206 protein-coding genes, 5 tRNA genes, 1 pseudogene and 1 CRISPR repeat array (1 of these 213 running past the window's edge) are annotated in these 227,898 nt (G+C 55.6%); of the genes and pseudogenes, 102 read left to right on the top strand and 110 right to left on the bottom strand.

Features of this window, described 5'->3' with window-relative positions; translation table 11 throughout:
- The 9 genes from ACEPPP_RS05555 to ACEPPP_RS05515 all read left to right on the top strand — a co-directional run.
- Positions 1–280 carry the 3' portion of a hypothetical protein gene (locus tag ACEPPP_RS05555; protein ID WP_374090047.1) on the top strand. It extends 17 nt beyond the left edge of the window, so the window shows 280 of its 297 coding nt (coding positions 18–297); its start codon lies beyond the left edge, outside the window; the stop codon is at positions 278–280.
- Positions 277–1,524, top strand: coding sequence for an ABC transporter permease (locus ACEPPP_RS05550; protein ID WP_374090046.1), 1,248 nt, complete (start codon positions 277–279; stop codon positions 1,522–1,524). Before ACEPPP_RS05555 ends, ACEPPP_RS05550 begins: the two co-directional genes overlap by 4 nt.
- Positions 1,525–1,527: 3 nt before the next feature.
- Positions 1,528–2,208, top strand: a complete 681-nt coding sequence (locus ACEPPP_RS05545) for an ABC transporter ATP-binding protein (protein ID WP_374090045.1) — start codon at positions 1,528–1,530, stop codon at positions 2,206–2,208.
- On the top strand, positions 2,205–3,200 hold the full coding sequence (locus tag ACEPPP_RS05540) for a hypothetical protein (protein ID WP_374090044.1): 996 nt from the start codon (positions 2,205–2,207) through the stop codon (positions 3,198–3,200). Before ACEPPP_RS05545 ends, ACEPPP_RS05540 begins: the two co-directional genes overlap by 4 nt.
- A gap of 8 nt (positions 3,201–3,208) precedes the next feature.
- A complete protein-coding gene (locus ACEPPP_RS05535; RefSeq protein ID WP_374090043.1) occupies positions 3,209–3,703 on the top strand; it encodes a nitrous oxide reductase accessory protein NosL in 495 nt (164 codons plus the stop codon).
- Complete coding sequence (locus tag ACEPPP_RS05530; protein ID WP_374090042.1) at positions 3,700–4,227, top strand: TlpA family protein disulfide reductase; 528 nt, start codon at positions 3,700–3,702, stop codon at positions 4,225–4,227. Before ACEPPP_RS05535 ends, ACEPPP_RS05530 begins: the two co-directional genes overlap by 4 nt.
- Positions 4,211–5,641, top strand: coding sequence for a nitrous oxide reductase accessory protein NosL (locus ACEPPP_RS05525; RefSeq protein ID WP_374090041.1), 1,431 nt, complete (start codon positions 4,211–4,213; stop codon positions 5,639–5,641). The genes ACEPPP_RS05530 and ACEPPP_RS05525 overlap by 17 nt, the downstream gene beginning before the upstream one ends.
- A gap of 61 nt (positions 5,642–5,702) precedes the next feature.
- Positions 5,703–7,466 (top strand): protein-disulfide reductase DsbD, encoded by a 1,764-nt coding sequence (gene dsbD, locus ACEPPP_RS05520; protein ID WP_374090040.1) that lies wholly within the window; start codon positions 5,703–5,705, stop codon positions 7,464–7,466.
- Between the two features lie 158 nt (positions 7,467–7,624).
- Positions 7,625–7,897, top strand: a complete 273-nt coding sequence (locus tag ACEPPP_RS05515) for a hypothetical protein (RefSeq protein WP_374090039.1) — start codon at positions 7,625–7,627, stop codon at positions 7,895–7,897.
- A gap of 40 nt (positions 7,898–7,937) precedes the next feature.
- Here ACEPPP_RS05515 and ACEPPP_RS05510 read toward each other — a convergent pair whose 3' ends face one another.
- The 8 genes from ACEPPP_RS05510 to ACEPPP_RS05475 all read right to left on the bottom strand — a co-directional run bounded on the left by ACEPPP_RS05510 (position 7,938) and on the right by ACEPPP_RS05475 (position 18,229).
- Entirely contained in the window at positions 7,938–8,633 is a 696-nt protein-coding gene (locus ACEPPP_RS05510; protein WP_374090038.1) for a response regulator, read from the bottom strand.
- 26 nt (positions 8,634–8,659) lie between these two features.
- Positions 8,660–11,398 carry a DUF4118 domain-containing protein gene (locus ACEPPP_RS05505; RefSeq protein ID WP_374090037.1) on the bottom strand — a complete coding sequence of 913 codons (2,739 nt, stop codon included), beginning with the start codon at positions 11,396–11,398 and terminating at the stop codon, positions 8,660–8,662.
- A 9-nt stretch (positions 11,399–11,407) separates the two neighbouring features.
- The gene (locus ACEPPP_RS05500) at positions 11,408–12,430 is read right to left on the bottom strand and encodes a magnesium and cobalt transport protein CorA (protein WP_374090036.1); all 1,023 of its coding nucleotides are present in this window, start codon (positions 12,428–12,430) and stop codon (positions 11,408–11,410) included.
- A 112-nt stretch (positions 12,431–12,542) separates the two neighbouring features.
- The gene (locus ACEPPP_RS05495; RefSeq protein ID WP_374090035.1) at positions 12,543–13,475 is read right to left on the bottom strand and encodes a hypothetical protein; all 933 of its coding nucleotides are present in this window, start codon (positions 13,473–13,475) and stop codon (positions 12,543–12,545) included.
- A 140-nt stretch (positions 13,476–13,615) separates the two neighbouring features.
- Positions 13,616–14,191 (bottom strand): potassium-transporting ATPase subunit KdpC, encoded by a 576-nt coding sequence (gene kdpC, locus ACEPPP_RS05490; RefSeq protein ID WP_374090034.1) that lies wholly within the window; start codon positions 14,189–14,191, stop codon positions 13,616–13,618.
- Between the two features lie 59 nt (positions 14,192–14,250).
- A complete protein-coding gene (gene kdpB, locus ACEPPP_RS05485) occupies positions 14,251–16,323 on the bottom strand; it encodes a potassium-transporting ATPase subunit KdpB (RefSeq protein ID WP_374090033.1) in 2,073 nt (690 codons plus the stop codon).
- 14 nt (positions 16,324–16,337) lie between these two features.
- Positions 16,338–18,140: a potassium-transporting ATPase subunit KdpA gene (gene kdpA, locus ACEPPP_RS05480; RefSeq protein ID WP_374090032.1), complete on the bottom strand. Its 1,803-nt coding sequence runs from the start codon at positions 18,138–18,140 to the stop codon at positions 16,338–16,340.
- Positions 18,140–18,229, bottom strand: coding sequence for a potassium-transporting ATPase subunit F (locus ACEPPP_RS05475; protein ID WP_374090031.1), 90 nt, complete (start codon positions 18,227–18,229; stop codon positions 18,140–18,142). The genes kdpA and ACEPPP_RS05475 overlap by 1 nt, the downstream gene beginning before the upstream one ends.
- Before the next feature lie 384 nt (positions 18,230–18,613).
- Between ACEPPP_RS05475 and ACEPPP_RS05470 the strand changes: the two genes are divergently transcribed.
- Positions 18,614–19,654, top strand: coding sequence for a hypothetical protein (locus ACEPPP_RS05470; protein ID WP_374090030.1), 1,041 nt, complete (start codon positions 18,614–18,616; stop codon positions 19,652–19,654).
- Positions 19,655–19,765: 111 nt separating this feature from the next.
- On the opposite strand, the gene ACEPPP_RS05465 is transcribed toward ACEPPP_RS05470, so the two are convergent.
- A complete protein-coding gene (locus ACEPPP_RS05465; RefSeq protein WP_374090029.1) occupies positions 19,766–19,966 on the bottom strand; it encodes a hypothetical protein in 201 nt (66 codons plus the stop codon).
- Positions 19,967–20,017: 51 nt separating this feature from the next.
- Here ACEPPP_RS05465 and ACEPPP_RS05460 point away from each other — a divergent pair, with 51 nt between their 5' ends.
- The 6 genes from ACEPPP_RS05460 to ACEPPP_RS05435 all read left to right on the top strand — a co-directional run bounded on the left by ACEPPP_RS05460 (position 20,018) and on the right by ACEPPP_RS05435 (position 25,266).
- Positions 20,018–20,215: a hypothetical protein gene (locus tag ACEPPP_RS05460; RefSeq protein ID WP_374090028.1), complete on the top strand. Its 198-nt coding sequence runs from the start codon at positions 20,018–20,020 to the stop codon at positions 20,213–20,215.
- Positions 20,216–20,546: 331 nt separating this feature from the next.
- Positions 20,547–20,726, top strand: coding sequence for a heavy metal translocating P-type ATPase metal-binding domain-containing protein (locus ACEPPP_RS05455; RefSeq protein ID WP_374090027.1), 180 nt, complete (start codon positions 20,547–20,549; stop codon positions 20,724–20,726).
- A gap of 145 nt (positions 20,727–20,871) precedes the next feature.
- Complete coding sequence (locus ACEPPP_RS05450; protein WP_374090026.1) at positions 20,872–21,180, top strand: hypothetical protein; 309 nt, start codon at positions 20,872–20,874, stop codon at positions 21,178–21,180.
- A 102-nt stretch (positions 21,181–21,282) separates the two neighbouring features.
- Positions 21,283–21,891 (top strand): hypothetical protein, encoded by a 609-nt coding sequence (locus ACEPPP_RS05445; RefSeq protein WP_374090025.1) that lies wholly within the window; start codon positions 21,283–21,285, stop codon positions 21,889–21,891.
- A 39-nt stretch (positions 21,892–21,930) separates the two neighbouring features.
- On the top strand, positions 21,931–24,384 hold the full coding sequence (locus tag ACEPPP_RS05440; RefSeq protein WP_374090024.1) for a heavy metal translocating P-type ATPase: 2,454 nt from the start codon (positions 21,931–21,933) through the stop codon (positions 24,382–24,384).
- Positions 24,385–24,393: 9 nt separating this feature from the next.
- Positions 24,394–25,266 (top strand): sulfite exporter TauE/SafE family protein, encoded by an 873-nt coding sequence (locus tag ACEPPP_RS05435; protein ID WP_374090023.1) that lies wholly within the window; start codon positions 24,394–24,396, stop codon positions 25,264–25,266.
- 137 nt (positions 25,267–25,403) lie between these two features.
- On the opposite strand, the gene ACEPPP_RS05430 is transcribed toward ACEPPP_RS05435, so the two are convergent.
- From ACEPPP_RS05430 to ACEPPP_RS05400, 7 genes are all read right to left on the bottom strand, one after another.
- Complete coding sequence (locus ACEPPP_RS05430; protein WP_374090022.1) at positions 25,404–26,087, bottom strand: response regulator; 684 nt, start codon at positions 26,085–26,087, stop codon at positions 25,404–25,406.
- Positions 26,084–27,526 carry an ATP-binding protein gene (locus ACEPPP_RS05425; RefSeq protein ID WP_374090021.1) on the bottom strand — a complete coding sequence of 481 codons (1,443 nt, stop codon included), beginning with the start codon at positions 27,524–27,526 and terminating at the stop codon, positions 26,084–26,086. The genes ACEPPP_RS05430 and ACEPPP_RS05425 overlap by 4 nt, the downstream gene beginning before the upstream one ends.
- A gap of 209 nt (positions 27,527–27,735) precedes the next feature.
- A complete protein-coding gene (locus ACEPPP_RS05420; protein ID WP_374090020.1) occupies positions 27,736–28,422 on the bottom strand; it encodes a PepSY-associated TM helix domain-containing protein in 687 nt (228 codons plus the stop codon).
- A gap of 103 nt (positions 28,423–28,525) precedes the next feature.
- A complete protein-coding gene (locus ACEPPP_RS05415) occupies positions 28,526–28,855 on the bottom strand; it encodes a Spy/CpxP family protein refolding chaperone (RefSeq protein WP_374090019.1) in 330 nt (109 codons plus the stop codon).
- A gap of 277 nt (positions 28,856–29,132) precedes the next feature.
- Positions 29,133–31,304 (bottom strand): TonB-dependent receptor, encoded by a 2,172-nt coding sequence (locus tag ACEPPP_RS05410; protein WP_374090018.1) that lies wholly within the window; start codon positions 31,302–31,304, stop codon positions 29,133–29,135.
- A gap of 204 nt (positions 31,305–31,508) precedes the next feature.
- Positions 31,509–32,543 carry a formylglycine-generating enzyme family protein gene (locus tag ACEPPP_RS05405; RefSeq protein WP_374090017.1) on the bottom strand — a complete coding sequence of 345 codons (1,035 nt, stop codon included), beginning with the start codon at positions 32,541–32,543 and terminating at the stop codon, positions 31,509–31,511.
- Between the two features lie 10 nt (positions 32,544–32,553).
- On the bottom strand, positions 32,554–34,476 hold the full coding sequence (locus tag ACEPPP_RS05400; RefSeq protein WP_374090016.1) for an arylsulfatase: 1,923 nt from the start codon (positions 34,474–34,476) through the stop codon (positions 32,554–32,556).
- Between the two features lie 293 nt (positions 34,477–34,769).
- Here ACEPPP_RS05400 and bfr point away from each other — a divergent pair, with 293 nt between their 5' ends.
- On the top strand, positions 34,770–35,237 hold the full coding sequence (gene bfr, locus ACEPPP_RS05395; RefSeq protein WP_374090015.1) for a bacterioferritin: 468 nt from the start codon (positions 34,770–34,772) through the stop codon (positions 35,235–35,237).
- A 186-nt stretch (positions 35,238–35,423) separates the two neighbouring features.
- Entirely contained in the window at positions 35,424–36,536 is a 1,113-nt protein-coding gene (locus tag ACEPPP_RS05390) for an IS5 family transposase (RefSeq protein ID WP_374086814.1), read from the top strand.
- Between the two features lie 10 nt (positions 36,537–36,546).
- On the opposite strand, the gene ACEPPP_RS05385 is transcribed toward ACEPPP_RS05390, so the two are convergent.
- The 8 genes from ACEPPP_RS05385 to ACEPPP_RS05350 form a co-directional block, all read right to left on the bottom strand.
- Positions 36,547–36,966: an ExbD/TolR family protein gene (locus tag ACEPPP_RS05385; protein ID WP_374090014.1), complete on the bottom strand. Its 420-nt coding sequence runs from the start codon at positions 36,964–36,966 to the stop codon at positions 36,547–36,549.
- The gene (locus ACEPPP_RS05380) at positions 36,966–37,667 is read right to left on the bottom strand and encodes a MotA/TolQ/ExbB proton channel family protein (protein ID WP_374090895.1); all 702 of its coding nucleotides are present in this window, start codon (positions 37,665–37,667) and stop codon (positions 36,966–36,968) included. The genes ACEPPP_RS05385 and ACEPPP_RS05380 overlap by 1 nt, the downstream gene beginning before the upstream one ends.
- A 2-nt stretch (positions 37,668–37,669) precedes the next feature.
- A complete protein-coding gene (locus ACEPPP_RS05375) occupies positions 37,670–38,515 on the bottom strand; it encodes an energy transducer TonB (protein ID WP_374090013.1) in 846 nt (281 codons plus the stop codon).
- Positions 38,516–38,593: 78 nt separating this feature from the next.
- Positions 38,594–38,773, bottom strand: coding sequence for a hemin uptake protein HemP (gene hemP, locus ACEPPP_RS05370; RefSeq protein ID WP_374090012.1), 180 nt, complete (start codon positions 38,771–38,773; stop codon positions 38,594–38,596).
- A 427-nt stretch (positions 38,774–39,200) separates the two neighbouring features.
- Entirely contained in the window at positions 39,201–40,571 is a 1,371-nt protein-coding gene (locus tag ACEPPP_RS05365; protein ID WP_374090011.1) for a sigma-54-dependent transcriptional regulator, read from the bottom strand.
- Entirely contained in the window at positions 40,565–42,349 is a 1,785-nt protein-coding gene (locus tag ACEPPP_RS05360) for an ATP-binding protein (RefSeq protein ID WP_374090010.1), read from the bottom strand. The genes ACEPPP_RS05365 and ACEPPP_RS05360 overlap by 7 nt, the downstream gene beginning before the upstream one ends.
- A 74-nt stretch (positions 42,350–42,423) precedes the next feature.
- Positions 42,424–42,864 (bottom strand): hypothetical protein, encoded by a 441-nt coding sequence (locus ACEPPP_RS05355; protein ID WP_374090009.1) that lies wholly within the window; start codon positions 42,862–42,864, stop codon positions 42,424–42,426.
- Positions 42,864–43,868 (bottom strand): hypothetical protein, encoded by a 1,005-nt coding sequence (locus ACEPPP_RS05350; protein ID WP_374090008.1) that lies wholly within the window; start codon positions 43,866–43,868, stop codon positions 42,864–42,866. Before ACEPPP_RS05350 ends, ACEPPP_RS05355 begins: the two co-directional genes overlap by 1 nt.
- A 360-nt stretch (positions 43,869–44,228) precedes the next feature.
- Between ACEPPP_RS05350 and ACEPPP_RS05345 the strand changes: the two genes are divergently transcribed.
- From ACEPPP_RS05345 to ACEPPP_RS05310, 8 genes are all read left to right on the top strand, one after another.
- Complete coding sequence (locus ACEPPP_RS05345) at positions 44,229–45,305, top strand: hypothetical protein (protein WP_374090007.1); 1,077 nt, start codon at positions 44,229–44,231, stop codon at positions 45,303–45,305.
- 79 nt (positions 45,306–45,384) lie between these two features.
- Positions 45,385–45,888 carry a TlpA family protein disulfide reductase gene (locus ACEPPP_RS05340; RefSeq protein ID WP_374090006.1) on the top strand — a complete coding sequence of 168 codons (504 nt, stop codon included), beginning with the start codon at positions 45,385–45,387 and terminating at the stop codon, positions 45,886–45,888.
- A 5-nt stretch (positions 45,889–45,893) separates the two neighbouring features.
- Positions 45,894–46,106 carry a DUF4266 domain-containing protein gene (locus tag ACEPPP_RS05335; protein WP_374090005.1) on the top strand — a complete coding sequence of 71 codons (213 nt, stop codon included), beginning with the start codon at positions 45,894–45,896 and terminating at the stop codon, positions 46,104–46,106.
- 39 nt (positions 46,107–46,145) lie between these two features.
- Complete coding sequence (locus ACEPPP_RS05330; RefSeq protein ID WP_374090004.1) at positions 46,146–47,369, top strand: DUF3570 domain-containing protein; 1,224 nt, start codon at positions 46,146–46,148, stop codon at positions 47,367–47,369.
- A 5-nt stretch (positions 47,370–47,374) separates the two neighbouring features.
- A complete protein-coding gene (locus ACEPPP_RS05325; RefSeq protein ID WP_374090003.1) occupies positions 47,375–48,274 on the top strand; it encodes an FAD:protein FMN transferase in 900 nt (299 codons plus the stop codon).
- A 92-nt stretch (positions 48,275–48,366) separates the two neighbouring features.
- Complete coding sequence (locus ACEPPP_RS05320) at positions 48,367–50,262, top strand: protein-disulfide reductase DsbD family protein (RefSeq protein WP_374090002.1); 1,896 nt, start codon at positions 48,367–48,369, stop codon at positions 50,260–50,262.
- A gap of 47 nt (positions 50,263–50,309) precedes the next feature.
- A complete protein-coding gene (locus tag ACEPPP_RS05315) occupies positions 50,310–51,209 on the top strand; it encodes a hypothetical protein (protein ID WP_374090001.1) in 900 nt (299 codons plus the stop codon).
- Positions 51,210–51,515: 306 nt separating this feature from the next.
- Complete coding sequence (locus tag ACEPPP_RS05310; RefSeq protein ID WP_374090000.1) at positions 51,516–52,226, top strand: DUF5995 family protein; 711 nt, start codon at positions 51,516–51,518, stop codon at positions 52,224–52,226.
- A 51-nt stretch (positions 52,227–52,277) separates the two neighbouring features.
- On the opposite strand, the gene ACEPPP_RS05305 is transcribed toward ACEPPP_RS05310, so the two are convergent.
- Positions 52,278–54,038 (bottom strand): murein L,D-transpeptidase, encoded by a 1,761-nt coding sequence (locus ACEPPP_RS05305; protein ID WP_374089999.1) that lies wholly within the window; start codon positions 54,036–54,038, stop codon positions 52,278–52,280.
- Positions 54,039–54,442: 404 nt separating this feature from the next.
- Between ACEPPP_RS05305 and ACEPPP_RS05300 the strand changes: the two genes are divergently transcribed.
- Entirely contained in the window at positions 54,443–57,850 is a 3,408-nt protein-coding gene (locus tag ACEPPP_RS05300) for a mechanosensitive ion channel domain-containing protein (protein ID WP_374089998.1), read from the top strand.
- Positions 57,851–57,950: 100 nt separating this feature from the next.
- Here the strand turns inward: ACEPPP_RS05300 and ACEPPP_RS05295 are convergent, their stop codons facing one another.
- Positions 57,951–58,436, bottom strand: coding sequence for a flavin reductase family protein (locus ACEPPP_RS05295; RefSeq protein WP_374090893.1), 486 nt, complete (start codon positions 58,434–58,436; stop codon positions 57,951–57,953).
- 379 nt (positions 58,437–58,815) lie between these two features.
- Between ACEPPP_RS05295 and ACEPPP_RS05290 the strand changes: the two genes are divergently transcribed.
- The 11 genes and pseudogenes from ACEPPP_RS05290 to ACEPPP_RS05240 all read left to right on the top strand — a co-directional run.
- Entirely contained in the window at positions 58,816–60,171 is a 1,356-nt protein-coding gene (locus tag ACEPPP_RS05290) for a Na(+)-translocating NADH-quinone reductase subunit A (protein WP_374089997.1), read from the top strand.
- Positions 60,171–61,373, top strand: a complete 1,203-nt coding sequence (locus ACEPPP_RS05285) for an NADH:ubiquinone reductase (Na(+)-transporting) subunit B (protein ID WP_374089996.1) — start codon at positions 60,171–60,173, stop codon at positions 61,371–61,373. Before ACEPPP_RS05290 ends, ACEPPP_RS05285 begins: the two co-directional genes overlap by 1 nt.
- Positions 61,366–62,301, top strand: a complete 936-nt coding sequence (locus ACEPPP_RS05280) for a Na(+)-translocating NADH-quinone reductase subunit C (protein ID WP_374089995.1) — start codon at positions 61,366–61,368, stop codon at positions 62,299–62,301. The genes ACEPPP_RS05285 and ACEPPP_RS05280 overlap by 8 nt, the downstream gene beginning before the upstream one ends.
- Positions 62,298–62,996, top strand: a complete 699-nt coding sequence (locus ACEPPP_RS05275) for an NADH:ubiquinone reductase (Na(+)-transporting) subunit D (protein WP_374089994.1) — start codon at positions 62,298–62,300, stop codon at positions 62,994–62,996. Before ACEPPP_RS05280 ends, ACEPPP_RS05275 begins: the two co-directional genes overlap by 4 nt.
- Positions 62,996–63,604, top strand: a complete 609-nt coding sequence (gene nqrE / locus ACEPPP_RS05270) for an NADH:ubiquinone reductase (Na(+)-transporting) subunit E (RefSeq protein WP_326501144.1) — start codon at positions 62,996–62,998, stop codon at positions 63,602–63,604. Before ACEPPP_RS05275 ends, nqrE begins: the two co-directional genes overlap by 1 nt.
- Positions 63,605–63,614: 10 nt before the next feature.
- Positions 63,615–64,835, top strand: a complete 1,221-nt coding sequence (gene nqrF / locus ACEPPP_RS05265; RefSeq protein WP_374089993.1) for an NADH:ubiquinone reductase (Na(+)-transporting) subunit F — start codon at positions 63,615–63,617, stop codon at positions 64,833–64,835.
- Positions 64,836–64,979: 144 nt separating this feature from the next.
- Entirely contained in the window at positions 64,980–65,375 is a 396-nt protein-coding gene (locus ACEPPP_RS05260) for a DUF2845 domain-containing protein (protein ID WP_374089992.1), read from the top strand.
- A gap of 206 nt (positions 65,376–65,581) precedes the next feature.
- Complete coding sequence (gene nqrM, locus ACEPPP_RS05255; RefSeq protein WP_374089991.1) at positions 65,582–65,767, top strand: (Na+)-NQR maturation NqrM; 186 nt, start codon at positions 65,582–65,584, stop codon at positions 65,765–65,767.
- Between the two features lie 87 nt (positions 65,768–65,854).
- On the top strand, positions 65,855–66,250 hold the full coding sequence (locus ACEPPP_RS05250; RefSeq protein ID WP_374089990.1) for a CBS domain-containing protein: 396 nt from the start codon (positions 65,855–65,857) through the stop codon (positions 66,248–66,250).
- A 13-nt stretch (positions 66,251–66,263) separates the two neighbouring features.
- Positions 66,264–67,733, top strand: a complete 1,470-nt coding sequence (sbcB, locus tag ACEPPP_RS05245) for an exodeoxyribonuclease I (protein ID WP_374089989.1) — start codon at positions 66,264–66,266, stop codon at positions 67,731–67,733.
- 587 nt (positions 67,734–68,320) lie between these two features.
- Positions 68,321–68,698, top strand: a pseudogene (locus ACEPPP_RS05240) (DUF6600 domain-containing protein); the annotation flags it as partial.
- A 767-nt stretch (positions 68,699–69,465) separates the two neighbouring features.
- Here the strand turns inward: ACEPPP_RS05240 and ACEPPP_RS05235 are convergent.
- On the bottom strand, positions 69,466–70,053 hold the full coding sequence (locus ACEPPP_RS05235; RefSeq protein WP_374090963.1) for a hypothetical protein: 588 nt from the start codon (positions 70,051–70,053) through the stop codon (positions 69,466–69,468).
- A gap of 356 nt (positions 70,054–70,409) precedes the next feature.
- On the opposite strand from ACEPPP_RS05235, the gene ACEPPP_RS05230 reads away from it, so the two are divergent.
- The gene (locus ACEPPP_RS05230; RefSeq protein ID WP_374089988.1) at positions 70,410–72,521 is read left to right on the top strand and encodes a DUF6600 domain-containing protein; all 2,112 of its coding nucleotides are present in this window, start codon (positions 70,410–70,412) and stop codon (positions 72,519–72,521) included.
- A gap of 359 nt (positions 72,522–72,880) precedes the next feature.
- Here ACEPPP_RS05230 and ACEPPP_RS05225 read toward each other — a convergent pair whose 3' ends face one another.
- The 5 genes from ACEPPP_RS05225 to ACEPPP_RS05205 form a co-directional block, all read right to left on the bottom strand.
- On the bottom strand, positions 72,881–73,453 hold the full coding sequence (locus ACEPPP_RS05225; protein WP_374089987.1) for a DUF1097 domain-containing protein: 573 nt from the start codon (positions 73,451–73,453) through the stop codon (positions 72,881–72,883).
- Positions 73,454–73,899: 446 nt separating this feature from the next.
- Positions 73,900–74,472 carry a hypothetical protein gene (locus ACEPPP_RS05220; RefSeq protein ID WP_374089986.1) on the bottom strand — a complete coding sequence of 191 codons (573 nt, stop codon included), beginning with the start codon at positions 74,470–74,472 and terminating at the stop codon, positions 73,900–73,902.
- Between the two features lie 50 nt (positions 74,473–74,522).
- Positions 74,523–75,953 (bottom strand): S41 family peptidase, encoded by a 1,431-nt coding sequence (locus ACEPPP_RS05215; RefSeq protein WP_374089985.1) that lies wholly within the window; start codon positions 75,951–75,953, stop codon positions 74,523–74,525.
- A gap of 312 nt (positions 75,954–76,265) precedes the next feature.
- Positions 76,266–77,303, bottom strand: coding sequence for a class II fructose-bisphosphate aldolase (fba, locus tag ACEPPP_RS05210; protein ID WP_374089984.1), 1,038 nt, complete (start codon positions 77,301–77,303; stop codon positions 76,266–76,268).
- 412 nt (positions 77,304–77,715) lie between these two features.
- On the bottom strand, positions 77,716–80,184 hold the full coding sequence (locus tag ACEPPP_RS05205; protein ID WP_374089983.1) for a hypothetical protein: 2,469 nt from the start codon (positions 80,182–80,184) through the stop codon (positions 77,716–77,718).
- A gap of 255 nt (positions 80,185–80,439) precedes the next feature.
- Between ACEPPP_RS05205 and ACEPPP_RS05200 the strand changes: the two genes are divergently transcribed.
- The 11 genes from ACEPPP_RS05200 (at position 80,440) to ACEPPP_RS05150 (ending at position 90,266) form a co-directional block, all read left to right on the top strand.
- Positions 80,440–81,747 (top strand): NAD(P)/FAD-dependent oxidoreductase, encoded by a 1,308-nt coding sequence (locus ACEPPP_RS05200; RefSeq protein ID WP_374089982.1) that lies wholly within the window; start codon positions 80,440–80,442, stop codon positions 81,745–81,747.
- Between the two features lie 29 nt (positions 81,748–81,776).
- A complete protein-coding gene (locus ACEPPP_RS05195) occupies positions 81,777–82,310 on the top strand; it encodes a YcxB family protein (protein WP_374089981.1) in 534 nt (177 codons plus the stop codon).
- A 21-nt stretch (positions 82,311–82,331) separates the two neighbouring features.
- The gene (dnaQ, locus tag ACEPPP_RS05190; protein ID WP_374089980.1) at positions 82,332–83,060 is read left to right on the top strand and encodes a DNA polymerase III subunit epsilon; all 729 of its coding nucleotides are present in this window, start codon (positions 82,332–82,334) and stop codon (positions 83,058–83,060) included.
- 114 nt (positions 83,061–83,174) lie between these two features.
- On the top strand, positions 83,175–84,443 hold the full coding sequence (waaA, locus tag ACEPPP_RS05185; RefSeq protein ID WP_374089979.1) for a lipid IV(A) 3-deoxy-D-manno-octulosonic acid transferase: 1,269 nt from the start codon (positions 83,175–83,177) through the stop codon (positions 84,441–84,443).
- Positions 84,444–84,505: 62 nt separating this feature from the next.
- Positions 84,506–85,741, top strand: coding sequence for an NAD(P)/FAD-dependent oxidoreductase (locus ACEPPP_RS05180; RefSeq protein WP_374089978.1), 1,236 nt, complete (start codon positions 84,506–84,508; stop codon positions 85,739–85,741).
- Positions 85,723–86,322 (top strand): DUF3261 domain-containing protein, encoded by a 600-nt coding sequence (locus tag ACEPPP_RS05175; RefSeq protein ID WP_374089977.1) that lies wholly within the window; start codon positions 85,723–85,725, stop codon positions 86,320–86,322. The genes ACEPPP_RS05180 and ACEPPP_RS05175 overlap by 19 nt, the downstream gene beginning before the upstream one ends.
- Positions 86,303–87,484, top strand: a complete 1,182-nt coding sequence (locus tag ACEPPP_RS05170) for a beta-ketoacyl-[acyl-carrier-protein] synthase family protein (RefSeq protein ID WP_374089976.1) — start codon at positions 86,303–86,305, stop codon at positions 87,482–87,484. The genes ACEPPP_RS05175 and ACEPPP_RS05170 overlap by 20 nt, the downstream gene beginning before the upstream one ends.
- The gene (locus ACEPPP_RS05165) at positions 87,481–87,921 is read left to right on the top strand and encodes a 3-hydroxylacyl-ACP dehydratase (protein WP_374089975.1); all 441 of its coding nucleotides are present in this window, start codon (positions 87,481–87,483) and stop codon (positions 87,919–87,921) included. Before ACEPPP_RS05170 ends, ACEPPP_RS05165 begins: the two co-directional genes overlap by 4 nt.
- A gap of 2 nt (positions 87,922–87,923) precedes the next feature.
- The gene (gene fabG / locus ACEPPP_RS05160; protein ID WP_374090892.1) at positions 87,924–88,649 is read left to right on the top strand and encodes a 3-oxoacyl-ACP reductase FabG; all 726 of its coding nucleotides are present in this window, start codon (positions 87,924–87,926) and stop codon (positions 88,647–88,649) included.
- The gene (locus ACEPPP_RS05155; protein ID WP_374089974.1) at positions 88,649–89,872 is read left to right on the top strand and encodes a beta-ketoacyl-ACP synthase; all 1,224 of its coding nucleotides are present in this window, start codon (positions 88,649–88,651) and stop codon (positions 89,870–89,872) included. The genes fabG (ACEPPP_RS05160) and ACEPPP_RS05155 overlap by 1 nt, the downstream gene beginning before the upstream one ends.
- Positions 89,873–89,903: 31 nt before the next feature.
- Positions 89,904–90,266: a hypothetical protein gene (locus tag ACEPPP_RS05150; protein WP_374089973.1), complete on the top strand. Its 363-nt coding sequence runs from the start codon at positions 89,904–89,906 to the stop codon at positions 90,264–90,266.
- 120 nt (positions 90,267–90,386) lie between these two features.
- Here ACEPPP_RS05150 and ACEPPP_RS05145 read toward each other — a convergent pair whose 3' ends face one another.
- Both ACEPPP_RS05145 and ACEPPP_RS05140 read right to left on the bottom strand, forming a co-directional pair.
- A complete protein-coding gene (locus ACEPPP_RS05145; protein WP_374089972.1) occupies positions 90,387–90,839 on the bottom strand; it encodes a hypothetical protein in 453 nt (150 codons plus the stop codon).
- Positions 90,840–91,083: 244 nt separating this feature from the next.
- Positions 91,084–91,818 (bottom strand): hypothetical protein, encoded by a 735-nt coding sequence (locus ACEPPP_RS05140; RefSeq protein WP_374089971.1) that lies wholly within the window; start codon positions 91,816–91,818, stop codon positions 91,084–91,086.
- 220 nt (positions 91,819–92,038) lie between these two features.
- Here ACEPPP_RS05140 and ACEPPP_RS05135 point away from each other — a divergent pair, with 220 nt between their 5' ends.
- From ACEPPP_RS05135 to ACEPPP_RS05100, 8 genes are all read left to right on the top strand, one after another.
- Positions 92,039–92,995 (top strand): ZIP family metal transporter, encoded by a 957-nt coding sequence (locus tag ACEPPP_RS05135; RefSeq protein ID WP_374089970.1) that lies wholly within the window; start codon positions 92,039–92,041, stop codon positions 92,993–92,995.
- 96 nt (positions 92,996–93,091) lie between these two features.
- Entirely contained in the window at positions 93,092–93,823 is a 732-nt protein-coding gene (locus ACEPPP_RS05130) for a TMEM165/GDT1 family protein (protein WP_374089969.1), read from the top strand.
- 30 nt (positions 93,824–93,853) lie between these two features.
- A complete protein-coding gene (gene soxB, locus ACEPPP_RS05125) occupies positions 93,854–95,509 on the top strand; it encodes a thiosulfohydrolase SoxB (protein WP_374089968.1) in 1,656 nt (551 codons plus the stop codon).
- Positions 95,510–95,597: 88 nt separating this feature from the next.
- Complete coding sequence (locus tag ACEPPP_RS05120) at positions 95,598–96,731, top strand: MlaE family ABC transporter permease (protein ID WP_374089967.1); 1,134 nt, start codon at positions 95,598–95,600, stop codon at positions 96,729–96,731.
- The gene (locus ACEPPP_RS05115) at positions 96,728–97,501 is read left to right on the top strand and encodes an ABC transporter ATP-binding protein (protein ID WP_374089966.1); all 774 of its coding nucleotides are present in this window, start codon (positions 96,728–96,730) and stop codon (positions 97,499–97,501) included. The genes ACEPPP_RS05120 and ACEPPP_RS05115 overlap by 4 nt, the downstream gene beginning before the upstream one ends.
- The gene (locus ACEPPP_RS05110; protein ID WP_374089965.1) at positions 97,488–98,402 is read left to right on the top strand and encodes an MlaD family protein; all 915 of its coding nucleotides are present in this window, start codon (positions 97,488–97,490) and stop codon (positions 98,400–98,402) included. Before ACEPPP_RS05115 ends, ACEPPP_RS05110 begins: the two co-directional genes overlap by 14 nt.
- Positions 98,399–98,953: a hypothetical protein gene (locus ACEPPP_RS05105; protein WP_374089964.1), complete on the top strand. Its 555-nt coding sequence runs from the start codon at positions 98,399–98,401 to the stop codon at positions 98,951–98,953. The genes ACEPPP_RS05110 and ACEPPP_RS05105 overlap by 4 nt, the downstream gene beginning before the upstream one ends.
- Before the next feature lie 364 nt (positions 98,954–99,317).
- Entirely contained in the window at positions 99,318–99,884 is a 567-nt protein-coding gene (locus ACEPPP_RS05100; protein WP_374089963.1) for a YceI family protein, read from the top strand.
- Positions 99,885–99,969: 85 nt separating this feature from the next.
- On the opposite strand, the gene ACEPPP_RS05095 is transcribed toward ACEPPP_RS05100, so the two are convergent.
- The 10 genes from ACEPPP_RS05095 to ACEPPP_RS05050 form a co-directional block, all read right to left on the bottom strand.
- Positions 99,970–100,044: transfer RNA gene (locus ACEPPP_RS05095), tRNA-Gly, on the bottom strand.
- Between the two features lie 101 nt (positions 100,045–100,145).
- A tRNA-Gly gene (locus ACEPPP_RS05090) sits at positions 100,146–100,220 on the bottom strand.
- Between the two features lie 8 nt (positions 100,221–100,228).
- Positions 100,229–100,302: transfer RNA gene (locus ACEPPP_RS05085), tRNA-Cys, on the bottom strand.
- A 51-nt stretch (positions 100,303–100,353) separates the two neighbouring features.
- Positions 100,354–100,428, bottom strand: a tRNA-Gly gene (locus ACEPPP_RS05080).
- Between the two features lie 72 nt (positions 100,429–100,500).
- Entirely contained in the window at positions 100,501–100,983 is a 483-nt protein-coding gene (locus tag ACEPPP_RS05075) for a hypothetical protein (protein ID WP_374089962.1), read from the bottom strand.
- 265 nt (positions 100,984–101,248) lie between these two features.
- Positions 101,249–102,826 carry a hypothetical protein gene (locus ACEPPP_RS05070; RefSeq protein WP_374089961.1) on the bottom strand — a complete coding sequence of 526 codons (1,578 nt, stop codon included), beginning with the start codon at positions 102,824–102,826 and terminating at the stop codon, positions 101,249–101,251.
- Between the two features lie 95 nt (positions 102,827–102,921).
- Complete coding sequence (locus tag ACEPPP_RS05065) at positions 102,922–103,725, bottom strand: ABC transporter permease (protein ID WP_374089960.1); 804 nt, start codon at positions 103,723–103,725, stop codon at positions 102,922–102,924.
- Between the two features lie 6 nt (positions 103,726–103,731).
- Positions 103,732–104,466, bottom strand: a complete 735-nt coding sequence (locus tag ACEPPP_RS05060) for an ABC transporter ATP-binding protein (protein ID WP_374089959.1) — start codon at positions 104,464–104,466, stop codon at positions 103,732–103,734.
- On the bottom strand, positions 104,463–105,431 hold the full coding sequence (locus tag ACEPPP_RS05055) for a PQQ-dependent catabolism-associated beta-propeller protein (protein ID WP_374089958.1): 969 nt from the start codon (positions 105,429–105,431) through the stop codon (positions 104,463–104,465). The genes ACEPPP_RS05060 and ACEPPP_RS05055 overlap by 4 nt, the downstream gene beginning before the upstream one ends.
- The gene (locus tag ACEPPP_RS05050; RefSeq protein WP_374089957.1) at positions 105,428–106,630 is read right to left on the bottom strand and encodes an ABC transporter substrate-binding protein; all 1,203 of its coding nucleotides are present in this window, start codon (positions 106,628–106,630) and stop codon (positions 105,428–105,430) included. The genes ACEPPP_RS05055 and ACEPPP_RS05050 overlap by 4 nt, the downstream gene beginning before the upstream one ends.
- A 347-nt stretch (positions 106,631–106,977) precedes the next feature.
- Here ACEPPP_RS05050 and ACEPPP_RS05045 point away from each other — a divergent pair, with 347 nt between their 5' ends.
- Together ACEPPP_RS05045 and ACEPPP_RS05040 are read left to right on the top strand one after the other, a co-directional pair.
- The gene (locus ACEPPP_RS05045) at positions 106,978–107,385 is read left to right on the top strand and encodes a PilZ domain-containing protein (RefSeq protein WP_374089956.1); all 408 of its coding nucleotides are present in this window, start codon (positions 106,978–106,980) and stop codon (positions 107,383–107,385) included.
- A gap of 22 nt (positions 107,386–107,407) precedes the next feature.
- A complete protein-coding gene (locus ACEPPP_RS05040) occupies positions 107,408–108,232 on the top strand; it encodes an MOSC domain-containing protein (RefSeq protein ID WP_374089955.1) in 825 nt (274 codons plus the stop codon).
- A gap of 42 nt (positions 108,233–108,274) precedes the next feature.
- Here the strand turns inward: ACEPPP_RS05040 and ACEPPP_RS05035 are convergent, their stop codons facing one another.
- From ACEPPP_RS05035 to ACEPPP_RS05010, 6 genes are all read right to left on the bottom strand, one after another.
- Positions 108,275–109,012, bottom strand: coding sequence for an S-methyl-5'-thioinosine phosphorylase (locus tag ACEPPP_RS05035; RefSeq protein WP_374089954.1), 738 nt, complete (start codon positions 109,010–109,012; stop codon positions 108,275–108,277).
- A complete protein-coding gene (locus tag ACEPPP_RS05030) occupies positions 109,009–109,557 on the bottom strand; it encodes a hypoxanthine-guanine phosphoribosyltransferase (protein WP_374089953.1) in 549 nt (182 codons plus the stop codon). The genes ACEPPP_RS05035 and ACEPPP_RS05030 overlap by 4 nt, the downstream gene beginning before the upstream one ends.
- On the bottom strand, positions 109,551–110,567 hold the full coding sequence (gene nagZ, locus ACEPPP_RS05025; RefSeq protein WP_374089952.1) for a beta-N-acetylhexosaminidase: 1,017 nt from the start codon (positions 110,565–110,567) through the stop codon (positions 109,551–109,553). The genes ACEPPP_RS05030 and nagZ overlap by 7 nt, the downstream gene beginning before the upstream one ends.
- 89 nt (positions 110,568–110,656) lie before the next feature.
- The gene (locus tag ACEPPP_RS05020; protein WP_374089951.1) at positions 110,657–111,439 is read right to left on the bottom strand and encodes a TatD family hydrolase; all 783 of its coding nucleotides are present in this window, start codon (positions 111,437–111,439) and stop codon (positions 110,657–110,659) included.
- Between the two features lie 169 nt (positions 111,440–111,608).
- Positions 111,609–111,956, bottom strand: a complete 348-nt coding sequence (locus ACEPPP_RS05015) for a PilZ domain-containing protein (protein WP_374089950.1) — start codon at positions 111,954–111,956, stop codon at positions 111,609–111,611.
- 5 nt (positions 111,957–111,961) lie between these two features.
- On the bottom strand, positions 111,962–112,939 hold the full coding sequence (locus ACEPPP_RS05010; protein WP_374089949.1) for a DNA polymerase III subunit delta': 978 nt from the start codon (positions 112,937–112,939) through the stop codon (positions 111,962–111,964).
- Between the two features lie 134 nt (positions 112,940–113,073).
- Here ACEPPP_RS05010 and ACEPPP_RS05005 point away from each other — a divergent pair, with 134 nt between their 5' ends.
- Positions 113,074–113,895, top strand: coding sequence for a hypothetical protein (locus ACEPPP_RS05005; RefSeq protein WP_374089948.1), 822 nt, complete (start codon positions 113,074–113,076; stop codon positions 113,893–113,895).
- A 130-nt stretch (positions 113,896–114,025) separates the two neighbouring features.
- On the opposite strand, the gene ACEPPP_RS05000 is transcribed toward ACEPPP_RS05005, so the two are convergent.
- Positions 114,026–114,313 carry a hypothetical protein gene (locus ACEPPP_RS05000; protein ID WP_374089947.1) on the bottom strand — a complete coding sequence of 96 codons (288 nt, stop codon included), beginning with the start codon at positions 114,311–114,313 and terminating at the stop codon, positions 114,026–114,028.
- Positions 114,314–114,538: 225 nt separating this feature from the next.
- Here ACEPPP_RS05000 and ACEPPP_RS04995 point away from each other — a divergent pair, with 225 nt between their 5' ends.
- The 4 genes from ACEPPP_RS04995 (at position 114,539) to ACEPPP_RS04980 (ending at position 119,694) form a co-directional block, all read left to right on the top strand.
- Positions 114,539–116,233, top strand: a complete 1,695-nt coding sequence (locus ACEPPP_RS04995; RefSeq protein WP_374089946.1) for an ABC transporter ATP-binding protein/permease — start codon at positions 114,539–114,541, stop codon at positions 116,231–116,233.
- A 220-nt stretch (positions 116,234–116,453) separates the two neighbouring features.
- Positions 116,454–117,395 carry a chromate resistance protein ChrB domain-containing protein gene (locus ACEPPP_RS04990; RefSeq protein ID WP_374089945.1) on the top strand — a complete coding sequence of 314 codons (942 nt, stop codon included), beginning with the start codon at positions 116,454–116,456 and terminating at the stop codon, positions 117,393–117,395.
- Positions 117,392–118,783, top strand: coding sequence for a chromate efflux transporter (chrA, locus tag ACEPPP_RS04985; protein ID WP_374089944.1), 1,392 nt, complete (start codon positions 117,392–117,394; stop codon positions 118,781–118,783). Before ACEPPP_RS04990 ends, chrA begins: the two co-directional genes overlap by 4 nt.
- Entirely contained in the window at positions 118,780–119,694 is a 915-nt protein-coding gene (locus ACEPPP_RS04980) for a DUF1259 domain-containing protein (RefSeq protein WP_374089943.1), read from the top strand. Before chrA ends, ACEPPP_RS04980 begins: the two co-directional genes overlap by 4 nt.
- A gap of 129 nt (positions 119,695–119,823) precedes the next feature.
- On the opposite strand, the gene mltG is transcribed toward ACEPPP_RS04980, so the two are convergent.
- The 10 genes from mltG to ACEPPP_RS04930 all read right to left on the bottom strand — a co-directional run bounded on the left by mltG (position 119,824) and on the right by ACEPPP_RS04930 (position 127,998).
- The gene (mltG, locus tag ACEPPP_RS04975; protein ID WP_374089942.1) at positions 119,824–120,822 is read right to left on the bottom strand and encodes an endolytic transglycosylase MltG; all 999 of its coding nucleotides are present in this window, start codon (positions 120,820–120,822) and stop codon (positions 119,824–119,826) included.
- Positions 120,812–121,648: an aminodeoxychorismate lyase gene (gene pabC, locus ACEPPP_RS04970; protein ID WP_374089941.1), complete on the bottom strand. Its 837-nt coding sequence runs from the start codon at positions 121,646–121,648 to the stop codon at positions 120,812–120,814. Before pabC ends, mltG begins: the two co-directional genes overlap by 11 nt.
- Before the next feature lie 34 nt (positions 121,649–121,682).
- Positions 121,683–122,927 carry a beta-ketoacyl-ACP synthase II gene (fabF, locus tag ACEPPP_RS04965; protein ID WP_374089940.1) on the bottom strand — a complete coding sequence of 415 codons (1,245 nt, stop codon included), beginning with the start codon at positions 122,925–122,927 and terminating at the stop codon, positions 121,683–121,685.
- 99 nt (positions 122,928–123,026) lie between these two features.
- A complete protein-coding gene (acpP, locus tag ACEPPP_RS04960; protein ID WP_374089939.1) occupies positions 123,027–123,257 on the bottom strand; it encodes an acyl carrier protein in 231 nt (76 codons plus the stop codon).
- A 204-nt stretch (positions 123,258–123,461) separates the two neighbouring features.
- Positions 123,462–124,190 (bottom strand): 3-oxoacyl-ACP reductase FabG, encoded by a 729-nt coding sequence (gene fabG / locus ACEPPP_RS04955; protein ID WP_374089938.1) that lies wholly within the window; start codon positions 124,188–124,190, stop codon positions 123,462–123,464.
- On the bottom strand, positions 124,183–125,133 hold the full coding sequence (gene fabD, locus ACEPPP_RS04950; RefSeq protein WP_374089937.1) for an ACP S-malonyltransferase: 951 nt from the start codon (positions 125,131–125,133) through the stop codon (positions 124,183–124,185). The genes fabG (ACEPPP_RS04955) and fabD overlap by 8 nt, the downstream gene beginning before the upstream one ends.
- 82 nt (positions 125,134–125,215) lie before the next feature.
- The gene (locus tag ACEPPP_RS04945; RefSeq protein WP_374089936.1) at positions 125,216–126,184 is read right to left on the bottom strand and encodes a beta-ketoacyl-ACP synthase III; all 969 of its coding nucleotides are present in this window, start codon (positions 126,182–126,184) and stop codon (positions 125,216–125,218) included.
- Positions 126,181–127,182, bottom strand: a complete 1,002-nt coding sequence (plsX, locus tag ACEPPP_RS04940) for a phosphate acyltransferase PlsX (protein ID WP_374090890.1) — start codon at positions 127,180–127,182, stop codon at positions 126,181–126,183. The genes ACEPPP_RS04945 and plsX overlap by 4 nt, the downstream gene beginning before the upstream one ends.
- 107 nt (positions 127,183–127,289) lie before the next feature.
- Positions 127,290–127,472: a 50S ribosomal protein L32 gene (rpmF, locus tag ACEPPP_RS04935; protein ID WP_326499567.1), complete on the bottom strand. Its 183-nt coding sequence runs from the start codon at positions 127,470–127,472 to the stop codon at positions 127,290–127,292.
- On the bottom strand, positions 127,453–127,998 hold the full coding sequence (locus ACEPPP_RS04930) for a DUF177 domain-containing protein (protein WP_374089935.1): 546 nt from the start codon (positions 127,996–127,998) through the stop codon (positions 127,453–127,455). Before ACEPPP_RS04930 ends, rpmF begins: the two co-directional genes overlap by 20 nt.
- A 368-nt stretch (positions 127,999–128,366) precedes the next feature.
- On the opposite strand from ACEPPP_RS04930, the gene ACEPPP_RS04925 reads away from it, so the two are divergent.
- The 3 genes from ACEPPP_RS04925 (at position 128,367) to ACEPPP_RS04915 (ending at position 133,015) form a co-directional block, all read left to right on the top strand.
- Positions 128,367–130,091 carry a SulP family inorganic anion transporter gene (locus tag ACEPPP_RS04925; protein ID WP_374089934.1) on the top strand — a complete coding sequence of 575 codons (1,725 nt, stop codon included), beginning with the start codon at positions 128,367–128,369 and terminating at the stop codon, positions 130,089–130,091.
- Positions 130,092–130,160: 69 nt separating this feature from the next.
- The gene (locus tag ACEPPP_RS04920) at positions 130,161–131,624 is read left to right on the top strand and encodes a sensor histidine kinase (protein WP_374089933.1); all 1,464 of its coding nucleotides are present in this window, start codon (positions 130,161–130,163) and stop codon (positions 131,622–131,624) included.
- Complete coding sequence (locus ACEPPP_RS04915; protein ID WP_374089932.1) at positions 131,624–133,015, top strand: sigma-54-dependent transcriptional regulator; 1,392 nt, start codon at positions 131,624–131,626, stop codon at positions 133,013–133,015. The genes ACEPPP_RS04920 and ACEPPP_RS04915 overlap by 1 nt, the downstream gene beginning before the upstream one ends.
- 112 nt (positions 133,016–133,127) lie before the next feature.
- On the opposite strand, the gene ACEPPP_RS04910 is transcribed toward ACEPPP_RS04915, so the two are convergent.
- Positions 133,128–133,790 carry a hypothetical protein gene (locus ACEPPP_RS04910; RefSeq protein WP_374089931.1) on the bottom strand — a complete coding sequence of 221 codons (663 nt, stop codon included), beginning with the start codon at positions 133,788–133,790 and terminating at the stop codon, positions 133,128–133,130.
- 185 nt (positions 133,791–133,975) lie between these two features.
- Between ACEPPP_RS04910 and ppnN the strand changes: the two genes are divergently transcribed.
- The gene (gene ppnN, locus ACEPPP_RS04905) at positions 133,976–135,349 is read left to right on the top strand and encodes a nucleotide 5'-monophosphate nucleosidase PpnN (RefSeq protein WP_374089930.1); all 1,374 of its coding nucleotides are present in this window, start codon (positions 133,976–133,978) and stop codon (positions 135,347–135,349) included.
- 24 nt (positions 135,350–135,373) lie between these two features.
- Positions 135,374–137,431, top strand: a complete 2,058-nt coding sequence (locus tag ACEPPP_RS04900) for a DNA topoisomerase 3 (protein WP_374089929.1) — start codon at positions 135,374–135,376, stop codon at positions 137,429–137,431.
- 4 nt (positions 137,432–137,435) lie between these two features.
- On the opposite strand, the gene ACEPPP_RS04895 is transcribed toward ACEPPP_RS04900, so the two are convergent.
- Positions 137,436–137,696, bottom strand: coding sequence for a hypothetical protein (locus ACEPPP_RS04895; protein WP_374089928.1), 261 nt, complete (start codon positions 137,694–137,696; stop codon positions 137,436–137,438).
- A gap of 287 nt (positions 137,697–137,983) precedes the next feature.
- On the opposite strand from ACEPPP_RS04895, the gene ACEPPP_RS04890 reads away from it, so the two are divergent.
- Complete coding sequence (locus ACEPPP_RS04890) at positions 137,984–138,475, top strand: macro domain-containing protein (protein ID WP_374089927.1); 492 nt, start codon at positions 137,984–137,986, stop codon at positions 138,473–138,475.
- 33 nt (positions 138,476–138,508) lie between these two features.
- Here ACEPPP_RS04890 and ACEPPP_RS04885 read toward each other — a convergent pair whose 3' ends face one another.
- The 14 genes from ACEPPP_RS04885 to ACEPPP_RS04820 all read right to left on the bottom strand — a co-directional run bounded on the left by ACEPPP_RS04885 (position 138,509) and on the right by ACEPPP_RS04820 (position 152,775).
- Positions 138,509–138,775 carry a hypothetical protein gene (locus tag ACEPPP_RS04885; RefSeq protein WP_374089926.1) on the bottom strand — a complete coding sequence of 89 codons (267 nt, stop codon included), beginning with the start codon at positions 138,773–138,775 and terminating at the stop codon, positions 138,509–138,511.
- Between the two features lie 242 nt (positions 138,776–139,017).
- Positions 139,018–139,581, bottom strand: a complete 564-nt coding sequence (locus ACEPPP_RS04880; protein WP_374089925.1) for a J domain-containing protein — start codon at positions 139,579–139,581, stop codon at positions 139,018–139,020.
- Between the two features lie 400 nt (positions 139,582–139,981).
- Positions 139,982–140,536: a DnaJ domain-containing protein gene (locus ACEPPP_RS04875; RefSeq protein ID WP_374089924.1), complete on the bottom strand. Its 555-nt coding sequence runs from the start codon at positions 140,534–140,536 to the stop codon at positions 139,982–139,984.
- 173 nt (positions 140,537–140,709) lie between these two features.
- A complete protein-coding gene (locus tag ACEPPP_RS04870) occupies positions 140,710–141,270 on the bottom strand; it encodes a DnaJ domain-containing protein (RefSeq protein ID WP_374089923.1) in 561 nt (186 codons plus the stop codon).
- Between the two features lie 94 nt (positions 141,271–141,364).
- Positions 141,365–143,071 carry a SulP family inorganic anion transporter gene (locus ACEPPP_RS04865; protein ID WP_374089922.1) on the bottom strand — a complete coding sequence of 569 codons (1,707 nt, stop codon included), beginning with the start codon at positions 143,069–143,071 and terminating at the stop codon, positions 141,365–141,367.
- Positions 143,072–143,251: 180 nt separating this feature from the next.
- Entirely contained in the window at positions 143,252–144,502 is a 1,251-nt protein-coding gene (locus ACEPPP_RS04860) for an FAD/NAD(P)-binding oxidoreductase (RefSeq protein ID WP_374089921.1), read from the bottom strand.
- Positions 144,503–144,663: 161 nt separating this feature from the next.
- A complete protein-coding gene (locus tag ACEPPP_RS04855; protein WP_374089920.1) occupies positions 144,664–145,755 on the bottom strand; it encodes a rhodanese-like domain-containing protein in 1,092 nt (363 codons plus the stop codon).
- A gap of 406 nt (positions 145,756–146,161) precedes the next feature.
- Positions 146,162–146,425, bottom strand: coding sequence for a hypothetical protein (locus ACEPPP_RS04850; RefSeq protein WP_374089919.1), 264 nt, complete (start codon positions 146,423–146,425; stop codon positions 146,162–146,164).
- A 49-nt stretch (positions 146,426–146,474) separates the two neighbouring features.
- Entirely contained in the window at positions 146,475–147,653 is a 1,179-nt protein-coding gene (locus ACEPPP_RS04845) for an MFS transporter (protein WP_374089918.1), read from the bottom strand.
- A gap of 144 nt (positions 147,654–147,797) precedes the next feature.
- Positions 147,798–148,679 carry a glucose-1-phosphate thymidylyltransferase RfbA gene (gene rfbA / locus ACEPPP_RS04840; RefSeq protein WP_374089917.1) on the bottom strand — a complete coding sequence of 294 codons (882 nt, stop codon included), beginning with the start codon at positions 148,677–148,679 and terminating at the stop codon, positions 147,798–147,800.
- A gap of 57 nt (positions 148,680–148,736) precedes the next feature.
- A complete protein-coding gene (locus tag ACEPPP_RS04835) occupies positions 148,737–149,483 on the bottom strand; it encodes a phytochelatin synthase family protein (protein ID WP_374089916.1) in 747 nt (248 codons plus the stop codon).
- A 192-nt stretch (positions 149,484–149,675) separates the two neighbouring features.
- Complete coding sequence (locus ACEPPP_RS04830) at positions 149,676–150,002, bottom strand: hypothetical protein (protein WP_374089915.1); 327 nt, start codon at positions 150,000–150,002, stop codon at positions 149,676–149,678.
- A gap of 51 nt (positions 150,003–150,053) precedes the next feature.
- Entirely contained in the window at positions 150,054–151,337 is a 1,284-nt protein-coding gene (locus tag ACEPPP_RS04825) for an ammonium transporter (RefSeq protein ID WP_374089914.1), read from the bottom strand.
- Positions 151,338–151,557: 220 nt separating this feature from the next.
- Positions 151,558–152,775: a porin gene (locus tag ACEPPP_RS04820; protein WP_374089913.1), complete on the bottom strand. Its 1,218-nt coding sequence runs from the start codon at positions 152,773–152,775 to the stop codon at positions 151,558–151,560.
- A 358-nt stretch (positions 152,776–153,133) separates the two neighbouring features.
- Between ACEPPP_RS04820 and ACEPPP_RS04815 the strand changes: the two genes are divergently transcribed.
- The gene (locus ACEPPP_RS04815; protein ID WP_374089912.1) at positions 153,134–153,460 is read left to right on the top strand and encodes a hypothetical protein; all 327 of its coding nucleotides are present in this window, start codon (positions 153,134–153,136) and stop codon (positions 153,458–153,460) included.
- 101 nt (positions 153,461–153,561) lie between these two features.
- Here the strand turns inward: ACEPPP_RS04815 and ACEPPP_RS04810 are convergent, their stop codons facing one another.
- The 3 genes from ACEPPP_RS04810 to gcvT form a co-directional block, all read right to left on the bottom strand.
- Positions 153,562–154,368: an SDR family NAD(P)-dependent oxidoreductase gene (locus tag ACEPPP_RS04810; protein ID WP_374089911.1), complete on the bottom strand. Its 807-nt coding sequence runs from the start codon at positions 154,366–154,368 to the stop codon at positions 153,562–153,564.
- Positions 154,369–154,462: 94 nt separating this feature from the next.
- Positions 154,463–157,357 carry an aminomethyl-transferring glycine dehydrogenase gene (gene gcvP / locus ACEPPP_RS04805; RefSeq protein ID WP_374089910.1) on the bottom strand — a complete coding sequence of 965 codons (2,895 nt, stop codon included), beginning with the start codon at positions 157,355–157,357 and terminating at the stop codon, positions 154,463–154,465.
- 3 nt (positions 157,358–157,360) lie between these two features.
- The gene (gcvT, locus tag ACEPPP_RS04800) at positions 157,361–158,437 is read right to left on the bottom strand and encodes a glycine cleavage system aminomethyltransferase GcvT (RefSeq protein WP_374089909.1); all 1,077 of its coding nucleotides are present in this window, start codon (positions 158,435–158,437) and stop codon (positions 157,361–157,363) included.
- 271 nt (positions 158,438–158,708) lie between these two features.
- On the opposite strand from gcvT, the gene ppsA reads away from it, so the two are divergent.
- Together ppsA and ACEPPP_RS04790 are read left to right on the top strand one after the other, a co-directional pair.
- Positions 158,709–161,120, top strand: a complete 2,412-nt coding sequence (gene ppsA / locus ACEPPP_RS04795) for a phosphoenolpyruvate synthase (protein WP_374089908.1) — start codon at positions 158,709–158,711, stop codon at positions 161,118–161,120.
- A gap of 406 nt (positions 161,121–161,526) precedes the next feature.
- Positions 161,527–162,201 (top strand): hypothetical protein, encoded by a 675-nt coding sequence (locus ACEPPP_RS04790; RefSeq protein WP_374089907.1) that lies wholly within the window; start codon positions 161,527–161,529, stop codon positions 162,199–162,201.
- Positions 162,202–162,298: 97 nt separating this feature from the next.
- Here the strand turns inward: ACEPPP_RS04790 and ACEPPP_RS04785 are convergent, their stop codons facing one another.
- Positions 162,299–163,153, bottom strand: a complete 855-nt coding sequence (locus ACEPPP_RS04785) for a WYL domain-containing protein (protein WP_374089906.1) — start codon at positions 163,151–163,153, stop codon at positions 162,299–162,301.
- 106 nt (positions 163,154–163,259) lie between these two features.
- Between ACEPPP_RS04785 and ACEPPP_RS04780 the strand changes: the two genes are divergently transcribed.
- The 11 genes from ACEPPP_RS04780 (at position 163,260) to ACEPPP_RS04730 (ending at position 176,474) form a co-directional block, all read left to right on the top strand.
- Positions 163,260–163,427, top strand: coding sequence for a hypothetical protein (locus tag ACEPPP_RS04780; protein WP_374089905.1), 168 nt, complete (start codon positions 163,260–163,262; stop codon positions 163,425–163,427).
- Between the two features lie 45 nt (positions 163,428–163,472).
- The gene (gene cas5, locus ACEPPP_RS04775) at positions 163,473–164,303 is read left to right on the top strand and encodes a CRISPR-associated protein Cas5 (RefSeq protein ID WP_374089904.1); all 831 of its coding nucleotides are present in this window, start codon (positions 163,473–163,475) and stop codon (positions 164,301–164,303) included.
- Positions 164,293–166,320: a hypothetical protein gene (locus ACEPPP_RS04770; RefSeq protein WP_374089903.1), complete on the top strand. Its 2,028-nt coding sequence runs from the start codon at positions 164,293–164,295 to the stop codon at positions 166,318–166,320. The genes cas5 and ACEPPP_RS04770 overlap by 11 nt, the downstream gene beginning before the upstream one ends.
- A gap of 21 nt (positions 166,321–166,341) precedes the next feature.
- Positions 166,342–167,196 (top strand): type I CRISPR-associated protein Cas7, encoded by an 855-nt coding sequence (locus ACEPPP_RS04765; RefSeq protein WP_374089902.1) that lies wholly within the window; start codon positions 166,342–166,344, stop codon positions 167,194–167,196.
- Between the two features lie 3 nt (positions 167,197–167,199).
- Positions 167,200–169,407 (top strand): CRISPR-associated endonuclease Cas3'', encoded by a 2,208-nt coding sequence (locus ACEPPP_RS04760; protein WP_374089901.1) that lies wholly within the window; start codon positions 167,200–167,202, stop codon positions 169,405–169,407.
- Positions 169,408–169,524: 117 nt separating this feature from the next.
- Positions 169,525–169,740, top strand: a complete 216-nt coding sequence (locus ACEPPP_RS04755) for a hypothetical protein (protein ID WP_374089900.1) — start codon at positions 169,525–169,527, stop codon at positions 169,738–169,740.
- On the top strand, positions 169,724–169,990 hold the full coding sequence (locus tag ACEPPP_RS04750; RefSeq protein ID WP_374089899.1) for a type II toxin-antitoxin system RelE/ParE family toxin: 267 nt from the start codon (positions 169,724–169,726) through the stop codon (positions 169,988–169,990). The genes ACEPPP_RS04755 and ACEPPP_RS04750 overlap by 17 nt, the downstream gene beginning before the upstream one ends.
- A 31-nt stretch (positions 169,991–170,021) precedes the next feature.
- On the top strand, positions 170,022–170,660 hold the full coding sequence (cas4, locus tag ACEPPP_RS04745) for a CRISPR-associated protein Cas4 (RefSeq protein ID WP_374089898.1): 639 nt from the start codon (positions 170,022–170,024) through the stop codon (positions 170,658–170,660).
- Positions 170,657–171,691 (top strand): type I-C CRISPR-associated endonuclease Cas1c, encoded by a 1,035-nt coding sequence (gene cas1c, locus ACEPPP_RS04740; protein ID WP_374089897.1) that lies wholly within the window; start codon positions 170,657–170,659, stop codon positions 171,689–171,691. The genes cas4 and cas1c overlap by 4 nt, the downstream gene beginning before the upstream one ends.
- A gap of 2 nt (positions 171,692–171,693) precedes the next feature.
- Positions 171,694–171,984 carry a CRISPR-associated endonuclease Cas2 gene (gene cas2, locus ACEPPP_RS04735; protein WP_326499423.1) on the top strand — a complete coding sequence of 97 codons (291 nt, stop codon included), beginning with the start codon at positions 171,694–171,696 and terminating at the stop codon, positions 171,982–171,984.
- A 179-nt stretch (positions 171,985–172,163) separates the two neighbouring features.
- Positions 172,164–175,789: direct repeats of the CRISPR family, unit length 37 nt; unit sequence GTATCTCCCGGCCTAACCGCCGGGAGCGGATTGAAAC.
- 46 nt (positions 175,790–175,835) lie between these two features.
- Positions 175,836–176,474, top strand: a complete 639-nt coding sequence (locus ACEPPP_RS04730) for a response regulator (protein ID WP_374089896.1) — start codon at positions 175,836–175,838, stop codon at positions 176,472–176,474.
- Position 176,475: 1 nt separating this feature from the next.
- Here ACEPPP_RS04730 and ACEPPP_RS04725 read toward each other — a convergent pair whose 3' ends face one another.
- From ACEPPP_RS04725 to ACEPPP_RS04715, 3 genes are all read right to left on the bottom strand, one after another.
- On the bottom strand, positions 176,476–178,731 hold the full coding sequence (locus tag ACEPPP_RS04725; protein WP_374089895.1) for a TonB-dependent receptor: 2,256 nt from the start codon (positions 178,729–178,731) through the stop codon (positions 176,476–176,478).
- A 269-nt stretch (positions 178,732–179,000) separates the two neighbouring features.
- Entirely contained in the window at positions 179,001–180,602 is a 1,602-nt protein-coding gene (locus ACEPPP_RS04720; protein ID WP_374089894.1) for a hypothetical protein, read from the bottom strand.
- Positions 180,603–180,648: 46 nt separating this feature from the next.
- Positions 180,649–182,754 (bottom strand): Ig domain-containing protein, encoded by a 2,106-nt coding sequence (locus tag ACEPPP_RS04715; RefSeq protein ID WP_374089893.1) that lies wholly within the window; start codon positions 182,752–182,754, stop codon positions 180,649–180,651.
- 277 nt (positions 182,755–183,031) lie between these two features.
- On the opposite strand from ACEPPP_RS04715, the gene truD reads away from it, so the two are divergent.
- Positions 183,032–184,060, top strand: coding sequence for a tRNA pseudouridine(13) synthase TruD (gene truD, locus ACEPPP_RS04710; protein ID WP_374089892.1), 1,029 nt, complete (start codon positions 183,032–183,034; stop codon positions 184,058–184,060).
- Here truD and ACEPPP_RS04705 read toward each other — a convergent pair.
- Positions 184,054–184,629, bottom strand: coding sequence for a Smr/MutS family protein (locus ACEPPP_RS04705; RefSeq protein WP_374089891.1), 576 nt, complete (start codon positions 184,627–184,629; stop codon positions 184,054–184,056). The genes truD and ACEPPP_RS04705 overlap by 7 nt on opposite strands.
- Positions 184,630–184,705: 76 nt before the next feature.
- Between ACEPPP_RS04705 and surE the strand changes: the two genes are divergently transcribed.
- Positions 184,706–185,464 carry a 5'/3'-nucleotidase SurE gene (gene surE / locus ACEPPP_RS04700; protein ID WP_374089890.1) on the top strand — a complete coding sequence of 253 codons (759 nt, stop codon included), beginning with the start codon at positions 184,706–184,708 and terminating at the stop codon, positions 185,462–185,464.
- Entirely contained in the window at positions 185,461–186,120 is a 660-nt protein-coding gene (locus ACEPPP_RS04695) for a protein-L-isoaspartate(D-aspartate) O-methyltransferase (protein WP_374089889.1), read from the top strand. Before surE ends, ACEPPP_RS04695 begins: the two co-directional genes overlap by 4 nt.
- A gap of 9 nt (positions 186,121–186,129) precedes the next feature.
- Here the strand turns inward: ACEPPP_RS04695 and ACEPPP_RS04690 are convergent, their stop codons facing one another.
- Complete coding sequence (locus ACEPPP_RS04690; RefSeq protein WP_374089888.1) at positions 186,130–187,380, bottom strand: HlyC/CorC family transporter; 1,251 nt, start codon at positions 187,378–187,380, stop codon at positions 186,130–186,132.
- 211 nt (positions 187,381–187,591) lie between these two features.
- Here ACEPPP_RS04690 and adk point away from each other — a divergent pair, with 211 nt between their 5' ends.
- The 5 genes from adk (at position 187,592) to ACEPPP_RS04665 (ending at position 194,241) form a co-directional block, all read left to right on the top strand.
- The gene (adk, locus tag ACEPPP_RS04685; RefSeq protein ID WP_374089887.1) at positions 187,592–188,230 is read left to right on the top strand and encodes an adenylate kinase; all 639 of its coding nucleotides are present in this window, start codon (positions 187,592–187,594) and stop codon (positions 188,228–188,230) included.
- Between the two features lie 48 nt (positions 188,231–188,278).
- Positions 188,279–189,700, top strand: a complete 1,422-nt coding sequence (gene leuC / locus ACEPPP_RS04680; RefSeq protein WP_374089886.1) for a 3-isopropylmalate dehydratase large subunit — start codon at positions 188,279–188,281, stop codon at positions 189,698–189,700.
- Positions 189,697–190,332: a 3-isopropylmalate dehydratase small subunit gene (gene leuD / locus ACEPPP_RS04675; RefSeq protein ID WP_374089885.1), complete on the top strand. Its 636-nt coding sequence runs from the start codon at positions 189,697–189,699 to the stop codon at positions 190,330–190,332. The genes leuC and leuD overlap by 4 nt, the downstream gene beginning before the upstream one ends.
- A gap of 98 nt (positions 190,333–190,430) precedes the next feature.
- Positions 190,431–191,453, top strand: a complete 1,023-nt coding sequence (locus tag ACEPPP_RS04670) for an aspartate-semialdehyde dehydrogenase (protein WP_374089884.1) — start codon at positions 190,431–190,433, stop codon at positions 191,451–191,453.
- Between the two features lie 82 nt (positions 191,454–191,535).
- Complete coding sequence (locus ACEPPP_RS04665; protein WP_374089883.1) at positions 191,536–194,241, top strand: FimV/HubP family polar landmark protein; 2,706 nt, start codon at positions 191,536–191,538, stop codon at positions 194,239–194,241.
- A gap of 138 nt (positions 194,242–194,379) precedes the next feature.
- Here the strand turns inward: ACEPPP_RS04665 and rnd are convergent, their stop codons facing one another.
- From rnd to lptD, 4 genes are all read right to left on the bottom strand, one after another.
- A complete protein-coding gene (gene rnd / locus ACEPPP_RS04660) occupies positions 194,380–195,543 on the bottom strand; it encodes a ribonuclease D (protein WP_374089882.1) in 1,164 nt (387 codons plus the stop codon).
- A 161-nt stretch (positions 195,544–195,704) separates the two neighbouring features.
- On the bottom strand, positions 195,705–196,292 hold the full coding sequence (locus ACEPPP_RS04655; protein WP_374089881.1) for a DbpA RNA binding domain-containing protein: 588 nt from the start codon (positions 196,290–196,292) through the stop codon (positions 195,705–195,707).
- Between the two features lie 77 nt (positions 196,293–196,369).
- On the bottom strand, positions 196,370–197,656 hold the full coding sequence (locus ACEPPP_RS04650; RefSeq protein ID WP_374089880.1) for a peptidylprolyl isomerase: 1,287 nt from the start codon (positions 197,654–197,656) through the stop codon (positions 196,370–196,372).
- Positions 197,656–200,601, bottom strand: a complete 2,946-nt coding sequence (lptD, locus tag ACEPPP_RS04645) for an LPS assembly protein LptD (protein WP_374089879.1) — start codon at positions 200,599–200,601, stop codon at positions 197,656–197,658. Before lptD ends, ACEPPP_RS04650 begins: the two co-directional genes overlap by 1 nt.
- Before the next feature lie 109 nt (positions 200,602–200,710).
- Here lptD and ACEPPP_RS04640 point away from each other — a divergent pair, with 109 nt between their 5' ends.
- The 3 genes from ACEPPP_RS04640 to ACEPPP_RS04630 are packed head-to-tail and all read left to right on the top strand — an operon-like array spanning position 200,711 to position 202,586.
- Positions 200,711–201,703, top strand: coding sequence for an aminoglycoside phosphotransferase family protein (locus ACEPPP_RS04640; protein ID WP_374089878.1), 993 nt, complete (start codon positions 200,711–200,713; stop codon positions 201,701–201,703).
- Positions 201,700–202,380: an N-acetylmuramate alpha-1-phosphate uridylyltransferase MurU gene (gene murU, locus ACEPPP_RS04635; protein WP_374089877.1), complete on the top strand. Its 681-nt coding sequence runs from the start codon at positions 201,700–201,702 to the stop codon at positions 202,378–202,380. Before ACEPPP_RS04640 ends, murU begins: the two co-directional genes overlap by 4 nt.
- Entirely contained in the window at positions 202,377–202,586 is a 210-nt protein-coding gene (locus ACEPPP_RS04630; RefSeq protein WP_326499837.1) for a dodecin, read from the top strand. Before murU ends, ACEPPP_RS04630 begins: the two co-directional genes overlap by 4 nt.
- 407 nt (positions 202,587–202,993) lie before the next feature.
- Here the strand turns inward: ACEPPP_RS04630 and ACEPPP_RS04625 are convergent, their stop codons facing one another.
- The 3 genes from ACEPPP_RS04625 to rimO form a co-directional block, all read right to left on the bottom strand.
- A complete protein-coding gene (locus ACEPPP_RS04625) occupies positions 202,994–203,326 on the bottom strand; it encodes a hypothetical protein (RefSeq protein ID WP_374089876.1) in 333 nt (110 codons plus the stop codon).
- A gap of 52 nt (positions 203,327–203,378) precedes the next feature.
- The gene (locus tag ACEPPP_RS04620) at positions 203,379–204,425 is read right to left on the bottom strand and encodes a hypothetical protein (RefSeq protein WP_374089875.1); all 1,047 of its coding nucleotides are present in this window, start codon (positions 204,423–204,425) and stop codon (positions 203,379–203,381) included.
- A gap of 174 nt (positions 204,426–204,599) precedes the next feature.
- Complete coding sequence (gene rimO / locus ACEPPP_RS04615; RefSeq protein WP_374089874.1) at positions 204,600–205,910, bottom strand: 30S ribosomal protein S12 methylthiotransferase RimO; 1,311 nt, start codon at positions 205,908–205,910, stop codon at positions 204,600–204,602.
- A gap of 156 nt (positions 205,911–206,066) precedes the next feature.
- Here rimO and ACEPPP_RS04610 point away from each other — a divergent pair, with 156 nt between their 5' ends.
- Both ACEPPP_RS04610 and ACEPPP_RS04605 read left to right on the top strand, forming a co-directional pair.
- Positions 206,067–206,531, top strand: coding sequence for an SRPBCC family protein (locus ACEPPP_RS04610; RefSeq protein ID WP_374089873.1), 465 nt, complete (start codon positions 206,067–206,069; stop codon positions 206,529–206,531).
- Positions 206,532–206,647: 116 nt separating this feature from the next.
- Positions 206,648–206,724: transfer RNA gene (locus tag ACEPPP_RS04605), tRNA-Met, on the top strand.
- Positions 206,725–206,883: 159 nt separating this feature from the next.
- Here the strand turns inward: ACEPPP_RS04605 and ACEPPP_RS04600 are convergent.
- From ACEPPP_RS04600 to ACEPPP_RS04575, 6 genes are all read right to left on the bottom strand, one after another.
- Positions 206,884–207,261 carry a nuclear transport factor 2 family protein gene (locus ACEPPP_RS04600; RefSeq protein WP_374090889.1) on the bottom strand — a complete coding sequence of 126 codons (378 nt, stop codon included), beginning with the start codon at positions 207,259–207,261 and terminating at the stop codon, positions 206,884–206,886.
- A gap of 72 nt (positions 207,262–207,333) precedes the next feature.
- Positions 207,334–208,596, bottom strand: a complete 1,263-nt coding sequence (locus ACEPPP_RS04595; protein WP_374089872.1) for a dicarboxylate/amino acid:cation symporter — start codon at positions 208,594–208,596, stop codon at positions 207,334–207,336.
- 326 nt (positions 208,597–208,922) lie between these two features.
- Entirely contained in the window at positions 208,923–209,204 is a 282-nt protein-coding gene (locus ACEPPP_RS04590; RefSeq protein ID WP_374089871.1) for an antibiotic biosynthesis monooxygenase, read from the bottom strand.
- 94 nt (positions 209,205–209,298) lie between these two features.
- A complete protein-coding gene (locus ACEPPP_RS04585; protein WP_374089870.1) occupies positions 209,299–209,769 on the bottom strand; it encodes a cupin domain-containing protein in 471 nt (156 codons plus the stop codon).
- Positions 209,770–209,814: 45 nt separating this feature from the next.
- Positions 209,815–210,171, bottom strand: a complete 357-nt coding sequence (locus ACEPPP_RS04580) for a nuclear transport factor 2 family protein (RefSeq protein ID WP_374089869.1) — start codon at positions 210,169–210,171, stop codon at positions 209,815–209,817.
- Between the two features lie 16 nt (positions 210,172–210,187).
- Positions 210,188–210,988, bottom strand: coding sequence for a family 16 glycosylhydrolase (locus ACEPPP_RS04575; RefSeq protein ID WP_374089868.1), 801 nt, complete (start codon positions 210,986–210,988; stop codon positions 210,188–210,190).
- A 615-nt stretch (positions 210,989–211,603) separates the two neighbouring features.
- Here ACEPPP_RS04575 and ACEPPP_RS04570 point away from each other — a divergent pair.
- The 3 genes from ACEPPP_RS04570 (at position 211,604) to ACEPPP_RS04560 (ending at position 216,402) form a co-directional block, all read left to right on the top strand.
- Positions 211,604–213,217: an alkaline phosphatase gene (locus tag ACEPPP_RS04570; RefSeq protein WP_374089867.1), complete on the top strand. Its 1,614-nt coding sequence runs from the start codon at positions 211,604–211,606 to the stop codon at positions 213,215–213,217.
- Positions 213,218–213,317: 100 nt separating this feature from the next.
- Positions 213,318–214,019, top strand: a complete 702-nt coding sequence (locus tag ACEPPP_RS04565) for a hypothetical protein (RefSeq protein WP_374089866.1) — start codon at positions 213,318–213,320, stop codon at positions 214,017–214,019.
- Between the two features lie 619 nt (positions 214,020–214,638).
- The gene (locus ACEPPP_RS04560) at positions 214,639–216,402 is read left to right on the top strand and encodes a beta-propeller domain-containing protein (protein ID WP_374089865.1); all 1,764 of its coding nucleotides are present in this window, start codon (positions 214,639–214,641) and stop codon (positions 216,400–216,402) included.
- A 117-nt stretch (positions 216,403–216,519) separates the two neighbouring features.
- Here the strand turns inward: ACEPPP_RS04560 and ACEPPP_RS04555 are convergent, their stop codons facing one another.
- The 7 genes from ACEPPP_RS04555 to ACEPPP_RS04525 all read right to left on the bottom strand — a co-directional run bounded on the left by ACEPPP_RS04555 (position 216,520) and on the right by ACEPPP_RS04525 (position 221,944).
- Positions 216,520–216,918: a hypothetical protein gene (locus tag ACEPPP_RS04555; protein ID WP_374089864.1), complete on the bottom strand. Its 399-nt coding sequence runs from the start codon at positions 216,916–216,918 to the stop codon at positions 216,520–216,522.
- A gap of 102 nt (positions 216,919–217,020) precedes the next feature.
- Complete coding sequence (locus tag ACEPPP_RS04550) at positions 217,021–218,475, bottom strand: IS66 family transposase (RefSeq protein WP_374089863.1); 1,455 nt, start codon at positions 218,473–218,475, stop codon at positions 217,021–217,023.
- A 93-nt stretch (positions 218,476–218,568) separates the two neighbouring features.
- Complete coding sequence (locus tag ACEPPP_RS04545) at positions 218,569–219,006, bottom strand: hypothetical protein (RefSeq protein WP_374089862.1); 438 nt, start codon at positions 219,004–219,006, stop codon at positions 218,569–218,571.
- 265 nt (positions 219,007–219,271) lie between these two features.
- Positions 219,272–219,835: a hypothetical protein gene (locus tag ACEPPP_RS04540; RefSeq protein ID WP_374089861.1), complete on the bottom strand. Its 564-nt coding sequence runs from the start codon at positions 219,833–219,835 to the stop codon at positions 219,272–219,274.
- Between the two features lie 285 nt (positions 219,836–220,120).
- Positions 220,121–220,600 carry a hypothetical protein gene (locus ACEPPP_RS04535; protein ID WP_374089860.1) on the bottom strand — a complete coding sequence of 160 codons (480 nt, stop codon included), beginning with the start codon at positions 220,598–220,600 and terminating at the stop codon, positions 220,121–220,123.
- Between the two features lie 628 nt (positions 220,601–221,228).
- On the bottom strand, positions 221,229–221,528 hold the full coding sequence (locus ACEPPP_RS04530) for a type II toxin-antitoxin system RelE/ParE family toxin (RefSeq protein WP_374089859.1): 300 nt from the start codon (positions 221,526–221,528) through the stop codon (positions 221,229–221,231).
- A complete protein-coding gene (locus tag ACEPPP_RS04525; protein WP_374089858.1) occupies positions 221,525–221,944 on the bottom strand; it encodes a hypothetical protein in 420 nt (139 codons plus the stop codon). Before ACEPPP_RS04525 ends, ACEPPP_RS04530 begins: the two co-directional genes overlap by 4 nt.
- 224 nt (positions 221,945–222,168) lie before the next feature.
- Between ACEPPP_RS04525 and ACEPPP_RS04520 the strand changes: the two genes are divergently transcribed.
- Positions 222,169–223,179, top strand: coding sequence for an IS110 family transposase (locus ACEPPP_RS04520; protein ID WP_374089857.1), 1,011 nt, complete (start codon positions 222,169–222,171; stop codon positions 223,177–223,179).
- A 472-nt stretch (positions 223,180–223,651) separates the two neighbouring features.
- Here ACEPPP_RS04520 and rimI read toward each other — a convergent pair whose 3' ends face one another.
- From rimI to pssA, 4 genes are all read right to left on the bottom strand, one after another.
- On the bottom strand, positions 223,652–224,191 hold the full coding sequence (gene rimI, locus ACEPPP_RS04515) for a ribosomal protein S18-alanine N-acetyltransferase (RefSeq protein WP_374089856.1): 540 nt from the start codon (positions 224,189–224,191) through the stop codon (positions 223,652–223,654).
- Positions 224,192–224,193: 2 nt separating this feature from the next.
- Positions 224,194–225,099 (bottom strand): uracil-DNA glycosylase family protein, encoded by a 906-nt coding sequence (locus tag ACEPPP_RS04510; protein ID WP_374089855.1) that lies wholly within the window; start codon positions 225,097–225,099, stop codon positions 224,194–224,196.
- A gap of 75 nt (positions 225,100–225,174) precedes the next feature.
- On the bottom strand, positions 225,175–226,719 hold the full coding sequence (locus tag ACEPPP_RS04505; RefSeq protein ID WP_374089854.1) for a 2-isopropylmalate synthase: 1,545 nt from the start codon (positions 226,717–226,719) through the stop codon (positions 225,175–225,177).
- A 236-nt stretch (positions 226,720–226,955) separates the two neighbouring features.
- Positions 226,956–227,711 (bottom strand): CDP-diacylglycerol--serine O-phosphatidyltransferase, encoded by a 756-nt coding sequence (pssA, locus tag ACEPPP_RS04500; protein ID WP_374089853.1) that lies wholly within the window; start codon positions 227,709–227,711, stop codon positions 226,956–226,958.
- Between the last annotated feature and the right edge of the window lie 187 nt (positions 227,712–227,898).

The following is a 227,898-nucleotide window of genomic DNA, read 5'->3' as shown; positions in this document are numbered from 1 at the left end:
ATTTTTTTACTGTTTGAGCGCCGAGGTTATCGTTCTGAGCCTGCTCCTCGTGCATGCGTCGATTCGCGAAGGCGCCGAGCAAGACAGCCTCGGCGAAAAATCCGCGCTGGTCAAACGGCTGGGACTGACCGACTTGTGCCTGTTTACCGAGGCGCGCTACACGCGGCATCTGTCCCAGGCCGATTTGAACACCCCGTTTCAGGACCATCCGCTGTCCCTCGAACATTTCCCTTCCGGTTCCTTCACCCAGCCGCCGACAGGAGTCACGCTAAGCCGATGAATGCATGGATTGAAAAGCAACGCTACATCATCGATTTCACGATTTCCTCGCTGCTGCGCCGGAAAGTGAAAAACCTCGGCTTGCTGGCCTTGTACACGCTGATCGTGTTCATTCTGGCCTCGACGATGTTCTTTACCTATTCGATCAAGAAGGAAGCCTCGCTGATCCTGAAAGGCTCGCCGGAAATCGTCGTGCAAAAAATCCTCGCCGGCCGGCACGATCTGTTTCCGGTCGGCTATATCGACACGATCAGACAGATTCGCGGCGTCGCCGGGGTCGAAAGCCGTTTGTGGGGTTATTACTACGACAGCCTGGTCGGCGCGAACTACACGCTGTTGACGCCGCCCAAAACGGAAGCGGGAGAGTCCCGCGCGAAAACGGCAACCGTCGAAGGCGAGGCGGGTGATCCGGATGCGGCCGCTGCGACGAAGCCCTTGTTCGAATGGAACGGCGCGAAGCTGGAGCCCGGCACCTTGATCATCGGCAACGGCATCGCGCGCCTGCGCAATATCACCCAGGGCGATTACCTGCCGTTTCGCGCCTTCGACGGCAAGATCATGAACCTCCGCATCGCCGGCACCCTGTCTTCGCGATCCGAACTGGTGTCTTCCGACCTGATGCTGATTACCGAAGACGATTTCCGGAAACTGTTCGGCATCGACAAGCAGCACGTGACCGATGTGATCGTGACGGTCAAAAACCCGAGCGAAGTCGCCACGGTCGCGTCGAAGATCAAGAAGCGCCTGATCGACTCGCGTCCGATCATCCGCGACGAGATTCTGCGCACCTACGATTCGATCTTCAACTGGCGGGGCGGCATGATGATCGTGGTGTTCTCGGCGGCGGTGCTCGCTTTCGTGATCTTTGCCTGGGACAAGGCCTCCGGCCTCAGCGCGGGCGAGCGGCGCGAGATCGGCATCCTGAAGGCGGTCGGCTGGGAAACGTCCGATGTGATTTTGATGAAGTTCTGGGAAGGCGCGATCGTGTCGCTGAGCGCGTTTTTCGGCGGCGTGATCCTCGCCTATGTGCACGTATTTTTCACCGGCTCGCTGGTTTTCGAACCGGCCTTGAAAGGCTGGTCGAGCCTGTATCCGAATTTCGACCTGACGCCGTTCATCAACGCGGAGCAGCTGACCACGCTGTTTTTCCTGACCGTCGTTCCCTACACCGTCGCGACGATCGTGCCGATCTGGCGCGCCGCGACGATCGACCCCGATACCGCGATGCGGCATACCGGAGAATAAGCCATGATCGAACTGGTCAATGTCAAAAAAGTGTTCAACGCCGGCAATCCGAGCGAATTTTCGGCGCTGAACAGCGTGACTCTGAATATTGCGGAGAATCATGTGACCGTGCTGAAGGGGCCGAGCGGCTCCGGCAAGACCACGCTACTCAGCATCGTCGGCTGCATGAGCCGGCCGTCCGCGGGACGGGTCAAATTGAACGGGCGCGAGATCACCAGTCTGCCCGAACGCTTCCTGACCGACATTCGCCGCAAGACCTTCGGCTTCATCTTTCAGCAGCCGAACCTGATCAAGGGCATCTCGGTGCTCGAAAACGTGATGCTGCCGGCCTATCCGCTCGGCGAGAAGCGCGCGCAGCTGCGCGCGAAGGCGCTGCATGGCTTGAACGAACTGAACCTGTCGAGCAAGGCGAACGCGAAGGTCGAATGGCTGTCCGGCGGCGAGGCGCAGCGGGTTTCGATCGTGCGCGCGCTGATCAACGATCCCGGCATCATCATCGCCGACGAGCCGACCGCGCATCTCGACACCAAGCTGTCGTACCGCTTCATGGAAATCATCGAAAAATTCAAGGCGGAAGGCAAGACGGTGATCATCACCAGCCATGACCCGTTGGTCTATGAGGCGGCGATGGTGGACCGCGTCGTCAATCTGCGCGACGGCAGGATCGAGGACATGCCGGCGTGATCCTGCATCCGACCGTGATCGCGAACCTGTTGGCGTCCTACGTCGGCAGTTTCATGGTGGTTTACGCGGCCTACTTTGGCGTGCAGATCATCCGGCATTGGGACATTCAAAGCGGCGATGAATTGCAGCTGACGCTCGAACGCAAGACCTATCTGATTTCGACGCTGTTGGGTTTCGTCTTCGCGCTGCAACTGTTGTCGCTGTTCCTGTTCGTGTTCACGGCCGACACGCTCTGCCCCTTGTTCGTCGGCGCGATGTGCGCGGCCGGCACCTTGAACGTGAATGCGTTCGGCTACCCGGTCCTGGTGTTGAAGATCGTCAACTTCATCCTGGCCGGCCTCTGGTTGGTCTTCAATCATGCCGACAACCAGGGCTACGACTATCCCTTGATCAAAAAGAAATACGGGCTATTGGTGGTCATCGCGCCGATCATCGTGGTCGAGATGCTGGTCGAAAGCGCCTATTTTCTGGACATGAAGGCGGATGTGATCACCTCCTGCTGCGGCAGCCTGTTCAGTTCGGAGAGGGCCGGGGGGCTCGGCTCCGAAATCGCCTCCCTGCCGGCCCGGCCGATGATGTGGGTTTTTTACGGCACGATGCTGTGTACCTTGATCGGCGGTCTCTTTTTCTATCGGCGAGGGAAGGGTGGCTATCTCTATGCCGGGCTAAGTCTGATCGCGTTCATTATTGCGCTGGTTTCGATCGTTTCGTTCATCTCTCTCTACATCTACGAGCTGCCGACCCATCACTGTCCGTTCTGCATCATTATGGAAGACTATCACTACATCGGTTATCTGCTTTACCTGCTGCTGTTCGGCGCGGTCGTCTCGGGTATCGGCGCGGGCGTGCTGACGGCTTTTATCGAGGTCGAGAGCCTGAAGCGCGTGCTCGGCGCTTACATATCCCGGCTGACCTTGGCCTCGGCCCTTTTGTACGCGGCGTTTACCGCCCTGGTCACTTATCGAATCCTTGTTTCCAATCTGTTCATGTAAAGATGTCTATGCGCGCCTTGTTCCAATCCGCCCGTCTCCCGGCCCTGATTTTTCTGCTCTGCTTTGCCGGCGCCAGCCAAGGCGGCGACGGCGAGGTTACGATCAAAAAGACCGACCGCTGCCCGGTCTGCGGCATGTTCGTTTACAAATACCCGAAATGGGTCGCGCGTATCGTGTTCCAAAGCGGCGATGCCTTTTTCTATGACGGCGCCAAGGACATGTTCAAGTATGTTTTCGATATCGCGAAATACACTCCCGGCCAATCGGCGGAAAAAATCCAGAGCATTTTCGTGACCGATTATTACGAGGTCGAGCTGATCGATGCGAAAACCGCGTTTTATGTGATCGGCTCCGACGTGTTGGGGCCGATGGGGCATGAACTCCTGCCGTTCAAGGATCAGGAGGCGGCGCAGGAATTTCTGGAAGACCATAAAGGCAAAACGATCCTGCGCTTTCAGGACGTGACGCCGGCCGTGATCGAATCGCTGGATCGCCGCTCATGAAAGTCAAGCCTTGGCTGTTGTTGGTCTTCGTTGTCGCCGCCTTGCTGTGCGCTTGCAGCAAGAAAACCGGCTTGCAGATCGGCGATACGGTGCCGACAATCACGCTGACCGACTTGCGGGGCGGGCCGTTCACCTTGCCGAGCGATGTGCGCGGCAAAGTCGTGCTGATCCGTTTCTGGGCGATCGATTGCGGCTTTTGCGAGAAGGAAAAATTATTCACGCTCGAAAGGTTCTATCAAAAATACAAAGACCGGAGTTTCCTGCCGGTCGCGGTCAATGTCGGCCCGGTCGAAAAAAACGACGCACGTTTCGAACAATTCAGGCAGCTGACTTATCCCCTGTTGGTCGATCAATACGGCGCGGCGGCCAAACAATTCGGCGTCAAATTCCTGCCGGCCACTCTTGTGATCGACGAGGAAGGCGTATTGCGCGGCAAGATCAGCGGCGAAGCCGAACCGGACGCCTACGAAATGCTTTTTACCACAGTCCTGAACAAGGGAGGCTTTTATGAAAACGGTCACTAAGATTGCGTTCATGCTGGTATTTTTCCAGTTTAACTTAATGCCGGATTTGGTATCAGCCGAGGAGACGAAGAAACGTGAAAGCTGCCGTGTTTGCGGCATGTACATCGACCAGTATCAAAAGAGTGCCGCGGAATTAGCCCTTAAGGACGGCACCATGGAGCATACCTGTGGCGTCGCCTGTATGTTGCGCGAGGTCGAGGACGCCGGGGGCATCTCCGCGTTCAAATCGGTCAATGTGCATGACTGGGTCTCCGGCAAGCTGGTCGACGCGGAAGAGGCGACCTATGTGCTCGGCAGCCAGGTGATCCCTGACATGGTGCCGAACTACATCGCCTTTGCGAGAAGGGACGAAGCCGAGGCTTTCGCGGCCAAGGAAGGCGGCGAAGTGATCGATTTCGCTATCGCTTACCAGGACATCTCGCCGGTCGGCACGACCGCGCCGTTCCGGATCCGTACCGCGGTGACGCCGGGCAAGGGCAACTTCAGCGTCGGCATGGTTTACGGCTATACCGAGAAGGACCGGGTTAAGATCGGCTCAGCCAGCAGCAAGAAGCCGGGGGATTTCATCGGCGCGAACAAGGCGCAACCGCGCGCGCCGAGCAAGCTCGAAGGCCATCAACAGGCGCTGATCATGAACTATTCGCCGACCGATGATCTGGCGCTGTTTCTCAATGTGCCCTGGTTGGAGCGGAGAACCCACACCTTGACGCAAACGACAACGCCGGCCGGTTCGACATTCGGCGAAACGATAGGCAATGAAAACGGCATCGGCGACATCACGCTGGAGGGGCGTTACAACGTCTGGCGCAGCACGCGGTGGGACAAATTTGTCAGCGTGCTGCTCGGCACGACCTTGCCGACCGGCCAGTTCAGCGCAACGCGGGCGCTCGATCCGATTAGTGGAAAACAGCTGGTCACGACCGGCCCCGCCCTGCAACTGGGCAAGGATACCGCGACCTTTACCGGCGGCCTGTTGTACTCGCAGCGCTGGAAAGACTTCTGGTTGCACACGTCCGCGCTCTATACGGCCAACCCCAAAAACGACGATAACTACGCCTTCGGCGATGTGGCTACGGTCGGTTTGGCGTTACACTATACGCCAAACTATGATCTGATGTTCGGCGTGGAAGTGGACGCAAGTTACACCGAGAAAAGCATCGATAATGGGGTCAGGATCGGTAATACCGGCGGCACCTCCACCAATCTGGCGTTTGTCGGCGACTGGCGCTTCCTGAACGCCTTCGGCGGCAATTTCAAATTGCGCGGTTCGGTCGGTTTACCTATCTATGAAGATCTGAATTCGAAGGATGTCGTCAATCCGAGAGGACAACCTTTTCGGCAGGTGCAATTGGGTGACGGCTTCTTCGCGAACCTGGCGGTCCAATGGACTTTCCGTAGCGCGCCGGATTATTGATACTTCCTCAAGCCTCGTTCCCCAGGCAGTAGCGCCGGCGGGACGAAAATGAACCTGAACCATGCGAAAACTGCCGATTTCAATTTTGCTTTTCTGCGTGCTTTTCTGGCCTATAAGCCTGGTTTTCGCGGCCGATGAGGCGGAATTGCTCGATCCCGAGGCGGCTTTTGAATTGACGTATGCGGTCAAAGATTCCGGGACGCTGAGGTTTTCCTGGTCCATTGCCGAGGGCTATTATCTCTATCGGCATAAATTCAAATTTGCCTCGGAAACCCCGGGCATTGAGTCGGGAGCCCCGATTTTACCGAAGGGCGAGGTCAAGCAGGATAAATTTCTCGGCAACGTCGAGATCCTCCGCGGCAACGTGACGGCCGAATTGCCGCTTCGGCGCCTGGACCCCAAGGCCAAACGGGTCGTGATCGATCTGAGCTATCAGGGCTGCGCCGAAAACCGCGTCTGTTATCTGCCGGTTCACAAAACCGTGGCGTTCGATCTGCCGGAGGCCCACGATGCCGCGGCGGGCGGCATCCTGCCGCCTGTTGCCGCGGAGCCGGAGCGGATCGCATCAGTGCTGGCGGGGCATTCGCTCGGCCTGATCCTGCTGAGTTTTCTCGGTTTCGGCCTGCTGCTGGCGTTTACGCCCTGTGTTTTTCCGATGATTCCGATCATCTCCGGCATCGTGATCGGCGACGGCGCAGAACTGACCACGCGACGGGCCTTCGGCCTGTCGCTCAGCTATGTGCTCGCCTCCGCGCTGACCTATACCGTTTTCGGGATTTTGGCCGCGCTGTTCGGACAGAATCTGCAAGCCTTGTTCCAGCAGCCCTGGGTGCTGATCGGCGCGAGCGGACTGTTCGTGCTGTTGGCGCTGTCGATGTTCGGCCTGTTCACGCTACAGATGCCCGCCTTCATCCAGTCCCGGATTTCCTCGATCAGCTCCCGGCAGCGGCGCGGCAACTGGCTGGGAGCTGCGATGATGGGGATGCTGTCGGCGCTGACGATCGGCCCGTGCGTGACCGCGCCGTTGGCCGGCGCGTTGATCTATATCGGCCAGTCTGGCGATGCGCTGCTCGGCGGTCTGGCGCTGTTTGCCTTGGGTTTGGGCATGGGGTTGCCGCTGCTCCTCATCGGTACCTCGGCCGGCCGCTTGATGCCGCGGGCCGGCGCCTGGCTGCATGTCACCAAGACGGTCTTCGGCGTGGGGCTGCTGGCCGTCGCGATCTGGCTGCTGGGGCGCATTTTGCCGCCTTCGGTGATGCTGCTGCTGTGGGGTTTGCTGCTGACCGTGCCGCTCTTGTATCTGGGTTCCCAAAAACTCTGGAAGGTCACCGGGATGATCGTCTTCATCTATGGCCTGTTGCTGCTGATTGGGGTGGCGACCCGTCCGCAGCGCGATTATCTGGAAGTGTTATGCACGGCGGCGGTTGCCTGCCAGGCCGAGCCGCTGGCCTTTCAACACGTCGAGACCGCGGCCGAATTGCAACAAAAGCTGGCCGAGGCAGGGCAGAAAGGCCAATGGCTGATGCTTGATTTCCATGCCGACTGGTGTGTATCCTGTCTCGAGATGCAGAACCTGACCTTTGCCGATCCCAGTGTGCGGACCGCATTGTCGGCATTGGTGCTGGTGCAGGCCGATGTAACGGAGGGCGGGGCTGAAGCGCGGGCGCTGCTCAGGCGCTTTCAGCTGGTCGGGCCGCCCGCCATCCTGTTTTTCGGGCCGGATCAGCGGGAACAAAAATCGTTCCGGATCGTCGGCACTATGGACGGCGAGGCCTTTCTGACGCATATCGAAAGGCTTACCACGACAGAAACATGCTGCCATTAAGTTAAGCCCTTCCTCGTAAAACTTAAGCGTAGGCTGAGCGAAGCCGAAGCCAACAAATCGCTTCGACTTCGCTCAGCGAACGGCTTGACTTAATGGCAAAGACGCATCAGCTTGCAAAAATCTATATTATTTGATACCAGGAAACACACGGAAACTGCATGCAAAACGAGCAAAACCAAACAGAGAGCCTGACTGAAGAAGATTTCGGCACCAAAACCGGCGCCTTGGTCAAACTGGGGCTGATCACGGTCGGCACCCAGATCGCCACGGAGGTGATTCATCGTGTCGCGCGCTATCCGCTGGTAGTATTCGGTCTCGGCGTGGCCGCGGGCGTGTATGCGCACAAGGAGCGCAAGAAGATCATCCGCACGGCCCGGCAGCTACAGCACCAGGGGAAAAACCTGTTGCCTTTCCAATCCGGCGATAAATGAGGCGCGCTTTTTTTCAAAATGCCGAGATAACCGGTTTGTTCTAAACTTTCAGCCAGTAACCCACCCCGGATTCGGTCAATAGATATTTTGGCTGGGCCGGGTCGGCTTCGAGTTTATGCCGGAGCTGGCTCATGTAAATCCGCAGATAATGCGGACTTTCGATACTGTTCGGCCCCCAGACTTCTTTTAAAATCTGCCGATGCGTCAATATCTTGCCGGCATGTTTGACCAGCACCGCCAGCAGCCGGTATTGGATCGGCGTCAGGTGGATTTCCTGGCCGTCGTTGTAAACCCGGCGGTTGATCAAATCGACATGGAGATTGCCGGTCACGAACATTCCAAGTTCGGTTTGTTCGGGAGGGATTGCGGCATGGCGCAGCGCCACGCGGATACGGGCCAAGAGTTCACCGAGACCGAAGGGTTTGGTCAGGTAGTCGTCCGCGCCGGCATCGAGCGCTTCGATCTTGTGCGCTTCGGCACTGCGCGCCGACAGCACGATGATCGGTATTTCGGACCAGGTGCGGACCGCCTTGACAACGTCCACGCCGTTCATGTCCGGCAGCCCCAGATCGAGTATGATCAGATCGGCCTTGCGGATGTTCGTCTCGATCACCCCCTGCTTTCCGGTCGCCGCTTCGAACACTTCAAAACCGTGCGTGTCGAGCGCGGTGCGCAAAAAACGGCGGATCGGCGGGTCGTCCTCGATCACGATGATTTTGGGTTTTAGTGCGGTCATTTTTGATTAAGACTCAGAGCAAACATTCAGTCTTCCTGTGCGACGGCCGGGGGCTGATGTTCGATCGGCAAGTTGAACGAAAAGATGGCGCCGCCGCCGGCACGGTTATGGGCGCGGATCGAGCCGCCATGCACCGCGACGATCGCACGGCAAATCGCAAGGCCTAAACCGACGCCGCTTTGTGCGGTTTCATTACGGATTCGGTAGAATTTTTCGAACAGACGGTTTTCGAGTCCCTCCGGAATCCCCGGTCCGCGGTCGGCGAGCGAAATTTCGACCCCATCGGCGGACATTTCGGCCGCAATTTCCAAAGGGCTGCCGGCTGGCGTATAGCGTAACGCGTTCTCCAAAAGATTCGTCAACACCTGTTCGATCATCACCGCATCGGCATAAATCATCGGAATACCGGGCGGCAAAGTCACCTTGACCTGACGGTCGTTGGTCCGTTTGTCGAAACGGGTCAACACGGTGCCGATAATCTCTTCCAGGGGATACCATTCCTTGTGCAACTGAATCGTGCCGGCATCGAGTCGCGCCATGTCGAGTATATTGCTAACCAGATTCGACATGCGCCTCGCTTCGTCGTAAATCGCGCGGCTCACTTCGATCTTGTCTTCGGCTTTCAAGCTGCCGTCATCTTCCGCGAGAATGCTCGCGGAGCCGACGATCGTGGCCAAGGGCGTGCGGAGGTCATGCGAGATCGAACTGAGCAGCGAGTTGCGGAGGCCTTCCGTTTCGATTTGCAACTGCACGATTTTCGCCTGTTCGGCCAGCCTTAAACGGGTTACCGCCTGCGCGATCAGCCGCAAAAACGTATCGAGCAGTTTTTGCTGCTCGGGCAGAAATACCCGCCGCAGATTGACCGGCTCCAGCGCCAGCACGCCGAGCACTGTGCTGCCGTCATCGATCGGAAAATAGATCGCCTTTGCGCCGGGCAAGGTCGTCGTACCTTGTCCGGCCATTTCGTTATGATCGAAGACCCATTGCGCGACGCTGAGATCGGCGCCCGGGAGCGATTCAGGCATGCTCAGCTCAGTCGGATAGATCATGCGTCCGCTCTCATCCGGAAACAGTATCACGTTTCGGCTGCCGAATTCGGCATGAATGTGACGCACTGCGGTGCGTACGATCTCCGTCTCGCTCTCCGCCGCCGCCAGATCCTTGCTCATTGCATACAGCACCGAAGCCCGCCGCTCACGGTGCGCGGCGACTTTGGCCTGGGAGCGGACATTTGCGGTCAGATTGCTGATCAGCATTGCAACGATCAGCATCGCGCTGAGCGTGACCAGATATTGGGTATCCGAGACCGCAAAGCTGTGAAAAGGGGTCACGAAGAAAAAATCGAACACCAGGACGCCGAGGATCGACGCAAGCACCGACGGCCCTCGGCCGAAGCGCGTTGCGATCAGCGCGACGCCGAGCAGGAAAATCATCGCCAGGTTCGATTGCTCGAAGCGCCCGTGCATCAGCCGGGCGAGCGCCGCACTGATCAAGGTCACGCCGACCGCCCAATAATAGCCGAGATAATAGCCTTTTTTGCGGGATTTCGAACGTTGCAGCAAACCCGGCAACACATCTCTGCGGCGCGCGGCCAGTAGCGGAGCATCTTCTTCCCTTGGTTTTTGCGGGCTGCCGAGCAAATAAATATTGATGTTGTGCGCTTCGCCGATCAAGGTGTCGACGACCGAGCCCAGCACAAAGCGCCGCCAGCCGCGGCGGGACGGTTTGCCCATCATGATCTTGGTCACATTTCTGTCGCTGGAGAATTTGATGATCGCTTCGCTCATGTTCGGCGAACTCAGCGTTGCGGTTTCCGCGCCAAGCTGTTCCGCGGTGCGTAAAACACGCAGCACCGCATCGCGCTTTTCGGCCGGCATGCGCTGCAATTCGGGGGTTTCGACATAAACCACGATCCAGTCGGCGCGCAGGCTGACCGCAAAGCGCTTGCCGGCCCTGACCAGGCGTTCGGCCAGCGCATTCGGACCGATGCAGACCAGAATCCGTTCGCTAACCTGCCAGACCTCGCGAATCGCATTGTCTTCGCGGTAATCGAGCATCTGCGCATCGACCCGGTGCGCGGTCTGCCGAAGCGCCAATTCTCTGAGCGCGATCAGATTGCCTTTGCGGAAAAAGTTTCGGATCGCTTCCTGTGCCTGCTGCGGCAGATAAACCTTGCCCTCCCTGAGCCGCAGCAGCAGTTCGTCGGGCGGCAGATCGACCAGTTCGACCTCGTCCGCCGCCTCGAAGACGGTATCCGGCACCGTTTCCCATATCCTTATGCCGGCAATCTGGCCGACATCGTCGCACAGGCTTTCGAGATGCTGCACGTTCAACGCGGTATAAACGTCGATGCCGGCATCGAGCAATTCCTCGATGTCCTGCCAGCGTTTCGGATGGCGCGAACCGGGGGCATTCGTATGCGCGAGTTCATCGACCAGAATGATCGAAGGCCGCCGCTTCAAGGCCATATCCAGATCGAATTCGCACAGCACGGTGCCGCGGTAATCGATTTGTTTGGCCGGCAAGACTTCCAGGCCTTCCAGCAAGGCCCTGGTTTCCGCGCGGCCGTGGGTTTCGACCAGCCCCACGACCACATCGAGGTTTTCCGCTCGCCTTTCGCGCGCCGCCAGAAGCATCGCATAGGTCTTGCCTACGCCCGCCGCGGCGCCGAAAAAGATTTTCAGCCGCCCGCGCCGGGCTTTCGCCTGTTCCCGCGCGACGCGGGCCAGGAGTTCATCGGGATCGGGGCGTTCGATGCTGGACATCCGTGGACCTCACAGCCAGCCGATGCTTTTGAGGCGGCGATGCAGCCAAATACAGCCGATGATCACGCTAAAGAGCGTTGCCGGGTAGGCATAGCGCCAGTCGAGTTCCGGCATATGCTTGAAATTCATCCCGTATAGGCTGAACACCATCGTCGGGACCGCCAAAATCGCGCCCCAGCCGGCCAGCCGTTTGACGACTTCGTTCTGGCGCACCGTCGCCATCGTCAAATGCACCTGCATCGCATCGTTCAGCATTTCGCGCATGCCGTCGACGGCCTGGTGGATGCGCTGCGCGTGATCGTGCACGTCGCGGAAGTAAAAGCGCGTCTCTTTCGGAATGATGTGCGTATGAAAACGCATCAGTTCGCTGCAGATGTCAAGCCACGGCATCGTCGCACTTTGCAGTAGCAGCAAATCGCGCTTCAGGTCGTAAAGTTGTGCGAACGTTTCGCTGCGGAAATCCTTGTCGAAAATATCCGCTTCGAGTCGTTCGAGCCGCTGCCCCAAGCCCTCGGCAACCGGCAGATAATGATCGACGATGAAGTCCATCAGCACGTACAGCGCAAAACCGGGACCCTTGGCCAACTGCTCCGGCATGTTCTCGCAGCGCTCGCGTACTTTCGTATAACTCAAGGACGATGAATGCCGCACAGAAACCAAAAAACGCGCGCCGACGAAGAAGTGGGTTTCGCCGAATGAAACGCGCTGGTCTTCGGTCAGTTGCGCGGTTTGCAATACCAGGAACAGAGAGTCGCCGTATTCTTCCAGTTTCGGCCGTTGATGCGCCGAACAGGCGTCTTCGATGGCCAGTTCATGCAAACCGAACTCTTGCTGGATTTTTGCCAGCAAGACCTTATCGGCTTCGCGCAGCCCGAGCCAGACGAAGGTTCCCTCTTCGGCCAGCACGTCGCTGATCGCCTCCACCGTGATCGCGCCTATGCGTTTGCCGTGCCTGTAGGCGACACAGTTCATCACCATCGCAGGATCGATGGATTGCTCCGGAAACGCAAAATTCAATTGCGGGTTTTCCATATCTCAGTCTGAAGCCTCATTCATAATTTTTACGACTGATGTATTCACGCCGTGCCCTGAGGAAGGGATTAGGCTACTCTTATTTTGGCCGATTTGAACTGTTGCGCCGTATTTATTCAATCCCCTTTTTTGAACGGGGCAGTGAATAATTACCCTGAGGTTGGACTGTCTCCTTGAAGGCGGCGAGGATCTCCTGGCATTGTGAAGCAATCAACCTTTTTTTTCCCAGGGAGAGTTCCGCCGACTTGATATTCGTATTCAGCCGGGACAGCCTTAAAACCTCCCGGGTTAAATCCATAAATCGACCGTATGCAGCCTCCGCGGCCTTCAGGTCTTGATCATCGCTGAGGCCTTCAATGCCACGAAGAGACCCAAGAGCCTTCCTGGCCGATTCGTCATAAGATTGAATGCGTTGCTCGATTTGATCCATCACGTGATCGTCCGCCTCTTCAATATGCGGCTTGTGAAGAGCGAAGACGTTCAGGCTGGCCGTGAGCGCTTCATATGAGAGCATGATGGCCTCGTTACACTGGCTGCCGCGTGTGTTTCGGTGGATGAGGCGGTTCAAGCTCTCTTCAAAACGCTGCATTTCTTCAGCGCATTGGGTCGCGGAGATCTTCTGGGCCTTGAAATTGGTGTTCTGAGTTGCAAGATCCAGAATCGTTTCGTCTAATTTCTTATATTGCGACCAGCAGGCACTGAACTCATTGATCATCCCTGTCTCGCGCGGAAGTTTCTCTCGATAAATGATGGATTCGATTTCCTTCCGGCTGTTTTCTACGCGGTCGGCAGCCTGGCGAGCTTGGGCGGCGAAGTCTTCCGATGTTTCATCGTTAATGGCCAATACGGCGTTCTTCTCGGCCTCAACGGCTTCGAGAAGATGAATCTTCATCGCCGATAACAAATTAACCTTCATAAACTGCGTCTCGAATGGATTAGCCCCTTCCCGATAAACAGAGACAAAGAGGGTAAATGCCGCCAGGACCGCAAAAGTCAGTATCCAGGGCAAGAAATCATATAATCTTCTTTTGGTCTTTTGTTCCATACTTCAGCCTCCTCTCGCCTTTGTTTAAGTTCGCTCTATCAATCGTTTTTGAAGAGAGCCTTTTGGACGGAATAGCCTTCCACAATAAAATCAGCACTGCCGCCAGCAGAGGCGCAAAATTTCATCACGAAATCTGCTTTCTACTGCATGGCGTCCAATGCCAGATTTAATGCCAGGACGTTAACCCTGGGTTCTCCTAAAAAGCCCCAATGCCTGCCCTCGGTATGCCTCTGCACCATTTCTTGAAGCTTTTGTGGATCGACATGGCGAGCATTGGCGATACGATTGATTTGGAATTCCGCGGCCGCCGGACTGATATGCGGGTCCAATCCGCTGCCGGACGCGGTGACCAGATCGACCGGAACCGGGGTTTTATTCTGAGAATCGCCCGCCTGCAAGGCATCGATCCGGTGTTTAACGGCATCCGCCAGCGCCGGATTCGTCGGGCCTAAATTGGAGCCGCTGGATGCTCCCGCGTTATAGGGGTAGGGTGAAGTGGCCGAAGGCCGGCCCCAAAAGTAGCCCTTGCCGCTGAACGGCTGGCCGATCAACGCCGAGCCCACCGCCTTGTCTTGCTTATCCCGCAGGATGCTGCCGTTGGCCTGGTTGGGGAAAAGCACTTGTGCAAGCCCTGTCACCAGAGCCGGATAAATAACACCGGTCAGCAGGGTCCAGATCAGTAACATCGTAACCGCCGGTTTGATAAGTTTAATCATGTCTAACACCATATTGGAGTGATTAGGACGGATAAGTGGATTGCATCTACCTTTGGCCTTTACACAAGGCCCAGTTCGACCAGAATCAAATCGATCGCCTTGATGCCGATAAACGGCACGATCAGTCCGCCGACGCCATAGATCAGCAAATTGTTTTGCAGCAGCTGTTCCGCACCGACCGGCTTGTAGCGGATACCTTTTAGAGCGAGCGGAATCAGCGCGATGATGATCAACGCATTGAAAATCACCGCCGACAGGATCGCGCTGTCCGGCGTCGCGAGCTGCATCACGTTCAAGACATTCAGCGCCGGATAGGTCGTCGCGAAGGCGGCCGGAATGATCGCGAAATATTTCGCGACGTCGTTCGCAATGCTGAAGGTGGTCAAGGCGCCGCGCGTCATCAACATCTGCTTGCCGGTTTCGACGATCTCGATCAGCTTGGTCGGATTCGAATCCAGATCGACCATGTTGCCGGCTTCCTTGGCGGCTTGGGTGCCGCTGTTCATCGCCACCGCGACGTCGGCCTGGGCCAGCGCCGGCGCGTCGTTGGTGCCGTCGCCGGTCATCGCGACCAGGCGGCCGTCGGCCTGATGCTCGCGGATCAGCTTGAGCTTGGCTTCCGGGGTCGCTTCGGCGAGAAAATCGTCCACGCCCGCCTCGGCGGCGATCGCGGCGGCGGTCAGGCGGTTGTCGCCGGTGATCATGATCGTTTTGATGCCCATCTGGCGCAGTTCCGCGAAGCGCTCCTTGATGCCGCCCTTGACGATGTCTTTCAGTTCGATCACGCCCAGCGCATGCGCGCCTTCCGCGACGACCAGCGGGGTGCTGCCGCGGCGCGCGACATCGTTGACCAGCGTTTGAATCTCCTGCGGAAACTTGCCGCCCTGTTCTTCGACGTAGCCATGGATCGCGTCGGCCGCGCCCTTGCGGATCTGCCTGCCTTCCATGTTGACGCCGCTCATCCGCGTCTGTGCGCTGAAATGTACGAAAGTGGCGCCCAAAGAATGCACGTCGCGCTCGCGCATGCCGAATTTTTGTTTCGCCAGGATCACGATGCTGCGCCCCTCCGGCGTTTCGTCGGCCAATGAGGCCAATTGCGCGGCATCGGCCAGGCTCTTTTCGATGACGCCTTTGACCGGAATGAAGGCCGAAGCCTGGCGATTCCCCAACGTAATCGTGCCGGTCTTGTCGAGCAGCAGCACGTCGACGTCGCCGGCGGCTTCGACGGCCCGGCCGGAAGTTGCGATCACGTTCTTCTGCATCATCCGACCGATTCCGGCGACGCCGATCGCGGACAACAGGCCGCCGATCGTGGTCGGGATCAGGCACACCAGCAGCGCGACCAGCACCGTGATCGAGATCGGCTTGCCGGCGCCGGCGCTTTCGACGCTGTACAGCGAGAACGGCAGCAGGGTGACCGTCGCGAGCAGGAATACCAGCGTCAAGGCGACCAACAGGATCGTCAGGGCGATTTCGTTCGGGGTTTTCTGACGCTTGGCGCTTTCGACCATCGAAATCATCCGGTCCAGGAAGGTTTCGCCCGGATTGACCGTAATGCGGACGACCAGCCAGTCCGACAGCACCCGCGTGCCGCCGGTCACCGAACTGAAGTCGCCGCCGGACTCGCGGATCACCGGCGCGCTTTCGCCGGTGATCGCGCTTTCATCGACCGAGGCGACGCCTTCGATCACCTCGCCGTCGCCCGGAATGAAGTCGCCGGCCTCGACCAGCACGACATCGCCGCGCCGCAAGGTCGAGCCGGCGATCTTGCTGTAGTTCGAACCGTAGCGCGGTTCGTCGAGTTTTTTCGCCGCGATGTCGCGCTTGGCGCTGCGCAGGAACGCCGCCTGGGCCTTGCTGCGGCCTTCCGCGACCGCTTCGGCAAAGTTCGCGAACAGGACCGTGAACCAAAGCCATAACGCGATCGCCAGCGTGAAGCCGGATTCGACTTCGCCTTGCCCTCTGAGTGATTGAATCCATAAAAAAGTCGTCAGCAGACTGCCGATGTAAACGACAAACATCACCGGATTTTTCGCCTGCTGCCTGGGCGATAATTTTCGAAACGCATCGAGCAGCGCTGCCCGTAAAATTTGCCGATCGAATAACGCGGTGGAAACCGATTTTTTACGCATAAAATTCTCCCCGGTCATTTTGTCATTTGCAGATGTTCGACGATCGGCCCCAACGCCAAGGCCGGCACGAAGGTCAGCGCGCCGACCATCAGCACGGTGCCGATCAACAACGCCACGAACAGCGGCGTGTGCGTCGGCAAGGTGCCGGGGCTCACCGGCACGATTTTCTTTGAGGCCAATGAGCCCGCGATCGCCAACACCGGGACGATCAGCCAAAAACGCGCAAACAGCATCGCGAAACCGAGCGTGATGTTATAAAAAGGTGTATTCGCCGACAGTCCGCCGAATGCGCTGCCGTTGTTGTTGCCGGCCGACGAAAACGCATAGAGCGCTTCGCTGAAACCGTGCGCGCCGGGGTTGAATAGCGAACTTTTGCCGGCATCGGTCATTATTGCGGCGGCCGTGCCGCCCAGGACCACCAGCGGCGGAATCAGGATCGCGACGGCGGCCATTTTCATCTCAAAAATCTCTATCTTCTTGCCGAGATACTCCGGGGTGCGGCCGATCATCAACCCGGCCACGAACACCGCCACGATTGCAAACACGATCATCCCGTACAGACCGGAGCCGGTGCCGCCGAAAATCACTTCGCCAAGCTGCATCAGCCACATCGGCATCATGCCGCCAAGCGGCGTAAAGGAATCGTGCATCGCATTGACCGAGCCGTTCGATGCCGCGGTCGTCGCGACCGCCCAAAGCGCCGAATTGACGATGCCGAAACGGGTTTCCTTGCCTTCCATGTTGCCGCCGGCTTGGGCGTTCGACGGGTTTTGATCAGCGCCGAGGGTTGTCAAGATTGGATTGCCGTGCTGTTCGGCGCTGACGGTCACGAAGACCAGCGTAACAAAAACGATCGTCATCGCCGCCAGGATCGCCCAACCTTGTCGGGTGTCGCCGACCATCATGCCGAAGGTGTAGCACAGTGCGGCCGGAATCAGTAGGATCGAAAGCATTTCGAGGAAATTGGACAGGGGGGTCGGATTTTCGAAAGGATGCGCCGAGTTCACGTTGAAAAAGCCGCCGCCGTTGGTACCGAGCTGCTTGATCGCGACTTGCGAAGCCGCGGGCCCCAACGCCAGGGTTTGTTCATGTACGGCGATTTTTTCAAGCACCGGCTTGCCTTCGGCGTCTTTGAGAGGCTGTCCGTCGTCACCGAGCTTGGGCTGTTCGTAGCTGACGGCCTCGGCCAACGTGACGTTTTGATAAGGGCTGAAGGTTTGCACGACGCCTTGCCCGGCCAAAATCGATGCCAAGAGCAGCGACAGCGGTAGCAAGATATAGAGCGTGCCGCGCGTCAGATCGCCCCAGAAATTGCCGATCGTCTCCTGGTTGCGGCGGATGAAACCACGAATCAGCGCGACCAGCACCGCCATGCCGGTTGCCGCCGAGACGAAGTTTTGCACGGACAATCCGAGCATCTGGGTCAGGTAACTCATCGTCGTTTCGCCGCCGTAGCCCTGCCAGTTGGTGTTGGTCGCAAAACTGACCGCCGTGTTGAACGCCGAATCCGGGCCGATGGCCGGTAAATGCTGAGGATTGAACGGCAAATAAGCTTGCAGTCTTTGTAAGGCAAACACGGCCAACAGGCCGAAAAAATTGAATATCAGCAGGGCAGCGGCGTATTCGGTCCAGGACATTTCCTGTTTCGGATTGACGCCGCCGAGTCGGTAGATCATTCGTTCAACCGGGATAAGCCAGCGCATCGGCCTGACCGGCTTGTCCTGATAAATGCGGGCCATGTACCCGCCGAGCGGTTTCGCCAGCGCCAGCAAAGTGGCGAGATAAACCGCGATTTGTAAAAAACCATGGCTCGTCATCAGAATTTCTCCGGAAAAAACAATGCAAAAGCAAGATAAATGAAAATCACCAACGCGATGCCCGCGCTCAGGAGATAAAGCCCGGTCATGACGAACTCCTTAATTTTTCGAAGGCGTAGACCAACGCGCCGGTCAGCAGGAAAAACCCTGCGCAAAGAAAGATAAAAGCGATGTCCATACAAGTCCTCGTAAGATCAGTACGGTTTGCAAAGCTACGGGGCCAGGTGTCCGTAGTTCCTCTTAACCTCCCAGCGCCGGGATGTGCAACAGAAAACACTTATTCCCGGCTCGATCGGTTTGATTACGGAATAGACTACGCATTCAAAAATAAAAAAGATGTAAAATTTTCGGTAGAATGCGCGCCTTTGTTGTTTGTTTAACCATTTCACCATCCTGCCGAGAGGGCAATGAATCCATCATCTCTTCCGATTAGCCCTTATCCCGCCGATTTGCCCCGCCGGGATTTACGGCGCATGATCCGTCTCGTCCGCCTGCTGCACAAGTTGAGCGGCAATACCGCCTACCGGAGCCATCTGGAAAGCCTATTGCCGGCGAGCGCGCGCTTCGATCCCGGTCATCATGCGGTGATGATGGGCTACGATTTTCATTTGACCGAGATCGGGCCGAAGCTGATCGAAGTGAACACCAATGCCGGCGGCATCTGGTATGCGAGCCTGTGCGATGATCCGGAAACGGTCGGATTTCCGGAGCGGCTGGGCTCAAGGCTGCTAAAAACATTCTACGACGACTATGCCCGCTTTCGGAACGCTCCCGAGTCGCGCCCCAAAACCCTGGTAATTTTGGACGAAAATCCGGCAGAGCAGCCGCTTTATGCCGAAATGCAGGTTTTTGCGGCGCTGTTCAAAAAAGCTGGCATCGTGGCGGTGCTCGCAGATCCCTCGGAGATTGCGGCGCAAGAGGACGGGCTTTACCTCAACGGCAAGCCGGTCGAGATGATTTATAACCGGCACTGCGATTTTTATCTGCAAACGCCGGAGTTGGAACATATTCGCGCGGCCTACTTGCAAGGGCAGGTGTGCCTGAGTCCGAATCCCCATGCCTACGGCTTGCTGGCCGACAAGCGGCGGATGATGCTGTGGTGCCGGCCTGCCATCATGCAGGGCTTCGGGCTCTCGGAGGCGGAGGTCTCGCTGCTGGCGGCGACGGTGCCGGAAACCCGGTTGTTGGCAGAGCTGACGACCGAGGAAGCCTGGAGCATACGCAAACAATGGGTATTCAAGCCCGAGACCGGCTATGCGAGCCGGGGCGTCTATGTCGGCGACAAGCTGACCAAACACAAGCTGGCCGAACTCGTACAGGAAGAGACCTTGATCCAGCGGCGGATTCCGCCTTCACTGACGTTCGGCGAGGACGGTCAGGCATTCAAGACCGATTACCGGCTGTTCGTGTACCGCGACCGGATTCTCGGCGTCGCCACGCGGATTTATCAAGGCCAGGTGACCAACCTGCGGACCGAAAACGGCGGCTTTGCGAAGGTGCGGCTGGTCGTCTGAGCCGCAAACCGGGCGCATCGCCAGAGTTTTCAGATATTTTTCGTGCCTTTCGTGGTTTTTGTGGACAATGCGCAACATTAAATCCATTAAGCAGAAAATAATTAAACTATGTTATTTGACGCAGTCCAAATAAGTCAAATCACGCATCTTCATGAAAAAAATAGGGAACTTGCGTGATAGATGGCAGACGGAGATGGGCGATTGTTCGGGATGATGCCAACCAAAGTCAGTCCAAAGCCAGTAAAGCCGGGCATTTGAGCGGGTGAGGGCAAGCGCCTTCAAAATTTTACGACTCTTTTGAAGTTTTGGCATTGAATCTGCTTATTTATTGATAAAGCATTACTCTGTCATGAGGTCATAATAATGAGTCAACAATTAGCACAGTCCAAAGTCACAAAAACTTCCGGCAATAACGGCGCCTTGTTGTTGGGAACCGGTCTCGCGTTGGCGTCGATGATTCTAATTCCTGCCTTGGCGACCCGCATGGGCTTGGGTGCAAGCCTGACCGGCGCGCTCAGAATGGCAGTGATGAAAGCCGGTAATCAGGCGATCAGAAGTTGAGGATTCGCTCTGTTCATGGTTTCCCCTAGGGTTCCCATGCTTGGCGCTCTTCGTTATGCATCGATGTCGTCATACGCGCCGGAGTGACGGATTTGTGTATAACGATGAGCGCTCGGTGTGGGAATCCGCCCCAAGGACATAAGGTGAATCCCCTCGTGCCATAAACTATAGCTTTTTCATGACTCTTCATTGTCATCCTTGCCCGATTCGCCCACTGCAACGGTCGTGTGGATCGGGTTTTTTTGCTTTACGCTAAAATTTTCAGAAAGGCATTGCGTCTGGTCGCCGAGTTTAGTAGCATTTTCCTACCACGTAATAAACTGATGTTGATATGAGCGAAATCGATAAGGCGTGTGATCTTTGCGGATTGCCTGTGTTGACCCCAGGTTTCAAGTTGCGCACGAAGGAGGGTGACAAGGATTTTTGTTGCGAGGGTTGCATGGGCATTTATCAGATGCTGCATGAAGATGAGGTGCTCACACTTGCCGATCAAGCCGATCAAAACGATTGAGTCGCGTTTTTTCCAGCCCCTTCCTTGTCCCCCCCCGTAGAAACAGATTTTTCAGCAAAGCCGATGTTCACGGCAGCGTCCGTATGCCGTGCGGCAGTTGCCGGTCGGCGAAGGTTTTGGATTCAACTACAAGAGGAGTGTCGTGATGGCGCATGTACATGGCAAAGGCGTGATGAAGGAAATGAGTAAAGTCAAGGATTCCATGGGCAAGGAAATTGTGAAAGGCTCGATGGCTTCCGTTACCGTACATACAGGAGCAAAACTGATGAGTAAATTAACGAAATACCCCGTTCTGGTGTTTGGGGCCGGCGTTGTGGCCGGTATCTATGTCTATAAATACCGCAAGCAAATCATCGCGAGCGCCAACAAGGCAATCGATTCCGGCAAGGACTTTGTGTTGCAGCAAAAAGAAAATCTGGAAGACATCGTCGCGGAGACGAAGGAAGAGAGCTGACAAGCCGCAGGGTATTTCCCTTCCCCTATTTTTGCAGAGACGGGTGATTTCTCTTGATGAGGGAATCACCCGTTTTTGTCTATTCCGAGTGTTTTTTGACTTATGGCTATTCAAAAAGAGTTTGTATTACGCTATCGCGGGTCAGAGCACGTTCGTTTTGAAATACCTTCCGCGTTTTGTGACGAGCAGATAGCTGAAGCGTTAACCGGACGGCTGTTGGCTGTGGACGGTGTTTACCGGGTTCAGGTCTATCGAAGCCAGAGAAAATTGGCCATCCGTTATCAGGAAACGGTGCACGATTTCACCGGCTTGTGCAAATTGTTGTTCCAGATCGTCAGCGAGCTGGAGAAAGACGCGCTGGCGGAAACCCGGCCGAAAGCCGTGCAGATCGCCAAACAGCGCCTCAAAAACCGGCTCAAGAATGTCAAGGCCTTCCGCTGGTTCGGCAACAAATACGACGATGCGAAGGAAACCTTGCAGGCCGCTAAGATCGTCGGCAAGGGCCTCACCAAACCGGGTAAATTCTTCAAGGATCCGGAAAAGATGGTGATCGATTTTTTAAATGACATGCTGGTGCTGTTCTTGATCCGGCTGCATTGGGACCACATCACCAAGGAATGGATTCCGCGTCCGTTCAAGTACCGCTACGAATGGATGGCGGTGTTTTATATGATTTATTTGCTGATGCGTTCGCGCCGGCCGAAACCGTAAGCGCCAGAAGATTCAGTAATAAGTAAGTAGGAATTATCGATGAACGATCTTGCAGCGACAGGTTACAGATATTTTCAGGTACGGCATCAGTTGCAACGGCGGATACGGATCGTGGCGCCGATGTTGAAAAAGGACGATGAGCGCTGCTACATCCTCGAAATTCTGCTCAAAAAGCGTGCCGAAATCAAACGGGTGCGTTCGACGCCCGCGCTCGGCACGGTCGTGGTCGAGTTCGATCCGAACCGCCTGCCGAAGGCGAATCTGCTGCTGATGCTGGATGCGGTGCTCGGCAACCTGGCCAGCAAGCCCAGTTCAAGCGGCCAGCGTAAGAAAGCCGATTTCTCGAACGGCGTGCAGGAGGTTGATCTCGCGATCGAGGGCATGACCTGCGCGTCCTGCGCGCTGCTGCTCGAAATGGTGTTCAATCGCGATGCGAAGGTCAAACAGGCCAGCGTCAATTTCGCGACCGAGACCCTGACCGTGGTCGGGCAATTGAACCGGGACGAGGTGTCGGCGAAGATCGCCAGCCTCGGCTACAAGGCCTATGCAATGGATACCTTGTCGCAGCGCAAGAAACTGATCGAAAAGGAACAGTTCCGTATCCGCTCGGCCTGGCGGCGGTTTTTGTGGTCGGCCGTGCTCAGCGCGCCGGTAATCGTGCTCGGCATGGGCATGGCAAAGTCGCGTCCCTTGCACTGGCTGCAATTCGTGCTCGCGACGCCGGTCGTGTTCGGTTCCGGCAAGCCGTTTTTTGACAAGGCGGTGAGGCTAGCCAGGCACAAGGCCGCGAACATGGATACCTTGATCGCGCTCGGCGTCGGCGCCGCTTATGCCTTCAGTCTGTCGTCATTCTTCAGACGGCGCGGCCACATGTATTTCGAAGCCGCCGCCGCGATCATCGTGTTCGTGCTGCTCGGCCGGTATCTCGAAGAAAGGGCCAAGGGCAAGGCCGGCGAAGCGATCCGGCAACTGGTCGACTTGCAGCCGCAGACCGCGACTTTGATCCGGGACGATCGGGAAATAATCGTCGACGTCGAAAGCGTCGAGGTCGGCGACATCCTGCTGGTGCGGCCGGGCGAGAGGATTCCGACCGACGGCGAGGTCGTGCACGGCATTTCGACCGTCGACGAGTCGATGGTGACCGGCGAAAGCATGCCGGTGGTCAAGGACGTCGGCCATCAGGTGATCGGCGGCTGCGTGAACGGCAACGGCGTGCTCCGCATCCGCGCGACCGCAGTCGGCATGGATACGGTGCTGGCCGGCATCGTGCACATGGTCGATCAGGCGCAATCGACCAAACTGCCGATCCAGAAACAGGTCGATCAGATTTCCGCGGTCTTCGTGCCGTCGGTGATGGCGGTGTCCGGGCTGACTTTTGCCGGCTGGATGGCGCTCGGCGCGCCGTTCGGCTTCGCGCTCGGCAATGCGATCACCGTGCTGCTGATCGCCTGTCCCTGCGCGCTGGGCCTTGCGACCCCGGCGTCGATCATGGTCGGCACCGGCCAGGCCGCGAAGAAGGGCATCTATATCCGCAACGGCGAGAGCCTCGAAGTCGCGGCGAAGCTGAACGTGATCGTGTTCGACAAAACCGGCACGATCACCGAAGGCAAGCCGAAGGTCAGCGATCTGTTGAAAGTCTCGCGCCTCGGCGAGGAAAAGCTCGTGATGTTGGCGGCTTCGGCCGAGCGCAACTCCGAGCATTTCCTCGGCAAGGCAATCGTCGACCATGCGCGCGAGCAGGGCATCGAACTCAAGGAATGTTCGCGTTTCTACAGCGAACCGGGACGCGGCATCGAAGCCGACGTGGACGGCAAATCCCTGCTGCTCGGCAATCTGGCCTGGATGCGCCAGCGTGACATCGACGTACAGAATCTGGAAGCCGCGGCCGGCCAATTCGCCGAACAGGGCAAGACGCCGGTGTATATGGCGGTGGGCGGCAAGGAAGCGGCGGTGTTCGGCATCGCCGACCAGCCGCGGCCGCATGCGGCCGCGGCGATCGCGCGTCTGCACCGGCTCGGCGTCGAGACCGTGATGGCGACCGGCGATACCGAAAAGACCGCGCAGTTCATCGCCAGCAAAGTCGGCATCTCCGACATCGCCGCGAATGCGAAGCCGGAAGAGAAACTCGCGATCATTCAGCGCCTGCAAGCGGAAGGCAAAGTCGTCGGCATGATCGGCGACGGCATCAATGACGCGCCGGCCTTGGCCGCCGCGGATGTCGGCTTTGCGGTCGGCAGCGGCACCGATATCGCGATCGAGTCGGCCGACATGACCTTGACGCAGGGCGACATCACCAAGGTGACCGATGCGATCGAGTTGAGCACCGACACGATACGGATCATCAAGCAGAATCTGTTCTGGGCCTTCGGCTACAACACGATCGCGATCCCGGTTGCCGCGGTCGGCAGGCTGAATCCGATGATCGCCTCCGCCGCGATGGCGTTGAGCTCGCTGTCGGTGATTTTGAATTCGTTGCGCCTGAGCAAGAAATAGGATTTTAAGATGGATCATTCAATGATGGAACACGCCGCCATGAACCACGCGGCGATGGATCACGGATCGATGCACGGCATGGCCGAGGTCGCGAATGCGGCCGGCGGCTTCGATTACACGCTGGCCTTCATCGCCGGCTTCCTGGGCAGCGGCCATTGCCTCGGCATGTGCGGCGCGCTGGTGTCCGGCTATTTCATGAATTCGGGCAAACAGCGCTCGTATTGGCCTTATCTGATGTATCAGGTCTCGCGCATCTCAGTCTATACCCTGATCGGCGTCACCGCCGCGCTGCTTGGCGTCGTGCTGGTGTCCGGCGGCCTGTTCGGCAAGATCCAGAGCATCCTGCAGATGATCATTGGCATCGTGGTGATCGGTCTCGCCTTCGGCATCCTGGGCTGGCTGCCCTGGCAGGGTTCGCTGCGCCTGTTGCCGTCGCAATGGCTGCGCAAGGGTTATGCGACCTCCAGGCAGCAAGGCCCGCTCGGCGGCGCGATGCTGGCGGGCCTGTTGAACGGCATGATGCCGTGCCCGTTGACCTTCGCGATGGCGGTCAAGGCGACCACCGCGACGACCGTGCTCGAAGGCGGCTCCCTGATGCTCGCGTTCGGCGCCGGCACCCTGCCGATGATGCTGTTCATCAGCCTCGCCTTCGGCAAGATCAAGGCGAACATTCGCGGCCTGATGTACAAGGCCGCCGCCGCGATCATGGTGTTCATGGGCATCAACACCTTCTACCGCGGCCTCGGTTTTTACCTGGACCAGCATTTCAAGCATCACAATCACTATATGATGATGCAGGAATGGGTGAACGAAATGATCGCTTATCTGAATGAGTTGATCGCTTATTTCGGCGATTTGGTCAACAATATTCAGAACATGTAGATTGCTTGTTTCATCTGAATTGTAATTCAGGTTACGCTTTCGCTGTCGGATTGTAATCCGGCTTTCGCCGGACGGGCCATGCTGCCCCCGTCCGCAGGGTTTCTCGCAAGCTTCAATGTTTATAGCGGTTGCCAGACCTAGCCGGTTGGAGGTTCATAACGATAGCCGGCCCCATAAACCGAATGCACGACTTCCGTTCCGGGCAACAGTTCGGCCAATTTTTTGCGCAGCTTCTTGATATGGCTGTCGATCGTCCGGTCCGAAACGATGCGTTGATCCGGGTAGATCAAATCCATCAGCTGTTGCCTCGACAAAATGCGGCCGGGCTGCCGATACAAAGCCTGCAACAATTCAAATTCGACCACGGTCAATTCGGTTTCCCGGCCGCCGGCCCGCACGCGAAAACAGGAGGGGACGAGAGTCAGCACATGCTCGGCATCGGCGGATGCCGGTGCGGGCGGCTGCTGGCGGCGTAAGACCGCCTTGACGCGCGCGACCACTTCACGCGGACTAAACGGCTTGCAGATATAGTCGTCGGCACCGAGTTCCAGGCCGAGCAGGCGATCGATTTCTTCGATGCGCGCGGTGACCATGATGATCGGCACGGCGCTGAAGGCGCGTATCTCGCGGCACAGTTCCAGGCCGTCCCGCCCGGGCAGCATCAGATCCAGCAACACCAGGTCGGCCCGATGCCGCCCGAGCCAGGGCACGACCTCGATGCCGTCGCCCAGAATCGTGCTGGCAAAGCCCGCCGCATGCAGATAATCGGCTTCCAGCTGCGCAAGCTTGGCCTCGTCTTCGACAATCAGTATCTGTTTCATCCCTTCACCGGAAGTTCGATGCGGACAAGCAGCCCGCCCAAGGGGGAGGCGCTTGCACGGATCGAACCGCGATGCGCCTTGACGATATTGCTGCAAATCGCCAGTCCGAGACCGGCGCCGCCATGATGGCGGCTGCGCGAGCTTTCGACCCGGTAAAAGCGGTCGAACAGGTGCGGGAGCGCCGATTCCGGCACGCCCGGGGCACTGTCGGCAAATTCGATCACCAGATTGCCTTCCTGCCGCGAGACCGTAATGTCCAGTCGGCCGCCTGCGTCGGTATACTTCATGCTGTTGGTCAACAGGTTGCGAAAAAGCTGCGACAAACGGTCCGGGTCGGCATGGAGAGTGAGCGGAGACTCCCGTTGGCAGGTCAATTTGACGGTCATGTGTTTGGCGGCAAATTCGGGGCTTAGGGCGTCCCTGTCCGCCTGCAAAATCGTCAGCGGATCGACCGCGGCTTTGCGATAGCTCAAGGCGCCCTGATCGGAGAGCGATAATTGATACAGGTCGTCGGTCAGACGATTCAGCCGCATCAGATCGGCGTACAATGAATCGACCGCGGCGCGCGTCAGGGGGCGAATGCCGTCCTGCAAGGCTTCGAGTTCGCCGCGCAGTACCGCGATCGGCGTTCTCAGTTCATGCGAAATATCCGCGATCCAGCGCCGCCGCGCCTGTTCGGCCTGGTCCAGGGCGGCCGCCATCTCGTTGAAATCGCGCGCCAACTGCCCCAATTCGTCGGTCGATTCGATCGGCAGACGCATGTCGTAACGGCCCACGGCGAGCGTTTTAACCGCACCGGCGATACGCTTTAACGGGCGGCCGAGCACATAAGCCAATATCAATGCCAGAACCGCCGACAAAAAAACCATCAGCAGCGCGATCCAGACAAAAGACTGGGTTTGCCGTTCGATGAACTGCAGCTCGATCGGCTGATTGGGCGGTTTGCCGGGCAGCACCCCCAGATACCCGACCACCTGCTGTCGATGGCGGATAGGGTGTAAAGTCAATTGCGCCATACCTTCGCGGCGGCCGAAAATGATCGTTTTGTCGGAACGCAATAGCATAAGGCTCAACTCCAGCGGCCGAAAGCGGCGTTCGGCTCTGGGGCTGGGTAGATCGGGCGGCCATACATCGGGCGGATCGTTCAGTGTCTGCTTTAACCACTTTAACGAAAGACGATGCCGGCGCTCATGGCTCTGCGCTAATAATTCCAGCCATTTGTGCTTGTTGCCGGTCAATTGTTTCCAATCGGGATCGGTGGCGTAATAATCGCCGAGGTTTTCGAGCAAGGTGGTCAGATGTTCCTGCTGCCTTTTCTCGACGAACTCGGCAAAGCCCCGGTCGAGCGACCAGCGCATGAAGGCATACATGCCCGCAACTACCAGCAGCGTAGTCAGAAGCAAGGTCAAAAACAGCTTGAAGCGGATCGATTTGGGCATCGGGGGCGTAAAGAAGGGGATAGTTATCCTTTCCTATGGATCGATGATCATCGGATAAGTCATGCGGTGAAGGCAGGGGATTTTACATATCCGCCCATAGGCGCCGCAAATTATGATAACAGGCGCTCAGGTTCACCGCCGGAGAAAATTTGTTCGGCATTGCGCCAGCGCCTCGGAAGATACGACTTCGGGAATTTGAATCAGCACGGCTAACCTCCGAGCGCTTGCCAAGCCAAACCGAACGCCAGTCCCAGCGAACCGAGCCCGACTCCTGCGGCGGCGAGGCGCCCGCCATGCAGGCGCGTCCACAGCAGAATCCCGGTCAGGCTCAACACGATCAGGCCGCCGGCCAGCGTATCGGCGAGCAGCACCCAAGCGACGCCCAGTCCGACGCCTTTGTGCAGGTTGGTCAACAGCGCAAACATATTGCCGGTGCCGCGCTTGACGGTCACGAAACGGTTGCCCGGCCAGTATTCGGCCTGCACCGAGTCGCGCGGCGTGCGCAGCGTGATCTGCCAGCGCGGCGGCTGCTCGACGCTGACGCCGTTCCAGAGCACCGTTCTGGCCGGCTCGCGCAGGATCTTCGCGTGCCCGGCGCCCAGCCGGAATTTTTCCCCAAGCCAGGCCGCGAGCGCTTGCGGGTCGCCGGGGAGCGGCTCCGGCAAGGCCAATTGCGCTTCGGTCTTTTCGACCTTGGCGGCCGGAATTTTCATCACCTCGTGGTGATTCAACAGGATGCCGGAAAAGCCGAACAACAGTCCCAGCGACGCGCCCCACAGACCGATCCAGCCATGGGTGCGGCGCAGCCATTTCAGGAAGCTGCCGCGCGCCCAGTTTTTTGGCAAGAACAGATAGCCGCCGCCGGATTTCCGGCGGGGCTCGATGCTAGGATTCATGGAGAGATGCATGGGGCTCCGTGTCTGGGAATGAAGTGATTCAATTGCGATGCGGGTTAAAACGGCTATCGGACTTTCAGGCGTTGATAGGTGAACATAGAGATTACTCGGGTTTTTCGAGGCCTTTTTGATGCTTCCAGTGTTCCCGGCGCTGCTTTTTGAGGTCTTCCAGCTTGGCCAATTGTTCAGGGCTCAACACCTTCGAGAGTTTGCTGTGAGTTTCTTCGTGCAGCGCCTTGGCTTTATCATGCTGCTCCTTGAAGATCGCCTGTACCTGGCTTTTTTGCTCGTCCGTCAGTTTCAGTTCCTTGGTAAGCCGTTCGATTCTCTGGCCATGGTGTGCATCCGAATCCGGATCGTGGCCGCCGGAAAATGCGGCCGCGGTTAACGGGAAAGTCAAAGCGATTGCGAGTGTCAGTAAAGTTTTGTTCATGGTCTTATTCTCATTCGAATTAATGATGGGGATTCGAACGGCACTTCGCCGTTCTTGATGCTCAGTATAAGTGGGGACCATGCAAACAATTTGCAGCAATTGTGAAAACAATGTGGAAGTTTCAGTTTACCGGGCGTGCGCTGCTAAGCGTGTCGAAACTTCACCCACAGCGACAATTGCCTGACAGCGGCGTTCCCGGCCAAGCCCTGTTTGAAGCCGTCTGTGCACTGTCCGCCGGGCATGTGGCTTCCCGTGTTTGGGATGGGGTATAGGGCGGCTAGAACTTCATGCTGACGACCGCGTTGGCGACGATAGGCGACCCCGGCGTGATATTGTTGTTGCTGTTCGCCGAGGCGTAATATTCCTTGTCGAAGAGATTTTCGACATTAACTTGCACCTGGATATTTTTGTTGACTTTGTAGTAGACGGCCGCATCGAAGCGCAGATAGCCCGGCAGCGTGACTTTGTTGTCGGTGGCCGCAAACATCTTGCTGCGATAGACCGAGCCCAGGCCTATGCCCCAATGCGGGGTAATGTCATAACGGTTCCACAGTGAGAAGGTGTGTTCCGGCACCTGAGCCAGGGTGGCGCCGGCCTGAGCGGTGGCAGATAGGCTTTGGGTGATCTCGCCGTTCTGATAGGCGTAGCCTCCCATGACGCTCCAGGCGTCGGTGATGTTGCCGCTCAACCCCAGTTCTATCCCTCGCGTGCGCTGGCCGTCGACCAGAAACGACAGCGCTGGATTGTTGGGGTCGGTGGCAAGCGCATTGAGGCGGTCCAGCTGATAAAAGGCCAGCGTTGCCGACAGGTCCGGGCGAATATCCCATTTTGCGCCGAGTTCGTAATTCCTGAATTGTTCCGGCTTTAGCGCCTGGTTTGTCAATGACAGCGAAGCCAGTTGTTCGCCCGCTCTCGGTACATAGGCGATGCTGTAATTGGCATACAAGGAGAAGCTGTCGCCAAACGGTTTGAAAACCAGCCCTCCGCGCGGCGACACCAGATTGTCCTGGCTGGCAAAGGTTCGGCCGTTGCGATGATTGCGGAAATCGACTTCGAAACGGTCATAACGCAAACCGAGAATGGCCTGCCAATGCCGGCCCAACTCGATCTGGTCCTGCACGTAACCGGCCGCGATGGTCGCCACGCCGTGATTGTCGGCGTCGGTGGCGCTTTGCCGGAAAGTGACGGGGCCGATGTAGCGCGGATTTGCCAGCGCCACATTGACCGAGGTGGCGTTAGGGCCCACGGCGGTAAAATAGCCGGTATTCCGATAATTATCGGTTTCCTGATGGCCGAACTCGGCGCCGGTCAGGAACTTGTGCTTGAAAGGGCCGGTGTCCACGGCAAACGTCAGATCGGTCTGGTTGAAGAAATTCTCGCGCTGAGTCGCGTTGTTGTAGGCTGAAATGGCGACTTGCGTGCCGGCCGCATTGACCGCTCCCGGGAATATGTTCTGGTAGAACTTGTCGTAGATGGCGTAACGGGTGCGGTTGCGCACCGCGACACCGCCGCCGAAGTCGTGATCCAGCAGGGCATTGAAGGAATCGACCGTGGTCCCGGTCGGACTGCGGTCCGGGTCGCCGAAAAACGTGGAGATGTCGGTCTTGACCGGGCGTCCCTGGTATGAAGAAATCCCGCGATCGGCGACGCGGTCGTCCTCGTAATGCTCATAACCGAGCGTGACTTTGGTCTGGTCGCCGGGTCTCCAGGACACGGTCGGGTTGACGCCCCAGCGCCCGGCATCGAAGCCATCGCGGTAACTGCGGGAGTTCTCCCATAGGCTGGTCAGGCGCACGGCCAGGCTGTCGTTGATGGCCTGGTCGAAGTCGCCTGTCAGTCGCCATTTATCGAAGGAGCCGGCCTGAAAATTCATTTCCCGCGCCGTGTTCCAATCCGCCTGCTTGGTGGCGCGGTTAATCAGGCCGCCCGAGCCGCCGCGGCCGAAAATCATCGCGTTGGGACCTTTGAGGACGTCGACCCGTTCGACGTTATAAAGGTCGCGATAATATTGCACGTCGTCGCGAATGCCGTCCACATACATATCCGATGTCGAACTGTTGCCTCGAAATATCGGCGTATCGCGATTGCCTTCGCCCTGGGCGATGCCGACCCCCGGTGCATAGCGTATCGTATCGGCTATGCTCTGCATGTTTTGATCCTTGATCAATGCCTGGGTGATGACGGTCAGCGACTGCGGCAGGTCGATCAGGGGCGTGTCGGTCTTGACGGCGGTGCTGTTGGTTTTGGCTTGATAGCCGTGGGTCTCGTTGGTTTTTTTATCGCGCTCGGCCTTGACCTCGATACTTTCCAGCATCACCTCGTCATCATGGTTCGCAGGCTCCGCCGCCGGTTCGGCCGCGCACACGGCGCCGTTCAGAACGGCGCTCAGCGGTAACAGCACGCCCATCTGCCATTTGGCGGTGCCGGATTTATTATTGGTTGCGCACATAAGGTCCCCTTATCCGTTTGCATGTTCAGCATTGCTGGCTGCCTGGCGGGGAACGCTGGGTGGCTAAATTGAGGTCGTTGAGCAGGCGATTGCGTAAATGCGGCAAAAAGCGTTACATGACAAGACGCAATCGATAATGATTCTCATTATAATGTATTGATGGGGTCTGTCAAGCGCTCGGCGCTGCAGGCTTGCTGCCTGGGATTATTCCGTCCTCCCAGTAGCGCTCAGGAAACCAGGCAGCCAGCCGTGCTGCCGCGCTTCCCGCGTCACGGTCCGGAAGCCGATGTGTGACATCGGCAGATTCGCCTCATGAGCCTCCCGCGCCGATGGACGGTAACGTACGCAATAATCCTGCGCGCACAGATGCGAACCGCCTTTGATCACCATGCCACGGTTCGGTTTGCCGGCCGTCGCGGCGTCCGCTCCGTCGGCGGCCGTGCCGTGCCTTGGCGTATAAATGTCCCGGGTTTGTTCCCAGACATTGCCGACCATGTCGAACAAGCCAAAACCATTGCCCGGATAGCAGCCCACCGGCGCAATGCCGGCGTGACCGTCTTCCTGATTGTTTTCCAACGGAAAATGGCCCTGCCAAAAATTGGCCCGGGGCTTGCCTCGGTTGTCGCGCGGTTCTTTTTCGATGTCCCGGTCCTGCACCCCGGCTTTGGCCGCGTATTCCCATTCCGCTTCGCTCGGCAGTTCCCGGCCCAGCCAGTGGGCATACGCTTCGGCATCCCTGAGCGTGACCAGGGTTACCGGCTGATTGGCCTGTGCCTCGCTGCCGGGGCCTTGCGGATGACGCCAGCTTGCGCCAGCACGATACTCCCACCAGGGATAGAGCAGGCGCTTCAATTCTTCCGCCCGCGGTATCCGAAACACCCCGCCGCCGCCTTCGTGCTCGGCTTCGGTGACATAGCCCGTGGCCTGAACAAAAACTGCAAACTGCGCCACGGTAACTTCGGTGCGGTCAATCCAGAACGTTTGCACCTGCGTTCGAACTTCCGGACCTTCGTCCGCATAGCCTGCGGTGGTTCCCAACGTGAACTCGCCGTCCTCGATGCGCACCATCCCGGCTTTTGGATCGTCGCCCCAGCCGGCGGGCAGGCCGGAATAGGCTCGGCAGCGTTCGGCCGTGCCCAAAGCCGGCTCCAGAGCATAGCCTGGATGGCTGAGACAGGTCATGACCAGCGTCCAGCCTATCCCCGTCTTACCCGGCCATCGTCGTCCCGGTTCCATCATGCGGCGCGGCTTACCGCGGTGGTGCCGGCAGGCGGCCGGTGTTGCCGGGCTTTTTGGCCAGTACCGCGCCGCTATCGTGCATATAGCTTTGCCATTGCCGGTACAATGTGGCCACTACCTCGGGATGCTGCGCCGCCAGATCCCGGGTTTCGGTGCGATCCTGTTCGATATTGTAGAGTTGCCAGTGGCCGTCGCTGGGTCCCAGGGGCGGTTCGGTCCAGACGATTTTCCACGGGCCGCTGCGCAAATAGGTGCGGCCGTATTGCTCTTCGCCCACCGGTTCCGGATGCAAAGGCGCCGCATGCCGGCCCCGCAATTCGCCGAGGAAGGAATGCCCGGTAATCGGATAGACGTTTCTGTCCTTATACTTGACCAGCGGGATGCCGTTGACGCCGGACACGCCAGCCGGCGCGAGAGGTTGCGCAATGCCGGCCATCTCCAGCAGGGTGGGGGCGGCGTCGCGGACGTGAGCGAATTCGCGCACCGGCGTTTGTGCTGCGGATTGGCCGGGCAGATGCACCACCATCGGCACCGAGGTGCCGCCTTCCGTGGTAAAGCCTTTCACTAGGCGGAACGGCGTGGCGCTGACTTCTGCCCAGCGCCAGCCGTAGCGGATATAGGTTTTTTCAGTGCCGGGCGGATTGAGGGTTTGGTCCCGGCCCAGGCTGGCGATGTTTCTGGCATTGGCGGCTTCCTGCTCGGCGCTGACCCGGCTGCCCTCCGCGCCGTTGTCGGAATGGAACACGATGAAGGTGTTGTCATATTGGCCGATGTCCTTCAGGTGCTGGATCAACAAGCCAATGTTGTAATCCAGATTCGACACCATGCCGGCGTAAATCTCCATATAGCGGGCTTGCAGCTTTTTCTGTGCCGGCGGCAACTGTGCCCAGGTCAGATTGATATTGCCCGGGCCGTAGTCCACATTGTCGGTGTGCTGCCCGGGCACCGTGTCGGCATTGATATAGCGGGCATTGGGCCGGCCGAAGTTGGCGGTGGCCGGCGACGCGCTGGCGGCATTGGGCAACAGTTGTCCGGGCAGCGTGTAATCGGCGGGCACGAAACCCAATTGTTTTTGTTTGTCCAAGCGCCGCTGGCGGATGACCTCGTAGCCGGCATCATAAGCGCCTTTGTACTGGCTAGCCCAGGGTTCCGGCACTTGCAAGGGCCAGTGCGGCGACGTGTAGGTCGCAAAGGCGGCGAAGGGTTTGCCGTCTTTGATGTGCTCGTCGATATTGGCGATCAATTTTTGCGTGTAAACATGGGTGTCGTACCAAGGCCTGCCGGCATTGTCGGTCGCCGGCAGGCTCACAAACCGGCCGTTTTCGGTGTAAGTCTTGTCGCTGGCCCGGTCATGGCCAAAGTGGTTTCCGGTCGCGCCGCCAAGCAGAGTGAACGAATGCTCGAAGCCCCATTGGTCCGGCGTTTTGTCTTCCTTGGCGTTGATTTTCGAACCCAGATGCCACTTGCCGGCGATGTAGGTATGATAACCCGCGTCGCGGAGCAACTCGGCGATGCTGAGTGCCTGATTGTTCAAATAGCCTTCGTAGCCCGGCAAGCCCTTGCGTTCGTCGTTTGGCGGACCCATCGTGCCTTCACCGACCAGATGATGGTCGGTGCCTGAGTACAGCATTGACCGCGTTACTGCGCAGACGGTCGAGGTGTGATAATTCGTCAGTATCCGCCCGGACCTGACCAAGGCATCCAGATTGGGTGTGCTGATTTCGCCGCCGAAAGCGCCGATGTCCGAGTAACCCAGGTCGTCGGCGATGATGTACAAAATATTGGGCTTGCTGCCGGCCAAGGGCGGCTGGGGCGTCACGGCGCAGGCGCTCAGGGCGGCGACGGCGATACCGGCCAGGCCAATTTTTGGCGCGTTAAAGACAGACGGAGACGACAGGGTTTTTGATAAGCAATGGGATGGTGATGCGGTCACGGGCTACTCTACGGGGTGATTGGCAAAATCAGCAAACCCGATGAGTCAAGCAAGTAAGAGACCAATATTTTTATTTTGATAGATCAGAAGCTTATCAACTCGGCGCAGGGCTGGACTGTTGCTTTATCAGCAGGCGATGTTGAAGCGCTGTCCGACGGCGAACAGATTCAGAGGGGTTCAGTGCACGGTTTCGATGCCAAGTGATTGCCCGATGCGTCCGGCCTGCTTATAATCGCAAAGACGCGGGAAACTCGCCGCTATCCGCTTTTTAACGACGGCAAGGAGTATGGCATATGCAAGGCGACAAACAAATTATCGAGCAGTTGAATCAACTATTGGCCGGCGAACTGACCGCCGCGGATCAATATTTCATTCATTCCCGAATGTATCAAAACTGGGGCTTCGACAAACTGTACGAACGGATCGGCCATGAGGTGCAGGACGAGCTGGGTCATGCCGACGCCTTGATCAAGCGCATTCTGTTTTTGGAAGGCATACCCGATTTATCGAAACGCGACCCTTTGCACGTCGGCGGCAGCGTACCGGAGATGCTGAAAAACGATCTGGCATTGGAACTCAGCGTAGTCGCAGCGTTGCGCAAAGTGATTGCGTTTTGTGAACAACGGCAGGACTACCAAACGCGCGAGATTCTGCGGTCGATGCTGGAGGACACCGAGGACGATCACGCGCATTGGCTGGAAAAGCAATTGGGACTGATCGAGCGACTGGGGCTGGAAAACTATTTGCAAGCGCAGCTTTAAGGAAGCGCTCGGAGCGACGCGAACGCCGAGCGCGTTGACAGCGCGGAGAGCAATGGAGAGAGCCGCCATTGCCCCGCGATGAGTTTTTATAAGGCGGATGCATGGCCATTATTGGGATACCTCAGAGGGTGTAGACAAAATAAAGTAAAATAGGAGGCTTCTAGAATTATATCAAAAAGTCGAGTGATGAAGCGTAGCGGCCGACCTGCCAAAATAACCGCTGGGGATTTAGAGATACTCAAGGAACTGACCGCGGAGAAACCAACGGCGACATTGGAAGAACTGGTCAAAGCCTTTCAGGAGCGCACTTCGCGCTGCGTCCACGGCGCCACGTTACGCAAAGCGCTGACGGCCGCGGGCATCCAGCGGATAAAACCGGCAAAGCGTTCGGCGGCGATTGGTAAGACGGCGGATGCTAAGCTCAAACGGTATGGTTATCAGGAACGCCATCGTCAGCCAGTGCAAGACGAACGCTATGCGAGTTCGCTGACGGATGCGGAATGGGCGCTGGTGCAAGACTTGTTCGAGCCTGAAGGCGGACGGGGAGTGCCGGAGAAGGTGTCGCGACGCACCATGGTCGATGCGTGTTGCTATGTCGTCCGCACGGGCTGTGCGTGGCGCTTGTTGCCGAAAGATTTCCCGCATTGGGATAACGTCTACAAAACCTTCCGGCGCTGGAGCGCACAAGGTCGTTTCGAGGCCATGCACGATCGTCTGCGGCAGATGTGGCGTGTGCGCGAAGGGCGGGAAGAGGAGCCCAGCGCCGCGGTTTTGGATGCGCAAAGCACGCGCAGTTCGCCGCAGGGCGGGCCTTCCGGTTACGACGCCGGCAAAAAGGTCAAAGGCCGCAAACGCAATCTTGTGGTCGATACCTTAGGGCTCGTCTTGGCCATCAGCGTATGTGCCGCCAGTCTGCAAGATCGCGATGCCGGCACCGAGGCGATCGCCCGTGCTGCTGCCAAGTACCCGACCGTGCAACGCCTGTTTGTCGATTCGGCTTATGCCGGGCAATGGGCGGCTACGGTCCAGCAACAGCACGGCGTCACGGTGGAAGTCGTTCGCCATCCGGCGAATCGGAATGTAGGACGGTGGGCGCAAGCCGGTCAGCACGATTTGTTCCCTGAAACGTTGACCACCGGCTTCACCGTGTTGCCTAAACGTTGGGTGGTCGAGCGTACCCACGCCTGGAACGAGCGCGCCCGCCGCCTGATCATGCATCACGACCGCCTGACCGATGTCTCTGAAGCCTGGGTTTGGCTCGCCGAAGCGAGAATTCTCGCCAGTCGGCTGACAGGGTAGTTTATTTTGTCTACACCCTCTCAGGCTCCGAAACGAAACCGATCCGGCTGACGCCGGCCTTGGCGGCATCGGCGAGCGCCTCGGCGACCGCGCGGTAAGGCACGTTTTGGTCGGCGCGCACATGCAGTTCGGGCTGCGGCGCCTCCGTGGCGATGCGTTGCAGGTTTTGCCGAAGCTGGTCGCGGCTGACGGCGGCCGCATCCCAAAAGAGTTGGCCGTCCGCATCGATCGCCAAATCGATATGCCGGGTTTCCTGCGTCTGCGCCTCGCTGTCGGCCTTCGGTAGGTCGATCTTGACCGCATGCGTCATCAAGGGCGCGGTGATCATGAAAATGATCAACAGCACCAGCATCACATCGATCAGCGGCACCATGTTGATCTCGGCGACCGGGCGCGCGTTGTGGTTTTGATTGAAGCCGCCGAACGCCATCAGCGTTCTCCCGCGACGACCGGCGCCGAACCGGTGGTCAGCAGCGCGAACAGGTCATGCGCGAACGCATCGAGTTTCGCCAGCACCAGGCGGTTCGAGCGCGCGCAGGCATTGTAGGCGAGCACGGCCGGAATCGCGACCGCCAGCCCCAAACCGGTCATGATCAGCGCCTCGCCGACGGGGCCTGCGATTTGCTCCAAAGTGGCCGCGCCGCCCTGGCCGATGCGGGTCAGCGCGTGAAAAACGCCCCACACGGTGCCGAACAGGCCGACGAACGGCGCGGTGCTCGCGATAGAAGCCAACACCGTCAGTCCCCATTCCAGGCGCGCGGTTTCCTCGTCGATCACCCGGCGCATCGCGCGGGTCAGGAATTCGGATGCGGAACCGGCCGTGTGCAGGCGCTCTTTGCCATGCCGACTGGAGGCGAGCGCGTGCCGGGTCAACAGCGAAAACGGCTCCTTCGGCGTGTCCTGCTGCAACTGTTCGGTGATCTGCTGCAACGAGCCGGCGTCCCAAAAAGTTTGCAGAAAGCGCGCGGAGCGACTTCTTGTCTTGATGCCCTGCCAGGCTTTGATGAAGATCAAATACCAGCTGGCGATCGACATCGCGATCAGGATCGCGAACAGCGCCTGGCCGACGCCGTCGCTTTGCGCGAGAAAATGTTGCAGGGAAGAGGATTCTAGTGGGGGAGTCGCATTCATCATTATCCTTCCAAAGAAAAAGTAATCGGTACCACGACCCAGGCCGACACGGCATCGCCGCCGCGCCGCGCCGGCACGAAGCGCCATTTTTTGACGGTCTCCAGGGCGGATTGGTCGAGACCTGTAAAACCGCTGCTCTTGCGCAGCGCCAGTTCGGCGACCGTGCCGTCGGCATGGATCAGCGCCCGCACCAGGACTTTGCCCTGTTCGCCGCGTTCGCGCGCATCCTCGGGGTAGCGCGGCGCCGGATTGTGCAGATAATCGGCGTTCAGATTCGGCAACATCAGCGGTTGTTGGCTGGTCGTTGCAGGTGCGGCGGCAGTTTGCGCAGCGTTTGCCTGGGGCTTGGCGGCCGGCGCTGCGGCGGCAAGTTTTGGAGTTTTCTCGGCTTTTTCCGCCGGCGCGGCAGTCATCGTCGTTGCCGGCGCGCTCGTCGACAGCACGGCTTTGGGCTGGGTTTTTACGCGCTTGACGGTCTTCGGTTTCGCTTTGGGCTTGACCGTCGGCGGTTGCCGTTTCGGCGGCGCGGCCGGCGTTTGTTCGGCTTTGGGCTGGGGCGCTGAGATCCAGGAGACTTGTATCGGCGCCGGCGGCGTGACAGGTTCTTCTGGCGCGGGGTAGGGCATCAGGACATACCCGGTCACATGCAGGGTCAGCGCCAACAGCACGGCGGCGATCGCTTCATGGTGTTGACAACTCGGCGGAGACGGGATTGGACTTCGCGATGATAGGGGGGCGGTTTCGGGGGCAAAAAAAATCACCTTGCTGCGCGCAAGATGCAGACGGGTTGAGCCGTCCGATCTATCCCGAGATGCGGTAAAATCGATTTGATGAACGCTTGCCGGCATTGCCGTGCCTCCTTTATCGGTATCAAGGTTGGCTGGCTACCCGGTTTGGGATGGCTGGCTATGGATTTGGCGGAAATGTTATTTGGTCAGTATCAGCTTGCCGTTGCTGGTGATGCGCAGACGGTATTCTTCGTCGTTATGCACGATCACTATTTCATTCCGTGTTCCGAAAAGTGCGCCGCTGCTGAGGCTGCGCCTTTCGTTGTGGGTATCCTTGGGCACCGCATCACCGTGCCGGGGGTCTTTAGAGTTTTTCATCGGCTTCAGTTAATGGTAAACGACTGCGGTTTTACCGGCCGACAAGCAGGTTGCCGCATGCAGACGCGCCAACTCACCTTCTTCAGCTGCAGGTTGTGGTTTTAGCATAAGAGTCCTCGCTCTGGTTTATACGATCAAAAAATGTTCAGCGCGCTCTGCCGAGAGGGGGGCGGGCGCGCTAAACGAAAGCAGCGAGAGGTCAAATCACGGCTTCAACCAAATGATAATCATTATCATTTGCGAAATCAAGTTTTTTGCGCAAACGTCAGGGCATCGATTTAGGCCCGGCAGAGGTTAAGGGGCGACTCAAAACTTAACGTGTCGGGCTTCATTGGCGGCTCGTTTCAGCCGACTCCGAATATTTATCAGTGGGCTTCGCGGGCGTATGGGGTGACGCGCAAGATCGATTACAGCGGGGCAGGGTTCGTTAACCGATGCCATATTTTTTCAGCTTGTACCACAAGGTGCGTTCGCTGACTTTCAATAAGCGCGCCGCTTTCGCTTTATTGCCCGCGCTGATCTGTAGCGCTTGCGTCAATAAGCGCGTTTCCAGTTTTGCGACATTGGCATCCAAATCAAAATCCTGATCGGCCGGTGCCGGTGTGTTTCGTGCAGACTGCGCCGGCAAGTCCAGGGTTTCCTGCGGAAAATGTTTTAGATTCAGGCTTTGCCCCTGGCTCAACACCATCGCCCGTTCGATCATGTTTTCCAGTTCGCGCACGTTGCCGGGCCAGGCATAGGCCATCAATGCTTGGCTGATGTCGTCGGGCAACCGCGCCATGCCGGCATAATTTAACGATGAGCGGTATTTTTCGATGAAATGCGCGCAGAGCAACGGAATGTCTTCGTGCCGTTCGCGCAGCGGCGGCAATTTGATCGCCAACACGTTCAGCCGGTAGTAGAGGTCTTCGCGCAGGCAACCTTGTTGGACCGCGGTCAAAGGGTCGCGGTTGGTCGCGGCAACCACCCGAATATCGATTTGGATGCTGCGGTTGCTGCCCAAACGGTCGACTTGGCCTTCCTGCAACACGCGCAGCAGCTTGGCCTGAATATTGGTCGGCATTTCGGTGATTTCATCCAGAAACAAGGTGCCGCCGTCGGCCAACTCGAACTTGCCGACGCGGTCCTTGTGCGCGCCGGTAAACGCGCCGCGCACATAGCCGAACAGTTCGCTTTCCAAGATGTCGGACGGTATCGCCGCGCAATTGATCGGCACGAACAAGCCTTGGCGGCCGGAGTTGGCGTGCGCGGCGCGGGCGACCAATTCCTTCCCGGTGCCGGTTTCACCGTACACGAAGAGGCTGGCTTTGCTCGGCCCGGCTTGGCGAATCAATTCATACACCCGACGCATGGCGGCGCTTTGGCCGATGAAATGGTCCCAGCCTTTGCCGGCTTCATCGCGCAGGAACTGGTTTTCGCGGTGGATGCGGCTGATGTCGAGCGCGCGCCGCACCAGCAATTCGACCTGTTCGACATCGAGCGGGCGGATGATGAAATCGAAGGCGCCTTGCTTCATCGCTTCGACCGCGCTTTCGATCGTGCCGTAAGCGGTGACCACGATGACCGGAAACGCATGGCCCTCAGCGCGCAGCGTGGTCAACAATTCCAGGCCGGACATGCCCGGCATGTTCAGATCGGTGATCAACAGATCGACCGTGTGCTCGCGTAAGATAGCCAACGCCGACGGTGCATCTTCGGCGCAGACGACCGCGCAGCCGAGGTTGCGCAACAACACCTCCAATACGCGGCGGGCATTGGCTTCATCGTCGACGATTAAAACGCGGGATCCGGTTAGCATGTTCGTTCAGTTTGATGTTGGGGTAAAAGCACGATGAAACAGGCACCGCCGAACCGGCTGCTGCCGGTCTCGATCGAGCCGCCGTGCGCGGAAATGATTTGTTGGGTGACGGTCAGGCCGAGCCCGATGCCGGATTCGCGGGTGGTGAAAAACGGATCGAACAAGCGCTGGCAAATGTCTTCGGCGATGCCGGGGCCGCTGTCTTCGATCGTGATGCGTAGCTGACCCGACTCGGCGTCGTCGAGTTGCACGCGGATCTGCCCGCCTTTCGGCAAGATTTGAATCGCATTCAATACCAGGTTCAGGAACACCTGCACCAACATTTCTTCATCGCATTCGATCAGCCCATCGCCGGCAAGGTTGGACCATTCGATCGCGATCGATTTGTTATTGGCCTGTTTGCCGAGTAAATCGAGCGCGCGCTGAATGATCGGCGCTAACGAGTGGGCTCGCATCTGCGGCGGTCTGGGCCGGGCGCAATCCAACAAGGCTGAAATCAGGCGGTTCAGGCGCGCGGTTTCTTCGTTGATGATGCGCACCATGTCGCGTCCGTCCGCGCTGAGCGCATTGTCCAAGCGTAAAATTTGCGCGCTGGTTTGCAGGATGCCGAGTGGGGTTCTGACTTCGTGCGCCATGATCGCGGCCATTTCGCCGACCACCGCCAGTTTGGCGGCGCGGATGACCTGTTGCCGCGAGCGTTCGAGATCTGCGCTGAGCTGCGCGAACGCGTTGCTCAACTCGGCGACCTCGTGTACGCCCGAGGCTGTGGGTTGTATTGCAGTCGGGTGATGTTGAAAGTTTCGCACCCAGCGGGTCAGCACCAAGATCGGATGGCTGATGCGCTTGGCCGTCCACTGCGCCACGACGACCGCGATCAGACTGGTCACTAAAAATAAATCGCCGAACCACAACCATAAAACCCAGATCGAATGAAAAGCCTGCTCGGTCGACTGGATGATCAACAGCGACCAGCCGAGATTGGCATAGCCTTGATAACCTCGCGAACTGGCATGGCCGACCAAGACGCGCGATTGCGTCAACGGTTCGCCGGTGTGGATGAAGGTGCCGTGCGCCTCTGCCGGTTTCCAATCGGCAAACGTGCGCGCCAGTAATAACCCGGCATCGCGGATGCGCGTCGAGCCGGCCAGGGCGCGTCCGTCGGCATCCAACAGCACGATGTAGCGTTTACCCGATTCCGAATTGCTGGCCTGATCGAACAACTGAAAAATCTGCTCCAGGTTGAAAATGCCGTATAGCTGGCCTTGCTCGCCGGCGCCGTAGGTGTCCGGCACCGGGGCCCGAATCAACAGGCTGGGAGCGTCATAAGGCGGGGCAAGTTGCGGGTTTTCCAGTACCAAGTCGCCATAAGGCACGGTGGCTTTGATCCAGTCCGGCTGCGGATTCAACGTATTGCCGATCAACGCCGGGTTGGAAGCCGAGACGATCTTGTTCGCAGCGTTCAAATAAAACAACGCGCGATAGACGTCCGGGTAACTGCTGTCCAATACCGAAAGAAATTGCGCCAATTGTTTGTCGACATCGCCGATGCGGCCTTCCTGAACGATGTCCAAATGGCTCCAGGAGTGAATGTTTTGCAGACGCTCGAACATCAACACGTCGATCTGTTGCATCAACATCACCGCATCGTTTTCAAGGCTGTTGCTGATTTCGCGCTCCAATGTCGTCCGCGAGGCATAAAACGACAGCAACGCGATCGGCGCGCCGCCTAAAAACAACAAGGCTAAAAAGGAAAGCAAAAAGATGCGCTGGATTCTCATCGGGCATTACGCAAAAAAAGTCTGCAATTTTGGTATGACTTCTGAGAATACATGCAATTTTTGTAGGGTTGTTTTTAAGGTTTGGTGGCTGGGGATAGTAAAAGCAAGACTTTTACCCGCGCATCGACAAGCGTTTTTCGGACATAACCGATCGAACTCGGCGTGGAGCTGACAAAGCGTAAGACTGCTTCTTCCGAACTCATCACCGGCGGCGGCGTAATGCCGTGAAAATACTGCGCATTCCAATAATCTTCCTGCTCTTCCGGCAAGATCGAAAACAGCGACAACGAAAAATCGTTTCTGAGCGGGCTGGCCAGCGGCAGGTTGGTGGGAATCCAGCGCTTGCCTTGCTCGTCGAGCTGGATTTTGCGCAGGTAGATCAGTTTCAACGTATCGCGGGACAGGTGTTTGAGCGGGCTGGAGGCCGATGTCACAACCGCAATCTGCTCGGCGTTTGCGCTTCGAAAACTCGCCGCCAGCACAAGACTTAGGATCAGAACCAGATTGCGGTGCATCAGAATAATACCGCAAATGACGCCGTTAGGCCATTTGGCGCTAATGCCTCATTGTTGACGCCCAAGCGGTATTCCAGCTTCCAGACCAGCGGCGGGCTGGGCCGGTAGGCCAAACCGATGACGCCGGCATGCCCGGTTTTATCCTGCAGTTGTTGAAAAGCCTCGTAGCGGCTCACCAAATACCAATGGCTCGGCAAGGGGGTGACGCTTTGCAGAAAGCCTTGCCACATAGACTTTCCGTTTGCCTCGTTACCCTTGCTGCGATAGACGATTTCACTGCTGATTTCGTGTTTTTTAAACTTCCATAACGCATCGAAGCCGACCAGAGATTTTCGTTCGCCTACATGATCTTTCAGTACGAAATTAGCGAAAGAAATCCCAATGTGCAGGTTATCCGTCCACTGGTAACCCACATGGCCGCCGAATGCGTCTTTAAAGGGATTGTCCGATAAATGCGGATCGATAATGTCTGTGACATCGCCGTAGACGGCATAATCCAGCTGCCGGCTATCAACCAACATTGTGCCATGCAGCATTGCCCCGGCGGCATGGGTCGAAAACAGATTTTCGCTGGCGACCGGCCGTTGGCCTGTCCAAACCAAGGGGGCGGCGTGCAATAAATTCCAATGCCCGATCGGAGTCAGAAATTTTCCTAGCCGAATTGTCAGTTTATCGTTGATCAGGCCGTCAAAATAAAACCGCTCGGATTCGAAATGTATATTGCGGGTGCTGAACGACTGATGTTCAGAAGCCGAAAAAGTATCGGCGCTTTCCAATTCGGCAAAAAAACGTATCGGCCCATTATTGTCCCAAGAAATAAAGAGGCTGAGATCGTCTACGGTAAATTCCCAAGGATCAGCGCCGAGCGCATGAATTTTAATATCGGAGTATCCGCCCAAACGCAAACCGCTATTGCCTAACGTGTAGCCATTACCTAAACGATAGCCTTGCCGAGCCGCATCGGCCGCCCAAGCCAAAGATGTCAGACTCCACACCAGCAGCATCCAAACCGCTAGGACAACTTGCGCGGGTCTGGGGTGGCGTCTTTTCCTTATGTGCATGATCCGGGCTTTGGTAGAAATGGGGCGTCATTCTTGAATGTTCGCGCGAATTTTGCAAGAGCGATGACTGATGTGCGGTCAAAATTCGTGTCAATGAAAAGAGTTGGCCTGGTTTTTGCTTTGTCACATTCAAGTCAGGCTATCTCTTGGGTGAAAGGGCAGGTATCCCCCGATGAAGTCTGATGAGCATCCATCTAAACGTAACGGAGAGCACTCATGTCGATTGATTTATTGCGACGAATAAGAAGAAACACGGTAACACCATTATTGAGTTTATTATTGATCGCATTTGCTGCGCTTGCCGTGAATGTTGCTCATGCCACCCCGGACATCATGCAAGCCAACAACGCGCCTGCGTGTTCCTCTTGCCATACCCAAGGCAAGTTTACCAAGGCCGAAGGCCAAGCAGGGCTGGCAGCCTATCTGGCCGCACAAACACCGACTTGCCTGCCGCCGCAAGTGCTGCAAGGCAACGTTTGCGTAACGCCGCCGCCACCGACCTGTATAGCGCCACAAGTCTTGCAAGGCGGTGTCTGCGTCACCCCGCCGCCACCGACCTGTATAGCGCCGCAAGTCTTGCAGGGCGATGTTTGCGTAACCCCGGCACCGACTTCTTGCAGTTATGTCGATGATCTCGATGATGAGCATGGACAGGAACTCGATGATGATCGCGATCATGACGGTAACGATGAGCAAGATGATGATTCAGAGAAAGCCAAAAAGGCAAAAATCATCCCAACCCTCTCTGCACCGGATCATGTTTCCGTGCATGCCGGTGAAACGTTGACCTTGGCGGTTACCGCATTCGATTGCGCAAGCCGTCCTCTGGTCATCATCGCAAAGCATTTGCCCGCTGGCGCAGTGCTTGAAAACACCGTCGATCCGCAACTGCATATGAACAAAGGCGTCATCACCTGGACGCCGGATGCAGGCAGCAGAGCGCAGACCCTCGAAATCGAGCTCAAAGTCGTCGCGGATGACGGCACAGGAAAGCCCGCCGCATCGGATGAGCAGGGCGTCGTGATCAACGTATTGCCGGCAACGCCAGCGCAGCCATTGGCTCAAAATGGTCCGGTGAAAAGCAATACGGTGGTCGGCGCCGGCTATCGGTCAAAATCGCAAAAACTGACGGTTGCCGGGCAATTGCTGTGGAACCGTTCCAGCAACAAAGGCGACCGTTTAGCTTTTATCAAAAACCAAACCGCGGTTATCAGCGATGCGGCTAGCGGCGTGCAATTGGGCACGGCTGCAATAAAACGTAACGGGAAATGGAAAACGGCGATAACGATCGACGCCGACTCGGCACCTTGCTCGGTTGACGTTGCGGTGGGCGGCGTGCGCGCAACCCAGCCTGTTAAAGGCGTGAACTGCCAAAATTGATGTGATCCCAGCATTCCGGCGCTACGGCGCCGGAATGCTTCCAGGATCGTTTTTTATCCTTTCAATCAAGATGATGAATATGCACAAACTCTATCTACTCGTGTTATCTGCGCTGCTGTGGTGTTTGACCGGCGTAATGGCCAATGCGGCGGAAGTCGGGCAAGCGGCGCCGCATTTTGCCTTGCCGGCTTTACAGGGCGATAAAACCCACAACCTGAAAGACTATCAGGGCAAAGTCGTTTACCTGGATTTTTGGGCTTCATGGTGTGCGCCGTGCCGCACCTCGTTTCCGTTGCTGAATGCGCTGTATAAGAAATATAAAGACAAAGGTTTTGCGGTCGTCGCGGTCAATCTCGATGAAGACAAAGCCAAGGCCGAAAAATTTTTACAGGACATTCCGGTCGATTTTACGATTTTGCACGATGACACCGGCAAATTGGCGGACCAATATGTCGTCGAGTCGATGCCGACCTCGTTCATTCTCGATCAAAAAGGCGTGATTCAACAGATTCATCACGGTTTCGTCAGCGACGACATCGACGGCATCGAGAAAAAAGTGACCAGTCTGTTATCGGCGAACTGAAGATCATGAAAACGTCAAGAGCAGCGATCATTTTATTGGCCGTTTTAACGACGGCCTGTGCCGAGGTTTTGCCCAGGCAACGCGGCAATCTGGCGCTGCCGCAGATGGGATTGACCACCGATGGCTTGGAGTTTGAATTACGCCAGCATGCGTTTTTCAGCAAGGAATCGGCCGCGGGCGGTTATGGCGGCGGTGGCGGCGGTTGCGGTTGCAATTGAGACGACGGAATGATTTGGGACGAGGTTGCATTCTAAGCGATGAAAACTAAAAAAAACACAAACGCTGTCAAGCGCTTGCAGTGCGCGGCGCTGCTGCTGCCGGGGTTGTCGCAAACGGCCGTTGCCGGACGCGTCGAAGAAACTTACAACGCCGATTTCCAATACGGCCATTATTCCGAAAGCAATCGGCGCATGGAGGTCGATATCTTTCAAGGCGCGCTGTCGGCGCCGATCGGCAGCGCGATGACCGCTTCGGTGAACCTGGTGCGCGACATGGTGTCCGGGGCCTCGCCCGTCTATAACTTCAAGGATGCGAACGGACAAGTCCGGCAATTCATCAGCGGCGCTTCGCCGACCAGTTCGTGCGGAAAATCGATCTGCGAGCAACGCGATGCGATCAGTTCGGGCCTGACCTATTTTTTCGATGGCGCGTCGGTCAATGCCGGCGGCGGTTTTTCCAGGGAGCATGATTACACCTCGCGTTATTTCAATACCAACTTGAGTTTCGATTTCAATAAAAAATTGACCACCGTCAATTTCGGCGCGTCGGCCGCCTTTGACGAGATTGCGCCTTCGCCGTCGACCTGGAACAGCCGCGATAGCGCTTTCAAGGCACATAAAACCAGCCAACAATATTTGCTGGGCGTGACGCAAATCATCGACAAGGAATCCTTGCTGCAAAGCAATATTTCTTTCGGCTATCACAGCGGCTTTTTATCGGACCCTTACAAATGGGTCGCCTTTTACGACGGCAATGCCTTTTCCGATTTTCAGCAGGACAAACGGCCGCGAGAGCGATTCGAGTGGGCCTGGTTGAACCAGTATGTCCGTCATTTCGGTCAATTCAACGATGCCGCGCTGCATCTCGACTATCGCTTCAGCACCAACGATTGGGGCATCAATGCGCATACCTTTGAAGCCAGCTGGCATCAACCGATCATCGACGATTGGCAGATCATTCCCCGCTTCCGCTATTACTCGCAAGATAAAGCCGACTTTTATCAGACGGTATTCAGCGGGCGATCCGAAAATTATTCGAGTTTTTCCAGCGACTACCGACTGGCCGGCTTCGGGGCGATTTCGGCCGGTGTGAAATTGAGCAAGGAAGTCAAAAGCATCGGCTATGCGGAGTCGCTGAAATTCCAAACCGGCGTCGAATATTATGACCATAGCTCCAATTATCAACTGGGCGGCAACGGCAGCAATAACTTCAGTAACTTCAGTTATTACTTGGTCACTGCCTCGTTCAATTTGAAGTTTTAAGGTCGATGTTGCAGGTCTTCGATTTTCCGTTTCAGGCGATGGGCAGTCCTTGCTCCGTGCAGTTTTACGCCGATTCCGCGGCACGCGCCGAAGACGTTTTCCGCTCGGTGCAAACGCGGATCGAGGCGCTCGAACAGCGCTATTCGCGCTACCGCGACGATAGTCTGCTGACCGAAATCAACCGCCGGGCCGGAACCGGCGTTAAAACCGGCTTGGATGCCGAGACCTTTGCGTTGTTGCACTATGCCGATCGATGCTATCTGGAAAGCCAGCAGTTATTCGACGTGACCTCGGGTGTGTTGCGCCGGTTGTGGGGGCCCCGGCAGACGCAGTTGCCTTCCAAGCAGGATGTCGCCGCGTTATTGTCGTTGATCGGCTGGCAGAAAGTGCAATGGAGCGAAGACGCGATTTATTTGCCGCAGACCGGCATGGAGCTGGATTTCGGCGGCATCGTCAAGGAGTATGCCGCCGACGTTGCGGCCGGGATATGCCGTCAACAAGGGATCAGGCACGGCATCATCGAATTGGGCGGCGACATCAGCGTCATCGGCCCCTTGCCCGATGGGCAAGGCTGGCCGGTGGCGATTCGCGATCCGCGGCAGCCGGACAAAGTCGTTGCCCAATTCAGGCTGGCGGCCGGCGCGGTCGCCAGCAGCGGCGATTACGAGCGGTTTTTACTGATCGATGGCGTGCGTTATAGCCATTTGCTCAATCCGAAGACCGGCTGGCCGGTCGCCGGCTTGCGCGCGGTCAGTATCGTCGCCCAGCATTGCGTGGTCGCGGGCAGCGTTGCCACGATCGCGATGTTGAAAGCGAAGAACGGTTTGACTTGGCTGCATGGCAGCGGTTTGCCGTTTTTATGTTGCCAAAGCCATGGCCGGCTCATCGATCGATTGCAGCATTAGGTTTTTCCGGCTTCCGGAATCCACAACAGGGGAGGCGGAGGCTTTCAAAACGACATTCCCAGGCAGACGCTTGGTCACGAGAGAATAGGGTTATGAAAAAAATTGTTTTTATCACGATGCTTTGGCTGTTGCAGGCAAGCCTTGCCTCAGCCGCCGTTCCGAAAGCCGGGCTGGCGCTGACCGCGCCGAATTCGGCCCAATGGCCGGCCGAATATCGACTGACCTTGACGGTCCCTGAGCACCATCATGCCTATCTCGACGCCGGCGAGGAAAAGGCTTATCTCCCGGTCGCCGTGGATCCGGACGCAAAATTAGCCGCATTGCATCTGGCGATCACGCACATGCAGACTCCCGGCGGCGTTTACGATCCGGCGGTCAAGGCGACCGTGTTGCGTAACCAGGGCGATTTTTTGCTGACCCTGGACCGCCTGAATGGCGAGCCGACGGCTACGCCGCTCGCGCTCGACGTACGCTATCAATTATGCAACGACACCACGCATGTGTGTTACCGCCCGCAAACCGCGCAGGTGAATTTGGCATTGCCGGCTGCCGCGTCCGCGGCAACCGAGACGGCGTCTGAATCGGCGAGCATCAACGATCGCCTGATGGCGCTGTTCAGATCCCATCAGAACAATACTTTTTTGCTGTTGGGGCTGATGTTTCTGGCCGGCATCCTGTCGGTCGCGACGCCTTGCGTTTATCCGATGTTGCCTATCACCTCGATCTTTATCGTCAACCGCGCCAACGGCATCGCCGACAAGGAAAAGCTGCATGCGCTGGCGTATGTCCTGGGCATGATCGGCACCTACGCGGCGTTGGGCCTGATTGCCGGGATGACCGGCGGGGCCTTCAATACCTTTATGCAGTCGGGCTGGGTCAATATCGGCTTTGCGCTGTTTTTCGGATTTTTCGCGATCTCGCTGTTGGGTTATTACGAACTGTCCTTCCTGCAAAACGAGGTCTATTCGCTGGACCAACATTCGGCACAGGTGAAAGGTTTGACCGGCACCTGGTTGATGGGCAGTGTCGCCGGGCTGGTCATATCGCCCTGCGTCGGGCCTATCGTCTTTGCCTTGTTGTTGCAGGTCGCCGATCAAATCGCCGAGAAGGCGAATGCCTTGACCGCGATGGGCCAACGGTTGACGTTTTGGGACAAATTGGGCGTGGCGGCGCAAGGCGGCGTGTTGATGGGCGGCTTCGGTCTTGGCGTCGGTTTGCCGTTTTTCGTCGTCAGTATCGTCAAGTTCGAGAAATTGCCTAAAGCCGGCTATTGGATGAATAAAGTCAAATATGCGTTCGGCTTGATGATTCTGTATTTCGCTTATCTCTACTTTGCCAAAGGCATGGGCGTGTTCGGCGTCGACGCGTCCGTGACACTGTCATTGGCTTTGGGCCTCTTGGCGGTGTGGGTTGCGGTCGTGCATTGCAGCGTCCTGTCTTTATTGCCGCACGATACCGCGCCGAATCAAAAAATGCATCGTTATTGCGGCGTGCTGGCCTTGGTTGGAGGCGTTTGGCTATTAGTGTCGGGCTTGGGGCGCACGCCGATCGTCCCGGCGGTTCAAGCCAATACGCAGCTGGCCGACTGCGCCGTGAACAGCACGCCGGCCATTGAGCAGGAAGCCGGTATTTCCTGGCACAGAAATTTTGCCGCCGCGCAAAAAGTCGCCCGGCAAACCGGCAAACCCATCTTTATCGACTTCTATGCGAGCTGGTGCGCCAACTGTAAAGCCTTCAAGGAAGAGACGGCGAATGACAACCGCTTGAATCAGGCGTTAAGGGAACAAGCGGTCGCGGTCAAATTGGTCGACAAGGAACCCGAGTTTGAAAAATTTCGCGCGCATCCCGAGCATCGCCTGTTAAAAATCGGCCTGCCTTATTTCGCGATTCTATCCCCTGACGGCAAGTTGATCTGGTCCGGCACCGACTATAAAGCGACCGACAAAATGATCAGTGTTCTGACAGGTTCCGGGCATCGGCAAAGTTAAACCCCATCCCTTCTTTCATTTTTACTTTCTTACTCAGGAGTCTATTTGTGAAACACCATCCTATTCTTGCATCAAACATTGTGATCTTGGCCGCTTTGGGCCTGACCGCAAAGGTTTCTGCAAATCCGCAAATCGCCGGGAAATACGGCACAGCGGATTGTACGCTCTGCCACACCAGCATGGATGGCGGCCAGAATAATTTGCGGCCCGGCGTAGAAGCGGCCTATGACAAAGACAAGATAAATCTGACCGCTTTGCGACAATTGCTCGAAGGCGGCTCTCCCACGACCAACACCAAGCCGACGCTCAGTCCGATCGGGGCGGAATGGGATGCCGAGGTCGGCCAAACGCTGACCATCCCGCTGTCAGTCAGCGATAACGAGCAAGACAGTTTTGCAATTGTCGGAAAATACCCGAGCGGCTCGTTTTCTGCCGAATATACGGCGGACAATAGCTTGCCGACGGTCGATTATCAATTTACGCCGAGCGCGGCTCAAGCCAACAAAGTCTTTAAAGTCAAATTCCAAGCCAAGGAAACCGACACCGCGAAAAAGTACGCGTCAAACGCGGTACAAGCCAAAATACGCGTATGGCCGGCGGGCGACAGGGCTCAGGCTTATGTCAGTAAATGGCTGGTTGCGAAAACCAAATGGCAGAACGGCTCGGTGTCCCTGAGCGGTAAGGTGGTGTTGAATAAATTGATGACTGCGGAAGAAAAAAACGCATTTCTGAGCCGCAACGACTGGGTAGCCGACATTAGCCAAGGGACGGACGGCTTAGGCGCCGCTATCGGCGTGGCTCAACCGCTCAGCTTCGATAATAAAGGCAACTGGTCTTTGACCAATTTGCCGTTGGCCGAGCCGTTTGCCTGCTCGCTCACGGTCGAATTCGAGGGCAAGAAAGCCAGCCGCAAGATTGCCGGTGCACCGACAACGTGTTTGAAATAATCCCGTCGGCATAATGCCGGGCAACGCCGCTTTGTGCCGTCGATCGGGGCATAAGGCGGCGTTGCATCCCCAAACAAGAAACGATGTATTTTCCGGCCAAAATAGATTACAGTTAGGGACTCAAAAAAACCGCATCCTGAGGCCTAGGCTGCGATAGCCTTATTCTTAAGCCCTGATTATCGGGGAAGGAAAAAGTAAATGTCCGCTACGAATCTCCATGCCGCCATTGCAACGCCTGCCCAAACCATGAATTACCCTGCCGTCATTGCAACGCCCGCCCAAACGATCGACGATGTCATCGAGCAATTGACCGCGATCGTCGAATGGTCAAAGGAAAACGATTCCCGCATGGGGTATTTCCCCGCGCTGTACCGCAAAGTCACCATTCAGGTCAAAAAAGGCATTGCCGACGGTTTTTTTGATGACGGCCCTCGCCTGGAACGCCTTGATGTCATTTTTGCCAACCGCTATATCCGTGCGTTCCATCAATACCAAACCGGAACAGCGCCGACTCAATCCTGGCAGCGGGCATTTGATGCCAACAAGCGTTGGTGGCCGACCGTCTTACAGCATTTACTCATGGGCATAAACGCCCACATCAACCTCGATCTGGGCATCGCCGCGGCAGAAACGGTGCCGCCCGAGGAATTAGCCGATTTGCGCGGCGATTTCGACAAAATCAATCAAGTGTTGGCCAGCTTGGTCGACGACGTACAGAATGAACTGGCCGCCATATGGCCCCTTTTCGGGTTATTGAATCGCTACCTCGGCAGCGTGGAAGAGTCCATTGCCAACTTCAGCCTGGGAAAAGCACGCAATGCCGCTTGGTCCTTTGCAGAAGCATTATCGACCTTGCCCGCCGGCCAGCGTGAATCCGCCATTGCCGAAAAGGATGCCTTTTTTGCGGCGTTTTCCACTGTGATCCTGCATCCAGGCCTCACCGGTTCGCTCATTTTTAAGATCGTCCGGATGGGCGAGCGGGGCTCGATCCGCCAACGCATCGAGCTATTGAGTTGACGCCTTGAACTCGTCGCCGGATATTTCTGCTTAAGGCGTTTTTGCAAACGCTCAATGAGCCGCTTCGGCGACGGCGTTAGTTTGGGTGATGAACAGCGATTGATCGGACAAGTCCGAAGGGTTTTTCAAGGCTTCGAGCAGCACCGTGTCATGCCCGTAAATGTCGCGGTAAAAGGCGATTTCGCCGTTTTGTTCGGCAAATGCGGTGGTGTAGAAAAACAATACCGGTATCGATTTTTGCAGCATCACGCGCTGCATCTTCGGCGACTGCATCGCGCCTTGAATGGCTTCGGGGGTCCATTCGGGCTGATTTCTTAGCGCAAATTCGGCGAGTTCCTGCGGTTTTTCGACGCGCACGCAGCCGTGGCTGAAATCCCGGGTCGAGCGGCTGAACAGCGATTTCGACGGGGTGTCATGCAGATACACGTCTTCCTTGTTCGGGAACATGAATTTGACTTTGCCGAGCGGGTTTTTCTTACCGGGCAGTTGACGGATCTTCAATAGCCCCTGTTTGAGCTGCAACAACGAATCCATATTCAGCGGCACCGCTTGGGCGTTATCGCTGAACGCGGCGACGATCTCCATGTTTTCGGAACTCAGGTAGCCGGGGTTGGCGAGCAGCTTGGGCACGATCTCGTTCTTGGTGATGCTGTAGGGGACATTCCAATAAGGCGCGAAGTCGATGAAGCGCATTTCGGCCATTAACACCGGCGTCTGCGTTTTCATCGCCTGGCCGACGACGACCCGCATGTTGAGCGCGGCGGGTTCGTCCTTGCTGATGTCCTCATATACCCACAGATGAAACGCCGGGATGTTCACGAGGATGTAGGGGCCGGAGCCGATGTCGGGCAGCCAGCGCAGTCTTTCCAGCGCCAGTTCGATTTGGGTGACGCGCTCGGAGAGCGACGTATTCAGCGCGGCGACGGTGCCTTTGCCGAGCACGCCATCGGCCTCGAGGCCGTGGTGCGCTTGAAAGCGTTTGACTCCTTCGCTCAACTCCTTATCGTAGCGCGGCGTTGTTTTCGAAGCCTTGGCGGGCGTCGCATCTTCCGGCAGTTCGCCGGTTTGAATCAAAAAACGCCGCAGCTCTTCCATCTGCGGATGCGCTTCGCCGATGCGCAGCGATTTGCCGATCTCCAGATTAAGCTGCGCGGTACGGGCGGCCAGGCTGCGGTAATGCGCCAGCGCTTGTTTGAGTTTTCGATATTGACCCAGTTTCGGCTCGGCCGCGGCGGTCAATCGGGCAATCTGTCCTTGATTTCGGCTCGCGAGGATCAGTGTCGGCAAGTCAGTCAGCTTTTTATCGCGCAGCTTCAAATTGAAATTGATGCCGTGCGGATTGACGCGTCCGTAATGCAGGTCATGCAGGTAGCGCAGCAGGGACAGACTGACGGCAGTATCGAACAGCGCCCGTTTTCTGACCGCGACCACAGGCAGTTGCAAGGCGGACGGCAGCATGCCCTTCAGCTTGTCCGCATCGTAATTTCTAGGATTCAGCCCTTCCTCGGCGGCATGGGACAATAGATCGAGCGTTTGCATGAGCAACGGTGCGGAGTCGGCGCGGTTCAGCCACACCAGTTCGTAATTGACCGCTTTATAAAGTTGCGATAAATCCTCGGCGCGGCTGGAGAAATCGGTCTGCGTCAGCTCGGGATGTTGTTTCGACTCGATCAGCGTAAAAATCTCTTTGCCGACGCCGGTTTGGGGGATAATGGCATCTTGCGCGCGCAGCGGCGAGAATTGACAGCCGAGAGACAGGCACAGCAAGAGGCGTGCGAGGCGCAGCCAATGCTGGCGCTGTGCTTGATTCATGAAGGGAGGGGTTTTACGAGCAGGGATAACTTGAATTAATCCCATGTGATCGATCATTTTTGCTACTATAGACGGATTCATATATTTATCGCCTCGGCGATTGTAAAGGCCTTGGCGAGGCTTCTTTCATTTCGTTTCACTCAATCGCGGTTGTCTTAGCCTTTTCCGTACCAATCATTTAGCGTAATTGCCCCCGTTGCCCATCCGTGCGTTGCTTCCCAGCAAATTTCGCCGCGTTTGCGCCATTATAATGGATGGTTGATCTTTTCAGCGCATTTCATAGCGCCTGCATGCCGGGCAGACGATAAATCAAGCGGGTCCGAGGATGGCTAAAATGAAAGGTCAGCCAAGCTGCGCCATCGAATGATTTGTGTTGCAATTTTTGATATTTTTTGCCGAAGTTCATGAAAATTAATGTAGTTCTGACGATTATTCTGCTGTTAAGTTTCGGCGCCGGTCCGCTTTGGGCCGAATCGAAGGCGTCCGCCGTCAAGCCGAAGGAGTTGACCTCCGAGATCGGCAAAAAAGAGATTCAGGAAAAAATTGAAGCAGTCAATAAACGGCAAGGCCTGGAGGATGCGTTAAAGACCAAGGTGCTGGCGATTTATCAGGAGGCCGAAGATAACCTTGACCATAGCGGAAAGTTTGCGGAGCAGGAGGCGGGCTATAAAGCCGCCTTGAAGACCGCGCCGGCGCAGACCCGGAGGCTACAGAAAGAGGTCGAGTCGTATCCGCAAAAGGCCGGCAAACAAAAGAGCGAGGACTGGGACAGCATCCCGACCGAGGAGCTTGAACAAAGGTTGATCATTGAAAAAGGCAAGGCGGCCAATCTGGATGACCAGATCAAGCAGAAAGAAACCGAACTCGTCGAGCAAAACAGCCGGCCGCAATTGATCCGCGAGCAAATTGTTGCGGCGAAACAGGCGATCGAGACCGACCAGAATCAACTGATGGCGCCGACGGCCGGTCTGGCTTCGCCGCTCGAAAGCGAGGCACGGCAGGCCGAGTTGAAAACCGCGATTGAGCGCCGCAACGCCGAGCTGAAAATGCTGGAAGCCGAAGCGCTCAGCAATCCGGCGCGCGCCGACTTGCTGAAAGTCGAGCTGCAATGGCTCGAAATCAAAAGAAACGAGCAGGGCCCTGTCATCGAAACGATTGAGGCGGTGCTGGCGGAACGCCGGCAAAAAGAAGCGCAAGAGATTCAGGCAGCACTGAGCCAGGCCGAAAAGGAGCTTGCCGGCAAGCATCCTCTGATTCAGCAAATCACGCGCGAAAATCTGCAATATACGCGCGATTTGCAGGTTATCAACAGCAAGATTGAACAGTTTGCCGAGCAAAAAAATACCATCGATGCCACGGCGGTTAACATGGGCAATGATTTTAAATCCGCCGAAAAGAAAGTCGGTCTGGCGGAATTGAGCCCGGCGTTGGGCAAGATTTTGCGCGAACAGCGGCGCAATCTGGCCAATCAGGACCGCTATCTTCTGCAATCCGAGAATCTTCAGAATGAAACCGCGATGGCCAGCCTGGAGCAATACAAGATCGATGACCAGTTGCAGCGGCTTGCGAATCTGGATACCGAGCTGAAGGCGCTGATGCGCTCCCAGGTCGATCCTCAATGGCCGCTCGATCAGCGCATGATGATTCAGGCGGAATTGCGGGTTTTGTTGAACAGCAAGAAAGATTTGTTGAACAGGCTGTCGGCCGCCGAGGCGACTTATTTGCGCACATTGGGCGACTTTGACTTTGCGCGTCAGCAACTGGAGGAGCAAATCGTTAAATTTGCGAATTTCCTCGACGAGCGCCTGTTATGGGTGCCCAGTTCCGAACCGGTCAATCTGATTTTTTTCGCGGGGCTGTACGAGTCGGCGCAATGGCTGCTATCGCCGTTGAATTGGCTGGAGGCGGGTGAAGACCTGCTCAAGTCGGCGCAGGAGCGTCCGTTTCTGGCCTTGTTGGCGATCGTGGGGCTGAGTTTTTTGCTGTTGACCAGAAAGTGGGTCAGAAGGCAGTTGGCGGTGGAGCTGGATAAGGCTGAAAAAATTTATACCGATAGCTTCAATAACGGTTTGCACGCCCTGATCTATACGGTCGTGTTGGTCTTGCCGTGGCCGGCGCTGCTTTATCTGCTCGGTTGGTTTTTGAACAGCAGTTGGCCGGCCGCCGATTTCAGCAAGGCGGTGGGTGCTGGGCTGAAGACCGCCGCGGTGCCGCTGTGTATCGTGCAGTTCTTTTACCGTCTGTTCGCGGCGGACGGGATTGCGGTCAAGCATTTCCAGTGGCAAAAAGCCAATGCGCACTTGATGCGCAGGCATTTTGCCTGGATCCGTTTCATTGCGGTGCCCGGCATCTTCTTCATCTATAGCGCCGGCGCGTCGAAAAGTTCGATCTATGGCGATAGCCTCGGGCGTTTGGCGTTGATCGCGGTCATGATCGCGATGACGGTGTTTTTCAGTCGGATTCTGAGTCCGGGCGAAGGGCTGCTGAAAAGCCATATTTTGACTTATCCGAATGGCTGGGTATCGCGCCTGCGTTATCTCTGGTATCCGGCGGTTTCTCTGTCGCCCTTGATCGTGGTCGGTTTTGCGGTGGCGGGCTATTATTTGAGCGCGATCGAATTGCAGCAGAAATTGGTCGTGACGCTGCGGCTCGTTTTTGGCTTGGTCATCGTGCATGAAATGGTGCTGCGCTGGCTGACGCTGGCCAATCGTCAGCTCGCGATCAAGAATGCGCGGCAAAAGCGCAAGGCGGCGCTGCAGAGCGAAAAAGCCGTGGTCGGCGGTGAAGAGCCGATATTGCCGGTCGATGAACAGTTGATCGACATTCCAAAAATCAATGCGCAGACGATCAAATTGATGAGCGTGCTGATCGCATTTGCCGCGCTGACCGGTGCCGGGATCATTTGGCGGAACATTCTGCCGGCGTTTTCTTTCCTGGAGCGGATCGTGTTGTGGCAGCATTTGGGCAAGGTGGACGGGCAGGAGGCCTATCTGCCGGTCACGCTGGCCAACTTGCTGCTGGCCGGCTTGTACGTTTTCATCGCCGTAGTGGCGGTCAGAAACTTTTCCGGCGTGATGGAGCTCTTGGTGTTCCGGCGCTTGTCGGTCGAGGCGGGCGTGCGTTATGCGGTCAATCAGCTCGCGAGCTATGCGCTGATCGCGGCCGGTTTTGCGGTCGTGGCCAACGAACTGGGCGGCAGTTGGTCGCAGGTGCAGTGGCTGGTCGCGGCGCTCAGCGTCGGTTTGGGTTTCGGCTTGCAGGAGATTTTCGCGAACCTGGTGTCGGGCATCATCTTGCTGTTCGAGCGGCCGGTGCGGGTCGGCGATACGGTCACGATCGGCGATGTGACTGGCAAGGTCAGTCGTATTCAGATGCGCGCGACCACGCTGATCGACTGGGACCAAAAAGAATTGATCGTGCCGAACAAGACCTTTATCACCAACCAGTTGATCAACTGGTCGTTGACCGATGCGATCACCCGGATCGTGATTCCGGTCGGCATCGCTTACGGCTCGAATGTCGAGGAAGTGCACCAGCTGATGCTCGACACGGTCAAGTCAACGCCGCTGGTGCTGGCCGAGCCGGAGCCGAGCGTGTTGTTTGTCGGTTTTGGCGAGAGTTCGCTTAATTTTTCGATACGGATCTTTGTCAGCGAGTTGTCGCATCGCACGCAGGCGACGCACAATATCCATCTCCGGCTCGAAAAACTGTTTCGCGAACATAATATCCATATCCCGTCTCCGCAGCGGGAGATTCATATCAGTACGGTGAACGGGGAATTAGGCGGCTTGATACAGAAAAAGCCGGCTTAGGATGGGAGGCCTGCCAGGGTTTTAAAACCTGGCAGGTCCTGAGCGACTTTAGGGATGTTATGTCGGCCTAATCCTTAAGGCCGTGGCGAGGCGAGGTGTCTTATGGCGCAGACAGCGCCCGATATTGGCTGCGGAAGTACAGTAGCGGTTCGCCGCTGCGGCAGACCGCGTCTTCGATTTCGCCGATGATGATCCAGTGCGTGCCCGCACGCACTTTTTCGACGACCCGGCAATCGAGCGACATGAGGCAGCCGTTCAGCAGCGGTACGCCTGCAATGCCGGGCGTCCAATCCGTGTTTTCGAAGCGTTGCTCTTGGCTCAGGCCGCCGGCAAAGTGATTCGAAACCTCCTGCTGCCGATCGCTCAGCACATTCACCGAAAACCGCCCGCTTTCCTTGATGCCTTCGCCGGTGTCGGCGGCTTCGTTGACGCACACCAAAATCTGCGGCGGCGTCATCGAGACGCTCGCAAAAGCGGTCACGGTCATGCCTTGAATACCGAGTTTTTCGGAGTGGGTCGCGACCACGGCGACGCCGCTCGCCCACTGTTGCATCGCTTGTTTGAATTCATCGCCGGTGACAGCCATCTGTTTCTCCATGTTGATTTGATAAGGCGCTGCCTCTTCCTGCCGCTGAAGAAACAACATCGAATTGGCCGTATATGGTACAACAGCGGGGCAGGCTTGTTAACTGGATACGTTTCGGGCGCTACCTTGAGGCAGGCGATTCACTTGCCGCCGCAGGCTGGGTGTTTTAAAACTCCAGTCTTTACGAATCAATGCGTTAACCGGATTTTTGGCAAATAAACCCACGAAATCAAGGATTTCTTGCCGTTTTTGCGGGTTGAGAAAGGCGCGGTTTTATGATGTAATAGAGTGATTTTTACTAAAGTGTCTCTTGTATTTGATTGAGGTCGGAATGAGGGGACGATTTCGCCGCTGCTTGCTTGGAGAGTAGGTTTCAACTATGCAATTTACAATAAAGAAAGGTTTGGATCTGCCGATTACCGGTGGCCCCAAACAGGTGATTGAGAAGGGCAACGAGGTCAAAAGCGTTGCGATTCTGGGAACGGATTATGTCGGCATGAAGCCGACCATGCTGGTCAGCGAAGGGGATTCCGTCAAACTGGGCCAAATCCTCTTCAGCGACAAGAAAAATCCGGGCGTCAACTTTACCGCGCCGGGCGCGGGCAAGATCAAGGCGATCAACCGCGGCGCGAAGCGCGCGTTGCAGTCTGTCGTGATCGAGCTGGCCGGCGACGACCAAGTCGCATTCACCCAGTATAAAGAAGCCGATCTGGCCGGTCTGACCGAAGCGCAGGTCAAAGACAATCTGTTGCAGTCCGGTTTGTGGACGACGCTGCGCACCCGGCCTTACGGCAAGATTCCGGCGGTCGATACGAAGCCGCGTTCGATCTTCGTGACCGCGATCGACACGAGCCCCTTGGCGGCCGACCCTGCGGTGATCATCAAGGCGCGCGCGAATGATTTTGCGAACGGCTTGGCGGTGATTGCCAGGTTGACCGACGGCAAGGTCTATGTCTGCAAAAAGGCCGGCGCGGACGTCGCGGTCGGCAATACGGCTTCGGTCCAGGTCGCCGAGTTTTCCGGCCCGCATCCTGCAGGACTCCCGAGCACCCATATTCATTTGATCGATCCGGTCAATGCGAACAAGACCGTTTGGCATCTGGATTACCAGGCGGTGATCGCGATCGGTGCATTGTTTACGACCGGCAAATTGAATGTCGAAAAGGTCGTGGCATTGGCAGGGCCTACCGTCAAGAATCCACGCCTGATCAAGACCCGTATCGGCGCGAACACCGATGATCTGGTCAAGGGCGAACTCGAAGACGTCGAAAACCGGGTCGTTTCCGGTTCGGTGCTGTTCGGCCATCAGGCTTCCGACTGGGCGGCCTATCTGGGTTGCTACCACAATCAAATTTCCGTCTTGCAGGAAGGCCGCGCCCGCGAATTGTTCGGCTGGATCGTGCCCGGCAAGGACAAATATTCGGCGCTGGATGTGTACATCAACAGCCGCCAGGACCGCAAATCGGGCCGTCTGTTTCCGTTCACGACCACGAAAAACGGCAGTAACCGCGCGATCGTGCCGGTCGGTGTTTACGAGACCGTGATGCCGCTGGATATTCTGGCGACCCCGTTGCTGAAATCCCTGATCGTCGGCGATAGCGATAACGCCCAGTTGCTCGGCTGCCTGGAACTCGATGAAGAAGACCTGGCGCTGATGACCTTTGTCGATCCCGGCAAGCATGATTTCGGACCGGTGCTCAGAGCGAATTTAACTAAAATTGAGAAGGAAGGATAATGTCGGCGAGAGAATTTTTAGACAAGTTAGAGCCACATTTTACCAAAGGCGGCAAGTTCGAAAAGTATTATGGCCTCTATGAGATGGTCGATACTTTCATCTACACGCCACCGACGGTAACGCGCGGCACCACCCACGTTCGCGACGGCAACGACTTGAAACGCACGATGACCTTCGTGGTCATCGCGACCGCTTTCTGCATCCTGATGGCGTTGTACAACACCGGCTATCAGGCGAACCTGGCGATCAATGCGCTGGGCAAGGAAGGCACCGACGGCTGGCGCGGCGTGATCATGGGCCTGTTCGGCTACAACACGATGAATCCGCTGTCCAATCTGCTGCACGGCGCCTTGTATTTCTTCCCGATCTATATCGTGACCCTGGCGGTCGGCGGCGTCTGGGAAGTGTTGTTCGCGACCGTGCGTGGCCATGAAGTCAACGAAGGCTTCCTGGTTTCCTCGATGCTGTATACCCTGATCATGCCGCCCGACATGCCGCTGTGGCAGGTCGCGCTGGGCATTTCTTTCGGTATCGTGATCGGCAAGGAAGTCTTCGGCGGTACCGGTAAAAACTTCCTGAACCCGGCATTGACCGGCCGCGCGTTCCTGTATTTCGCGTATCCGGCTTCGATATCCGGCGACTCGGTCTGGGTCGCGGTCGACGGTTATACCGCGGCGACGCCGCTGGGCTTGGCCGCGAACGGCGGCCTGGATGCGGTCTACAAGGCCAATTACACTTGGATGCAAACCTTCTTCGGCTTCGAGCCGGGCTGCCTCGGCGAAACATCGACCTTGGCGATCCTGATCGGCGCGGCCTTCCTGCTTTACACCCGCGTGGCGTCGTACCGCATCATGGGCGGCGTGTTCCTGGGCATGGTGGCGACTGCAACCTTGTTCAACGTGATCGGCAGCGACACCAATCCGATGTTCGCGTTGCCTTGGTACTGGCATTTGACCGTCGGCGGTTTCGCTTTCGGTATGGTGTATATGGCGACCGATCCGGTTTCCGCGGCGATGACCGACACCGGACGCTGGATTTTCGGCGCCCTGGTCGGCGCAATGACCGTATTGATACGCGTAGTCAATCCAGCCTTCCCGGAAGGCATCATGCTGGCGATTCTGTTCTCGAACATGTTTGCGCCGACGATCGACTATTTCGTAATTCAGGCCAATATCAGAAGAAGGATCAAACGCCATGCCTAATCAACAAAAGCCATGCAAACATCTGGAAAAGGTTTGCAACAAGCTGAATGAGTACGAGCAGTACCGTAAATTTATCATCTATAAAGACAAAGTCCTGGCGCTGGGCAACGATAGTCTCGAAAAGACTATCGCGATCGCGCTGTCGTTGTGCTTTATCTGCGCGATCCTGGTGTCGTTCTCGGCCGTCGCGTTGAAACCGTTGCAGATCTATAACAAGGATCTGGACATGAAGAAAAACATCCTCGACGTCGCAGGCCTCCTCGAAAAGGGTATGGATATCGACAAGGCGTTCGCGGACAAGATCGAGGCGAAAGTCGTCGATCTGGAAACCGGCGATTATGTCGAAAACATCGACGCGAACGCTTATGACCAACGCAAGGCCGCGAAAGACCCTGCGCAAAGCGTCGCGATCCCTAAGGATAAAGATATTGCGCATATCCGCGTGAAGGCGAAACTGGCCAAAGTCTTCCTGGTCAAGGAAGGCGGCGCGCTGAAATCGGTCATTTTGCCGGTCAGCGGCTACGGTCTGTGGTCAACCCTGTACGGCTTTTTGTCGCTCGATCCGGACGGCCAAACCGTGCAAAGCATCAACTTTTATGATCAAGCGGAAACTCCGGGCCTCGGCGGTGAAGTCGTGAACCCGAACTGGCGCGCATTGTGGAAAGGCAAGAAAGTCTATGCAGTGACCGATCAGCCTTCGCAGGAAAAAGGTCTGATCGCCGAAGCCGATGTGGGCGAGCCTGCGCTGAGCCTGATCAAAGGCACCGTCGATACCAGCAAACCGGGTTCCGAATATCAGGTTGACGGTTTGGCGGGCGCGACCCTGACCAGTACCGGTGTGACCAATCTGATCAGATACTGGATGAGCGCCGAAGGCTTTTCGAAGTATCTGAGCAAAGTTAGAGCGAATCAAGGGGCTAAATCATGAGTGCAATATTAGATAAAGCGGGACTCAATAATCCCGAAACCCAAAAGGTTTTGACCACGCCGCTGGTCGAAAACAACCCGATCACTTTACAGGTGCTCGGGATCTGTTCGGCGCTGGCGGTCACCTCGAAAATGTCGACCTCGCTGATCATGGCGCTGGCGTTGACCCTGGTAACCGCGTTCTCGAGCGCGGCGATCAGCGCGATCCGCAACCATATTCCGAGCAGCATCCGGATTATCGTGCAGATGACGATCATTGCTTCGCTCGTTATCGTGGTCGACCAATTGTTGAAAGCGTTTGCGTTTGATGTCAGCAAACAGTTGTCGGTTTTCGTCGGTCTGATCATCACCAACTGTATCGTGATGGGCCGCGCCGAAGGCTACGCGATGAAGAATCCGCCGCTCGAAAGTTTCTGGGACGGCATCGGCAACGGTCTGGGCTACAGCTTGATCCTGGTCACCGTCGCGTTCTTCCGCGAAATTCTGGGTTCCGGCAAACTGCTCGGCATCGAAATCCTGAAGCTGACCAAAGACGGCGGCTGGTACGATCCGAACGGTCTGATGTTGTTGCCGCCCAGTGCGTTTTTCATCATCGGCCTGATCATCTGGGGCGTGCGTCAATTTAAGCCTAACCAGCGCGAAACGGTTGATTTCAAAATCTCGGCGATTGCTCATGGTGAGGGAGGGCACCACTAATGGAAGCGTATATCAGTTTATTCATCAAATCGGTTTTCATTGAAAACCTGGCGCTGTCCTTCTTCTTGGGCATGTGCACCTTCATCGCGGTGTCGAAGAAAATTTCGACCGCGATGGGGCTCGGCATCGCGGTGATGATCGTGCAGGCGATCACCGTGCCCGCCAACAACTTGGTTTATCATGCGGTATTGAAGGAAAATGCGCTGGCCGCGATCGGCATCGAAGGCGTCGATTTGAGCTTCTTGGCGCTTTTGAGCTGTATCGGCATGATTGCCGCGTTGGTACAGATTCTCGAAATGATTCTGGATAAGTTTTTCCCGGCCCTCTACCATGCATTGGGCGTGTTTTTGCCGTTGATCACGGTAAACTGCGCGATCCTGGGCGGCAGTTTGTTTATGATCGAACGCGACTATAACTTCGGCGAAAGCGTGACCTACGGGGTCGGCAGCGGCCTGGGTTGGGCGCTGGCGATCACGGTCATGGCCGGCGTGCGCGAAAAGCTTAAATACAGTGATATTCCGGTCGGTCTGCAAGGCCTCGGCATCACTTTCATTACTGCGGGTCTGATGTCTCTCGGCTTCATGGCTTTCTCCGGAATCCAACTGTAAGGGTAATCTAATGCTGGATATTTTATTAGGGATACTCATCTTTACGGCGCTGGTGATTGCGCTCGTATTCGTGATTATCGGCGCGAAAAAGAAACTCGTGGCCGAAGGCGATGTGGAGATCCTGATCAATGACGAAAAGAAAATTCATGTGCCGGTCGGCGCCAAATTGTTGACCGCGCTGGCGGACAATGGTTTGTTCGTGTCTTCGGCCTGTGGCGGCGGTGGTACTTGCGGCCAGTGCAAGGTCAAGGTCAACGCCGGCGGCGGCGAAATCCTGCCGACTGAATTGACCCACATCACCAAGCGCGAAGCGGCCTGCGGCGAGCGTCTCGCCTGCCAGGTCTCGGTCAAGCACGACATGGACATCGAAGTCGAAGATTCGGTTTTCGGCGTCAAGAAATGGGAATGCACGGTCAAGTCGAACAACAACGTCGCGACCTTCATCAAGGAACTGGTGCTCGAATTGCCGCCCGGCGAAGCGATCAACTATCGCGCCGGCGGTTATATCCAAATCGAATGCCCGCCGCACGTGGTCAACTATAAAGACTACATCATCGAAGAGCGCTTCCATGAGGATTGGGACAAATACAATCTGTGGCGCTACGTCTCCGATGTGAAGGAACCGGTCCTGCGCGCCTATTCGATGGCGAGCTATCCGGAAGAAAAGGAAATCATGCTGAACGTGCGTATCGCGACGCCTCCGCCGAGAGCGGACGAAAGCGTGCCGCCGGGCAAGATGTCGTCCTACATCTTCAGCCTGAAGCCGGGCGATAAATGTACCATTTCGGGTCCATACGGCGAATTCTTCGCGAAAGACACCGATGCCGAAATGGTCTTCGTCGGCGGCGGCGCGGGTATGGCGCCGATGCGGTCGCATATTTTCGACCAATTGCGCCGGCTCAAATCGAAGCGTAAGATGACCTTCTGGTACGGCGCGCGCAGCAAGCGCGAAATGTTCTATGTCGAGGATTTCGACATGCTGGCGAAGGAAAATCCGAACTTCACCTGGCACGTCGCCTTGTCCGATCCGCTGCCGGAAGACAACTGGACCGGCTATACCGGCTTCATTCATAACGTGCTGTATGAAAACTATCTGAAAAATCATCCGGCACCGGAAGACTGCGAGTTTTACATGTGCGGTCCGCCGATGATGAACGCCGCGGTGATCAAGATGTTGCTCGACAACGGAGTCGAACCCGAGAACATCATGCTCGACGACTTCGGCGGCTAAAAGCAAAGCCTGCCAGCCCTCTTTCGTAAAGTACGCTTTGCGGAAGAGGGCTTTGTCGTATTTATTGCTTTTTAAATTTGCCGGCTTGATCGAGTCACGCTAGCCGACTATCGTCAATCTTCACTCTTGGAGTTGTTAGCCGTCATGTTCATGGCTCGTTGGCGCTTTCATTCAATTTCTTCCCATCCTGAAAGCAACAGGCTTTTTGGCTTCAGGAGGCTTGTTCTGCTGGTCTTGTTGATGCATGCGGGCACCGCGTTCAGCATCTCCACGATGCGCTGCGGCCACAATATCGTCGAACTCGGCGACGATAAATTCCGGGTTCTGGAGACATGCGGCGAGCCCGAGTCGATCTACCATCGTACCAAAATCGCCGGCAGCACGCTGCACCACCCCCGCCGCACGCTCGATATTGAAGAGTACGAGGAAATTCAGGTCGAAGAGTGGATTTATAATTTCGGCAGAAACCGGATCCGGCAATCGCTCCTCTTTGAAAATGGACGGTTGATTGAAATCAATGATTTGAAACGGAGCCGTTAGAGTGAAGATGCCGCCTGCGGCTTAGACTTGCCTCGGCGTCTGAAAAAATTGGCGGTAAACTAAACTTTTAACTGTGCGGCCAGTCTTTTGCTTGACTCGTTCATTTTAATGGCGGCAAACTTCAGTAAGCGGTATCATTTGCCTACTTGGGCGCGGGCTCGATCCCAGCCCTGAAAAAGGCTTCATCGATTTTTAGAGATTTTTGTATGACTTATTTTTTAGTGACATTTGCGATCATGCTGGCTGTAGTCATCCTGATGGCGGTAGGCGTGATGTTCGGACGCCGCGCGATAAAAGGTTCCTGCGGCGGATTGAATTCCGGATCATGCGTTTGCGTTGAAAAATGCGATAAAAGAAAAAAACTCGAGGCCGAGCAGGCGTCGATCCAATAGCCTTGATCGCGGTTGCAAGCCGGGTATTTTGGCTTCGGTGCGGCAAAGGCTGAAATTTGTAACAATGCTCATTGCAAGGAGTTCGTTATGCTGACCAAGATAGCAATAGCCGACTACATGACCAAACACGTGGTCAAATTGACGCCGAGTCTCAACGTCATCGATGCCGTTAAGACCATGATCGAGCACAAGATCACCTCCGCCCCCGTCGTGGACGCTCAGGGCCATTTGCTCGGCATGTTTTCCGAAATGGACGGCATGAAGGTTTTCCTGGATGGCGTATATAACCAGGGCATGAGCGGGAAGGTCGGCGATTACATGACCAAGAACCCGATCACGGTGCAGGCCGAATCCAGCATCGTCGATCTGGCCGAAAAATTCCAGAATTTGCCGGTCAGAAGTTTTCCGGTTTACGAGGACAACGAACTGGTCGGCATCATCAGCCGGACCGATTTGTTACGGGCGCTTGCTACGGCGCAATAAAGATGCGTAGGGCGTGACGGATCATTCATTCTATTGGCACGACTACGAAACGTTCGGTACGGACCCGCGCCGGGATCGCCCCGTGCAGTTCGCGGGCGTCCGTACCGATATGCAAGGCAATGCGATCGACGAGCCTCTGGTTGTCTATCTGAAACCGGCGGACGATAGCCTGCCGCACCCCGATGCCTGCCTGATCACCGGCATCACCCCCCAATTGGCCGAACAAAAGGGCATTTGTGAAGCCGAGTTCATTCGCCAGATTCATCAGGAAATCGCACAGCCGAATACCTGTACCCTCGGTTACAACAACCTGCGTTTCGACGACGAAGTCACGCGCAACTGCCTTTACCGCAATTTTTACGACCCTTATGCCCGGGAATGGCAACACGGCAACAGCCGCTGGGATTTGATCGATGTGGTCCGGGCGGCGCGCGCGTTGCGCCCCGACGGGATTGCCTGGCCGCTCAATGATGACGGCACGCCGACGCTTCGGCTCGACCGCCTGACCGTGGCCAATGGCCTCGCGCACGAGGCCGCGCATGACGCCTTGTCCGATGTGCAGGCGACGATCGCGCTCGCGCGCTTGCTCAAGCAGGCGCAGCCGAAGCTCTACCAATTTCTGTTTCAGCATCGCGTCAAAACCGAGGCGCTGCGGCTGCTGCAAATCGGCAGTTACGAACCGGTCGTGCATGTCTCGGGCAAATATCCGGCGAGCCGGCATAGCCTGGCGATCGTGCTGCCGGTTGCCTGGCACCCGAGCAACAGCAACGGCGTGATCGTCTATGATCTGTCGGTCGATCCCGAACCGATGCTCGAACTGTCAGCCGAAGACATCGGCCTGCGCCTTTTTACCGCGACCGAAGATTTGCCCGAAGGCGCCGCACGCATTCCGCTGAAGACCGTCCACCTGAATAAATGCCCGGTATTGGCGCCAATTTCGGTGATCCGTCCGCCAGACGCCGAGCGTTTGGCGCTCGACTTGGCAACTTGCCACGCGCATATCGCGAAAATCAAGGCCGCGACAGGCCTCGCGGAGAAAATCGTCCAGGTATTCAGCGTGCCGTCCGGCTTCGAAACCGATACGGACCCGGACCTGACGATATATCAGGGCGGATTTTTTTCGGACGAAGACAAGCGCAAGATGACCCGCCTGCGCGCGATGACCCCGGATCAACTGGCCGCCTCGACGCTGACTTTTGCCGATCCGCGCCTGCCCGAAATGCTGTTCCGCTACCGCGCGAGAAACTACCCGGAATCCCTGAATACCGAAGAGCAGGAGCGCTGGCGGCAGTTCTGCATCGACCGCCTGACCGGCCTGAGGCCTGGCGCCGGGATTACGTTTGAGCACTATTTTTCCCGCCTCCGGCAATTGAGAAGCGGCGCGGCGGATGAAGCGATGCTGTCCGCACTGGCGTCCTATGCCGTTGCAAAGATGCGGTCTTTAGGTATTGAGAATTCCACGGCCGATTCACTGACCGCTTAAGGATACTTTTTTTTCTGGTTCCCGCGTACCACGTCAATGCCGTTAAGTTAAGAAGAAAGCTCCCTCTCCTGCTGGAGAGGATTGGGGTGAGGAGGTTCAAAAATAAGAAAAAATACTTTATTTTGATCCCCTTCGGCAATAGCTCCTGCATTGCCCTACCTCCTGCATCCTTGCAGTCGTCATCCCAGCCTTCTCCCGGAGGGAGAAGGAGCGAAGCTGCTCTTAACATAATGGCCGTGGCGTACCACGTGGAAACCCAGGGCGGCCGCGCCTGCATTCCCGCGCGGCGCGCGGGAACGAGAGAATTCGAGTCTTGCTCGGATGCCTGGTCTGTGTGCTTGAACGATCAAGGCAACTGATAAAGAAAGTTAAGTATTCATGTGTCCACAGGCGCGTTTTCTATGTCTCCTTGCCCGAAGGCGGGTATCGATCATATCGATAACGCATTAAAGTCATAGCAAAAATGTTAGAAAATGACTGGTAAATAAAATCCGCTTTTTTGTGGTTTGATTCAGATTGCATTCAGCTAGCGATCACTAAGATCATGTCCGGGCCCCGATCCGAACCTTTTCTTCCATCAATCCCACATGAGTAGGTATTTTATGCAAGCTCTTTTTTCGCTACGATGGGTTTTTCAAATTTTGCTATTGGCGGTTATTCTCGGGTTGCCGGTGTCCCGAACGGCGCAGGCCAATATCGAGCGCAATGATGCGGTTGCGATGTTCTACACCGATTTGTCACCCTACGGCAATTGGGAAGAACAACCGGTTTTCGGTAAGGTCTGGTATCCGCGAGATATTCCGGTGGGTTGGAGTCCTTATACCCTTGGCTATTGGGTGAATACCGAGGCTTATGGCTGGTTATGGGTTGCCGAATCGGAGTGGGGCACGATCACCGAGCATTATGGGCGTTGGACTCTGGATGATCGGGATCGATGGTTCTGGGTGCCGGGCACTGTCTGGGCCTCGGCATGGGTCATCTGGCGGGAAGGCGAAGATGAAATAGGTACCGCGCCAATGCCGCCTTATTGGAATCCTTACGGAGTTGTCCCCGTTTGGGTCGATTCGTTATTTCCTCGGTGTTGGGTTTTTGTGCATAAGCATGATTTTCCTCACCATGCCCATCATCACAAGCCTAAACCAAAATTTATCGACCCAAGAAAAAACCCGGATCTGATCAGGCGGACGCATGTGTTGGAGCCACCTATCGTGCTGGACAGGCATCTCTTCAATCGCGGTGTGTCGCCCGAAAAGATCGAGCGGGCCACCGGGAGTCGGGTAGTTACCGTCAATCCCAAGGTGTTGTCGGACTCGAGCGATCTGGCCGCACGAAAGAAGCGCGCCGCAAAAGAGAATGAGCCGATCATTTACCGGCCTATCGATAATCCGCTCACGCTCGATACGATCCATGACGAAAAATTGCGCGCGCAACGATTTGCCGAAAAGATCACTCTACCTTCCGAAGCACCGAGAGAGGCGACGGCAGCCGAGCAAACGGGAGAACCGAAACAGCCGGGCAGGCATACAGGGAAACACGGAGCGTCCGACCTTCGAGGCAGCAGGAAGCAAGCCGAAAGCGCTCAGCCAGAACCTTCCTCGTTAGATTCGGCGCAGGATTTGCGTCCGGAACAAGGAGGCAAGGAGCCTGCAAAGGGCGAAGAAAAAATCAAATCGGACAACGTCGATTCACAACAAGCCGAACCGAAGGCAAGCCTGCCGCGCGAAGACAGTCTTCACGAATCGCCGCGGGACTCGGAAGCTTCCCGCCAGGACCCTGAGCCTTCATCATCCGGAGAGGCGTCAGGCTTAAATGGATCAAGCCCGTCTACAGTCAGTGAACCGAGTCCGACTTCATCATCGGTGGACGGGACGAGTTCGGCTCCGGCTCCCTCATCGGCGAATGACTCGAGCCTGACAACGCCGTCTTCGTCACCGTCACCTGAATCGAGCCCAACGCCGTCTTCGTCACCGTCGCCTGAATCGAGCCCAACGCCGTCTTCGTCTACGTCGATTGAATCGAGTTCATCGTCGTCCCCCTCTACGTCGTACGACTCGAGTTCATCGTCGTCCCCATCTACGTCGTATGATTCGAATTCGACGCCGTCTTCGTCTACGTCGTACGACTCGAGTTCAACGCCATCTTCGTCTACGTCGTACGATTCGAGTTCATCGTCGTCCCCATCTACGTCGTATGAGTCGAGTTCAACGCCGTCTTCGTCTACGTCGTATGAGTCGAGTTCATCGTCGTCCCCGTCTACGTCGTACGATTCGAGTTCATCGTCGTCTTCGTCTACGTCGTCTGAATCGAGCTCTGCGCCCACGCCAGCTCCGGTGTCTGAGCCGAGCCCGCCGCCACCGCCACCCGTAGAGTCTCATCCTCAGGAGTCGGCTTCCGGTTCCAGCACTAGCTCATCGGAAGAACATAAACATGAAAAAAAGCATCACGATTAATCGGCATTGTCTTATGCTTTGAACCGTGGGAAAGGGATCATGGCGGGATGGAGCCGCTTTGCCAGGGACGGCAAATTTTCTGCTCGGCGTGAATGACGCCGCTGCTTGCTCAAATCTCGGTTTTCGAGTTCGGCCTTGGAAAGAAATGGCGTCTTGCCGGTAAACCAACGGCGCTTTTCGGCTGTCTCTATTGAAATCGAATAAAAGCGTCCAGGAGTCGTTATTTATGCACAGTCGTTTGTCATTAGGATGGGTATGCAAGGCGCTGATTTTGGCGCTGCTGCTCAGTTTACCGCTCGTCCGTCCTGCGGAGGCGAGCCATCTCCGAAACGATGCCTCCAGGCTGTTTTATTCAAAGCTGGCGCCATACGGAACCTGGATACATCACCGCATCTACGGCAGGGTCTGGTTTCCGCGCAATATGCCGGCGTATTGGCGCCCGTATCAGGATGGTTACTGGGCTTACACCTATGACTACGGCTGGCTGTGGGTATCGGATTGGGTTTGGGGTTGGGCGACCGACCATTACGGCCGCTGGGTGTGGGACGACTGGTACGGATGGATTTGGGTGCCGGGCGCGGTGTGGGCGCCGGCCTGGGTCGTCTGGCGCTATGGCGACGGTTATGTGTCCTGGGCTCCGCTGCCGATCCAATATATCTGGAACCCCTATGCCGGCTATACGACCACGTATTTTAATTTCGATCGTTACATCTATTGGGATTGCTGGGTAACGACCCGCGAGCGCGATTTTCCGCGCCGGAATAAACCGCGCAAATTCCTTCCGCCTAAAATGAACCGCGAGATCCTGCATAGAACCCGCTATGCCGATCCCTTGATCGTGCACAATCGGAACATCGTCAATCAGGGCATACCGCTACAGCGGATCGAACGGGCGACGGGTTCGTCGATCAAGCCTGTTGCTCCGGAGCTCGTGCTGGAGCCGGGTGACAATATGCCAAGAGAGCGCCGGCCAAGAAATCGCGAAGAAGTCAGGATTTATCGGCCCATTGATAATCGACCGACAATGGAGACGATCCGCGATGAAGCGGAATCTGACAAAGCGTTGGCGGAGAAAATCGATGTGCATAGGCAGTTATCGCCCGATCGAGAGCTCCCATTGGGCGAAAATCTTGAACCCAGACGCTCGGGCCGTTTAACCGGCCGCCCCAAACCTCTCGATGTTCAGGAAGCGGAAATTCCGTTGATGGTGCCAGCGGAAACGCCGCAAACGGCGCCGACTTTTCTGACCTTGCCCGATATGCAGGAAAAGTTGCAGGCGGAGCCGGGTCGGGATCGAACTGTCGATCGGCGAAAAAACGGTTTGGGCCGATTGCCGCGCCAGGATCAGGAGAACGTTCCTGAACAACCCGTGATCTTTGAAGAAAGGCCGCAAGTCACCCCGCAAGAGCAGGAGAGTGAGCCGGTTGGCCGGAATGGAAATCAGGGGCAGGAATCCGCCGCACGAATGAGCCAGCAGCAGTTCGAGTTGGAGCGGCAGCAACGGGCCGAAGAAGAGCTTATGCGGCAGGAAGCTATCCGGCAACAGGAAGAAGGCCCGCGCGCGCAGCAACGCCAATTGGAACGCGAACAGCAGGCCGAGGAGGCGCGCATGCAGCGGGAGGCAGTCGGCCGGCAAGAAGAAGGCGCGCGCGAACAGCAACGGCAAACGGAACGGCAGCAACAGGCCGGTCAGCAACGCATGCAGCAGGAGGCGATCCGGCAACAGGAAGAAGCCATTCGTGCACAGCAGTTGGAAGCGGAACGGCAGCAACAGGCCGAGCAGCAACGCATGCAGCACGAGGCGATTCGGCAACAGGAAGAAGCCGTGCGTGAACAGCAACTGGAAGCGGAACGGCAGCAACAGGTCGAACAGCAACGCATGCAGCAGGAAGCGATTCGACAACAGGAAGAAGCCTTGCGTGAACAGCAACTGGAAGCGGAGCGGCAGCAACAGGCCGAACAGCAACGCATGCAGCAGGAGGCTATCAGGCAACAGGAGGAAGCCTTGCGTGAACAGCAGATGGAAGCGGAACGGCAGCAACAGGCCGAACAGCAACGCATGCAGCACGAGGCGATCCGTCAGCAGGAAGAAGCTGTGCGAGAACAGCAACTGCAAATGGAGCGTCAACAACAGGCCGAACAAGAGCGCATGCAGCAGGAAGCGGTTCGCCAGCAACAGGAGGAAATGATGCGCCAGCAGCAGTTAGATATGGAACGCCAACAGCAAGCGATTCAACAGCAGCAAAACGAAATGCGTCAGCCGGAGACTATGCGGCAAACCGAGCCGGGCGGCGGTCGCGGTAGAGTAGGGCGGGGATTTGGCAGAGGCAGAGAGTAAAGCGAATGTCCACCGATGATCGGATGGCGAAGAACGCTTAAGGATGCCGTTAAAAATAACTTCCACTGATGGTTCCCATGCTCCGCGTCACTGCCACTAGGTTAAGAAGACCACGTCATTCCGGCAGGGAATGCCGGAATCCAGTTGCCAAGGATGGCGAGCTTTAATACATCCCTGTAATCTGGATCCCGGCAATCCATGCCGGGATGACGGCTTAACTTCAATGACAGTGACGCAGAGCGTGTGAGCGATGAGGGCAAGTTTTGAGAAGTTAATTTCGAGCGAATCCTAAAACTCTGGGCTTGATCTGACTCCGCTTCATGTCTTCGAGGCGGAGTCAGCAAATAGTTAACCGTTGATTACTTCGTCGTCCATTTTTGGGCCAACTGCGCTGAAAACTTGCCAAGATAAACGCCGATCACGATCGAAACCGAAATCACCACGAGCGGATTGCTGAATGAGACGCCAAGCAAAACGTCCTTAGTCATTTTGTCAGGCGTTTGCAGCAGATAGGCAAAGGTCATCGAATAACCGAACACGCTGGCCGGGATTGCGGATAATTGAGGAATGCTCGCGGCGAGACACATCACGATTACCGCAATGGTGACGGTTAAGGCTGCCATCAAAGGAAACCCGAGCAGCGCGTCGGACGGCACATTTATAAGCAGGAAAGCCGTTATCCAAGCCATCACGACGCCGAAAATGCTGCAGGTAATCGTGCCCTTGAAGGCGGTTTCATTCGCACCGAGCGCGAAATACGCTGCCCAAGGAATCGTTGCCGCCCAGATGAAAAAATATCCGCTGAGCGGGCCTACCGCAAAGAATGTCGCGGCGCCCGCCAAGATGCCGATACTGAAGGAAAGTGCTGTGAGTTGGTTCATAGTGTGATTCTCTAAATGGTGCCTCGACGATGCGATATAAATGGCTTTCATAAGAGAGGCGGTCCGATGAAAGTCCAATCTTTTGCCTTTACTCAACAGGTGAGCCTTCCACCGGTCATCAGGATGTTACCAAATATTCCCTGTTAAACAAATAAATGCGAATGATAAATTCGGACCTTTGACGTTTCAATTGGCATAGTTGACTCTAAAATCTTGAAAATAACTCTGGACGCGTGTAGGATAATTTGCTCAAAAAAGCATGTGTTTATTATTGCTCCGGCCTCTTGTTGTTTGAAACAGATTTCCTTGGGTTAGTCGAAAATCTCAGGTTAATTAGGGCTGTAAAACTCTGAGCTTAATCTGACGACTTCAAAAATTTGCTTCAATGGAATCTGATGTTGATAAGTAGGCGGAATTCGACACAATAGAAACGCTCACCATCTGGCTAACTATCCGTCCAGTTCTATCCTCTAACCAGCCATACACTTTAGATTCAACTATTGTGGGAGATCGTAGTCGCTACTGGTCGACGTTTTTGTCGTTTCATAAGAGCGGTCATAATCTTTGCATATTCCCTGCTCGATATGCCGATTGTTTAGATTGATCAACATCAATCGGTTATTTTTAGTAAAGGCTTCATAATGTTGACCAGCTTCAGCCCTAAAGACTATTTGGCATAATTGAATATTCTCGGTAACCCGATATGGTGAATTACAGCTAGTCGTTTCGTTGTATACATTTTTCTCCTTCTTATTTTTATATTCGGTTTTGCTCTGACTACAACTATCGCCACCTATTTTTTCCTCACGAACGATATACGGACTATTCAAGGTAATACGTAACTGCCCCGGACGCACCATTATCGTCTTAAAGGTATTCAGCGCTATATTGTCAACTTTGATATGTTCATGACCCCATGAAGTTTCGCGCCAATCAAGAGCAACCGTAGCAAGCTGATCGTTGGGCAATACCGAGCCATCGTAGCCCTTGATGGTAGTACAACCGGATAGCGTTAATACACACAGTAAAAACAAGCGCCAATATCCCCGAAAAACGGTAAGCAATTTCATTCTTTGCCTCAGGTTCAAACGTATTCCAGCCCTTTCAAAAGAAATTTAATTTATTGCTTTTCAAGCAACAGGTTGACGGCAGTCTGAAGAGCGAAATCGCCGTCATCACTTGGACGGATTTGTGTCTCGCTGGGACAAGCATTCCAAATAGCTTCCGGACTTTGATATTTCTCAGGATTGAGAGTAACCGATACCCCATTGCTTACACAAATATTCGGCACCACGCCAAACTGGCTAAGTAATTTTCCGCTCGGGCGTGTCATTTCTCCTGTTTCCAATATCATTGCGCCCTCTTCTTTCATTGGGAAAACCGTGGATAATTTATTGTAGCCTTGGGAAGTCGTGCCTATCACTGTTGCGCGCCTATGATCCTGAAAGGAAGCCGCGAGCATCTCCGAACCAGCCGCTGTTTGGCCGTTGATTAAAACGGCCAGCTTCACACCGGAATTGGTAGCATTTGCATTGGCTGATGCAAGAAAACGCATTTCCGATTCTTCAGATCGTCCACTAGTAGATAAGATAAGACCATCATCTAAAAAATAGTCTGCAACTTCAACAATCGCTCTCAAATCGCCGCCCGTATTATCGCGAAGATCGATAACAATTCCTTTGAGAGTTTCCGAATTAGCAGTGCCAAATGTCGAAATTTGTTTACTGAACAATTCTTTGACAGAAGAATCAAATCGCGAGATACGTATATAGCCGATACCTTTTGAATAAAGACTGCTTTCAATAGGCATGTTATTGACGAACGTTCGTGTCGCGATCACTTCACTTACTTTTCCCGCCCGTTCAATCGTCAAGCGAACCGTGGAATCCGGCAAGCCTTGAAGCTTGGCGATCACTGCCTCAAGCGGCAGATCACTAAGAATTTTGGCATCGATCTTGAGCAAGCGATCTCCTCTTTTGAGATCGAGTCGTTGGGCTGGCGACTCCTTGACTATCGAAGAAATAATAACGTCGTCATTTATTTTCTGAAGCACCAAGCCTACTTTTGCAATTGGTGCATTGCTTGCTACTTGTTCGACAAGTTTTAAATGTGGATACATCGAATCAACAATGCCTAGCATCGCAGACTTGATAACATCCTTGGCTTGAAGATTTGGGTGATTGTCGAGTAAATAAAAATATTCCTCTTGCAAGCCGTTTAACGAATCGGCAGCTAAGCTAAGGTTTAAGGATTTCGACAGTGTGCGGTCTTTATAAATTCCATTTCGCGCGGCTTTAATCAACGCAGTTAAATCTATTGGCGCAATGTAATTTGATCGAATTACCGAAATTGTTTCTGTGAAGCCATCAAATATTGCTTGTGCCTCGGGTCGATTTTGGGCGGATGCAGGCTTGCTAATGTTGGAAGAGGCGCAAGATATTAAAGCACAGGAGATTAGGCCGACTAGTCCTAGATGAGAACCTGCCAGTAACCGCTTCCTTAACGTAGATAATAGAGAAATATCGTAGTAATGTTGCTCAATGAATGTCATTTTAGGTATTTGATTTATTTTTTTCGGTAGCAGAAAATTGAATAAGGGCTGTAGATGGGTAGAGCGCCAGCGAAACCCATCAATTTATCCAGCGAAGCATGGTTGTGTGCGGCAGGCCGTGGACTCGCCTTATTCGTCGTTTCATCGATATATCAAATTAGGCTTGTGTTCTTCGGATTGGGCCGGCGTGGAGACTGATGATTTGGATTACGATTGATGGGTTTAGACTAACGCCTATAATCATACCGAACGCTTTGCAGCTTCCCCGGTCAAAAAGCCGATCACATCTTGGTCCGTCTCAGTTGCACGATTCTACTGATAACGTTTAACCATTTCGCTCAATGGTATGGCTTTAATCTTACTTGCGTGCCCAGCAGAGCCAAATGCTTCATAACGTGCCTGACAAAGCGCTTGCATCGCGTCTCTGGCTGCTTTATAGGTCTTACGCGCGTCTAACTCCGATGCATTTTCCGGTTGGGCCAAGTATCGACGCATGGCGCCGGTAGACGCCATACGTAAGTCGGTATCGATATTGACTTTGCGCACGCCATATTTGATTCCTTCAACAATTTCGGCAACCGGCACGCCATAGGTTTGGGGAATATCGCCGCCGTATTCATTGATGATTTTTAACCAATCCTGCGGTACCGAACTGGAGCCATGCATGACGAAGTGCATATTGGGCAAGCGTTGTTGTAAGGTTTTTAAACGGCTAATGACCAAGACATCGCCCGTAGGCGGTTTGCTGAATTTATAAGCGCCATGACTCGTGCCAATGGCTACGGCTAACGCATCGATTTGCGTTTGCTTGACAAATTCGACCGCTTCATCGGGATCGGTCAGCAACCGGCTGTGATCCGGTTGTTCCGAAGGGGCTTGGGTCGCGGCATCCGCTTTATGTTCCAATGAACCCAGGCAGCCGATCTCGCCTTCAACCGATACGCCGCACGCATGCGCCATCCTGACCACGGTACGCGTCACATTCACGTTATAGTCAAAAGAGGAGGGGGTTTTCATATCTTCCAGCAAAGACCCGTCCATCATCACGGAACTGAATCCTGATCGAATGGCTTGTGCGCAGATGTCGGGCGTGGGCGCATGATCCCGATGCATGACGATCGGAATATGAGGATATTGTTCAACCGCGGCAAGAATCAAATGGCGTAAAAAAATTTCGCCGGCATAATTATTCGCGCCGGCCGAGCCTTGCATGATCACAGGGCTGTCACACGCATCGGCGGCTTGCATAATGGCTTGGACTTGCTCCATGTTGCTCACATTGAAGGCGGGAACGGCAAAGCCATTCTCGGCGGCATAATCCAGAAGTTGTCGCAATGAAACTAAAGCCATGATCGGCTCTCCTTAGCTGGGTTTTATTTGGGGTTCTAACTTGTCACCAGAAGCTATGAACATTTCTGGTGTATATATAGAGGGCGGAAAGCGGGTATTGCCTGTCTGGTTAGGATCTCCCGGGTCAGCCACCCACAGGAGGGCGCGCCGCCATGGCGCATAGTAATGTCATTAACCTGAAAAAGCCAGGCCAGAATGATCCGTTGCTGTCCCAATGTTTTAACGATCTCGATGTTGTTCAGTTTGTATGTAAAACCTTACGGACGGGGCAATGCCCTTAACTTAACAGGCATGAGGTGGCTTTCCTCACCCCACAAAATAAAACTCGTCCGTGGGAGCGACGCCTACGTCGCGATTAAAGCCTCAAGTCGCGACGTAGGCGTCGTTCCCACCACTCCCCGACAGGTTTTGATTAGCCGGTGCTTTTCGAGGGCAGTTCGATCGTAAATTTATCGACCAAGCGAAAAGTCGGCTTGCCCGTTTTAAACTCGGCATCGGTATAAGGCTTGTCGATGCCGATCACATAAGCGGTCAAACTGTTTTGGCGGAGAGCAATGCGGATCATGTGTCGGTAGTTTTCGCTGCGCGCGCCGCCGCCCGCTTCGTTATTATGGCCGTTGAACGCAAGCGAAACGGCCAGATACCAGCCGAACCAGATGCAACTGAACAAGGCGCCCAAGACGAAGGCCGAGAGCAGCCGGCATAGCGTTACCGTCATCGGCGTACCTAAAAATGCGGCGATCAAGACGGTGGCTCCGAGGGCTCCCCAGGCGATAAAAAGCCGCTTGCCGATGGTTTGTTGTTCAGGCAGCTTGGGGTCTGTCGAAATGTTGTCCGCGCTGAAGTGGCGGCGGGCATATTCGGTGGCGGCGACGGCCAAGGCGCTGATGATCAAAAGCGCGGGCCAATCGGCATACAAGGTCAGCCAAACCGGGGTAGCCACTTGCAGAACCATATGCCAGACGCCGATGCCGAGAAAAATTTTCTTGTTTTGAGTCAGCAACGCGCCGCCGATAAAATAGCCTAATGCCGGCAGTCCCAGTACGATCAATGACCAGACCAGCACAATCAGCAAATTGAACGTCATGACCGAAACCGGATAAACCCCGTAATGCAAAAAGCCGTAACCGGCAAAAAGCGGAGCAAGAATGCCGCCGAAGATCCATAACGGATATAAATAGAATTTGGCGAATTGATTGAAGGGGGTGTCTACCGCGCGCTCATTCAGCAGGTCGCTGTATTTACGGTTCAATACGAATAACAGCAAGGCGGCGATAGAAAACAACTCGATCAGTATGCTGGCTAGAAAGGCATTGGGAATCGCTACGCGTTGCAGAAAAATCAATTTTAACAACGGCAGCGATGCGGTCAATACCGACAACACCAGCAACCGGCGTTGGGCAAGCCGGGAAAACGATCTGAGTCTATCTTGCAGGGCGGCGATGAGCGGGATGCTGCTCTTCTGGTCGGATTTGCCGAAATTGTGCAGGCAGAGTATCCAAGCGACGAGAAAGCCGATGTACAGAAGAATGTAAGCCAGATCGCCGAGATAAGCGCCGTCGGGTGGTGTATCGACTGTGAGCGCAATTTGAATGCGGGCGAGTATCCCGTTTGGATCCCCTGGCGCCACTGCGCCCAACGGCCGATTGGCTGCCGGAAACGGCTTGAGCCACTGCCCGAAAATGGACCAGGTGCTTTCCGGCACCGTCAAGGCGAAATAACTCAGTAACGCCAGCACACTCCCTGCCAGCCAGACGAAGCCGCCGGTGGCGATGGCCCAGGGATTCAGGATGCGCTGTGTGATGGTGCGGTGTGAGTCGAGGTGCGACGGGTAAGTCGCCAGCTTATCCACTTCGCCGATGTCGGTGTGGCTTGGATGCAGGAAGGCGCCGCCGCCTCCGGCAACCACCGAGGCATAGTTCGGCCGCTTCTCATCCCCCCAATAGCGTTCGTAGTGATGAATGTCGCCGGCGAGGTCGAGCCGGCATTGATTGCCGTCGAGTTCACCGTCCTGCAAAAAGCTGAGCGGCAAACCCAAGTCGTTAAAGGTGGTGACAATCGCGGCATCCGGCGCTTGTTGCTTGCCGAACACCGTATTAGGTTCCGGCGTCACGACGATCAGCTTGTCCGTCGCACGTTGCCGCGCGCAGGATTGGAAAAAATCTGTTTGCCGCAAATCCATTTTGCCGTTTTGCGAGTCGAAGCCCCACAATTGCCAGCCAAATGGCAGTTTCAACGTCAGGTAGCTGGCTTGCTGTCGGCTTTCGAAACCCTTCAGTGCGATTTGCCCGGACGTCGTGCCGAAGGGTTTGCGAAATTGTCGATTGAAGCCGTCCAGGGCATCGTAATAATCGTGGTTGGCCGGAATCGCGTAAATCGGGCGCTGTTCGGGAGGCACCGCATTGGACTTGTTGGCGCCAATATCGTCGAAAGCCCAGTTGAACGGGGTTTGAAAGCGCTCCTTTAGCGAGGCCACGTCAGCGATGTGATAGGCGGTATCGCCGCCGACGAAAAGAAATTTTCCGCGTGGCAGTTTTTCGGAGGCAGCACCGGCTTCCAGGCCGATCGCCTGTTCCGCTGTGGCGTTTTGATTCAGCCAGAGATCGCTCATGCACAAATAAGCGACGTTATACACTGCCTTCATGCCGTCGCCGGTATCGGCGATAAAGTCGAACCAGTATGTGCCGTCGGGTACGTCATCGATGGCTGGCGCCTCTTCGATGCTGGCTTGCATCCAGTCCTTCGCATCGAGCTTGTCACCCATGAACGAATAGGCCGCGATGTATTTCAGGCCGGCCAACAGTTCCCGGCCCATCAGCCAACTGACCGGTTTCTTGAAATCACGATCGGTGACAGGATTATTGTTGTTCGTATTATTCATGATGCCGCCCGTTTTTCGAGTTGAATATTGAGGGTCCATCCGAGGGCGCTTATTTTGCGGTCGAAAGGGAAGCCGGCTGAGCTGCATGATCCCAACCGGTATCCCTGATCAGCGCCTGACTAATCCCGATAGACCGTACTTTACTGCACCTAAACGGCCAACGCAAACAATTGCCAATTCAATAAAATCAGCCTCAAGATGCCTGATTCGCTATAATGTCGCAACTTTCGAATTATCCAGTGCTGAAGGGTGACCATGGCGGAGACGAATAACGAAAAACACAAGATTGTGATTGTCGGCGGCGGGGCGTCCGGCCTCGAACTCGCGACCAAGCTGGGGCGCAAGCTCGGCAAGAGCGGACGGGCCGAGGTGACGCTGCTCGATGCCGCATCGACGCATATCTGGAAACCGCTGCTGCACGAGGTCGCGGCCGGCACGCTGGACGAATCCGAACAGGTCGAATATCTCGCGCAGGGCTATCGCAATCATTTCCGCTTCCGGCTCGGCAAGATGGAAGGCTTGAACCGCGCGAAAAAGGAAATCACGGTCAGCCCGACGCTGAGCGACAGCGGCGAGGAACTGATCCCGCGGCGCACCTTCAGCTACGATACCCTGGTGATGGCGGTCGGCAGCGTCAGCAATTCGTTCAACATCAAGGGCGTTGCCGAGAACTGCCTGTTTCTCGATACCACCTTGCAGGCTTTCCGTTTCCAGAAGCAATTGGTCGAGACTTACATCAAGACCTTTGCGGGTCAGGAAGGCGCCAGTGAAAAGCCCTTGTCGATCGTGATCATCGGCGCCGGCGCGACCGGCGTGGAACTGGTCGCGCAACTGCACGAGGTGACCAATCTGCTCGCGGTCTATGGGCTCAGGGAGTCCAGCAATGTCCGCCTGACGATCATCGAGGCCTCGCCGCAATTGCTGCCGGCCTTGCCGAGCAAGCTGGCCGAGGCGACCAAACAGCAATTGCTGAAGCTCGGCGTCGATCTGAAACTGGGTTGCCGGGTGACCGAGGTGACCAAGGACCATATCGCAACGCTAGACGGCGAGATCATTCCGGCCGACCTGAAGGTCTGGGCCGCCGGCATTAAGGGGCCGGACTGGCTGAAACAGCTGGACGGCCTCGAAACCAATCACCTGAATCAGCTGGTCGTCGACGAGTTTCTGCAAACCGCCGATCCGGATATCTACGCGATGGGCGACTGCGCCGCCTGCGCCTGGCCCGGCCGTCCCGGCAATGTGCCGCCGCGCGCTCAGGCCGCGCATCAGCAGGCGAGCGCCTTATACAAGACGATCCGCAACCGGCTGTCCGGCAAGGGACCGGTCAAATTCGTCTATTACGATTACGGCTCGCTGGTCTCGCTCGGCAAATATTCGACGGTCGGCAACCTGATGGGCAATTTGATGGGCTCGGTCAGCGTCGGCGGTTTTATCGCTCGGGTCGTGTATCTGTCCTTGTACAAGATGCACCAGGTCGCGATCCACGGCTATTTCCGCACCGCGATGCTGACCCTGTCCAATTTATTTAGACGCACCGTGCACGCGATGATCAAGCTGCACTGATTTTATCCACACATTATTAGAAAAAGAACATGCTGGAATTAGAATACGAGTTCAGAGAAGACGATCTGGTCAATTTCAACGAAGCGCAGTACCTGAATTCGAAAGACGTCCAAAGCCAACTGAATAAAAACCGCTGGATCGTGCCGAGCATCATGGTGCTGGTCGGCACCTTCTATTACTACTATTACGGCGACATCAAGTCGGCCGCCTATATCGGGGTGGTCGCGGTGCTGTGGGCGCTGTTGTCGACGAAAGTGATGCTGTACGACATGCGCCGGCAAGTCCTGAAGCAGTACTCGGAGAAGGAAAAAAAGGCGATGTTCGGCACCTATACCCTGACGATCGATCCGGCGAACCCTGCTTATCTGTTTGAAACCTCGCCGAGCGGCAAGAACAAGATGGCCTGGCAGGAACTGGTCCGGGTCGAATACGGCAAACGCTATGTTTATATCTTCATCACGCTGAGCACCGCGTTGGTGATTCCGCTCGAGACGGTCAAAAAAGGCGATCTGGAGAAGTTTGCCGAGCAGGCCGAGAAGATGATCGAGCGTTACGCCGGTTAACTCGACGGGGCGTTGACTGTAATGAATAAGCGCGCGGCGAACTCCCGCATCGTGGTGCTCGACACCGAAACGACCGGTCTGAGCCCTGAGCAGGGCCACCGGATCATCGAAATCGGCTGCGTCGAACTGGTCAATCGGCGGCTGACCGGCAACCGCTTTCATGTCTACATCAATCCCGAGCGCGTGATCGACGCCGGCGCGATCGAAGTGCACGGCATCACGAACGAGTTTCTGGAAGACAAGCCGCGCTTCGCCGGCGTCGCGGAGGACTTTCTGGCCTTCGTCGATGGCGCCGAACTGGTCATCCATAACGCGCCCTTCGATGTCGGCTTCATCAATCACGAATTCGCCTTGCTGGCGGACCCTTTGGCGCCGATAACCCGGTATTGCGAAGTCTTCGATACGCTCGCCTTCGCCCGCCAGAAACATCCGGGCCAAAGAAACAGCCTGGATGCGTTGTGCAAACGCTACGGCGTCGATAACAGCCATCGGGAGCTGCACGGCGCGTTGCTCGACGCCGAAATCCTCGCCGACGTCTATTTATTGATGACCGGCGGGCAGTTCTCGCTGCTCGATGAGGCGTCCGAAGGTCAGGCAGCGGTGACTGAGAGCCAAGTGATCCAGCGTATCGCCGCTGACCGGCCGCCGTTGAAGGTGATCGCCTGCGCCGCCGAGGAACTGGAAGCGCATCAGCAGCGTTTGGCGGCGATCGAGAAGGCGGCGGGCGGGACGTGTTTGTGGAATCAATGAGATTGCCGCGAACAGGGCAGGAATGGAATTTTTGCCGATACGCTAAAAAAGCCCTGCCGGATTTCGCTCGCATTGCGTCGGCCTCTCGCTTGGTCGCGCCCATTTGAATATTTCATGCTCGCTCTCTATTCCTTAGTTTTCTATTTACTGACCCCCTTCATCGTTCTGCGCCTGCTCTGGCGCAGTATCAAGGCGCCGGCCTACCGACAGCGCTGGAACGAGCGCTTCGGTTTTTATCGCGGAATCCATCCCCAGGACGTGATCTGGTTTCATGCGGTTTCGGTCGGCGAGGCCGAGGCGCTGTTTCCGTTGCTGCGCTTATTGCTGGCGCGCCATCCCGAGGCGAAACTGTTGATCACGACCACGACGCCGACCGGTTCGGCCAGGGTGCAGGCGACCTTCGGCGACCGAGTCGCGCACGTTTATCTGCCCTACGATCTGCCGTGTGTGATCCGGCGTTTCCTGACGCACTTCAAGCCCCGGCTCGCGGTGATCATGGAAACCGAGATTTGGCCGAATCTGTATGCGGCATGCGGCAAACGAAACATGCCGTTGTTTTTGATCAACGCCCGCCTGTCCGAAAAATCCGCAGGCGGTTACCGGAAGATTCCGTGGCTGATTCGTGCGTCACTGGCCAAGGTCAGCCTGATTGCCGCGCAAACCCGGGATGATGCGGAGCGCTTCGTGAGCATCGGCGCGCGGGCCGATACGGTCAAGGTGTTGGGCAACATGAAATTCGATATTCAAGTCGCCGACGAGACAATCGATGAGGGGCGGCGGCTCAAATCCTCGGTCTTCGGCAACCGCTTCGTCTGGATCATCGCGAGCACGCATAAAAACGAAGAGGCGGTGTTTCTGGATGTGTATCCCGACATCAAGGCGAAGATTCCGGAGCTGCTGCTGGTGATCGTGCCTCGGCATCCCGAGCGCTTCCCCGAGGTCAAAAAGCTCTGCGAGGAACGGCAGCTCAATGTCGTGATGCGGACCTCGGGAGAGTGCTGCACGGCCGCGGCCGATGTGTATATCGCCGATACGATGGGCGAACTGAAGATGCTGTATGCGGCGGCCGATGTCGCCTTCATCGGCGGCAGCATGGTGCCGGTCGGCGGCCACAATCTGCTCGAAGCGGCCGCGGTCGGCGCGCCGGTGATGTTCGGCCCCTACATGGCCAATTTCAAGGAGATAGCGGAAGGGGTGCTGGCGAGGAACGCCGCGCTGCAATGCCGGACGCAACAAGACATTGTCAGCACGGTCCATTCATTGTATGCTGACCCGGAACACAGGGCGGAGCTGGCTCGGCGCGCCGGGACGTTTTTACAGGAAAACCGGGGCGCGATCGCGGCGATTGCGGCGCAGATCGAAGCCGAGATGCCGAAAGAGTGAGCCCGTTCATTTTGCCTAGCTTCCATCCCTCAACCCTCACATGCCAAGGATAAGTACCCTGCATGGATAAGTCGCGTCAAAACAAAGTCATCATCATCGGCGCCGGTCCTTCCGGCAGTATCGCGGGCGCCCTGCTCAGGCAAAAAGGCTATCCGGTCACCATCCTCGAACGCCAGCGTTTCCCGCGCTTCAGCATCGGCGAAAGCCTGTTGCCGCAGTGCATGGAATTCATCAAGGCGGCCGGCATGCTCGATGCGGTCGTCAACGCCGGTTTCCAGTTCAAAAACGGTGCGGCCTTCGCCTATGGCGACCATTACACCGAGTTCGATTTCGAAGACAAGTTCAGCGCCGGCATCGGCACGACCTTTCAGGTGCAGCGTGGCCGTTTCGACGCGCTGCTGGCCGATGAAGCGGCGCGGATGGGCGTCGATATTCACTGGCAAATGGAAGTGAAGTCGGTGGATTTTTCCGGCCCTCAGACGCATCTGACCGTCGCGGATACGGAAGGTCAAGTCTATGATTACACCGCCGATTTCGTGCTCGATGCGAGCGGCTTCGGGCGCATATTGCCGCGCCTGCTCGATCTGGAGTCGCCTTCGGGGTTTCCGGTCAGGCAGGCGCTGTTCGGTCATATCGAAGACCGGATCACCGACCCTAAGTTCGACCGTAATAAAATACTCATCACCGTGCATCCCGAACACAAGGATGTCTGGTTCTGGCTGATTCCGTTCAGCAACGGCCGCAGCAGCATCGGAGTCGTCGCCGAGCAGACGTTTTATACGCCGGGCGAGGATTACGGGGCCAAGTTGCAGGGCTTGATCGCTCAGGCTCCGGGCCTGCGCCGGATTCTGCAAGATGCGGTATTCGACGACAAGATCAACACGCTGGTCGGCTATTCGGCGAACGTGAAAAGCCTCTACGGCAAGGGCTATGCCTTGCTCGGCAATGCCGGCGAGTTTCTCGACCCGGTATTTTCCTCGGGCGTGACGATTGCGATGAAGTCGGCGACGCTGGCGTCCGCTGTTCTGGACCGCCAGTTCCGGGGCGAGTCGGTCGACTGGGAACACGATTACGCGCAGCCGTTGAAGCGCGGCGTCGATACGTTCCGGGTGTTTGTCGATGCCTGGTACGAGGGCCGCTTCCAGGACGTGATTTTTCATCCAAATCAACAGCCCGAGGTCAAGGCGATGATCTGTTCGATTCTCGCCGGTTATGCCTGGGACCAGAACAATCCGTATGTGAAGAATGCCCGCTCGCGGCTGGATACGCTCACCGAATTATGCCGCGCCGGCGGCTAGGTCTGTTCGCGGTGATGGTCAGCTTGACCGGCTGCGCGGCGATGCAATTGCCGGGTGTCATTCCGCCGGTAAAGGAGGCATCGCGAGCTGCGCTTCCGCGCCCCCTGTTTCCGATCGCGCCGCCGCAGGGCCCTGCCCGGCGCATCGTGCAGAAGCTGACCGCGCATTGGCCGGGACGCGAGGAAACGATGCTCTGCGTATTGGAACTGGACAGCTCGCATATCGCGATGGCCGGCCTCACCCAGGACGGCCTGAGCCTGTTCAACCTGTCCTACGACGGCAAGACCTTGGAGGCCGATAAAAATCCTTTGATTCCGGAAATGGTTTCGCCGAAGTTGATCATCGCCGATTTGCAGCTGGTTTATTGGCCGCTCGCCGTATTGCAAAAAAATCTGCCGAAACCGTTAACGCTCGAAGCCGGGCCGGATTTTCGCCGCTTGTTCGAGCAAGGCAAACCGCGCATCGAAGTGCGCTATTTAAGTCAAGAAGACGCCTGGCCGAGAAAGGTCGAACTGACCAATCTGCAATACCATTACCGGCTTACGATCGATACGGTCAGCTATGAAGTTGTACCTGAATGATCTAGGTTTACTCTGCGCGGCCGGCAATGATAAAGATCATGTGCTCCGGAACCTGTTGGCCGGCGAGCGCTCGGGACTGGTGTTTACCGACCGGTTCAGCCCGGGACGACAATTCGCGGTGGGCCGGGTCGAAGCCGAGCTGCCGGAGATCGGCGATGACTTGCGTTATCACCGCTGCCGCAATAACCGCCTGTTGCTGGCCGCCCTGACGCAGATTCGCGGCACGGTCGATCGCATGATCGCACGCTTCGGAAGGGATCGTATCGGCTGCGTATTGGGCACCAGCACGTCCGGTATCAGAAGCACAGAACTGGCATTGGCCGAGCAGGCGGAAAGCGGTGCCTTGCCGGGCGATTTCCATTACAAACAGCAGCAGATGGGCGCGGGCGCCGATTTTTTGAGGGCCTATCTGAACCTCGGCGGCCCGGCTTATACGCTGTCGACCGCCTGTTCATCGAGCGGCCGGGCGCTCGCTTCCGCGCGCCGTCTGCTCCGCTTGGGGCTCTGCGATGCGGTGATCGTCGGCGGCGCCGATACGCTGTGCAATCTGACGATCAACGGTTTCGCGGCGCTGGATTCGTTGAGCAGCGGTTTGTGTAGGCCGTTCGGCTTACACCGGGACGGCATCAATATCGGCGAGGCGGTCAGCCTGTTCGTATTGAGCCGGGAACAGGGCCCTGTCGAGTTGCTGGGTATCGGCTCGACCAGCGATGCCTATCATTTCTCCGCGCCCGACCCCGAAGGTCTGGCGGTCGGGCAGGCGATGCAGAAGGCCTTGCAGGACGCCGGCAAGCGTCCGGAGCAGATCGACTACCTGAATTTGCACGGCACCGCGACCGTGTTGAACGACAGCATGGAAAGCAAGGCGGTCAATGCGGTGTTCGGCGCCGACGTGGCGGCCAGTTCGAGCAAGGGCATGACCGGCCATACGCTAGGTGCGGCGGCCGCGCTCGAACTCGGTTTTTGCTGGCTGCTGCTGAACCGCGATGACGATACGGGACGGTTGATTCCGAACGTCAACGCGGATACGATCGACCCGGAACTGGCCGTCCTGAACCTGGTGCGGCAAGGCGCGGCATTGAACCGCAGGATCAACGTCTGCCAAAGCAATTCGTTCGCGTTCGGCGGCAACAATATCTCGATCGTGGTCGGCCGGGCATGAGCGATTTTTTGCGGATGGACGTCGCCGAGTTGCTGCCGCATACCGGCAAGATGATCTGGCTCGATAAGGTGCTCGCCTGGGACGAGGATTCGGTCACCGCCGAATTGACCGTGCGCGGCGATGCCTTGTTCGGCGGCGGCAATGTAGTGCCGGCCTGGGCTGGTATCGAATACATGGCGCAGACGATAGGGCTTTATGCGGGTATCCACGCCAAACGGGCGGGCGAGCCGATCCGGCTCGGATTTCTGCTCGGCGCCCGGCGTTTCGAGAGCAACGCACCCTCGTTCACTATTGGCTCGACCCTGACCGTGCGGGCCGAAAAAGTGATGCAGGACGAAAGCCTGTTGGTGTTCAGCTGCCTGATCACAGGCGAGAATGTTAAAGTCAGCGCCGCACTGAATGTCTATCAGGCGGCCAACGATACGATTAAAGAATGATGATGAATAAGACTGTCTTAGTGACCGGCTCCAGCCGCGGCATCGGCAAGGCGATTGCGTTATATTTGGCGGCCCAGGGCTATGATCTGGTGCTGCACTGCCGCAGCCGCCGCGATCAGGCCGAAGCGGTTGCCCAGGAAATCGAAAATCTCGGCCGCAGCGCCCGGATTCTGCAATTCGATGTCGGCGACCGCGTGCAGTGCGCAGAGCAACTGGCCGAGGATATCGATGCGAACGGCGCCTATTACGGCGTGGTCTGCAATGCCGGCATCGCCGCCGACAATGCGTTTCCGTCGCTGACCGGAGAAGAATGGGACAGCGTGATTCATACCAACCTCGACAGCTTTTACAACGTATTGCAGCCCCTCGTGATGCCGATGGTCCGGCGGCGGAAGCCCGGCCGCATCGTGACGCTGTCGTCGGTGTCCGGCCTAGTCGGCAACCGCGGCCAGGTCAATTACAGCGCCGCGAAGGCCGGCATCATCGGGGCGACCAAGGCGCTGGCACTGGAACTGGCCAAGCGCGACATCACGGTCAATTGCATAGCGCCGGGCCTGATCGAGACCGAGATGGTCGAAGACTTGCCTCTCGATGAGATCACGAAGATGATTCCGGCGCGTCGGGTCGGGCGGCCGAAGGAAGTCGCCGCGGCGGTCGCCTTTTTATTGTCCGAGGACGCGGCTTATATCACCCGCCAGGTGATTGCGGTCAACGGAGGCCTGTGCTGATGAAGCGCGTGGTCGTCACCGGCATGGCCGGATTGTCGCCGATCGGCAATGACTGGGAGGCCGTCTCCGAGCGCTTGAAAACGCAGGCGACCGGCATCCGCTACATGCGGGACTGGGACAAATACCAGGGCCTGAATACCCGGCTCGCAGGCCCGGTCGATTTCGAGCGGCCCGCGCATTATTCGCGCAAGCAGACGCGCAGCATGGGGCGGGTCGCGCTGATGGCGACCTATGCGACCGAACTGGCGCTTCACGATGCCGGCTTGTTGAACGATCCTTTACTGAGGAGCGGGCGGATGGGTGTGGCTTACGGCAGCTGCTCGGGCAGTTTCGATGCGATCGCGGACTTCGGCAACATGCTGTTGAACCACAGGACCGACGGGCTGAATGCGACGTCTTACATCCGGATGATGGGGCATACCGCCGCGGTCAATATCGGCCTGTTCTTCGGCATCAACGGCCGCGTGTATACGACCTCCAGCGCCTGCACGTCGGGCAGCCAGGGTATCGGCTATGCTTACGAGGCGATCAAATACGGCCATCAGACCCTGATGGCGGCCGGCGGCGCGGACGAGCTTTCGGCCAGCCAGGCGGCGGTGTTCGATACGCTCTATGCGACCAGCCTGAAAAATGACGCCCCCACAACCACTCCACGGCCGTTCGATCTGAACCGCGACGGACTGGTGATCGGCGAAGGGGCGGGCACCTTCATCCTCGAAGAACTGGAGCACGCCAAGGCGCGCGGCGCGACGATTCATGCGGAAGTGGTCGGCTACGGCACCAACTCGGACGGTCTGCATGTGACCCAGCCGGACAGCCGCAGCATGCAGGGCGCGATGCGGCTCGCCTTGGAGGATGCGGGGCTGCCGCCTGCCGCGATCGGCTACATCAGCGCGCACGGCACCGCGACCGAGCATGGCGATGGGGCCGAGAGTCACGCGACCGCGGCGATTTTCGGTGCCCATACGCCGATCAGTTCGATGAAAAGTTATACCGGCCATACGCTCGGCGCCTGCGGCGCGCTGGAAGCCTGGACGGCTATCAAGATGATGAACGAAGGCTGGTTTCATCCGACCGCGAATCTGCAAACGATCGATCCGAATTGCGCCCCATTGGACCATATTATCGGCGCGGTCAGACAGCTCGATTGCAGCTATGTGATGAGCAATAACTTTGCATTCGGAGGCATCAACACCTCCCTGATTTTTAAACGTTGGGATTGAATCAATCCCGAATCAACCCGAGGAAATAAGCATGATAAAAAAAATGAGTTTGCTGTTTGCGTCGTTGATTTTGGTGACCGGTTGCACCACGACCGGGACCTTCAAGGTGCCGGAAGGCTCCAAGTTGTATATCTATGAAAGACCGCAGCCGGTTTCGGTCGATGCGGGCGGCAAGGTCACGACCAAACCGTTTTTCTGGACCGCGGCGGGCATGCCGCCGGGCGGCGGGATTCCTTACCGTCTGGAAAAAGACGGTCAAACGATCAAGGAAGGCAGATTGCGGACCAAATTCCGCGTCGTGTCTATCTTCTGGCCACCTGCAGCCGCGATCTACTGGCCAATGGGCTTCAATCCGAACATTACCTATGACCTGGTCAACGATACCCAGGAGTGATCCGAAAGTTGTGGATTGATCTGATCGAAGGGTAGGACGCCTGTTCGCGCCTTGCCCGGATCAGTGGGTTGTAGGAGCGTTTTCAGCCTCGGCTGAAGACGCTCCTGCCGGGTGTGCGGTTTACTTCAACAATTCCAGCGCTTTTTCTGTTCCTTTCTGCTTCGCCTTTGCCGTTGACTTGTGCTTCAGCGACTTCGCCGTCTGGCTGGAGGATTTCGGCAGGGCTTTACCCTCGGCTTGCAATTTTTTGGCGGTTTCCGAGCCGCTCTTCACGGCTTCGGCGCCCTCTTTGACTTGCTCGGGTGTCGCTTTCTCGAGTGTTTGCTTCGTGGTTTCCTCAAGTGCTTTCTGGGTCTGGTTTTTGACCGCGTCCGGCGTATTTTTCACCGCATCCTTGACTTGTTTGGCGTCCTTCAAGGCCTGGTCGGCCGCTTCGGCGCCTGCAACGGCGTCCGGCGCGACCACGGCCGCGGTGTTTTTGGCCGTCTGTTTGGCCACGCCTTCCAGCAGGCTTTGCTCCGCCATGACGGCGCCGGAGACGACCAATAATGAACCAATCAATAAAGCTTTCATAGAAGAACCTTTCACGAGAGTTGAGTGAGATTACAGAATACTGCTGCCAAGCTGAATTAATGATGAACGAGTCCGCGCTGAAAACGGCGCACGAGTTTGTCTAAGGAAGGAGTTAGAGGAGGGTACCAGAAAGAGACGAACGAGCCGCTATGCTGCTCGTTCGACCGTCAAGCTTCACGGTTTACGAAAAAGGCGTAAACGTGAGTGGATTTGCCAAGAAAATAACGATTTTTTAGCTTGGCCTTTATTCTGCGGTGATGCTGTCGTCATCTTTTCCATCATGATCGTGATCTTCGTGATGGTGCGCATGGGCGGAACGCACGACCTGTACGCTCAGCGTGCCGAGGTTGATGGCGGCAAGACTATTGGTGTTAATGTTTGCGACGATGCGGCTGTTGCTGTCCGGGCCTAGGATGCCGTCAGCCGCGCTGGCGCTGACGCTGGCTTCGACGGTAATCGTGTGATCGCCTTCGCCGACATCCGGGGCAATAAAGTTGAAGTGATTCGCCGAGGTGGTTTCCATGATTTTGGCGATATCCTGATCGGTAAAGGTGCATTCGTTAGCTGCTTGGATAAAACCATCGTCATCAGTATCGGCGCATTGAGTCGTGACATCGCTAAAGAGAGCGTCGTATTTTTGGCAGCTGGTATTGAAGCGTACCTTGCCAGGAGCAACTGGAGCTCCGTCAATCTTGACCGTGACCTCGACGCCGGCGCAAGATGCCGGTAGGCCTTTCTTTTTCGTTTTCGTGATCAAACTGCTTTCCAGCGAAACGCCGATCAGCAGGCTTTTTTTATCGCCGGGCACCTTCAGGGTGGTGCTCAGAATAGGGGCTGCGGCATCGCCCAGGCTGGTGTCGAGCAACAGACTGGTATTCGAACTGGTGACACCGGAAAAGGTGGCCGCGCCGTCTGCGTGCAGCGATGCCGAGAATAAGGCGGATAAGGTTAATGCGCTATATGCGAATAGTTTCTTCATGAATTCGACCTCTGTTTTTATTGACGGAGCTTTGTCGGGCTTTGAGCCAGAGCAAAGGCGAACGGATCGTAACAGAGTCGGAAAAATTAAAGATTAGATTGGATCACACTTTGTCAGTGTTTTATGTGGGCAATCCTCATGGGGGCGGAATTCGCGTTTTATGCGGATTTGGTTATAATCCCAGTCACCATGAACTTAGCAGGCAGAGGCAGACGACACGATGACTACACCCAACCAGAAATTTAAACAGATACAGCTGTATTTGGAGGCCCAGTTAGCGAGGGTGCTTGCCAGTCCTTATTATCAAAAGCTGCAGGCGATGCCGCCCTTGCAGCGCTGGGCCACGATCGCCGGCCTGTTTCTGGCGTCGCAATTGGTCATTTTCGGCGCCTTATACCTGATCTTCGGCAAAGTCGTCGTGATCGGATTCCTGGCCAGCATCGTTGCCGGTCTCGCAACCGGGTTTGGCGCGCTGCCGGCGCTGTTCTTCCGGAACATTTCGAATAATCTGTTCAACAGCATGCTCGGCGCCGCGGCGGGCGTGATGCTGGCCGCGACCGCGTTTTCGCTGTTGGTGCCGGGCATCGGTTTCGGCAATGCGGTCTGGGCCGGCAAGGGCATTTATCTGGTCTCGTTCGGCATGCTGCTCGGCGCGCTGTTTCTGCACTATGCCGACCGCCAGTTGCCGCATGTGCATTTTGACGCGGTATCGGACCTCCGCAAAACCTCATTCAGCAAAATCTGGCTGTTCATTGTCGCGATCACGATTCACAATTTTCCGGAAGGCATGTCGGTCGGCGTCAGTTTCGGCACCGGCGAGATGAAAACCGGCATCGTCCTGGCGATCGCAATCGCCCTGCAAAATATTCCCGAAGGTTTGGCGGTGGCGCTGCCCTTGGTCGGCCTCGGCTACAATAAATGGCGCGCGGTGGGGATTGCGACCGTTACCGGCCTGGTCGAGCCGGTCGGCGGTTTGCTCGGGATCACGATGGTCACGGTATTCCAGCCGATCCTGCCGATCGCGATGGGTTTCGCGGCCGGCGCGATGCTGTTCGTAATCAGCGAGGAAATCATTCCCGAAACGCACGGCAACACCGGCGACCGTTCCCGCTATGCGACCTTTGCGTTGATGTTCGGCTTCATCATCATGATGATCTTGGACAATATGCTGGGTTAAATCCCTGTGGCACCCTAATGAATCGGGCGGCGTAAGTCGCCTGAGGCTACTTTCCTTTTCCTGCCCTGATCACACGCCTCTATACCCACCCATTGCATGGACAAAGCCGAACAATTACTGCAAAACCTGATCGCCTGGATAAACGGCGTCGCCGCCTGGATGCATAGCCTGCCGCTCGAACAACAGCCGCAAGCGTTTTTAGACAAGTTTTCGGCTTTGCTGACAACCGGCAATTGGCGCGAAATCGCGGCCACCGCGGCGACCAGTTTCGCGCTGATCGCGACCGCCGAAATCGGCGACAAAAGCCAGTTGGTGTGCATGACGCTGGCCTCCAAACACAAGCCGCTGCCGGTGCTGCTCGGCGCCAGCGCCGCCTTCGCGTTGCTGAATACGCTCGCGGTCGTGTTCGGCGCCGCGATCGCCAGTTGGCTGCCGGAGTACATCGTCGCGGCGACGGTCGCCTTGTTGTTCGGCGTTTTCGGCATTCACGCCCTGCGAGTGACCGACGACGATGACGAGGAGGTCAAGGAAAAAAGCGGGCACGGCATCTTCTTCACGACCTTTTTATTGATCACGGTCGCCGAATTCGGCGATAAGACGCAGCTCGCGGTCGTCGCACTGAGCAGCACGTCGATGCCCGCGGCGGTCTGGATCGGTTCGACCCTCGCGCTGGTCACGACCTCGGCGTTCGGCGTGCTGGCCGGACGCACGATCCTGCAGAGATTTCCGTTGGCCTTATTGCACCGCATCAGCGGCGTGATCTTCCTGATTCTGTCGGCTTGCGCGGCCTACCGGGCCTATGGCGCCTATGCGTCCCGACTCGTGTAGGTTACGCGGCGCGTCTTTTGAGCCTGCTCGATGAACCGCCGCCGTTTCCTGCAAAATCTCGCATTGTCGCCGGCCGTGCTTTACGGCTGCTCGGCGGCCTCCCGCGATTATTATCGTCAGCCGGAGTTCGGCGAGATCACGATCCTGCATCTGACCGACTGCCATGCGCAGCTGCTGCCGATGTATTACCGGGAGCCGGCGGTCAACCTCGGCGTCGGCGACAGCAAAAATGCGCCGCCGCACCTGAGCGGCGAGCAATTCCTGCGCCGTTTCGGCATTCGCCCGAATAGCCGCGAGGCCCATGCCTTTACGCATCTGGATTTTACCTCTGCGGCGCTGCGCTACGGCAAAATGGGCGGCTTTGCGCAGCTGGCGACGCTGGTCAAATCGATCAGAAATGTGCGCGGTCCGGGCAAGACCCTGCTGCTCGACGGCGGCGACAGTTGGCAGGGCTCGGCGACCGCGTTATGGACGCGGGGGCAGGACATGGTCGATGCCTGCAACCTCTTGGGCGTCGATGCGATGACCGGGCATTGGGAGTTTACCTACGGCAAGGAACGGCTAAGCGAAAACCTGAAGCGCTTCAAGGGCGCTTTTCTGGCGCAGAATGTCGTATTGACCGATGAGGCCGCTTTCGCTGCCGGTACGGACGAGGCGGCCTTGTTCAAGCCTTATCTGATCAAGCAGGCAGGTGATGCCCGCATCGCGGTGATCGGCCAGGCCTATCCCTATACCCCGATCGCAAACCCGCAGCGCTTCGTTGCGGGCTGGCAATTCGGCATCGAGGAGCAGCGCTTGCAGGCTCTGGTCGACAAGATAAAAAAGACCGAGCAGGCCGACGTAATCGTCTTGCTGTCGCATAACGGCATGGATGTCGATCTGAAACTGGCGTCCAGAGTCACCGGCATCGATCTGATTCTGGGCGGCCATACCCATGATGCGATCCCGGAGCCGATTCCGGTCGCGAATGCGAAAGGCAGGACCTGGGTCACGAACGCCGGCAGCCACGGCAAGTTTCTGGCCGTGTTCGACTTGAGGATCGCGAAGGGCAGGCTGCAAGACCTGCGTTATCGCTTGTTGCCGGTCTTCGCGGACCTCCTGGAACCCGACCCCGAGATGCAGAGTCTGATCGACAATCTCAGGGCGCCGTATCTGAACGACCTGCAACGGCCTCTGGCCGAGGCCAACGAACTGTTATACCGGCGGGATAATTTTTACGGCACTTTCGACGGCCTGATTCTGGAGGCGCTGCGCACCGAATACGGCGCCGACATCGCATTGTCGCCGGGGTTTCGCTGGGGCACGGCCGTGCTGCCGGGCCAAACGATTACGGTCGAAGACGTGATGAACCAGTCCGCGATCACTTATCCAGAAACCTATGTCGCCACGATGACCGGCGCGCAATTGAAGGCCGTGCTGGAAGACGTGGCCGACAACCTGTTCAACCCGGATCCGTATTACCGGCAGGGCGGCGACATGGTCAGAACCTTCGGCATGCGTTTCGACTGCGATCCCAGGGCCGGATTCGGCAGGCGGATCAACTCGATGCGGCTCAATGACGGCCAGCCGGTCGAGGCCGGAAAACGCTACAAGGTTGCCGGTTGGGCGACCGTTTCGGCTCCCGCATCCGGCAGGCCGGTTTTCGAGATCGTCGGCGAGCACCTAAAAAACCGTCGGCCAGGATAGTCCGCTGCGGCCGATACGGGTATGATGAGCCTGCCCTCCTTTATTTTGCTGATTCCATGTCCTTTGACCAAGTGTTTCACTATGCTGTATGACTGACCGGGCCAAGTCTCTTCCCGCGTTGGAACCGATCGCACAACAGGGGCGGCTGTCCGGCGTCAAATTATCCGGCGAATGGAATTTGCGTAATCTGTGCGATGCGCCGGGATTGCGTCGGCAGCTCAGAAACTATGCGCGCAACCGCGCGCTGCACTGGGATCTGGAGGCGATCGAGGTGCTCGACAATGCGGCCGCGCTGCTTCTTTGGGAAGCCTGGGGGCAGACCTTGCCGGCCGGACTTGTGCTGCGCCCGGAACACCAGCGTATGCTGGAGCGTTGGCAGGAACAGGAAATTCCCGATACGGCGCCGCCGCGCCGGCATATCGGCGTCATTCTGCTTTTTCTTTATCACACCCTGGTCGATTTTTGCAGGCAAACGGCCGATTTGATTGCCTTGTTGGGCCAGTTGCTGCTGGATGTGGGCTATTTGCTGCGCCATCCCGGCAGCGTGCCCTGGTCCGAAATATCGATCACGATCTATGAGTCGGGCGTGCGCGCGCTCGGCATTACCGCCTTGGTCGGTTTTTTGATCGGCATCGTGCTGAGCTATCTGTCCGCATTGCAACTCAAACTGTTCGGCGCGGAGATCTATATCATCGATATTTTGGGACTCAGCGTGATCCGCGAACTCGGGCCCTTGCTCGCGGCGATCCTGGTCGCCGGACGTTCCGGTTCGGCGATGACCGCGCAGATCGGCATCATGCGCGTTACCGAGGAGCTCGATGCGCTGTCCGCGATGGGGATATCGCATTCGTTGCGGCTGGTGTTGCCGAAAGTTGCGGCCCTGGCGATCGTGATGCCGCTGATCGGTGTCTGGACCAGCAGTGCGGCGCTGCTCGGCGGCATGTTTTCGGCGCAAAACACGCTCGATATCAGTTACATGCAATTCTTTTTGAAACTGCCGGATACGGTGCCGCTGTTGAATGTGTTCATCGGCCTGCTGAAAAGCGCGGTATTCGGATTCCTGATCGCGCTGGTCGCCTGTCATTTCGGTTTCCGGATCAAACCGAATACCGAAAGCCTCGGCAATGAAACGACCAACTCGGTCGTGGCCTCGATCACGATCGTGATCATGGTCGATGCGGTGTTCGCGATTCTGTTCATGGGCATCGGGATGCCGATATGAAGCATGACGCGATCCGGCTTGAACATGTCTGGACCCGCTTCGGCGATAAGGTCGTGCATGCCGACATCAGTCTGCGTCTCGCGCAGGGCGAAATCCTCGGCTTGGTCGGCGCCTCCGGCTGCGGCAAGACCACGTTGCTGCGCGAAATCATCGGCCTGACCACGCCCAGTGAGGGCGAAATCTTCGTGATGGGGGAATCGCTGCATCAAATCGGCCAGCGCCTGCGCAACAATTGCGGAGTCTTGTTTCAGAAGGGGGCTCTATTCAGCGTGCTCGATGTGTTCGAAAATATCGCCTTTCCGCTGCGTGAGCTCGGCTTCGACGACGAAGACATGATCAAGCGTCTGGTGTTGATGAAGCTGTCCCGCGTCGGGCTATCGCCCCAAGATGCCTGGTTGAAGCCGGCCGATTTGTCCGGCGGCATGACCAAGCGGGTCGCGCTCGCGCGCACGCTGATCCTCGAACCGAGTCTGCTTCTGCTCGATGAGCCGACCTCGGGCCTCGACCCGATTTCGAGCGAGGATTTCGTGAGTCTCTTATCTGAGTTGCATCGCGATCTGCAATTTACCGCCGTGATGGTGACCCACGACCTCGACATCCTGCGCGATCTTTGTACTCAGGTGGCGGTGTTGGCCGACAATCAGTTGGTCGCCTACGGAAGCCTCGAATCGGTGTTAAACTGTCCGCATCCGTTTGTCGAGCGTTTCTTTCACAACAACCGCGCGCGGCGGGTCTTTCAAAATCTCGAGACGAGGCATGGGCAAGAATAAATACGCGCTGATCACCGGCGTCTTCCTGATTGTTTTGACGGCTGCCACGAGCGCGGTGGTTTACTGGATCGGCCATTTCGAGCGCGAACGCGATATTTATTACGTCTCGACGCGCCAGTCGGTGACCGGCCTGAATCCCGAATCGACCGTGTTTTACCGCGGCATCGCGGTCGGTAAAGTGCTCGACGTGCATTTCGATCCGAACGATTCCGGCACGATCCTGGTGCCGATCGAGGTCGACAAGGAGATCGAGCTGAGCAAGGGCGTGTACGCAAACTTGCAGCTCAAAGGCGTCACCGGCCTGACCCAAATCAACCTCGAAGACCCGGAGCATCTCGGCACGCGTCTGCCGCCCGGCGACGATCCGGCCAACAGGATACCGCTGATGCCGTCCATGGCCGATAAACTGATGCATACCGGCGAGGATATCATGAATAAAGCCGAGCATATCATGGCGCGTCTGAGCGAGTTTTTAAGCGATGAAAATAAAAAGAACGTCGGCGACATCCTGAGCAACCTGAAAAGCCTGTCGGATAAACTGAATCAGTTGCAACTTAGCCTCGACAAGGCGCTGGCCGAGGTACCGAAGCTCGGCAACCGGGCCGAAAAAACGCTCGACAACATCGATGTATTGACGAAAGATTTGCAAGCCTTGAGCAGGGATGTCAAAACCTTGGGGCAAAAAGCCGAGAAACTGGCCGAAACCGGCCAGGAGGCGAGCGACCAGGTCATGCAAACCACCTTGCCGAAAGTCAACGAGCTGTTGAGCGAGTTGCAAGCGACCACGCAGGAAGTGAATAAGATCGCGAACCTGCTCGAAAGCAATCCGCAGGCGCTGATCTTCGGTCCCGCGCGGCAGGCGCCTGCTCCCGGCGAGCCCGGCTATAAGGAACACCCATGACAAAGCTCTGGATAATTTGCGCTGCAAGCGTGTCGATTCTCGGCTGTACCGAAGCGGTGCAGGCGCCGGCGCTGCACGATTTTGGCGTCGGCAACGCGTTGCCGGCCAGTGGTCTGCAACAATCGGCTTCGGCCGAAATCAAGGTTAGCGCACCGAGATGGCTGAGCGATAACCGTATCCGTTACCGTCTGCTTTACGACCAGCCGACCCGCGTGCGTTTTTACAACCTCGATCAGTGGATTGCGCCGCCGCCGGAACTGCTCAAGCTGTATTTCGCGGCAGGACGCCTGGATCCGAATTATTCCCTGGTGATCCAGTTGCTGAATTTCGAACAGCAATTCGAAACACCCGGTAATGCCTCGGTGCTGCTGCGCTTTTCGGCGGATGTATTCGCGGCCGGCAGCAAAAACAGGCGGGAGAGTCGGGAGTTTGTGTTACGTAGCGGAAAAGTCGGTCCCGATGCGCAAGGCGCGGTCAAAGGCTTTGCGGAATTGGCGGGGCAGGCGAGTCAACAGGTTCAGGCTTGGCTCCGTAGTTTGGCGAAACCGTGATGGGCTCAACAAGGGGAAAGGGCGAGAAAAAAATACTCCCTGCGCCGTTAGGCGCCGGGAGATAAACGTTCCGGAATAGGGGTATTCCGAATTTTCACACTTCGAGGAGGTGTATGAAAAAGGGCTTAGAGGATATGCCGTGCTGAAGCCATCAGCGGGTGAAGCGGTCGCTCTGTTTAGAGAGCCCCATCGGCAAACTTGGCATAAAGTTTGCTAAAACTATGGTGTTAGTATATTAGTTTTTTATAAATTAACAAGGTGGGAAAGGATGAATTCATTGTTTCCTATTTATTGATAATAAATAAAATCTGCACGTATCGTGTTAGCCGTTATTTACAAATCATTTAATCGATAAGGATCCCTGATGCACCCTAAATTGCTCGCCTCGATTGTTGCCGCTACCTTCAGTTTTTCCGTGGCGGCCGCCGATAGCTATACCGTCGATCCGCGCCATACCTTCCCGAGCTTTGAAATCGATCATCTCGGCTTTTCGATCCAGCGCGGCCGTTTTAACCAGACCGAAGGCAGGATCACGCTCGCGCCCGCATCGGCATCCGGTTCGATCGACATTGTGATCGATGCGGCCTCGATCAGCACCGGACTCGCCGATCTGGAAAAACATCTGCGCGGTGAAGATTTTCTCGATGTCGCCCGCTTCCCGAAAATCCTCTTCAAATCTAAACAGCTGGCCTTCGACAAGGAGAAACTGGTTGGCGCGGACGGCGATCTGACGCTGCACGGGGTGACCCGTCCGGTGCATTTGACCGTGGACCGCTTTCACTGCGGAGTCAATCCGATTTCGATGAAAAATGTTTGTGGCGCGAATGCGACCGCGACGATCAAGCGCTCCGACTTCGACGTCGATAAATATGCGCCGGCGCTGGCCGATGAGGTGAAGGTGAGCATTCAAATCGAGGCGATCAAGGATTGAGAGTCCTTGCGCGCATAGCCTGATGTCAGGACATGGGCAATAAAAAACCCGCTAGGTCTTGCGGCCTGCGGGTTTCTTTATTATTTGGAGCGGGAAACGAGATTCGAACTCGCGACCCCAACCTTGGCAAGGTTGTGCTCTACCACTGAGCTATTCCCGCAACGAGAGAGGGCGGTGCGACCGGAACCGAGCCGGCAGCTGCATAACGATCTTGCTATGCATTAATAAAAAACCGCGAATTGCACGGCTTTTCGTATCGTTTGGAGCGGGAAACGAGATTCGAACTCGCGACCCCAACCTTGGCAAGGTTGTGCTCTACCACTGAGCTATTCCCGCAACGAAAGTGGAGGCTGCGACCGGAATCGAACCGGTATATACGGCTTTGCAGGCCGCTGCATAACCATTTTGCTACGCAGCCTTGATCAACTTAAATAAAAAAGCCGCGAGTTCCGCGGCTTTTTGTATTATTTGGAGCGGGAAACGAGATTCGAACTCGCGACCCCAACCTTGGCAAGGTTGTGCTCTACCACTGAGCTATTCCCGCGCTAGAAATTATTTGCACATTATATATGATTTATAGGATGTGTCAACCAATTTTTAACAACAGCGTTATATTTTATTGCACGTCGATCGCCAAGACCCAGCCGGTCTTACCGTTGCACTCGCCGCCTTCGATCGAAACTTCGGCGAAGCTATTGGCGGTCTCGAAGGCGTCCTGCAATCTCAGGACTTTGACGGAGGTGCCTTGTGGGAAATGAATGCAGGTACCGGTGCGATCCGCTTCTTCGGTGTCATCGTAGGCGGCCAGGGCGCCGGGAGCCGGAACGAGGCGGATCGTGGAGGCAGGATCGTAGCTGTTCGGAGACTTTAAAGTATAGGTTTGACCGACGACGAGAGCTTTCTTGGTATATTGTTGAACGGTCGGCCGGCTTTCTCCGCCGCTGAACATCGCAATCAGAATCAGCAGGGCAACGCCGCCTACCGCGCCGTAAAAGACTTTGGGCTTGGTTTCTTTTAAGTTCAACGCGGCTGAGGTCAGATTGCCAATCAGGTTTTTTGCGGACTCTACCGATTTGTTTGCGTTATCTTCGTTACTCATTTCTCATCCTCACGATGTTGATATTTATTATTGTAGTTGCATAGGAATTTAGACGGCTTTCTCTTCGGCCTCCCGTTGACTCCGGGAGGGTCAGGTTTGTGCCGAGCCAAATTCACTGGGCGCGGAGTGCAGCGGGCTGGGTTGATTATGCCGCAACCTGGTTCCCTGCTTTTCTATTGCTCACTCGACCGCACAAGTTACCACGATGAAAAAACTTTTCAAGTGATTTGTGTTTTTTGTGTGACTGCCGGATTTTACAAGCAGGTTAGATGAAGTCATAGCCTTTTTTTGCGCTTGAGGGTTTGGCGCTTTCTATAATTCTGAGGCATTGAAATTGCCAGTAGCCCAAGCCGATGTTTTTGCGGTTCTGCACGTTGACGGGGTAGTCTTCGTTGTTCCAGAAGATGCGGGCCACATCGCCGTTTTTCAGCATGAAGTTATCGGTGATCAGATAGCTTTTGTCGCCGTCTGCTTCCGCCGCGGCGTAAAGCAGGGCTTTGAGCGGTTCCTCCTTCTTGGAGGCGTCGAGCAGGTTGTAGGTGACCGCGTAGCATTGCGACGTCAAAGATTCGACGCCGAAGATGACGTTGTTGGTCTGTTTTTCGATCAAAAGCTGATTGACGATGCCGAGCGCGCGGGTATTATCCCGGTTATCCGTTTTTCTGAGGCTGATCAGGCGGCCGATGGTCAATAGGCCGCTCTGTTCGAAGCGGCTGGTCAACAGGCTTTCGGAAGCGGTGTGGGCCAAGAGTTCCGCATTGCTCTCGGCCATGGGGGGCTGGTCGTTCAGCAGCTCGTAAGTCGGGATCAGGCCAAGCGTCATATAGCGGTCCAGACGGTCGCTGAACAATGCAGTGCTTTCCAGTTCAAAGCCGGACCAGCGGTGGAAAAGATATTCCAGCAAATCAAATGTCGGTATGCGCTCGTTATAGGCGGCCAATACCGAGCTGAAGCGGCCTTCGGCGCTATTGGCGTGCCGCGCCTTGTGTTCGAGCAGCTTGAAGACTTTGGTCAAATCCAGGTACATCGCGGCCGAATCCGGGCGGCCGGCGTCTTCCTTCAAAAAATAAGGCGCTCGGTCTTCGTCGGTCAGGATCACGCATTGCACCGCTTGTCCGGATACCGGTGTATTTTTGATCTGCACCGCATCGCAGAGCGTTTTAACGAATTGGTAAACCAACAGCACCTCTTTTTGCATCAGGCCGCTCGGGGCCGCCAGGCTGAGCAGCAGGATTTGCTTGTAACAGTCTTCGGGGCTGCTTTTTTCCGCGGGATTGGCCGGGTCGACGGCCAGCTTGGCCGTGTCTTTCTTGAGCGAGGTGCCGAGTTTGTAGAGCGAATGCAGATCGATCCAGATCCAGTCCGCAATCGGCATGCGCATCAGATAATGACTGATCACGATTCTGCTGAGTCCGTCTATACAGCGATGCAGGGCCAAAGGCAGTTGCTTGCCCTGAAACCAGCCGAACTGCTTTTGCGACAGTTCTTTCAGCACGATCCAATAGCTTAGCGTCAATTCCTTTTCGATCGAAACCAGCACGTTGAAGATCTTTTGCTCGTTTTCTTCTTTCGGGAAGCCGGTTTTGGTCAGCCGGCTGCGCAAATTTTCTTCGATCGCGAGCAGGCTGGGGCGCAATTGTTCGAGAGCCGCCATGCGGAGTTCGGCGCTGACCGCTAAGGTATTGAACTCTATGATCAAATCGTGCAGCAGACGCGTAGCCAGGCCGGGATTGGCGGCCGGTATCTCGTCGATCCATTGTTGCAGGGGCTTGGCTTCGAACTCTTTAATGCGTTGCGGGTTGTCTTCCTGTTTGGGAATAACAAGGTAAAAAGAGTTTTTCACGTAGTCACCGAAGGGATGAAGGCTCGTTAGAAGTTGCAGATAGAATAAGGGGATGTTGGCAATCGATCAGACGCAAAACACCACACGGGAAATGATTAACCCCCACCTTTTTTGGTCATCATTCCTTTTGATGGATTATAGCCAATAATCGCGGCACCAATGAAAATAACGAAGGCCGTCAGCGTAAACAGCAGCGCTTCCTGATTATATTGGCCGTAGAGGGCAAAGCGGGTCAATTCGACCGCTTGCGAAAAGGGATTGTATTTGGCTAGGTTGTACAGCAGCAGACTCGATTCTTTCAGCTTCCACAAAGGATAGAGTGCGGTCGAGAGGAAAAACATCGGGAAGATCACAAAATTCATCACGCCGGCAAAGTTTTCGAGCTGTTTGATGAAGGAAGACAGCAAGAGTCCCAGGGCGCCGAGCATCAGACCGGACAGGATCAGCGCCGGGATGATATACAGATAACCCTGCCAGGGCGCGTGAATCTTGTAGCCCCAAGCGATCGCGAGAAACACGTAGACCTGCAGGATCGACACGAAGGTGCCGGCCAACAGTTTCGCAAGCAGCAGAAACCAGCGCGGCAAGGGGCTAACAAGCAGGCTGCGCATGCTGCCCATTTCGCGGTCATAGACCATCGACAGCGAGCTCTGCATGCCGTTGAACAGCTGGATCATGCCGATAAGTCCCGGTGTGATGTAGACTTCGTAAAGGATGTAGGTCTGGTAGGGCGGATTGATCGCGAGTCCGAGCGCGGCCCTGAAGCCTGCGGCAAAGACGAACAGCCAGATCAACGGCCTGACCAGCGCGGAGATGAAACGCTCGCGCTGGGTCACGAAGCGACGGAGTTCGCGGCCGATGATGCCCCACAGCGCGCGCCAGAAATGCAGAATGTTCATCGGGGTTCAATCTCCCTGCGTCAGTTTGAAAAAAGCGTCCTTGATCAGCGAGGTGCCGGTCGTTTGCAGCACTTGATCGACGCTGCCGGTGGCCCTGATCCTGCCCTTGTGCAGGACGATCAGGCGATCGTCGGGATAAATCTCGTCGATCAGGTGGCTGGCCCAGAGCACCGCGATGTTGCCGGTCTTCGCGAGGCGGTGCACATAATCGACGATCGAGGTGCGGCTCGGCACGTCGAGTCCGACGGTCGGCTCGTCGAGCAGCAAGAGCGACGGTTTGTGCAGGAGGGCTCTGGCGATTTCGACGCGGCGGCGGTGGCCGCCGTTCAGCTGGCGGACTTTTTCGAAGCGGCGCTCGACCATGCCGAGGCGTTCGAGTTCTTCGGTGATGCGTGCATCGGCGACCTTGCGGCCGAGGCCGTGCAGCGCCGCATGGTAGCGGAGGTTTTGCTGCACAGTCAGGTCCAGATCCAGGGTCGTCTGTTGAAAGACGATGCCGAGGGTGGCGAGCGCCTTGCAGGTGTCTTGCTTGATGTCATGGCCGCCCAGTTCGATGCGGCCGCTCGGCGTGTCGTACAGGCGGGTGATCAGCGAAAACAGCGTGCTTTTGCCCGCGCCGTTCGGGCCGAGCAGCATCGTGCAATGGCCCGGATTGATCTCGAAGCCGACGCCATCGAGCGCTTTTTTCGCGCCGTAGGAAAAATTCACATCCTTGACGGATAAGGCGGGGCTCGTGTTCATGGCTTGACCGCGACGCCCCAGGGATAGGTGCCGACGCCGACCGATTTAGTCACGGTCTGGCTGGGCAGGTCGATGATCGAAATGTCGTTGCTGACGCCGTTGGTCGTGTAAAGGCGCTGTTGATCGGGCGAGAAGGCCAGGTTCCAGACGCGCGAGCCGACCAGCAGCGTGTTTTCGACGCTCAGTTTTTGCGCGTCGATCACCGCGACCCGGTTCGCGGGGCCCAGGGCGACATAGCCGCGTTTTCTGTCCTTGTCGATCACGACGCCGACCGGCTGGATCTTGTCGGCGGTCACGCCCTGGACTTCAAGCTTGATGTTCTTGACGATCTGCTGCGTCTTCGCGTCGATGATGGTCAAGGTGCCGGCCATTTCGGAGGTGACCCAGAGCTGCTGGCTGTCGGCCGTGAAGGCGACCGCGCGCGGGCGCGGGTCGACCAGCGTATGGTTGACCGCTGTATTCGTCTTCGCGTCGATCCAGTGCACCATGTTGGTCGTCTCGGAGGCGCTGATCACCCACTTTTTGTCCGGGCTGGTCGTGATGCCTTCCGGTTCGACGCCGACCTTGATCTGTTTGACCGCTTTCCGTTTCGCAAGGTCGATCGCGGTGACCATGCTGTCGTCTTCGTTCGAGACATAGAGCATCGTGCCGTCGGGATTCAGCGCGAAGGTCTCGGGATCTTCGCCGGACGGCAATTTGCCGGTCACCTTCAGCGTTTCCGCGTCGAGAATCTTGATCGTGTTATCGTCGCTGGTCGCGACATAGATCGACTTGAAGTCGGGGCTCAGCGCGATGCCGCGCGGGCGCTGGCCGACCGGCACGGTCTTGACCAGTTTGCCGGCGACCGGATCGACGACGGCGAGGGCGTTGTCTTTTTCGAGCGTCACGAACAGCGTTTCGGCGCTGGCATCGAGCGCGGCGGCGGACACCGCGATGAAGGCGGAAAGCAGCGTAAGATTGGTCATTTGTGCAGTGGGCAGGTGGTTTCGGGTTGATCGTAGCCGAGGGTGTCGAGTTCGGTTTTCGGGTGCAGGAAGCCTTCGATCGGCGCGACGGCGACCAGCGAGCGCGGCGCGGCCAGCAGCACCGGCTGCCGCAATTGGCCGTCCCAGGGGCGGAAAGACAGCGGCGTGCCTTTGTAGCCTTGCAGCGCGAAGGCGGGGCTCAGCATGTAGTCCCTGACCGGCTTTAGTTCATTCGATTGCGCGCGCGTCGCCGCTTCGCCGACCGCTCTGGCCGCCAAATAGCCGGCATAGTCGATCTCTTCCATCCAGCGGCCGTATTTGTCCTTGAAACGGTTCTGCAACTGCACCGCGCCCCATTGCTCGTGGGTCCGGTGCCAGGCGGTCGCGGTCAGGCCCTGGGTGCCGGCGACCGGGCGCGGCAGCCAGGTGCGGTAATCCAGGTATTCGCCGAATTCGCCGCGTTCGTCCGCGACGACCAGCACGTCGTATTCGTCGTCCGCCTGCGTCATGACCGGTACATCGGCTTGCGCGGTGCGGCGCGCATCGGTCGTGTGTTCCCAGGCTTTTTCGCTGACGATTTCGAGTCCGAAGCGCTTGGCCGCGCGCTTGACCGCATCGCCATACAACCGGTCTTCGTCATGATTGCCTTGCAGCAGGAACAGTTTGGTCCAGCGTTTTTTGAGCAGGTACTGCGCCAAGGCATCGGCGCGCATCGCGCGGCTCGGTAACAGATGCAGCACGTTCGCGCGGCAATCCTGGTTGCGGAGGGTGTCGTCCTGCGAGGCGATGTCGAGCAATAAGGTGTCTTTCGCTTCCGGCAGATCGGCCAGTTTATTCAACTGGGCGGACGGCAGGTTCACGATCACGAAGCGGTATTTGCCGCCGATGTTTTGCTTGAACGTCGCGGCGGGATCGCCTTGCGGGGGCGCGGTAAAGTCCTTCAAGGTGAACTGTTGACCGGTGAATTGTCCGGTCGTGTTGTTGTCCTCGATCGCAAGTTCTGCGCCGGGCAGGCCCTTGTCCTTGATGAAAGGGTCCAGATTCGACAGCGGCGGCGGCGCCTCTTGTTCCTGCGTCAGATAGGCGATCGGCACGGGTGTCGGCTTGGCTTTGGCGAATGCCGGTCCGATCAGGGTCAATGGCGCGAGCCATAGGAGATGGAGCGTTTTTCGGAGTGGGAGCTTGAAAAATCCTGTCATGTCCTAGCGATAAAAATGGTGTGGGACTCAATTTTAACGGATTTGGCGAATTTTATTTAGCGGATGTTATGCATTGTCCACGAAAAACACGAAAGGCACGAAAAATTTCATAGCCGTCTCCGTTCAATCGATGCTTTCGGTTGACAGTTCTTGCCATGCACACTTGATAAACCGACTCGGGACGCCGCAACCCATTGCCCAATCCATTTTTCGTGCTTTTCGTGTCATTCGTGGAGATTAATCGTGCGTAATATCAGTCAAGCACATGGCCGAATGCCGAATTTGATCTTTACCGGAAAAAGTTCGATACTTAGGCCTCCAAATCATTCTCCTGGTCGAGTTCTGTTATGTCCCAATATGTTGATAATGAGGATTTTGCCGCTCTAATCGAAGAAGACCGAATCGTCAATCAGCGCCGGACCGTGCGTTATATCCGCAAGGACATCGCGGCTTCGGTGCGCAGGGCGCATGGATTCGCGAGGATCGGACTGGCCTGGCTTGGGAGGGAGATTCCGGTCGAGTTGATCGACATCAGCAGCCGGGGCTGTTTGATCGTCAGCGCCGAAAAATTGGCTGTCGGGAAAAAAGTGCTCGTGCGGCTGAGATTCGATACCGGGAAAGACTTCGAAATCAAAGGCTCCGTCATCAGGAAAACCGAAGACAGGGGCCGGGAATACGGCATAAAATTTGTCGAATACAATGACGAACTCGGCGACTGTATGTTACAGACGCAACGCGAGTTGCTGATCAAATGAAGCGAACAGGGTTCTGAGCCGAATGTCCGATTTTCAATTAAGCGGTATTTATGTTTATCCGGTCAAGTCGTTGGCCGGCATCCGGGTCGAGCGCTGGCAGGTGGCGCCGACCGGCTTGCTCTATGACAGAAAATGGATGCTCGTCGATGCCGACGGCCTGTTTCTGAGCCAGCGCAAACTGCCGCGCATGGCGCTGATCAAAACGGCTTTGACCGGGAGCGAACTGCTGCTGTCCGCGCCGGGCATGGAGCCTCTGGCCTTGTCGTTGCTGCCTGCGGGCGGCGAATGGATCGACGTGACCGTCTGGCATGACCTATGCCGGGCGCGCGCCGTTTCCGGCACGGCCGACCTTTGGTTTAGCCGGTTTTTGGGGCAAGATTGCCGGCTCGTCTATCTGCCGGATCAATCGATTCGGCCGGTCGACCCGCATTACGGGTCGAGCACGGACCATACCGCCTTTTCGGACGGCTTTCCGTTTTTGATCGTCTCGGAAAATTCGTTGGCCGTATTGAACCAGGAAATGGGTTTGCACCTGGCGATGGAACGCTTTCGGCCGAATCTGGTGATTTCAGGTTGCGCGGGCTATGAAGAAGACAGTTGGCGCGAAATCAGGATAGGTTCGATCGATTTCCGCCTGCCGAAGCCCTGTTCGCGCTGCGCGGTGCCGACGATCGACCCGGAAACCGCGGAAACCGGCAAGGAGCCCTTGATCACGCTGAACCGCACCCGGAAATGGCAGAACAAGGTGTATTTCGGGCAGAATGCGCTGCACGATCGCTGCGGCGAATTGGCGGTCGGCGATAGGGTGCAGATCAAAACGGCAGGGCCGAAGCAGCCGCCTTTGTGAAGTTTTCCGGTTCCCGCGCGGCGCGCGGGAACCGGAACCCTCTTACGCCGCAATAAACTGTTTCAAAATCTCCCCCGCATCCGCCATGCCTTTATGCAGATGCTGCTCGATCTCCGCCATCGTGATCTCGCCTTCGGTCTTGCCTGCCGCCCAGTTCGCGACCACCGCCAGCGCGGCATAGTCGATGCCGAGCTCCCGGGCCAGCGCCGCTTCCGGCATGCCGGTCATGCCGACCAGGTCGCAGCCGTCCCGCTCCATGCGGCGGATTTCGGCGGTCGTTTCGAGGCGCGGGCCTTGGGTGCAGCCGTAGGTGCCCAGGGGCGAAACCTGGATATTCGCCTTCGCGGCGGCCTTGATCAATCCGGTACGCAAATTCTGGCTGTACGGGTAGGTGAAATCGATATGGGTGACCGGGTCGTCCTGATCCTCGAAAAAGGTATGTTTGCGGTCGTAGGTGTAATCGATGATCTGATCCGGAATCGCGATACGTGCCGGCCCCATTTCCGAGGTAATGCCGCCGACCGCCGCGACCGCGATGATCTGTTCGACGCCGAGCTGTTTGAGTCCGTAGAGGTTCGCGCGGTAATTGATCTTATGCGGCGGGATCGAATGCGGGTTGCCGTGCCGGGCCAGAAAGATCACTTCGCGGCCGTAGAGGTCGCCGGTCAGGAATTCGGCCGAAGGGCGTCCGTAAGGCGTGGTCACGGTGTCGCGCTTGACGATTTTCAGGCCTTCAAGCTGCGTGAGCCCCGTGCCGCCGATGATCGCGAGTCTGCTCATGCGTCGCCTTCCTTGCAGGCATAGATGCCGGCCGCGTTGCGCAAATAGCCCTTGTAGTCCATGCCGTAGCCGAACAGATAACGGTTTTCGGTCTCGACGCCGACGAAATCGGCCCGGATCGGCTTCTCTTGATCGAGCCTTTTATCGACCAGCACCGCGCTGTAGACAGCCACCGCGCCTTGTTCGCGGCAATGATCGACGATCGCCTTCAGGGTGATGCCTTCATCGAGAATGTCGTCGACGACCAGCACGGTTCTGCCGTGCAGCGGCGTTGCAGGTTTCAAGGTCCATTCGAGCGTGCTGCCCATGATCTTGTTCTGATAACGGCTGGCGTTGATAGAGTCGATCGTCAGCGGCATGGTCAGCCGGGTCAAGAGACGCCCGGCCGCGACGATGCCGCCGTTCAGCACGCAAAGAAACACCGGATTGGTGCCGGCCAGTTTCCGGTTGATTTGCTCGGCCATCTGGTCGAGCGCCGCTTCGACTTCCTGTTCGCCGAATAATAAATCGGCGGTGTCTTGTACCTGTTGGATTTCGTTTAACATGAATGGAAAGTGTGGTTGATCTGATCGGAAATTTGCCGCCATTGTACCGAATTCAGCAGCTGCTCGCGGCTGAATTGCGCTTTGCCGCGCATCGCGGCGAGGCGGCGTTGGCGATTCGGGTCGGGTTTGATCGGCAGCGCTTCGAGCACCTGTTCGGCGGCTGCCGGATTATTGCAGACCAGCACCATATCGCAGCCGGCCGCGAGCGCCATCTTGGCGCGCTCCGGGTAATCGCCGGCCCACGATGCGCCGGCCATGCTCAAATCGTCGCTGAACACCGCGCCGTCGAACCGTAATTCTTCGCGCAAAATCTCTCGAATCCAGAACGGCGAAAAGCCGGCCGGACGCTCGTCGGCGGCGGAAAAAATCACGTGCGCCGGCATCACGCCTTCGAGCCCTTCGGCGATCAGCCGCTTGAAAGGCAGCAAATCCTTGGCTTTGATGCTGGCAAGATCGCGTTCGTCGACCGGCAGGGCCAGATGCGAGTCGGGCGCGACCGCGCCGTGTCCCGGAAAATGTTTGCCGGTCGCGGCCATGCCGGCCGCGCGCATGCCTTTGCGGAAGGCCGAGGCCAGTGCCGCGGCGAGGCCGGGATCGGTCGAAAACGAGCGGTTGCCGATCACCTGGCTGATGCCGCAATCGACGTCGAGCACCGGCGCGAAGCTGAAATCGACGCCGACCGCGAGCAGTTCGCTCGCCATCAGCCAGCCGGCGGCTTCGGCCAGTTCCGGTTTTTCCGCATAACGCGCGGCGGGCGGCAGGCGCGTGAAGCCGCTTTGAAAGCGCTGCACGCGGCCGCCTTCCTGGTCGACCGCGATCAGGATGTCGCCGCCGCGCGCCTCGCGTATGGCGGCGATCAACGCCTCGACCTGTTCGGGGCTGGCGTAATTGCGCGCGAACAGAATCACCGCGCCGGTGTTCGGGTGGCGGATCTTGTCGATTTCATGCGCGGCCAGGGTCAGCCCCTCGACATCGAGCATGACCGGGCCGAGGGATGGGGTCGTCGTCATGGTCTGGATTGATTATAGAGTCGTAGGGTGCGCATTGCGCACCTGAATTAAACGTTCCGATGAGTTGGGCTTCAAAAGATAAATGAAGCTTACATGGCTTGATTCATCTTGAACAGCGTATAAAAATTCCGCGTCGAGGTTTGGGCGATCTCTTCAAACGCGGTATTGCGCAACTCGGCGATCTGCTCGGCGACATACCGCACATAGGTCGGGTAATTCGGTTTGCCGCGGAACGGCACCGGCGCCAGATAGGGCGAGTCGGTTTCGATCAGGAAGCGGTCGGCGGGCACTTTTTTCGCGACGTCCTTGATGTCCTGCGCGCTGTTGAACGTCACGATGCCGGAGAACGAGATATAAAAATTCAGATCGAGCGCCTGCTCGGCGAATTCCCAGTTTTCGGTGAAGCAGTGAATGATGCCGCCGCAGGTTTCGGCGCCTTCTTCCCGCAGGATGCGCAGCGTGTCCTCGCGGGCTTCGCGGGTATGGACGATCAGCGGCTTGTTCAAGGCTTTCGCGGCGCGAATATGGGTCCTGAAACGCTCGTGCTGCCAGGTAAGATCGCCGCTGCTGCGGAAATAATCCAGGCCGGTCTCGCCGATGCCGATCACCTTCGGCTCGCCGCCCAGTTCGAGCAACTGCTCCAAGGTTGGCTCGAAGCCGTCATGTGCATTCGGATGCACGCCGACCGTGGCCGAGAGCTGCTTGTGGTCCTTGACCAGATCGAGCATCGCAGGGTAGGCGTCCATGTCGATCGAGATGCAGAGCATGTGCTCGATACGATGGTTTTCCGCATCTTTCAGAAAGCAGTTAAAGTCGTTTTGGTAAGGGCCGAGGTCGATGCGGTCGAGGTGGCAATGCGAGTCGATAAGCATGGGGCTTGGGGTAAATATCTATCGGGCAAGAAAAAAGCGCTGGGATTCGGAAACGGGGAGGGCCGTCGTGAGGTGCCTCCCGGTCTACAAAATACCGGCAAATGCTGCCGGTAGCGAAGGGTATTTTACGCGATTGGGCGCGTGCCGTGTGTAAAAGTTGGCTTAGGGCTTACATCGTGTGCGTCGGCTTGTCCGATTCGAGCGCGCCGGCCAGATAGGTTTCGATCTTATTCCGCGCCTGGCCGCCGTCCTGGTCGCTGAATTGCACGCCGATTCCCGCCGTCCGGTAAACGCCGCCGGGCGGATTTTTCCAGATGATCTTGCCGGCGATCGGCAGCCGTTCGGTTTCTTCCATCAGGTTCAGTAAGATAAACACTTCCTGTCCCATTTCGTAGGAGCGTGTGGTCGGGATGAACAGGCCGCCGTTGGTCACGAAAGGCATGTAAGCCATGTACAGCGCGCTTTTTTCCTTGATCGATAAAGACAAGATGCCTTGCCGTGGGGTGGAGTCCGACATGATGATTAGCTCCGGTTGAGTTCAGACCAGTGAATTAAAATTTCTTCCAACATCATCTGTTTATTGATTTGGCTATCGAGCCGTTCGCGCGCGGCCAACAATAAATCGTACAACTGATAAAGGTCTCTCAAGTTTAGCCGGCCGGACAGTTCTTGCAAGGGAGCGCGGAGCGGGGAATCCTGCAACAGACTGCCGTCCGTCTGGAATTTGCATTTGATCAGGTCGATCAGCCAGGAAGTCAGCCAGGCGAGCAGCGAGGGGAGCGGCAGTTTTTGCCAGTCTTCCGCCACCGCGATCGGGCTTGCGCGGTGTTTGGCGATGTCGAGCCAGGCCTTGAAGCAGCCGCTCCGGGTGGTCAAGGCGTGTTCGTTCGCATACTGCAAGGCGGCGAACGGCGCGTTTTGGGCCAGGGTCGCCAGGGCTTCCGCATCGGCGATCGCCTGCGCCTTCAGCCAGGCCACGAGGGTCTCGCGGTCGGGTGGAGTGACGGCCAGACGCTGGCAGCGGCTGGCAATCGTGATCGGCAATTTGGCGGGCTTGGCGCTGATCAACAGGATCACCGTGCGTTCGGTCGGTTCTTCGAGGCACTTCAAAAACGCATTCGCGGCCGGCCGGTTCAATTGATCGGCCGGGTCGATGATCACGACGCGATAGGCGTCGTATTGCGGTTTCAATTGCGTGTCGACGATCAGCTCGCGAATTCGGTTGATGCCGATCGCTTTGCCGGGCTCCTCCGGGGCGACCATGAACAGGTCCGGGTGATTGCCGGCCGCATACAGCTTGCAGCCGTGACAATGGCCGCAGGCTTCGCCGTCGGCATTCGGCGTCTGGCAGAGCAGGGCGGCGGCGAAGCGTTCGGCCAGTTCGCGCTTGCCGAGGCCCTTGTTGCCGGTGATCAACAGCGCCTGCGGGATGCGCCCTTGGCGGATATAGCTGCAAAGCTGGCGCCATTGGGCTTGCTGCCAGGGCAGTAACGGTTTCATCGCGCTAAAGCCGTAAGCGAGGCGGCGAGGGCGGCTTGTTTTCTGTTTTTCTTTGACGTTAACATAATGCCCTTATATTCGTTTTTTGTAACGTAAACTGTCAAGCGGTTTGATGGTTTCATTTGGAGGATGTGTTGAGGAAAATTATCGGCATTGCGGCGCCGGCCAGGTCGGGAAAGGATACCGTGGCGTCGATGTTGCTCCGGCATGACCGTGTCGCTGCCTATGCACTTGCGGACCCGCTCAAGATCGGCTGCCAGGCGCTCTTCGGATTGACTGACGCAGAAACCTGGGACGACAGCATCAAGGAAAACAGGATTCCCTTATGGGGGCGTTCGCCGCGTGAATTCTTCCAGCATGTGGGTACGGACTGGATGCGCGCGCACAATCCGGAGCATTGGTTGATGCGGGCAGAGCGTGCGATCCACTCTCCCGCCAGCCAAGACAAAGGCTCGATGACGCCGCCGTTGCAAGATGCCAAGGCGCCATTCAAGCTGGCCGCGCAAGCCTTCTTCGACCTGTCCTGCCGGCAAACCTGGGATGGCGAGGCTGCCGATACGACGGATCGGTTCTGGAACCTGTCGCCCAGGCAAATGTTTGAGCTGATCGAAACCTTGACCCTGACGGATTTCCCGGATTATTTTGCACGTCGGGCACAGCGCCCGATTACCGAGCCGACCAGGGCATTGCCTTATTTGGGGGAAAGCGAGGTGATCATCATCAAGGACATACGCTTCGAGAATGAGGCGGATTTCCTGCGCCGCCATAACGGAAGCCTCTGGCACCTCGTTCGAAACGATGCGCAAAAAGTCAATGCGCACGCATCCGAGCTGGGTATAGCCGTGGGAGAAAAAGACGTGGTGATCTACAACAATGGCACGCTTGAGCAACTCGCCATCGCGGTGGAAAAGGCTTGGCGAAACCACCGCTACGATGAGGCTTCAACCAACGAGTAAACGGTAAAACGCTGGGTTCGATCCGGCGGTTTCAAAAATTAGCCGCAATCGAATCCGACAATGATAGGGCAAAGTCGACCCCACGCAATCTATTGATTCTCTTTCAGGGTCGACTCAATAGCTCAAAGATTTAGACGACATGCTCCCAGTCTATTTTGTTAGGCATCGGGTTTTCTTTTTCCGGCCCGTCCGGACTCTTCAATTCCTCAGGACATTGCTCATTAATTTTCGTCTCGTTGACCAAGTAATTTTTAGCCTCTTTGGCGCCAAACGCGATGCTTTTCTTTGCGGCATCAAGATCGGGATAGGTTGTCTTTCCTACGACCCCCCATAAGGCGAGGATCATCATCACCATGGATAAAAAGGGCGCAGACACCATTAAAAATTTGATCAGTCCAAACAATAGATGTCTAGTCATGACAGCCTCCTACTGTAAGCGTATGGGGCATTTCTACCATAAATGACCCATAAAATATAGTCGTAATACTACCGGGGTCCCCGATAATTTACGGCGATTCAGCCACAACTAAATGGATGAATAGCGTAAGCTTAACGCAATTTGTATGAAATTATTCGTAAATAGCAGATGAAAAAACTCTTTAGGGCAATCTTTAAATTGTGATGTCTCGGGAGATAATCGGCGATGAATCATCAAGAAAATTTTTTTACTAAGTTTATGACGGTGGCGGGCCCTTTTTGGCGTTCCAAAAACCGCTTCATCATCTGGGCAGAGACTGTCTTGCTGATTGGTCTGACGGTGATGCAAATTGAACTGGCCGTCTATATCACCCAATGGAATGCCGCGCTGTTTGATGCCATAGAACAACGCTCGATGGCTGGCGTAAAAGCCCAAGCCGTCGTATTGATGCTGATCTTCATCGGCAGCATAACGATCACCACAATCCATTTAATCGTCAAACGGCGCTTACTGATTGGTTGGCGGACATGGCTAACCGAAAAAGTCATTGCCAAATGGATTGAACAGGGCCGCCATTATCAGATAACCTTGTTATCCCAAAATGATCATGACAATCCGGACGGCCGCATCGCCGAAGACATTCGTATCGCGACCGAAGACGCCATAGCGCTGAGCCATTCATTGTTTTACTGTTTGCTGATGTTGGCGAGCTTTACCCAAATTCTTTGGGGCATCTCCGGAAGAGTGGTGTTTGAGTTCGGCAGCGTTTCGCTTCCGGTGCTGGGATATTTGGTCTGGATTGCGATCAGCTACTCGATTTGTGCTTCGATTTTAGGCTGGTGGATGGGTAAACCGATGACATCGGCCACCCATACCAGACAAACCCAAGAGGCTAATTTCCGGCACGATCTGATCGATATCCAGAACAACTCTCAAGCCATCGCATTTATTCGCGGCGAGATCAACGAACAAGAGCGGTTGCTCGATTCGTTTCGAGCGATTATCGCGTCCTATGCCGAACAAACGACGGCATGGATTCGGATTCAGATATTCACTTCCGGTTATTCGGTCGCATCCATGGCCTTGCCGATTTTAGTCGCATCGCCTCGCTATATCGCCGGCGCCATTTCGCTGGGGATGCTGATCCAATCCGTCCAGGCCTTTCAGCACATGGTGGCCGCTTTGTCGTGGCCGGTCGACAACATGGCCCAAATCGCCAAATGGCGAACATCGGTCGAGCGGGTTTTAGGACTGATGCACGCTCTTGATCATCTGGAGCGTGAAATTTCCGATCTGACTTCACATCAGATCCGTGTGAATGAAGCCAATGTTTCGGCGCTAAGGTTCAATAACGTCAGGCTGGAAGGCCAGGAAGGCGAAAAACTCTCAAGCGTTGTCAACCATGAAATCAAAGCCGGCGAGCATGTCCTGATTTCAGATCAAGCCAACAATGGCGCCAAGCTGTTCAAGGCGATCGCCGGTTTATGGCCCTGGGGATCCGGCCGAATAGAAGTGCCGGCGGGCCAAGCGACTTTCTTTATGCCGCCAAAGCCCTACCTGCCTGCAAAGTCGTTATTCGAAGCCATTTGCTACCCCAAGGCCAAGGCGGCGTTCGATCAGGCCGAGGTAGAAAAAAAGCTTGAGCAAGTCGGCCAAAAAGCCCTGATCAAGCAACTGAACCGGGTCGATGCCTGGGCGGATGTGCTGTCAAATGAACAGCAGCAGTGTCTAGGCCTGGTGCGCGCGTTACTGCACCGGCCGCAATGGATTTTCGTGCAGGAAGCCCTCGACTCACTGCCCCCCGATGATGAGGCGAAAATGCTCAAATTATTGGCCCACGAATTACCTCATGCAGGCATTTTGACGATTACGCATCAGCCGGCCGCGCAGGCTTTTCATCAACGCAAACTGAAGATTTAGAAAAAGCGGATAATTTTGATCGGCTCGAACCTGCAAATCCCAGACGACCGGCTTACTCAACCACCAAGTTATTGAACGCCCGATTGCTGAAATAAAGCAGGCAGTCGCCACCATATTTTTACTGGTGATGGTTTTCACGGAAGTATCATGGGGGGTCAGCAAAGTTAAGTCTGCGAAAAATAATTTGTAATAAACTCTACATAAATGTAGTATTAATTACATGAACAATTGGTCTTTACTTATAACAAGCCTTCCTACCGAAAACGCAACGGTTCGCATGCGCGTGTGGCGATCATTGAAAGCTTCGGGCGCGGCCGTGTTGCGTGATGGTGTTTACTTGTTGCCAGAACGCGAGTCTTGTCGCGAAACACTAGCCGCCATCGCTGTTGACGTGCAGGCTAATGGTGGTACTGCTTTGGTGTTGCGGGTTGAGGAACCCGAAGATAGACATTTCGTCGACTTATTCGAACGTCGCGAAGAGTTTTCGGCGCTATTGGTGGATCTAGCCAAATTGCGCGAAAGCCTGAGCGCCGAGACTGCTCAAGATGTTCTCAAGCAGTCTCGAAAACTCCGTAAAGCCTTTACCAACCTGTCTGCCATCGATTTTTTTCCAGGCGAAGCGCAAAGGCAGGCCGAAACGGCTCTGAACGAACTCGAAGCATCGATTGTACGAGTTCTGTCCCCCGATGAACCGCATTCGATTCAAGGCTCAATCCCGCATTTACCCATGACCGATTACCAAGGCCGAATTTGGGCTACCAGGAGCCGGCCTTGGGTAGATCGCCTATCCTGTGCGTGGTTGATTCGACGCTTCATTGACGCTCAAGCGCAAATTCTTTGGCTGGCTTCTCCCAATGATTGCCCCGCTGATGCACTGGGTTTCGATTTCGACGGCGCGACCTTCAGTCACGTCGATGGCCGCGTGACATTCGAGGTGTTGTTGGCGAGTTTTGGTCTCGAAGTACCGGCGCTCAAACGAATGGGGAGCTTGGTGCATTTTCTGGATGTTGGCGGGGTGCCCCCCCCTGAAGCCGTCGGCATTGAGAGCGTACTGTCAGGACTGCGTGACATCATCGACGATGATGATCAATTTCTAACAGCCGCCAGCGCAGTGTTTGACAGTTTGCTAGTGACTTTTGAAAAAGGAGTAAGCACTCAATGACTCGACCTGAAAAACAGCCACCCGAGCACAGCGTAACGAGCCCCAATCCGGTTGGCTTCTGGGACGCATTTCGCTTCTGGCTAAAGCTCGGTTTTATCAGTTTCGGTGGCCCAGCCGGGCAAATTGCCATCATGCATCAGGAGTTAGTTGAAAAGCGGCGTTGGCTATCTGAAAAGCGTTTTTTACATGCTCTCAATTACTGCATGCTATTGCCGGGACCAGAAGCGCAGCAGTTAGCCACCTATATCGGTTGGCTGATGCATCGCAGCTGGGGCGGCGTCGTTGCAGGCGGCTTGTTTGTTTTACCATCACTGCTGATTCTGATTGGCCTGAGCTTCATTTATATGGCCTATGGCCATATGCCGGGGATTGCTGGTGTACTTTATGGCATCAAACCGGCGGTGACAGCCATTGTTATCTTTGCTGCGTATCGCATTGGTTCAAGGGCGCTCAAGAATTGGGTGCTGTGGATTATGTCGGCATTAGCATTTCTGACGATTTTTTTATTCGACACACCCTTTCCGTTGATTGTGCTGATCGCTGCCCTCTTCGGTGCCATTGGCGGCAGAGTGGCGCCTCAGAATTTTACGACGGGCGGCGGACATGGCTCCGCCAAGCAGGGCTACGGTCCTGCATTGATTGACGACAATACACCCACACCCGCTCATGCCTTATTCAGTTGGCTGGGTTTGGCAAAAGTGACTCTGACAGGTCTGATTCTCTGGGGTGGAGCCATCGGTTTTCTGTGTGCCCGCTATGGCTGGGATGGCGCATTGACACAAATGGGCTGGTTCTTCACGAAGGCGGCTCTGCTCACGTTTGGTGGAGCCTATGCGGTTCTGCCTTACGTTTATCAAGGGGCGGTTGAGCATTTCCACTGGCTGATACCGCATCAGATGATTGACGGTCTAGCTCTCGGTGAAACCACGCCTGGTCCATTGATCATGGTGGTGACCTTTGTGGGTTTCGTCGCCGGATGGACGAAGGAAATTTTCGGCCCCGACCAACTGTTTTTGGCTGGAACCATCGCGGCAATAGTGGTGACTTATTTTACCTTTCTACCCAGTTTCCTGTTCATCCTGGCTGGCGGTCCATTGGTGGAATCAACCCACGGCAATCTGAAATTCACCGCGCCGCTGATCGGCATTACCGCTGCCGTGGTCGGCGTGATTCTCAACCTGGCGGTGTTCTTCGCTTGGCATGTGTTTTGGCCGCAAGGCTTTGCGGGGCGTTTCGATGCCATTTCAGCAATCATTAGCCTTTGCGCCTTTTTTGCACTGTTTCGTTACAAAGTGGGAGTAATCCCGGTAATCGCAGCATGTGGTGGCACCGGGCTATTGTTTAGTTTCATCAAAATCTGGCTTGCCCAGCAAGGAGTTGTTATATGAATACCCTGCGTCAATCTCACGTTTTAGCGCTGTTGATCTCATCACTGCTGGGCAGCGTGGCCTACGCTCAAGAGCCTAGTCAGCATGCGGGGACTCTGGATACCGCCAGGATAGAGCAACTGACCGGTGCCAAAGGCAAACTCGACACCGCCGAAAATGTATTCAAGGTCACCGTTCCACGTAGCGATTTGGCTGTTAGCGTAGCGGGCGTAAAAATGACTGCGGCGACGGGATTCACTTCATGGGCCGCCTTTACTCCGGCAGGCGATCATACCATGGTCATGGGGGATATGGTTTTACAAGAGAACCAAATCAATCCGGTCATGAGCACGGCGTTGGAAAACGGCATTGAGGTCACGGCTTTGCATAACCATTTCCTCTGGGATACGCCGAAAGTGATGTTCATGCACATTGGCGGTTCGGGTGAAGCGGAAAGTCTGGCGACGGCTGTTGGCAAAGTGTTTGCCAAAATCAAGGAAACTAGCAGTGCTAAAACCCCAGCAAAACCTAAGTCGTTCGATGTCGTTAAGACCTCGCTCGATCCTAAGCCTCTTGAAACCATTATTGGTTCGCCCATTGAGAAGACCGGTGAAGTCTATAAAGTCACCATTGGTCGAACCACGCAAATGGATGGTCATACTATTGGCAAGACCATGGGTGTCAATACCTGGGCGGTGTTTGCCGGCAGCAATGATAAGGCTATCGTCGAAGGCGACTTTGCGGTGTTGGAGTCCGAACTGCAAGGTGTACTGAAAGTCTTGCGCGGCGCAGGTATCGCCATCACCACGATCCACAATCACATGGTCGGCGAATCGCCACGAATTTTATTCCTGCACTACTGGGGCGAAGGTAACGCTAACGATCTGGCCAAAGCCTTTAAAGCGGCGCTAGACACTCAATCTAAAACTTGAGGGAATATTAGGCTTTGTATTTCAGCTATTTTAAAAAGAAGCCGACATTCGAGGTTTGTGAGGTTGAAAGTCGCTTCGGGTCGGACTCGGTCGGTAGCGGTTTGGCCATTTCTTTGGGAATAATAAGGCTCATTTTTTCTGTTTCTGAAAGAGCTCGACCGCATGATTGTGGTCTTGCAGGGTCGATGAAAACACGTGCGTGCCGTTGCCTTTGGCGACAAAATACAGGCTGTTGCCGGCATCGGGGTGCAGGGCGGCATGTATCGCCTCGCGTCCCGGCATCGCGATCGGCGTCGGCGGCAAGCCTTTGATCAGATAGGTGTTGTAGGGCGTCTGGGCTTTGAGATCCTGCTCGGCGATATTGCCGTGATAGTTGTCGCCCATGCCGTAAATCACGGTCGGGTCGGTCTGCAGCGGCATGCCGCTTTGCAGGCGGCGGACCATCACGCCCGCAATCAGGGCCCGTTCATCTTCCGCGCCGGTCTCTTTTTCGATGATCGAGGCCAGGATCAATGCCTCGTAGGGCGAGTTCAACGGCAAATTCGCCGCTCTTTGCGGCCATTCTTCCTGTAACACCGACTGCATTTTGCCGTAGGCCCTTTTCAGCAAAGAGACATCGGACATGTTTTTCTCGAAGAAATAAGTATCCGGAAAAAACAGGCCCTCGGCTTTGCTTTCGCTGATGCCGAGCTGGGCGCGCAAGGCTTCCGGGGAAGCATCCTTAATCGTGTGTTCGATATGCGGATTGTTGTTCATTTCGGCCAGGATGTCGGCCAGGCTCCAGCCTTCCGGGAAGGTGATGCTGTGCTGGCGGGTCTTGCCTTCGGCGATCTGGTCGATGATCTCGGGCAGGGTCAGGCCGGTGGCGAATTCGTATTCTCCGGTCTTCAGCTTGGCGGCCGCTTGTTTTTGCAGCGTGATGATTTTGAACCATAACGAACTGACCCTCAGGTGCTGTTCGGCCAATTTTTCGGCGATCCGGCCCATCGAATCGCCCTTGACGATTTCGATCACGACCGCATTGTCTTTCACGACCGGCGCCTGCAGGGCTTGGCGGTAGTCCATCCAGGCCCAGCCACCGGCGAAGCTGATGAACAAGAGGGTCAAACCAAATATTTTATTGCTCACGGCGAAGCGTCTCATGTTTATAGTCGGCTAGCCATTGCTGGATTTTCCGGGTGACAGGACCCGGCTCGAAAGCGGTCTGATCGATCCGTTTGACCGGCCAGATGCCGACGATTGAGTTGCAGACAAAGATTTCATCGGCCGATAATAAGAGTTCGGAAGTATAACTCAGTTCATTAACCGTAAGTTGATGCTGGTTGGCAAGCTCCATGATCAGGCCGCGGATGATGCCGGCGATGCCGCTTTGTGCGAGCGTTGCGGTATGAAGCGCATGATCCTTCACATAAAACAGGTTGGTCATCGTGCCTTCGATCACCTGGCCGGCGAAGTCCAGCATGATGCCTTCCTGAACGCTCTGATCGGTCCATTCGGCGCGGGCGAGCACCTGCTCCAGACGGTTCAAGTGTTTGATGCCGGCCAGGGCCGGATTGATGCCGAGTCGCGTTTGGCAAAAGCGGGCATGGATGCCCTCCGTGCCAAAGGCGTCCGGGTAATCGGGGTAGGGATGCAGGCTGAGAATTCGGGTTGATTGTATCGCCTCCGGCCGCCGGTAACCGCGTCCGCCGGAGCCCGAGGTCACGATGATCTTCAGTACGGCCCGGCCTGGGGCTTGCCGGCACAATAGGCCGGCTTCTTCGGTGAGAATGGCCAAGGCAGGACACGGAATCCCGAGCCGTCGGCAGCCGTCTTCGAGGCGTTTCAGATGCCGATCGAAAAAAACCGGTCTTTGGCCGTTGACTTCGATCGTCTCGAACAAGCCGTCGCCGTATTGCAGGCCGCGGTCCGAAACGGGCAGGGTCTCTCCGGGTTCACCATTGACAAGCAGCATTGGCGGACAGGGCGACCCTGCGCAGGATCGTCGCTTATGCGTAGCGTTTGAAAATCAGCGTGCCGTTGGTGCCGCCGAAGCCGAATGAGTTCGACATCGCGATATCGATCTTCATGTCGCGGGCGACATTCGGTACATAATCGAGATCGCATTCGGGATCGGGGTTGTCCAGGTTGATCGTCGGCGGCGCGATCTGATGCTTGATGCTGAGCGCAGTCAATACCGCTTCGATACCGCCGGCCGCGCCCAGCATGTGGCCGATCATCGACTTGGTCGAGCTGACCGCGACCTTGTAGGCGTGATCGCCCAGTGCCGACTTCATCGCCTGGGTCTCGCCGACATCGCCGGCCGGCGTCGAGGTGCCGTGCGCGTTGATGTAATCGATGGCGTCTGCGTTCAGGCCGGCATCGCGCAAGGCATTACGCATGCAGCGCGCCGCGCCTTCGCCGCCGGGTGACGGAGTGGTCATGTGGTAAGCGTCGCCGCTCATGCCGAAGCCGACCACTTCCGCGTAAATCTTGGCGCCGCGCGCTTTCGCGTGTTCGAGTTCTTCGAGCACGACCACACCCGCGCCGTCGCTGAGCACGAAACCGTCGCGGTCTTTATCCCAGGGCCGGCTGGCCGCGGTCGGGTTGTCGTTGCGGCGTGACAGGGCTTTCGCGGAAATGAAGCCGCCCATCGCGGTCGGCGAAGTCGTACAGCGCTCGGCGCCGCCTGCAAGCATCACGTCGGCGTCGCCGTGTTGGATCAACCGCGCCGCATCGCCGATGTTGTGGGTGCCGGTCGCGCAGGCGGTCACGATCGCGAAATTCGGGCCTTTCAGGCCATATTTGATCGACAGGTTGCCGGCAATCATGTTGATGATGTTGCCGGGCACGAAAAATGGCGAAATCCGGCGCGGACCGCTTTTGTCGTACAGTGCATAACATTCTTCGATGCCGGTGACGCCGCCGATGCCGGCGCCGATCGCGACGCCGATCCGTTCCGCATTGGCTTCGGTCACTTCGATGCCGGAATCCTCGAACGCCTGACAGCCCGCCGCCATGCCGTAATGAATGAATCCATCCATGCGCTGCGCGTCCTTGGCCGGGATGTATTGGGTGACGTCGAAATTGCGAATCACGCCGCCAAAGGTGGTGGCGAAAGGCGAAATATCAAAGGAATCGATAGGACTGATGCCGCTTTTACCGTTGATGATGCCGTCCCAGGTTTCTGCTACCGTGTTTGCTAAAGGCGTAATGGCGCCCAAACCGGTGATTACGACTCGACGTGTGCTCAATGTGTGTTACCGTGTGGAATCTGTGGTTTAGAAAAATCGGGGGGTAAAGCTTAGTGGATGCGCAGGATGTCATCCACTAATGAATCGCTGCTAGATCAATCAGCCGTTCTTTTCGACGTAATCGATGGCTTGCTGAACAGTGGTGATCTTTTCAGCTTCTTCGTCTGGGATTTCGCACTCGAATTCTTCTTCCAGCGCCATAACGAGTTCGACGGTGTCAAGAGAGTCGGCGCCCAGATCATCTACGAAAGATGCGTCATTGGCGATATCTTCTTTAACGCCCAATTGCTCTGCAACAATTTTTTTTACTCGTTGTTCAACATTACTCATAATTATTATCCTCAAGCAAAGTAAATATACAGTAGATATAAATCATATATTTACAATGGTGTTGTTGTTGGTATTACTAGAAATCCCGTCCACGGAAATTCCAGACGGTAGCCAAAATTATACTGTAATCTGAAGTCAAAGTCACAATATTAAGCTGGCCGCCCGCCCGTTTGACATCGGTCCGTGGTGAAATGAGATCGGAAGTTACGGCATGTACATGCCGCCGTTGACATGCAGGGTTTCGCCGGTGATATAGGCGGCGCCCGGCGAGGCCAGGAACGAGACCGCGTGCGCGATTTCCTCGGGTGAACCGAGCCGTTCCAAGGGGATCGAAGCCAAGAGCGAGGTCTTGATGTCGTCGCCCAAATCCTTGGTCATGTCGGTGTCGATGAAGCCGGGCGCAACCACGTTGACCGTGATGTTGCGCGAGCCGACTTCTTTCGCCAGCGATTTGCTGAAACCGACGATGCCGGCCTTCGCGGCCGCATAGTTGGCCTGGCCGGCGTTGCCGGTCGAACCGACGACCGAGGAAATGCTGATGATGCGGCCGGTGCGGGCCTTCATCATGCCGCGCAGCACCGCCTTGCTCATCCGGAAAACCGAGGCGAGGTTGGTGTTGATGATCGCATCCCATTCCTCGTCTTTCATCCGCATCAATAGATTGTCGCGGGTTATGCCGGCATTATTCACCAGCACGGCCGGCGCGCCGAATTCGTCATTGACGGTTTTGATCACCTCGGCAATCGAATCGGCGTCAGCGACGTCCAGACGCAGGCCCTTGCCGTTTTCGCCGAGATAAGCCGAGATGGCTTCCGCGCCGCTGTCGGAGGTTGCGGTGCCGACCACGAAAAAACCGTCGCCGGCCAGTCTTTCGGCAATCGCTTTGCCGATGCCGCGGCTGGCGCCCGTCACTAATGCGACTTGTTTAGCCATTTAACAGCTCCAAAGTAGTTTGTAAGGATTTGCTATCGAAGATCGACACATGCTCGGCACCCTTCACGATGCGTTTGTTCAGGCCGATCAGTACCTTGCCGGGGCCGCATTCGACGAAACGGGTGACGCCCTGGTCGTGCATGAACTGGATCGAGTCGACCCAGCGCACCGGCTTGTACAGTTGTTCTTTCAAGGTATTGCGGATCACTTCCGGCGCGCTGTGCGACATCACATCGGTATTATGGATCAGCGTGATGTCGGGGCTATGAAAAGGTATTTGCTCCAATTCCTCGCCGAGTTTCTCGGCGGCGCCGGCCATCAGCGCGCAGTGCGACGGCACGCTGACCGGCAGCAGCACCGCGCGTTTGGCGCCGAGCGCCTGCGCTTCGGTGATCGCGCGCTGCACCGCGCTCGCGTTGCCCGCGATCACGACCTGTCCCGGCGCATTGAAATTGACTGCCGCGACGATTTCTCCCTGCGCGGCTTTTTCGCAGGCCTCCGCGACCTGATGGTCTTCCAGGCCCAGAATCGCGGCCATCGCGCCGATGCCTTGCGGAACCGCTTCCTGCATCAGGCGGCCGCGGGTCGCGACCAGACGGATCGCATCTTCGAAAGCGATCGCATTCGCGGCGACCAGGGCGCTGTATTCGCCGAGGCTATGACCTGCGGTCCAGGCCGGACGCACGCTGCTTTGCTTGCCCCAGATTTCCCAGATCGCAATGCCGGCGGCCAGCATCGCGGGTTGGGTATTTTGAGTTTGATTCAAGTCCGCTTCGGGGCCGTCGCTGACCAGTGCCCACAAATTGTTGCCCAAGGCGTCGGAGGCGCGTTCGAAGGTGTGTTTGATTTCGGGGAAACTGGCCGCCAGGTCGGCCATCATGCCGACCGACTGAGAGCCCTGGCCTGGAAAAACGAAGGCTAAGTCGTAGGTTTTTGTGCTCATGGATGTGTCGAGTGTCTTTAAAGGCTTTGTTATTTTTCTCGAGGTGCAAGGTAAAAAATGATTTTTGCCTTGCGCCTGCTTTTTAGTACTTCAACAACGCCGAACCCCAGGTAAAGCCGGCGCCAAACGCTTCGAGCAGGACTACCTGGCCGCGCTGAATGCGCCCGTCGCGCACGGCCTCGTTGAAGGCCAGCAGCACCGAGGCGGAGGAGGTATTACCCTGGTTTTCGAGCGTGACGACGACCTGTTCCATCGGCATTTTCAATTTCTTCGCAGTGGCCTGGATGATCCGGATATTGGCTTGGTGCGGCACCAGCCAGTCGATCGCTTCCTTGTCCAGGTCATTCGCTTCGAGCGTTTCGTCGACGATCCGTCCGAGCGTATTGACCGCGACCTTGAAGACTTCGTTGCCGCGCATGCTGATATAACCCGGCTCATGCGGGTGGCCGTTGGGTGCCGCCTGCGGATTGGGGCAATAGAGCAGTTCTTCGAATTCGCCGTCCGAATGGATGTGCGTGGATAAAATGCCGGTTTCCTCTGCGGCGCCCAAGAGAATCGCACCGGCGCCGTCGCCGAACAGGACGCAGGTCGTGCGGTCGGTCCAGTCGACGATGCGCGAGCAGAGCTCGGAGCCGACGACCAGGGCCTTGCGCGCCGCGCCGGTCTTGATATATTGGTCGGCGATGCTGAGGCCGAAGATCGCGCCGGAACAGGCGGCCTGCACGTCGAATGCGACGCAGTTCTTGATGCCGAGACGCTGCTGCAGCAAGCAGCCGGTGCTCGGATAGACGCGATCCGGGGTGCCGGTCGCGACGATGATCAGATCGATTTCCTCGGCATCGATGCCGGCCATCTCGATCGCCTGGCGCGCGGCGATTTCGGCCATGCTGGCTGCGCTTTCGTCGGACCCGGCGATGCGGCGGCTCTTGATGCCGGTCCGTTCGAAGATCCAGCTGTCGGAGGTGTCAACCGTTTCCGAGATTTGATCGTTCGTTAAAATTTCGGAGGGAAGATAACCACCGGTTCCGATGACTCTTGAATAGCGGGTCATGAATACGTTTCCAAAGACAGGTTTTGTTCGACCTGCTGGCTGATTTTTTTGATGACGTCTTTTTTGACTTCAATTTCGGCCAGCTGTATCGCGGTTTTGAAAGCCAGCACATCGGCGCCGCCGTGACTCTTGATCACCAGGCCGCGCAGGCCAAGAAAACTGGCGCCGTTGTAAAGGCGCGGGTCGATGCGCTTTTTGAATGAGGACAGGACCGGATACGCGATCAGGCCGACCGTCTTGGTCAGCAGATTTTTCGAAAATGCTTCCTTCAGCAGCGTGCCGATCATTTTCGCGGCGCCTTCGATCGACTTCAGCGCGACGTTGCCGACGAAGCCGTCGGTCACGATCAGGTCGACTTTTACGTCGCCTGCGTTCAAGGAATTGCCTTCGACATAGCCGATATAGTTCAGCGGCGAATTCTCGAGCAATTTCGCGGCGGCCTTGACCTGCTCGTTGCCCTTCATTTCTTCCTCGCCGATGTTCAGCAAGCCGACGCGCGGCGATTCGATGTTCTCGACCGCCTTGACCAGTTCGGCGCCCATCACCGCGAATTCGAACAGATGCTGCGCGGTGCAATCGACATTCGCGCCGAGGTCGAGCACATGGGTATGGCCGTGAATGGAGGGCAGGGTCGAAATGATCGCGGGGCGATCGATGCCCGGGATCATTTTGAGCACGAAACGGGCGGTTGCCATCAGCGCGCCGGTATTGCCGGCGCTGACGCAGGCGTCGGCCAGTCCGTCGCGGACCAGATTGATCGCGACCCGCATCGATGAGTCCTTTTTGTTTTTCAGGGCTTTCGACGGTGGCTCGTCCATTTCGACGCATTGGGAGGCGTGATGTACGGTCAGCCGGTCGCGGTAAGTCTCGATGTCGGCTCCCAACTTCTGTTTGATGACGGTCTCGTTGCCCACCAGAATCAGCTTCAAATCCGGATTGTTCTTCAAGCAATCCAGCGAGGCCGGTATCGTTACTTCCGGGCCATAGTCCCCGCCCATCGCATCAATCGAAATTGTTAAACTCACCTTAACCGATATCTCCGCATTAAAAACTAAAAAACCGAACCGGTAAGGGTTCGGTATCGCGTCAAATTAAAGCGTTAGGCTTATTCTTCGTCGCTGGTGGTCGTGATTTGACGGCCTTTGAAATAGCCATCCGGGGTGACGTGATGACGCAGATGGGTTTCGCCGGTCAACGGATCTTGTGACAGCGCGCGACTGGTCAAGGCATCGTGCGAACGGCGCTGGCCGCGTCTTGAACGGGAAACTTTACTTTTTTGTACTGCCATGAGGGCTCTCCAGATTTTTTAAGTTGGTTAAAATGGAAAAGGGATTATCCTGCCGTTTTTGCCGATCCGCCTCGGGTTGACTCGGCGTACGGCTACCCGTATCCTGATCCGCGCAGGGCTCGGGATGTTTCGGGTATTGGGGAAGATTTAGCAACAATTCGTCTTCGACGATGTCCTGAAGAAGAACTTTTTCTTCTTCCACGAACAAAGGCTCGAAGCCTGGAGGCAAACGGTCTATTTGCTCCAGCGAATTGACGATGCCCAGATGGATTTCCGCTTGCACGGGCCAATCAAGGGCTTTTAGGCAATTCTGGCAGACCAGTTGCAGATGGGTTTCAATCTTCCCTTCAATCTTGGCCAGTCTGCCTTCACGGCTGAAAAAAAGATCGACGACGACTTTGCCGTCGGTATCGAACAGCATGTCGCCGAGGCGGCCAAAATCTTTTAGCGAAAGCTCCCCTTTAAGTTCACCGCGCTTGTCGGCGAGGTGCAGCGGGTCAATATATCGGGGCAGGCGATCTAACATAAATCGGTAATATTATCGTGAAACCCTGTCAGGGTCAAATGCTAAATGATTTTAATGCCTTATCACGAGGGCTCCAAATGGTAACAGGAAAAACCGGATGAAAAAATGGCTTATCACCGTTTGCTGAACGAATTGCCGTTGTTGACGGAGGAGTTCGAACGCTTCTTGCCGACAGTGACCTAAGTCGCATACATCAAGTAAGGTTTTGGTGTTATCCCCCCTTAAAGCGGGGGTTTTGCACCGTTTATTCGGTTTTAATGTCATGCAAGGCAATAAAAATGCTATATAAACAATAAGATAAATATTTTGAGCGGGCTGGCATGGTATTCGCTAAGGCTTAGACATCTGAATCAATAATGGAGAGACTGATGTCTAGTACTGTTTCGCCGGGCCTGCCCAAAACGGGGATTGCCGGGCTAAAAGAAAATTGGCGTACCGACCTGTTGTCGGGGTTTTTGGTGTTTTTGATCGCGCTGCCGTTGTGTTTGGGCATCTCGATGGCGTCGGGCTTTCCGCCTTCGGCCGGCATCATCACCGCAGTGATCGGCGGGGTGCTGGTTTCAAGGATCAACGGTTCGTTCATGACGATCAACGGCCCCGCCGCCGGCTTGATCGTGGTCGTATTGGACGCGGTGCAAAACCTCGGTCAGGGCGATGCGATGGCGGGTTACCGCTATACCCTGGCCGCGATCGTAGTTGCCAGCGCGTTGCAAATCGCGATGGGTTTTTTGAAGGTCGGCCGGCTCAGTTCGTTTTTTCCGGCCTCGGTCGTGCACGGCATGCTGGCCGCGATCGGGATCATCATCATGGCCAAGCAAATCCATGTGATGCTCGGCGTGACGCCGGAAAAAGGCGATCTGTTTTCGACGATTGCGCAAATCCCGCACAGCATCATGAATCTGAATCCCGAAATCGCGATGATCGGCGTGACCAGCATCGCGATCCTGATTTTCTGGCGGGTGGTCCGGGAGCCGCAACTGAAAATGCTGCCGGCGCCTATCCTGGTGGTACTGGCGGGTATCGGTCTGGCGCGTTTTTATGACCTGGATCATGAACACATGTATTTGTTCCTGCCGGATGCGAGTTTCCTTCCGCATCATGAGGCCACGGTCGGGCCGAAGTTTTTGGTTGCGATTTCGGATAATTTTCTGTCCAGTTTTTACTTTCCGGATTTCGCGAAGATCGCGACGACCGAATTTTGGGAGGCGGTAGTTACAATTTGCCTGGTCGGTAGTCTCGAAAGTCTGCTCAGCGCCGTCGCGGTCGATAAGCTCGATCCTTATCACCGGCATTCGGATCTGGATCGCGATTTGACCGCGGTCGGCGCCGGCAACCTGGTTGCAGGCATGCTGGGCGGCCTGCCGATGATCGCCGAAATCGTCCGCAGTTCGGCCAACTGCAATAACGGCGCGAAAACCGGCTGGGCCAATTTTTTTCACGGGGTGTTTTTACTGCTGTTCGTGGTGCTGTTTCCGCGCCTGATCCACAGCATCCCGTTGGCGTCGTTGGCGTCGCTGCTGGTGTTTACCGGTTTTCGCCTCGCCTCGCCGAAGGAATTCGCGAAAGTGATGGGTATCGGCAAGGAACAATTGTTCATGTTCGTGGTGACCATCATCGGCGTGTTGGCGACCGACTTGCTGATCGGTGTGGCGATCGGTATCGTGGCCAAGTTTGCAATCCACATGTTCAGAGGCGTCAGGGTGAACAATCTGTTCAAGATCCATTTCGTGCTGGAGCCGATGGAAGACGGTTCGCTGCTGGTCGAAATCGTCGGTGCGGCGATTTTTTCGAACTTTCTGGCGCTGAAAACCGCGCTGGCCGGGATCGACAAGGGCAGGCATGTGATCTTTCAATTGAGCAATGCGTATCTGATCGATCATACGGTGATGGAATTCCTGCACGATTTCCAGCACAATTATGAAGCCGCAGGCGGTTCCTGCGAGTTTTTCGGCATGGAATATCATGACACTTACTCGCGGCATCCCTTGGCGGTGCGCAAAATGAAAAGAGACCATATGTGCAGACGGCGTTCCGATCATCACGGGTTGCCGGCTTACACAAACCACAGGCCGACTTCGACGAAGGAGGTCTAGCCGCCGGAGGCCAGGGCGCAGAGGACGTGCGCCCTGGCCTCCGGCACATCCATCGTGTCCGTATCAATTATGCAATTCTTGAATAGTCCCGTCCAACACCGCGTTTTGGCTTTTTTATTGTTGATGTCGCTGATGCTGGCGATGTTCATCGGCATGATCTGGCGCAATCTGCATCATTTCAACACCGTTTTTTCGCATGTGAATTATTCGCACAGCGTGCAGCATGCGTCGGTCGCGCTGCAAACCTCGCTGATCAATTATTTGATCAAGGTCAGCCCGCTGGTCGAAGCCGAGAGTTTGCGTCCGACGATCGAGGCGTTGAGCGACACGGTCGTCGAATTGAACGCCTTGTTTGCGGAAAGCGGTTTTTTGGCCGAAAACACCGCGGCTAACATGGCCATCGTCAAGGCGATACTGGATGAATGGCCGCAACCCGGCGGCAGCGAAAAACAGGAGCGTTTGATCAGCGCGCTGAATCTGCTCAGCGATACGCTGGATAATGAGCTTGGGCAGCGCGAGAAATTGCTTGGCGAGATCAGCCAGGACACGCAGACCGAACTCGACCTGGCCTCGGTCACCTTCGTCGCGATCGTGGTGGTCGCCTTTGGTTTTTTTTACCGGCGCATTTTGCATCCCTTGCACGATCTGAGGCTGCTCTTGCAGCGTTTGACCGAGGGTAATTTTACCCGGATTACGACCGATCATCTCGATCCCTTATTATTGCCGGTCTTCAACAGCTACAACGACATGGTCAGCCATCTGGCCGAGCTCGAGGAAGCCAAGCGGCTGTACGCGCAATCCTTGCAGCGCGAAGTCAGGTTGGCGACCCAGGCCCTGCTCGAACAGCAGGCCAGCCTGGCCCGGGCCGAACGGCTGGCCGCGGTCGGCGAAGTCGCGGCCGAACTCGCGCACGAGATTCGCAATCCCTTGGCCGGCATTCAAATCGCATTCAGCAATTTGCGCCGCGAAATCAATAATCCGGAACAACATGACCGGATGGAGCTGATCGGCAACGAACTGAAACGGCTCGGTCATTTGCTGAATGATCTGTTGAACCAGAGCCGCCATGTGCCGGAAATCGCCGATGACATCGACATCGCGATGCTGATTCGCGATCTGGCGGCGTTGACCCGCTACCAAGTTGCCGAGGCGATCCGCCTGGATGTCGTCGCGGAGTCGCCCTTGCAGGCGCATATTCCGGCCGGCGGCCTACGGCAAGCGGTGTTGAATTTGATTTTGAATGCGGCCGATGCGCTCGAAGGGCGCGCCGGCACGATTCGGGTGGAAGCGGCGAAAAGCGCCGAAGGCATCAGGATCGATGTGCTGGATGACGGCCCCGGTTTTTCGCGAGAATTGCTCGAACAGGGCATCCGGCCGTTTCGCACGACCCGGCAACGGGGCACCGGCCTGGGTCTGACGATGGTGCAGCGGTTCGTGAAGGATACCGGCGGCAGCATCAGGCTGACGAACCGGGCGCCGCATGGCGCCTGCGTCTCGCTATTTTTACCGGTCATGGATCAGGAGTCGCATTGATGATAGAAACCTTGCTGATCATCGAAGATGAAAAACTGTTGGGTTCCGAGCTTTCGCTGCATTATCGGAAGGCGGGATGGGAGGTCATTTTAGCGGCCACCCTGGCCGAAGCCGAAGACTGGCTGCTCAAAAAAAACCTGGCTCCTTTATTGATTCTATCGGACCTGAATCTGCCGGACGGCAATGCCTTGGATTTGATGGAAAAAATGAAGAAGAAGGCCGGGCATGCCGAATGGCTGTTTCTGACCGGTTACGGAAGCGTGCCCGATTCGGTCCGGGCATTGCGGCTCGGCGCCTATGATTTTCTGGAAAAACCCTGCGATCTGGAGCGGCTCGATCTGGTCGTCGCGAGCGCCGCGCGTAGCGCCGCGATCGTCCGGCGTGTGCACGAACAGGCCAGCCTCGGCCATAAACGCTATTCGCCGAATGCCTATGTCGGCCGGAGCCGGCAGGCGCAGGAGGTGCGGCAATTGTTGCAGCGCCTGACCGAAGTGCCGTTCAGCGCGCTGATCATCGGCGGCGAAAGCGGTACCGGCAAGGGGCTGGTCGCGAAGATTCTGCATTACGGCGGCGCCCGCGCGCAGCAGCCGATGATCGAAGTCAATTGCGCCGCGCTGCCCAGAGAATTGCTCGAATCCGAATTGTTCGGCCATGAACCGGGCGCGTTTACCGGCGCGACCAGTCGTCATCGCGGGCTGCTCGAACAGGCCGACGGCGGCACCTTGTTCATGGATGAAATCGGCGAAATGCCGCTCGATTTGCAGGCCAAGCTGCTGAAGGCGATCGAGGATCACAAGGTGCGCCGGCTCGGCGGCGAGAAAGAGGTCAGCGTCGATGTGCAGATCGTCGCGGCCAGCAACCGTGATCTGGAACAGATGGTGCGCGAAGGTGGTTTTCGCAGCGATCTTTATCATCGTCTGAGCGTGTTCAAGGTGATGCTGCCGCCGCTGCGCGCCGCCAAAGAAGATCTCGAAGATTTGGTGCCGTTATTTGTCGCCGAATACAACGCGAAAGCCGGTCGGCGGGTCAAGGACATTCCCGAGGAGGTCTGGGCCAAGCTGAAGAGCCATGACTGGCCGGGCAATGTGCGCGAGTTACGTAACGTGATCGAGCGTTGCGTGTTGTTTGCCGATGGACCGGAATTTCCCGGCCAATGGCTGCAATTGCCGGGCCAGGCGAGCCTGTTGTCGCAAGCCGGCGTGACCGACAAAAACATGCTGCTGTTGCCTTTGGACGGCAGCATGGCGCTCGACGACATGGACAAGTTCATCATCAAAACCGCGCTGGAGCGCGCGGATTACAATCTGACCGCGGCCGCCAGGGATTTGGGCGCGACCCGCGAAACCTTGCGTTATCGGGTGCGTAAGTACAATCTGAAAAGCGTTGAATGAATTTTTCGCGCGTTGGCCTTTAAGTCCGGCCAAGGTGACGCCAACGCGTCTTCAGAATAAGTTGCCGCAACTTCGAGGGCCAGATTAGCCGGTTCACGCAAGCCAGAAGCCGCTACTCGCCGCGTTCCGAAAATTGGCGTGACCTATGTTCACGGTGCCCGCGGCGGTCATCGCGCGGAGCCTGCGCGTTGTCTTGTCGTTCCGATCTTGCCTGGAAAGAGGCGCGGCCGGAAAAATCGTTGTCTTGGCGGCTGGCTTCTTGCCGCCCCCAATTTTGCTGGCGTTGCCATTGACCGTGCGCATTCGGCTCGTCCGGGCGGCGTTGCCGGCCCTCGTTCTGATGATCATGCCGATCATGATTCCAATCGTTTTGCCGGTTGCCGTAAGGCTTCGCTGTCTGTGTGTTCCAGTTATAATGGTTATTATTGTCGTGAGCGTGTGAGCCGGGATAGCGATTGAACGTTCCTGGAGCAGGCAACGGGCGACGGTTGTCCTGGTAACGATGGCCGTCGTGGTCATCATAGCGATCGTGGTCGTCATGATGGTGATGGTGCGTTTCGGTGCGGTAAACCGGCGTCGGGTAGGAATAGGTGTTGTAGTAATTGCGTTCGACCACGCCGTAACCGCTGCCGTAGGATCCCGGATAGTAGTAACTGCCTCCGGAACTGTAACCGGAATTATAGCCAGAGCCGTAATAGGAATGGGGATAGGTTGCGCAAGCCGCCGGCAGCGCCGCCAAGCCGGCAAGAATGAGTTTTTTGATGTTCAGGTGCATGGTTTTAACCTTTGACGAGAAAGATTGAATGTTTGCTTGAATCATAGTCGGAATTGCTGAACGGGCCATGAATCGGGCCGCAATTCTTTAATCGATGCCAGGTGTGCCGGCAATCGGCAATACCCGAAATGGGCGATACGGCCATCGTCACAGCATTCGAAAAATTATAATATTAGAGGAAGAAAATGAAGTATGAAGTGATCGATGCGGTAATTTCGCCCGAGGAAGGTCGTCTGGATATCCTTTCGAAGGCCGAGGTCGGCAAGCTCCTGGACACCAGTCAGGGCGGCTTGTACAAGGTATTTCGCAATTGCGCGCTGGCGGTGCTGAATTGCGGCAGTTCGATAGACGACGGCAAGGAGCTCCTGGAGCGCTATCCGTCTTTCGCCATTCGCGTCGTGCAGGAGCAGCGCGGCATCAAGCTCGAGTTGAAGGGCGCGCCCGCGCATGCGTTCGTAGACGGCAAGATGATCAAGGGCATCAAGGAGCATTTGTTCGCGGTGCTGCGCGACATCATCTATGTCAGCGACGAAATCTACAAAAATCCGCTGTTCAATCTTGAAACCTCGCAGGGCATCAGTGACGCGGTGTTCCACATTCTGCGCAATGCGAACATCCTCAGGCCGATGCACAATCCGAACCTCGTCGTCTGCTGGGGCGGCCATTCGATCAGCCGCAAGGAATACGACTACAGCAAACAGGTGGGCCATGAACTGGGCCTGCGCGGCCTCGATATTTGCACCGGCTGCGGGCCGGGGGCGATGAAGGGTCCGATGAAAGGTGCGGCGATCGGCCATTCCAAGCAGCGCATCAAGCAGGGCCAATATCTCGGCATCAGCGAGCCCGGCATCATCGCGGCCGAATCGCCGAATCCTATCGTGAACGATCTGGTGATCATGCCGGACATCGAAAAGCGCCTCGAAGCCTTCGTGCGTACCGGCCACGGCATCGTGGTTTTTCCGGGCGGCGCCGGCACGGCAGAGGAAATCTTGTACGTTCTCGGCATTCTGCTGCATCCGGATAACGAGGCGATGCCGTTTCCGTTGATTTTTACCGGCCCGGACAGCGCCGGAGAATATTTCGAGCAAATCGACCGCTTCATCGCCGGCACGCTGGGGCCGAAGGCACAGCAGCGTTACCGTATCATCATCGGCGACCCGCGACAGGTCGCGATCGAGATGGAGGCCGGCATCCGCGACGTGCGCGCGTTCCGCAAGTCGACCGGCGACGCCTATTATTTCAACTGGATGCTGCGCATCGACAAGGTATTTCAAACGCCTTTCGCGCCGACACATCAAAACATGAAGAATCTGGCCCTGCACAAGAACCAGGAAACGCACGTCTTGGCTGCGAATCTGCGCCGGATGTTTTCGGGCATCGTCGCGGGCAATGTGAAGGACGAGGGCATCCGCGCGGTCGAACAATACGGCCACTTCGAGATTCAGGGCGATGCGGGCATCATGGAGTTGATGGATGCGCTGCTCGCGTCTTTCGTCGAGCAGCACCGGATGAAACTGCCGGGCAAGAAATATGAGCCTTGCTACCGGATCATTCAGTAAAGCCGAAATGATAGAGATTGGGTCTTGTCAACTCCGATGAAAGTGGTATTGACCGAAAAGCCTTCGGTGGCGCGTGACATCGCGCGCTGCCTGGGCGTCAACAACCGGCGCGACGGCTATCTGGAGGGCAACGGCTATCAGATCGTCTGGGCCTTCGGCCATCTGGTCGAACTGCAGGAGCCCGACCAATACAACCCGGCCTGGAAGCGCTGGTCGCTGGAGAGTCTGCCGATCATCCCGGAACGTTTCGCGCTGAGGGCGAGGGGCGACGCGGCCGCGCAAAAGCAACTGAATACCGCCAAACGCCTGTTGCAGGGCGCCAGCGACATCGTTTGCGCGACCGACGCCGGTAGGGAAGGCGAGCTGATCTTCCGTTATATCCTGTCCTGGTGCGGCTTGGAGCATAAGCCGTTTAGGCGGCTGTGGATCAGCTCGCTGACCGACGAGGCGATCCGCCAGGGTTTTGCAGCGTTGCGCGACGGCCAGGCCTTCGAAGGCCTGTACCGGGCCGCCAAGTGCCGCAGCGAGGCGGACTGGATCGTCGGCTTGAACGCGACCCGCTATTACACGCTGAAGTTCGGCCAGGGTTCCTTGCTGTGGACCGTCGGCCGTGTGCAAACGCCGGTGCTGGCGCTGATCGTGCAGCGCGATAAGGACATCGCCGAGTTCAAGCCAAAGGATTTTTGGGAGCTGCACACCCTGTACCGCGAGGCCGATTTTCAACATGCCGGCGGGCGCTTCGAGAAAAAGGCCGAGGCCGAAGCGCTGATGGCCCGGATCGACGGACAGGATTTCCGCATCACCTCGGTCAAGGGCAAGCAGGAGAAGGTCTATCCGCCGCCGCTGTATGATCTGACCGACCTGCAGAAGGACATGAGCATCCGCCATGGCTTCACGGCCGACCAGACCTTGCGCCTGGCCCAGGCGCTCTACGAGAAGAAGCATATCACCTACCCGCGCACCGACAGCCGTTACCTGAGTGCTGACATGAAGCCGCAGGTGAAGCCGCTCTTGCAAACCTTGCGGGCGCGCTTCGACGCGCAGGTCGCGGGCTTGAACCTGGAACAACTGGCGCTGAGCGGGCGGCTGTTCAACGACGCCGGCGTGACCGATCACCATGCGATCATCCCGACCGCGACATTGCCGCATGCGCTGGCCGGCGATGAAGAAAAAGTGTATCGGGCGATCGCGATACGCTTCATCGCGGCTTTTTATCCGCCCTGCCTGAAACGGATCACGACGGTGCTCGGCGAAACGGCCGAAGTCCCTTTCAAGGCGACCGGCACGGTGATCGAGGCGCCGGGTTGGCAGGTGTTGTATCAGGATGCCGCGCCCGCCCAGAGCGATCAGGAGCAGAAAATCCTGCCCGCCTTCGTGCAGGGGGAAAGCGGCCCGCACCAGCCTGCGCTGAAGCAGGGCAAGACCACGCCGCCGAAACACTATAACGAAGCCACCCTGCTCGGCATGATGGAGTCGGCCGGCAAAACCTGCGACGACGAGACGCTGAAAGAGGCGTTGAAGGAAAAAGGTCTCGGCACGCCTGCGACCCGGGCCGCGATCATCGAAGTGCTTGTCAAGCGCAATTATATCCGCCGGCAAAAAAAGCTGCTGCTGAGCACCGAGGCGGGCCAGCGCCTGATCGCATTGATCGGCGACGAGCATTTGAAGTCGGCCGCGATGACCGGCGAATGGGAGTCACGGCTCAAGAAAATCGAACAGAATGATGACGATCCTCGGCAGTTCATGGACGGGATCATTCAATTTACCCGCCACATCGTGGCGCCGTCCGGGCGCTCCGCCGATCACTCAGCGCTGGGCAACTGCCCCTTATGCCATGCCCCGATCATCGAAGGCCGCAAGGGCTACGGTTGCAGCGACTGGCGCAAGGGCTGCACGTTTGTGCTGTGGAAAGAGACTTTCGGGGCACCGGTTTCCCGTGCGATGGCGGCCGAATTATTGCGGCAGGGCTGCACGCGACAAGCTTATCCGGTCAAGTTCAACGGCGAAGAATTGAGCGCCTGGCTGACGCTGGATGCGCGCGGCGAGGTCGGCATCAGGGCGGCGGCGTCCGAGCCGCGCTGAGCGTTCAGCGCTGTTGCCGCCAGCGGAAATAGGTTTTGCCGTCGTCGCAGGCCCAGCTTGCGCGTTGCGTGCCGGTTTTGCTGATCCTTAATTCACAGTGATGCTCGACCTTGAATTTTTCCCAGTGCTCATCGTCCAGATACACCCGGTAATACAGACTGAGCAGGATGATCGCCAGCAAGCCCAACAACAGCGTCAGCAGCGTGCCGATCGGCTGCTCCTGCATGGATTGCCCGGCGGAAGCCAGCCATTGCTTTAATTTCATAATAACAGCCTCAAGCCGATAAACTACACTATAGACATCATTCCCTTTGGAATGATTTCGAATCAATGCGGATGGTGCGGGAATTTACAGCAATTCCCGCGCCATTGTAAGCTTTTTGTCGGTTCATCCGCTGTGTGGCATCGAAAAATGCCGGGGAACAATAAAAAACGACAAAACGCAGAGGGAGAATCAGCATCCGGGCCGAAAAGCCGGAATCAATCGCGATTTGGCTGTCTAACCAAGGCTTGGCGGCATCATGCCCAAACCGAATAGAGAAGGAGAATACTATGATTTACCGAGTCGAAGGCGATATTTTATTGAGCAAGGCGCAGGCGATTGCGCATGGCGTGGGGATCAACGATCCGATGGACAAGGGGCTGGCGCTCGAATTGCACAACAAGTATCCGTCCATGCACAAGGATTTTCACCGCTGGTGCCATATGCACAACACCAAGCCGGGCGAGGCGTGGATGTGGGGCGGGCCGGATAACGTCAGGCTCATCAATCTGATTACCCAGGAAGGCGTCGACAGTCACGATCATCGGCACGGCAAGGCGACGCTGGTCAATGTCCGGCATGCCTTGAGCGCATTGCTGAAGATCATCGCCGCCGAGAAACTGACGTCGGTGGCGTTGCCGCGTCTGGCGACCGGGGTGGGGGATCTGGATTGGGACGACGTCTGGCCTTTGATCGACGAGCGTTTGGGCGGGCTGGATATTCCGGTCTATGTTTACACCGTTTATCATCCGGGACAAGCGGCACGGGAGCCAGGGTTATAAAACGGCAAGGCCCCAAATCCGTGGAGAAATCGGTCAGTCGTGGCCTGAATCGGCTAGCAGATTGGCCAGTAGGGTTTGCAGATCGATTTCCTGGATGTCGGAAAATACGGACGAGTAAGTCGTGGGATCGGCGTCGGTGGTGGTGACGCTGATCCTCGCCGCCGTGCCGTCGCGGCTGATCGAAAGCGCCAGATAATCGCTTAACGCATCGGTTTCCGCGTCGATCAACAGGTCTTGCAGGCTTAATGCGTCCGGTGTTTGTGCCGGAGTCTCTTGTTGGCTATTCTGAAAGTCTTTCATCTTTATTCTCCCGTCCAGCCGATGCGGAGTGATTCGTAGCGGCAGTTCCGCAGTCGTTGCACCATCCATCATCTAGCCGGTTCACGCAGATTGCCGAGTGTTCACAAATGCTGATAGTGTACCGGTTTTTGACGGCCTGTGAATTGTACGAAAGTACTAGGTCCGGAGGTGGGATGAAGGCAGGGTTTGGCGCCGATCAGAAAATCGGCGCGGAAATTCTTTATCTGGATTGGGCTGGGCCGTCAGGCCATTGCGAGGCCGAGGAAATCGGGCAGGTGTGTGGCGGCGCGTGACCGTTTGGCGCTTTGGTTTGATCGATCGACACCGTTGGCGGTGATCGACATCAAGCCGTTATCCAACCTTGAAATCAAGCCTTTTTCCTTTAAGTACCAGAGGTGGAATTCCAGAAGTTCGCGCGGACAACCGGATAAGCGTTCCAGTTCGAGATTGCCCAGACCGGGATTATTCATATTGCGTCGGCGTTTGGCATGCAACAGCGACAACACTTTTTCCTGTATCTCGCTGTCTTCGAAAAGCGTCTCAGGATTTTGGCTACTATCGGATTGCAGCGGGTTCCGGCTCACGTATTTTCTGTATTCGATATCGTATTGCGCTCGGGTTTCCGGATTTCTTAAGGTTTCGTGCGCTTTCACGATGTCGACAAAGCGCTGTTGGTTGCCGGTGCCCTGGATATCCGGATGATAGCGTTGCGCCAAAAACCGAAATATTCGGTCTACCGTATCGGAATTGGCGTTTGGGCTGATTTCGAGAATCTCATAATAATCTTTGAATTCGCTGGGTTCCATTGGATTCCTCCCGAAAGTCTGGCATGAACGGATGGGCGGTCAGCAGCAAGTCAAACGGCATACACTCTTTACCGATAGAGGCTCGATGGGCGCTAACACGACCGAGGCAACCGTATTCAGGACGTAAGCAATTCTGCTTGCCGGTGCTGATTGAAAATCGTGAAATCGATGACAAAATAGGGTATCAGGGATTCTACCTTCCTTAAATTAAAAAAAGATTAATTTTGTCTCTAGTTATGCTTAAATCCTTGTCCGTTCGCGGCTAGGCATCAAAATCCATGGTTTTTTGGGGAGGTATTTGTCTAGTCGGATGTCGTCAGGTCGACGTGATTTTGCGCAAGGGCTAACCCGCCGTGTTGAGCCGGGCCGGAGAAAGCGGCTAAGATGAATCCCTAACATTCTAGGAGTTGATCTGGTCCGTCAGCAATTTGAACGTGGCTTCACGTTCGGTCTCGGCATTGGCATGATCGATACCGTCCACGGTAATCGCGATCAGGCCGTTTTCGAGCTTGCCGATCCAGCCTTTTTCCTTTAGATACCAGAGGTGAAATTCCAGATGTTCGCGCGGACAGCCTGACAAGCGCTCAAGGTCGAGATTGCCGATGCCCGGATTGTCGATGTTGCGTCTGCGCTTGGCATACAGAATCGCGAGCAGTTTTTCCTGCATTTCGACATCGTGTTCGATATTTTCAGGATCGCTCGCTTCTTCGGTTAATTTCAGTTGGAAGTCCGCATAGTTTTTATGCTGAACATCGTATTGCGTGCGCCTGCCCGGATCACTCAGCGTTTCATGGGCACGTACAATTTCTCTGTAGCGGATGTGATCGCCGGTGTCCCGGTTGTCGGGATGGTAGCGCTGGGCAAGGTATCGAAATAGTCGGTCTATCGTTTCAGCATCGGCGTTCGGGCTGAGTTCCAGGCTTTCGTAATAATCGATGAAGGTAGACGCGTCCATAACTTGACTGTGCCATTGCGGTTTTGAATTTGAATGCTGAAAGCCCACGCGCTCTAGCGGAGCGCATGGGCTTTTAACTTGACTTAGCTTAGCTTAGCTTAGTACAAATTCTGATTACGCTAAAGCCTGACTTATGCGCGCAAAAAAGCAAGGGTCTTGCTGAGGAAGCGGTTTCAATGCGCGTAGTCAAGCTCGGCAGTCAGCAGTTTTGTGCTGTGGGCGCGTCTGGCGGTCTGGTTCGATTGGTCGACGCCGCTGACGGTAATCGACAGCAAGCCATTTTCGAGGCGTGTAATCCAGCCTTTTTCCTTCAAATACCAGAGATGAAAGGAGAGGTGTTCGCGCGGACAACCGGACAGGCGTTCCAGTTCGAGGTCACCCAAGCCGGGGTTATTCATGCTGTGCCGACGTTTGGCATAGAACAGCAGCAACAGTCGTTCCTGCATCGAATTGTCTTCGTAAGGCGTTCTGGGTTTCTCGCTGGCTTCGGAGGAAGGCAAGCGCCGGCTGCGGTTTTTTTTGTATTCGATATCGAATTGCGCTCTGTTTGTCGGATTCCTTAGGGTTTCGTGGGCTTTAACGATGCCGGCAAAGCGATGGGGGTCGCCGGTGGCTTGATTGTCGGGGTGATAGCGTTGCGCCAGATAGCGAAATACCCGATCTATCGTATCGCTGTTGGCATTGGGACTGATTTCGAGAATCTCGTAAAAGTCTTTGAATTCGCTGGGTTCCATACGGGCCTCCGAAACATTTGACTGGATGGATTAAGCCTAGTACAGAGAATTATTAATTCAATATTAAATTAAGAATAATTTAATCATGCGGGAGTCAAACCAGTTCATTGATCGCATCCTGGGTTCGGAAAAAAACCTTGCCGGGGTGCAGATGGCTAAAAAAATCGGTCTTGTGCAATTTATCGAGCACCGGGCCTTTCGCTTCGGCAAGATGCAGGAGGATATTCAGGTTTTTCAGCGCGTCATTCAGGCCTTCGAGCACTTCGAGCGCGGTACTGTCGATATAGCTGACCGAGGCGAAGATCAACACCACATGCTTGATGTCCGGCTGTCGTTGCAATTGGTCGGTAATGAATTCCTCGACATAGTTTGCGTTCGCGAAGGTCAGGTTTTCATCGACGCGCAGCAGCAGCAAATGCCGCCAGGTTTTCACGTCATGGCGCTTGATGTTGCGAAAATGTTCGGTGCCCCGGATGCGCCCGACCACCGCGATATGCGGATGGCTGGTGATTCTCAGATAGCTGACCAGGGTCAGGATGATGCCGAGCGTGATGCCTTCCTCGATGCCGAGCACCAGCACGCCGAGTAAAGTGGCGCCTTCGGCAATGCCGTCGCTGGAGTCATAGCGCCAGGTATGCACGATGTTTTGCAGGCGGATCAACGGCGTAATCGCGACCAGAATGATCGCGGCGAGCACGGTCTTCGGGATCGCGGCAAAATAAGGGCTGAAAAACATCAGGGCCAGCGCGACGAAGGCGGCGGCCATCAGCATGGCCATTTGCGTGCGCGCGCCGGCCGAAAAATTGACCATCGTGCGGCTGAAACCGCCGGCCACCGCCATGCCGCCGGACAGGGCCGAGGCGATATTCGCCGCGCCGAGGCCGAGCAGTTCGTGATTCGGCTGGATCTTTTCGCCCTTGAGGTGCGCGATCGCTTTCGCGATCGCGACGCTTTCGACATAGGCGATCAGCGCGATCAGGGCCGCATAGGGCAGGAGCAGCCGCCAATGGACGGGATCGATCGCATAATCGACGCGTAACCCAGGGAGCCCTGCCGGAATCGGGCCGACGGTGGCGACCTGATAGGCCGTGTCGAGATCCCATAGATCGACCGCGGTCGCCCCGAGCGCGACGGTCAATAACGGGCCGCACTTGCTGATCGCGGTAATCCATACCGGTTTGATGGCGGTTTTTTTGAGCAGGCCGGTGAGCGGCTTGCCGAACAGGATCAACAGCAAAACCGCGCCAAAGCCGGTGATCAGGGTTGCCGTATTCGCCGTGCGCACGGTATCGGTATAGCAGCTCAAACTGCCTACGCAGGGCAGCTTCGCCAAGCCGAGCAGCGGCGGCAATTGACTGAAGACGATCAGGATCGAGGCGCCGCTGGTAAAGCCGGTCAGCACCGGATGGCTGATGAAATTGACCAAGCCGCCCAGGCGCAACAGGGCCATCAGCAGCATCAGCACGCCGGTCTCGGCGGCCAGTATCACCGCGCTTTGCACCGGTTGCTGCAAGGCGCTGATCTCAGGCGCATTGACGGCGCTGGCAATCATCACCGCGGCGACCGATACCGGACCGACCGACAGCGTCCTGCTGGTGCCGAACAACGCGTACAGCACCGGCGGCAAGATACTGGCATATAAACCCAACTCTGGCGGGATGCCGGCCAGCAGCGCATAAGCGATGCCTTGCGGCACCAGCAGGATGGCCGTGATTGCGCCGGCGAACAGATCGCCATGGAAATCGTTGCGGGAGTAGGTCTTGAGCCAGCCGAAAATGGGCAGAAAGTCAGTCAGGCGCATGGAAGGCAGTCGGATGGTTGAAAATGTGAGCGCGATGAATCAGCAAAAAACAGCAACGGATCGGGAGAATCTGTGATTGGAAAGCGAGTGACGTTCTATGTCAGGCGCCGGGAGCGGTGCGAAGGGCATTCCCACGCGCAAAGCGTGGGAACGGTGGTAAGTCCTTTTGCCTGTCTTGCCTCATTCCTCCGTCATGAATTTTTTCGCATAGCTTTCGCGGTGAGGAATGTCGATCCGATAGCCTTTGATCATCAAATGCCAGTACAGCCAAGGGAATCCGACTTTTTTGCCCCACCACCAGATCCAGCGGTTTTTCCGCGGATCCAGAAACGGAAATGAAGGCGTGACTTTGCCGCCATAGGAAAATTCGGCCAGCATCACGGTGCTCAGCGAAGTCGTCAGCGGGCAGGAGCCGTAACCGTCGTACTTGCCTTCGACCGCTTTATTTTTCATCAGGTACAAAATGTTGTCGACCACCACCGGCACCTGCTTGCGCACCGCCGCGGCGGTTTTCGCGTTCGAGGTCGAGGCCGCATCGCCCAGGCCGAAGATGTTCGGATATTTGTTGTGCTGCAAGGTGTTATCATTCACATCGACCCAGCCGGCCGCGTTCGCGAGCGGGCTTTGCTTGATGAAATCCGGTGCACTTTGCGGCGGTGTCACATGGATCATGTCGAATTTTTTGCTGACCCGTTGTTTATTGCCGGCGCTATCGGTCGTTTCGAACGTGGCGGTTTTGCCGGGACCGTCGATCTCGACCAGGTTATGATTGAAAAACTTATTAACACCGTAACCGGCGGCGACTTTCTCCAATGCCTTCGCGAAAAACGGGATGCCGAACATTGCGGGCCCTGCATTGCAGAATTCGATCGTAAACTTATCCAGGATGCCTTTTTTACGGAAACGATCCGCGGCCAGATACATGATCTTCTGCGGCGCGCCGGCGCATTTGAACGGTGGTGGCGGCTGCGTAAATAACGCAGTTCCCGACTGGATGTTTTGGATACATTCCCACGTATATTCACAGGTATCCGGTGAATAGTTGCTGCAGACATTGTTTTTGTTCAGGGTCTCTTTCAGTCCTTTGATCTTGTCCCAGTCCAGTTGCAGGCCGGGGCAGACGACCAGATAATCGTAAGTGACCGTTTCGCCGGAGCGCAACGTCACGGTGTTTTGTTCCGGCTGAAAACTGTCGGCATGGTCCTTGATCCATTTGACCTTGGGGTTGATCAGGTCGGCCTCGTTGCGTGTGGCTGCTTTCAAGGTGTATTCGCCGCCGCCGATGATCGTAAAGCCGGGCTGATAATAATGCTTTTCGGAAGGCTCGATCAGGCCGATATTGATATTCGCATTCTGTCGAAGCATGTTGTTCGCGACCGAAACGCCGGCCGCGCCGCCGCCGACTATCAAAAGGGTATGGTGTTGTGACATAAAGCCTCCTCGAAATTTTTATGGGGTTAGCACCGTAAGCCGGTCATCTAACAGGTATCTTAAGTTTAGTTTGTTGAGCGATCGATAAATGACCGGATCGCTCAACTTTTGTCTTTTTACTCGAAACACGGCCTATGTCAACCCGTGCTTGATTTTTCATTTTATTGGAGGCTTTTTTGCCAGGCTTCATAACCGCCCGCGATCGACAGCACATTCAGGTAACCCAACGATTGCAGGGTCTGCGCGGCCATTGCCGCGCGGCCACCGGTTCGGCAATAAACCAAAATCGTTTTCGCTTTGTCCGCCAGTTCAGGCGTGGTGCCGACCTTGAATTCCAACACGCCGCGGGGAATCGGCAGAGCCTTGTCCAGATGTCCGGCCGCATATTCACTCTCCTCGCGCACGTCGACTACAGTAATGCCGCCTTCGGCCAACAACTGCTTGGCCTTGTCGACGCCGATTTCGGTGATTTGCTGTTTGGCCATGGAGACCAAATCCTGGGCGCTGATGGACACCCGCTCCGGGCGGGTCGCTTCCCGGAGAGACACCGCGTCCTGACGCTCGTCTTCATCGAGGCCGCAGTAGCGGTTGGCCGGTACCGCTTCGTCGATCAATCGCGGTTTCGGCAAATTCAGATTGTTCATGATCTCGATGAATTCCTCGCGCGACTTTCCGGCCAGACGCGGGTTCGTCGTGCGCTCCTGCTTGATGCTGCTGACCCAGCGCCCCTGATAGTCATGGCCCGGATAAACCAGCGTATCGTCGGGTAGGGTAAACAAGCGTTGGGTAATGCAGTCGTACAGCGCACCGGCATCGCCGCTTTGAAAGTCGGTGCGTCCGCAGCCGCCGATGAAAAGCGAATCGCCGGTAAACAAACGGTCCCGCCACAGGAAGGAAACGCTGCCCTTGGTATGGCCGGGGGTGGCGATTACTTTGATTTTTTCGCCGCCGGCGAATTCCAGGACGTCACCGTCCTGAAGTTGCAAGGACGCGCCGACTGCGCCGCACAACTGGCTCACACCGGTTTCCGCGCCGAGTTTTTGTCTGAGCAAGCCGCTGGCGGTGATATGGTCGGCATGCACATGGGTTTCGAGCGAATATTTCAACTTCAGCCCATGTTCGTCGAGCAGGGCGATATATTCATCGATATGCGACTTGACCGGGTCGATCAGCACCGCGTCCTTGGTGATGGGGTCGGCGATGAAATAGGTGTAGGTCCAGGTTTCGGTGTCGAATAATTGTTTGAAAATCATCTTGTCTCTCCTCGTGTCGTGAAGGTGGAGCTGCTCGATTATACGAAGCCGCTTTTGCTTTTTATATGTTTATAGCAAAGCATGTGCCAAGTGAGAAAAAATAACGTTTGCAGGTACTCACAAATCTTTAGCTGATTCGACATGGTGCCCGGTGTTTAGTTTAACGCATTGGCTCAGAAGGATTTTTACGTCGTTTTGCTCAATGGGTCAATGTATTCTGCGGGGAGCGGGAATGCGTGAGGCGTTTTTCGGAGCAAGGGTTTGCCCAAAGAATTGTTTCATAATGTTTCATAATGGCTAACAAAATGTCTCCGTGAAACGCTATGAAACAAGCAGTGCAATCGAGCGAGCAAGGCTAGGCGAGGATCTTCCGGAAAAAGGGAATGGGGATCCGGAATGTAAAAAATCAGGCCGGTTCAACGCCGATTATTTCCCCCGCTGCATTCAATTTCAGCCGCAAGCGGCCATAACAGGATTTCTGATCGCACTGACACCCGGAGCCTTCCATGATGCTTTCGAGAAAAGTCACATAGATCAACAGGCTATCCGCTTGTCGTTCGATGATTTCATAGTGGATCGACTCGTTGATGATCCAGCCGTTTTGGCTGCAAAAGACACTCAGCTCTTTACAGGTTTGCAGTAGGTGAGTAATCGCCTGGGCTTCGGACATGGTTTTTGCCTTTTCGATTCAGTCGGGTTGAGTTTGCTGCGAGTCGGTTTTATTTCCTGACGCAGGCGGTCAAAAACAGAACCAGCGCGGCAAAGCCGGCGCCGGTGTAAAACGTTGCGGAGGCGCCGTAAAAGTCCCAGAGTCCGCCGGCGAGCATGCTGGCCAGCAGCGCAAACAGGCCGCTGACGAAATTGAACAGTCCGAAGGCGGAGCCTTTCAGTTCCGGTGGCGTCGTGCTGGCGACGAGTGTCGCCAGGATGCCTTCGGTGAAGCCCATGTGCAGGCCCCACAAGCCTGCGCCGAGCAGTACCGCAGACGGCGTATCGGCCCGCGCCAGCAGCAGATCGGCCGCGATCAGCAACAGCAGGCCGAGCGAGAGCAGATGGTTTTTGTTCATCATGTCCGACAAAACCCCGGCAGGGTAGGCGGACAGCGCGTAGAGCAGGCTCATCACCACCATCACCAGCGGAGTGACCGTGACAGATAAACCCGCCTGTTGGGCGCGCAGGACCAAAAAGGCTTCGCTGAAGCGGGCCAACGTAAAGATCGCGCCGATCGCCACGACGCGCCAATAGGATAAAGGAAAAAGCCGCAGCGTATCGAGCCGCAGCGGCGAGCGAAAACGGTGCCGTCCTGCATGGGATGCGGGTTCCTGGATTCCGGCGATGATCAGGATCACGGTCAGCGCGGCAGGCAGGGCCGCGAACCAGAGCACCGTCTTCAGGTCGTCGTGATAAAGATAAAGCAGCAGCATCGCCAGCAAGGGGCCGAGAACCGCGCCGACCGTATCCATCGCCTGGCGCAGGCCGAAACAGGCGCCGCGAATGCTGACCGGCGCGACATCGGCGATCAGCGCATCGCGCGGCGCGCCACGGATGCCTTTGCCGATCCGGTCGAGAAAGCGCGCGGCGAACACCGTCTCGACCGAGCCGGCCAGCGGAAACAGCGGCTTGCTTAATGCCGCAAGGCCGTAGCCGAGCAGGATCAGGCGCTTGCGATGTCCCCAGAAGTCGCTCAGGGCGCCGGAAAAGATTTTGACGATCTGCGCGGCGGCGGCCCCGACGCCTTCGATCATGCCGACGGTCAGCGCGCTCGCGCCGAGCGTGCCGACCAGATAGATCGGCAGGATGCTGTGCAGCAGTTCCGACGAACAGTCCATCAACAGGCTGACGAAACCTAAAGTCCATACGGTGCGCGGAATGCGGTCAGGCGACTTTTTGATGAACAAGAGAACAATTCCGTAATGATAAGGTTTCGGTCCGATTCGGCGGGATGCCGTTGGCATCCTGGGTGGGCAGTATCATCGGCTTGCCATGCGCTTGTTGAAGCTGGTAGCGCAGCCCGCGCAACATCGCCTCGGCTGTTGCTTTGATCAGAATATATTTTCCTCGAGTATCCATTGCAGATATTGGCCGTAACCATTTTTGGCCAGAGGCACCGCGAGCTTTTGCAGCTGCTCCGCATCGATCCAGCGCTGTCTGTAGGCAATTTCTTCCGGGCAGGAGACTTTCAGGCCCTGGCGTTTTTCCAGGGTTGCGATGAACTGGCTGGCATCCAGCAAGGATTCGTGCGTGCCGGTATCGAGCCAGGCGTAGCCGCGCCCCATGATTTCGACGGTCAGCCGGCCTTGTTCCAGATAAATACGGTTCAGGTCGGTGATTTCGAGTTCGCCGCGTACCGAAGGCTTCAGGTTTTTGGCCAGCTCGACAACCTGTTGATCGTAAAAATACAGGCCGGTCACCGCATAGTTTGATTTGGGAGCTGCCGGTTTTTCTTCGATGCTGAGCGCTTTGAAATGACTGTCGAATTCGACCACGCCGTAGCGTTCCGGGTCGTTGACATGATAGGCAAACACGGTCGAGCCGTCGCGGCGTGCCATCGCGCTGCCGAGAAGCTGTGGAAAATCGTGACCATAAAACAAGTTGTCGCCCAACACCAGTGCGGAAGGATGGCCCGCGATAAACGCTTCGCCGATGATGAAGGCCTGCGCGAGCCCCTCGGGGCTGGGTTGTACCGCATAGTGGAGATCGAGTCCCCATTGCCTGCCGTCGCCCAGGAGTTGCTCGAAACGCCCGATGTCTTGCGGCGTCGAGATGATCAGGATGTCACGAATCCCGGCCAACATCAGCGTGCTGAGCGGATAATAGATCATCGGTTTATCGAATACCGGCAGCAATTGCTTGGATATTGCCAGGGTGGCGGGGTGGAGTCGGGTGCCTGAGCCACCGGCCAGAATAATGCCTTTACGTGTCATAGCGGTCCTTAGGTGAATGGGTGAGTGTCGAGCGATTGATCGTGCGGCGCAGAAGCTTTAGTGTCCCGGGTCCAACGTTGCCGTTCGGCTGACCGACACAAAGCCCCGGGTTTTTCCGGACGCGTCGTCGATCGTATTCATCGCCCGCCAGAGTGCTTCTGTCTTGACCCAGACCGGCGGATATTTAAACCGCGCGACATCGAGGATCAGAAACTGGTCGCCGGCTTGGTCATAAGCGCCTATCGGCGAAATATGACCGCTGGTTTGCTGGCCAAGGGACGTACGCAGATAGTTGACCAGGATGAAGTTTCCGGGCTGTTTCAGATTTTCGACGGCCAGTTTGCGGAATTGTTCCAGGCTGCTGTCGCCGGCGTGATAGACCTGTGTCGCGACCGGGTAGGTCGCCAGCATGCCGCCGAGTTGATCGAGCGTCATGCCTTGCTTTGCGATCGTCTCGGAGTTCACAACGCGATCGGTTTTCGCATTGAACACATTGTTCTGGGTGAACATCGGAAAGCGCACATAGACAGGGTCGATCGGTGCCGGAATATTCAGCGCGTTCAATACCATCGTCATGCTCGCCGCGCCGCAATAGGCGAGGTTCTGCTGCGAGACAAAATGCATGCTCAATGGCAGGAAGTCCTGTTTGGCGCGGCTGCCGTAAAGCAGTTGCTCGCCTTCGGATGAAGTCAGCGGAATCAGTCGTGAAGTGGTCGTGTCGCTTGGTTTGGCCAACGTACCCGGCGGCGACTGCGGTAGAGAGCCGCAGGCGGAAAGCAGAAGGCAAGCCAGAATGATCGGCATGAGCCGCCAGATTGCCGGGCGAGTTTCGTTTGTTCGAAAGCGTAAAAACATGCCGATTCCTCAGAGTGGCGGGTAGCCGTTCCTGGCCAATTAAAATCAGGTTTCTTAAAAAAACATTTTATGCCGAGATGACGGCGAGGTAAATCGTGTTTAAAGCCGTTGCCTGGCCGCTGTGTTCAATTGGCGAATACTTTATTCTGCCTCCCCGGTGCAAAGCGATTCGGCCCGTTTGCTGACCGGGGTGATGCTGCCGTCGGCATTGAGCCGCCAGCGAAAGCGCAATTGCATGCTTTTGTTCATCAAAAAAGCGCGCTCGACTTCTACATGGCCCTCTTCGTCGAAAGTCTGCCAGCCTAAATCGCGTTGCGAGCGGATATGAATCTTGTTTTTCAAGACTTCTTCGATCGTTTGTCCGAGGCAGGGCGAGTTCTTTATTTTTATTTCGGCTTCGTGCATCTCGGCGAAGGCCAGATTCGCGGCGAACAGCAAGCTAAGAATAAGAAAACGGCTTGTTTTCATGGTTTCAAGGGTTCTGGAAATGCATGCAATGCGCGTGACAACAACAGCGGATTAAAAGTTGTAGCCTTGTTGGTCATGCTGGTTCAGATCGAGGCCGCTGGTTTCCGCTTCCTGATTCACGCGAATGCCGATCAGTTTATCAATCGCCTTGAAGAGTCCATAACTGATCAGACCGCTCCAGGCGATCGTGACCGCGATGCCGAAAAGCTGGATCAGTACCTGTTTGACGATGCCGTCTTCGCTGACGATCCCGGTGCCGCCGAACGAGGCATCGGCAAACACCGCGGTCAGCAACGCGCCGAGAATGCCGCTGACGCCGTGCACCGGGAACACGTCGAGCGCATCGTCGATAGCGAGACGCTGCTTGATCAGCTGAATCGAATAAAAGCAGGCGATGCCGGCGACGATGCCGATCACGATCGCGCCGAAGGGCGATACGAAGCCCGCGCCGGCCGCAATCATGCCGAGGCCCGCGACCATGCCGGTCATCGCGCCGAGCACGCTCGGCTTGCCGAACTTGAGCCAGTCCAGCGCGATCCAGGTGATCGAGGCGGAAGAGGCGCACAGATGCGTCGACAGCATCGCCATGCCGGCCGAGCCGTTCGCCATCAACGCGCTGCCGGCGCTGAAGCCGTGCCAGCCGACCCAGAGAATACCGGCACCCATCGCCGTCATGGTCAGATTGTGCGGCATCAACGGCGCGCGCGGGAAACCGCGCCGCGGGCCGATGACCAGCGCGCCGACCAAGGCGGCGATCCCCGCGCTGCCGTGCACGACGATGCCGCCCGCAAAATCCATCACGCCCCACTCGGCCAGCCAGCCGTTGCCCCAAATCCAGTGGCAAACCGGCACATAGACGAGCACTTCCCAGAGCGCGCAAAAAAACAGCAGCGGAAAAAAGCGGACCCTTTCGACCATGGCGCCGACGATCAAGGCCGGCGCGAAGATCGCGAAGGTCATGTGATACATCGCGAAGACCGACTCGGGCAGATTGCCGACCAGCTTGTCCGCATCCATGTTGACCAGGAACACTTGCGATAGGCCGCCGAGCACGGCCTGATGCGCGCCGCCATCGGTCAACGCCAGGCTGTAGCCCGCGATCGCCCAGATCAACGACATCAGGGAGGTAATCGAAAAACAGGCCATGATCACCGACAGCACGTTGCGGGTGCGCACGAGCCCGCCGTAAAACAGCGCGAGGCCGGGCATGGTCATGAACAGGACCAGGCCAGCAGAAGTCAGAATCCAGGCGGTATCGGCCGAGTTCAGGCCGTCTTCGGCAAACGCCGGAAGCGGGAGGGCTACAGGCAGGATTGCCAAGGCTGTCTTTCGCATGATGTCCACCTTGATTATTTATTTTTGTTGTAAGTGGGGCAGAGGTTTGACCCGCGATGGTCAAAGGATCGCGTTTTTTAGCCTAGATGCGAAAAAAATGCAAGAAATTACTGGGAGGAGCCGTTGTTTTTTTGCGCGAGTAAGAAACTTTGAACGAGCGCAAAAAGATTAAGGAAGGCAAAGGGGAATGGCTGGGGCAAAGCGTGGCAAAGAAAAAACCTCAAAACTCGATCACCACGTCCATTGCAAACTGCAACTGATGGTCCTTGCTGTGATTGATATAGGGATTGATTTTGGCGTCGGCCCAGTCATAACGTACTTCGGGTCGCAGGGTGAGCCAGCCTTGCGGTTTCCAGTTCACCCCCGCGGTCAGCGCGAAATAGTCCCCCGGATTGCCGGTCAGCACGCGGGTGCCGTTCGCATCCCGAAACCATTCGCCGCGCAGTCCTGCAGAAATGGAGTCGGTAAGGTCATAAATCAGATATTGATTGATTCCGTACCAGAAGGCGTCCTGGCCTGTTGCCGTGGCCTGTTCCTGAAAACCGAAATCGTGTTGCAGAACGTATTGCAGTTTGTCGGTCAAGCCGTGCGAAATGACCAGGCTGGACACCGTCCGGTTCGCGTCCAGAACATCATCGGTATCGCCGCTGATCACCGACCAGGACACCGCGCTGGTCGCTTCGTCATTGGTCCAGGACACGCCGCCGAGAAAATTCCAGTTGGCCAGATTTTCGCGGAAATTATCCCAACCGGCGACCGAGCCCGCATTCAGCGTAAAATTTTCATTCAGCGCATAACTGAACAGCGCGCCGGTATGCGTGAACGGTTCGCCGTACTGCATCGTATAGGCGTGGGAATAAAAGAAATTGTTCGGTGCGGTGACCACTTCCTCGCCGAGAAGCGTATAAAAATGGCCGATTTTGGCGCTCAGGCCGTTACCCAATGGCGCGAACACTTCCAGGTAGGTTTGCGGCAGCGCCAGATCGTAAAAACGCAGATCCTTGTCGCTGATCCAGCGGTTGTCGAGTCCTCTTGCATGGGTGAAACGGCTGTCGGTGCCGAACATCAGATCGACCCGGCCGCCGACGTTCCAGTGTTTCGATTCCATGTCCACGGCTCTTTCGAGGTACATATTCAGCTGATTGAGCTGGAATTCGCCGCTGCGGTCGTTGAAGGTGATCGGCGCGTTCGAGTGATTATCCGGATTGCTGGTCAGATAGGTTCCGCCCATCGACAGCCAGCCGTCGATGTTGATGCCATGCTCCTTGAACAATCGGCTTTGGCTGAAATCCCGGCCGGTCAAGGCGAAGAAGGCGCCGTCGTCATGCGCCATCACCGTCGAGGCGAAATGACTATAGAGGAGTAAAAACAGGAAAAATATCGATGTCTTGTCGATAGTGAGCGGGGATGCGCAGAGAACAGCTTTCGGTTGTTTCATGTCCCTAGCCAAGCGTTGCCGTTGATGGACGGATGTTAAGTGTGAATCGATGAGTTGCGTTACAAAAAACAAGTCATCCTGCAGCAGAGTTTTTTATCACAGTTTGCAGGAAGGTAAAAAAATTATATTACTTAAATAGTATCGAGTCGATATTAAATTAAGGCGATCGTGATTTTTTGCAGTCCGCGCATGCTTTCGGCTAATAGAGCAGGGTGATTTTTACCCTTCGGGATTTAACCGGGTATTTACTTTCGATTCGACACGAAGTAAGATTCTCCGCCGTGCGCATTTGGCGTTGATCAGGAAGCATAGTCGCATCGGCAAGAGCCGTCCGATAATTACAATAAGGAGAAATCTGATGACAAAATTTGCTTTTTTTAAAGCCAACCGCGGAAATATATCCAAGGTTTTGTTGGCTGCCGCGCTACTGTCCGGCGTCCCGTTCAGTGTTTGCGCGAAGCCCGATGAAGTACCCGCAGAAAAGGTACAAGGTTGCCAACTCGTCGGCAAAATCGAAGGCTCATCGGGCTATGGCAAGAATAGGGATTGGCAACGGCTGGCAAAACAATCGGCCGTCAAGCATGCTGGCCAGATGGGCGCAAGCCATGTCGTATGGGAGCATTTTTACCCGGCCGGCGTTTTTAACGGCACTGTCACTGGCACGGCTTATCGTTGCGGGACATAAGCCGAAGAAGACCATTTCGTGCGGAAGGTCTGAATGAAGTGACATTCCTCATTCAAACCATCTTCATAAAAAGCTATCACGATGCGGTCAAGCGCCACCCTCTAAGGCGTTAACAGCATCTTGTTAACCCACAACGCGAACCGGCGTGGCGGCATTTCGCCGCCGAATGCCAATATTTTGCTGATCCATCCCGGCACCGCCGCCGTTTGTCCTTTCTTCATCGCTCGGTAGCCCGCTTCGGCATTGGTCCGTGGATCGCTGGCCAAAAACCGGTATAAACGGGTTCGAGAAAATCCGCCTTTCGTCTCAAAGGCGGTCTTCATCGCTCCCGGGCACAGCGCGGTGGTGGTGACGCCGCTGCCCTTCAGTTCGACGGCCAGCCCCCGGTTGAACGCAAGCACGAAACTTTTGCTTGCGTAATAGACCGCCGCGCCCGGGCCTCCCGGTTGATAAGCGGTCAGGGAGGCTACATTCAGGATGCGCCCCCGGCCTTGTTTGATCATGCCCGGAACAAAAAGGCGGGTCAGTTGCACCAGCGCTGCGACGTTCAGGTTGATCATCCCGGCGTTCGCCGTCGGGTCGGAATCCGCAAACGGCCCGAAAAAACCGATGCCGGCATTGTTGATCAAATAGTCAATCGTCAAGCCCTGGTCCAGAACGATCTGATAGAGCTTTTCCGGTGTGTCCGGCCGCGACAGATCCAGCGCGGCAATAACGGTGGAAATGCCGTAATCCCTTTTCAGTTCCTCGGCAACTTCCCGCAATAGCGTTTCGTTGCGCGCGACCAGCACCGCATTGATCTTATCCTGCGCGAACAGTTTGCTGAACTCATAGCCCATGCCGCTCGACGCGCCGGTGATCAAGGCCCAGCGAGGCGTCGGATTCGCGGGTGTCGGAATAGCGTTCATGTTGCCTCCTCTGTGGTGAATGGAGTCTAAATTTTAACTTTTCACCCCAAGAAGACTGCCGAGCCTAACGTTCGTTCATTGCCAAAACGACCGGTTATTGATAATCCTCCAGCGGCGGGCAGGTGCAAATCACATGCCGGTCGCCGTACACGTTGTCGATCCTGCCGACCGGCGGCCAGTATTTGTCGTCCTCTTGATCGTCGCCCGGAAAGAACGCCTGTTGCCGCGAATAGGGCAGGGTCCATTCTTCCAGCAGCAGCTTGTGCGTATGGGGCGCATGGCGCAGCACGTTGTTTTCCGGATCGGCGTTGCCGTTTTCGATCTCGGCGATCTCCTGACGGATCGCGATCAAGGCATTGCAGAAGCGGTCGATCTCCTCCTTGTCCTCGCTTTCGGTCGGTTCGATCATCAACGTTTCGGGCACCGGGAACGACACGGTCGGCGCATGGAAGCCGAAATCGATCAGGCGTTTGGCGATGTCTTCGACGGTGATGCCGCAGGCATGTTTGAATGCACGGCAGTCGATGATGCATTCGTGCGCAACCCAGCCGTTCTTGCCGGTGTAAAGAATCGGGTAGTGCGGTGCGAGCCGTTTGGCGATGTAGTTTGCGTTCAAAATCGCGGTCAAGGTTGCTTTTTTGAGCCCGGCCGCGCCCATCATCGCGATATAGGCCCAGGAAATCGTGTAGATGCTGGCCGAGCCCCAGGGGGCGGCCGCGACCGTGCCGATCGTGCCGTGCGGACCCTTGTTCGGATTGACGTTCTTTACGACCGGGTGATCCGGCAAGTAAGGCGCCAGATGCGCGCCGACGCCGATCGGGCCGACGCCGGGACCGCCGCCGCCGTGCGGGATGCTGAAGGTCTTGTGCAGGTTCAAATGCGCGACATCGGCGCCGATCTTGCCGGGCCGGCTGAGGCCGACCAGTGCGTTGAAATTGGCGCCGTCCAGATAGACCTGGCCGCCATGCTGATGGACCAGTTCGCAGATCGTCCGGAACGCTTCCTCGAACACGCCGTGCGTCGAAGGGTAGGTGATCATCAGCGCGGCGACCGTATCGTGATACTCGGCCAGTTTGGCCTTCAGGTCGTCGAGGCTGACGTTGCCGTTGTCGTCGCAGGCGACCACGACGACCTTCAGTCCCGCCAGCACCGCGCTGGCAGGATTGGTGCCGTGCGCGGACGCCGGAATCAGGCAGATAGTGCGCTGGTGCTGGCCGTTCACTTGGTGGAATTTGCGTATCACCAACAGCCCCGTGTATTCGCCCTGCGAGCCCGCGTTCGGTTGCAACGAAAACGCATCGAAGCCGGTCAGGTCGCAGAGCATGTCTTCGAGTTCGGCGAACATCTGCTGATAGCCGAGCGTCTGGTACAGCGGTGCGAAAGGATGCAGGCCGCTGAATTCGTGATACGACAGCGCCTGCATCTCGGTCGCCGCGTTCAGCTTCATCGTGCACGAACCCAGTGGGATCATCGAGCGGTCCAAGGCGATGTCGCGTCGGGCCAGTCTCCGCATATAGCGCATCATTTCGGTTTCGGAATGGTAGCGCGCGAACACCGGATGCTGAAGGAAAGGATCGCTGCGCAACAGCGCGTCCGGGATGCATTCGTCGACGCTTTCGTGCAGCCTATTGATGTCCGGAAACTCGGCCGCCGGCGTCGCGAATACCTGCCAGAGCGCCCTGAGCGTCTTCCGGGTCGTCGTCTCGTCGAGCGAGATGCCGATATGGTCCGGATCGATCACGCGCAGATTGATCGATGCTTCCATCGCCTGCGCGGCGATCCGTTTGGCGCGGTTCGGCACGCGCACGACGAGCGTGTCGAAATAACGGCGGCTGACCACCTCGTAACCCATCAGCGCGAGTCCGGCCGCGAGGATTTGCGCGTAGCGGTGCACGCGCCCGGCGATCATTCTGAGGCCATCCGCGCCGTGATACACCGCATAAAAGCCTGCGATCACCGCGAGCAGGACCTGCGAGGTGCAGATATTGCTGGTCGCCTTGTCGCGGCGGATATGCTGTTCGCGCGTCTGCAGCGCCATACGCAGCGCGGTGTGGCCGTGGCTGTCCTTCGACACGCCGATCAGTCGCCCCGGCATCGAGCGCTTGTACTCGTCCTGGGTCGCGAAAAAGGCCGCATGCGGTCCGCCGTAGCCCATCGGCACGCCGAAACGCTGCGCGCTGCCGACCACGATGTCGACGCCGAAGGCGCCGGGCGGCTTCAGCAACACCAGGCTCAACAGGTCGGCAGCGGCCACGGCCAGCGCAGATTTTTTATGCGCGATTTCGACGATTTCGCCGAGGTCGTGAATCTCGCCTTGCGAGCCCGGATACTGCACGAGCACCGCGAAAAAATCGTGCCGATCGAGGCCCCGATAGGGATCGCCGACGATCACCTGATAGCCCAGAGAACGCGCGCGGGTTTGCACCACCGCGATCGTTTGCGGATGGCAATCCCGGTCGACAAAAACGGCCTGCACCGGATTATGCGACAGCCGGCGCGCCATCGCGACCGCCTCGGCCGCGGCGGTCGCCTCGTCGAGCAAGGATGCGTTCGCGATTTCCATGCCGGTCAAATCGACGATCATCTGCTGAAAGTTCAGCAGCGCTTCGAGCCGGCCCTGGCTGACTTCGGGCTGATACGGCGTATAGGCGGTGTACCAGCCCGGATTTTCGAGCACGTTGCGCTTGATCACGGCCGGCATGATCGTATCGTAATAGCCCATGCCGATCAGCGAGGTGAAGACCTTGTTGCGTTCGCGGATCTTGCGCAGGTGCTTGATCACCGCATTCTCGCTGATCGTTTCGGTCAGTTTCAGCGGCTCCGCGTTCAGGATGTCGGCGGGCAGCGCCTTGGCGATGATCTGTTCGAGATCGGTCAGACCCAGTTCGGCCAGCATCGCCCGGATCTGTTCGGGATTCGGGCCGATATGGCGGCGGATGAAATCGCCGCGCATTTCCAGTTGGTTCAGGTTCGGACGAGGTAAGGTCATGGCTTAACGGCGGTAGCGGTGAGGAATGAAAGGCAGCGGGGTGACGGACAGTGCGACCTCTCGCCCCCGGACTTCGGTGTAAAGGCGCATGCCGGCCGCCGCATAGGCCTTGTCGAGCCGCGCCAGCGCGACCGGTTTGCCGAGGCTCGGCGCGAAACTGCCGCTGGTGACATGGCCGACTATTTGGCCCTTTTCATTCGTTAGGGTAGCGCCTTCCCGGATCGGCGCCTTGCCTTCGACGATCAGGCCGGCGCGGATCAGGTCCGCGCCGTCTCGAAGCTGCGCCAGGATTTTCTGGGCGCCGGGAAAGCGGTCGTGGCCTTTCTTGATGATCCAGTTGAGTCCCGCCTCGACCGGCGTGATCGTGCCGTTCAGCTCGTGGCCGTAGAGGCAAAGCCCCGCTTCCAGGCGCAAGGTATCGCGTGCGCCGAGGCCGACCGGCGCGACGCCGTCCTCCGCCAGCAGCAGACGGGCCAAACGCTCCGCATTCGAGACATCGACCGAAATCTCGAAGCCGTCCTCGCCGGTATAGCCGCTGCGGCTGATCAAGCAGGCGATGCCGTCGATTTCGGTCTCGCAGCTTTGCATGAATTTGAGGTTCGCGGCAGCCGCTGAAAATTTTCGGATCACGGCTTCGGCGAGGGGGCCCTGCAACGCAAACAGCGCGCGCTCCTGTAAATCCCTGAGGCCTGGCAGATGTGGGCTGAGATAGTCGAAATCCTTGTCCTTGCAGGCCGCGTTCACGATGATGAACAGGCCCGAAGCGGTACGGCTGACGATGATGTCGTCGAGCACGCCGCCGTTGTCCAGCGTCAGGACGGTATATTTCTCGAAGCCGGGCAGGAGGCCCGAAATGTCGCTCGGCGTCAGCCTTTCCAGCGCGCTTGCGGCCTCATCGCCTGTCGCGCTGAATTGCCCCATGTGCGAGATATCGAAAAAGCCCGCATGGCTCCGGCAATGCAGGTGTTCCTGGATGATGCCGGTGGCGTAGTGCACAGGCATCGCATAACCTGCAAAAGGCGCCATCTTCGCGCCCAGTTCGAGATGTAAAGCGTTCAGCGGCAGAGATTTCAACATCATTGCATACGGAGCCGGAATGTTATTGAGCGGTCAGTGTAACCGAATTTTTTCCGCTTCGGTGGTTTCGTTTCTTGGCTTGGCAATTTTTACGTTTCACAATAGCGAACCCGTGTTTGAGTCGGCCTATAATTTATTCCGTTTCTTTATCCAATCCAATCGGTAACAATACCAATATTATCGTTGCCTTCTGGATAACGGATAATGAATATGTCATATTCCTGAAACGATTTCGCGGAAACCGTCGCAACTATCATCCAGCAAGGAGACACGAATGCCTGAACAACTGCAATATATCCGTTGGTTCAATGAACTGTCGATCGAGGACGTGCCTTTGGTCGGCGGCAAGAATGCCTCGCTCGGCGAAATGTACCGCGAACTGACGCCGGAAGGCATCAGGATTCCGAACGGCTTTGCGGTGACCGCGGAAGCCTACCGCTACCTGCTCGATCATGCCGATGCCTGGGGTGATTTGCATCGGGCGCTGGACGATCTCGATCCGGACAATGTCGCCGACCTGGCCAAACGCGCGCGCCGGGCGCGCGAAATCATTTACGGCGCGCCGTTTCCGGCCGATCTCGCGCACGAAATTCTTGCAGCCTATGCGCAGTTGAAAAAGGAATACGGCGACGACTTGAGCGTCGCGGTACGCAGTTCCGCCACCGCCGAGGACTTGCCGAACGCCAGTTTCGCCGGGCAGCAGGATACCTATCTGAACGTCAGCGGCGACCTTGCGCTGCTGGATGCCTGCAAACGCTGCATGGCCAGCCTGTTCACCGATCGAGCGATCCATTACCGGGTCGATCAGGGCTTCGATCATTTCAAGCTGGCGCTGTCGGTCGGCGTGATGAAGATGGTGCGTTCGGACCTCTCGGCCAGTGGCGTGATGTTCTCGCTCGACACCGAATCCGGCTTCAAGGATGTGGTGTTCATCACCGGCGCCTACGGCCTCGGCGAAAACGTCGTGCAGGGCGCGGTCGATCCGGACGAGTTTTACGTGCACAAGCCGACTTACGCACTGGGTTACCGCAGCGTGCTCAGGCGTTCGCTCGGCGCCAAGAAGATCAAGATGATTTACAGCGACGGCAGCACGCACGAATCGACGCGGAATATCGCGACCAGCGAGTACGAGCGCAATCAAAGCTGCATCAACGATCAGGACGCGCTGACCCTCGCCGGTTACGCGATCAGTATCGAAAAACATTACAGCGCCAAGGCGGGCGTGCCGCGGCCGATGGACATCGAATGGGCGAAGGACGGCATCGACGGCCAGCTCTATATCGTGCAGGCGCGGCCGGAAACGGTCGCCTCGTTGCAGAAAGGCTCGACGCTCGAACAGTTTGTGTTGAAAGGCTCCGCGGTGCCCCTGGTCACCGGCCACGCGGTCGGCGGCCGGATCGCCCAGGGCAATGCGCGGATCATCAACAAGGTCGAGCAGTTGTCCGAATTCAAGGCCGGCGATGTGCTTGTCGCGGACATCACCACCCCGGACTGGGAGCCGGTGATGAAGATCGCTTCCGCGATCGTGACCAACCGCGGCGGCCGCACCTGCCATGCGGCGATCGTCGCCCGCGAACTCGGCGTGCCGGCCGTGGTCGGCTGCGAGAATGCGACCACCGTGCTGAAAAACAATACGCCGGTAACCGTGTCCTGCGCGGAAGGCGACGTCGGCAAGGTGTACCCAGGCGCGCTCGATTTCGAAAAAATCACCACCGACCTGTCCGGCCTGGCGCGGCCGAAGACCCACATCATGCTGAACATCGGCAATCCCGAGGCCGCCTTCAAGCACAGCTTTCTGCCGAACGACGGCGTCGGCCTGGCGCGGATGGAATTCATCATCACCGAATACATCAAGGCGCATCCGATGGCGTTGATCCATCCCGAGAAGGTGCAGGACGAAGCCGAGAAGGAGCAACTGAAAACCCTGACGCAACAGTTCGACAGCGGCAGGGACTTTTTCATTCAGCGCCTGGCGGAAGGCGTCGGCACGATCGCGGCGGCGTTTTATCCGAAGCCGGTCGTGGTCCGGATGTCCGACTTCAAGACCAACGAATACGCGACACTACTCGGCGGGCGCTGGTTCGAATTCGACGAGGCGAACCCGATGATCGGCTTCCGCGGCGCCTCGCGCTATATCCACCCGGCCTATGCCGAAGGCTTCGCGCTCGAATGCGCGGCGATGAAATATGTGCGCGAGGTGATGGGGCTGACCAACGTGATCCTGATGATTCCGTTCTGCCGGCGCGTCGACGAGGCCGAGAAGGTGCTCGCATACATGGCCGAGCTGGGGCTGAGGCGCGGCGAGAACGGGCTCCAGGTCTATGTGATGTGCGAGATTCCGAACAACGTGATCCAGATCGACGAATTCGCCAAGCATTTCGACGGCTTCTCGATCGGCTCGAACGACCTGACGCAATTGACGCTCGGCGTCGACCGCGATTCCGAAATCGTAGCAAGCGATTTCGACGAGCGTGATCCGGGCGTGAAGGAAATGATCCGCCTCGCGGTCACCGGCGCGCGCCGCAACGGCCGCCACTGCGGGCTCTGCGGCCAGGCGCCTTCCGATTACCCGGAAATGGCCGAATTCCTGGTCGAAGTCGGCATCGATTCGATGAGCCTGAATCCGGATACGGTGCTGCAAACGACGCAGCGGATCCTGGAGACCGAGAAGCGGCTGGGTAAGTAATCATCGTTCCCACGCTCTGCGTCAATGCCGGTTAAGTTAAGAAGAAAGCTCCTTCTCCTGCTGGAGAGGGTTGGGGTGAGGAGGATCAAAAATAAGGGAAAATACTTTATTTTGATCACCTCATCTTAGCCTTCTCCTTAATTATGCCCTGTGGGTGCGGAGGGAGGAGGGGCCGGCTATCCTATTCCTGATGGTTTTTCCTTGTCGGCATCGGTTATTGCATTATTCGATGAACCCGATTATCATTCGGGCCGAGTTGACCAGACCGGCGCGGGCTTGTCATACTTATGTACCGTCCGTTCTGGCTCAATTCTGCATGAGAAGAGGCCGCAACCGTCGGGATTTGGTCGGTTCGGCGCCGATCATGACCTATCTTTTATAAAGTATGACTCTAGTGGGAGAAATTATGAATCAGTTGAAACGTCATGGGTTGCTTATTGTCGGCTTAACTTCGGCGTTTGTCGCTCAGGCGGAGACCCAATGGGTCACGGTAGCGAAATCCAATGAATCCATCCAGTGCGAAAGCGCCGGCATCAGTCCAAAAACCATGAAAAAAGAACTGACCGAAGCGAAAATTCCGGCCAAGCATGCGCGTTGCGGTACTGACGGTATGCTTTATTCGGCGGTCTGCGGCGCCGAAACCGGCCGTCTGAATCTCTTCGATATTCCCGCCAAAAAGCTCGGCGATGCCTCCGAATTAGGTTTTCAGCCGCTCGGCGATTGGCCGGATGCCAGCGAAGCGCCTTGCGAGGAAGAGGTTGCCTTTGAAGGCAATGCGGCGGAAATCTCTATCACCGGTATCGGGCCTGCGGTGGATGGTAAAGCTTACCGCAAGGTGCTCAAAACGATCGGTAATGCGGTGGCGGACAACGTGATTTCGCGCTTTATCGTTTACGGTTATGGGGTCGAAGGCGGATTTTCGGGTTGTGTGCAAGAAGGTCGATTCGCCCAGCCCAATGCTTTCAGCGACGTCATCAAAAAACTGCGGGCGATAAACGCCGATCCGAGCACCACGGCTTATTCGGTCACGGCGGTTGATAAATGTGAGACAAGTGCGCCCGAAATCAACGGTGTCGAATAACCTATGACAGACAGCCCGGTTGCGGTTTCTTGGAGACGAGAATCGCAACCGGGCTTCCCTCCCGTCCGAAGAAGAGTTGATCCGATACGGTAACAGGTCAGTCCCATAGATAGACCTTCAATTCCTCGCGGTTCGCCAGAATGATTTGCTGCGCATGCGCGGGTCTCTGTAGATCGTCGGGGCCGATTCTGATCGCCGAGAGATAATAATTCAGCAAGGCCGCGCGCACGCTTACCGTCAGCATGCCGTTTTGCATCGCATAGTCATATTCAATCGCCGCCCGCTGTGACTCGGTCAGGCCCGGATGCGGCGCGATCACGGCCTGGACAAAGGTATTCCAGATCCGGTCATCGTCCCGGCCTTTTGCCGCGTCGCCGATAGTCTCGGCGCTCAGAATGCGCGACAGCACGAAATCGCGAAATTGCCCGTGGCTTTGGCTGAAAGCCCGCATATGCCAGCGCAAACCGTCAAAAACCAGGGTATGCGGACTTAAAAAATAGCCCTGCGGCAGGGAATGGCTCATCGACTGATAGCGGACCTTAATCTCCTTGCGTTGCACGATCGCCTGATTGACCGTCCGCAAGATCGCGCGGTCGATTTTTCTAAATACCGGTTCGAGCACTTCAACCGCCGGCAGGTTCTGGATCAGCGGCACGATAAAGCCTTTATCCTGGCTTTGATTGGCTTTCAACACCTGCAAGAATTCGGCGGCCGTGCCGGTCATGAAAGCCGGCGCGAACGCTTCCGTGATCACATAGCGCTTCTTGTGCTTGTCATAGCGGATATTACTGGGGCATAAGCCCTGGTAAGTCGTCAAATCCTTAGACGCCTGCACCCGGCTGATGCCGAAATTGCCCATCAGCGCCGCCGTCGACACCTCGCCGCTCCAGAATACCGTCGCTTCGAGCAAGGTTAATCGTTGATGCTGTTCCCACTTTAAATGCTGTTGCATCGGCTGAGTAAAGGTGTTAATTTGTATGTAAATTATATATACATATAAACTTTATTTTCTGTTGTGTAATAGCTTAACACAATCAAACCTTCCAGCCGGTAAAGTTATGACAAGCGATAATTCACGCAGCTTAAATCTGAACACGGAAAAAGCGACAGATAAAAAGAAAGCCAATACGCCTGAATCAGACAAATTTTTAGCAATCCTCACTGCAACCGAAGCAAAGCTCCGAACCCCTGGTAGCTTAAAAGGCCAGATTTCCCCCCGTGGATGATTTTGATACACCCATGAGTGATGAAGAGTGGGGCTACGGATTGACGTGTTGATTTTCCAAGCGATGAATAATTGTTATGATGATCCCCTCCCTTTTCATGAGGGGAGCGGATTGAAACATTTTCGGAGTTTTTTGCTAAAAAGAACAAATCTTTTATTTATTAAGAAAGGATTTGTTCTTTGCTTTTTATGTGATAGGCTTGTCAAAAAAACAAAAAACGTCATTTTAGGAGTCAAAAAAATGTACTCAATAGAATTAGAAATTTCCGCGCCGTCAGCTATGTGGACTAGACCTGACACCGGAGATGCCCCTGTAAGCTACCCCGCTCCAACCTATGCTGCTGCCAAGGGAATTCTTGAGTCAATTCTTTGGCTGCAATCCGTAAATGTTGTGCCTGTCAGGGTAGAAATTTGCAAGCCACTGATTTTTCAAAATTACACCACCAACTACGGCGGCCCTTTGCGAAAATCAAAATCGATGAACAAAGGCGCTGGGTATCAACTGCTTGCGACTGTGTTGATTGATGTTTGTTACCGGATTTATGCGGATTTATACCCACAACATCAAGGCCAGCTCTCCGATAAAGCTTTAACGCAAGTACACAGAACGACAAATTCAACGCATGCGTACAAAGATATGTTCGATCGCAGATTAAAGCGCGGGCAATGCTTTTCAATCCCTTGCATGGGTTGGAAAGAATTTGTACCCGATTATGTTGGCGTTTTAAGGGACGAAAACAAACCCTGTGAAGACATTAATCTGGAATTGCCTAGCATGTTGCACCAGACTTTTTCTAAAGGTTTGAACAGCGAATACAGCCCGACTTATCGGCAAAATGTCAAAATTGTGAATGGAGTGCTGGATTATGCTGAATGAGCTTTATGCGTTATCTGCTGTTCTGAGTGACAGGGGGGTTAAAACTGAAATCTGGCATAAGAATTTTGTTCCTAACCCAAAAACTGCCACATTCCGCATCTTAATAGACAATGAAGGAAATATTGCCGGCATAGAAGCTATCACGGATGAAAAAGAAAAAATAGCGATTAGAAAATGGGAAACCTCGAACGGCAATTCTTTCCCCTCGTTTAATGTCACCCCACTATTTGGTTTAACCCAAGATGAAGCTCTTGTTGAGCAGACTAAAGAGCTCAAGAAACAACTGGATAAAGACAAGCCTATTAACACTGATCAACTAAAGATTCTTATTGAGCAAGCTTTAAATCTTTGGAATGGGCAGCAAAAATTAGCTAAATGCTTTAATCAGATTCCACAAGAGATGAGAACGTTAATAACTGAATTAACAGCAGAAAATAAGGCGCTTTTTTCATTAACCGAGCGTATTTTAAAAACCACACCACAACAATTTCATCAACAATTAACAGACTGCCTTTTAAACCAAGACAATCTATTGTCATTTTTTGACTTGCTATTTTTCTACACAGGGGCAAAGCCTAAAAACACCTGTTTAGTACTTGAGGTTTCAGAGAGGTCACAGTTTGAATATCCAGCCAATCACCACAAAGCCCAGGCTTGGTTTAATCAATGCTTGCTCTCGGCGGGTAAAAAAGAGGTCTCTTCTTCTGAAAAGGACGCTTATGGTGCAACTAACAATGGGTGGCAAGAAAAATTTGGCGCAATCAGAATGAACATACTGGGGGATGTGACATTACGGGCCATGAATGATGAATCACGTTGCCAATATCGATATGGGCAAATCAATGCAATGGGCAATCCTGTTGGCTTACAAACTCGTGAAGCTATGTCCAGTTCTTTGGGTTGGCTCTCTCATCCAGATCGAAAAAGGAAAACTTGGACTGATATTTCACGTAGTAAAGGTGAAAGCGCTTTATTGTTTGCCTACCCATCCGTTATGCCAGAAGAAGAGGCTGAAATTGCCCAGCTAATGGGCGGCATGACTGATGAAGATGGAGTAATTTTTGAAGCATGCGCAGAACGGGTACTTAAATCGCTAAGCCAGATTCCCAAAACAATTGAGGCGCAAATGCAAATTTTTGTGCTATCCAAACCGGATGGTTTTCGTACTAAAGTCCAATTTAATCATAACTGCTCTATAAATCACTTTGTTAAGGCAGCTCAGGCTTGGCAATCAGGCTGTCGTAATCTGCCACCTTTGGCTATCCGTGTTTTTGGTGAAGATAAAAAGCCGCTCTGGACTGAAGCATTAACCCCTTTCCCTGAAGAAATTGTTTGGTGCTTGAACACCGTTTGGACACACTTTGGCACACAAGCCAGTCTGATCAAACGATTCAGCATGGGAGATGCCTTAGATTTACTGTTGTACAGCGGCATAAAGCTTGAGCATACAGCCAGTTGTTTATTACCCGCTCTTACCAGCAATTCTCAATCGTTTTTGTTGGCTTTAGGTAATGCCCATCATACCGGTAGAGCACTTAGCATCCCTAAGAACTTCAAGAAACAGGCCTTATTGATGCCTAGCATTCTAGCTTTATTGCTCGACAAATCGAATCTTAAAAATGAGGTTTATATGAAATCACCCGCTTACCTTATTGGGCGTTTACTTAGTGTTGCCGACCAACTTCACGATAAATATTGTAAATATGTTAGAAACGACTCCAGGCCACCCCAGTTGCTAGGTAATGCTCTGATGGCGATTGCATTAGAACATCCTAAACAAGCACTCGCCATGTTTTCACAACGCATGTTGCCCTATCAAGCGTGGGCACGAACTTATTCAGATCCTAATCCTGATAAAGAAGCCGGACTTATTCATTTTTTTCTTAATGAATGGGGAGCAATTTGTAGTCAATTAGCGGAATTGGATACAGAAATACCCATTCGCTGTTCTGATACCGACAAAGCTTCTATGTTACTGGGTTATCTTGCCAGCACGGCAAAAAATGAAAAATCATAACCATCAATACAGGAGAATCTAATGAGTCAAAATAATCAAATGTTGCGAGCTACTGGTTTATTGATCATCGAAGTGATTAACTCAAATCCAAACGGCGATCCAGATCGAGAAAGTGATCCAAGGCAACGCCACGATTTTAAAGGTGAAATATCTCCTGTGTCTTTTAAACGAAAATTGCGTGATTTGATCGCCGATAAAGAAGGTGTCGTTTGGCTGGCCTTGCAACAAGAATTACAGCTAGAACAGGAAAAGTTTTATATTCTGGAGACTCGCGGGCGCGATAGAAAGCAAATTGAATCTGAATTAAAAGATGAAGGAAAAGCATTTAAAGAAAAATACTGGGATGGACGTGTTTTTGGGAATACTTTCTTAGAAAGCGGTAGTTCAACGACGATTAAAACAGGGGTTGTCCAATTCGGATTGGGTGTTTCTGTTGCGCCTGTTGATATTGAACGCCATACAAATACCAACATGTCTGGCGTACAAGAAGGCAAAGATAGGGGCATGGCACCGATGGGCTACCGTTTTGTGCCACATGGTGTGTACTGTATGCCGTTTTTTGTAAACCCCAGCCAAGCGCATAAAACAGGCTGCACTGTTCAGGACATTGATTTAATGAAACGAGTAATTGCTTATGCCTATGCGCATACACGCTCACATGCTAGACCCTCCGTTGAACTGCGTCATGCTTGGTATATTGAACACAATAACCCACTTGGCTCTTGTTCTGATCTTGCGTTATTGGATTCATTAAGACCAACCAAGAAAACCAACGCCAACGAAGCATCAACGAGTTGGGAAGATTATGACGTACCCACTGCTTTACCTGAAAATCTACAAGCCAAAGTCAAACCTTTAATTGATTTGATAGGTTAAGAAATGGATCTACTCGCTCACAGCGCGAAGTGTGATAAGGGCATACCTGCTCAATCTTACGCGGAACACATTTTAAAAGCTCGACAACAGGCTTTTGAAAAAGCCCAGCGAGCGGGTAGTCTTGCGCCTGATATGAAAGAATCGCTGTCTCAGGTTGTTGTTCTTGCGACTGAATTTCACGACATGGGTAAACTGGACGATGAAAACCAGGCGGTACTTTCTGGACAAATGAAATCTAAGAAGCTGCCTGTAAATCATGTTGACTCAGGTGTGGCTTATCTTCGACAATTGGCAAAAAATAATCTTTCTGCCATGCTCGCCTTAGAGGCTGTTTATGCCCACCATATTGGTTTGCAAAGTAGGGCGAAAGAGTTTGCCAAAGGCACAAAAATGTATCGGGATGAAAATCTAATTGAATATACAGCGGAGCATTTATCCGCTTATTTAGAACGGCACAGAACAGTCATCGATGAATGGCAAAATCCATCAAAACCGCCATCACCAAAACTCGATCAACAGGCTTTATTTTTACGCTTCGCACTTTCTTGTCTTGCCGATGCCGATCATGGCGATACAGCAAGGCATTACGGTGAGCCGCAAGTTTCCCAATCCTATGGATTAAAAGCGGTTGATCGATTAGCCGCATTGGATTCTTATGTAGCAGGGCTGGCCAAAAACATGCAAAATGACTTGCGGACACAACTTAGAAATTCCGTTTATATTGCCTGCAAAAAAGCCTCTCCCGAGCCTTCACTTTACGCTTGTGATAGTCCCGTTGGTACAGGTAAAACTACTGCCGTCATGGCACATTTACTCAACGCTGCTCAAGCCAAAGGTTTGCAACGGATTTTTGTCGTTCTGCCTTTTACAAATATTATTGACCAGTCGGTTGATACCTATAGAAAATCTTTGGTTTTAGACGACGAAGACCCGGAACACATCATCGCCGCTCATCATCACAAAGCCGATTTCTCTAAGCTTGAATCACGTCAATATACCTATCTCTGGCAAGCACCTATTGTTGTCACGACTGCCGTACAATTTTTTGAAACTTTGGCCAGTAATCAACCTGCAACTTTGCGCAAACTGCATCAATTGGCGGGATCAGCTGTTTTCATCGACGAAGCTCATGCGGCTTTGCCTAGCCATTTATGGCCGCAAGCTTGGCAATGGTTAAAGCAATTAAGTAACGATTGGGGTTGTCATATCGTACTGGCCTCGGGTTCTTTAACACGATTTTGGGAGTTGGTGGATTTTGTCAAGCCAACTGTGAAATTACCAGAATTGATTAACGAAGAAATACGCCAACAATGCTTAGCGCTTGAACAGGCAAGAGTTAAGCCGGAAACTCGCAAGGAAGCTTTAAATTTAGCCGAATTAGCTGAATGGGTGGTTGGCGAAAAAGGTCCACGGTTGCTCATTTTAAATACTGTTCAATCGGCTGCCGTCACTGCTCGATACATAGCCGAACATTACGGCAATGCCAAAGTTGAACATCTTTCAACGGCATTAACGCCATTAGACCGACATAAAACCCTGGAAAAAGTTAAGGCTAGATTAAAAGATACACAAGATAACGATTGGGTTTTAGTGGCTACCTCTTGTGTTGAAGCTGGCGTTGATCTGTCTTTCAAGACAGGGTTTCGGGAGCGTTGTAGTTTAGTCAGCCTATTACAAACGGCGGGACGTATTAATCGGGAAAATCTTGAAATAGAAGCGGCTGTATGGGATTTTTCATTAAAATTCGAAAATGGCTTAAAAAAACATCCAGTTTTTGATGATTCCGCCCGTATTCTAGGCGAGTTGTTTGACAGTGATGAGGTTTCTCCTAAGTTTTGCTGTGAAGCCTTAAAAAGAGAAATTCGGCAAAGCACTCCAAATGGAAAAGTGAAACAATTGGAAAAAGCTGAGAAAAATTTAGATTTTCCAGAAGTTGAACAACTTTTTAAGGTCATCAGCAGCTATACCATTACCGTCTTAGTTGATGATGAAGTCATCAGCAGATTGAAAAACTGGCAGCCAGTAGGACGTGATGAAATCCAAAAAAATAGTGTGCAAATATGGACTTACAAACAAGAGGATTGGGGTATCAGCGAAATACCCAATCGTCCAGGTCTTTTTTATGGTCTAGATTATGATGACTTCATCGGCTACATGAAAGGTGGATTAGCCTCAGAAAATGCAAAAAATGGTGCGCCTTTGCAGATATGAAATGCGATGAGGTAGGGATCGAAACGAGCGGAACTCGTATCTGAGTGTTATCTTTCCCGTATTGTCTCCTGATCTAACCATTGGGAATATCAAAACCAAATAATCAAGAGGAAACCCATGATTACCCTGAACCCGCAAACCGAAAACCAACTACAAGAAATAGCCGCACAGACTAGCCAAACCGTTCAACAGTTGATTGAGTCGTTTATTCATGATTATCAGGATGAACAAGATAGGATCAAGCGTGCGGATCAATCTTATGCCGAGTATCTTGACAGCGGTGTGAGCTTCTCGCTGGATCAGATAAAGCAAGATAATGACTTGGCAAATTAAATTTACCAATATGGCCGTCAAACAGTTTTCCACGCTCGATAAACCCGTTAAACAACGGATTATCGGTTTCCTGGAAAACAGACTGGCGAGAATGGACAACCCGAAGCAAATAGGAAAAGCTTTGCAGGGTACATTGTCTGAGTATTGGGCTTACCGAGTAGGCAACTATCGAATTCTGACCCAACATCAAGATGAACAATTGCTAATCCTTGTTGTGGAGGTAGGACACCGAAAAGAGGTGTACAAATGATCAACGACAGTGCAGTCCGCACCAACCGGCGATGAATCCGCCTGAATCGATTCCCATTTCCGCGCTAAATCAGTATGCCTACTGTCCGAGGCGCTGCTATCTGATCCACGCGGAAGGCGAGTTTACCGACAACGTGCACACCGAGAGCGGCAGCCGCGAGCATGAACGTGTCGATCAGTTGGCGCACGAAATCAAAGCTGGCGTACGCGTGGAGTTTGCGTTGCCGGTGTGGTCGGAGCGCTTGGGGTTGAGCGGCCGCTGCGATGTGGTCGAGTTTCATCCCGACGGCAGTGTCTTTCCGGTCGAATACAAACACGGCAAACGCAAGCAATGGCTGAATGACGACCTGCAACTGGCCGCGCAGGCGATGTGCCTGGAAGAGATGATGAATATATCGGTTCCGGCCGGGGCCGTTTATCATACCCAATCGCGGCGCAGACGGGAGCTGGTTATCGATCAAACATTGCGCGCCGAAGTGGCTGCTACCGTCGAGGCGGTCAGCAAAATGCTCGACCAACAGCAATGTCCGCCGCCTATAAACGACGTCAAACGCTGCCCGCAATGCTCGTTGAACGAACTCTGCAATCCCGATCTGATCAACGGCAAAATTCGTCTGCGTGAGTTGTCGGGACAGTTGTTTGATGTGGAATCTGAGCCTGAGGACCTATGAAACAGCTGCTGAATACCTTATATGTCACCCTGCCGGACGCTTACTTGCGGCTGGAAGGCGAAACGGTGTGCGTGATGATCGAAAAAGAAAAACGCTTGCAGGTGCCGTTGCATCATTTGAGCGCCTTCGTGCTGTTTGATCACGTGATGCTCAGTCCGGCCCTGCTGGGCCGCTGCGCCGCCGATGGCCGCAGCATCGTCTGGCTCAATCGTTCGGGCCGGTTTCAGGCCAGGATGGAAGGCCCGGTCAACGGCAATATCCTGTTGCGTCAGGCGCAATTCAGGGCAGGGGATGACGAGAGGCAAATTTTGCGTCTCTCCCAGCGCTTCATCGCCGGGAAAATCCGTAACAGCCGGCAAGTGCTGATGCGTGGCGCTCGCGACAGCAAGGACGATCAGGAAAAGACGGTCTTGGTGCAAGCGGCGCGGTCGCTGGCGAATAATCTAAAGAAGCTGGCGCATGCGCAAAATCCAGACGAAGCCCGAGGCCTGGAAGGCGACGCCGCGCGCATCTATTTTGCCGCCTTGCCCAATGTGATTAAGCCGTCGGCAAGATCGACCTTCGCCTTCACGACCCGCAACCGTAGGCCGCCCAGAGACTGTTTCAATGCGCTGATTTCGTTTTTGTATGCGCTGATGCTGGGCGATTGCCGCTCGGCATTGGAGACGGTCGGGCTCGATCCGCAGCTCGGTTTTTTGCATGCGGTCAGGCCGGGCAGGGAATCTCTGGCGTTGGATCTTTTGGAGGAGTTTCGCGCGCCGCTATGCGACCGATTGGCGCTAACCCTGATCAATCGCGAACAAATCAAGGACAAGGATTTCGACAAACGCGACGGCGGCAGCGTATTGCTGAACGATAACGGCCGTAAGGCCGTGATCGCGGCTTATCAGGCGCGCAAGCAGGAAGAACTTATCCACCCGGTTTTGGGTCAATCGGTTTCGATCGGGCTGATTCCACAGATTCAGGCGCGGCTGCTGGCGCGCTACCTGCGCGGCGATGTCGAAGATTATGTGCCTTATCTGCAACAATAGCCATGATGATTCTGATCACTTATGACGTATCGACCGAAACCAGCGCCGGCCGCAAGCGTTTGCGGCGCGTTGCGAAAGTCTGTTTGAATTACGGGCAACGGGTGCAGAAATCGGTGTTTGAATGCCAGGTCAATACGATGGAAATGGCGCGTCTGAAGGAACAACTGTTGCAGGAGATCGACGAAAGCGAGGACAGTTTGAGAATTTACCGTATCATCGAACCGATAGAAAAAAATCGAGAGCAATTCGGCAATAACCGGGCGATCGATTTTGAAGGGGCTTTGATCGTGTAAATTCGCGAACCGGGAGTGATGCCCAAAACCGGGCGGGTTCGCGGAAGAGTTAAATGCATGAAATATCAGTATTATTTGAGTTATTGAAGGTAGCAAACAATGAAGGGATTGAAGCCACTTGGATTATTCGCGTTACTACGGAAGAATCGCTATAATCGTCAATGCCTTGCAATAAGGCAGTATCTCCCGGCCTAACCGCCGGGAGCGGATTGAAACTTATTAAGCGTATAAGGCACCCCAGGGTATGCGAGGTATCTCCCGGCCTAACCGCCGGGAGCGGATTGAAACTCGGTGTAGCTTGCGAGTGCTTCCTGATCAGGTTTTGTATCTCCCGGCCTAACCGCCGGGAGCGGATTGAAACATCTTCGCGCCATATATTCTCAATGCCTGACATGCGGTATCTCCCGGCCTAACCGCCGGGAGCGGATTGAAACAGGAGAGTACAAGAGCAACTCTAAGGCCAGGGTATTGTATCTCCCGGCCTAACCGCCGGGAGCGGATTGAAACAGAAGGAGCAGCAGCGGCTAGCGAGGCTTGCCGCGGTATCTCCCGGCCTAACCGCCGGGAGCGGATTGAAACTACCAGGAAAATGAACAGCCGGCAGAAATGGGATCGTATCTCCCGGCCTAACCGCCGGGAGCGGATTGAAACATCGGTATTCGGTATCAGTCGCTTGCGCGGCCAAGTATCTCCCGGCCTAACCGCCGGGAGCGGATTGAAACATTCACCGCCGCCAAATTGCACATTCGCGAAATGTATCTCCCGGCCTAACCGCCGGGAGCGGATTGAAACGTTTTCTTGTTGCGGTATTTTGTTTTTGCCATTGTGTATCTCCCGGCCTAACCGCCGGGAGCGGATTGAAACATTCGTTATCTGCGTTCTTTCTGAGCGTTTCTTTGTATCTCCCGGCCTAACCGCCGGGAGCGGATTGAAACCACAAATAAACGGGGAAGCAACATCTTAACGCCTAGTATCTCCCGGCCTAACCGCCGGGAGCGGATTGAAACGGGTTACGCGCGGGCAAGGTTTCAAGGGCTGCGCTGTATCTCCCGGCCTAACCGCCGGGAGCGGATTGAAACTTTGTGGGGGGCATCCCATGTAGGGGGTCCCCCTGGTATCTCCCGGCCTAACCGCCGGGAGCGGATTGAAACATGGATGCCATGCATATCATTACGCGGAAGCAATGGTATCTCCCGGCCTAACCGCCGGGAGCGGATTGAAACACCTCTGGCGGCGGCAATAATTCATCAATTTGTAAGTATCTCCCGGCCTAACCGCCGGGAGCGGATTGAAACATTCATGCAGCGCGACACCCAGTCGGAGAAAGCCGTATCTCCCGGCCTAACCGCCGGGAGCGGATTGAAACATCGGCGGGGAAAGCGTAGAAGTGACGGTTCCTGGTATCTCCCGGCCTAACCGCCGGGAGCGGATTGAAACATAAGCATTTCTGCTGTTGTGGAGAATTATACACAGTATCTCCCGGCCTAACCGCCGGGAGCGGATTGAAACTTATAGGATGACTCACCAAGCATGGCGGGTGCATGTATCTCCCGGCCTAACCGCCGGGAGCGGATTGAAACATCTCATGATGTATGCGTTCGCCGATCCAGCGCATGTATCTCCCGGCCTAACCGCCGGGAGCGGATTGAAACTCACATGCAGTAGCAACAGCGGCACCGGCACCAGGGTATCTCCCGGCCTAACCGCCGGGAGCGGATTGAAACTCACGTCTTCTTTCGATACCGCTAAAATCTCCGCCGGTATCTCCCGGCCTAACCGCCGGGAGCGGATTGAAACCCGATAGATGCCGGCGGCAAGTAGCCGCGTTGAGGTATCTCCCGGCCTAACCGCCGGGAGCGGATTGAAACATAGCGCAACCAGTAGTTGACCACCATCGCATCATGTATCTCCCGGCCTAACCGCCGGGAGCGGATTGAAACCTCAATCGTCGTTTGAAGGCGATGCAAAAAACGTCGTATCTCCCGGCCTAACCGCCGGGAGCGGATTGAAACAATGTCGCGAACGACCGCATTACGGTCGTGATCAAGGGTATCTCCCGGCCTAACCGCCGGGAGCGGATTGAAACCGGTAGGAATGGCGCGGCTGCTCGATCGCTACCGGTATCTCCCGGCCTAACCGCCGGGAGCGGATTGAAACAACGAGTCGCGGAACACATAGCGACCGCCGCCCGAGGTATCTCCCGGCCTAACCGCCGGGAGCGGATTGAAACCTGCGAACACTTGTCGCCTGGCTTGCGGTCGAACGTATCTCCCGGCCTAACCGCCGGGAGCGGATTGAAACTTATTCACAAAAACCAACGGATCATCGGCGCCGTGTATCTCCCGGCCTAACCGCCGGGAGCGGATTGAAACGTAAGCCTTAAAAGTCTAGGATTGCGCCGGTAACTGTATCTCCCGGCCTAACCGCCGGGAGCGGATTGAAACATGTCGATCCGGGCGCTTATCGTTCGTACAATGCCGTATCTCCCGGCCTAACCGCCGGGAGCGGATTGAAACACTACTGCGATCACCGACGCCACTACCGATGTCGGTATCTCCCGGCCTAACCGCCGGGAGCGGATTGAAACAAAGGTCACGATACCTGTATCAGCCGGGGCCGCTGGTATCTCCCGGCCTAACCGCCGGGAGCGGATTGAAACCATCCGGTAATTTCAATAAGTTTGGCAAATACAGGTATCTCCCGGCCTAACCGCCGGGAGCGGATTGAAACGTATAGCTTTGTGTGGCTTAGTCCGGCTGCTTGCAGTGTATCTCCCGGCCTAACCGCCGGGAGCGGATTGAAACAAATCGCAGGACGCGCCGACGTTATTTACCGTGGGTATCTCCCGGCCTAACCGCCGGGAGCGGATTGAAACAATCCTGAAATACAGCCGTACCCTGAGTTTGACAGTATCTCCCGGCCTAACCGCCGGGAGCGGATTGAAACTTTTTGCTTAATAATTTCACCATCGACAGAGAGGAGTATCTCCCGGCCTAACCGCCGGGAGCGGATTGAAACATTGACTGAGGTGATAGAGATCATTCCTATCACCGGTATCTCCCGGCCTAACCGCCGGGAGCGGATTGAAACTTAGGTGCCGTGAGGGAATAATCAGATGAATCTTGTATCTCCCGGCCTAACCGCCGGGAGCGGATTGAAACTTAGGTGCCGTGAGGGAATAATCAGATGAATCTTGTATCTCCCGGCCTAACCGCCGGGAGCGGATTGAAACAGCCAACTGCAAGAGTTGAAGCAACGCAAGCAAGGTATCTCCCGGCCTAACCGCCGGGAGCGGATTGAAACAGCCGCACGTTCCCGTCCGGCGACAGCATCCAGGCGTATCTCCCGGCCTAACCGCCGGGAGCGGATTGAAACGTCTGCTGAAACTTCGGTAATGCTGCGCTCATCCACGTATCTCCCGGCCTAACCGCCGGGAGCGGATTGAAACAAACCATTCGACGAGGAGGGGAATCAAATACCCGAGTATCTCCCGGCCTAACCGCCGGGAGCGGATTGAAACATATTGATTCATCGCCGCCTGCCCTTGGTTAGCGTATCTCCCGGCCTAACCGCCGGGAGCGGATTGAAACTTATACTCGTACTGGTTCATCTGTAACCCTCATTGGTATCTCCCGGCCTAACCGCCGGGAGCGGATTGAAACACTTATTGTGCCAAAGATGGTTCAACAACTACAGGGTATCTCCCGGCCTAACCGCCGGGAGCGGATCGAAACTTTGTAGAAGCAACCTCAGTAGTCGATTTAGTGGGTATCTCCCGATGAAACCATCATGCTGGATCTGATCGCGGCCGGCGTGCTATTGTGGTGGCTGTTCTATGCGGTTGGAGTGTGATGGATACGAAAATCAGGGTATTGTTGGTCGATGATCATGCGGTGGTGCGGGCCGGTTTTCGCCTGCTTTTGGCTTCGGTCGATGCGATCGAGGTCGTGGCCGAGGCGGCGCGCTGCGAGGAGGCCTGCAAGCTGTATGAGGATTGGCGGCCGGATGTGGTGGTGATGGACTTGTCGATGCCGGGCATCGGCGGGCTGGAAGGGATACGGAGGATCGTGGCGCGCGATCCGGAGGCGAAAATCCTGGTCTTCAGCATCCATGACGAAAAAGTCTATGTCGATCGGGCGCTGGCGGCCGGCGCGAAAGGTTACATCACCAAAAACAGCGCGCCGGAGATGCTGATCACGGCGGTGCGCGAAATCGCCGGCGGCAACGCCTTCATCGAGGCCGGCTTGAATGCCGCGTATGCGCCGCCGGCCGGGAAGAACGGCCAGCAGTCCTTGCTCGCGGCGCTGTCGCCGAAGGAGTTCGATGTCTTCCGGCTGCTCGCCAAGGGCTTGACCACGCACGAAGCGGCGAACGAATTATGCCTCGGCGTGAAGACCGTGGCCAATTACAGCACGCAGATCAAGGCAAAATTGAAAGTTAATACCGCCGCCGAACTGGCGCGTATCGCGATCGATTCGAACATTATCTGAATCATTCGAATTTGACCCGGATGCCGGCCCAACCGGAAATCGGCGCGCCCGGTCCCAAAAAGGCTTCGGGATTGCCACCCTTGAAAAAATTCCGGTTCACGATGCCGTAGCTTTCGTAGTTTGCGTCAAACACGTTGCGCGCCATCGCAAAGAGCTCGACGTTTTTGGTGACTTCATAGCGGGTGTTCAAATTCACGATCGCGTATTCACTGACCTTAGCATACTGGTTGCTGTCGTCGCCGCGTAAATACTGGCTGGAGACGTATTGCAGGTCGCCGCCGAAAAACCAGCCGTTCAGAATTTCGTATTCGGCGCCGAGTTTGACGGTTTGCTGCGGAATGGCGGGAATGTGGTTGCCGGGTTTGACATTGACTTGCCCGACCGCATTATTGAGGGTCGCGGCCGTTCGGAAGGTGGCATCGACAAAACTGTAGTTGATGTACCAGTTCAGTTTTTTCCAGACGCCGTTCAGACCGAGTTCGCCGCCTTGGCGTTGGGTCACGCCGACATTCTGAAAATAACCGGTGACCACGCTGCCGGGTGCGTTGATGAACAAAATGTCGTCGTTCAGCCGTGAGCGGTATAACGCCATGCGCCACTGCAAGGCGTCGCTGAATTTGCCGCGCAGCCCGGCCTCGAACGTTTTTGAAACCACCGGCTTCAGCGGCGGGTCGGAGGTGAAACTGTTCGGTAGCGAGCACGGCGCATTGGGGTCGGCGCAGCTCAATTCGATCGGCGTCGGCGCGCGGAAGCCTTCGTTGTAATTGCCGTAGGCGGTCAGTTCCTGTAACGGCGTTTTGAGGCCGAGCGCCTTTAACGGGTTCAGGGTAAAGCCCGCCGACGGATTCAGCCGGTCGAAGGTGTGATCGCCGTTCAACGCCGTGCCGATATTGTCGCGCAGCACGACGTTGGCCCGGTTCCAGCCCGCCGAGGCGTTCAGGTGCAGCCAGGGGAAAACCGAGAACGTATCGGTCGCAAAAGCGTTCACATATTCGTTCTCGCCATTGACATTCACATCGGTCGCGAACGGCGTCGTGCCGATGGTTGCGTGGCTCGGACTGAAAATTGCGTCCTGCGTCAATTGCGTAAAATGAGTCCGGCTGGCGTTATAGCCGCTGCCGAGGGTAAATTGATTGTCGTGATCCAGAATCGGCTGCGTAGATGTCGCTTGTAAATTGAAACCGGCGCCGTCCTGCACGATCCGGTTCGCGACATTCGAGGCCGGCGCGACGCTAGTGCCGGTGCCGTCGTCGCATTCGCTCAGATTGAGTAAAGTTTCGCAGGTCTCTTCGACGTTACCGGTGTTGCTGTTGACGGAATCGGTCGTATTGCCGCGGTAATAGGCATTGCCGGCCATGCTGAAATGCTCGCTGAAACGGTGCTCGCCTTTCAGGTTGAAGAAATACAGGGTGTTTTCGGTGGTGTCGGGGGCGGTATAGATTGCCCTGCGGTCCTTGTCGAGTTCGCTGACCGGCGCCGGTCCGACGCCGTTCAGTTTGTTGTCGGCGAAGGTAAAGCTCAAATCCAGGTCGGTATCGTCGTTTTCCCAGCCGACCTTGCCGAAGGCCTGATGCAATGCGCTGTGCGTGAACGGCCGCCAGCCGTCGTCCTCGAAAATATTGCCGGCAAAAAACCAGTCGAAGTTATCTTTGTAGCCGCCGTGCTCCGCCTCGAACGCCTTGCGTCCGAACGAACCGCCATAGGCCTGGGCACGGCTGCCGGCATGGCTGAAACCGCTCTTGGTGCGCACCGACAAGGCGCCGCCCAAGGTGTTCAGTCCGAACAGCGGATTGGAGCCGGGGATCAAGTCGATATTGGCGATGGCGTTCTGGGGAATCAAATCCCAATTGACCGTATCGCCGAACGCTTCGTTGACGCGCACACCGTCCTGATAAACCGAAAGCCCGATCGGGGTGCCGAGCAGCGGCGACACATTGTAACCGCGGTAGGTGATATCCGGCTGGAAGGGGTTGTTCTGGTTGTCGTTGATATTGACGCCGGCGAGATTCCGCCGCATGAAATCGGATAAATCGAGCGCTTCGTGGCGATGGATGTCTTCGTCCTCAGCCGATTGCACATTACCGGACACTTTCTCACGCGACAAGCCGGTAGCGCCGAGAGGCGTATCGCTGACCACTTCGACTTCGGGGAGTTCGAAGGCGTCGAGCTTCGTCGGCTCATTTTCAGGCGGATTATCGGCGGCTTGCGCCAAAGGAAACATTAGCGTGAGGGCCAGGAAGGTGTTGCGCTTTTTCATCAATCAAAATCGGACAAGGCTAAAAGTGCGCGTATTATTTCATGGCTGGATGTTAAGGGAAGTAGGAAAATTTCCTTTTCTGCTTTACTTGGAAATAGCTTCGAAAAGTAGGCAAAAGCACTATAGAGACTCGCGGGAGTGGATCAGGATGGGACAATTCATATGAAAGTGAAAGTCGACAACAGGCTTTCGATGACGACTCATGCAAGCCTGTCGATATTGAGAGCCGATCGCACGCTTGAACGGGCGATCGGCCAGTTGCGGCAGATTTAGCGGCGGCGCAGGAATACGTCGCGAGTGGTTTGGTTGCCGTCCAGAAGCACCATATAAGGGTCTGTAGTATCAAAAGCTACGGCTCTGCCATCCGAGGAGATGGCTGGATTCTCCGAGTTTTCCTGAGGCTCGAATCCTTCCAGGTCCAGGCTGGCGCGGGACATCAGCTTGGTGTTGCCGTCATAAACATAAATGTCCTGAACGTCGTTGGAATCTTCCTGCCATGAGAACAATGGCGTCAACATATTGTAAGCATCGGATTCAAAAGCGACGCTATAGGCGGTTTTTGTCGCGGCGATCGCAGGGTATCGGCTTCTGCCGTTGGCTTCTTCGGATACCAGGCCCGTTGCCAAGTCGACTTTGCCGCTGACACGGCGGATTTCGGCGATGAATAACTGGTTCGTCGCTTTATCGGTTTGTAAATCGGCGACAAATACATCGTCATCATAATCCTTCGGGGCCGATTCCGCTTCCTGCAAGCCATCCAGATTGGTCGCTTTGGAATGAAAGGCGACGAAATAGCGCCCTTTAGCACCGGCGACCGAGAAGCGGTTGCTGACACTTTCTCCGTTTGCTTCGCTCTCGACGACGCCGTTGCCGAGATGGCCGCTGATCCGAATCATTTTGCGATTGAGGGTGTCGTAAGCGAAAACATCACTGTCACCCGTATCGGCATCACCATCGGTATCCGCATCGTTGACGTCGCCAGGCACTAAGTTCGTTGTGTTGGAGGTCAAAACCACCAGCCGACCGTCTGAAGAAAGGGCGGAGAAGTCGCTGTCCCCGGGAGCCGCAAAGCTCGTGACATTGCCGGTACCGTCATGTTGGCCGCTGATTAGGTCGGTTCTATGGGTTTTCGTATCATGTAAAAATACATCTTTGTTTGCGGTATCGGTCCCCGATACGTTATGAGCAATCAAATTCGCGGGGGTTTCTGTGGTATAGGCTACGAAACGTCCGTCGCCCGAGATAGACGGATTTTCGCTGTCCTCGGTGGTTTCCGTAATAATCTTCAGTGCTCCGAGTTTGCTGCAATCTTTCGGTGCCGCGGTACAGTCGTTCATTTTTCCGCTGACCCGGTAAGTCCTTTTTTTGGCGATGTCGCGGAGGAAAATATCGTCGGCACCGTTTGTGTCCTGTGATTCGTTATAAACATACGCAGGATCTGTCTCCTTGGTGGTAATCAGGCCTTTGTCGGTTTCCAAGTCCAGATTGGCCGCGCGGGACACAAACACCACGGCGGAGCCTTTTGCCGAAATTGCCGGCGCCCAGCTATCGGCGCGGTCGCCGTCGCCATCCCACGCGAGTTCGTCTTGCGCTTCGTAGCCGTTGCTGTTGATGCTGGCTCTTTGTATTGTTTTACCGCTAACGATAAAAATATCTTTTGACAGGTTGGTGTCGCCCAAAACGAAATTAGTCGCTTCGGATTCGAAAGCCACCGCTTTACCGCCCGTCGAAACCGCGGCTGCCTGGCTGGCTTTGTTGCCGGCGTTGCCCAAGGATGACTTGCTGATCAGTGTCGTGCTTCCCTTGCTGGCTGCAAAAGCAGCCGGTGTGACGGCCAACGCGATGAATATGGCTTTGCAAAGTGTTTTCATGCGGAAATCTCCGTGTAAGGTGGTATTAGATTAAATATCGGTAAGGTTATTTGGCTGTCGAGTAGCGGCCATCGGCGATCTTGAACAATGTCACCGAGGTGAAATAGGTCTTGGAACCGAGGGTGATTTCAACACCCAGATGTTCTTCCGAATTAGTCAGAGCGGAGAGAGTTGGGGCTTTAAGCTCAAAACCGAGTTTTCCGGTTGCCGAGTCGAAAGCGAATTTCGCGAGCTTATTGTTGCTTGCCGGATCGCTCTTCCAGGTCTTTTTCAGGCTAAAAGTTGCAATACCGGTTACGCGGTCCACTCCGGTCGAAGGTTCGATCAGCGACGTCAATTCCTTGTCGAGCAATACCGATTGACCGGACATGAGTCTGATTCTGACCGGATCGCCGGGGGCATAATCGTAGGTCGGATCGGCCAGCAACAGGTTGAAGCGCGCATAATTTTTGGCGGCGTCCGCATTGGCGCGTATCAAGCCGTTAACCGCCACAAATGCGGTGCTACGGTAGCCGGACGGCGCACGGAAAGTGCCGCTTTGATCCAGAAATTCCTTGAGCTTAAAGCCCTTGCCGCCGAGGATCAACACGTTCGGCAGCAAGTCTGCGGGCAGACCGTTGCCGAGGTTGGTGTTGTGAGTTTCGACAAAGAGGGTCTGCTGTCTCGGTGCAATCTTGACCTTGACCGATTGATCCGGGGCTTCGTAATTCAAAATCCCCAGCGTGCCGGAGGTGATTTTTTTGAGGTTGCCGGGGGCGATTTCGATTTCGCTGCCGCCTAGCGAGGTATAGAAAATTTCCGTGGCGGGATTGAACAGCGCTCCGCCGGCACGGTTGGCGTTATATAAAAAGGTGGCGCTCCAACTGTCGTCGTTACCGCCCGGTTTGCCGGTATCGACCTGTAAACGCTTGACCCAAAGATTGACTGCGAGGCTGTTGGTATCGCCGCCATTCGGAGGCAGGACAATGAATTCGGTTGCTAGCGCGATCGCGACATCCGGATTCGGTCCGCTATCGGTTGCGGTAAACACGACAGGATAAATGCCGGGCTCATAGGAAATGCCCGAGAGCTCGCCGGTGGTTGAGTTGTAATTGATGCCTGCAGGCAAGCCGACTGCGGAATAAGTTACGTTCGCTCCGTTTACGGCGGAAACTAGGATTGGAAAGTTGTTACTTCCATATTGCATGCCGTAGATTGCAGTCGGAATTCCGAAGTAATTCCAGTAAAAATTGCTGGTGCTGGAAGGGGCGATCCATATCCAGAGGTTGGTCGTGATGGTTTTTCCGGCGCAATCCTGGGCGGTTAACGTGACCGAAAAGGTGCCGTTCTCCTGAGGCGTACCGCTGACCATGCCTGTATTCGCATTCACACTGAGCCCTGCCGGCAATCCCGCGGCGGAGTAGATGATCTGGTTGGGATCGGGCAGATCGTTGCAAACGGCCGCGCCTGTGGTATGCCAGGTGTCAGAATAGGAGGTGCCGACTTCGCCGTTATTCAAAAGGAAAGTCGTAAATTTGAAAGAGGAGTCAACCGGAAATATGGTGATGGGTATAGTCGTAATGACTTGCAGCGGCGTTGCATCAGCCAACGTGAAAGTCACGTAAAAAGTACCTGCAGTCACTGGCTGCCCGGAGATTTCGCCGGTAATCCCATTCAGAGAAAGCCCCGTCGGTAAATTCTGGGCTCCCCATCTGTAAGGCGAGACGGCGTTTGCCTGCGTCAGGGGTGGAGAGGTATAGTCGCTACCCACCGTCCCGTTGGGAAGGGACGAGGTGACAATGTCCAAACCGCCGTTGCCGCCGCCACCGCTCGCCGAAATGTGAACGGTGATCGTGAATTGGACTGTCGTATGCCCGTCAGAGGCTGACAAGGTAGGCGTATAGTTTTGGGACTTGGTCGGGGTGCCGGTGATGTAACCGGTTTGCGAATTGAGCGACAAACCGTCCGGTAAGTTCGCAGCCGAGAAGGTGACGGGCCCTGCTGCATTTGCGGTCAGCAACACGGCAAAATATTCCTGATTGGTCGTGCCGCCAGGCAAGGACTGGGTTAAAAAGCGGAAAGTGCCGCCCGCCTGAGTCATTGACGCAAACGCCAATAGCCAGCCTAGGAGGCAGGCAGCCATGATGAATCGTGTTGAAATAGGTTTGCGCATTAAAAAATCTCCGAAGAAGAGGATTGTTTGGCCGAGAACTGAACGTTGAACAATCTGTGCTAAAAAACAAACGGCCTCGTCTTTTTCGGTCGGCTAAAAGGCATTAGGCATCATTTGTCCATAGAATTGATTTTTAAGTGTAGTTAAATAAACGCTTTTTGACGGCTTATCCTAAGCGATCGATAACTGAGAAGGATGTGAACGAGTCGACAAGTCGCATCCGTGTTGTTATCGTGGTGCTTCCGGTGAATTCATCGCAACTGAGATTAGATTTGAAATGTCGTTATATTCCATTCCTGCTTGGCCTTATGTTTACGGCGGCCCCTCGGGATCAGGTAAAATCCGTGTCCTGCCCGCAGATTTCAACGTCGAAGAAATCCTGGCGTTCGAGCCTTCAGGCAGCGGCGAACATGCTTTTTTGCGCATTCGCAAGACCGGCGAGAACACCGAATATGTGGCCAGGCAATTGGCCCGTTTTGCGGAGGCCAGGCAGCGCGATATCGGCTTTGCCGGGCTGAAGGACCGGCATGCGGTCACCACGCAATGGTTCAGCGTTTGGTTGCCGGGCAAGCCGGACCCGGATTGGGCCGCGTTCGCATCGGCTTCGATCGAAGTGTTGCAGGCGGTCCGCCATGCGCGTAAATTGCAGCGCGGCGCGTTGGCCGGCAATCGCTTCAATCTGGTGATTAGGGACTGGAAGGGCGATCAGGATGAAGCCAATGCCCGGTTAACTGCGGTCAAGGCGAGCGGCTTCGCCAATTATTTCGGCGAGCAGCGTTTCGGGCACCAGGGCCGTAATGTCGAGCAGGCCTTGAGCCTGTTTCAGGGCAAGAAAGTCGGCCGCGAGCAGCGCGGCATCTATCTGTCGGCGGCCCGCTCGTTCCTCTTCAATCAGCTGCTGGCGGCCAGGGTAGCGGCGCAAAACTGGAACCTGCCGCTGCCGGGCGATGTGTACATGTTCGACCGTTCGCACAGCCGCTTCAAGGCCGATGCACAAGATCAGGCGATAGCCGGGCGCCTCAAAGCCGGCGAGATTCATCCGACCGGCGTGTTATGGGGGCAGGGCGCCAGCGGGGTGTCCGAGGCGGCGTCGGCTTTGGAAGCCGAAGTGATCGGGCGCTTTCCCGAGCTGGCGGAAGGATTGCAAAAGAGCGGCGTCGAAAGCGAGCGGCGGCCATTGCGGGTCAATGTGCCGGATCTGGCGTGGCGGTTTGTGGAGGATCAATTACACTTGAGTTTTTCGTTGCCCGCCGGCAGTTATGCGACCGCGCTGCTCAGGGAGGTGGTCGATTGGGAGGATCAATAGTCCCAATCGCCTTCGTCTTTTTTGGCGAATTTTTCGGCCAGCCGCAACAGCACCAGTACCGCGCCGGCGCCGCCGTCTCTGGGTTTGGCCGAGCAAAATGCCAATACGTCCTGGTGCTGGCGCAGCCAGAGATTCAGGTTGTTTTTCAGGACCGGCAGGTTGTCTTGCGAGCGATAGCCTTTGCCGTGAATGATCAGAACGGAGCGGCAACCGTCGGTGACCGCGCGGTGCAAAAAGACCAACAGTTGCCGCTTCGCTTCGGCGCTGGTCAGGCCGTGCAGGTCGATTTCGGCGTCCAGGCCGAACTGGCCCTTGCGCATCTTGGCGTGCACGTTTTTCTGCAGGCCCGGCGCGATATAACTGAGCCGGTCTTCGATGCTGACCGTGTCGAGGTCGTAATCGTGATGTTCGACAAGCCGGTTTTCGATCTCGACCGGTTTGTTTTTCGGGTAGGGTTTCGGTTTTTCTGCTTTCGCTAGGGTTATCTTGTCGTCTTTTATCGCGCGCACCGTGCCGATGGCAAGACGAAACAACTCACTGTCCGCGGGATCCTGGATTTTTTTTGTCACGAAAGCTGATTTTGTGGGGCATTGTTGCTAATATTTCGGGATTTTATAGCGAATTCGGCTTTAGAGCGAACGATAAATGCATATTTTATTGAGTAATGACGACGGCTACCTGGCCGAAGGGCTTGCCGCGCTGGCCGCGGCCTTGCGCCCGTACGCCGATATTTCGGTCGTGGCGCCCGATCGCAATCGCAGTGCGGCCAGCAATTCGTTGACCCTGGACCTGCCGCTGCGCGCGCATGTGGCCGACAACGGGTTCATCAAGGTCGACGGCACGCCGACCGATTGCGTGCATCTGGCGATTACCGGGCTGTTGGAACCGGAACCGGACATGGTGATCGCCGGGATAAACCACGGCGCCAATATGGGCGATGACGTGCTGTATTCGGGTACGGTCGCCGCGGCGACCGAAGGCCGCTTCCTGGGGTTGCCGGCGGTCGCGATTTCGTTGGTCTGTAACGAGGAGCCGAAGCATTTTGCGACCGCGGCCGAGGTCGCGGTCGTGTTGTTGAAGCGCCTGCTCGCCAAGCCCTTGCCGCAGGATACCTTGCTGAATGTGAACGTGCCGGATGTTCCGCTCGAAGCGTTGAAGGGCTATCGGGCGACCCGCCTGGGCCAACGGCACAAGTCGGAACCGGTAATCAAACAGAGCGATCCGCGCGGACGCGCGATCTATTGGGTGGGTCCTCCGGGGGCGGAACAGGATGCGGGACCCGGCACCGATTTCGATGCGGTCAGCGCGGGTTACGTGTCGGTTACGCCGCTGCAACTGGATTTGACCTGGTATGATCGGGTCAATACGATCAGGACTTGGCTTTCGGAGGAAACCAGCGCATGAATCCAACCCTACAAGGTATCGGCATGACCTCCCGGCGTACGCGGGAAAGGATGGCCCGGCGTTTGCTCGAACAGGGCATCAAGAGCAATAAAGTGCTCGATGTGATGGGGCGGACGCCGCGGCATATTTTTGTCGACGAGGCGTTGTCGAGCCGAGCTTATGAAGATACCGCGCTGCCGATCGGATTCAATCAGACCATTTCACAGCCGTATATCGTCGCCAAGATGACCGAATTGCTGCTCGAATTCGGCAGTCTCCGCAAGGTGCTCGAAATCGGCACCGGTTGCGGCTACCAGACCGCAATTCTGGCGCAACTGGTCGAGCATGTGTATACGGTCGAACGCATCATGCCGTTGCAGAAAAAGGCCAAGGATCATTTGTGGAGCCTGAAGCTGAAAAATATCAGCTATCAGCACAGCGACGGCGGCTGGGGCTGGCCCGAGCATGCGCCTTATGACGGCATCCTGGTCGCCGCCGCACCCTCCGAAATTCCCGAAATGCTGCTCGAACAAATGGCGGTCGGCGGTGTGATGATCATCCCGATCGGACGCGGCGAACGCCAGGAATTGCTGCGCGTGTTCAGAACCGAAAACGGCTATGAAGTCGAAGAGCTGGAACCGGTCAACTTCGTGCCGTTTCTGGCCGGCAGGGCGTGAGTCGGGATCTTATTCTCCGGGCAAAAATTTGACCAGTTTGACCGAGCTTTGGTCGCGCTTGATGATTTCGAGCGGATAGCCGTGCAGCTTGATGCTGGTACCTTCCTCCGGAATCGTTTCCATGAATTCGATGATCAGTCCGTTCAGCGTTTTGGGGCCTTCGGTCGGCAGTTCCCATTGCATCAGCCGGTTCAATTCGCGGACGGTGATGCCGGCATCGACCAGATAACTGCCGTCGGCTTGTTTTCTGAAGGTGACTTCATCGGCGACCAGTCCGCCGAGGATTTCCTGCAACAAATCATCGAGCGTCACCAGTCCCTGCACATCGCCGTATTCATCGACGACCAGACCGATGCGCAGCTTTTCGCTCTTGAAATGCTGAATTTGCTCATGAATCGGCGTGCTTTCCGGAATGAATGCAGGCTTGGTCAGCGCATTCATCAGCTGGGTTTTATCGAAATTTTCCTGATTGATCTTGATCAGCACGTTGCGTAAGTGCAAAAAGCCGACCACTCGGTCGATGCTTTTTTTATAGACCGGCAGGCGGGTGTGCGGACTGTTCTTGATTTGGTTGATGATGTCTTCGATCGGCAATTCCAGGTCGATGCCGTAAATGTCGTTGCGCGGCGTCATGATGTCTTCGACCGTGGCCGATTCGAGATCGAGAATGCCGAGCAACATTTTTTGATAGCGCGCGGGCAAGAGGCTTTCCGCTTCGTTCACGATGCTGCGGAGTTCGTCCTTGTTCAAGGTTTCGTGATTGTGTTTGTGTACCCGGACTCCCACCATGCGGAGCAGCAGGTTCGCGATCAGGTTGATGCTCAACACCAGGGGATAGGCCGCCTTCAGCAGCGGGACATAAATCCAGGCGGCCGGGAAAGCCAGCATTTCAGGCTTGACCGCGGCCAGGGTCTTCGGCGTGACCTCGGAAAAAATCAACACCACGAGCGTCAACAACACGGCCGCAATCGTAATGACGGACTCATCCTCGCCATAGAGCCGGATCGCGATCACCGTCGCGATCGAGGAAGCCGCGATATTCACGAACACGTTGCCGAGCAGAATCAGACTGATCAGGCGGTCGGGACGTTGCAGCAGCGTGTGCGCCTTGATCGCGCCGGCGTGCTTCAATTTGACCAGATGTTTGAGCCGGTATCGGTTCAACATCATCAAAGCGGTTTCGGACCCGGAAAAAAATGAGGATAAAACGAGCATCAGGGCAAGCAAGCCCCATAGCAGGCCGAGGGGTAAATCGTTCAAGGAAGGGGGTCTCTGTGAGGGAAGAAGTGTCTACTCTACGAAGTGAGAAATTTTTGTCAAGTTTCTTGCGGCAATCAGGCGCGAATGTCAATGCTTCCTGTCAATAAAGTGATCAAATTTTACAACAGTTTATAACTGAACTGTTATAGAATATGCGGTCAAGCTTCTTATTCAGAAGCCTTTTTAACGACGCAAAACCGGGAGTTATTTCATGCGCATCATCCTCTTAGGGAGTCCGGGTTCCGGCAAGGGAACTCAGGCCCAGTTCATTACTCAAAAGTACGGTATTCCCCAGATTTCGACGGGTGACATGCTGCGTGCCGCGGTCAGAGCCGGAACGCCTTTGGGAATTGAAGCCAAAAAAGTGATGGATGCGGGCGGTTTGGTGTCCGACGACATCATTCTGGGTTTGATCAAGGAGCGGATCGCGCAGGATGATTGCACGAACGGCTTCCTGCTCGACGGTTTTCCGCGCACGATCGCGCAGGCCGAGGGCTTGAAGGCGATGGGCATCGACATCGGCCATGTCGTCGAAATCGCGGTCGACGACGAGGAAATCGTCAAGCGGATGGCCGGCCGCCGCGTGCATCCGGCTTCGGGGCGCAGTTATCATGTGATCTTCAATCCGCCGAAAGTCGAGGGCGTCGATGACGTGACCGGCGAACCCTTGATTCAGCGCGACGACGACAAGGAAGAAACGGTCCGCAAGCGCCTAGAGGTTTATCATCATCAGACCAAGCCGCTGGTCGGGTATTATTCCGCCGCGGGCCAAAGCGCCAAATTCGCCACGATCGCCGGTGTCGGCGATGTCGGACAGATCACCGCCAAACTGCTTGCCGTCTTAGAATAATTCACTTTCATTCCGCCGTACCCATCGGCCCAACTACACATAAGAGCTATGCCGGGTAAAACTTTATATGACAAATTATGGGAAGATCATGTCGTCCATACCGAGGACGACGGTTCTTCATTGATTTATATCGACCGCCAACTGGTGCACGAAGTGACGTCGCCGCAGGCGTTCGAAGGCCTGCGCCTGTCAGGACGCAAACCGTGGCGCACCGACAGAAACCTGGCGGTGGCCGACCATAACGTGCCGACCACCGACCGCGCCAAAGGCATCGCCGATCCGGTTTCACGTTTGCAGGTCGAGACTCTCGAAAAGAACTGCGCCGAATTCGGCATCACCGAATTTAGCATGGCAGATGAGCGTCAAGGCATCGTGCATGTGATCGGCCCCGAGCAGGGCGCGACCTTGCCGGGCATGACCATCGTCTGCGGCGATTCGCATACTTCGACGCACGGCGCCTCCGGCGCGCTGGCGTTCGGCATCGGCACCTCCGAGGTCGAGCATGTGCTGGCGACGCAATGCTTGGTGCAGAAAAAAGCCAAAAACATGCTGATCCGGGTCAACGGCAAGACCGGCCCCGGCGTGACCGCGAAAGACATCGTGCTGGCGATCATCGGCAAGATCGGCACCGCCGGCGGCAACGGCTATACGATCGAATTTGCCGGCGATGCGATCCGTGCCTTGTCGATGGAAGGCCGCATGACGATTTGCAACATGGCGATCGAAGCCGGCGCGCGCGCGGGCCTGATCGGCGTCGACGAAACCACGATCGAGTATTACCGGGGCCGGCCTTATGCGCCGAAAGGCAACGACTGGTTCATGGCCGAACGGATGTGGCAAAACCTGCATTCGGACCCGGATGCGGTATTCGACAAGACCATCGATATCGATGCCGCTTCGATCCGGCCGCAGGTGACCTGGGGTACTTCGCCGGAATTGGTGGTTTCGATCGACGACAAGGTGCCGGATCCGGCGCTCGAAACGGACGCGACCAAGAAGCAAAGCATGATCCAGGCGTTGAAATACATGGACCTGAAACCGGGCCAGGCGATCACCGACATCAAGCTCGACAAGATTTTCATCGGCTCCTGCACCAATTCCCGAATCGAGGATTTGCGCGCGGCAGCGGCGGTCGCGAAAGGCAAGAAGGTGGCGTCGAGCATCAAGCTGGCGATGGTTGTGCCGGGCTCCGGTCTGGTCAAACATCAGGCCGAGGCGGAAGGCCTGGACAAGATCTTTACCGAGGCGGGCTTTGAATGGCGCGATCCCGGCTGTTCGATGTGTCTGGCGATGAACGCGGACCGGCTGGAGCCGGGTGAACGCTGCGCGTCGACCTCGAACCGCAATTTCGAAGGCCGGCAAGGCTATGGCGGACGCACGCATCTGGTCAGTCCGGAGATGGCCGCCGCGGCCGCGATCGAGGGGCATTTTGTCGATGTGAGCAAATGGGAGAAGGAGGTACGTCAATGAGAGCGTTTACACAAATAACAGGACTGGTTGCGCCGATCGACCGCGCCAATATCGACACCGATGCGATCATCCCGAAACAATTTTTGAAATCGATTCGCCGCGCCGGCTTCGGCCCTTATCTGTTCGACGAATGGCGTTACCTCGACCACGGCGAGCCCGACATGGACTGCACGAATCGTCCGCTGAACGAGCATTTCATACTCAATCAGCCGGATTACCAAGGCTCCGAAATCCTGCTGACCCGCGAGAACTTCGGCTGCGGCTCCTCGCGCGAACACGCGCCCTGGGCTCTGGAAGACTACGGTTTCCGCGCGATCATCGCGCCGAGCTTCGCGGACATCTTCTACAACAACTGCTTCAAGAACGGCCTGTTGCCGATCGCGTTGCCGGCCGCCGAGGTGGATAGCCTGTTCCAGGAACTGGTTCCGGGCTACCGTTTGACGATCGATCTGGCCGCGCAAACGATCACCACGCCGGCCGGCAGGGTGATTCGCTTCGATGTCGATCCGGCGCGGAAATACCGTTTGTTGAATGGGCTCGACGATATCGCCTTGACCTTGCAAAATGCGGACAAGATCAGAGACTATGAAGCCAAACGCGCCAAGCGCGCGCCCTGGTTGTTCGCGGGCTGATCCCGGCCCATCCCATTGCGGATGAAGCTTCTGCTTCATCCGCTTGCGTGTTTATTTCAGCATAAGCCGTGCGTCGGCTGTTTTCCAAGGGTTGTTCCATGTCAAAAGTTTATAATGTTGCAGTGGTCGGCGCGACCGGCGCCGTCGGCGAGGCGATGCTGTCGATACTCGAAGAGCGCAATTTTCCGGTCGGCGAAGTGTATGCGCTGGCCAGCAGCAAGTCGGTCGGCAAGCGCATTCCGTTCAAGGGCGGCTCGTTAAAAGTCGAGGATCTGGCGACATTCGATTTTTCGAAGGCGCAGATCGGCCTGTTTTCGGCCGGCGGTTCGGTGTCTGCCGAATATGCGCCGAAGGCGGCGGCGGCCGGCTGCATCGTCGTCGACAATACCTCGCATTTCCGTTATGACGACGATATTCCGTTGGTCGTGCCGGAAGTCAATCCGGAAAAAATCGCCGATTATAAAAACCGCGGCATCATCGCGAATCCCAATTGCTCTACCATTCAAATGTTGGTTGCGTTGAAGCCGATTTACGATGCGGTCGGCATCGACCGGATCAATGTCTGCACCTATCAGGCCGTTTCCGGCACCGGCAAGAAAGGCATCGACGAAGTCGCGAACCAAACGGCGAAACTGCTGAACGGTCAGCCGATCGAGAGCAAGGTCTATCCGAAGCAGATCGCGTTCAATGTGCTGCCGCAGATCGATGTGTTCATGGACAACGGCTACACCAAGGAAGAAATGAAGATGGTCTGGGAAACCCAGAAGATCCTCGGCGACGCCTCGGTGAAGGTCAATGCGACCGCGGTCCGGGTGCCGGTTTTTTATGGCCATTCCGAAGCGGTGCATATTGAAACGCGTCACAAAATCAGCGCCGAAAAGGCCAGGGAATTACTCCAGCACGCGGCCGGGGTGAAGGTGGTGGACGAACGTAAAAACGGTGGCTGGCCGACCGCGGTGACCGAGTCTTCAGGCCATGACGAAGTGTTCGTCGGCCGCATCCGGGAAGACGTTTCGCATCCTTTGGGTCTCGACCTGTGGGTGGTCGGCGACAACGTCCGTAAGGGCGCCGCCTTGAACAGCGTGCAAATCGCCGAGGTGCTGGTAAAAAATTACATCTAGTCTAAGCTTAACAGCATATTTTATAAACTGTTTGCGGCGATAGACCGAGGTAATTATTGTGAAAGAGAGTAACGTAAGCAATTTGACCAGGACTTTAGCGGTATTGTCGTTATTGACCCCGGCAGCCGCCTATCCGTTAGGCATAGGGGAAATTAAATTGCATTCGGCCCTCAATCAAAATCTGGATGCCGAGATTTCCTTGATGTTGTCGGCGGGCGAAAGAATTTCCGATGTGAAAGTCAGTCTTGCGTCCCCCGATAAATTTGATGAACGCGGCGTGCCTTGGTCGTATTTCCTGTCGAACATCAGTTTCGAGCCTAGCGTGCGCGCCGACGGCTCGGCGGTGATCAGGGTCAGATCGCGGGAAGCGTTAAAAGAGCCGATTCTAGATCTGCTGCTACAGGTGACCTGGCCGAAAGGCACGTCCTATCGCAAATTTTCGTTGCTGGTCGATCCGCCGGCGGCCTATGCGCAGCCGACCGTGCCCACGATGCGGGTTCCGGAGACGATTGCCGGTACACAGGCTTACTCTGCGCCTGTATCCCATGCTCCATCCTACGCACCGGAGCCGCGTCCGCTGGCTTCGGCGCCCGCTTTGGCGCCGAGCCCAGTGCGTCAGGCGCACAGAGATGAGATCGTCAATGGGGTCTATGGACCGACCCGGAAGAACGACACGCTATGGGGTATTGCCGAGAAGGCGAGCCGGCCCTACAGAGTCTCGGTCGAGCAAATGATGGTCGCGATCTATCAGACTAATCCGGGCGCATTCTACAAGGACAATATGCATGCCTTGCAGGCCAGGGTCAAGGTTAAGATCCCCGATCGGGAGACCGTCGTCAAATTGTCGCATCAGGAAGCCCTCGCCGAATTCAATCGCCAAACCGAAGCCTGGAAAAATCCGACGCGATCGGTGGCGGCGGATGCGGGCAAGGTAAACGAAACGGCGCTGAACAAGGAGGATGCCGTTGAAAAGCCGATCGAGAATCAGTTGACTTTGGCGGCGCCTGCCGAAGCGACGGTGGCTGAAAAAGCGGTCATCACTCCGGGACAGGAGCAGAATGCGGCCAAAACCGACTTGGCCAAAGAGGAGGGCTCGTCATCCAACGCCAAGGCCAACGAGGAAATGGAGGCAAGATTGGCGGCGATGGAGCAACAGTTGGCGAAAATTCAAGCCTTGTTGACGATCAAAGAGCAGCAATTGGCCGCGTTGCAGAGTCAGACTCAACAAACGGCTCAGCCGGCAATTACGCCCGCCGTCGCGCCGTCTCAGCCGGCGGCGACCGCAGCACCAGTGCAACCGGCTCCGGCGGCTCCGCTGCCGTCCGAACAAGCGGGCGTCGAGCAAACTGAGAAGCCGGTCTCCGAGCCTGTAACTCCAACTCCGGCCCAATCGGCTCAGCCGTCGCCATCTGCGCCGGATCTGGCGGCAAAAGCGACTCCGGTTAAAAAACCGGTCGTCCGTCCGTTGCCCGCACCCGAACCCGTCGAGGAACCGCTGCCCTTGGGCTTGATCGGCGGTGCCGGTGCGGCCGTTCTCGCCTTACTGGGATTGTTCTGGTGGCGGAAACGTCAAAGCGAAAGCGAAGACTCGCTGAATACCGAGAGCATGTTTTCGCCGTCCATCATTTACAAAGCGCCGGAAACCGAGTCAGGTTTCTCGGTGCCGGTGCTGAATGAAACGACCAACTACGAAGTCAATCCGGTTGGCGAGAGCTCATTTCTGAGCGAGTTCACGCCGAGCGATTTTGATGCTTTCGACAACGATCAAGGTGAAATCGATCCGATCTCCGAGGCGGATGTCTATTTGGCCTACGGGCGTTATCAGCAGGCCGAAGAGCTGATACGCAACGCGATCGAAGCCCATCCCGAGCGCGATGAGTGTAAGCTGAAGCTGCTTGAAATCTTCTATGCCAGCGAAAACCAAGCCGGTTTCGAAGCGTTTGCAAAAGAATTAGTCACCGCCGGAAAAAGCCAGGACCCTGTATTCTGGGAAAAGGTCTCCGAAATGGGACAGGAAATGTGCCCTGATTCGGCATTGTTTTCAGCCGGCGCGCCAACGCTTCCGAGTGCAGGTAAAGCTGCGGTTGCCGGCGAGCCTGAACCGGTCAGTCTGGCCAAGCAGGACGCGCCTTCGCAAGATGATTTCGATATCGGCTTTGACTTGGATGCATTCGAAGCGTCCTTTGCGGAGCCCGTCGAGCCGGAACTAGCAACGGCCGAAAACGCGTTTGCGGATTTAGATCTGGCCGCTTTTGCTGTGGAAGAAACGGTTGACCAAGATGAACCGCATAACAATGCCAGCATCGATTTCGACCTCGGTCAGTTTTCTGCACAGGCATCCGCCGCCCCAAGTCCGGAGGAGGATTCGGCTGATCTTCAGTTATCCGCCGAAAAGAATGAATTTGATTTTGAGTCTTTGGCTTTCGATCTGGGTTCATCCGCCGCGGTAGCGCCCACGGATGATTTGGAAGCAGCAGTAATCGAGCAACTCGATTTGACGACAGAGTCTGCAGGCGTCGATGCGGAAAATGCTTTCCCAGACGATTTTAACTTTGATTTTGATTTTTCCTCGCTCGGAGATGACGCGTCGGAGGACGAAGAGTATGAAGTCTCGGGGGTTTCCGACCTGACCGATATGGATGAACTCGAAACCAAGCTGGATCTGGCCAGGGCCTATCGTGATATGGGCGATAATGAGTCGGCCAAGGACATCGTCGCAGAAGTGCTTGAAAAAGGCAGCTCCGAACAAAAAAAGCTGGCGCAAGTCCTGCTTGACGAATTGATATAGCAACTCTCTCAGACCGGAAGTAAGCCCGCTTACTTCCGGTTTGCTGTTTTTCTCAAGCGCCTATTTGCCTTGAAGTGGCAATACCGGTGCAACGAGTTCAACTCCCTTTTCCCGCGACACTCAGAGGTACTGCCGGGATTATCGGGCAATGATCTGAAGAGTGTCTTCTTTAATCCCGAGCAATAATTCGCCCTGTAAAATTCCGAGCAATTCCTTGCCGGCCATACTGTACCGCCATCCGTGCAGCAACGGGCAATCGCCCTCGTCGTTATGGAATAGCAATGCTTCCAAATCTTTACGGGTGGCGAGAATGTTCGGGTTCAAGGCGTTCTCTTCGGCCCTGATCCTGACGATCGCCGTCAACAGGTCTACGATCGCTTCCTGCTGTTGGGTCTTCTTCGCCGGGCGTCCCTCCTCATGCAAGGGGATGGGCGGGCGGTTCTTCGCCGCGCTGATGAGCTTGCACAAGGCGGCGCCGTAACGGTTGACCGTGCGTTCGTTGATGCCGCGGATTTGTGCCAGTTCTCCCACCGTTTCGGGTTGAAGTTTCGCGATATCGAACAACAGTTCATCGCGGATCAGCCAGCCTTTCGGCCGGTCTTCGCTTTGCGCGGTGCTTTCGCGCCATTCGGCGAGTGCCTGGATGATCGAAAGTTGCTTGCCGGTCAGTTTGTTCTTGCCCTTGATTTTGCGCCAGGCGTGCTCCGGCAGGACTTCATAAAGCGACGGATTGGACAGTTCGGCAAAATCCAGCTGCAGCCAGTCGAGGCGCCCCAATGCGCTCAGCTTGTCGAGCATCATTTGATAGATTTTGCAAAGATAAATCACATCGTCCGCGGCGTATTGGATTTCCGCTTCGGTGAGCGGACGCTTACTCCAGTCCGCGCGCGTATGAGCCTTGTTCAGGTTGACGTTCAACAAGTGCGAGACCAGCATCGCATAGCCCGGATTGTCCTGATAACCCAGCAAAGGCGCCGCGACTTGCGTGTCAAAGATCGGCGACGGCAGTTTCCCGGTCAGTTGATAAAATATTTCCAGATCCTGACGGCTGGAATGCAATACCTTGATGAGGTCGGGGTTGTATAAGACCTCAAAAAGTTCATCGAGTTGGGTGAGGGCGATCGGGTCGACGCAAGCTACCCAGTCTGGCGTGGCGATCTGTAGCAGGCAGAATTTGGGGTAATAGGTCTTCTCGCGTAAAAACTCGGTATCGAGTGCGATCCAGGGAGCCGATTTGATGCGCGCGCAAATTTCGGAAAGTTTCGCGGGGGTGTCGATATATTCAATGGCAGTTGTATTCACGTGTCGAACCTTAAATAGAGGCGGTCGCCGATAAAGATCGTTGCAATAAGAATGCGATCATAGTCTTGTGTCGGAGAATTGAGCGGGATGCGCTGGCTTAATCGTTATTCATACTAGCAGAGAAGCGCCGAGGAAATGCGCAGCAGTCAGCAGAAGCCGAGTCAATTTTTACCGGAAAGTCCGGTCGCTTCGGTCTGAGACTTGGGACTCTGTTGGCGATGGCGTCCATAACGCGAATTGCCGCGTTTTTTGGGGCGCCGGTTTTTAACCCGCCGAATATCCAGGGCTTGGCGATTGATCTCGACCGATTTTAAATGCTGAAAGATGTCCGGCGGCATTTCATCGGGCAATTCGAGTAGCGTGTAAAAGTCCTGAATGTCGATATTGGCGATGTTATTTTTATCGACCCCCGATTCTTCCACCAAGACCTTCTTGAGTTCTTCGGCCGTGACTTGATGCTGACGGCCGACATCGAGCCGGTAACGCACCATTTTTATCGTTTGCGGGATGGCTCGACGAAGCGCGCCGCCACGCTGCGCTTCGGCAGGCGGGGGGGCGGCGGCCTGAGCTTTTGCCGGGTTTTGCAGTAAAAACAGCAGGGCGGCGGCGCAATCCAGGAGATCGAAGCCCAGGCTTGCGCTGAGGGTCTTTAGGTGGGCGCGTTGGTCGCCGAGGTCCTCGCTGTTGACGATCTGTTGCAGTTGGCCATCCAATCCGCTTGACAGACTGGGTTTATCGGTATTATTCATCCTGGAAATAAGCGCTCGGGTGGACTGTGCAAGTCAATGTCTGAAAAAATGGCATCGGCATCAGGTGTCGGTTTTGCTTAGAGCCTGTCCTCAAATATTTCGACATAAGCTTCATCACGAATACGGCGTAGCCAGAGTTCGGTTTCTTCTTCGATTTTTCGTTTGCGTATTGCTTCCCGCGCCATATTTTTTTTATGTTCGTCGCTATTGTCCTTGGTTTCGCGGTCGAGCACCTGGATCAAGTGCCAACCGAACTGAGTCTGTACCGGGTCGCTGATTTCATTTATCGCCAGCCCGTTCATCGTAGTTTCGAATTCCTTGACCAAGTCGCCGGGATTCACCTTGCCCAAGGAGCCGCCCTTCAAGGCCGAGCCTTTGTCGTCAGAGTGCGCGCGCGCGAGCGCGGCGAAGTCGTCGCCATCGGCAATGCGTTCCTTCAACGCCAGCAAGCGCTTTTTTGCTTCGTTATCGTCGATTAATTCGTTGGTCTTGATCAAAATGTGCCGAACTTCGGTTTTGGTGACCATATGGTTGTCCGAGCCTTTCGACTCGAGCAATTTGATGATATGAAAGCCGCTGGGGCTGCGTATCGGATCGGATACGGCGCCTACGGTCATTTTTTTCGCGGTATCGGCAAAAATGCTCGGGATGTCGTTCAGGTTACGCCAGCCCAAATCGCCGCCTGACAAGGCATTGTCGTCGTCCGAATTGCTGACCGCGGTATGGGTAAAATCCTGGCCTTCGCGCAGCTTGGCGACGATGTCGTCGGCCTTGCTTTTGGCGGTCTGGATTTCCGCTGCGGAAGCCCCTTCTTTCACGGCGATCAGAATATGCCCTAGATGGTATTGTACCGAGTCGGAACCGACTTTGCCCTGGGTTTCGAGATAGTGTTCGACTTCCCGGTCGGTCACCTTGACGCGAGAGCCAATCTCACGCGCGCGCAACTGATTGACCATGATTTCATTGCGCACATTGTCCACAAAGCTTTTATAGGCCATGCCCTGGCTGATCAGTTCGTTTCTGAACTCATCAGGGCTCATTTTGTTATTGCGCGCGATTTCGGTGACTGCACTGTTCAGCATCTCATCGCTGACCGTGATGCCGGCTTTTTCGGCCAATTGTTTCTGCAGTCTGTCGACAATCAGTTTTTCGAGCACCTGGCGGCGCAGCGTGGAAGCGGGCGGCATCTCGACATTGGATGCGCGCATACGCTCTGCGATCATGTAAGTTTCTTTTTCCAGTTCGTGCTCCAATACCACGTCATCTTCGACGATCGCGACGATGTTGTCGAGCATTTCGGCGCGAGCGACACTGGCGGCCGCCAGCCAATGGAGCAGAAAAAAAGCAATAAAAAATTGTTTCATTACGGTGTGGTCAATTCATTTTGGCGGCTACGATAGCCGAAAATACTTTGTTCTAAGAAGGTGTCGAGCCTTTCACCTAGGCCTGTCAAGCCTTTGAGTTCAACCTGAAAGAAAACGCCGGACTGGCTGGTGCCTTCGGCAAGCTGTGTATTCGCGCTGTTAACCGTATTGATATTGTTGATATAGCGGCGGCCGATCAGGCGGAAACGCCAGCAGCAATTCTCTTTTTCGACGCCGAGGAAGGTTTCCTGAGTGTTGTTATAAAGCCAGGAATATTGCCAGCGGCCGATCGCATACCAGTTGTCGAGCAGCGGCCAGCGGAAGCTGACGTCGCTTTGCACCAGATCGTTACTGTGCAGTACGGCCGGATCGGTTAGCGGATTATAATTATTATCGGCGGCGGACTGCTGCCAAATGTTTTGGTTTGCTATTAAGGTTCGTTCAACGAGGTCGGTACGTCGATAATGGAAGCCCAGGTTTAGAATCCTCTCGGACTCATCCACAAAATGCAGCACCGCTTTGCCTCTGACGATGTCATTGGTCTCCGGGTTCCACTGGATACCGGTTTCTCCGGACCAGTGCTCGGTAAATTCGCTGCTCAGTTCGGCAATCAGCGGCGACACACTTTCGGTTTCAGGAGGTGTTTCGAAGCCTTCTTCAGGTACCATCACGAAATCAGGCAGGTTGCGAATCCTGATTGGCGCGGTCACCTCGCGGTTCTGGAAATAAAAAATTTGCCCGATGTTGAATTTCAATCTTTCACGGCCGCTTTCAGGATCGATCAGTCGCGTCGTCAGTGCGGCGGTGATTTGATTGGCATCCTGGACCCTGTCGGTGCCGCTGAAACGGTTTTCACGGAACAGATTGCTGAACCATAAGTCGTAGTTTGAGGTATCGAACAAAGGAATATTTGTTTGGTCCTTTCTAGGGATGTATAAATAAAACAACCGCGGTTCGATCGTATGCTTCATGGACGAGCCGGCGCTGCCGAGATCTCTTTCGAACGTCATGCCGCTGTCCATTGAAAAGATCGGCAAGGTTCGGGTGACAGCACCAGGCCAGTTTTTGGGTACATTATTAGGGTCGGCACTATTTTTTTCAGAGAGCTGATAATCTGTGTGCTGTAGTGAAACTTTGGGTGTTAAAAAGCCCCATTCGTTGTGCAGCGGCGAACTGATCGAAGGTTTAATATTTAAACGCTGGCCGTTGACAAGATTTTGATGTTGAAAATAGACGTATTCGCCATCCAGAGCCGCATTTAGCGGCATAAAATCGAAGGCGTGATCCAGGTCGAGATTGACTTGAGGCAGTCGCCGATAGGGGCGTTTGTGCCCGGTCAAGGTTTTATCGATCGTTTGATAGTTTTCGAGACGGCCGACCAGCGAAATGCCTTTGCTTCTGTCTCTGTAGCCCAGATCGGCCGTGCTTCTGATGTGACTGAAGTTGGGGAAGCTCAGCGCGTTGCCGAGTTCGCCGAAATATTCCTTGTCCGATACATAATTCAGATCCAGATTCGAGCTGATGTGCTGGCCGAACTGGCTGGTGTTTTTGAATGAGCCCAGGAAACGCGAGATATGGCGCTCTTGGTCATTCGGTACCACTTCAAGCCCCAATTTGCTGTTCGAGTAGGGGGTCAATAGTCTGAAATCGCCGGCCAGCATCAAGCCGCGCTTGGTATAGTAGCGCGGCTTAAAGGTGGCGTCGTAGTTCGGCGCGATGTTCCAGTAATAAGGCACGGTAGCGTGGAAGCCGCCGAGCTGCGTATTGCCGTAGGATGGCGCCAGGAAGCCCGAGAGACGCCTGTTGTCGACCGGGAAAGACAAATAAGGCGAGTAAAACACCGGCGTGCCTTTGAACTCGACCCAGGCGTTTTTGGCGGCGCCTTTGCCGGTGGCGTCGTTCACTTTCAGATCGGACGCATGCACGACCCAGTCCGTATTGCCCGGAGGACAGGTGGTGTAGGCGACGTCCTTGTAACGCGAAAGCGACTTGCTTTCCCGGTACGCGGCGGCGGCGCGGCCTCTGAGCGGCGCGGACGGATTGATGAACTGCACGTTTCTCAAGGTCGCCTGGTCTTGCGCCAGTTTCAGATTCGCGGAATTACTGTAGATGGATAAATTGTCCTCGCTGTAATACACCTCGCCTTGCAGATCCAGGGTTTGCGAAACGCTGTCATACTGCGCGGTGTTTGACAGCGAGTGCTGGTCGGCGCGGGTAATTTCGACATTGCCCTCATAACTGCTGATTTCATTGTCGAAGACTTCGCCATAATCGGCGTTCACATCCAGCGGCGACACATCGCGCAAATGCCGGCCCGGTGTAAATCTGCTAGGCGCCACTCCCGGTTCGACGCTGCAATTTGCCCACGGATCGTATTTGAGCTGGGAGGCCAGTGAGCCGAAGACTTGTTCCTGTTTCGCGTCGAATGCCGGCGCCACCAGGCTGAAGCCGTATTCCTTGGTAGCGACGGGGCGTGCCTGGCCTTTCGGATCGGGGCCGGTCAGATTGCAATTCCAGTCCTGGCTGCCGTCCGCGGCTTTACAATGCCAGCCGGCTTGCCGGGTATCTTCCTGGCGCAGGTTTTCCTTAACGGTGATGGCCTTGTGCGTCACGGTCGCTTGCACCGGAATCGGCTTTTCGGCAACCGCTTTCGGCTGAAGCTCGGATTTGGCTTCGGCTTGAGGTTGAGGTTTGGTTTTGACTTCGACTTGGGTTTCCGGAATCGGTGTCGGCGCCGATTCGGTGACAGTGGTTTCCTTCACCTCGGCCGGAGCGGGCGGCACTGGTTTCTGCACTAACGGCTCGTCGGCGGGCGGTGGGGCTTTTTCGCCGGAGCAAACCCATTCCTTGCTGTTTTTGTCCTGCTGGCAATTCCAGGCGGTGTCATCCGCAAAACCCGGAGTCAGCAGGAACGCGAAAAAAAACAGGATGAGGCAAAAATGCATGCGGTGTCGGGGTATCAGTAGCGAAACGTTTCGTAAATAGACTAAAATGCCAGACTCACATTTTACCTTAATTTATCTGACCATATTAAACTAATCTAACCGGATCATCATGATTGAAGATTTGCGCATCTTAGGCCTGCTCGACTGGCTTCGGCATGACCTGTTGATGACGATAACGAGTTGCGAGCCGGCCTCCAGCGACGCCAGTTTCCGGCGCTATTTCAGGGTAAAGGGGCCCGAAGGCCAGTTTGTCGTGATGGACGCGCCGCCCGAGAAAGAAAACGTGGCGACATTCATCAAGGTCGATCATTTGCTGAAGGCGGCCGGCATGCACGTGCCCGAGGTCTTTGCGCAAAACCTCGATGAAGGCTTTCTCTTGCTCGAAGACTTCGGCAGCGTCGATTTTCTGAGCCGGGTAACGGCGGAGAATGCCGGGGCGATGTATCAGGACGCCTTGGACAGCCTGTTCCGCTTGCAGACGGGAACTTCGATAGCCTCCTGCGGTTTGCCAAGCTACGATCATGCGCTGTTGACCCGGGAGCTGGGTATTTTCGACGAGTGGTTCCTGGGGCAGCGGCTCGATATCGAGATGCCGTCCGAAATCCGCGGCGCGCTGCACGGGCACTTGATCGCCTCGGCGCTGGAGCAGCCGCGGATCTGCGTGCATCGGGATTATCATTCGCGCAATCTGATGGCGCTGGAAGCCAATTCGCCCGGCGTGCTCGATTTTCAGGACGCGGTGATCGGCCCGGTCACCTATGATCTGGTGTCGCTGCTCAGGGACTGCTACATCGCCTGGCCCGAGCGGCAGGTCGAAGACTGGATGAGCGGCTATTACCGCCGTCTGCTCGCTGCGCGGTTGATCGATTGCAGTCTGGAGCAGTTCCGGCGCTGGTTCGACTGGATGGGCATGCAGCGCCATCTGAAAGCGATCGGCATCTTTGCGCGCTTGAACCTGCGCGACGGCAAGCCCGGCTATCTGAAAGACATTCCGCGCACCTTGAACTACGTGCTCGCGCAGGCCGATGCCTATCCCGAGTTTGCCGAATTCGGCGAGTTTTTACGCGCCAAGGTTTTGCCGTTGCAGGAGGTCGCCGCATGAAAGCGATGATCCTCGCGGCAGGGCGCGGCGAAAGGATGCGCCCGTTGACAGATCACACGCCGAAGCCCTTGTTAAAGGTCGCCGGCAAGGCCTTGATCGAACATACGATCGCTCAATTGGTCGGCGCGGGCTTTACCGAGATCGTGATCAATCATGCGCACCTCGGCGCGCAGGTCGAAGCCGCGCTTGGCGACGGCGAGCGCTACGGCGCGCGCATCTTCTATTCGTCCGAAGGCGCGCAGGCGCTCGAAACCGCCGGCGGCATCATCCACGCGTTGCCGTTATTGGGCGATGAACCGTTCCTGGTCGTGAACGGCGATATTGCGACCGATTTTCCGTTTGCAACCTTGCATCGGGTGCCGGTCGATCTGGCGCATCTGATCCTGGTCGATAATCCGGAGCATCATGCCCAAGGCGATTTCGGCCTGGACGGCAAGGGCGGGGTGATCGAAAACGGCAAAGAGACATTTACCTTCAGTGGCATCGGGATTTACGACCCCGCCTTGTTCGCCGACACGCCGGCGGGCGTCAGCAAGCTCGGTCCGCTGCTGCGCCGGGCGATCGGCCTCCAGCGGGTGTCGGGGCAGAAATATGACGGGTTCTGGATGGATGTTGGAACTCCCGAGCGTTTAGCGACTCTTGATCTTTACTACTCACAAACAGGAGCAACCTCATGAGCGATCATATCTACAAGAAAATCGAGCTGACCGGCTCTTCGACCGTCGGCTTGCAGGACGCGATCGAGAACGCGGTTGCGCGCGCCTCGAAAACGATACAGAACATGCGCTGGTTCGAAGTGGTCGAAACGCGCGGCCAAATCGAAAACGGCAAGATCGCGCACTGGCAGGTCACGATCAAGGTCGGCTTTGCGCTGAACGAATAAAGTCGGAGATGAGTTGCCCGGAATCAACGGGCCTCCGGTAACGCGTTGCCCTTTCGCGCAATCAAACGACTTTGATTTCACGGGCGTGTCCCGCAAAACCGAGGGTATCGTAACGCGCCCGACACACCGCCACCGTGGCCAGGACAAGTCCATCCTGGCTATATGGGGCCGGGGTCTATGCTGCCCCAAAGCCAAACACCCGGAGTGCTGGTCAAAAGACATACGCGACTGGAATCCGGTCGGCGCTGTTGTCCTCAACCCCGACAAGGCGATGCGAGAAAACTTGAAGACAGCCGCGTGATTTTTGCGACAACTATCTTGAAAAACACCGCTCGACTGAGCAGCAATTGTTTAAAGATGTTTAAAAGTCGCCGCTTTTTCGTAGCCGTAAGCCCGCTTCAACACGCTTATTTCTTTTTATAAAAATTAGCGGTGTAGCAAGACATCAGCGCGCCCCTAACCATTGGGGCATCATTTTGTTTATAGAGCTGACTGTCCTTATCGTTCATGGTAGGCATAAGATTTTTGGTTTCGTCGGAAATATCGCCATTGCTAAAAACTGCATCGGCTACGCAATTACAGTAAGCGCTGGCCTGTTCTGTAGAGCGAGTGGCACTCTCCTGTTTTATGCAGCTATTAACGAAGACAGGCTTAACCTTGTAGGTATCGCTATTCTCTCCGCTACATGCTGACAAAGCGATACATAATGCCGCTATAAACACTAAAATTTTCTTATTCATTTCATTCCTTATTGTCGATTATTATTATGGAGAAATTGTATTCGCTTAGCGTTTATTTGCTGAACGTAATGTAACGCCGGTACGGCGAGTCCTGCTTCCAGGTGAAAGATTCGGTGTAGTAGTGCATCAAGCCCAGATAGCCCAACACGCCCAGGGTGACCGCCTTGCGAATCTCGATGCCGAACCAGTAGTTGGTGATCAGGCTGATTACGTGGTCGCCGTAGGCTTGCAGCACGAAGGCGAGGCCGAAAGACAGCGCCGGCAGCACGATGAAGCAGTGCACATGCCAGCTTTTGGCTTGACGGTAGAGCCAGTTTTGCGGTTGTTGATGGTGGCGGTTGTAATCGTGCGTCACGTAAAAGAAATAGGCGGTCGCATCATGCACCAGCCGGGGGCCGAGAATCGCCAGAAAATAATACTGCTGGATGAACAGATAATAACTGCTCAGGACCAGCAAGGTATTGGACCACAAAAACCATTTGCCGAATGCGGTCGCTACCAAGCGTTGGCAGTACACGGTGCCGAGCGCGAGCAGCACGCACAAATTGCCGGCGATCAGCTTGATCCATTCGACTTGGTCCGGCGTCAGTTTCGCTTGCAGAAAGATGCCGAGATATATCAGGAGTCCCGCGCCGACGCTGAGTCCAAGCAAGCCATAGAAATGCGGAGCCGGCAGTTTGCACAGCCCGCGCGCCAGGCCATGCTGCTGTTTCAGCACATGCAGGACGGTCCAGGCGGCGACCGCGACGTAAAACACATAATAAGGCAAAAACAGGCTGCCGATGCCGAAGACGGCCGCGAGGGCGAGCGTCATCCGGAAGATGCGGGGTTTATAAAGCTTCAAATAATCGCCGTTGCTGCACAACAAAATCGCGCTGGCGACGATGTGCGGCGTTCCGAACAAGATTTGATACAGCAAGAAATGACCGGTGTTGCTGGGCAGATTTTCTTTCAGAAAATCGTGCCAGAACCAGCCGTCGAACAACTGGAGCAGGACGCAGACCGGAATGATCAGATACAGCGCCAGGATCAGGCGGAAGGAAACGGCCAGCCGGGCCGGTGCTGGAAAATCTTGTGATGAAAGGATTTGGGCAGACATAAAAAACGATCCCGCATTGATTTACATGATGGTGGATGAATTCCTCAAGGGCATGAAGCGTGTAAACTCACTCAATGGCAAAGTAGGGCGGGAATGGCGGCGGTTCGATCCAGTCGGAATCGATGGACGCCATTCCCGCAGCTACGTTTCATTGAGCACTGATTTAGGGGTATTCTATACCAGACGGCCCCATAAATCGTAATCGTCGGCTTCTTCCAGCTCGACTTGCACTAGGTCGCCGACTTTAAGGTGCGTGGCGCCGTCGATATAGACCTGGCCGTCGATCTCCGGCGCATCGGCCTTGCTGCGCGCGACTGCGCCTTCCTCGACCACTTCGTCGACCAGGACGGTCTCGATTCGGCCGATCCGGCGCTGCAGACGGGCGGCGCTGATCTCGGCCTGATGCGCCATGAAACGGGCCAGGCGTTCTTCCTTGACCGCTTCCGGCACCGCATTCGGCAAATCGTTCGCGGCCGCGCCCTTGACCGGCGAGTAGGCGAAACAGCCGACCCGGTCGAGCTGCGCCTCGGTTAAAAATTGCAAGAGTTCCGCGAATTCTTCCTCGGTCTCGCCCGGAAAGCCGACGATAAACGTGCTGCGCAAGGTGATGTCTGGACAAACCGCGCGCCAGGCCTTGATGCGCTCCAGATTGTTCTGGGTGGCCGCCGGACGTTTCATCAGTTTCAGAATCCGGCTGTTCGCATGCTGGAACGGAATGTCCAGGTAAGGCAGGATTTTGCCTTCGGCCATCAACGGAATCACTTCATCGACATGCGGATAAGGATAGACATAGTGCATCCGTATCCAGATGCCGAGTTCGCCAAGCGCTTCGGCCAACTCGTAGAAACGGGTGCGCACCTGACGGCCTTTCCAGTCGAAAGGCTGATATTTCAAATCCAGGCCGTAGGCGCTGGTGTCCTGCGAGACGATCAGCAGTTCCTTCACGCCGGCCAATGCCAGGCGTTCGGCTTCGCGCAGTACGTCATCGACCGGCCGGCTGACCAGGTCCCCGCGCATCGACGGGATGATGCAAAAGGTGCAGCGGTGATTGCAGCCTTCCGAGATCTTCAGATAGGCATAATGCCGCGGCGTCAGTTTGATGCCTTGCGGCGGCACCAGGCTGGTGAAGGGGTCGTGCGGCGGCGGCAGATATTCGTGTACCGAGGCGATCACTTCCTCGAGCGCATGCGCGCCGGTCACTTTCAGGACTTCGGGGTGTCTCGCGCGAATTTCGCCTTCGCGGGCGCCGAGGCAGCCGGTCACGATCACCCGGCCGTTTTCGGCGAGCGCCTCGCCGATGCTGTCCAGCGATTCTTCGACCGCGGCGTCGATAAAGCCGCAGGTATTAACAACCACCAGGTCGGCGTCTTTATAAGTGGGCGAAATCGTATAGCCTTCGGATCGCAGCTTGGTTAAAATCCGCTCGCTGTCGACCAGCGCTTTCGGGCAGCCCAAGCTGATGAATCCAATATTTGGAGCAGTCATTCTTTTCTCATGAGTGTAAAACCTGCCTAGTTTATATGAGTGTTGGCGCGATGAAAAATTGAAAAGCTTGTTTTTTATAAAAAATGTGCGGAAGGCTGGCGGCCATCCGTTAAGCAAATCGTGGTCAAAATGGCTTGGGGCGGGGAGTCTGTGCGCATGTCCGACTTTACATTAACGACGCGTTGGTTGATTCCGGCGCCGGTCGATGCGGTCTGGAATTGCCTGGTCGCGACCGAGAACTGGCCGTCCTGGTGGCCGTATGTCGCGCGGGTCGAAGAAACGGCGGCGGGCGATGCCTCGGGCGTCGACAATGTCAGGCGCTATCTCTGGCGCACCTGTCTGCCTTATAATTTGGCGATCGATTTACGGGTGACGCGGCTGCGGCCTTGCCAGTCTATCGCGGTCGAGGTTTCGGGCGATCTGATCGGCAACGGCGTTTGCTCGCTAAGCTGTCAGGACAACGAGGCGGCGACCGAGTTGATCTTTGTCTGGGAGGTCTCGCTCGCCAAACCGTGGATGAAGAGGGTGGCTGGCGCGGCCCGGCCGCTGTTTATATGGAATCATCAGCGGGTGATGAAGAAGGGAGAGCAGGGCCTGATCCGCCATTTGGCAAGGCGTTGAGCATCATCTCGATAAAGTGGCGGCAAGCTTTTTTGCCGCATCAAAACGAATTATTATTTAATCATAAGATTTTAGTTGCCAAATCCTCAAAAGTCTTTATAATATGCAAAATCAATCGCGGGGTGGAGCAGCTTGGTAGCTCGTCGGGCTCATAACCCGAAGGTCGTAGGTTCAAATCCTGCCCCCGCTACCAAATAATTAAAAGGCTCATGCTGTCAAAGCATGAGCCTTTTTTTATGTCTGCCGATTTCCGATAAGCAAACAGAAAGCGCATTTCGGACGTAGTTCGATGCCGTATAGGATCTTTCGGTCGCCTTTGTTTTAGACATGGGAAGTTGCCCTCATAGACGGATTAATCGCGCAAAATGGGCGTCAATTGTGAGGCCCGAACCTTCCAGCCCGCCGGTGTTTTGAGCCAGAAGTGGGTATAGCGATACCGGCCGCCGAACTCGAAAGTGCCGAGATGGCCTTTCAGCGCCATAATGCCGATTTCCAACGCGGTATCGCCGATGACCGACACCGAGATATCCGAAACGCCGTGTTCGGTTAAACTAAAATCATCCCGGCGATAGCGGCCAACGGAAACGTCTTTATCGATCAGCGCGCCCGAAGGATCGATGCCGACGTCATCCTCAGTAATGTAGGGCGCCAGCGCATCGGCGTCCTTATCAAGTTCGATTTGAACGATTTTACGACTGATCGTTATGATTTCTAGTGCTTCGCTGTTCATCACCCTCAAACACCCAATAAAAAATTAAAGTCTTATATCCATCAGGCGTTGCCGCCTACTTTCTACTCCCTTTTAGCGCAACGCCTTTTCCCAGCGGCTTACCACGGCCGCTGCGATGCTGTTGCCCAGCACGTTCGTCGCGCTGCGCCCCATGTCCAGAACCTGATCGATGCCGAGCAACAGCAACAGGCCGGCCTCGGGAATGTGGAACATCGACAAGGTCGCGGCGATCACGATCAGCGACGCGCGCGGTACGCCGGCCACGCCTTTGCTGGTGAACAACAGTACCAGCAGCATCAAGAGCTGTTCGCCGAGCGGCATGTCGATGCCGTAGGCCTGGGCGATGAATAGCGACGCAAAGGTCATGTACATCATGCTGCCGTCGAGGTTGAACGAATAGCCCAGGGGCAGCACCAAACCGCAGACCTTTTCGTCGCAGCCGAAACGTTCGAGTTGCTGCAAAAGCTTCGGATAGGCGCTCTCGCTGCTGGCTGTGCCGAACGCGAGCAGCATTGGTTCGCGGATGTGGCGAAGCAGCGACGGCAGGCGGCGTCCCAAAAACACTAAACCGATACCGGCCAGCAGGCCGCTGAGCAGCAGCAACGCGAAATAAAATTCGCCGATGAATTTGCCGTAAGAAAGCAGCACCGTAATGCCGTTTTGCGCGACTACCGACGCGATCGCCGAGAATACCGCCACCGGGGCGTAATGCATCACGTAGCTGGTGATTTTCAGCATGATGTGCGCCAGCGAGTCGAGCAGCAGCACCATCGGGTGGGCCAGATCGCCCAATGCGGCCGAGGCCACGCCGAAGAAGATCGAAAATACGACGATCTGCAATATTTCATTGGCGGCCATCGCCTCGAAGATGCTTTTCGGAAACACGTGCGTCACGAAATTCTGCAAGGTCGGCTCGACCTCAGGCAGGCCGGTGGCGGCGCCTTCCGGCGGAAACGGAATGTGCAGCGAAATGCCCGGCTGAAACAGATTCACCAGCAGCATGCCGAGCAAAAGGCTCAGGATCGACGCCGAAAAAAACCACAGCATCGCCTTGAGGCCGATACGCCCGATCACCTGGATGTCGCCCATTTTTGCCATGCCGACCACCAGGGTCGCGAACACCAGCGGCGCGATGATCATCTTGATCAGGCGCAGAAAAATATCGGTCAGCACGGTCAATACCGTCACGACCTGCTGCAAGGCAGGATTCGGCTGAGGGCCGGCAAAGGCCAGATTCAAAAGCTCGCCGGCTACAATGCCGAGAATCAGCGCGACCGCGACATACAAGGTCTGGCGATTGGGTTTTTGTTCATGGTGATGCGTGTGGGGCGTCATGGGCATGTCCTTAATCGTTAATCTTTGCTTGGGCGGGGCTTTTGCGCCGGGATAGTTAGTCGGTTCATGGTTATCAACAAATTTAAGCCCTAAACCTTTTAGCTGTGCCTAAAGCATGAATTGAACCTAACAGAGTCGTACAGGGATCAGAATCGCCTGATAGGCAAGGACTGGTTACGATTATCTTGATAATTGGGGTGCTTTGAGAGGGCTGTAGGGATCAATGACCGCATTTCTTACTCGAAATGCTGGATCTGGATGATGAAAAGCGGATGAGGGCGAACGCAAAGGTAAGAGGGGCATTTCTTACGAACGCCATACCAGGGCTATAGCAAGCCACGCTCTATCTCATGCAGATAGATGAATTCAGGTGCTTTTACTCCAGCCTTTTTTCTGATTTCGACCAGCTCTGGCGACTCGAAGAAGCGCCGGGCATCGTCCAGCGAGGACCACGCGGAGAAGTGGACGATGTTGTTTGCGTCGTTGTCGTAGCGCAGCAATTGGTAGCTGATTTCTCCTGCTCGTTTTCTAATGTCTGCGGCCTGGTCAAAAACCGCTTTCCATGCCGGATAAGCCTCGACCTCATGAATGATTAAAACGTGTTGCATGTAAGCTCCGTTGATTCATAGCGTTAATGGTGAAACCCAAGGGCAGGCCGAAAGTGCGGCCTTTAGTTAGCCTGCCTTTTGGGTAGGCAGTGTTTTAATATGGCCGGCCGTCTTTGTGCGTTAATGACCACACCCCGTTCGCCAATTGGATGGCTTTCAGGTCGTCGTTGGGGTAATCGACTTCGTCGCCTTCGGTGCGATCCCCGATTTCGATATAAACAACCGGTTCGGCAGACCGGTTCACGAGTTGATGGCCTACGCCCGCGCCAGCCTTGAGTCCCATGCAGTCTCCCGGACTGAGCGGGTATTCCTTTTCATCGAGCAGCAGGGTAGGGGTGCCCTGCAGAATATAGATGAATTCATCCTGCTTCGAATGATGATGCAGGAGTGCAGAGATGGCGCCAGGAGCGAGTTCGGTCAGATTGACGCCGAAATGTGTCAGGCCGAAATGATCTCCCAGTTTTCTCTTGACTCTCCCTTCCACTAACGCGGCGAAGGGCTGGGGGTAGATTGTCTTTTTCTCCGGTGACGGAATGGATTTGGCGGGTACCGGCGTATGTTGCATTGCTACTATTTCCTTGCAAGTTGACGTTGTATGATGGGCAAAATGTCAGTGCGCATAATGCGCGTAAGCTTTTACGACTTTGCGGTCCGGGCCGAAATGCAGTACCTCGGCGGCCAAGCCCCGTGGACTCCTGTAATAAAGGGTGATGCTGTCGACCCCCGTCAGAAGCGCGAGCAATTCAAAGCGAAGATCCGGAATCAGCGCTAGCGCCTTCCTCCAGTAGGCGCCGACAGCCTCCTTGCCCTGTAGCGTGCCGGAGGGCTCGCCGGCAATCTGAGCGATGATCGGCGAAGACATCTCGAACTGATTCGAATAATGAGCGAGGATGCGGTCAATGTCGTGACTGTTCCAGGAGTCGATCCAGTCGTGTGCGAAGTGTTCTGCGAATTGTTTGTCTATCATCGTGATTTTATCATTGTTATTTCAAGATCGAATCGCAGGTTTCGACATTGGCGCTCACCGCAATGCTTTGGACATGCATGTCCGTGGCGCTGCTGCCAATTACGCAGTTTTCCCCGGCCGTGTATTCGATCCAGTCGTATTCGCCGTAAAGCGGTGCGGCCGGATAGTTGAAGGCGCCGGCCCAACCTTCGGCGGTGCTGTCCACCGGCCAGACGTTCATCATGACCTTGTGCAGCGAATCTGCCGCCTTGGGTGTGGGATGGAGCAGCGTGTCGTCCGCCTTATAGACCGAGATGCCATCGACAAACCATTCGATCCCGGTGGAAGTCCACTTGAAGCCGTAGTCGTGGAAATCGAGGGAAGCGTCGAACCCCGCATCGACCCTATGCTCATTGCCGCCGGCGTAGCTATCGTCGTTGGTCCAGTAATTCACCTGGAAGCGTGTGGTGTCGTAGCCCAGGAACTCGATGTCGATTTCGTTGTGCTGGCCATTGCCGCCGTTATCGTAGGGGCCGGCAAAGGTGAAAAACGAACTCACGACGCCGGACTGGGCCACCGGTTTGAAACGCGCCTCATAACAACCGTAGCCATAGAAGCCATTGCTTTGCAGGTTACCCGAAGAGTAAGGCATACCCAACGCCGCTACGTCGTCAAGACGGATGGACATCGTGCCATTGGCATGGGAAATGTGGTCGGCCAACCATGCATTGTAGAAAGGCGAGCCGTTGACCCAGCCGTCGGCCTTCATCCAGCGCGTAGCGTCGAAAGCGTTCAGGTCGTCGGTGAAGTCACCCTCTACGGTGGGCGTTTGGGCCAAGGCCGCCGTACAGGCCCCTGCCGTAACCGTTGCAACGATGAGCGCCCATGCGCCCGATACGTTTTTGTTCATGAGGGTCATCCGTTATTTGTATTTTTGAGAAAGAGGTGTTTCTGCGCTCGCCAACCGCATCACCAACATGCTCGGCGCCAGTTTTGTTGCGGGATTGCAAGAGTATAAGCCACGCTAAGAAAATTTAGTTGAAAAGAAGGGGGGCATAGGGGGCAACGTGTGAAGGTAAGCTGCGGAGCGCTATAGGTGCAGTAGTTTAAACCTAATCAGACAGTCTTTTACAGGGTCTCCACAAAATTGAGGATAGGTTCAGCCTGTTAGTATTGTTTTTATGGCGCCCTGAAATGATTTCGATCAGCGGGCAGAATACCGGAATCATGGTTCTCAAAACACGAATGAGATCCTAAGGGCAAAATTTTTGTCGTGTACAGCGATCCCTTGGTTGGTGTCGATAGCAAAGATTTCCAGCGCCTGTTCATGCAGAAACCTGTCGTCATCCTGTCATATTTTTTGGATAGTATTCCGGCAGCTTAGCTTTTCAGGCGTTATTGACGTAACAGACGTTTTTTCATCGATTCGAACACGTAACAAGGAAATTCCATCATGAAATGTTTCAAGAAACTCAGCATAGCGGCCGTGAGTTCGATCTTAACTACCGGTGTCGTGCAGGCAGCAGAACCTACCCCGGAGGATTGGTTCGACGCCGGGCGTCAAACCGTTATCGATGCCGAACATCTCAATCCTAACGAAAGACGGGCGAAAAATGTGATCCTGTTTGTCGGCGACGGCATGGGCGTTTCCACGATCACGGCTTCACGGATTTACGACGGCCAGCAAAAAGGCGGCCACGGCGAAGAAAATTCTTTGAGCTTTGAAAAATTCCCTTATCTGGCTCTGTCCAAGACCTACAGCGTCGACCAGCAAACGCCAGACTCCGCGCCGACGATGACAGCGATGGTGACCGGCGTTAAAACCATCGGCGATTCGATTTCGGTCGATCAAGATGTCGAGCATAGCGAGCCCGATGCCAACAAGATTAATGCGAATGCGCTCAAAACCATTCTGGAAAAGGCCAAGGAACAGGGGTTATCGGTCGGCGTCGTGTCTACCGCGCGTATTACGCATGCGACGCCCGCCGCGACCTACGCGCACACCTCTAATCGCGACTGGGAAGGCGATTCGGATAAACCGGCCGGCGCGACGGTTCCCGACATCGCATCGCAATTGGTCGATTTTGACATCGACGGCGGCATTAACGTAGCGCTCGGTGGCGGGCGGACGCGTTTTATTCCCAAAACCGCGACCGATCCAGAATACGGCGTTGCCGGTAAGCGTAAGGACGGACGCGACCTGACGGCCGAATGGGTTAGTAAACACCAGAATGCTCAGTACGTCTGGAATAAAGACCAGTTCGATGCGATCGATCCGAAAACCACCGATCACCTGCTGGGACTTTTCGAGCCTTCCCACGTCCATTATGAAGCCGATCGTGTCGCACACGACAAGGCGGGCGAACCCTCGCTGACGGAAATGACGGTCAAAGCTCTCGATATTCTCAAAAAGAATAAAAAAGGTTACTTCCTGATGGTTGAAGGCGGCCGTATCGATCATGCCCACCATTCCGGAAATGCCTATCGGGCACTGACCGATACCCAACAATTGGCCGCCGCGGTACAGGCTGCGGCAGAGAAAACCAGTGCCAAGGATACCTTGATCATCGTAACCGCCGACCATAGTCATGTCTTCACGATCGGAGGTTACCCGCAACGCGGCAATCCTATCTTGGGCTTGACTCAAGGCGTAGGCTCGGATATTCCTGACGTTGATTTGCTCGGTTTGCCGTACACCACGTTGAATTATGCCAACGGCACCGGCTATACCGGCAAGTCAGATCTGCAACTGGAAGGCTCAAAATCATTCAACGCGACAGACGGATCATGGTCATCGGGTAGCGAAGGCCACAATCCAAAATCTTTTGAGCCGGCCACCGGACGTCCTACGCTCACCAATGACCTGGTACAAAATCCGAATTATCTACAGGAAACGATTATCCCGCTTGCCGCGGAAACGCACGCCGCCGAAGACGTCGCGATTTTTGCCAGAGGTCCCAAAGCGCATTTGTTTCACGGCGTGATGGAGCAGAACGTGATTTATCATGTGATGGCAAGAGCCTTGGGATTTGACAAACACGGCTCGGGAAAGGGCGCCGGAAAATGAGGCAAGCCGATTGATTAAAGTCGTCTTGGCGAAAAGACGCTGATGAAGAAAAGGGATACTCGTATCCCTTTTCTTGTTTGAACCAGGTTTAAATGTATTTATGAAAGTATCTGATATTTTAACAAGCGTGCTCGGGCTCGGTTTTCTCTGCGCTTCTGCATTGGGTTTTGCCGATAGCGCAGACCCTAGCGAGCAAGTCGCTTGCCGTTATGAAATGAAAGTGATGTCCCATGCGAATAACAAGGCGCTGGCCGATCATCGTGCCTGGTTTTTCTGGCGGCAAGCCAACATGATCCAAACGCAAGATGCCGACGGCGATTACGGAGAAATTTGGGAGAGAACGGATAATGGCACTATTCAATACCGCAAGCTTTATCATACCGATAAAACTGCCGTCGAATACATGCCGGCAGATAGGCCGACCAATCAGATGAGTTTCGATTGGTACAAACTCTCCAGTATGCTCAGTCGCGAGGAGCTTGACGCGTTGAAGTTGGTAAAAAAAACCCACGTTTTGGGTCGTAACGCGGAGTTACGCAAAGGGAAAACGGATGATCAGAATATAGAAGTGCTATGGTTGCCGGACGAAAAACTACCGGCTAAGATCGTCAGAAAAGACAAGCGCGGTAGCATGGAACTGCGGCTAGCGGAAATCTTACCGTTGTCAAAGGCTCCTCGAAAGCCGGTAGATTTGGAAGCCATCGCCAATTACCGGCATATTGACGCAGCCGATTTCGGTGATATGGAAAACGACCCTTTTGTGAAGAAAGTGATGGCGGCAGAAGGACATCGCCATCATTAGCTGTATGAAGTGTCAACACATTTCCGGACACAAAGTTAAGCAGATTTGAGCTGCAATTCATAATCTCTTTAGGAGCATCACAAAAGCCCCCTAAGGCTCAGACTCGATAGAATCGCAATCGAGTCTGAGCCTCTTTGGCTTCCCCGGCGCCAGTATCCGCAACGCGCCCGCTGAAGCCATGCGACTGTCCCTTCCTCTATCCCGCTGCTTTTCCTCGGCGGTCCGCGTGATGCCCTGCTTTTTTGTATTTTAAAAAACCGCAAGCCTGGCCGCGCGAAATCTGTTCGCCACGTGCAATGCGACAGAGTTTTCACGGTATTATTCCATACAAGAAAAATCATGGGAATGTTATGATAAGGGCACTTTTTAGACGGCCCAGAGACATATTATGCGAACATTAAGCCTCTTTTGTTTTCTACCGCTGTTGCTCATGGTAATGACAAACGAAGCTGATGCCGCCAAGTCACTCAAGCCGCAGCGTGTCAAATCATACAAGGCGCTGAAACACATGTTGTCTCAGCGTCAACCGAAGGCATTCCGCGGCATTATAAATGTCGGCGGGCCGATTGCTATGCCTGGAGCCAGTGTGAGTTCTGACTCGGGCCCGACGAGCGCGCCGGTGTCTCATTCCGAAACCAACGTACAGGTGGCGGGAGTCGATGAGGGCGACATCGTCAAGACCAACGACGGCTACATTTATCAGATCGCCGAAAATCATGTGCGGCTGGTGAAAGCCTATCCGTCACAGGCGCTGGCGCAAGTGGCGGAGCTGGCTTTCGGCGATGAATTTCGTCCCAGCGAGTTGTATGTCGACGGCGATCGTTTGGTGGTCTTGGGTAATGCCTGGCAGAGCGGGGATGGGGCGCAGGCAGCAGGTCCTGCTAATGGTGTTCAAACGTCTATGCCGTTGATATGGCTCCGAGGGGGCGCCAATCAGGCCGCCGCCAAAATTTATGATATCAGCGATAAGGCAAATCCCCGTTTGGAGCGGGAGTTGACGCTGGAAGGCGATCTTTTATCTTCGCGTAAAATCGGCGACAGCGTTTATGTCATCAGTAAAAACTACCCGCGCTATGATTTCTATTTGCCGATGTCGGAGCTGCGACTGGAGCGGAAAAAAGCGTCAAATGCGTTGGACAATCTGATTCCGCATGTTTCGGATACCGCAGTCAATGGCGGCACGGAACAAATGCTGCCGGTTAGCAAGCTGTATTATTTTCCGGGTTTTGTCGACTCCGATTATGTGGTGGTCGCCGGCTTTCGCCTGAGTCAACCGGACAACCCGGCGGATGTCAAAGCGTATTACGGCAGCGGCGATGTAATTTACGCTTCCCATGACAACCTCTATTTATCGGCGGCGGACTATAAGGCGAAGATAAACAGCAAAGGCATCGAGGTCAGCAAACCGTTTACCCATATCTACAAGTTTGCCTTGCAGGAGGGTGAAACCCGTTTCCTTCGGCAGGGTGAAGTGCCGGGCACGGTGTTGAATCAATTTTCGATGGATGACAGCAACGGCTTTTTCCGCATCGCTACAACCAGCAATAGCAGGGGCTGGGATGGCTCCCCTTGGCAAGGCGACAGCTGGAGCAATCTTTATGTGCTCGATAGCGACATGAATCGGGTCGGCGCGGTGGAAAAATTGGCGCTTGGCGAGCGGATTTATGCCGCCCGCTTCATTGGAGAGCGTTGTTATCTGGTCACGTTCCAACAGACGGACCCCTTGTTCGTGATCGATCTGGCAACGCCGGATGCGCCGACAGTGCTGGGTGAGTTGAAAATTCCAGGCTATAGCACTTATTTGCATCCTTACGATGCCAATCACATCATCGGTTTTGGCCAGGATACCGAAACTGATCTCGGAATTACCACCACCCTAGGTTTGAAACTGGCTTTGTTCGATGTCAGCGATGTCAACAATCCTCAGTTGAAACACAGTCTGGTGATCGGCGATAAGGGGAGTTATTCGCCGCTGCTGCGCGATCACAAAGCCTTGTGGTTCGATGAGGATCGGCATTTATTGGGCTTTCCGGCGAAGATAACCCAAAAGCCTGACAATATCGAGCGTCACAGTTGGTGGAATTTCGTGCCGGTCTTTGAAGGCGCTTATGTTTATCAGCTCACGCCGGAAGACGGTTTTGTGCAAAAAGCAGCTATCATGCATCAAACCCAAAACGACCCCAGCCAATGGGATTACCGCAGTGATATCCAGCGCTTGTTGACCATTGACGATCAGCTGTACACCCTTTCCGAGTCCAGAATTCAAAGCCAGGATTTGGTAAATTTCGAGCAAACGGGATTTGTAGAATGGCAAGCGTCGGAGGATGATGTGCCGGTTGAGATCCAACCTGCGATTGTTTCGCAGCCTGCACCGCTCGATTAAAGCCAGGGTTTGGGTCATGAATAGTGGCTTTGTAGGATGTGGTGAGGAACGAACCGCATCGTTCGCGTTTGATGCGGTTCCTATCGTCACCGCATCCTACGGCCCTGTTTGCATTTATCACCCGCCCCCACGATAAATCCCAAATGACTCAAAGAATCGCAGAATATTCATATTTAGTTGGCTAGTTAATGCTTCCAGCACGACGTAATCAGGTGCTTTCTCTGACCAATCAATGGAGCTATCCGAAAGTTGTGTGAGCCAAAAAAGATCCGAAGGATCAGTGTTTTTGCCGTTATCGCGCATGATCTTGCAAGCAATAAGATAGTTCATGATGACAAGGCGATAAAGGAGGGCGGTTTGTGCCTCGGGACTGAGTTGTCCTTCTTTACGCATTCTTTCAAAGTTCTCAACTATGGACTCGTTGTGTGGAGTCTTGTCGAGGGTAAGGCCGAACTCGGCCTTCAAGTTTGATTCGGCCTGCTTTAGGCCGCTGCTCTTGCCGAATAATCCAAACATGCAATTCCTCCCATTGCCGATTCGCCGTACAACCTAACGCAAAGCTAACCAGGCCTCCGCAAGAAAGCCGAGAAGCAGAACCACCCTCGGTCGGGTAACCGTTCACGCCCCCGAAGCCGAAGGCAAGCAAGCTAAAGCTGGGAATGGCAACCGGAAGGAGACATGCCCCTCCATCACCCCTTGCCAGCAAACCGTCCGCAGGGTCTGATAGACATTGACCTTGAGCCGCTTGCACGTCTCAATCAGGGACAACATCATCGGCCGAAACTGATTGCCCCGATGTGATTGCGTGAAGAAGCTGATTTTCCGCCAAATGACATACGGTCGCAGACTTTGCTCCGCAGCGTTGTTCGTCATCGGCACGCCTTGATATTTCAAAAACGTCCACAGCCGTGGGCTGTCGCGCAAAAGCTTGCGACAGGCGTGGCCGGTGCGCGTATCGCCATGGGTCGTTGCGGTGCGTTCCAGGGTGGCTTGAAAATGTTGGCGTAAGCGCTGCAAACGCCTTCGGTACAGCAAGGATTGGCAACCGCTGTGCTGCCAGCGCTTGCCGCAGTGCACCACCAGGCGGGCCAGGCGCAACAGGTAAGTGCCGTCTTCCCCGGCTTGTCCCGAACGTCCGGAGATTTTCTCCAGGTTGCGGATGATGTGTGCCCAGCAGTACTGATGCCGGTCGGCGTCATAATCGTTGTAAGCGCCGTGCCGGTCGGTGACCAGAATGCCGTCGAAATCGCCCAACAGTTCCCGGGCCGCCTGTTTGCCGCGCGAATAATGGGTCATAAAATAAGCCGCCTGCGGCGTGCTCAATGACCACAGCCAGTAGCGGCTCTTCCCGCGAAAATGGCTGGTTTCATCGGCGTGAGCCAAGCCCGCGTCACGCACCTGGTCGCCAATCTGTTGGTAGACGGGCAACAGCCAGTCGATCACCGGCGCTTGGGCTTCGCTGATCGCGCCCAAGCTGAAATCCAGCTGCCACTGCTCCGCCAACAGGCTCTCGATTTGACGCAGACTCAAGTGGTATTGGCTGTTCAGCAGACTGATCCAGGCGATCAAGCCGGGGCCCATTTGCCCGCTCGGCACGTCGTCCGGCAAGGCCGCGCGATGACGCGCCTTGCACTGTCTGCAACACCCGCTATAGCAGCGGTGCTCGACCACTTGGTAACGCACTTCCGGCAAGTCGAAAACTTGATGTCGGCGATAGCCGTCCATGACGACCTCGCCGCCGCAAGCACACTGGCTCTGCGGATAATAATGTTCGATCCGATCCACCGCTGAGGCATCCAGCAAAGCGCGTTCGTGCTTGCCATGCCCCGGCTGCGCGCCTTTCGCACGCCCGGTCGGTTTTTTCGACGGCCGCTCTGCGCGTTGCTTGGGGCTGTCTTGCGACGGCGGCTTTGAGGAGTTCTCCGAATGCGTATTGAGCTGCTCTTCCAGCTCCGCTTGCCGTTTTTGCAGTTCGACCAAAAGCTGCCACAGCGCGGCAATGAGCTGCTGCGCTTCTTCGAGGCTCTGCGGGACTGGCGCCGGTTGACTGAGATCGATAACGAGTTTTGACATATCGCAATTTTCTAACAAGCGGCCGGGCTTTGGCAAGGGCGTGAACGGTTACCTCGGTCGGCGGGTCTGGTTGAGCGTTGGGTTATACGGATTTCACACTTTGCCCCAAAAATCAGCCATATCAGAATTATGTTTCTCGACGAAATCTTTTTCTTTTCGGATGGCCTTTTGTGTATTGGCGGATACAAGATTTTCGAGAAATTGCCTTCTGGATTCACAATTTTTCAATTCGTCTTTAAGGTCTCTGTTTTCGATTTTAATAGTTTGATTTTTATCGGCGAGTATTTCGATATTTTTAGATACGTCTTTGGTATACAGAATAAGGTGGACGACTAATGCGAATAAACCAAAACTCAATACCAGTATTGCGAGCAGCAGTCGGACTTCTGGCTTTGTTAGGAATTCAATGGTCAACCCTAGTTTTTGCAACCCCTCAGCTAAAAATGGAGCACTTAGCGTTAATGACCCTGTCGTTCCCGTTATCATTTTTGATAGGGTGGTTGGTAGGAGTTTTTCTAATACGTCTGACATCTTCCGACTCTCTTTCTGCTAATGCGCTGCATAACGCAAAGCTAACCGGGCGAGGCCCGAATGACTTCGACAAATGAACATATTTCGCTTCCGCGCTCCGGTTGAGCGCCATGTTAGCGAAATAAACGCCGCTGTCGGTAGGCGTCAAGAAAAAACACAAAAAATCAGCCCTTAAAAATCAATTGGTTGAAATGTGTTTCTTGAGAGGCCAATATTGGAAGTTAAAACTAGCCCTGTGGTGTTCTTCGTTTTTCTTATTATAAATTCAGCACTTGACAACAATCTCTGTGCGACCTTCATTAAATTTATTCCTAAATAATCCCATTGTTGCCGAGCAATCGTTACCAACATCATAGGAATTACTTGAAATATTGCTATAAGAACTCTTCATCATTTGCTCATGCATTGCATAAAGCTCATTTGCCATACTACCTGGCATCAATGGAGTTAGATAAACGCCTTCCGTTATTTTTGATTTAGAAACAGTCAATATAACCCTAAAAACCTCTCTGTTCTTGCTATCAATAACGCCCCATCCTATATCCCCATTATCGTAAGTATGCAATTTAAAATTTGGAATTACGATTGACCTTTTCACGTCTACTGGCGACATCCCTCTTAAAATGGTGGATTTGATTGTGTCTATTGTGTAATAAAGCGTACCACCCATGCCGCCACTTGGGGTTGCATGGACAACTGAAGCGAACGGTAACAACGCAATAAGTAATGACATAGAAAAAATTATTATTTTTGTTTTCAAAATATTTTGATGCTCTAGTGCAAGAAAACGGTAACAATTTGTTTTGCAATGATAAGTATGAAAAAACATAAAATTAGTTTACCTATAAATCCAAATATTTTTATTACTGAATTCATTTTAACCTCCTTATTAAAAAGCACAAAACGCGAAAATACTAAACAAGCCAAAATACCACAAAACAGGTGACTCATAGCCAAAACCCAGCAGAGTTACCACCCAAGTCAAAACAGGCAATTTCAAGCTGCCATTTCTAGTGTTGTAAGTAACGGTCTCTGGAGCGTAGCGGGGGGAACCAAAATGCAAAGCATTTTGGCGAACCGTTGACGGACTTGTTAAATTGCTGGCACACGGTGACTATGATCCCCATTTTGCTAGAAGAGCCACAAGTCCTGTGATTGTCCCGATCAGGCCACTAAGCGCAGTGATGTATGGAATGCGCCTTGCCCAACGCTCCGAACGATATTTCTCCTCTTCGCGGATGGCCGAGCGAACTTTTTGCTCACCGGCGAGTGACAAATAATAGCGGTGACCATCCAATCCACTACGCTGGTAATCAGCGGACAAAACATCGCCCGCGAACACAGGAGGAATTGGAATCCGAAGTTCACGAGCGCGCCTCAAGAGCTGCCGAGAATGGAAGCTGGCCTCATCCTCTTCGAGGAACTGGTACTCGAACTGCCAGTTACCATCGTCCCAAATGTCTGCTGCATTTCCACCGTTCTTCACGAACCGACGGCGTTCTCGATCAACTTCGCGGTCCATAAAGTATCGACGAAGCCTTAGCTGCATGCCTTCCGGCATTGGCGTGATGTGTATCAACCGGTAGATATTCATCTTTTGTCTGTCGAAGTCCTGATACTTCCGCTGCAATCTAACGTGAAGTAGACACCTATCCATGTGCATATCAATTTACATTCACCGGTGTATAAGGCCACTCCGATTATGCGCTAGCCTTGATGCTATACTATTTAATTTTTGATAGCAACCTTTTTATGCTAACGAAAAATACACCGCCAAAACTCCTTGATAATTGGGTCAGCAAGGTAGCCTCGATGCAGCTTTGCGGAATCGAGGGCTTTGCGGCTTCGAAATTCCTCGATTCCGCAAAGCTATATCGAGGCTACATCTACAAAGCCACTATAGATCGACGTTTTTCAAGATAGCGAGTAGCGAGTAGCCCGGATGCAGCGCAGCGGAATCCGGGATAAGCCTTTGCCGATGCCTAATTTTTTAATTCCAATCGAGTGTCATGATTATGTCGATGGAAAGCCACATGAACAGCACAGTTTGCGTCTGTATAGCTCCCGGATTCCGCTGCGCTACATCCGGGCTACTCGCTCGCAAAACCATCGGTCCGGATCGATTCGGGCTGAATGGCCTCATTACGCATCAGCCGGTAGCTTCCCGGCAAGGCAGGGCCATAGGGAGGGTTGACAAAGGAAGCTCATCATTTGCAATACCGTTATGGCAATCTATCGATCTCATTATGGTTACCGATGCAGCGTAATATCGCAAGGCTGCCGTCGATTTCAAGGGAGATTTTGTAATTGCCGGTGATGTGGATCGTGTAAATGTCCGGCCTGGCGTATCCCTTCAGTTTTTCAAACCGCAAACCCGCCGGCCGGGGATTGGTGAGCAAGTCTTCCAGCTTTTGGGGCACAAGGCGTTGAATTTCCGGCGGCAGTTTTTTGAATTGCTTGTCGAACCGGGACGTTGTCGAGAGCTGTTTGAAGATGACGCCGCCGGCGCTCGTTACCGTCATGAGTGAAGATGGCGCATGAGGTCTTCGACCGAATTGAACGGACCCGAGGGGGGCGTTTGGTCCATATCGACATCATGCTCATTGATGTTGACGATGATCAGGCCGAAGTGATAAAAGGCTCTTTTCAGCAGGAAGCGGTTTAAAACCATCCCGCCTCCCAGTTGATGGTAGAGTCCTTTTATTTTTTCCTGGATGCTGGCTAACTTTTCAACGAGTTGGTGGTTTTCGTCAATGAGCTCGCGGGATGTTTGCATTTCCAGCTTGAGTTCTTTGAGAAATTTCCTGGATTCGAAATAAATCAACGCGCTATGCATGCAGATCAGAAAGGAAGAGCGCGCGGATTGAGACAACAATTGGCCGATGGTTGTCGTCTCGTTATCAAGGATCGGGATGTAATTTAATGCGGTTGTATTCATGCGCGCCTCATTTGTTCGACACAGTATATCTCATTCTTTGACCGTAAATCGCTTGGCGCTGATCACTAATCCTATTTAAAGCGAGTAGATGTAATAAAGCGGCCCGCTGTCATCCTGCACCGAAACGGGTGGACAGTTTGAATAAAAAGTGTCAGCCTCCGAAAGTTGATTAAACAAACACGGGGTCATCCGCAAAGGAAGCCCCAAAATAACCGGAGGCTGACATGAACTACTGTGGCATTGATTTAGCAAGCAAAGCAAGCGCTATTTGCCTGATGGATGGAGCTGGCGGCATTGTGCGGGAAGAAGAGATACCGACCGATGCGGATGGTTTCCGCATCTGCCTTGGCGGTGAGGAGGCGATGAAGTGCGTCGTGGAGGCGTCGCCCTTGGCGGAATGGGCGGTGCAGGTGTTGGAAAGATTAGGTCACGAAGCGGTGATTATTGATGCGAGGCGCGCCAAGGCGGTGGTCTGTACCAAGAAGAAGACCGATCGTGTGAACGCCCGCGACCTCGCGAATATGGCACGCACGGGTTGGTATACGGCGGTGCACCGCAAATCAGGAGCGGCACGGGAGTTGCGTACTTGGCTGGCGGCGCGGGCGGGGCTAGTCGAGACGGCGAATGCACTCAATGCCCGCATCCGAGGCTTGTTGCGGGCGCATGGGATCAAGTTGGGGAAGGTGGCGGAGCGGGAGTTCGAGATGAAAGTCCAGGCCGTGGTCGAGGCGCGCGAACCTGCCTTGGCGGGCGCTTTAACGCCATTATTGAATCTGTGGCGGCAGTCGATCGATGCGGCGGAAGTGTTACGCAAAGAGATCAAGGTGCGGATCCGGCAAGACAGCGTTTGCCGGCGATTGATGAGCGTGCCGGGCGTCGGGCCGTTGACGGCGGCGGCTTACCTGGCCACTATCGACGATCCTGAACGTTTTCAGCGCAGCGACCAAGTCGGCGCTTATCTCGGCTTAGTCCCGAGCGTCTATCAATCCGGCGACATCGATTACCGAGGGCGGATTACCAAGGAAGGTGACGGTTTACTTCGCTGGCTGCTGGTGGAGGCGGCGCATAATCTCCTGAGCCATACGCAGCGAGATTGTGCCTTGAAACGTTGGGGTGAGCGGCTGGAGGCACAAAAGGGCGTCGGCAAGGCGCGGGTGGCGGTGGCGCGGAAATTGGCGGTCATCCTGCACCGCTTATGGATCACCGGAGAGACATTCGACTGGCAACGGGTTTAATGCGAAAAACCGAAAGTGTTGTTCAAAATAACTTAGATTCAACGCCTTAAGTGCATTCGAAGGGTTAGGAAAGGAGCGGCATTTTTAAAGATAAAAGTTTTCGGAAGGTTGGACCTCGTTCCGGGCTTGGATACAATCCGTCACAGTAGATTGAGGCCAACCCTCCGATTACATCGTGCGGCATTGACCGCGGAGAGAAGCCTGAAAACCTTTTGTCTTTAAACATAAACTGATCGAAATTTCCGAGGAATGAAAAACTGATATAAATACAGGCGCGGAGACTTGACAACAAGGGCCGCTTTAGAGAAGAAGCCCGGATGTAGCGCAGCGGAATCCGGGATAGGCCTTTGCCGATGCCTAATTTTTTAATTCCAATCGAGTGTCATGATTATGTCGATGGAAAGCCACATGAACAGCACAGTTTGCGTCTGTGTAGCTCCAGGATTCCGCTGCGCTACATTCGAGCTACTCGCTAAAACAATTCCATAGCCAACATCAACGCATCTTCCCGACCTTCCGCGGCAGGATAATAACCCTTGCGGATGCCGATCTCATTGAAACCGATTTTTTTGTACAGTCCGAGCGCAATGGTATTGCTCGGCCGGACTTCCAGAAAAATCGTCTCGGCCCTGTCTCTAGCCAGTTCGATCAGGAATTCGAGCATCTTGCGGCCGATGCCTTGTTTTTGCGCGTTCGGATCGACGCTGATGTTCAAGACGTGCGCTTCGCCGGGGCCGAACGAGAGAATGCAGTAGCCCAGCACCTTGTCCAGTTCTTCGCAGACATGGCATTCGTAGTCTGCACGGAAGCAGTCGATGAAAATATCCTCGCCCCAGGGAAACTCGTAATTTTGCGTTTCGATCGCGAGCACGCTGGGCAGGTCGGCATGCGTCATCGTGCGCATGCGGAGCAGGTCGATGCGCGAGACCGAATCCGGAAACACCTTGGCATAGAATTCCTTGTCGGCGTCATAAACGACATAGCTTTTGATTTTGTCCAGGAGTCCGCGCATGGTTAACCTTTATTCTTGTTATTTTGATAGGTGTTGAGTGCCAGTTGTAAATCGAGCCAGGCTTTTTTCTTTTCGAGCATCGAGCGTAACAAATAGGAAGGGTGATAGACTACAACAAGCGGCGTCTGATTTAAAGTATGAACCTTGCCGCGCAGTTTGGAGACCGGCGCGTCGGTGCGGAGCAGCGTTTGCGCGGCGATGCGTCCGACCGCCAGAATGATTTTCGGCCGGATCAAGGCGATCTGGCGTTCCAGGTAGGGGCGGCAATTTTCCGCCTCCTCGGGCCGCGGATCGCGATTGCCGGGCGGACGGCATTTCAGGATATTCGCGATATAGACTTCATCGCGGTCGAGTCCTATCGCGCGCAGCATTTCGGTCAACAGTTGCCCGGCAGGGCCGACGAAGGGCGCGCCTTGCAAGTCTTCCTGCTGGCCGGGGGCCTCGCCGATCAGCATCCACTCCGCATTTCTATTGCCGCTGCCGAAGACGGTCTGGGTGCGGGTCTTGCAGAGGTCGCATAGGGTGCAGGCGGCGACGGTGGCTTGCAGTTCGTCCCAGCCGAGTTGATCGACGGCGGATGGGCTGGCGGTCTCGCTGCGAATTGCGGGGCTGAATAGGTTGGGGGAGTCGTCTTCGCTATCGCTGGGCGTTTCCTGGCTGCTTGATGTCAGGTGAGGCACCTCTGCGCCACGGCTGAATTCATCGCCACGCACCGCTGGCGCGGTGTTCACTGCATTCCCACGCAGCGCGTGGGAACGAGTGTCAGGGGAATTGTTTTCGTGAATTGGTACGAGCGGCTCTGACGCCGTAGGGCCGTCCGCCGTGGGAGCGGATGCGCCAGGCGATTTGGGCCGCCATACGGTGATGCCCATCGCTTCGAGATACAGCAGGCGGGTGGCGTTATCCACGGTCAGGCACCGTCAATCGAGGGCAAGGGCAGGGCGGAATGCCCCGCGCCTTGTCGGTAAAGAAGATTGCCGCGGCTAGACATTTCCTTTTTGCGGATGCTGGCGCAGGTCGCCGGTCTGCAACTTGTTCACCGCATTCACATAAGCCTTCGCGGAAGCGATCACGATGTCGGTGTCGGCGCCCATGCCGTTCACGATGCGGCCGGCTTTTTCGAGGCGCACGGTCACTTCGCCCTGCGAGTCGGTGCCGGTCGTGATGTTGTTGACCGAATACAACTCCAGGCTCGCCTTCGATTGCACCAGATTTTCGATCGCCTTCAGGCTGGCGTCGACCGCGCCGCCGCCGCTCGCCTCGCCGGTCACTTCCTGATTGTCGATGCGCAGGGTCACCTTCGCGACCGGCACCTCGCCGGTTTCGGAGCAGACTTTCAAGGCGATCAATTTGACCAGTTCATCTTCGGCCTCGAAGTTCGCCTCGGAGACCAGGGCCTGCAAATCTTCGTCGAAAATGTCGTGCTTCTTGTCGGCCAGTTGCTTGAAGCGCATGAACACGTCGTTCAACTCTTCTTCCGATTCGAACACCAAGCCCAATTCGGTCATCCGGCTCTTGAAGGCGTTGCGGCCCGAATGCTTGCCGAGCACCATCCGGTTCGCGCTCCAGCCGACGTCTTCGGCGCGCATGATCTCGTAGGTCTCGCGGCTCTTCAACACGCCGTCCTGGTGGATGCCGGATTCATGCGCGAACGCGTTCGCGCCGACGATCGCCTTGTTCGGCTGCACCGGGAAACCGGTGATCGATGACACCAATTTCGAACAGGTCAGGATTTCGCGGCTGTCGATGCCGGTATCGCAGGTAAAGACGTCCTGGCGCGTACGTACCGCCATCACGACTTCTTCGAGCGAGGCGTTGCCGGCGCGTTCGCCGAGACCGTTGATGGTGCATTCGATCTGACGCGCGCCGTTCATCACCGCCGACAGGGAATTCGCGACCGCGAGGCCCAGATCGTTATGGCAGTGCACCGAGAAGATCGCCTTGTCCGAATTCGGGATGCGCTGGATCAGGTTCGCGATCGTCGCGCCGAATTGCTGCGGAATGCTGTAACCGACCGTATCCGGAATGTTCAAGGTGCGCGCTCCCGCGTCGATCACCGCTTCGAGAATCCGGCACAAGAAGTCCTCTTCCGAGCGCCCCGCATCTTCGGGCGAAAATTCGACATCGTCGGTGTATTGGCGGGCGCGTTTGACCGCGCGCACCGCGTATTCGATCACCTGCTCCGGCGACATCTGCAATTTCTTTTGCATATGCAGCGGTGAGGTGGCGATGAAGGTGTGGATGCGGGCACGGCTCGCGCCTTTCAACGCTTCGCCAGCGCGGTCGATGTCCCTGTCCAGGGCGCGCGCCAGGCCGCAGACCGTGCTGTCCTTGATCACGTTCGCAACCGCCTGCACCGATTCGAAATCGCCGGGGCTGGCGGCCGGGAAGCCGGCTTCGATCACGTCGACCCGGAGGCGTTCCAGCGCCCGTCCGATGCGGATTTTTTCTTCACGGGTCATCGAGGCGCCGGGGCTTTGTTCGCCGTCGCGCATCGTCGTATCAAAAATGATTAATTTGTCTTTCATAAAAAACTCCCTGCATGGAGAACCCTCCACGCGTGCCTTGCCGAGGATTTAAAAAATGGGTGTGTAAAGCGATTCTGCGAAAGTTAAGATTATGTGCCCCTCAGGGCAGTAGTCTCAGCAGCAGAGGAAGTGCAGGCGACAGCAAGGAAGCGGCCCCGCGAGCGGCCGGTGCAGAGTAATGAATGAAGGTGTATGGTGTGGACATAGTGCGACTATACGCTAATGAATGGGGAGCCTCAAGCGGATTTTTCTGATTTTCTTGCGTGCTGCCGGCGGCGTTTCAGCAACACCAGCGTCAGAACAGGGCCGGATGCCGCATAGATCAGCGACAAAAAGAACAGCATCGATTGCGGTTGTGTCATCACGAAGCCAATGATCAGCATCGCGACGATCGCAACAACGAACGGCACCTTGCCTTTCCAGTCGATGCCCTTGAAGCTGAGATAGCGGAAATTGCTGACCATCAACAGGCCGGTCGCAGTGGTCAAAATCAGAGCGGGATATTTCAGATAGTCCACATCGTATTGGTATTCGAGCGCAAACCAGATGAAGCCGGCCAGAATCGCGGCGGCGGCAGGGCTCGCCAAGCCTTGGAAATAGCGTTTGTCGGCGGTTTCGACCTGGGTGTTGAAGCGCGCCAGACGCAGGGCGCCGCCGGCCGTGTGTACGAAGGCGGCGAACAGACCCAATTTGCCGAGGCCGGAAAACGCCCATAGATACATCACCAACGCCGGAGCGACACCGAACGACACCATGTCCGACAGGCTGTCGTATTGCACGCCGAATTCGCTTTGCGTGTTGGTCAGGCGCGCGACGCGGCCGTCGAGCCCGTCCAGCACCATCGCGATGAAGATAGCGATCACCGCGGTTTCAAAGTGTCCGTTCATCGCGGAAATGATCGCGTAAAAACCCGAAAACAGCGCTCCCGTCGTAAACAAGTTGGGTAACAAATAGATACCGCGGCGGCGTATGGAAGGTTTTTCGACAGTCATTGTTGGATTGATTTAATGTTGGCAATAAAAATTCGGCTTAGGGTTCCCGCGGCGCCCTGCGTCCACTGCCATTAAGTTAAGGGTAAAACTCCCTCTCCCACCGGGAGAGGGTCGGGGTGAGGGGAATAAAATAAGGAAAAATACTTTATTTTGCTCCCCTCATCCTAGCCTTCTCCTTTATGCCCTG

The organism is Methylomicrobium lacus (assembly GCF_041897535.1).
GTDB classification, from domain to species: domain Bacteria; phylum Pseudomonadota; class Gammaproteobacteria; order Methylococcales; family Methylomonadaceae; genus Methylomicrobium; species Methylomicrobium lacus_A.
The sequence above is the reverse complement of the archived record's forward strand: the minus strand, read 5'-3'. Positions and strand labels throughout refer to the sequence as shown.

What these genes read in the sequence shown, in the direction of transcription:
- rfbA (WP_374089917.1), bottom strand. Translation starts at nt 148,679, where the DNA reads ATGACACGTAAAGGCATTATTCTGGCCGGTGGCTCAGGCACCCGACTC.
- ACEPPP_RS05200 (WP_374089982.1), top strand. Translation starts at nt 80,440, where the DNA reads ATGGCGGAGACGAATAACGAAAAACACAAGATTGTGATTGTCGGCGGC.
- ACEPPP_RS04750 (WP_374089899.1), top strand. Translation starts at nt 169,724, where the DNA reads ATGACTTGGCAAATTAAATTTACCAATATGGCCGTCAAACAGTTTTCC.
- kdpC (WP_374090034.1), bottom strand. Translation starts at nt 14,191, where the DNA reads ATGATTAAACTTATCAAACCGGCGGTTACGATGTTACTGATCTGGACC.
- ACEPPP_RS05075 (WP_374089962.1), bottom strand. Translation starts at nt 100,983, where the DNA reads ATGAGTAACGAAGATAACGCAAACAAATCGGTAGAGTCCGCAAAAAAC.
- plsX (WP_374090890.1), bottom strand. Translation starts at nt 127,182, where the DNA reads ATGGGCGGGGACTATGGCCCGGAAGTAACGATACCGGCCTCGCTGGAT.
- cas2 (WP_326499423.1), top strand. Translation starts at nt 171,694, where the DNA reads ATGATGATTCTGATCACTTATGACGTATCGACCGAAACCAGCGCCGGC.
- ACEPPP_RS04835 (WP_374089916.1), bottom strand. Translation starts at nt 149,483, where the DNA reads ATGCCGATCATTCTGGCTTGCCTTCTGCTTTCCGCCTGCGGCTCTCTA.
- ACEPPP_RS04945 (WP_374089936.1), bottom strand. Translation starts at nt 126,184, where the DNA reads ATGACCCGCTATTCAAGAGTCATCGGAACCGGTGGTTATCTTCCCTCC.
- ACEPPP_RS04650 (WP_374089880.1), bottom strand. Translation starts at nt 197,656, where the DNA reads ATGAAACAATTTTTTATTGCTTTTTTTCTGCTCCATTGGCTGGCGGCC.
- ACEPPP_RS05205 (WP_374089983.1), bottom strand. Translation starts at nt 80,184, where the DNA reads ATGAATAATACGAACAACAATAATCCTGTCACCGATCGTGATTTCAAG.
- ACEPPP_RS05390 (WP_374086814.1), top strand. Translation starts at nt 35,424, where the DNA reads ATGAAGCGTAGCGGCCGACCTGCCAAAATAACCGCTGGGGATTTAGAG.
- fabG (WP_374089938.1), bottom strand. Translation starts at nt 124,190, where the DNA reads ATGGCTAAACAAGTCGCATTAGTGACGGGCGCCAGCCGCGGCATCGGC.
- rimO (WP_374089874.1), bottom strand. Translation starts at nt 205,910, where the DNA reads ATGACTGCTCCAAATATTGGATTCATCAGCTTGGGCTGCCCGAAAGCG.
- ppsA (WP_374089908.1), top strand. Translation starts at nt 158,709, where the DNA reads ATGCCTGAACAACTGCAATATATCCGTTGGTTCAATGAACTGTCGATC.
- ACEPPP_RS05435 (WP_374090023.1), top strand. Translation starts at nt 24,394, where the DNA reads ATGGATCATTCAATGATGGAACACGCCGCCATGAACCACGCGGCGATG.
- ACEPPP_RS04930 (WP_374089935.1), bottom strand. Translation starts at nt 127,998, where the DNA reads ATGTTAGATCGCCTGCCCCGATATATTGACCCGCTGCACCTCGCCGAC.
- ACEPPP_RS05465 (WP_374090029.1), bottom strand. Translation starts at nt 19,966, where the DNA reads ATGCCAAAACTTCAAAAGAGTCGTAAAATTTTGAAGGCGCTTGCCCTC.
- rpmF (WP_326499567.1), bottom strand. Translation starts at nt 127,472, where the DNA reads ATGGCAGTACAAAAAAGTAAAGTTTCCCGTTCAAGACGCGGCCAGCGC.
- ACEPPP_RS04860 (WP_374089921.1), bottom strand. Translation starts at nt 144,502, where the DNA reads ATGTCACAACACCATACCCTTTTGATAGTCGGCGGCGGCGCGGCCGGC.
- nqrF (WP_374089993.1), top strand. Translation starts at nt 63,615, where the DNA reads ATGCTGGATATTTTATTAGGGATACTCATCTTTACGGCGCTGGTGATT.
- ACEPPP_RS05115 (WP_374089966.1), top strand. Translation starts at nt 96,728, where the DNA reads ATGAAGCATGACGCGATCCGGCTTGAACATGTCTGGACCCGCTTCGGC.
- ACEPPP_RS04600 (WP_374090889.1), bottom strand. Translation starts at nt 207,261, where the DNA reads ATGAACAGCGAAGCACTAGAAATCATAACGATCAGTCGTAAAATCGTT.
- ACEPPP_RS04810 (WP_374089911.1), bottom strand. Translation starts at nt 154,368, where the DNA reads ATGAACGCTATTCCGACACCCGCGAATCCGACGCCTCGCTGGGCCTTG.
- ACEPPP_RS04730 (WP_374089896.1), top strand. Translation starts at nt 175,836, where the DNA reads ATGGATACGAAAATCAGGGTATTGTTGGTCGATGATCATGCGGTGGTG.
- rimI (WP_374089856.1), bottom strand. Translation starts at nt 224,191, where the DNA reads ATGCGCGGACTCCTGGACAAAATCAAAAGCTATGTCGTTTATGACGCC.
- ACEPPP_RS05000 (WP_374089947.1), bottom strand. Translation starts at nt 114,313, where the DNA reads ATGACTAGACATCTATTGTTTGGACTGATCAAATTTTTAATGGTGTCT.
- ACEPPP_RS04555 (WP_374089864.1), bottom strand. Translation starts at nt 216,918, where the DNA reads ATGTTTGGATTATTCGGCAAGAGCAGCGGCCTAAAGCAGGCCGAATCA.
- waaA (WP_374089979.1), top strand. Translation starts at nt 83,175, where the DNA reads ATGCTCGCTCTCTATTCCTTAGTTTTCTATTTACTGACCCCCTTCATC.
- ACEPPP_RS05135 (WP_374089970.1), top strand. Translation starts at nt 92,039, where the DNA reads ATGACTACACCCAACCAGAAATTTAAACAGATACAGCTGTATTTGGAG.
- ACEPPP_RS05065 (WP_374089960.1), bottom strand. Translation starts at nt 103,725, where the DNA reads ATGAACATTCTGCATTTCTGGCGCGCGCTGTGGGGCATCATCGGCCGC.
- ppnN (WP_374089930.1), top strand. Translation starts at nt 133,976, where the DNA reads ATGAAGTATGAAGTGATCGATGCGGTAATTTCGCCCGAGGAAGGTCGT.
- ACEPPP_RS05015 (WP_374089950.1), bottom strand. Translation starts at nt 111,956, where the DNA reads ATGTCGGACTCCACCCCACGGCAAGGCATCTTGTCTTTATCGATCAAG.
- fabD (WP_374089937.1), bottom strand. Translation starts at nt 125,133, where the DNA reads ATGAGCACAAAAACCTACGACTTAGCCTTCGTTTTTCCAGGCCAGGGC.
- ACEPPP_RS05545 (WP_374090045.1), top strand. Translation starts at nt 1,528, where the DNA reads ATGATCGAACTGGTCAATGTCAAAAAAGTGTTCAACGCCGGCAATCCG.
- ACEPPP_RS05425 (WP_374090021.1), bottom strand. Translation starts at nt 27,526, where the DNA reads ATGCCCAAATCGATCCGCTTCAAGCTGTTTTTGACCTTGCTTCTGACT.
- ACEPPP_RS05130 (WP_374089969.1), top strand. Translation starts at nt 93,092, where the DNA reads ATGGACAAAGCCGAACAATTACTGCAAAACCTGATCGCCTGGATAAAC.
- ACEPPP_RS05405 (WP_374090017.1), bottom strand. Translation starts at nt 32,543, where the DNA reads ATGATGGAACCGGGACGACGATGGCCGGGTAAGACGGGGATAGGCTGG.
- ACEPPP_RS05195 (WP_374089981.1), top strand. Translation starts at nt 81,777, where the DNA reads ATGCTGGAATTAGAATACGAGTTCAGAGAAGACGATCTGGTCAATTTC.
- ACEPPP_RS05105 (WP_374089964.1), top strand. Translation starts at nt 98,399, where the DNA reads ATGACAAAGCTCTGGATAATTTGCGCTGCAAGCGTGTCGATTCTCGGC.
- ACEPPP_RS04830 (WP_374089915.1), bottom strand. Translation starts at nt 150,002, where the DNA reads ATGAAAACAAGCCGTTTTCTTATTCTTAGCTTGCTGTTCGCCGCGAAT.
- ACEPPP_RS05110 (WP_374089965.1), top strand. Translation starts at nt 97,488, where the DNA reads ATGGGCAAGAATAAATACGCGCTGATCACCGGCGTCTTCCTGATTGTT.
- ACEPPP_RS05450 (WP_374090026.1), top strand. Translation starts at nt 20,872, where the DNA reads ATGGCGCATGTACATGGCAAAGGCGTGATGAAGGAAATGAGTAAAGTC.
- surE (WP_374089890.1), top strand. Translation starts at nt 184,706, where the DNA reads ATGCATATTTTATTGAGTAATGACGACGGCTACCTGGCCGAAGGGCTT.
- ACEPPP_RS05475 (WP_374090031.1), bottom strand. Translation starts at nt 18,229, where the DNA reads ATGACCGGGCTTTATCTCCTGAGCGCGGGCATCGCGTTGGTGATTTTC.
- ACEPPP_RS05365 (WP_374090011.1), bottom strand. Translation starts at nt 40,571, where the DNA reads ATGCTAACCGGATCCCGCGTTTTAATCGTCGACGATGAAGCCAATGCC.
- ACEPPP_RS04885 (WP_374089926.1), bottom strand. Translation starts at nt 138,775, where the DNA reads ATGAAAGACTTTCAGAATAGCCAACAAGAGACTCCGGCACAAACACCG.
- adk (WP_374089887.1), top strand. Translation starts at nt 187,592, where the DNA reads ATGCGCATCATCCTCTTAGGGAGTCCGGGTTCCGGCAAGGGAACTCAG.
- ACEPPP_RS05305 (WP_374089999.1), bottom strand. Translation starts at nt 54,038, where the DNA reads ATGAATCAAGCACAGCGCCAGCATTGGCTGCGCCTCGCACGCCTCTTG.
- soxB (WP_374089968.1), top strand. Translation starts at nt 93,854, where the DNA reads ATGAACCGCCGCCGTTTCCTGCAAAATCTCGCATTGTCGCCGGCCGTG.
- ACEPPP_RS05360 (WP_374090010.1), bottom strand. Translation starts at nt 42,349, where the DNA reads ATGAGAATCCAGCGCATCTTTTTGCTTTCCTTTTTAGCCTTGTTGTTT.
- gcvP (WP_374089910.1), bottom strand. Translation starts at nt 157,357, where the DNA reads ATGACCTTACCTCGTCCGAACCTGAACCAACTGGAAATGCGCGGCGAT.
- ACEPPP_RS04980 (WP_374089943.1), top strand. Translation starts at nt 118,780, where the DNA reads ATGAATACCCTGCGTCAATCTCACGTTTTAGCGCTGTTGATCTCATCA.
- ACEPPP_RS05285 (WP_374089996.1), top strand. Translation starts at nt 60,171, where the DNA reads ATGTCGGCGAGAGAATTTTTAGACAAGTTAGAGCCACATTTTACCAAA.
- bfr (WP_374090015.1), top strand. Translation starts at nt 34,770, where the DNA reads ATGCAAGGCGACAAACAAATTATCGAGCAGTTGAATCAACTATTGGCC.
- ACEPPP_RS04920 (WP_374089933.1), top strand. Translation starts at nt 130,161, where the DNA reads ATGCAATTCTTGAATAGTCCCGTCCAACACCGCGTTTTGGCTTTTTTA.
- chrA (WP_374089944.1), top strand. Translation starts at nt 117,392, where the DNA reads ATGACTCGACCTGAAAAACAGCCACCCGAGCACAGCGTAACGAGCCCC.
- ACEPPP_RS04520 (WP_374089857.1), top strand. Translation starts at nt 222,169, where the DNA reads ATGAACTACTGTGGCATTGATTTAGCAAGCAAAGCAAGCGCTATTTGC.
- ACEPPP_RS05035 (WP_374089954.1), bottom strand. Translation starts at nt 109,012, where the DNA reads ATGAGCAGACTCGCGATCATCGGCGGCACGGGGCTCACGCAGCTTGAA.
- ACEPPP_RS04505 (WP_374089854.1), bottom strand. Translation starts at nt 226,719, where the DNA reads ATGAAAGACAAATTAATCATTTTTGATACGACGATGCGCGACGGCGAA.
- ACEPPP_RS05170 (WP_374089976.1), top strand. Translation starts at nt 86,303, where the DNA reads ATGAAGTTGTACCTGAATGATCTAGGTTTACTCTGCGCGGCCGGCAAT.
- ACEPPP_RS04625 (WP_374089876.1), bottom strand. Translation starts at nt 203,326, where the DNA reads ATGAATAAGAAAATTTTAGTGTTTATAGCGGCATTATGTATCGCTTTG.
- ACEPPP_RS05145 (WP_374089972.1), bottom strand. Translation starts at nt 90,839, where the DNA reads ATGAAAGCTTTATTGATTGGTTCATTATTGGTCGTCTCCGGCGCCGTC.
- ACEPPP_RS05280 (WP_374089995.1), top strand. Translation starts at nt 61,366, where the DNA reads ATGCCTAATCAACAAAAGCCATGCAAACATCTGGAAAAGGTTTGCAAC.
- ACEPPP_RS04760 (WP_374089901.1), top strand. Translation starts at nt 167,200, where the DNA reads ATGGATCTACTCGCTCACAGCGCGAAGTGTGATAAGGGCATACCTGCT.
- ACEPPP_RS04880 (WP_374089925.1), bottom strand. Translation starts at nt 139,581, where the DNA reads ATGGAACCCAGCGAATTCAAAGATTATTATGAGATTCTCGAAATCAGC.
- ACEPPP_RS04655 (WP_374089881.1), bottom strand. Translation starts at nt 196,292, where the DNA reads ATGAATAATACCGATAAACCCAGTCTGTCAAGCGGATTGGATGGCCAA.
- ACEPPP_RS05550 (WP_374090046.1), top strand. Translation starts at nt 277, where the DNA reads ATGAATGCATGGATTGAAAAGCAACGCTACATCATCGATTTCACGATT.
- ACEPPP_RS05495 (WP_374090035.1), bottom strand. Translation starts at nt 13,475, where the DNA reads ATGGAACAAAAGACCAAAAGAAGATTATATGATTTCTTGCCCTGGATA.
- lptD (WP_374089879.1), bottom strand. Translation starts at nt 200,601, where the DNA reads ATGCATTTTTGCCTCATCCTGTTTTTTTTCGCGTTCCTGCTGACTCCG.
- pssA (WP_374089853.1), bottom strand. Translation starts at nt 227,711, where the DNA reads ATGACTGTCGAAAAACCTTCCATACGCCGCCGCGGTATCTATTTGTTA.
- ACEPPP_RS04850 (WP_374089919.1), bottom strand. Translation starts at nt 146,425, where the DNA reads ATGTCCGAAGCCCAGGCGATTACTCACCTACTGCAAACCTGTAAAGAG.
- ACEPPP_RS05050 (WP_374089957.1), bottom strand. Translation starts at nt 106,630, where the DNA reads ATGACAGGATTTTTCAAGCTCCCACTCCGAAAAACGCTCCATCTCCTA.
- ACEPPP_RS05430 (WP_374090022.1), bottom strand. Translation starts at nt 26,087, where the DNA reads ATGAAACAGATACTGATTGTCGAAGACGAGGCCAAGCTTGCGCAGCTG.
- acpP (WP_374089939.1), bottom strand. Translation starts at nt 123,257, where the DNA reads ATGAGTAATGTTGAACAACGAGTAAAAAAAATTGTTGCAGAGCAATTG.
- fabG (WP_374090892.1), top strand. Translation starts at nt 87,924, where the DNA reads ATGAATAAGACTGTCTTAGTGACCGGCTCCAGCCGCGGCATCGGCAAG.
- ACEPPP_RS04535 (WP_374089860.1), bottom strand. Translation starts at nt 220,600, where the DNA reads ATGAATATCTACCGGTTGATACACATCACGCCAATGCCGGAAGGCATG.
- ACEPPP_RS05455 (WP_374090027.1), top strand. Translation starts at nt 20,547, where the DNA reads ATGAGCGAAATCGATAAGGCGTGTGATCTTTGCGGATTGCCTGTGTTG.
- leuD (WP_374089885.1), top strand. Translation starts at nt 189,697, where the DNA reads ATGAGAGCGTTTACACAAATAACAGGACTGGTTGCGCCGATCGACCGC.
- ACEPPP_RS05350 (WP_374090008.1), bottom strand. Translation starts at nt 43,868, where the DNA reads ATGCTGCTGGTGTGGAGTCTGACATCTTTGGCTTGGGCGGCCGATGCG.
- ACEPPP_RS05380 (WP_374090895.1), bottom strand. Translation starts at nt 37,667, where the DNA reads ATGAATGCGACTCCCCCACTAGAATCCTCTTCCCTGCAACATTTTCTC.
- nagZ (WP_374089952.1), bottom strand. Translation starts at nt 110,567, where the DNA reads ATGACGACGACCCCATCCCTCGGCCCGGTCATGCTCGATGTCGAGGGG.
- ACEPPP_RS05010 (WP_374089949.1), bottom strand. Translation starts at nt 112,939, where the DNA reads ATGAAACCGTTACTGCCCTGGCAGCAAGCCCAATGGCGCCAGCTTTGC.
- ACEPPP_RS05385 (WP_374090014.1), bottom strand. Translation starts at nt 36,966, where the DNA reads ATGGCGTTCGGCGGCTTCAATCAAAACCACAACGCGCGCCCGGTCGCC.
- ACEPPP_RS05290 (WP_374089997.1), top strand. Translation starts at nt 58,816, where the DNA reads ATGCAATTTACAATAAAGAAAGGTTTGGATCTGCCGATTACCGGTGGC.
- dsbD (WP_374090040.1), top strand. Translation starts at nt 5,703, where the DNA reads ATGCGAAAACTGCCGATTTCAATTTTGCTTTTCTGCGTGCTTTTCTGG.
- ACEPPP_RS04755 (WP_374089900.1), top strand. Translation starts at nt 169,525, where the DNA reads ATGATTACCCTGAACCCGCAAACCGAAAACCAACTACAAGAAATAGCC.
- ACEPPP_RS04790 (WP_374089907.1), top strand. Translation starts at nt 161,527, where the DNA reads ATGAATCAGTTGAAACGTCATGGGTTGCTTATTGTCGGCTTAACTTCG.
- ACEPPP_RS05300 (WP_374089998.1), top strand. Translation starts at nt 54,443, where the DNA reads ATGAAAATTAATGTAGTTCTGACGATTATTCTGCTGTTAAGTTTCGGC.
- ACEPPP_RS05120 (WP_374089967.1), top strand. Translation starts at nt 95,598, where the DNA reads ATGACTGACCGGGCCAAGTCTCTTCCCGCGTTGGAACCGATCGCACAA.
- ACEPPP_RS05355 (WP_374090009.1), bottom strand. Translation starts at nt 42,864, where the DNA reads ATGCACCGCAATCTGGTTCTGATCCTAAGTCTTGTGCTGGCGGCGAGT.
- ACEPPP_RS04815 (WP_374089912.1), top strand. Translation starts at nt 153,134, where the DNA reads ATGACAAAATTTGCTTTTTTTAAAGCCAACCGCGGAAATATATCCAAG.
- ACEPPP_RS04875 (WP_374089924.1), bottom strand. Translation starts at nt 140,536, where the DNA reads ATGGACGCGTCTACCTTCATCGATTATTACGAAAGCCTGGAACTCAGC.
- nqrM (WP_374089991.1), top strand. Translation starts at nt 65,582, where the DNA reads ATGACTTATTTTTTAGTGACATTTGCGATCATGCTGGCTGTAGTCATC.
- ACEPPP_RS04990 (WP_374089945.1), top strand. Translation starts at nt 116,454, where the DNA reads ATGAACAATTGGTCTTTACTTATAACAAGCCTTCCTACCGAAAACGCA.
- ACEPPP_RS04640 (WP_374089878.1), top strand. Translation starts at nt 200,711, where the DNA reads ATGATTGAAGATTTGCGCATCTTAGGCCTGCTCGACTGGCTTCGGCAT.
- ACEPPP_RS05295 (WP_374090893.1), bottom strand. Translation starts at nt 58,436, where the DNA reads ATGGCTGTCACCGGCGATGAATTCAAACAAGCGATGCAACAGTGGGCG.
- kdpB (WP_374090033.1), bottom strand. Translation starts at nt 16,323, where the DNA reads ATGCGTAAAAAATCGGTTTCCACCGCGTTATTCGATCGGCAAATTTTA.
- ACEPPP_RS05220 (WP_374089986.1), bottom strand. Translation starts at nt 74,472, where the DNA reads ATGAAATTGCTTACCGTTTTTCGGGGATATTGGCGCTTGTTTTTACTG.
- ACEPPP_RS04565 (WP_374089866.1), top strand. Translation starts at nt 213,318, where the DNA reads ATGAAAGTATCTGATATTTTAACAAGCGTGCTCGGGCTCGGTTTTCTC.
- ACEPPP_RS05420 (WP_374090020.1), bottom strand. Translation starts at nt 28,422, where the DNA reads ATGAATCCTAGCATCGAGCCCCGCCGGAAATCCGGCGGCGGCTATCTG.
- cas4 (WP_374089898.1), top strand. Translation starts at nt 170,022, where the DNA reads ATGAATCCGCCTGAATCGATTCCCATTTCCGCGCTAAATCAGTATGCC.
- ACEPPP_RS05215 (WP_374089985.1), bottom strand. Translation starts at nt 75,953, where the DNA reads ATGACATTCATTGAGCAACATTACTACGATATTTCTCTATTATCTACG.
- ACEPPP_RS05055 (WP_374089958.1), bottom strand. Translation starts at nt 105,431, where the DNA reads ATGACCAATCTTACGCTGCTTTCCGCCTTCATCGCGGTGTCCGCCGCC.
- ACEPPP_RS05040 (WP_374089955.1), top strand. Translation starts at nt 107,408, where the DNA reads ATGTCCGATTTTCAATTAAGCGGTATTTATGTTTATCCGGTCAAGTCG.
- gcvT (WP_374089909.1), bottom strand. Translation starts at nt 158,437, where the DNA reads ATGATGTTGAAATCTCTGCCGCTGAACGCTTTACATCTCGAACTGGGC.
- ACEPPP_RS05275 (WP_374089994.1), top strand. Translation starts at nt 62,298, where the DNA reads ATGAGTGCAATATTAGATAAAGCGGGACTCAATAATCCCGAAACCCAA.
- ACEPPP_RS04715 (WP_374089893.1), bottom strand. Translation starts at nt 182,754, where the DNA reads ATGCGCAAACCTATTTCAACACGATTCATCATGGCTGCCTGCCTCCTA.
- ACEPPP_RS05030 (WP_374089953.1), bottom strand. Translation starts at nt 109,557, where the DNA reads ATGTTAAACGAAATCCAACAGGTACAAGACACCGCCGATTTATTATTC.
- ACEPPP_RS04925 (WP_374089934.1), top strand. Translation starts at nt 128,367, where the DNA reads ATGTCTAGTACTGTTTCGCCGGGCCTGCCCAAAACGGGGATTGCCGGG.
- ACEPPP_RS05225 (WP_374089987.1), bottom strand. Translation starts at nt 73,453, where the DNA reads ATGAAAGCCATTTATATCGCATCGTCGAGGCACCATTTAGAGAATCAC.
- ACEPPP_RS04585 (WP_374089870.1), bottom strand. Translation starts at nt 209,769, where the DNA reads ATGCAACATACGCCGGTACCCGCCAAATCCATTCCGTCACCGGAGAAA.
- ACEPPP_RS04590 (WP_374089871.1), bottom strand. Translation starts at nt 209,204, where the DNA reads ATGCAACACGTTTTAATCATTCATGAGGTCGAGGCTTATCCGGCATGG.
- ACEPPP_RS05320 (WP_374090002.1), top strand. Translation starts at nt 48,367, where the DNA reads ATGAAAAAAATTGTTTTTATCACGATGCTTTGGCTGTTGCAGGCAAGC.
- ACEPPP_RS05150 (WP_374089973.1), top strand. Translation starts at nt 89,904, where the DNA reads ATGATAAAAAAAATGAGTTTGCTGTTTGCGTCGTTGATTTTGGTGACC.
- ACEPPP_RS04620 (WP_374089875.1), bottom strand. Translation starts at nt 204,425, where the DNA reads ATGTCTGCCCAAATCCTTTCATCACAAGATTTTCCAGCACCGGCCCGG.
- truD (WP_374089892.1), top strand. Translation starts at nt 183,032, where the DNA reads ATGTCGTTATATTCCATTCCTGCTTGGCCTTATGTTTACGGCGGCCCC.
- ACEPPP_RS05230 (WP_374089988.1), top strand. Translation starts at nt 70,410, where the DNA reads ATGCACAGTCGTTTGTCATTAGGATGGGTATGCAAGGCGCTGATTTTG.
- ACEPPP_RS04915 (WP_374089932.1), top strand. Translation starts at nt 131,624, where the DNA reads ATGATAGAAACCTTGCTGATCATCGAAGATGAAAAACTGTTGGGTTCC.
- ACEPPP_RS05325 (WP_374090003.1), top strand. Translation starts at nt 47,375, where the DNA reads ATGTTGCAGGTCTTCGATTTTCCGTTTCAGGCGATGGGCAGTCCTTGC.
- ACEPPP_RS05340 (WP_374090006.1), top strand. Translation starts at nt 45,385, where the DNA reads ATGCACAAACTCTATCTACTCGTGTTATCTGCGCTGCTGTGGTGTTTG.
- ACEPPP_RS04720 (WP_374089894.1), bottom strand. Translation starts at nt 180,602, where the DNA reads ATGAAAACACTTTGCAAAGCCATATTCATCGCGTTGGCCGTCACACCG.
- ACEPPP_RS04725 (WP_374089895.1), bottom strand. Translation starts at nt 178,731, where the DNA reads ATGAAAAAGCGCAACACCTTCCTGGCCCTCACGCTAATGTTTCCTTTG.
- ACEPPP_RS05260 (WP_374089992.1), top strand. Translation starts at nt 64,980, where the DNA reads ATGTTCATGGCTCGTTGGCGCTTTCATTCAATTTCTTCCCATCCTGAA.
- ACEPPP_RS04525 (WP_374089858.1), bottom strand. Translation starts at nt 221,944, where the DNA reads ATGAATACAACCGCATTAAATTACATCCCGATCCTTGATAACGAGACG.
- ACEPPP_RS04580 (WP_374089869.1), bottom strand. Translation starts at nt 210,171, where the DNA reads ATGATAGACAAACAATTCGCAGAACACTTCGCACACGACTGGATCGAC.
- ACEPPP_RS04550 (WP_374089863.1), bottom strand. Translation starts at nt 218,475, where the DNA reads ATGTCAAAACTCGTTATCGATCTCAGTCAACCGGCGCCAGTCCCGCAG.
- murU (WP_374089877.1), top strand. Translation starts at nt 201,700, where the DNA reads ATGAAAGCGATGATCCTCGCGGCAGGGCGCGGCGAAAGGATGCGCCCG.
- ACEPPP_RS05410 (WP_374090018.1), bottom strand. Translation starts at nt 31,304, where the DNA reads ATGTGCGCAACCAATAATAAATCCGGCACCGCCAAATGGCAGATGGGC.
- ACEPPP_RS05535 (WP_374090043.1), top strand. Translation starts at nt 3,209, where the DNA reads ATGCGCGCCTTGTTCCAATCCGCCCGTCTCCCGGCCCTGATTTTTCTG.
- ACEPPP_RS05375 (WP_374090013.1), bottom strand. Translation starts at nt 38,515, where the DNA reads ATGCCGGCAAGCGTTCATCAAATCGATTTTACCGCATCTCGGGATAGA.
- ACEPPP_RS05330 (WP_374090004.1), top strand. Translation starts at nt 46,146, where the DNA reads ATGAAAACTAAAAAAAACACAAACGCTGTCAAGCGCTTGCAGTGCGCG.
- ACEPPP_RS05530 (WP_374090042.1), top strand. Translation starts at nt 3,700, where the DNA reads ATGAAAGTCAAGCCTTGGCTGTTGTTGGTCTTCGTTGTCGCCGCCTTG.
- ACEPPP_RS04545 (WP_374089862.1), bottom strand. Translation starts at nt 219,006, where the DNA reads ATGTCAGACGTATTAGAAAAACTCCTACCAACCACCCTATCAAAAATG.
- ACEPPP_RS04595 (WP_374089872.1), bottom strand. Translation starts at nt 208,596, where the DNA reads ATGACGCCCCACACGCATCACCATGAACAAAAACCCAATCGCCAGACC.
- ACEPPP_RS04630 (WP_326499837.1), top strand. Translation starts at nt 202,377, where the DNA reads ATGAGCGATCATATCTACAAGAAAATCGAGCTGACCGGCTCTTCGACC.
- ACEPPP_RS05140 (WP_374089971.1), bottom strand. Translation starts at nt 91,818, where the DNA reads ATGAAGAAACTATTCGCATATAGCGCATTAACCTTATCCGCCTTATTC.
- ACEPPP_RS05335 (WP_374090005.1), top strand. Translation starts at nt 45,894, where the DNA reads ATGAAAACGTCAAGAGCAGCGATCATTTTATTGGCCGTTTTAACGACG.
- ACEPPP_RS04780 (WP_374089905.1), top strand. Translation starts at nt 163,260, where the DNA reads ATGACAAGCGATAATTCACGCAGCTTAAATCTGAACACGGAAAAAGCG.
- ACEPPP_RS04530 (WP_374089859.1), bottom strand. Translation starts at nt 221,528, where the DNA reads ATGACGGTAACGAGCGCCGGCGGCGTCATCTTCAAACAGCTCTCGACA.
- ACEPPP_RS05505 (WP_374090037.1), bottom strand. Translation starts at nt 11,398, where the DNA reads ATGTCCAGCATCGAACGCCCCGATCCCGATGAACTCCTGGCCCGCGTC.
- ACEPPP_RS04865 (WP_374089922.1), bottom strand. Translation starts at nt 143,071, where the DNA reads ATGCGCCTGACTGACTTTCTGCCCATTTTCGGCTGGCTCAAGACCTAC.
- ACEPPP_RS05510 (WP_374090038.1), bottom strand. Translation starts at nt 8,633, where the DNA reads ATGACCGCACTAAAACCCAAAATCATCGTGATCGAGGACGACCCGCCG.
- ACEPPP_RS05500 (WP_374090036.1), bottom strand. Translation starts at nt 12,430, where the DNA reads ATGGAAAACCCGCAATTGAATTTTGCGTTTCCGGAGCAATCCATCGAT.
- ACEPPP_RS05155 (WP_374089974.1), top strand. Translation starts at nt 88,649, where the DNA reads ATGAAGCGCGTGGTCGTCACCGGCATGGCCGGATTGTCGCCGATCGGC.
- ACEPPP_RS05415 (WP_374090019.1), bottom strand. Translation starts at nt 28,855, where the DNA reads ATGAACAAAACTTTACTGACACTCGCAATCGCTTTGACTTTCCCGTTA.
- ACEPPP_RS04695 (WP_374089889.1), top strand. Translation starts at nt 185,461, where the DNA reads ATGAATCCAACCCTACAAGGTATCGGCATGACCTCCCGGCGTACGCGG.
- ACEPPP_RS04820 (WP_374089913.1), bottom strand. Translation starts at nt 152,775, where the DNA reads ATGAAACAACCGAAAGCTGTTCTCTGCGCATCCCCGCTCACTATCGAC.
- ACEPPP_RS04610 (WP_374089873.1), top strand. Translation starts at nt 206,067, where the DNA reads ATGTCCGACTTTACATTAACGACGCGTTGGTTGATTCCGGCGCCGGTC.
- ACEPPP_RS05515 (WP_374090039.1), top strand. Translation starts at nt 7,625, where the DNA reads ATGCAAAACGAGCAAAACCAAACAGAGAGCCTGACTGAAGAAGATTTC.
- hemP (WP_374090012.1), bottom strand. Translation starts at nt 38,773, where the DNA reads ATGAAAAACTCTAAAGACCCCCGGCACGGTGATGCGGTGCCCAAGGAT.
- ACEPPP_RS04995 (WP_374089946.1), top strand. Translation starts at nt 114,539, where the DNA reads ATGAATCATCAAGAAAATTTTTTTACTAAGTTTATGACGGTGGCGGGC.
- ACEPPP_RS04870 (WP_374089923.1), bottom strand. Translation starts at nt 141,270, where the DNA reads ATGGAACCCAGCGAATTCAAAGACTTTTACGAGATTCTCGAAATCAGT.
- ACEPPP_RS04570 (WP_374089867.1), top strand. Translation starts at nt 211,604, where the DNA reads ATGAAATGTTTCAAGAAACTCAGCATAGCGGCCGTGAGTTCGATCTTA.
- ACEPPP_RS05445 (WP_374090025.1), top strand. Translation starts at nt 21,283, where the DNA reads ATGGCTATTCAAAAAGAGTTTGTATTACGCTATCGCGGGTCAGAGCAC.
- ACEPPP_RS04770 (WP_374089903.1), top strand. Translation starts at nt 164,293, where the DNA reads ATGCTGAATGAGCTTTATGCGTTATCTGCTGTTCTGAGTGACAGGGGG.
- ACEPPP_RS04765 (WP_374089902.1), top strand. Translation starts at nt 166,342, where the DNA reads ATGAGTCAAAATAATCAAATGTTGCGAGCTACTGGTTTATTGATCATC.
- ACEPPP_RS04855 (WP_374089920.1), bottom strand. Translation starts at nt 145,755, where the DNA reads ATGATTTTCAAACAATTATTCGACACCGAAACCTGGACCTACACCTAT.
- ACEPPP_RS05175 (WP_374089977.1), top strand. Translation starts at nt 85,723, where the DNA reads ATGCCGCGCCGGCGGCTAGGTCTGTTCGCGGTGATGGTCAGCTTGACC.
- ACEPPP_RS04895 (WP_374089928.1), bottom strand. Translation starts at nt 137,696, where the DNA reads ATGAAATTAAAGCAATGGCTGGCTTCCGCCGGGCAATCCATGCAGGAG.
- ACEPPP_RS05440 (WP_374090024.1), top strand. Translation starts at nt 21,931, where the DNA reads ATGAACGATCTTGCAGCGACAGGTTACAGATATTTTCAGGTACGGCAT.
- ACEPPP_RS05470 (WP_374090030.1), top strand. Translation starts at nt 18,614, where the DNA reads ATGATCCGTCTCGTCCGCCTGCTGCACAAGTTGAGCGGCAATACCGCC.
- ACEPPP_RS05060 (WP_374089959.1), bottom strand. Translation starts at nt 104,466, where the DNA reads ATGAACACGAGCCCCGCCTTATCCGTCAAGGATGTGAATTTTTCCTAC.
- ACEPPP_RS05250 (WP_374089990.1), top strand. Translation starts at nt 65,855, where the DNA reads ATGCTGACCAAGATAGCAATAGCCGACTACATGACCAAACACGTGGTC.
- fba (WP_374089984.1), bottom strand. Translation starts at nt 77,303, where the DNA reads ATGGCTTTAGTTTCATTGCGACAACTTCTGGATTATGCCGCCGAGAAT.
- ACEPPP_RS04785 (WP_374089906.1), bottom strand. Translation starts at nt 163,153, where the DNA reads ATGCAACAGCATTTAAAGTGGGAACAGCATCAACGATTAACCTTGCTC.
- ACEPPP_RS05020 (WP_374089951.1), bottom strand. Translation starts at nt 111,439, where the DNA reads ATGCTTATCGACTCGCATTGCCACCTCGACCGCATCGACCTCGGCCCT.
- ACEPPP_RS05460 (WP_374090028.1), top strand. Translation starts at nt 20,018, where the DNA reads ATGAGTCAACAATTAGCACAGTCCAAAGTCACAAAAACTTCCGGCAAT.
- ACEPPP_RS04910 (WP_374089931.1), bottom strand. Translation starts at nt 133,790, where the DNA reads ATGCACCTGAACATCAAAAAACTCATTCTTGCCGGCTTGGCGGCGCTG.
- dnaQ (WP_374089980.1), top strand. Translation starts at nt 82,332, where the DNA reads ATGAATAAGCGCGCGGCGAACTCCCGCATCGTGGTGCTCGACACCGAA.
- pabC (WP_374089941.1), bottom strand. Translation starts at nt 121,648, where the DNA reads ATGCTGCTTGTCAATGGTGAACCCGGAGAGACCCTGCCCGTTTCGGAC.
- ACEPPP_RS04890 (WP_374089927.1), top strand. Translation starts at nt 137,984, where the DNA reads ATGATTTACCGAGTCGAAGGCGATATTTTATTGAGCAAGGCGCAGGCG.
- ACEPPP_RS05045 (WP_374089956.1), top strand. Translation starts at nt 106,978, where the DNA reads ATGTCCCAATATGTTGATAATGAGGATTTTGCCGCTCTAATCGAAGAA.
- ACEPPP_RS04825 (WP_374089914.1), bottom strand. Translation starts at nt 151,337, where the DNA reads ATGCGAAAGACAGCCTTGGCAATCCTGCCTGTAGCCCTCCCGCTTCCG.
- leuC (WP_374089886.1), top strand. Translation starts at nt 188,279, where the DNA reads ATGCCGGGTAAAACTTTATATGACAAATTATGGGAAGATCATGTCGTC.
- kdpA (WP_374090032.1), bottom strand. Translation starts at nt 18,140, where the DNA reads ATGACGAGCCATGGTTTTTTACAAATCGCGGTTTATCTCGCCACTTTG.
- ACEPPP_RS05180 (WP_374089978.1), top strand. Translation starts at nt 84,506, where the DNA reads ATGGATAAGTCGCGTCAAAACAAAGTCATCATCATCGGCGCCGGTCCT.
- cas1c (WP_374089897.1), top strand. Translation starts at nt 170,657, where the DNA reads ATGAAACAGCTGCTGAATACCTTATATGTCACCCTGCCGGACGCTTAC.
- ACEPPP_RS04670 (WP_374089884.1), top strand. Translation starts at nt 190,431, where the DNA reads ATGTCAAAAGTTTATAATGTTGCAGTGGTCGGCGCGACCGGCGCCGTC.
- ACEPPP_RS05100 (WP_374089963.1), top strand. Translation starts at nt 99,318, where the DNA reads ATGCACCCTAAATTGCTCGCCTCGATTGTTGCCGCTACCTTCAGTTTT.
- nqrE (WP_326501144.1), top strand. Translation starts at nt 62,996, where the DNA reads ATGGAAGCGTATATCAGTTTATTCATCAAATCGGTTTTCATTGAAAAC.
- ACEPPP_RS05525 (WP_374090041.1), top strand. Translation starts at nt 4,211, where the DNA reads ATGAAAACGGTCACTAAGATTGCGTTCATGCTGGTATTTTTCCAGTTT.
- ACEPPP_RS04540 (WP_374089861.1), bottom strand. Translation starts at nt 219,835, where the DNA reads ATGTTTTTTCATACTTATCATTGCAAAACAAATTGTTACCGTTTTCTT.
- ACEPPP_RS05165 (WP_374089975.1), top strand. Translation starts at nt 87,481, where the DNA reads ATGAGCGATTTTTTGCGGATGGACGTCGCCGAGTTGCTGCCGCATACC.